The sequence below is a fragment of the Bacillus sp. FSL R9-9497 genome, assembly GCF_038005805.1.
In the GTDB taxonomy this organism is placed as follows: Bacteria; Bacillota; Bacilli; order Bacillales; family Bacillaceae_G; genus Bacillus_A; species Bacillus_A cereus.
Map to the genome: position 1 here is coordinate 5,151,021 of NZ_JBBOTY010000001.1, position 220,146 is coordinate 5,371,166.

The window sequence follows — 220,146 nt, forward strand, 5'->3', positions numbered from 1 at the left end:
TGAAACGGCACTGTGGCAATTTTAAATGAGAGACCAACTAGCAATAAAAGAAATGCGAGAGCTAACAATAACTGAATACCACTCGCGAGTTCCCCAGTGAGTACCTTTTGCATATCTACAATGTTAGTTGAACCTGTAATACCGTATAAATAACTCATTCCGAAGAGCGTAATCGCCGTTCCAATTCCTCCGCTAATGACGTATTTCATTGCCGCTTCATTTGATGCACGGCTCTTTTTTCGTATTCCTACTAAAATATAAGAAGAAAGTGAAAGTAACTCCAAACCAACGAAAAGGGTAATGAAATCAACACTAGAAGCCATGAACATTGCACCAAGAAGTGCCATTAAAAATAAGTAATAATATTCACCCTTATCTTCAATTGGATTCTTCTTATCATCGCTCATTGCGGTGCATAAAATGAGAGCTGAGGCACCTAATAGCAATGTTTTAAACCCTTTTGAAAATCCATCTAACACAAACGATCCGTTTAAAATATCTCCAGCTGGTTCGCTATATAGCGTAATTAATGACACGATTGCTAATACGATAGCAGCAATCGCACCAAGAGCTACATATCTATGATTCAGCTTAAAAAACAAATCACATATGGAAAGGAGGATGGCGGCGCCGAGAATAATAAATTCTGGCACCATTAGATGCCACGATAAGCTAAGTAACGTATTCATATCCATCCTACTTCACCCCCAATGTTTTCAATGTATTTTGAAGCGGATCCCCTAGTAACTCTGGCATAACTCCAATTGCAATAATACAAAAGATAAGTAGTAAAACAGGGACATACTCCCATCCGTGTATATCAGTTTTTGCTTCCCACTCTTTCTTTCCAAATGTCACTTGAAGTGTCGCCCTTAATACGTATACAGCGGTTAAAATGATGCCAATCACACCGACTGCAGCAATGACGGGCTCTCTTTGAAATAAACCGAGAAAGGCAAGAAATTCACTAACAAACCCAGACATCCCTGGTAATCCAAGCGAGGCCATTCCTCCTGCTAAAAAGAATCCGCTAAGTATCGGTACACTTTTCGCAAGTCCGCCTAGCACCGTAATATCCGAAGTTCCAAATCGTTGTTCTATAACACCCAGTAGGAAGAAGAGCAAGGCTGCAATTAAACCATGTGATACAACTTGGAATAACGCTCCTTGTGTACCAGGTGCATTAAGTGACGCAAATCCCATTAACACAATTCCCATATGCGAAATACTAGAGTAAGCCAGTACTTTCCTAAAGTCCGTTTGGATGAGCGCTAAAAAGGCACCGTATAATAAATTAATTACGCCTAATATCGCAATTAGTGTTGCAACATCGTGAAAATATTCCGGGAATAGCCCTTTCCCGAAGCGAATAATACCGTACGCTCCAATCTTCAGCAAAACACCCGCATGAAGCATAACTACAGCTGGATGCGCTTCTATGTGTACATTGACCATCCAGCGGTGCAACGGAAAAACAGGTAGTTTAATTGCAAAAGCAATCATTATGGCAATAAATACACTAAGCTGCAAACTACTTGGTATGACGAGTGCTCCCTCTGCACTTACGCTTCTTAATATCTCTTTCAGCTCCACAATATTTGTTGTACCTGTTTTCGCGAACAAAATTGAGAAAACAATGAGCAAAATAGCTGAGCCAATACCGTTATATATTAAATAACTATACGCAGCCTTTTCACTCGACAATTTTCCCCACTTTCCAATTAATAAGAACATTGGTGGCAACGTAATTTCAAAGAAGATAAAAAACAACATTAAGTTTTGAGCAGCAAAGACGCCGAGCATTCCTATTTCTAGCATGAGTAACAGCATATAAAATGCTTTTAAATTTCTTTTAATAGAAAAGGCTGCAATTGCTGCAAGCGTTGCTAGAAGAGCCGTCAGTACCATCATGACAAGCGACAAACCATCAATACCAAGCTCGTAATAAATAGAAAACCACCTTTTATCCACCGCTGTAAAATCGCCGAACTTAATCCATTTCACCTTTTCATCAAATAGTGACAAATTCTTTCCAGAAGCATATGTACAAGCGAGGACGATAGCAATTCCAAATGGAAGTGCCGTCCCAAATAAGCCAAGCGCCCGCACTGTACGCAATTCCTTTTTCGGTGTTAATACAAGCAATAAAATTCCTAAAAGCGGGGAAAAAATGAAGAACGTTAACAACAAATCATTCATCGTAAATCCCCTCCCGTATAGAGCAAAATAATGACGAGTACAGCGAGCGAAACCGCCGTTACAGTACCGTACACTTGTACATTCCCGTTTTGAAGTTTCGATCCAAGATTACTTGTGCCTTTAACTACACTTCCAATTAAAACTGCAATTCCTTCGACTACATACACTTCAAATAAGCGAAGCACATGAGCGATTCCTTTCGTAATAGGGATCACCGTCATGTTGTATAGTTCATCCACATAATATTTTTCTTTCAAAAGATTATAAAGAGATGTTTCCGTACCCCCAGCCCAATCTCTAGAAATTGATTTCTTGCCATATATGAAATATGCAAGAGCGATTCCCGCAAATGAAACGAGTGTCGCAACAATCATAATCCAAACTGGTCCATGCGCTTCTTCAACCTTAAACCCTACATCTTTCGTCAACCAATCTCCGAGAAACGTCCCAAACCATGGTGTATTTATATATCCTGCCACTACCGCAAGAACGCCGAGAACAATCATTGGATACGTCATAACGCGAGGCGATTCATGCACTTCTTCCTTCGTCTTCGTTTCTCCAGTAAAGACAAGAAAGTATAGGCGGAACATATAAAATGCTGTTAAAAACGCCGCAATTACCGCTAAAGTAAATAAAACGTAATTGCCATTCATCCACGTCGCCGCTAAAATTTCATCTTTGCTGAAAAAACCGGAAAGCAGCGGAACACCGCTAATGGCAAGGGTACCTATTAAAAATAGCGTACCAGTTACTTTCATCTTCTTCTGTAAACCGCCCATTTTATTAATGTTTTGCGTATGCACAGCATGAATTACACTTCCTGCCGCCAAAAATAATAGTGCTTTAAAAAAAGCGTGTGTCGTTAAATGGAATATACCAGCTACATAACCGGCAGAACCTAACGCGAGCATCATATACCCGAGCTGGCTAACTGTAGAATAAGCAAGCACCCTCTTTATATCTGTTTGCACAAGACCAATAGAGGCCGCAAAGATTGCAGTGAAAGCTCCAACGATTGCCACTGTCTGCATCGCCACTGTACTTGCTGAAAATAGAGGGAACATCGTCGCTACTAAATATACGCCAGCTGCCACCATCGTCGCCGCGTGAATAAGTGCCGAAACGGGCGTTGGCCCTTCCATTGCATCTGGCAACCACGTATGAAGCGGGAACTGACCTGATTTTCCCATCGCCCCGATAAAAATTAATATCGCTGTTATTGTAATCATGTAAGGAGGTAGATCCCCTGTATAAATCGCCCTAAATATTGCGTCATATTCAAAACTACCTGCGTACCAAAAAATTAAAATCATCCCGATAAATAAACCAACATCCCCAATACGGGTCATAATAAAAGCCTTTTTTGCAGCAGCCTTCGCTTCTTCTTTAAAGAAATAAAAACCGATAAGTAAAAATGAACCAAGGCCAACTAATTCCCAAAATATATAAAGCTGTAATAAATTCGTTGATATAACAAGCCCTAACATCGCAAATGTAAAGAGTCCTAAATATGCGTAAAAGGTTGGTAATCGTTCATCACCTTTCATATAACCTTTCGAATACACATGTACAAGTAGACTCACAAGCGTCACGATAAATAACATTAAAGCTCCTAATGCAGTCACTTCAAAGCCGAATGATATATCCACATCTCCAGCTCTAAGCCACACCCACTTATGCTTCACGCTTGCTTCTGAAAACCTTTCTATTAACACAAGTACCGCAAGTATAAAGGAGAGAAAGACGAAAAAAATACTAAGTACGCTGCTTCCTTCTCTAATTTTCTTCCCGAATATAATAAGTAACAAAAACGAAACGAGTGGGAAAAGCGGTATGAGCCATGCATAATCGATCATTGTTTCCTTCCCCCTTTTTCGGTCACAATGTTATCCTTTGAGCGTATCCATTTCATCCACTTGAACTGTTGTACGATTACGATATAAAGCAATTAAAATAGCGAGTCCTACCGCCGCTTCCGCTGCCGCTACAGCCATCGTAAACAGTGAGAAAATTTGACCTGTTAAATTCGGAAATAAGCCTAATTTACTAAACGCCACTAAGTTTAAATTGGCAGCATTCAGCATTAATTCGATACAAACTAATACGATTACTGTATTCCGCTTTGTTAAAGCTCCAAATAGACCGATGCAAAACAAAATAATCGCAAGTGTTAAATATGCAGAAGCTGGAACGCTACTCATTGGAATCCTCCTCTTTCTCATCCTTTTTCGCAAGTACAATCGCGCCAACGAGTGCTACAAGTAAAATAACTGAAGTTAGTTCAAATGGGATAATATATTTTGAATAGAGAAGCGTACCGATTTGAAGTGTGTTGTTTTCATGGAGAGGTAAACTTCCTTGTGTGCTTTCATTTGCAAAATCAACATTATTAACAGCGAAATACATAACCGCTCCAAATGCTACAACCGCAAAGAAGATAATCCATTTTCGAAGAGTAAGACGCGATTCATTTTCCGCGTTATGTTTCGTTAACATAATGCCGAAAATCATAATAATTGTGATTGCACCAGAGTAAAGTAAAATTTGTGCAACGCCTATAAATTCAGCTGATAAAAGAAAATACAAACCTGCAATGCTGAGAAATGTCAGAACGAGAGCTAGCATCATGTGCATAACTTTCGTTAAGTTCAACATAAGAACACCGCCGATAATTGCAGACAAGGATAGTATAAAGAATGCTACAAACTCGCCATTCATGCCTTGTTCTCCTTCCTGACGTTTTCGTCGTTTTCGTCAAGCCACTGCAAATTTTTAAATAAGTCATCACGTGAATATTCCGCGAGTTCAAAGTTATTTGTCATGACAATTGCCTCTGTCGGACAAACTTCTGTACATAAATCACAAAGAATACAAATTTCAAAATTAATATCATACGTGTCGATAATTTTTCCTTTTTTCGTAGGATCCGGATGTTTCTTTCCTGTTAACTGAATACAGTCTGTCGGACAAATGTTAGAGCACTGATTACAAACAATACATTTCTCCGGATAAAATTTTTGAATTCCACGAAAACGGTCTGGCAACGGCAACGGTTGATTTGGATAATCATACGTTACCTTCTTCTTGCTCAAATTACTTAATGTATATTTTAATCCTTTAAATAGTCCTTTCATCTCTTACTGGCACCCCCTTCATAGATTAGAAGAATAACTCCTTAATCAATGCCGTTAAGAAAATATTTGCAAGTGCAATCGGCAATAATACTTTCCAACCAAACTCCATTAACTGGTCACCTCTTATACGCGGGAACGTAACGCGGAACCAAATTAATAGAAAGACTACACTGCTAAATTTCAAAGCAAACCATACGGCACCTGGGATAAATCCAAGAAACATGACTGGATTCCATCCGCCTAAAAAGAGCACTGTAATTAACGATGCCATCCCGAAGAAATATACGTACTCTGAAAGCATGAAAAACGCCCAGCGAAAACCTGAGTATTCCGTATGATATCCAGAAACAAGTTCTGACTCCGCTTCTGGCAAATCGAATGGCGTTCTATTTAACTCTGCAACTGCTGCGATTAAGAAAACGACGAAGCCAATTGGCTGTACGAAAATGTACCAAACCTTCTCCTGCGCCGCTACAATCTCATTTAAATTCAGACTACCAGCTAGCAAAACGATACCAATTACACTCATTACGAGCGGAATCTCATAAGAAATCATTTGCGCCGCCGCACGCATCCCTCCTAAAAGGGAATATTTATTATTCGATGCCCATCCTCCAGTTACAACACCTATCGTCGTAATACCGGAAACAGCAATATAATAAAGTAGCCCGACTCCAATATCTGCAAATTGAAATTTATCAGTGAACGGGATAACTGCAAGCACCATAAATGCTGGTGCAAATGCAATGACAGGCGCTAATATAAACAGCGGTTTATCTGCTGCTTTTGGAATACTATCTTCTTTCAATAATAGTTTTAAAACATCAGCTACCGTTTGCAGTAAACCGAATCGGCCTCCAACCTGGTTTGGTCCAATCCGCCCTTGCATAAACCCCATCACTTTCCGTTCTGCCAAAATTCCATATGTAACGAAGCCAAGGACTGCAAATAGCAGAAGTACCGCTAATCCGAAAAAAATGAAGAAATTCGTCCAGCTTGAAGGTGATTGTAAGAGCGTCTCAATCATTAGCCATCAACCTCCCCAAGTACAATATCAACTCCACCTAAAATCGTAATTAAATTAGCGATGTTTTCACCTTTCAATAACTTCGGTAAAATTTGCAAGTTATAAAAAGATGGCCTACGAAACTTCAAACGGTACGGCTCTTTCTTTCCGTCACTAGCGATATAACACCCAATCTCTCCGCGGGGCGATTCGATACGTACGAACGCTTCTCCCTTAGGTGCCTTAATAATTTTCGGTACTTTTGCCAGCACAGCTCCATCTTTCGGGAACTGCTGAACCGCCTGCTCAACAATCTTTAAAGACTCCTCGATTTCTTGCATTCGGCAAACGTAGCGATCCCAAGCATCTCCCACGCTTCCAACAGGAATATCAAAATCAAAACGATCATAAATCGAATACGGCTCATCTTTGCGAAGATCCCAGTTTACTCCAGTGCACCGCAAATTTGCTCCGCTTAAAGAATACGAGATCGCTTCTTCCGCGCTATATATACCAACGCCTTTCACACGATTTAAGAAAATCTCATTACCGCTAACAAGATCATGATAACCTGCCAGTTGCTCTCTCATATACGGAACAAACTCTTCCACCTTTTCAATCCAACCATCTGGCGCATCCCACTTCACACCGCCAACTCTCATATAGTTAAAAGTAAGCCGTGCCCCGCATAATTCATTTAATAAATTTATAATCATCTCTCGTTCACGAAACGCGTACAAAAACGGGCTGACCGCTCCTATATCAAGAAGATTCGTCCCCCACCAAACGAGATGGCTCGCAATTCTTCCTAGCTCCATCGCAAGTACTCGCAAGTATTCGGCACGCTCTGGAATTTCAAGCCCCATCATCGTCTCTACAGCATGGCAAATGACGTAATTATTCGTCATAGCTGATAAATAGTCCATTCGATCTGTATAAGGGATAATTTGCGTATACTGTAAGCTCTCAGCGATCTTTTCGGTCCCGCGATGCAAATACCCAATAACAGGTGTAGCTTCTTTAATAAGTTCCCCGTCAATCTTAATTACGAGCCTGAACACACCATGTGTACTCGGATGCTGAGGTCCTACATTCAAAAGCATCTCTTCCGTACGGATCATAGCTACACCTCCACATCATACGGTTCATAGTCTTTTCTAAGCGGATATCCTACCCAATCCTCTGGCATTAAAATACGCGTTAAATTCGGATGCCCTTTAAATACAATGCCGAGCAAATCGTATGCTTCTCGCTCCGGCCAGTCGGCCCCTTTCCAAAGCGCTGTCACAGATTCGACTTGCGGCGCTTCCCGGTCTAGCTTTACCTTCACCGCTACCGATTGTTTCTTACTATATGAAAACAAATGAACATACACTTCCATATGTGTCACAAAATCCGTCGCATGTAGCTCTGACATATAATCAAAAGCAAGTCCCTCATGGAATCGCAGTAACTCCATCACTTCATAATACTTTTCGGGATCCACCACAAGAGTTGGCACATCCTTTGACAGTTTATTAATGTAGGAATCTACTAATGCACCCTCTCCTAACTTCTCCCTAATAGCCTCAACATACTGATTTAAATACGGCTGATTTACGGACGGTTCTTCCTGCTTCGGCTCATCCTCTTTCTTACCTTCAGCCCCCTTTGTCTTCGCTCTTGCAGCCGCTGCTGCTTTTGCTTTTGCCGCTGCAATTGCCTTTGCCTTTTCATCTCCCGAATCCCCATCACCTTGCGAGGCTTTCTGCTTCGCCAATGCTGCCGCTTTTGCCTTGGCCGCTGCCACCGCCTTCGCCTTGGCCTTCGCTTTTTCTTCTTCCGCTACTTCTTCTGTCCCTTCTCTTTTCTGTTTCGCTAACGCTGCCGCTTTTGCTTTTGCAGCTGCTGCTGCCTTCGCCTTTGCTTTCGCTTTTTCTTCTTCCGTTACTTCTTCTGTTCCTTCTCTTTTTTGCTTCGCTAACGCCGCCGCTTTTGCTTTCGCTTTTTCTTCTTCCGTTACTTCTTCTGTTCCTTCTCTTTTCTGCTTCGCTAACGCCGCCACTTTTGCTTTTGCAGCTGCTGCTGCCTTCGCCTTTGCTTTCGCTTTTTCTTCTTCCGTTACTTCTTCTGTTCCTTCTCTTTTTTGCTTCGCTAACGCCGCCGCTTTTGCTTTTGCAGCTGCTGCTGCACGTCGTTTTGCTTCTTCTATAGTAATATCATCGTTTTTTGGTAGCGCTTTCTCTTTTTCTTGATCTTCTTCCTCAAGCTTACTTATTTCCGCCTCGTGTTTCGCTACAAGGCGTTTTCTCGCTTCTTCTTTTGCACGCCTAGCTGCTTCTTTTTTCAACTCCTCTAAATCTTTATTTGGATTACTCATTTATTCGTCACCTGCTTCCCGGTCTTTGCTTCGTAACGAATTTTTTCTTTCAATTTATTAATTCCATAAATTAAAGCAGCTGGATTTGGGGGACAACCAGGAATATACACATCAACTGGTACGATTTGGTCTACACCTTTCACAACAGCATATGAATTTACATACGGACCACCTGCTGTCGCACAAGATCCCATCGCAATAACCCATTTCGGTTCGGGCATTTGATCATATAAGCGCCGAACAATAGGAGCCATCTTCTTCGTTACCGTTCCCGATACAATCATGACGTCCGATTGCCTTGGTGAAGTTCGAAAAAATGACCCAAATCGATCTAAATCATAATGTGATGAGCCTACCCCCATCATTTCAATTGCACAGCACGCCAGTCCGAATGTCATCGGCCATAAAGAGTTGCTCCTCGCCCATCCTTTCAACTGTTCCAATGTAGAAAAAAAGATATTTCGTTCTAATTCTGCTCGCTCATTTGGATGTAATTCCTCAAAATTTATAACCATTGTAACACCTTCTTTTTCCAAGCATACGCTAATCCAACTAGCAACATTACAACAAAGATGAGCATTTCAATTAATGCAAATAAACCTAGCTTGTCATACGCAACAGCCCAAGGATATAAAAATAAAGTTTCTACATCAAAGATCACAAACAATAAAGCGAAAATATAATAACGCGCATGAAACCGAATATTTGCATCATGAAAAGGCTCAATTCCACTCTCATACGTCGTCGCCTTTGCTGCACTTGGTTTATTTGGGCGCAGCATCCTTCCTAATGTAAGAGCCACTACCGGCAGCAATATACCTAATAGCAAGAAAATCAAAACGATCATATAACTATTTTCATATACACTTGCCATTGTGAAACCCTCCCCCCTAAATTAAGAACAAGTTCACATAGTAAACAATATGTCCTAGTTGCAGTAATTATTATTTTTAAATTTTTCTAAATAATGCAACTATTCTAATCATTATAGCAAACTTCAAATTCCTATGTCGATATGTTGGGAGGCAGAAACAAGAATTATTAAAATCTATCTTTACAACTTGCTATAATTGTGCAAAATAAATATAAAACTTATATATGCTTTTCAAGAAACCGTAGGTGATATAAATGAAAAAACAAACACATGTAAGTATTCTTATAAGCATTGTATTGCTGTCCATAACGATTCACTACGTAGCGATGCCTTTTCTATATGAATACTCATTTCCTTTTCAGCTATTAATCGGAATGAGTACCCTATTAATTGATATTATCGCTTGTAGTTATATACTTTATTTTTCAAACATGAAAGAAGGGCTATCTCGTTTATTTTGGATCATATTATCTGTTGGAGCTCTCTCTTATTTTATCGGTGATATAGTCGTTGCCTATCAGCGTTTAATTGTAAAAGACTTCTATACGTTCGTTGATCCATCTGACTTTTTTTACTTACTTTTTTTAGTTAGTTTTACGTTTGCCTTTCTATACGAAATCATTTATAACCGAGATTTATTAGAAAAACTTTTTATGCTATGTGATATTTGTATTATCGTTACAGCCCAATTTACTTTAAGTTACTACTTACTTATTGAACGAACTATTCACATCTTTACAACATCCTATATCGACATATTTGTTCAACTTACCTATCCAATGGCTGATTTACTCTTTCTCTTAATAGGAATCAACCTTTTATTCAAACCACTATCCTTATTACCTAAAAAGGTCGGTGCACTTCTTGGCAGTGCTTTAATTTTATATGCTACTACAGATGCGATTTATGCTTATATAAAATACTTCATACCAGAGTATTCTATGTTTACAGTTACTCCTTTCTATCAAGTAACCTTAGTGTTAGTAGCAATCGCCTGTATTCTCCATACAAAAGAGCCTGAAAAACAAGAACAAGTACTACTAACACCTAAAATTGGTGAATCAATCCGATTATCATTACCGTATATTTCGGTAGTAATGCTTATTGTTTTTATATTAGTTGAATACGTTTTTGCGCCTATTATAGTAATCGGACTTATAATAACTTTCTCTTTCGTTCTCATACGTCATAGCTTAGTTCGAAAACAAAATAAAATATTATTGTTTGCTCAAATGCAATTCAACTCAGAACTCGAGAAACAAATTAAACTACGTACAGAAGATTTAGTAGAACAGAAAAATGAACTCTATCATAATCAACAAATGTTTAAATCTTTATACGAGCATCATCCAGATCCAATCTTCACATTAGATTTGTACGGTAATTTTCTCAAAGTAAATAACGCTGGCACTACTTTACTCGGTTATCAAACGAATGAATTATTAAACCAGCCTTACTATTCACTCATATACGAAGAAGATTTAGAAGAAATGATTAACGCCTTTCATCGCGTGAAAAAGGGGTATTCTATCTCTTTAGAAATACGGGCTTACCATAAAAGCAGAGATATTTACTACTTGCACGTTACCGCCGTACCGATCTTTTTAAAGGAGAAAATTTCTGGGGTTTATTTAATGATTAAAGATATTACAGAAAGCAAACAACAACAAGAACAAATTAATTTCCTAGCATACCATGATACTTTAACAGAGCTTGCAAATCGACGTGCATTTCATCAACATTTAGAACAGGCAATTGCGCGAGCAAAAATATCGAAAAAGCCTTTTGCTGTTATGTTTCTCGACCTAGACCGTTTTAAAGTTATTAATGATACCCTCGGTCATCGAGTAGGAGACCTATTGCTCATCGCAGTAGCAAAAAGGCTCGAAAGAATAGCAACATCAAATATGAAACTCGCGCGGCTAGCTGGGGATGAGTTCACAATCCTTATCGAGAATTACAAAAAAAAGCCAGATGTCCAAAAAATAGCTGATAGGATTGTAACGGCCATGAATGAGCCATTTGAAATCGAAAATCAACATTTACAAATCTCACCGAGCATCGGAATTGCAATATATCCTGAAGCAGGTGAAGATGCGCTATCCATTTTGCAGCATGCTGATATGGCCATGTACGAAGCAAAGAATAAAGGAAAAAACGGTAGCTCTCTTTACACGAAAGAACTATATAAAAAAATGGAACGAAAAGCTCGAATTGAAAAAGATTTGCCAATCGCTTTAGTAAACAAAGAATTTTATCTCGTTTATCAACCACAAATTGATACGACAACAAATAAAATTATCGGCGCTGAAGCTTTAATACGTTGGAAACACCCACTATTAGGTGACATTTCACCATGTGAGTTTATTCCAATTGTAGAAGAGACGCCACAAGTAGTCCCACTTGGACATTGGGTATTACAAGAAGCTTGTCTCCAATTAAAAATATGGCATACCTTTGGCTACCAAAATTTAAAAATAAGTGTTAATCTATCCGCAAAAGAGTTCCGGCAAGATCAATTAATTGAAAGCATTTCACAAATATTAAACGACGTGCAAGTCGATCCAAAATATGTAACACTTGAGTTAACAGAAAGAATTGCAATGGTTGACGAGAAAGAAACGTTATTAAGACTGAAGCAATTAAAAGAATACGGTATCCAAACTTCCATTGATGACTTCGGTACTGGATACTCTTCTCTTGCTTATTTATCAATTTTTCCAATCGACACATTAAAAGTACCGAGAGAATTTACACAATTAGCTGATCATCGTCCTGAAGAACGAGCCATCGTTTCTACAATACTTTCCCTCGCGAATACTTTAAATCTTTCAGTCGTCGCCGAAGGAATTGAAACCGAAAAACAACTTAAGTTTCTGCAAAAACATAACTGTAAATATATGCAAGGTTACTATTTCAGTAAACCACTTACTAGCAATCAGTTTATAAAGTTTCTACAAAAAACCCCCAGTATGAACAAATAATTCATACCGGGGGTTTTTTAGTGCTAAATATTTTTCTCATAATATTCTTCTGCAATCTCTTCGTAAAAAGCTGCAGATGTCGTATAGAAATATGGAATTAACCATAAGAATCCAATCCCTAACGTAATACAACTTAATATAAACCAGCCAATAAAACTTAAACATAAAATGAAATACTCCATCTTATGTCCATCCATCATACGACGACTTTCTGTAATAGCTTGGTTCAGTGAATACTCAGGATGATCGTTTATAATAAAGTATGTCATCGCATAAGAAAATGATTTAATAATACCTGGAATAATGAACAATAACGTCCATAAGAAAAGATAAAGATTTACTAATAAATATAATAAAAATGATTTTAGAAATCTCTTTCCCTCTGAAAACCAAATGAATACATTACCAATACTAGCTTGCTTTTCACGAAGGATATTTAAACCAAGGTAATATCCACCTAAAGTTAACGGTCCAGTAACAAAAAATGTAAGAATATTCGTTGAAAGTGAACCATTTGTTTTTTGCCAACCGAAAATCAAAGAAAATCCCCAATCAACACTAAAACTAAAAGCCGTGATAAGAATTGAAATGAGTAGTGTAGCTCCAACAGCTAATCCCCATTTTCCTTCTAATGAATCTAGTGCTTCTCCTTTTAAATCACTAATCATGCGTAGCCTCGCCTCCTATACACAATAATTCTATTAGTATAGCATGTTCCTATTGAAATTCACCTTTTGAAATATAGCGATAAAAGTGTGCTGTCGTCGTACTCATATACGGACTAAGCCAAAGAAATCCTATTCCAAAAGTAAGAAGCGCTAAAATAGCCCATCCTATGAAGCTCAGCCATAAAAGAAACAAATCTAACTTATGACCCTTCATAAGATTCTTACTTTCCTTCATCGCCTGCGAAACACTATATTCTGGATTTTCAATCATCACATAGTACGTCAGTGCATAAGAAAAATACATCACAATCATACCAACGATTGAAATAGCTAGTAGTACACAGATAGCAATAGCAAACGACGCATTTCCTTCTTCACCAAAAAATGCAAATAAGGCTACTAACAATATCGGAATCCATGTACCTGTATATAATAAAATTGCAAGCATTGCCCATATTGTTTTCATCATTCTTTTAAAGCCACGAAATCCTTCGAATAAGTAATCTACTTTAGCATCTTCTCGTTTACTAATCTGTAAAAATACATTTGTATAACCGTATGATGTAATCCCATAGGATGCACTACTCAAAATTATCATAATGCAATAAAAAATCCCGAATGTAACACTTGCTCCATTTGATATTGTTTGCCCTTCAAGTGAACCTACTAAACCAGCAAATAAGAGAAATATAATAATTCCTGGAATTAATAGTATAAGCATTGCAGCCATCGAAACAACATAACTTAAAATAAAATATAAAATTGTTGATCCAACACCTAGTCCCCATTTTCCCTTTAAAGAGTACAATGCTTCTCGCTTCATTTCACCAATCATTGATTCATCCCCTTTATGAAATATAAATTGTTGTACACTTCTACTTATACAAGCATCAATATAATTATACCAGTTTTGTAAAATTATCCATAAAATACACAAAAAAATCCGTAAAGGCAAAGCCCTTACGGATTTTTTTACTTCATATCGGAAACGTTCAAACGGTTCACAGCACGTTGTAATGCCATTTCTGCACGTTTAAAGTCAACATGTGCTTGTTTATCTTGCAGACGTTGCTCAGCGCGACGCTTCGCTTCATTTGCACGATGGATATCGATATGGTTTGCTTCTTCAGCAGATGATGATAATACAGTCACTTTATCTGGACGAACTTCGATAAAGCCACCGCTTACTGCTACATAATCAGTGTGTCCACCATTTTTCAGACGAACTGCACTAATTTTTAATGGTGCAACAGTTGGAATGTGACCTGGTAAAATCCCCATTTCCCCACTCTCTGCTTTTACACTTACCATTTCTACTTCTTTTTCGTAAACCGGTCCATCAGGAGTTACAATACTGACTGGAAATGTCTTCATACTTCGTCCCTCCTAAGGCCTTACGCCATCATTTTCTTCGCGTTTTCAATAACTTCTTCAATGCCACCTACTAAGCGGAATGCATCTTCTGGAAGGTCATCATATTTTCCTTCTAGAATTTCTTTGAAACCACTAACTGTATTCTTTACAGGTACGTAAGAACCTTTTTGACCTGTAAACTGCTCAGCTACGTGGAAGTTTTGAGATAAGAAGAATTGAATACGACGAGCACGATGTACAACTAACTTATCTTCTTCAGATAACTCATCCATACCTAAGATAGCGATGATATCTTGAAGTTCTTTATAACGTTGTAAAGTTTGCTGTACTTGACGAGCTACTTCATAATGTTCTTCTCCTACGATTTCTGGAGAAAGTGCACGAGATGTAGATGCTAATGGATCTACGGCTGGGTAAATACCCATTTGCGTTAAACGACGCTCTAAGTTTGTTGTTGCATCTAAGTGAGCGAACGTTGTAGCTGGTGCTGGGTCAGTATAGTCATCGGCTGGTACATATACCGCTTGGATAGACGTGATAGACCCTTTATTTGTAGATGTAATACGCTCTTGTAATTGACCCATTTCTGTTGCAAGTGTTGGTTGGTAACCTACCGCAGATGGCATACGACCAAGAAGGGCAGATACTTCAGAACCCGCTTGCGTGAAACGGAAGATGTTATCGATGAACAGAAGTACGTCTTGTCCTTGCTCATCACGGAAATGCTCAGCCATTGTTAAACCTGTTAATGCAACACGTTGACGTGCTCCAGGTGGCTCGTTCATTTGTCCAAATACCATCGCAGTTTTCTTGATTACGCCAGAATCGCTCATTTCGTGGTATAAGTCATTACCCTCACGAGTACGCTCACCTACACCAGCGAATACAGAGATACCACCGTGCTCTTGTGCGATGTTGTTAATTAATTCCTGAATTAATACTGTTTTACCTACGCCGGCACCACCGAATAGGCCGATCTTACCACCCTTAATGTAAGGAGCAAGTAAGTCTACTACTTTAATACCAGTTTCAAGAATTTCTACTTTAGTAGATAATTCTTCGAATGCAGGTGCTTGACGGTGAATTGGATCACGATGTACATCTGCAGGAACCTCACCATCTAAGTCAATTGCATCACCTAATACGTTAAATACGCGACCAAGTGTTACATCACCAACTGGTACAGAGATTGGTTTACCAGTATCTTCTACTTCTGTGCCACGAACAAGTCCATCTGTGGAAGACATTGCAACTGTACGAACTGTATCATCACCTAAATGAAGTGCAACTTCAAATGTTAAGTTAATACTTCCGTTTTCGTTGCTTTGTTTTACCGTAAGGGCGTTGTAGATTTCTGGTAGCTTTCCGCCATCAAACTTAACGTCTACAACCGGACCCATGATTTGCGTAACGCGCCCTTTATTCATCGGGTTCCCTCCTAGCTTTCTTTTAATTAGCCAACTTTCTACGAGCAGCTAGCTTTTAATTTTTTATTGGTTTATAGCTTACGCGACTCTTTTGACAGAGCCGCTTCCGCTTTTTATTGAATCTAGCTCCAGCGGTTAGAATGTTCGGTGGCTTCGCTTTTTCCTACGAGGCACAAATCGCCTCTACGTCAAAAGCTCCATCCCCCTCTCATTCTGAACGAACCGCTTCCGCCTTTTAATACTATTCTAACGCTGCTGCTCCACCAACGATTTCCGTAATTTCTTGCGTAATCGCTGCCTGACGCGCACGGTTGAATGAAAGTGTAAGTGAATCGATAACTTCCATTGCGTTGTCTGTAGCACTCTTCATTGCTGTCATACGCGCTGCGTGTTCACTTGCTTTACCGTCTAGTAATGCACCGTACACTAAGCTTTCTGCGTATTGTGGCAATAGTACTTTTAAAATTTCTTCTTCAGAAGGTTCGAATTCATAAGCTGTCGTCGGTTTGTCAGACGCCACATCAGTAAGCGGTAAAATTTTATTTTCCGTTACCTCTTGTGAAATTTTACTTACGTAATGGTTGTAGTAAATGTACAGCTCATCATAAGCACCATCTGCGAACATCGCAATTGCTCGAGAAGCAAGGTCTTTAATATCAGTAAATGATGGGTGGTCAGATAGTCCAACTACTTCATCAATGATGTTAAAGCCGCGACGTTTTAAATAATCACGTCCTAGTCGTCCAAGCACAATAATTGAATATTGGTTTGAATCCATATTATGACGTTCACGAATTACGTTACTTACTGTACGTAATACGTTACTGTTATAACCACCTGCTAGTCCGCGATCAGATGTAATAACGATGTATCCTGTACGCTTTACAGGACGCGCATTTAGCATCGGATGATTAATTCCTTTACTTCCTTGCGCAATGCTCGCTACTACTTCTTGAATCTTTTCCATATACGGAACGAAAGATTTAGCATTTTGCTCTGCACGGTTTAACTTAGATGCAGATACCATCTCCATCGCTTTCGTAATTTGACTCGTTTTCTTTGTCGAGTTAATCTTCGCTTTTATATCGCGTAAAGATGCCACAGGTTTTCACCACCTTTTTTCCGGAAGTTGGCACGATTAGTAAGAATCCTCTTCCTAATCTACGTTGCAAGATATTCTTGCTCATGATTGAAGGAAAAGAATAGGTGCACCTACTCTTTTCCTTTACATAACCGTCAGCAATCTCAGAAATTGAGATGCCTTTATATATACTATCTAGCTGCAGCGGCTTAAACGAGCCGCTTCTGCTTTTATTATTCAGAAGCTACGAATACTTTTTTAAATCCATTAATTGCTGCTGCAAATTTGTCGTCATCCGCAAGTTTCTTAGTTGTGCGGATTTCTTCTAATAAGTCAGTCGCATTAGAATCTAACCAAGCATGGAATTCTTCTTCGAAACGAGTGATATCTACTACTGGGATATCATCTAGGAATCCACGTGTTAAAGCGTAAAGAATGATAACTTGTTTCTCTACACGTAATGGTTTGTGTAATCCTTGTTTTAATACCTCAACAGTACGAGCACCACGGTTTAATTTCGCTTGAGTTGCTTTATCAAGGTCAGAACCGAACTGAGCGAACGCTTCTAACTCACGGTAAGATGCAAGGTCAAGACGAAGTGTACCTGATACTTTACTCATTGCTTTAATCTGAGCAGATCCACCTACACGAGATACAGAAGTACCCGCATCGATCGCTGGACGTACGCCAGAGAAGAATAGGTCAGATTGTAAGAAGATTTGTCCATCCGTAATAGAAATTACGTTTGTTGGGATGTATGCTGATACGTCCCCTGCTTGTGTTTCGATGAAAGGTAGTGCAGTTAAAGAACCGCCGCCTTTTGCATCACTTAATTTTGCTGCACGCTCTAATAAGCGAGAATGTAAGTAGAATACATCCCCTGGGTAAGCTTCACGACCTGGAGGACGACGTAATAGTAATGACAGCTCACGGTAAGCCGCTGCTTGTTTTGATAAGTCATCATATACTACTAATACGTGTTTACCATTGTACATGAACTCTTCACCCATTGTTACACCAGCGTAAGGAGCTAGGTATAATAATGGAGCTGGTTGAGAAGCAGATGCAGTTACAACGATTGTGTACTCTAATGCACCGTGCTTACGTAGTGTTTCTACTACGTTACGTACAGTTGATTCTTTTTGTCCAATTGCTACATAGATACAAATCATATCTTCATCTTTTTGGTTAATGATTGTATCAAGTGCAACCGCTGTTTTACCAGTTTGACGGTCACCGATGATTAACTCACGTTGACCACGGCCAATTGGTACAAGAGCATCGATCGCTTTAATACCTGTTTGAAGTGGCTCATGAACAGATTTACGATCCATTACACCTGGTGCTGGACTTTCAATTGGACGAGTGTTTGTTGTATTGATTGGGCCTAAACCATCAACTGGTTGACCTAATGGGTTTACAACACGACCAATTAGTTCTTTTCCTACCGGTACTTGCATGATGCGACCAGTACGACGAACTTCGTCACCTTCACGAATTTCTGTGTAAGGTCCTAAAATGATAATACCTACGTTATTTTCCTCTAAGTTTTGTGCTAGTCCCATAACGCCGTTAGAGAACTCTACAAGTTCACCAGCCATAACGTTATCAAGACCATGAGCACGCGCGATACCGTCACCAACTTGGATAACTGTACCAACATCACTAACTTCGATTTCAGACTGATAGTTCTCGATTTGTTGCTTTATCAGTGCGCTAATTTCTTCAGCTCTGATGCTCATGTGCTTCACCCCTATCTATTCTTCATTAATTCACGCTGAATACGTGCTAATTTTCCTTGTAAACTTCCATCATAAATGCGATTTCCAATACGTACTTTAATGCCGCCTAGTAAATCTTCATCTACAACATTTTTCACGCGAATTGCATCTTTTCCTGTTCTCTTCGCAAATGCTTCTGCAATGTTAAGCTTCTCTTCTTCTGATAGAAGACGAGTAGAATATACAGTTGCGTCCGCTACGTTACGTTCTTCATTAGCAAGAACAACATATTCATCTGCAATTTCAGGTAAGATATCAATGCGTTTGTTATCAATTAAAATATATAACGTATTTAAAATAGATTCAGAAACAGATCCGAATACGTTTGCAAGAAACGTTTTCTTTTGTTCCTTTGAAATGTTCGGTTGCGTTAAAAAGCTATGTAGTTCTCCGTTCTTTACATAAACGTTTTGTACAAGGCGTAATTCCTCTTCAAACATTTCTAATACGTGTTTTTCTTTAGCAATTTTAAAAAGAGCGACAGCATAACGTTTTGCTACAATCCCATTGCTCATCGCGCTTCTCCTACTTCTTTAATATAATCGCGAATTAACTTCACTTGATCTTCTTCTTTTAATTCTTTTTCAATTACTTTAGAAGCAATTTGAACAGATAAAGAAGCAACTTGTTCTTGTAAAGCAGCAATTGCTTGCTCTTTTTCGCGTTGAATTTCTTGTACAGCAGATGCTTTAATTGATTCTGCTTCTTCTTTCGCAGCAGCAACAATAACATCTTTTTGATCTACAGCTTGCTTTTTCGCTCTTTCGATTAACTCTTGTGCTTCAACACGTGATTGTTTTAACATTTCACGTTGTTCTTCTACTAACTTCTTCGCCTCAGCATTACTTCTTTCTGCAGCGTCGATTTCATTAGTAACATGCTCTTCACGTTCTTTCATAATTCCCATTAAAGGACCCCACGCAAATTTGCGTAGCATTACTAATAGAAGTAAGAAAATGAACAATGTATAAGCAATCGTTCCAAATGGAATGGCAGCACCTAATAATAAAGTTGGCACAAGGATTCACTCCCTTCAAAATATCTAAATTGATCATATGAAAAAAAAAGACATACGTTTCATTCATAAAGCAATGGCGAAGAAAGTTCGGAAAAACACTCTTCGCCATCTATGTAAGGGGAGTCTCCCTTATTTGTTCATTACGATGAAAGCAATAACTACACCGATGATTGGAAGTGCCTCAACTAAAGCAACCCCGATGAACATAATTGTTTGAAGTGCGCCTTTTAGTTCTGGTTGACGAGCAACACCTTCGATTGTACGTGATACGATAAGACCGTTACCAATACCTGCACCTAATGCTGATAAACCAATTGCAATTGCAGCTGCGATTACACCTAAACTCATTTAATTTGTCCTCCTTTGTATTATAAAAAAATAAATTTTTTCTTACTTAAATTATATTAATGGTCATGGCTTACTTTATGAGCCATATAAACCATCGTTAACATTACGAAAATAAATGCCTGGATTGAACCAACGAATACACTGAATCCCATCCACGCTAACATAGGTACAAGTGCACCTAATGCGCCAAGGAATGATGCTCCGCCCAACTTAGCAAGTAATCCTAATAAGATCTCACCTGCATAAATGTTACCAAATAAACGAAGACCTAACGTTAATGTGTTAGCAAACTCCTCAATAACCTTTAATGGGAATAAGAATTTCATAGGTTGGAAATAACCTTTTACGTACTCTTTCGTACCCTTCATCTTAATTCCATAATAATGGGTGAGGGTAACTACCATCACGGCTAATGTTAATGTAACTGCTGGATCAGACGTTGGTGATCTCCACCATGCAATATGTTCGCCAGCTTCAGTTGCTGAATACATGAATGGTAAACCAAGGAAGTTCGATACGATGATAAACATGATAAGCGTAACGCCAAGCGTTAAGAAACGTCCACCTGTTTTCCAGTCCATCGTACTATTGATAATCCCTTTCACGAAGTCAAACACCCATTCCATGAAGTTTTGCATTCCTGTTGGGCGAAGAGCTAAGCTGCGAGTTCCGATAACAGCGATTAAGAAAACAATAACTGCTGCTACAGTAACCATCATAACTGACGACAAATCGAACGTTAAACCTAGAAATTCAACTAATCTACCGTGTTCCACTAGTAATTCACCTCTCTTCCCTGCTCTTATACTCTAAATAAAGAAAATCTATGATCATGACAAGGTATCCTGTCAGCAATCCTACACCTAGGCCCCACATCGCGATTAACTCTTGATATTTGGCTGCAAATAAAATTAATAACCCAATCGTGGCGAATCTTGAATATGTACTTACCGCTGTTGCCTTGAACTTCACGTTTTCTCCATTTGTTACGCGATCTAGCAGCTTGTCTGTTCTACGTGCAATGATGCGCAAACTAAGAAAACTGAAAATCGTCCCGATAATCAGTCCAAGAAATACATCCTTGTAAGAGGTAAATCCCCATCCTAGCACTAGAAGCGCAAGCAAGTAGTACATATATTTCTTTTGTCTTTGGACAAGTCCATGTACGTCTATCATCATTGCTCTCCCGAATAGTAATGTCGAATGAGTCGAATCATTGCGTATACCCCTGTTCCTAGTCCGAGTAATAACCCTATAATAAGAAACAACGGAAACGTTCCAACCTTATTATCAATCCACTGCCCACCAAAGATTCCAACAAGAATAGAACCGACTAATTGAGCAAGAATACCTGACATTAAAGCATAAGCTTTTATATGGCTGCGATCGTTTTTTTGCAAGGATTCATCCCTCCAATATGTAACCCTCATTCACGATGTGTTAATAATAACTCATTTTTTTGCATAAATCCTATACAAAACAAAAAGTTTACATTTTCGTCACGGAATAGATGTAATTTTGTCACTGAAAGCCCTACCATCTATCCCCGTTGTTAGCATACAATAGGGTATTAACAGTGTCAACGAGAAATCGTAAAAAATCTAAAAATTTGAGTATTAGGCATTTCCTCCCAAAAATGAAAACGTTCCCCTTCTAAATACTGGTTACATATATGCAATTTCTAACAGTTTTCTCTTTATAATAGAAGGAAATGTTCACAAGTTTGTCACTATTATATTTTCGAGATATAACGCTTTTCTTCCATAATATAGTGTTCCTCAGACGTAAGACTTCTATATTATATGTGAGTTGTATGCAACTTATGTTGTATATACGATGTATATTTATCCTCTCCCCCTCCCCTACTTGCTTACAACAAAAAAGACGAGCTGGGGAATCTCCCCTGCTCGTCAGTTGTCTTACTTCGTTCCGAATAAACGGTCACCAGCATCACCAAGACCTGGTACTACATATCCGTGGTCATTTAATTTCTCATCTAATGCTGCTACATAAATATCAACATCAGGATGTTCTTCTTGTACTACTTTTACCCCTTCTGGAGCTGCAACGATACACATTAATTTAATTTGTTTCGCACCGCGCTTTTTCAGAGAGTTAATTGCTTCAGCCGCAGAACCACCTGTTGCTAGCATCGGATCTAGTACGATAAAGTCACGCTCTTCTACATCCGTTGGAAGTTTCACATAGTATTCTACCGGTTGCAATGTTTTAGGGTCACGGTATAAACCAACGTGTCCTACTTTTGCTGCTGGAATTAATTTCAGAATTCCATCAACCATTCCTAAACCTGCACGTAAAATCGGAATTAAACCAAGTTTTTTACCAGCGATCACTTTTGTTGTCGCTTTGCTTACAGGTGTTTCAATTTCAATGTCCTTAAGTGGAAGGTCGCGAGTAATTTCGAAAGCCATTAAACTTGCTACTTCGTCCACTAATTCACGAAAATCTTTCGTACCTGTATTCTTATCGCGAATATATGTAATCTTATGTTGAATTAACGGGTGATCAAATACATACAGTTTTCCCATGTGAATCTCTCCTTTAGATGATATTCATGCGTTTGCACGCTTTTTTACACTATTTACGATTGTAAAGAAAACGCTACTAATATTCAAGGGCAAATTTGGCAAAATCATGATTTTACGATGAATCTATCTAGTATCTTTACCAATTATGGGAGCTGTATCCTTCATTATATCGCCAAAATTTATTCATCATTTGTATACATACTTTAAAAATAATATATGTCCACAAAAAAGACCGCCAAAACAATTAAGTCTCGGCAGTCTTCTTCAATCTATTATAGATTTGGATACATTGTGAATTTGCTAGTTAACGCTTCTACACGCTTACGTACTTCTTCTAATGCAACTTCATTTTCATGATTTTTTAATGTATAAGCAATAAGTGACGCAATTTCATCCATTTCTTCTAAACCGAAACCACGAGATGTTACAGCTGCTGTACCGATACGTACACCACTTGTTACAAATGGGCTTGCTGTTTCAAATGGAATTGTATTTTTGTTCACTGTAATACCAACTTCATCTAATACGTGCTCTGCTACTTTACCTGTGATTTCTAAGTTACGAACATCAATCAAGATTAAGTGATTGTCTGTTCCGCCAGAAACAAGTGTAAGTCCTTCTTTTTGAAGACCTTCAGCTAAGCGGTTCGCATTGTTAATGATATTTTGTGCATATGTTTTGAAATCATCTTGAAGTGCTTCACCAAATGCAACAGCTTTTGCAGCGATTACGTGCATAAGTGGACCACCTTGAATACCAGGGAAGATTGATTTATCAATTTGTTTTGCAAATTGCTCTTCACATAAAATCATACCACCACGCGGACCACGTAACGTTTTATGTGTTGTCGTTGTAACGAAATGTGCATGTGGTACTGGATTTGGGTGTAAACCAGCAGCTACTAAACCAGCGATATGTGCCATATCAACCATTAAATAAGCGCCCACTTCATCTGCAATCTCACGGAATCGCTTGAAATCGATAACACGAGGGTATGCACTTGCACCTGCAACGATTAATTTTGGTTTATGTTCTTTCGCTTTTGCTAATACATCATCGTAATTAATACGGTGAGAGTCAGCATCCACGCCATATTCTACGAAATTATATTGTACTCCACTGAAGTTAACAGGGCTTCCGTGTGTTAAGTGACCACCATGAGATAAGTTCATACCAAGTACTGTATCGCCTTGCTCTAAAATCGTAAAGTATACTGCCATGTTCGCTTGTGCACCAGAGTGTGGTTGAACATTTACGTGCTCTGCGCCGAAAATTTCTTTCACGCGATCACGTGCGATATCTTCTACTACGTCTACGTGTTCACAGCCACCATAGTAACGTTTTCCAGGATATCCTTCAGCATACTTATTCGTTAAAACAGAACCTTGTGCCTCCATTACTGCTTCACTTACGAAGTTTTCCGAAGCAATTAACTCAATCTTTGAACGCTGTCTTCCTAGTTCTGCCTCAATTGCAGCAAATACCTTTTCATCTTGACGTTTTAAATGATCCACCAAAATCCCCCTTTTCTGAACGAATTACATCGATTCCCAACAGTTTTTTCTTATTTATTCAGAAAAAACGAAAATTCAGGTTGTAATTCTTTCGAACCTTCATGTTTTCAACTACATTCTAACATGACTTTCTATATCATAAAAGAAAAAAAAGACCGAAAATCGGTCTTTTCTTTCTTCTATTATAAAGTCAGACAACATACCTTTTATCTTATGATAAACAGTTACTATATGACTTCCTAATTTCTCATATTTAACGGCAAGTGGTAGTCTCTTCCACTGCCGCATAGACAGCACGCGCTCCACCAATTAGTTTTCCACGTGTTTTGGCCATCGTTACATGCGCACTTCCAATTGCCTTCACACTTGTACGAACCGGAACAGCTACATGCTTTAAATGCATACCGATAAATGTATCACCAATATCCATTCCTGCATCAGCTTTAATAAACTCAACTACTACCGGATCTTTCAAATTGTGATACGCGTATGTCCCCAATGCACCACCTGCTGATCTAACAGGCGTAACTGTTACAATTTCAAATTGATATTTTATCGCTACTTCTCTCTCAACTACTAAAGCACGGTTTAAATGCTCACAACATTGAAACGCTAATTCAATACCTGTTTGCTCTTGAAATTGTTTTAACTCAGAGAAAATCGCCTCTGCTACTTCCATCGTTCCTGATGTTCCAATTCTTTCGCCTAGCACTTCGCTCGTGCTACAACCCACTACAAAAATTTGACCGCTTTGTAATGAAGCTTGTTCTTGGAAATCAGAAAGCGACATTTGTAGCTGTTCTCTTACCTTTACGATTTCTGTCATTACGCCTCTTCCTTTCACAGGTTGGTTCACCAAATTATATTTCACACTACTGATAGTTAGAATCTATTACTTTGTTTCGTATGTTTTAATTTTTCCTACGCGGTTTTCGTGACGACCACCTTCATAGTCAGTTGTTAACCAGATTTTCGCGATATCACGCGCTAGACCAGCACCAATTACACGCTCGCCCATCGCTAGCATGTTAGTGTCATTATGCTCTCTCGTTGCTTTCGCGCTGAAAGTATCATGAACTAACGCACAACGGATACCATTTACTTTGTTTGCTGCGATTGACATACCAATGCCTGTCCCACAAACTAAAATACCACGATCCACTTCACCATTCGCTACCATTTCAGCTGCTGGAAACGCAAAGTCAGGGTAATCAACAGAACCAGCTTCACATTCACAACCTAAATCAATATATTCAATATTTAACTCTTCTAATAAACTTACAAGTTCTTTGCGGATATTCATACCGCCGTGATCAGATGCTATTACTACTTTCATTTTTACCCCTCCAAATTTTCAATCAATTATCTTCATTTCACACTCGCTACCTCACATAGGAAGAAGTGATCTCCAATATCGTATTATACACGAAACATCAACCTACTGAATGTTTTTTCAGTAAAGTTTGTACAAGTTTTTCCATCTCATCTAACGTTTCTTTATAAATAGAAAGCGAGCCTCCAAATGGATCTGAAATGTCCTTGCCTATACCTTCAGTTAATCCATATAACGTATTTAATTTCTTTTCAACGCTCGGATAATGCCCAAGTACAATTTGCTTATGGTTTTCTGTCATCGTTACGACAATATCAGCCCAATCAAGCAAAGTTTCATTTACTTGCTGCGCCGCATGATCAATTAAAATTCCTTTTTCAGCTAAAGCTTCCTTCGCATGTACCGATGCATCGCTCCCAGGATAGGCGAAAACACCAGCAGATTGCACTTCAAACTTATCTCCTCCGTGATGACGAAGCAACGCCTCAGCCATTGGACTACGACATGTATTGCCAGTACAAACAAATAACACTCGTTTCATTCAAACCCACCCCTATATTCGATTTCTTACCATTCATCATAACTTACATTAGAATAGAACAAAAGAAATGTGAATATACAAAAGGCGCATTTCTCTTATATTTTTTCTAAGAAAAATGCGCCTTATCCACATATATGTGAAACCCTATTTCCAAGTGCCTAGAGTATTTTAACATACATGCTGAACATGCAACAAAAATAAGGAATCCATTTCATACGAAACGGATTCCTCTTATATTGCAATTATTTCATTGTAACTTTCATTACTTCTGTTGAACCTTTTGTAGCTGCTACGCCTACAGTTGTCTTAATAGACTCAGCTGCATCTGTGTTTGTAATAACAATTGGAGTAATTGTGCTTTTCGCTTTTTCACGGATTAATTCTAAGTCGAATGAGATTAATTTATCTCCAGCTTTTACAGCTTGGCCTTCAGAAACGTGAGCTTCGAAACCTTCGCCTTCCATTTTTACAGTTTCTAATCCAACGTGGATTAAAATTTCTGTACCGTTTTTCGCTTTAATTCCGATAGCATGTTTTGTGTGGAATAATTGTACGATTTCACCATCAACTGGAGATACAACTACACCTTCAGTAGGATCGATTGCAACACCGTCACCCATCATACGACCAGCAAATACTGGATCTGGTACTTCTTCAATATTTTTCACTGCTCCAGTTAATGGAGCTACGATTGTTTCTTCATTTGTTTTTGAACCAAGACCGAATAATTTTTTAAACATAGGATAGTCCTCCTTATAATTTACCTAAAAGTTTATAGGGCAATCCCTAGTAAAGCTCGGGATACATGTAAGACTTCATACTTCGAATATTATACTGTAAAAACGCTTTCGAAATAAATTACGTCATTACTAATAGACTCTTATTGTAGCGCTTCACAAAATTCCAGTCAATTCTGATTGTCTGAATAACAATTAGAAGTTAACTTCTATTTATATTTTCTCTTTTTTTGCCCAACTTGTCTAGAGGTCTTTACTACATTTTATTTTTTGTTGTTAATTTGTAAAATTTAATTCAAACTTTTTTCAAAATCCACTTGACTAAAGTAAGTAACTATTTTATTATTACTTACGTAAGGTAAGTTAATAACTTTTAGGAGGTTTTTAAAAATGATGGATTTCGGTCTACTTATTATTCGTCTTATTATAGGAATTACATTCATGGGTCATGGTGCTCAAAAATTATTTGGTTGGTTCGGCGGTTACGGTTTAAAAGGAACAGGTGGCTGGATGGAGTCAATCGGTTTACGTCCTGGTGTATTTATGGCATTTATGGCTGGCGCAACTGAATTACTAGGTGGTTTCTTATTTGCATCAGGTATTTTCATTGTAGTTGGTTCATTATTTATCATTGGAACAATGTTAATGGCTATCTTCACTGTTCACGGAAAAAATGGTTACTGGGTAACCCAAAACGGATATGAATATAACTTAATGTTAATCGCTGTCGCTGTTGGTGTAGCTTTAATCGGACCTGGGGCATACGTTTTACTTTAATTTTTATCTCAAATTTGAGATTCTTGAAAAAAGAACTTACTTCATTACAATTGAAGTAAGTTCTTTTTATGAAACAAAATATTATTTCCAGCAGGATTTTCTCATCGTTATCTTGTAAACAAACAATAAGTATTCATATTTAGAAAGGGGATTACAAGCATGTTATCCATTAATCCAAATGAACAAACTGAAAAAGATAATTACAAATTACTTACTGGAAGTATCATCCCTCGTCCTGTCGCATTCGTTACTTCTGTAACAAAAGAAGGCGTACTAAACGGAGCACCATATAGTTATTTCAATATTGTCGCTGCTAATCCACCACTTATCTCAGTATCTGTACAACGAAAAGTCGGAGAAAGAAAGGACACTTCCCGAAACGCAATTGAAAAAGGAGAATTTGTCGTACATATTTCTGACGAATCATATGTAGCAGCAATTAACGAAACAGCAGCTAACCTCCCGCCAAATGAAAGTGAAATTGAACTAGCAAAACTAACCCCAATCGAAAGTGAAGTCATCTCTGTTCCAGGTGTAAAAGAAGCAAATATTCGAATGGAATGCGTATTAGAACGTGCAATTCCACTTGGCGGAACGGAAGACTCACCAGCTTGTGATCTACTAATTGGACGCGTCGTTCGTTTCCACGTTGCCGAACATCTATATGAAAAAGGGCGCATTCACGCCGAAGGACTCAAACCAATAAGCCGCCTAGCAGGACACAACTATGCAAAATTAGGAGAACAATTTGAATTGGTTAGGCCAATCTAAAAGCGGAAGCGGCTCGTTCAGAATCGCAGGACACTTCAAGCTCTCGACCTTGAAGCGCTTTTTGCTTCATGCGAGAAAGCGAAATGACCGGAGATTCTAGCCGCTGAAGCTGGATAATATCTAAAAGTGGAAGTGGCCCGTTTAGCTCTGACCAGCTAAGGTTCTCTCGCACAAAAGGTGCTTTTTACCTTTCGTGCGGGAGGTTCTTAGATGCGAAGAGCTGGCCACTGGAACTGGATAATATCTAAAAGCGGAAGCGGCTCGTTCAGAATCGCAGGACACTTCAAGCTCTCGACCTTGAAGCGCTTTTTGCTTCATGCGAGAGAGCGAAATGACCGGAGATTCTAGCCGCTGAAGCTGAATATCATCTAAAAGCGGAAGCGGCTCGCTCAGAATGAGAGGGGGATGGAGCTTCTGACGTAGAGGCGCTTTTTGCCTCGCAGGAAGACGCGAAGCCACCGACCATTCTAGCCGTTGGAGCTGGATATATTTAAAAGCAAGACGGCTAGATTCCTCCCATCACTCAAATATAAAATCCCCTGCTTTTTAGCAGGGGATTTTCTCATTGTAATTCTTCCTTCTTTTCCTCTAAAGTAGGCATTTTCTCTTTTTTCGGCTTCCCTAGCTTAATTACGAAGAAGTATAGGGAAAGCAATGTAATAAGAAAAACAATTAAAAATGGGTACGGAGAGTAAAAGGCACGCGCCGCCTCAGTCTTTCCCGCAACAAATTTCAATGACTCAATATCTAAAAACTCAGCAAACATTTGTACACCGAGCATACTAAACCAAAAAACAAAAAAACTAATAATAATACCAAAAACTTGCTTCAATCTCGTCATTCATCTCATCCTTTCTATATCTGTAATTTTTAGCGCAATAAATATAGTACAAACAAAATATTCACAGAAAGGAACTATCTCACCATTCACGAATTAACTTAATCCAACCTAACATCGAAATTTGCAAAATAATACCCCAAATTATAAGCCTTCTTAGCCATCGAGGATAGAAGGTTAAAAATTTAACATACCATTCCAATAGCTTGTTCATAATTCCCTCCTACATAAAATTATATAGGAAAAAGGATATATAATCCAAACCCAACTAAAATGATACCCCCTACTATCTCACCATATGTACCGAGCATATCTTTCGCATGTCTCCCGATTAATAAACCCATCCACGCTAATAACATGCTAACAAATCCAAAAAGTAAAATCGTAATAATTGTTTGTGCCCCATAAATACCAAGACTAAGTCCTACTGAGAAACTATCTATACTGACGCCAAATGCAAATACGAATAAACTAATTCCAATAGGGGCTGTTCTAGTCTCTTCATTTTGTAAAATGCTCGAATATACGATATAAAACCCTAGTCCGATTAATAAAATAGCACCCGCAAAATGTGCGATATCTCCATACTTCTCTGATAAAAAACGACCTAGTACCATTCCTATAAACGGCATAATAATATGAAATATCCCTATCGTCATACCAATATACAGGATTTGTCTTAACTTTAGGGGTATCATCCCCATACCAAGACTCACCGAGAACGCATCCATCCCTAAGGCGAATGCCATAATTATTAAAGGTATTAGCTGTTCAAACGTCATTCATGCCCCTCCTTGGACGTGCTACTTCACAATATGCTTATCCAAGGAGAAATATTCTGTTTGCTAATCTTACCTTATCATTCAATAATAATATGATGTCCTGCCGCTTTTGTTAAACGATTCATAATTGCATTTCCTATTCCTTCATTAGGGAATGACTCACTAAAAATAACATCCACTTCACTTGCATCAAATGTTCTAAGTACATCATATAATTTAGTCGCAACACTAGCTAAGTCACTTCTAACACCACAAGATAATATAACATCTGCACTATATACATGCTGATACTCTTCTGTCGTTAATACGCCTACTTTAAATCCTTCTTCCTTTTTCTCATCCACAAGATGCTGAATAAACTCACGTGAGCCCTCAACAATACTAAGTGGTGCTTTCGGGGCATAATGTGTGTATTTCATTCCAGGCGATTTCGGTTTTTCCTTCTCATCCTTTAAAGCTGGATCTAAAGAAACAGTACCTATCACCGCTTCTAATTGTTCTTTCGTAATCCCACCTGGACGTAATATTGTTGGAATCGCGCTTGTACAATCAATTACAGTTGATTCAACGCCTACTCCAGTTGCACCACCATCAACAATACCTGCAATCTTCCCATTCAAATCTTCATATACGTGAGAAGCTAATGTTGGACTTGGACGCCCTGAACGATTCGCACTTGGTGCTGCAACAGGTACATTCGCCTCTTCAATAAGAGCAAGTGCAATTGGATGATCAGGCATTCTTACTCCAACCGTATTAAGTCCTGCTGTCACCTTCTCTGAAATCCCTTCTTTTCTCGGCAAAATAATTGTTAATGGTCCTGGCCAAAAATGCGCCATTAACTTCTCTGCAACTGGTGGAATTTCTTTCACAATCCCATCTAACTGAGATTTTGTACCTATGTGGACAATGAGTGGATTATCACTCGGTCTTCCTTTCGCTTCGAAAATTTTCGCGATTGCTTCATCATCCATCGCGTTTGCCCCTAACCCATATACTGTTTCCGTAGGGAAAGCCACCGCCTCATTTTCTCTTAATAATTTTGCTGCTTCTTGTAACTGTGGATAATATTTTTTTCTTTCCACAACATTATCCACAACCCACATGTTTGTATGCATTTTTTTCCACGTCCTTTTCTACCCTTAAATACTTGTCTATTTTTAGTTTACTATGAGATTTATCCAAAAGACAAACAAGGTTTATCCACAAAATGTGGATAAACCTAATTAATCCGTGGATAACTTTGTGAATAGCTGACAATTTAGTATTATTGCATTCTGCTCTTTTATATTTTTACAAAAATGTTCTAGCTGTTGAATTCCCTCTGGAACCTCATCCTTTTCTATAGTAAAAAAGTCAAAAAACTGAAAGATCGGTACAGATTGTGGATGATTTGTTAGTAAGTACAATTGTTGAACACTTTTTTCTTTCATATACTGCAAAAACATTTCAAAAAAATATAAGAAAGTCTGTTTATCCACATGAGGTGTGAATAAACAAGAACGAATAAGCACATCTTCCCCACTTTGTTCATAACCAATTACAGCTCGTATTTCTTCCGCTTCTTCCAAAATCATAAATTGTGCGTACAACTCATTTATTTTATCATCTTTTTTATTAGCTTGTCCGAAAAAAGAATGTAATCTTTCCACATCTGCTTTCGTAGCAAAATACACTTTCTTCATAATAAATCCCTCCTCATTTTTATATATGAAGAGGGATTTATTAATAGTACTATTTAGAGAATAAAGATGTAAAAGCCTCTACAATAAACAATTTAACTTCTGGCTTTTCTTCTTCCTCTTCTACTTTTACATACTCATTTTGTTTTTCTTGTTTTTTCTCCACAGGTTTCTCCACTTTTTCCACAGTTTTTATTTCTTCTTTACTTACAGGCTGCTCTTCGACTTTTGTTTCATTTTTTACTACTTTCTTTTCAGAAGCTGTTACTTTTTTTACTACTTCCTGCTTTACAGCTTTCGTTTCTTTTACCTTATCTACTTTCTTCTCTTCTTTATCTATTACTTCCTCATCTAGTTGTTTCACCTGCTCCTCTTCAGGAGATTCCGCCTTCACAACGTGCTCTTCTTTTCTTACAGCTGTCCCGCTCGAAAAATCTAAGAAACACATTGGTGGAAATAATACACACCACCAGTTCGCCCCTTCACCTTCTCCAATTGTGATTAATACTGCTTCATATTCTCCTGCTGGATAAATAAAATTCCCATATACCTTTGTAGGAAACTTTACATTCTTACTAAATTTCACTTGAAATGAATCTTTACTTCCTTCTCTTTTTAACGTATTTTCCACCGTTTCCTCGATTTCTGGAATATGACTTTGAATTACTTTGCGTGCCTCTTCAAATGAAGTTAAATCCGCTACCCATCCATCAATTTGTGCTTTTACTTCATCACGCACTTTACGCTTTAATGCCTGGTCTTTATCTGAATCACTATTTGCTAAAATTCTTAATCGAACGGCCTCTTTCGGAATAACTGAAGGCCCTTTCGCATCAGCTTTCATATATCCAAACTGCACAAGTAACTGTGCACCAATTAATAGTATAAGAAGATAAGCAATAACTTGTTTTTTCATTTCCTCCACCGTCCCTTCTACAAACAGTGTGGACAGACTTTCATCTTTCTAAACTATTAAATTCAAAATCTATATGAATTTTTCCACAAAAAAATAGAGTAAGGTGTGAACCTTACTCCATCTCTGCAAATACCATACGATCTTTTCCGTTAATATCGAAAACAACCTCAACATGAGCATGTGGAAAAGCTTGTTGTAACAATCTTTTTACATCCTCACCTTGTCCTACTCCAATTTCAAACGCCACAATCGCTTTCTTCTGCAACACATTCGGCAATTCTTCCATAAAACGGCGATAGAAATCTAATCCATCTTCACCACCAACAAGTGCTCTCTTCGGCTCATGCTCTTTCACAACAGGAGAAAGACCACGCCAATCCTCTTCCGGTATATATGGAGGATTTGAAACAACAACATCTAGCTTTTGACCCGTTTTATGAAATGGTGACAATAAATCACCGTGATAGAACGTTACTTCTGCACCTAAAGCTTTTGCATTTTCTTTTGCAACTTCAATCGACTCTTGTGCAATATCTACTGTATAAACATGAAGATTTTCATTTTCTAAAGCAAGCGTAATAGAAATCGCTCCACTACCTGTACCTATATCTGCTACATGTAGTTTCTCATCACCAAAATGGCGCTCGATTCTTTCTAATACTCCCACTATAAGCTCTTCTGTTTCCGGTCTTGGTATTAATACTTCTTCATTCACAAAGAAAGACCGTCCATAAAACATTTCATAACCAATCATATATTGAATAGGAATACCTTCTACATGCTTGTGGATAAACTCCGTAAAGCTTTTCTCTTGATCCTCAGTTATTTCTTCACGCATATTCATAAGTAATCCTGTTCTGTTCACCTTTAATACATGACAAAGGACAATTTCTCCCGCATTTTCATCTCGTCCATTTTCCTGTAAAAAAGAAGAAGCCCATTTCAGGGCTTCATAGACACGCATTACTCAGCTGCCTCCATCTTTTGAGCCTGATCTTCCATCACTAAGGCATTGATGAAATCATCTAACTTACCTTGTAAGATTTGATCTAGCTTTTGAATCGTTAAACCGATTCGATGGTCTGTAACACGGTTTTGCGGGAAGTTATACGTACGAATACGCTCTGAACGATCTCCCGTACCAACAGCTTGTTTACGGTTTTGATCATACTCAGCTTGCGCTTCTTGTCTAAACTTATCATAAACACGTGCGCGTAATACTTTCATCGCTTTTTCTTTATTCTTGATCTGTGATTTCTCATCCTGACAAGATACAACTACACCAGTCGGTAAATGCGTTAAACGCACCGCTGACATCGTTGTATTAACGCTCTGTCCACCAGGTCCACTAGAAGCGAATGTATCAACACGAACATCTTTCTCATGAATATCAATTTCTACTTCTTCTGCCTCTGGTAATACAGCTACAGTTGCTGTAGATGTATGAATACGTCCACCAGATTCCGTTTCAGGAACACGTTGTACACGGTGAGCACCATTCTCGAATTTCAGCTTCGCGAAAGCACCTTTACCATTAATCATAAAGATAATCTCTTTATATCCACCTAACTCTGTATAGCTAGCCTCAATAATCTCCGTTTTCCAGCCCTGTACCTCAGCGTAACGGCTATACATACGGTATAAGTCACCAGCAAATAAAGCTGCCTCATCTCCACCAGCAGCTCCACGAACCTCAACGATAACGTTCTTATCATCATTAGGGTCTTTTGGAACAAGTAAAATTTTCAGACGCTCTGATAATGTTTTATCTTGTGATTCTAACTCAGAAACTTCTTCTTTTACCATTTCACGCATTTCTGCGTCTAACTTATCTTCTAACATTGCTTTCGCATCTTTTAATTGCTCACGAACATCCTTATACTCACGATACACCTCTACCGTTTCCTGTATATCAGACTGTTCCTTTGAATATTCACGAAGCTTATTTGAATCACTAATAATCGCTGGATCACTTAACAATTCATTTAACTTCTCATAACGATTTTCTACAGCTTGCAAACGATCTAACACATCATTCACCTCTACATCCTAGTATCTAATACAAATAGTATATGGTACTTACTCAAAAAAACGCAAATTATATTTAAAAGTGGCGGTGGCTCTTTCAGCTCTGACCAGCTAAGGTTCTTTCGACCTAAAGGTGCTTTTTACCTTTCGGGCGGAAGGTTCTTAGATGCGAAGAGCTAGCCACCAGAACTAGATATATTTAAAAGCGTAAGCGGCTCACACCGCTCATTCTCTCTATTTTGAAAAAAACCCGCCTTGCGCAGCGAGTTTTACTTATCTTTGTTTGCAGGTACTGCATGACAATGACGACAACGCGGTTCATACGATTCTGAAGCTCCAACTAAAATAATTGGATCATCAAATGCCGCTGGTTCTCCATCAATTAATCGTTGTGTACGACTTGCTGGAGATCCACATACAGAACATACTGCTTGTAGTTTTGTCACATGTTCAGCAATCGCCATCAGCTGAGGAACTTGTCCAAATGGTAGACCACGGAAATCTTGGTCTAAACCAGCTACAATGACACGATAGCCACGATTTGCCAATACTTGCACCACTTCCACAATGTCCCCATCAAAAAATTGCACCTCATCGATTGCAATAACATCCAGCTCTTCTGTAATATGTTCAAATATATCCTTTGAAGCTGAAACAGGAACTGCTTTTACCTTTAATCCGTTATGTGATACTACATCTTCTTCACTATATCGATTATCAATACATGGTTTAAATACAATTGCATGTTGTTTTGCAAATTGCGTACGGCGCACACGGCGGATTAGCTCTTCTGACTTGCCAGAAAACATACTACCGCAAATCACTTCAATCCAGCCATTTTGATTTATTAAGTACATGAAGCTCTCCTTTCATCTACTTTTCAGTTAAAAGTAGGGTAAAGGTATAATATTTTCGCAAAAAAAACAGACAAGCGAATACATACACTTGCCTGTTTTATGTTTTTATTACTTAAGACCGTATTTCTTATTGAAGCGGTCAACGCGTCCGTCTGCAGTAGCAAACTTCTGACGTCCAGTGTAGAATGGGTGAGAATCAGAACTGATCTCAACTTTTAGTAATGGATAAGTGTTACCATCTTCCCACTCAACAGTTTCGTTAGATCCTTTAGTAGATCCGCTTAAGAATTTGAAGCCTGTGTTTGTGTCCATGAATACAACTTTCTTGTAATCTGGGTGAATTCCTGCTTTCATTCTTTTCATCTCCTTCCGCCCTGAATCATTTTCGAAACAGAGTTTTTCATCTTCAGCTGCATACACAACTATATTGATGAAACACATATGATGAAATTATAACAAGGCTAACTTCATTTTGCAACTACCTGTTTTTGTCTTTTTAATTTTAAAAGCGCAAGCGGCTCGTTCAGAATGGGAGGGGGATGGAGCTTCTGACGTAGAGGCGCTTTTTGCCTCGTAGGAAGACGCGAAGCCACCGACCATTCTAGCCGCTGGAGCTGGATATTAAATTTAAAGTGGAGGTGGCTCGCTCAGCTCTGACCAGTTAAGGTTCTTTCGCCCTAAAGGTGCTTTTTACCTTTCGGGCGGAAGGTTCTTAGATGCGAAGAGCTAGCCACCGGAACTGGATATCATTTAAAAGCAGAAGCGGCTCGTTCAAAATCGCAGGGCATTGGAACTCTCGACCTTGAAGCGCTTTTTGCTTCGAGCGAGAGAGTGAAATGACCGGAGATTTTAGCCGCTGGAGCTCGATATCACCTTAAAGCGCACGCGGCTCGTTCAGAATGGGAGGGGGGATGGAGCTTCTGACGTAGAGGTGCTTTTTACCTCGTAGGAAGACGCGAAGCCACCGACCATTCTAGCCGCTGGAGCTGGATATTATCTTAAAGTGGAGACGGCTCGTTTAGCTCTGACTGGCTAAGGTTCTCTCACTTATCTCTCTCTTTAATATCACCTAAACAGCATAAAAAACTCGCTTACTATAAAATAAGCGAGTCCTGATTTTTCCCTTTACTTAGTTGTTACATACCTTTTTGAGTCTGCAACAATGTTTTGTAAAAACTCTTCATTTGTCTTAGTTTGACGAAGCTTACGTAAGAAACTTTCAACGAAGTCTGGTGTATCACGCATTGTTTTACGAATGCCCCATAACTTGTCTAAATGTTCTTTTGGAATTAATAGATCTTCTTTACGTGTACCAGAACGGCGAATATCGATCGCCGGGAAGATACGACGTTCAGCTAATGAACGATCTAAGTGAAGTTCCATATTTCCAGTTCCTTTAAATTCCTCGTAAATAACATCGTCCATACGGGATCCTGTATCAACAAGGGCTGTTGCTAAAATTGTTAAGCTACCGCCTTCTTCAATATTACGCGCAGCTCCAAAGAAACGCTTCGGTCTATGGAAGGCGGCTGGATCGATACCACCTGATAATGTTCTACCACTTGGTGGAATAACGAGGTTGTAAGCTCGAGCTAAACGGGTAATACTATCCATTAAAATGATAACATCTTTCTTGTGCTCTACAAGACGCATCGCACGTTCTAACACAAGCTCAGCTACTTTAATATGATTTTCTGGTACTTCATCAAAAGTAGAACTTACAACATCTCCTTTAACAGAACGTTCAATGTCTGTTACTTCCTCTGGACGCTCATCAATTAAAAGTACAATTAATTCTGCTTCCGGATGATTTGTTGTAACACTATGCGCGATTTCTTTTAATAGACTTGTTTTACCAGCCTTTGGAGGCGCAACAATTAAACCACGTTGTCCAAATCCAACTGGTGCGATTAAATCCATGATGCGTGTCGGTAACTTTTTCGGTTCCGTTTCCAATTTCATTTGGCGATCTGGGTATAATGGTGTTAATGCAGGGAAATGCACACGCTCTTTTGCTGAATCTGGATCATCTCCGTTTACAGCTTCAACTTGTAATAACCCAAAATAGCGTTCATTTTCTTTCGGAGGTCGTACTTTACCAGAAACCTTGTCTCCATTACGTAAATCGAAACGACGAATTTGCGAAGCTGAGATATAAATATCTTCTGAGCTTGGAGAATAGTTGATAGGACGTAGGAATCCAAATCCTTCTGATTGAATAATTTCTAATACGCCTTCCATGAAAAAGAAACCTTCTTTTTCTGCTCGAGCTTTCAAAATGGAAAAAATTAACTCTTTTTTCGTTAACTTGCTATAATACGAAATCTTAAATTCTTTCGCAAGCTCGTATAACTCTTTTAATTTCATGTTTTCTAATGCTGCAATTGACAAATTCATTCAGACACCACACTTTAACGTTATTCTCTTTTTTCATGGGTAAAGGGAAAAAATACGGAAGGCAAATAATTAATAATGAAAGGCAATAAGTTCAAGTAGGGTAATATTCACTATTGTAACCCTTTTATCTAGTTTTAATCAATACGTTGGAACACAAATACAAGAAGCGAAGACAAGAAAATTTGTCTTCGCTTCTTATTTAATTTAGTTCCAGCTCCGATAGTTAGAAAAGTCGACCATTTTAACCTTTCTGAGCGAGCCGCTTGCACTTTTTATTTAATCCAGCTTCAGCAGCTAGAATGGTCGGTGGCTTCACTTCTTCCTGCGAGGCAAAAAGCGCCTCTTCGTCAGAAGCTCCATCCCCCTCCCATTCTGAACAAGCTGCTTACGCTTTTTACTTAATCCAGTTCCAGCGGCTAGAATCTCCGGTCATTTCACTCTCTCACTCGAAGCAAAGAGCGCTTCAAGGTCGAGAGCTCCAATGCCCTGCGATTCTGAACGAGCCGCTTGCACTTTTTATTTAATAACTAAGTTCGGTTTTTTATTTAAGCTATGACGACCATCTACGAAGCGAACTGTGCCTGATTTTGCGCGCATAACAAGGGATTGCGTTGTTCCTACGCTACCTTTAAATTGAACACCGCGTAATAGTTCTCCATCTGTTACGCCTGTTGCTGCAAAGATTGCATCGTCACCTTTTACTAAGTCCTCCATACGAAGGATACGATTAATGTCTTCTATGCCCATTTTTTTACAACGTGCTAATTCAGCTTCGTTTTGTGGCAATAGTTTTCCGTGAATTTCTCCACCTAAACATTTTAAAGCAACTGCTGCTAATACACCTTCAGGTGCTCCACCAGATCCAAATAAAATATCTACACCTGTACGATCAAACGCTGTATTAATCGCTCCAGCTACATCTCCATCATTAATCAATTTAATGCGAGCACCAGCTTTACGAATTTCTTCGATAATTTCTTGATGACGTGGACGATTTAAAACTGTCGCTACAACATCTTCAATATCTTTATTTTTCGCTTTCGCAACTGCACGTAAGTTATCAATAATAGGCGCATCAATATCGACCGCCCCAACTGCTTCCGGGCCAACCGCGATTTTATCCATGTACATGTCAGGGGCATGTAACAAATTACCGTGGTCTGCAATTGCAATAACAGCAAGAGCATTCCAGCCACCAGCTGCTACGATGTTTGTCCCTTCTAAAGGATCAACCGCAACGTCTACACGTGGTCCATATCCTGTACCCAATTTCTCTCCGATATATAGCATTGGTGCTTCATCCATCTCACCTTCACCAATTACAACTGTACCTTTCATCGGAATTGTATCAAATACATCACGCATAGCTGATGTTGCTGCACCGTCTGCCTCATCCTTTTTCCCGCGCCCCATCCAACGCGCTGATGATAAAGCTGCAGCCTCTGTTACACGTACTAACTCCATAGATAAACTTCTTTCCACGATAATCCCTCTCCTTTAAGTCTTTATATTTCTGCCGTATTTTGTGAACCGTGTTTTTCTATAAAGTGTACTTCCGCAAGTAGTGATGCTTCGCTCCCCCCTTGCGGAAGTATCACTTATGCGTTCTTCATTTCTTCAATTTCTTGCTTTGTCATTTGTTCTCGCCAAATGTTTGCTCCAAGCCCTTTAAGCTTGTCCACTATATTCTCATAACCTCGATCAATATGCTCAAGTCCTGTTACTTCTGTAATTCCATCTGCCATTAAACCTGCAATAACAAGTGCCGCTCCTGCTCGTAAATCACTCGCCTTCACTTTTGCACCTTGCAGTAACACAGGACCAGTTACAATTGCCGAACGACCCTCTACTTTAATTTGAGCATTCATACGACGTAATTCATCAATGTGTTTGAAACGGGCACCGTAAATTGTATCTGTTACAACTCCCGTCCCGTGCGCCTTTGTTAAAAGCGTCGTAAACGGCTGTTGTAAATCCGTTGGAAAACCTGGATATACAAGCGTTTTGATATCAACTACTTTTAACTTTCTATTACCGTTCACCGTAATTTGATCATCGTTCGTTTCAACTTGAACACCAGCTTCTCTTAGCTTTGCAGTAACTGATTCTAAATGCTGAGGAATAACATTATCAACCGTTACTTCTCCTCCTGATGCAGCTCCTAGAATCATATACGTACCAGCTTCAATACGATCTGGGATGATAGTATGGTGACAACCATGTAAAGAGTCCACACCATCTATTCGGATTACATCTGTACCAGCACCTTTAATACGTGCCCCCATGCTTGTTAACAATGTAGCTACATCAATAATCTCGGGCTCTTTCGCTGCATTTTCAATAACAGTTCTACCTTTTGCTCGTACAGCTGCTAGCATAATATTAATCGTAGCTCCTACACTAACAACATCTAAATAAATACGTGCCCCGCGTAGCTCATCTGCTCTTAAATAGATGGCACCTTGTTCATTCGTAACATGTGCACCTAGCGCTTCAAACCCTTTAATATGCTGATCAATCGGCCTCGGTCCTAAATGACATCCACCCGGAAGCCCAATAACAGCTTTTTTAAAACGGCCAAGCATTGCACCCATTAAATAATAAGAAGCGCGCAATTTTTTCACTTTTCCATTTGGCAAAGGCATTGCAACCATGTTAGAAGGATCGACTACCATCTCCTCCTCCTGTCCATAAGTTACTTTCCCTCCAATTTCCTCTAGTAAGTCTCCTAACATTTTCACGTCCGAAATATTAGGGACACCACCAATAGTTACTGGAGTATCTGCTAAAATTGTCGCTGGAATTAATGCAACGGCACTGTTCTTTGCACCACTTACTCGAATTGTTCCATTTAAAGCTCTTCCGCCTTCAATTAGCAATTTTTCCATATTGAGCTCCCTTCTTGTGAATGTATTTACTTTCTATCTTTTTATAGAAAGCTCCCCTTAAGAATCTCAATTACTCTTTCCATCCCAAAACTCAATAAATAGGAAACCATTATCTTCATTTCTCCTGTAGCACGAATAGATAAAGATCAACTATTCATCGAATTCACTTTATCAATTTAGATACGTTATCACATTTATTAATAGGACTATGCACATTATTTTCTATTTAAAAACAAAAATGATAAAATCTTTAGACTTGTTCACGCTTTCATTATACAACGAAAGGAAACCGTCTAAAAGACTAGACGGTTTCCAAAACGGAATTTTATTCTTACGCTTTACCGTTAGAACCGAATTCGCGAATTTTACCAATAACAGTTGCTTTGATAGCGTCGCGGCCAGGTCCGATAAATTTACGAGGATCGTAAACTTCTTGGTCTTTGTTTAATACTTCACGAACAGCTTTTGTAAACTCGATTTGGTTCTCAGTGTTTACGTTGATTTTTGAAGTACCTAAAGAGATAGCTTTTTCGATATCAGCAGTTGGGATACCAGTACCACCATGTAATACTAAAGGTACGCCAGTGAAGTCACGAACTTGTTCCATTTCAGCGAATCCTAAGTTAGGCTCACCTTTGTAAGGACCGTGTACAGAACCTAAAGCTGGAGCTAGGCAATCGATACCTGTTGCTTCAACAAGGTGCTTACACTCTGCTGGGTCAGCGTAAATTACGCCTTCAGCGATTACGTCGTCTTCTTGTCCGCCAACTGTTCCAAGCTCAGCTTCAACAGATACGTTACGAGCGTGTGCGTATTCTACTACTTGTTTAGTAGTTTCAACGTTTTCTTCGAATGGGTGGTGAGAAGCGTCGATCATTACAGATGTGAAACCTGCATCGATTGCTTCTTTACATTTTTCGAAGCTTGAACCATGATCAAGGTGAATCGCTACAGGAACAGTGATGTTCATTTCTTCGATTAAAGCTTTAACCATAGCTACAACTGTTTTGAAACCAGTCATATGACGAGCTGCACCCTCAGATACACCTAGGATTACAGGAGATTTTTCTTCTTCCGCAGCAGCTAAGATAGCTTGAGTCCACTCTAAGTTGTTCATGTTGAATTGACCAACTGCGTATTTTCCTTCTAGTGCTTTGTTTAGCATTTCTTTCATAGAAACTAAAGGCATGGTGAATCCTCCTAAAAAACGTTTTTTGTATCCGATAAGTTCTTATCGCTGGTAGTATGACCAGAATAAGGTAAAATATGTATATATACATACCGGACTTTTTTCTACACTCAATAGGATAACAACTTGTACTCAAAAACTCAACCGTATTCACCTGCACAATAGTCCATGTAAACGCTTTTTTCCATATTTTTTATAAAAAATTCATTTTTACGCCTCTACAGCGAGCTCATTTCTCACAGCTTGACGAATTTCATCAATATCAAATGGTTTAGCAAAATGCATTAAAGCACCTAAATCTTTTGCTTCTTGGATCATATCAAGCTCTCCATAAGCAGTCATTAAAATTACTTTAATACTCTCATCAATTTCTTTTACATGCTTTAAAATCTCTATACCATCCATGCCTGGAATTTTCATATCTAACACTACTAAATCTGGATTATCTTTTTTCACGATATCTAAAGCTTGAAATCCATTTGCTGCTTGGAATGTCTGATAACCTTCTTTTTGGAACACTTCATGTAATAACACACGAATCCCATATTGATCATCAACGATTAAAATTTTACCTTCCATAATTCCCAACCTTTCTGTGTAAGTACAAGATTTAAAGCTTCTTATATCTTAACGATTTATTTTCGCTATTCTTTGGCAAATTCCTTCCTATTCTTTCTTATTTTACCGTTTCCTATTTTGTTATGCTACCCTACGATTTCACCTTTCTAAAAAAATAAACTATAATGAAAGCCGGCAAACACGTACGAAGGGAGTAACATTATGTTAAAAATTTTTTCAACTCAATTAAGTGGTTATTTCTCCAGAGTTTCTCAAAAAGAAGAAATGAATATAGAAGATAGCGCTCGTTTACTTGCTCAAGCACTAGTTGGCGATGGTTTCATTTATTTACATGGTACAAATGAAATGGAGGGCGTTGTTGCCGAGGCACTATTCGGTGCTGAACCAATGAAGCAAGCAAAACGCTTATTTGAAAATGGTAAAGAAGCAGAAGTAACCTCTGCGGATCGTGTACTTCTTATTAGCCGTTTTTCAACAGATGAAGCGGTTGTAGAAATTGCAAAAAAACTACAAGAAGAGGGACACTCTATTGTCGGCATTTCTGCTCTTCAAGAAGGTACGGAATCACTCGAACGATATACAGACGTACATATTGATACAAAACTGTTAAAAGGTCTTATTCCAGATGATGAAGGTAATCGCTACGGATTCCCAAGTTTAATAGTAGCTTTATTTGCTTATCACGGAATCAAATTCACAATCGATGAAATGTTAAATGAATATTAAAAAAAGCGCCTTATTTCAGGCGCTTTTTTTATTACTTGCTCTCTTTATTCGTAATAGAAGCTCTTACGAAGTCATGGAACAATGGTTGTGGACGGTTTGGACGAGAAACAAGTTCTGGGTGGAACTGTGCTGCCACGAACCAAGGATGGTCTTTTAATTCAATGATTTCAACTAGACGGCCGTCTGGGCTTGTACCAGAGAATACAAATCCTTCTTTTTCCATATCCGGACGGAACTGGTTGTTGAACTCATAACGATGACGATGACGCTCATATACAACCGGCTCATTATAAGCATTGTAAGCATTGGTTTCTTCAGCAAGCTTACATGGGTATAGACCAAGACGAAGTGTACCACCTAGGTCCTCTACATCTTTTTGTTCTGGTAATAAGTCGATGATTGCATATGGTGTGTCAGGGTTGATTTCAGAAGAGTTAGCACCTTCTAAACCTAATACATTACGTGCGAATTCGATTGATGCAAGTTGCATACCTAAGCAAATTCCTAAGAATGGAACTTTGTTTTCACGAGCATATTGAATCGCAACGATTTTACCTTCTACACCACGATCGCCGAAGCCACCTGGTACAAGGATACCATCTGTATCGCCAACTAATTCTTTTACGTTTTCTGCTGTTACGTGCTCAGCATTTACCCATTTTACTTCTACATCTGTGTCGAATGAGTAACCAGCATGACGAAGTGCTTCTACAACAGAAATATAAGCATCTTGAAGTTCTACATATTTACCAACAAGAGCGATTTTTGTTTTCTTAGAAAGATTACGCACTTTGTTAACTAGCGCAGTCCACTCTGTCATATCTGCAGCTGGATTGTCTAATTTTAAGTGGTCACAAACGATTTGGTCCATGTTTTGTTCTTGAAGAGATAATGGAACCGCATATAAAGTATCTGCATCGCGAGCTTCGATAACTGCTTTTGTATCAATGTCACAGAATAATGCAAGCTTGTCTTTCATATCTTGAGAAACAGGCATTTCTGTACGAACAACGATAATGTTTGGCTGAATACCTAAGCTACGAAGTTCTTTAACACTATGTTGTGTTGGTTTTGTCTTCATTTCACCCGCTGCTTTTAAGTACGGGATTAACGTACAGTGAATGTACATTACATTGTCACGACCGATGTCGCTCTTAATTTGACGGATTGCTTCTAAGAATGGTAGAGACTCGATATCACCAACTGTTCCACCGATTTCTGTAATAACAACATCCGCATTTGTTTCACGGCCAGAACGATATACGCGCTCTTTAATTTCGTTAGTAATGTGAGGAATAACTTGAACTGTTCCTCCTAAATATTCACCGCGACGCTCTTTTTGAAGAACTGAAGAGTAAATTTTACCTGTTGTTACGTTGCTGTATTTGTTTAAGTTAATGTCGATGAAACGCTCATAGTGACCAAGGTCTAAGTCAGTTTCTGCGCCATCATCTGTTACGAATACCTCACCGTGTTGATATGGGCTCATAGTCCCTGGGTCTACGTTAATGTATGGATCAAACTTTTGAATCGTTACGTTTAAACCACGATTTTTTAAAAGTCTTCCAAGAGATGCTGCTGTAATACCTTTTCCTAAAGACGATACTACACCGCCTGTTACAAAAATATACTTAGTCATGAAAAAGCTCCCTTCTATTTTGCTGTTATATAATCACCGTTGCAAAGCGCAACGTATGTAGATAACACTGTATCCATCTTATTGTTAGACTCTTTTTATTTTCTAAACAAAAAACAAAAAAGAAAATTGCTCCCCTCATCACAAAAAGTAATAAGTAGGGAGCAATTTTCTTTTATATTTACACTTTAAAAGTATTATCGTCCTTTTTTAAAGAGCCCAAAAATGATTCTACATGGACGATAATGAAAAGTCAAGAACTACAGTTCTTCCTCTTCTTCTTCTTCAGTTTCATCATACTCAAGTTCTTCTTCAGCGAAGTCGTCGTCATCTTCGTCTAAATCATCAAGATCGTCGTCATCTCCGTCTTCTTCTTCAAGAACTTTGTCCAAATCTTCTACATCGTCTTCTTCTTCAATTACGTCTGCATCGTCGAAGTCATCTTCGTCTTCTTCAATGTAGTCGTCAAAACCGTCTTCTTCAACTTTACGTTTCTTCTTCGGTTTTGGTTGAGGCAAGATTTCTTCATCAATTTGCTCATATGGGTACCAGCTGCGTAGTCCCCAACGATTTTCTCCTAAATTAATGAAACGTCCATCGATGTTTAAGTCTGTATAAAATTGTGCGATTTTCGCATTAACTTGCTCTTGAGATAGTCCCAGCACTTGAGCGATTTCTTGAACCAACTCGTTGAATGTCGTTGCTTGTTTTTTATCCCCTAAAACGCTATGTACAACTTCAATCATTGAACATTCTTTTAGCTCTTCTGGTGAATATTGCTTAAAATCCACTTATGCGGCACTTCCTTTCATCAAATATAACCTTATATATAACGGCCTGCTTAAAAAAATCCATACTATTCATTATAAACAAAAGTCGCACAAATATGCTACAAAAAAAACGGGAAACTTTTATAGGGTAGTAAAATTATAATTTGTCTGTTCCTTATTTCGGAAGCATATGGGCCCCTTGCAATACATACCTAATTTGCATTTCTGTATATTCTTCGAGCGTATACAGTTTTTGCAGCGCCCAGCGTCTAAATCCCCACATCTGTCCTTGTATAAAAATATTATGCGCAAGAAGCTGTATTTCTTTTTTATTTAATGTAAATGTTCCATTTTCCGTACACTGTTCTAAAATATTCTCGAACATTCCTACCATTTGAAACTCCTTTTCTAATACATACGGAAGTGATTCTTTCGGTAAAAAGCGTACCTCTTGATACATTATCAATACTTCTTCCTGTAATTCGTCCATCACTTTAAAGTAATTCGTTATTGCTATCTTTAAACTTTCTATACTCCCTTTTTCTGTACACACTACTTCCTCTAATCTTTCTTTTACATGTTCATATATACTATCACAAACTAAATATAAAACATCATCTTTGGTACGAATGTACTCATAAAGTGTCCCTATACTAAACCCAGCCGCTTTTGCAATCTCTCTCGTTGTTGTACGCGGAAATCCTTTTTGTTTAAACAGTTGCACCGCACCTTTAATCATTTGTTCACGTCTTAACGCAACTAATTTTTCATCTTTCACCGATGCATGCACATTATGTTTAACCATTCCCTTCACCTCTCTATTATTTTTTGGAAGGAAAAAGCGTAGGAAAATACCTACGCTTTCGTTCCTACTTCGTTAACATACGAGAAATTACAAGCCTCTGAATCTCTTGTGTTCCTTCATATATTTGTGTAATCTTTGCATCTCGCATATAACGCTCTACTGGATAATCTTTCGTATAACCGTAACCACCAAATACTTGCACCGCTTCAGTCGTCACCTTCATCGCTGTATCTCCTGCAAATACTTTTGACATCGCTGATTCTTTTCCATACGGAAGCCCTTCTGATTCAAGCCAAGCCGCTTGATATGTTAAGAGGCGTGCCGCTTCTACATCTGTTGCCATATCCGCAAGTTTAAAGCCAATCCCTTGCTGCGCCGCAATTGGTTTTCCAAATTGATGGCGCTCCCTTGCATATTCTACAGAAGCATCTAAAGCCCCTTGTGCAATACCAACAGCTTGCGCCGCAATACCGTTACGACCTCCATCTAATGTTTGCATCGCAACTTTAAACCCTTGCCCCTCTTCTCCAAGTAGATTCTCTACAGGAATACGGCAATCTTCAAACATAATTTCAGTCGTTGGTGAAGAGCGAATCCCTAGCTTGCTCTCCTTCTTCCCAACTGAAAATCCCGGTGTATCACTTTCTACAATAAATGCACTCGTACCGCGCTGCTTCGATTCAGGATCAGTTAGCGCAAAAACAACATAAATATCAGCAATACCGCCATTTGTAATGAAAATTTTTGATCCATTTAAAATATAATGATCGCCATCTCTCTTTGCGATTGTCTTCATTCCACCAGCATCCGATCCAGATCCTGGCTCCGTTAAGCCATATGCACCAATTTTCTTCCCTTCAGCCATCGGTCGTAAAAACTTTTGCTTTTGCTCTTCCGTCCCAAATTTAAAAATTGGCCATCCCGCAAGTGAAGTATGCGCGGACAGTGTTACACCTGTTGAAGCACAAACGCGAGATAATTCTTCAATAGCGATTACGTACGCTAAGTAATCGCTTCCAATTCCGCCGTACTCTTCAGGCCATGGAATACCAGTTAAACCAAGCTCTGCCATTTGATCAAATAACTCTCGATCAAATCTCTCTTCTTCATCACGCTCAGCTGCTGTTGGTGCCACTTCATTTTTAGCAAAATCTCGAACCATTTTTCTTATCATTTCATGTTCTTCTGATAATTTAAAATGCATCTCCGTCTCCCCCTCGCCCTTTTATAAAGCACGGCTAATAACAAGTTTCTGTATTTCACTTGTTCCTTCATATATTTGCGTGATTTTCGCATCACGGAAAAATCGTTCTACTGGATAGTCTTTCGTATAACCGTAACCACCAAATACTTGTACCGCCTCAATCGCGACTTCAACCGCTGTCTTAGAAGCAAATAATTTCGCAATAGATGCTTCTTTACCGCATGGTAATCCTTGTGCCCTAAGAGATGCCGCTCTATATACGAGTAACCTTGCTGCCTCGACACTTGTTGCCATATCTGCAAGCTTGAAGCCAATTCCTTGCTGCGCCGCAATGGGCTTCCCGAATTGCTCCCTTTCTTTTGCATAATCAATTGCACAGCCAAGCGCCGCTTCAGCAATTCCTAACGCCTGCGCACCGATTCCAATTCGCCCAACATCTAAATTCGCCATCGCCACCTTGAATCCTTGTCCTTCTTCCCCAAGTAAATTCTCAGCTGGCACTTTCATATCTTCAAAAGTAAGTTGTACTGTACGAGAACCGAGAAGTCCCATCTTATGTTCATCTTTTCCAATGATTAAACCAGATGTATCTTTCTCTACTATAAATGCAGAAATACCACTTTTTCCTGCCTCTGGATTTGTAGAAGCGAATACAATGTATGTACTTGCTTCACCACCATTTGTAATAAACACTTTCGATCCATTAATAATATAATGATCACCTTTTTTCACAGCTCTTGATTTCAAACTCCCTGCATCTGATCCTGCATTTGGCTCTGTTAAAGCAAATGCACCTAAATATTCCCCTGTTGCAAGTTTAGAAACATATTTTTTCTTCTGTTCTTCTGTTCCGAAATATAAAATCGGATTCATTCCAACTGACGTATGTACAGCTAAAATTACACCAACTGTTGCACTTACCTTTGAGATTTCCTCAATTGCTAGAATGTAAGAAATAAAGTCCATTTCTGCCCCGCCGTATTTTGCAGGCGCTGGAATACCCATTAATCCAAGCTCACCCATCTTTTGCAAAATCTCTTTCGGGAACACCCCTTGTTCCATACTAGGAACAAAGGGGGCTATTTCCTTCTGTGCAAAATCCCGAACCATTTTCCTCATCATTTGCTGCTCTTCATTAAAACGAAAGTTCATATATTCCGCCTCCATTTGCTATATATCCTTTAAATAATTTGGTAAGACCACTATGTTGTAACAAAGGGGGCATTTATTCGTAAACGTAGAATCCACGACCTGTTTTACGCCCTAACCATCCTGCATTCACATACTTACGTAATAATGGACATGGGCGATATTTACTATCTCCTAATCCTTCATGCAACACTTCCATAATGTATAAACACGTATCTAAACCGATAAAATCAGCGAGTGTCAAAGGCCCCATCGGATGGTTCATACCAAGCTTCATGACTTCATCAATTGCTTCTTTCGTCGCTACACCTTCATATAACGTATAAATTGCTTCGTTAATCATCGGTAGTAAAATGCGGTTTGATACAAAACCTGGGAAATCATTCACTTCAACTGGTACTTTCCCAATTTTTTTCGTAATATCTTCAATTGCTTCATATACCGCATCATCGGTAGCCAAACCACGAATAATCTCAACAAGCTTCATAACTGGAACTGGATTCATAAAGTGCATACCGATTACTTTTTCCGGACGCTTCGTTACCGCTGCAATTTCTGTAATTGGCAGAGATGACGTATTCGTCGCTAAAATTGCGTGTTCTGGAGCAATTTCATCTAGATTCGCAAAGATTTTCTTTTTAATATCCATTTTCTCAACAGCTGCTTCAATAATAAGATCCGCTTCTTTCACACAATCTAAATCAAGCGTTACTGTAAGACGATTTAATGTCGCTTCCTTCTCTTCTTCCTTCATGCGTCCTTTTTCTACTTGGCGGGCTAAGTTTTTCGTAATGATAGCCAATCCTCTATCTAATTGCTCTTGCTTTAAATCTTGTACCTTCACGTCATATCCTGCCATTGCACATACTTGTGCAATTCCTGACCCCATTTGCCCTGCACCAATTACAACAATGTTTTGTACACCCATTTTTTCTTCCCCCTTAATTGTTAATAAATTTTATACCCTCGAACTTTAATTAGTGAACTTCAATCATCACTGCGTCCCCTTGACCGCCACCGCTACAAATCGAAGCAATTCCAATTCCGCCGCCGCGCTGCTTAAGTGCATGGATTAGTGTAACGATAATGCGCGCTCCGCTTGCTCCAATTGGATGTCCCATCGCTACCGCGCCGCCATTTACATTCAATTTTTCCGGATCAATTCCTGCGATTTCTGTACTTGCAATTGCTACCGCTGCAAATGCTTCATTAATCTCGAATAAATCGATGTCTTCAATTTTCTTGCCTGTTTTTTCAAGCAATGCGTTAATTGCATAACCTGGCGTTCTTGGGAAATCTTTAGATTCCACTGCAATTGCTGTATGCGCCAAAATTGTCGCTAATGGCTTTCTTCCTTCTTGCTTCGCTCTGTCTTCGCTCATTAATACAAGTGCGGCACCACCATCATTTATTCCCGGGGCATTACCAGCTGTCACCGTCGCTGTCTTATCAAATACAGGTTTTAACTTTGCTAACTTTTCAATCGTTGTATCTTCACGTGGCGCCTCATCCTTTGCAACGACAATAGGATCGCCTTTTCTTTGCGGAATCGTTACTGGCACGATTTCCTCTTCAAAACGCCCTTCTTTATGCGCTGAAACCGCACGCTGATGGCTACGATATGCCCATTCATCTTGCGCTTCGCGAGAAATTCCATCTTCCTTCGCAACTTCTCCACCATAAACACCCATGTGTGTACCTGAAAATGCGCATGTTAAACCGTCAGCAACGTTTAAATCAACAACTTCGTTGTTACCCATTCTGTATCCCCATCTTGCTCCGCGTAAAATGTAAGGACTGTTACTCATCGACTCCATACCGCCGGCTACAATCAGTGATTGATCGCCAGTACGAATAATCTGATCCGCTAACGTAACCGCACGAAGTCCTGATGCACAAACTTTATTCACTGTTTCCGTCTGCACTTCCCAAGGGATTCCAGCAGCCCTCGCAGCTTGGCGCGATGGAATTTGCCCCTGTCCACCTTGAATAACCGTTCCAAATATAACTTCTTCAACATCACTAGCCGCAACATTTGCTCTTTCCAGCGCTGCTTTAATTGCAATTCCTCCAAGTTCCGTCGCTTTTACATCTTTTAAAGATCCTCCAAATTTTCCAACTGGTGTTCTTGCAGCACTTAAAATAACTGTTTTACTCATGTTTCTTTCCCCCATTTCATTTTTTAACACTGAGCGCTCGCTCGGTATCCCTACGTTGAGAAGAGGTGCAATCATTGCACCTCTTTCTAAAGTTGTATACATTCTTACAAATTACATCGCTTCTTTTTTCTGTCCGATAACAGATCGTTCTAAAATCTCTGTCACATCAAGAGTTTGAACCTTCTCTTCTACCTCTTTCGCTTTCGTTCCATCACTGATCATCGTTAAGCAATATGGACAACCTGTACCGATAATGGATGGCTGTACAGCTAATGCTTGTTCTGTACGAGCAACGTTAATACGTGAACCTGTTGTTTCTTCCATCCACATTAAGCCACCACCTGCGCCACAGCACATTCCCGTTTCACGGTTACGTGCCATTTCTACAAGATTCACTCCAGGAATCGCTTTCAAAATGTCACGTGGCGCTTCATACACTTCGTTGTATCTTCCTAAATAACAGGAATCATGGTACGTAACTGTTTCTTCAATAGCGTGAACAGGCTTTAAGCGCCCTTCTTTCACCCACTGAGCTAACAATTCTGTATGATGATAGACTTCTGCTTGCAAGCCAAAGTCCGGATACTCATTTTTAAATGTGTTATAAGCATGAGGATCAATCGTAACGATTTTCTTCACTCCTGCCTTTTCAAATTCTTCGATATTCTTTGTCGCCATCTCTTGGAATACAAATTCATTTCCAAGGCGGCGTGGTGTATCTCCAGAATTCTTTTCTTTATTACCGAGAATTGCGAATGAAATGCCTGCTTCGTTCATTAACTTCGCAAACGATATCGCAATCTTCTGACTACGATTGTCGTATGATCCCATTGAACCAACCCAGAATAAATACTCGAATTCCTCCCCAGCTTTTGATTTTTCTTTTACAGTTGGAACTGTTACTTCGTCATCACCTTGGCGCCATGTTTCACGCTCTTTACGGTTCAGCCCCCACGGATTTCCTTGACGCTCGATATTTGTCATCGCGCGTTGTGCTTCCGCGTCCATTTTCCCTTCAGTTAAGACGAGATATCGACGTAAATCAATAATTTTATCAACATGCTCATTCATAACTGGGCATTGATCTTCACAGTTACGACACGTTGTACATGCCCAAATCTCTTCTTCTGTAATAACATCTCCGATTAAACTCGGATCGTAAGCGAGCGTTGTAGACGCTGATTCTTGTTGTCCTTTTCCAGCTGCCATCATCGCTAACTGATTTCCTTGTGTATTATTGAAGGCAACTACTGGAACCCACGGTGCTTTTGATGTTACCGCAGCTCCTTTATCAGTTAAATGATCGCGAAGTTTTAAAATTAAGTCCATCGGCGATAACATTTTTCCTGTTCCTGTTGCCGGACACATATTTGTACAACGGCCACACTCTACACAAGCGTATAAGTCAATAAGTTGATTTTGTCTAAAGTCTTCAATTTTACCAACACCAAATGTTTCTTGCGTTTCATCTTCAAAATCAATCTTTTCAAGCTTCCCTGGGTTTGAAAGACGACCGAAGAATACATTAGCTGGTCCTGCAATTAAATGCGCATGTTTTGATTGTGGAACATACACTAAAAACGTTAACAAAATTAGTAAATGCACCCACCAAGAAAAATAGAACACTGAAATGGCTACGGTTTCATTTACCCCGCTAAAAACGTAAGCGATTGCAGAAGCAATTGGTTCACTCCATGAAAGCTCCTCGCCATGCCATATAAGTCCCATACCGTTACCAAGTAGCACAGAAATCATTAAACCACCGATAAAGATAAGAACAAGACCTGATTTGAAGTTACGTTTTAAACGAACAAGCTTTTCTACATAACGTCTATGAAAAGCCCAAAATACTGCAATTAAAATAACAAGTGTGACAATTTCCTGGAAGAATGTAAATGCAGGGTATAGTGGTCCAAGTGGAAGATGTGATCCTGGTGCGAGTCCTTTCCAAACGAAGTCAATTGCTCCAAATTGGACAAGAATAAATCCGTAAAAGAACATAACGTGAATGATGCCGCTTTTCTTATCTTTCAGCAGCTTTTTCTGACCGAAAACATTGACCTTAAGGAGATCCCAACGCTCTTTAAAACGACGGTCAAACTCAATTTTTTTTCCTAATTGTATGTAGGCCATTCTCGTCCGTATAAGATATACAAACAAATATCCTGCATAAGCAATAACAGCAATGGCAGCCAGCCAATTAATAATCAGTAAGCTATTCATTTTTATGCTACCCCTCTCTTTGTAAGCCCTCTTTCTTTTTGAATCTTCAAAAATATATAATTTTCTGAATTATATCCCCTATCCCCATTATATAATGAGTGAGCATTCAGTCAACAGTTTTTTGTTATAGAACAACACATTTTTTCATAAAGCTGTTTATTTCGGTGAAACTATAAAGTGAAACTTTAATCAGTAGGGGCGGTTCTTCCCCCGCTGATTATTAGTTGAACCAATCGGGCTTTTACGGGCAGTTGATTTCCAAACTAACTTCTACTTATTCAACAGTTTTTGAGGTGTGAGGCTTACTGCCCTTTAAAGCGGGATAAAGTGCAACTTTCATCAATGCAACATACTATCCTCTGATGAACTTTATAATAACAACCGTGCTACCCGTATCATTTGTAACACACTGAAGGTGAAAAGAATGCGAAGGAGGGAATTCACTGATGCTCTACTTATCTCTTTTGTTAATATCCGTTGCTCTTTGGATTACAATTGACCTTTCATACGGGAGACTTCTTCATTTAAAACGGGTAAGCTCTCGCACTTTCCCTTTACGTCAAAGTGATTTTCGCCTTTATACATACGGGAAAGATTTATATGACGCTTTATTTACTGACATAAAACAAGCACAGCACCACATTCATATTTTATTCTTCATTGTAAAAACCGATAAAATCAGTCGTGAATTTTTAAAATTGTTGATTGATAAGGCTCAGGAAGGAATTGAAGTACGACTTTTACTTGATCGATTTGGCAGCCATTCTTTATCAAACGAAGCTATTCGCTCCCTGCAAAAACATGGTGTATCTTTTTCATTTTGTCATAAGGTAAAATTTCCTCTTCCTTTCTTTTCTGCCAATCAAAGAAATCATAGAAAAATTACAGTGATTGATGGGAAAACCGGCTATATCGGGGGATTTAATATTGGCGAAGAGTATCTAGGGCATAATGAACACTTAGGATTATGGCGAGACTATCATTTACGTCTTACAGGAGAAGGGGTTCAAGATTTACAAAAGCAATTTTTGCATGATTGGTTTGATGATACGAAACAGAATTTATTGGATGCTTCTCTTTATTTTCCAAAACAACAACCAGGTACCATCCTGCATCAATTTATTCCGACTGATGGTGCTTATTTACAGCATACTTTTTTACATTTAATTAACGGAGCAAAAAAAGAAATCTGTATCGGTACGCCATATTTCATTCCTGGAAAAAAAATTATGAATGCCTTATTAAAAGCAAGAGAAAGAGGGGTTCAAATCACAATTCTTGTTCCAGAAAAAGCTGATCACCCTCTCGTTCGGGAAGCAAAATTCCCGTACTGCCGAAAATTAATACAGGCTGGTTGCAATATTTATGCATTTCAACAAGGGTTTTTTCACGCCAAAATTATTATAGTGGACGATGATATTTGTGATATTGGAACGGCAAACTTTGATATGAGAAGTTTATATATTAATCATGAAATAAACTGCCTGTTATATAATAAACATTTCATTCAAACAGTAAAAAATAAATTTCATGAAGATCTAGAGAATGCATCCGTACTTTCCTATAGCGATGTAAACCCGCCTTCTCTTATCGATAGAGGAAAGGAATGGATTGGAACAATGCTTGCTTTCTTTTTATAGGAAAGACAATGAATAAAAGAGGTGTATCTCATATGATTATACGGTTTGGATATGTCTCACATGCAATGGCACTCTGGGACTGTTCTCCTGCCAAAACAATGACGTTTACAAGCTTTAAGAAACTTAGCAAGCAAGAACGAGAAGACAAACTGTACCATGTTATAAGGCAAAATTTAGAGCACACAATACGTATCCTTCATTACAATATAGCACATGAAATCCCACTATATCGCCTATCGTCTTCCATCGTCCCACTTGCAACACATCCCGAAGTCGAGTTTGACTATATTGGGTTATTCACACCACTTTGGCATAAAATAGGGGCTTTAATTAAAGAACACAATTTACGAATAAGTTTTCATCCAAATCAATTTACGCTATTTACAAGCGACAAGCCACATATTACTACTAACGCTATTACGGATATGACTTACCATTATAAAATATTGGATGCTATAGGCATTGCAGATTCTTCTTACATTAATATTCATGTAGGTGGAGCCTATGGAAATAAAGAAAAGGCAATTGAGCGCTTCCATGAAAACATAAAAAAACTTCCTACACATATAAAAAAACAAATGACTCTTGAAAATGATGATAAAACCTATACAACCGCTGAAACTTTATCAATTTGCCAAAAAGAAAATATTCCATTTGTATTTGATTATCATCATCATATGGCCAACCTTTGCGAGGAACCACTAGAAGAGTTGCTTCCTGCAATTTTTGAAACTTGGTCACATACAAATATCTCTCCTAAAGTTCACATTTCCTCCCCGAGATCGGAAAAAGAATTTAGGGCTCATGCTGAATATATCGATTTAGAGTTTATTAAGCCTTTCTTACACATTGCAAAAAAAAATAATCATAATTTCGATATTATGATTGAAAGTAAACAAAAAGACTTAGCACTATTCCAATTAATAGATGAACTTTCTGCTATAAGAGGAATTAAAAGAATAAGTGGTGCAATGTTACAGTGGTAAATTGTAACTTTGCACCATTTTTTCAAAAAAGTAATTTTTATAGTAAAAAATATTCTATTTTATATGCTATTATTTAAATTAGCATTTTCTCCCCGAGATTCAACTTTATTGAAACGGAGTCATAATATGATTAATCAAAAAAAGTATATACAATCTGTCATAATATACATATTTATATTTGCTCTTTGGATATTCCTTATACCAAGTGAGTCGAATATAAAAGAAATCGGGATTCTTTTCTTATTCTGTTTCGCTGCACTTTTTTCTTGCTATTGCTTATGTAAAGCGATTAGAAAAATGACGCCTGGTGATAAATTATTTTGGATTTTATTATTATGTACTTGTCTATGCGGGTTAGCTATGGAGATAACTTTATTTCTTCCTTCACTTTCTATTCATAAGCAAGTTATATTCTCATATAAAGCATTACCTTTTTTTATCATACAATATGTTTTACTCTTTGTTGGATTTGCTATAAAGTTTATAAAAATTTACTCTATTAAGGGTCTTGCTCAATTTTCATTCGATAGCATATTTATTGTTATTATGAACATTTATTTCACTTTAACTTTTATCTTGGACCTTTCAAGCTTCCGTATGCTAACAAAGGAAACTTGGATTTTAATTGGCTATTTTATTGCACAATCATTAGTAATTTACGCCGTTATTAGTCTATATAGAAGAGAACAATATTCTTCTAGTAGAATCGCATTAATTATCGGTTTCACTATTATACTCGTATACGGTTACATTCATCTGTTTCAATTAAATTTTGGGATGAAAACTTCTCCTGAATTTAATTATTTAATACACACTGCTTCTATTTTATTAATTGGACTTTCTTCCATACTATATATCTTGGATAAACCAATGCAACATGAAACGAAAGCAAAATATTATCGATTCGATTATGTACGTTTTATACTACCTTATTTTAGTATAATTATTACTTTTTCCTTTATTATCATTCAACCTTGGGATGATAAATTTATGTTAATTGGTCTCGTATTATCACTTATTTTGTTATTCTTGCGGCAACTTTACATGTGGAAAGATAATCAAGCACTAATCCTTACATACGAACAGTTGACTACACAACTAGAGGACGAAGTTGAAGAAGGTGCATTTGCATTATCAAAAAGTGAACAACGCTATAAATCTTTATTCGAAGATCATCCCGATGCCGTTTTCTCTTTAAATATGAATGGCATTTTTCAACAATCTAATAAGGCTTGCGAAAGCTTATTTACTGCCTATTATTGCGAAGTGGCAAGCTATTCTCTGGTACACTTCATTGATTCAAAAGACCACGAACTACTAAAGAAGGCTTTACAAATTACAAAGGAAGGTAGGCCACAAACGTTAGAAGTTCGTACAAAAGAACAAGAAGGCTATTATTATTATCTTCATATTACACTTATCCCTACTTTTATAAACAAAGAAGTGGTCGGAATGTTTGGGATAGCGCGTGATATTACCACTTTATACGAAAAACAAAAACAAGTAGAGCATTTAGCCTTTCACGATGCACTTACTGGATTACCAAATCGCCGAAAGTTCGAAAAAGATTTAAAAGCCATTTTAAATACAGCTCAAACTAACGCAAATGATGTCGCCGTCATATTCCTTGATTTAGATCGATTTAAAAAAATTAACGATAGACTTGGTCATGACGTCGGAGATTTATTATTAATTGAAGTAGCAAAAAGATTACGCGGTTGCTTGCGTTCAAAAGATATCGTCGCTCGCCAAGGTGGAGATGAGTTTACAATTCTATTACCAGAAATGTACTCAGAAAAAAGTGCAATTTTTATAGCTGAACAGATTTTAACTATTTTAAACAAACCATTCTTCATTCAAGGCGAAGAACTCTCTATTACACCAAGTATCGGAATTGCGATGTACCCTGATTATGGAACTGATGTAAATGAATTAATGAAAAATGCTGATATGGCTATGTACCGTGCGAAAGCAAATGGAAAAAACAGATTTGTTTTCTTCTCAAAAGAAATGAGTATCGCTCAAAATGAAATTCAATTCTTAGAAGGTGAACTTTCAAAAGCATTACAACAAAATGAATTTTTCCTTGAATACCAACCACAAGTAAGCACAAAAACAAAACAAATTATCGGTTTTGAAGCATTAATACGTTGGAAGCATCCAAAACTCGGTATCGTATCTCCTGCCCAATTTATCCCTCTAGCAGAGGAAACTGGTTTTATTATTGAACTTGGCAATTGGATTTTACGTACTGCCTGTTTAGAGGCAAAAAGATGGCATAATCAAGGTTTTTCTCACTTAAAAGTTGGTGTAAATTTATCTGTTGTTCAATTTAACCATGCAGATTTAATCCCAACTATTTCAAAGGTGTTGGAAGAAACAGAACTAAAACCAGAAGCACTAGATATTGAAATTACGGAAAGCATCGCGATTAATCAAAATCAATCTGTAGTTGCAAAACTAGAACAACTTCAAAATCTCGGTATTCAAATTTCAATCGACGACTTTGGAACTGGTTATAGTTCTTTAGCTTATTTAACAAAATATCCAATCAACACATTAAAAATCGCTCGAGAGTTTATTTGTGGAATTACAACTAGCCCTTTAGAAGAAGCAATTGTCTCTTCCATTATTACACTATCAAAAGAACTAAATTTAAAAGTGATTGCAGAAGGTGTAGAAACGGAAGAAGAATGGGAATTTTTACATAAACAAAATTGTGATCACATTCAAGGATTCTTTATTAGCAAACCTGTTTCTAGTAAAGATGTTTGGATGTTACTCCATAAAAAAACAACCGTCTAAGTAAGACGGTTGTTTTTTTAAAACTCAAAAGGCATATCTGAAGCTAATTGTACCTCTTGATTATCATGAGAAATTACTTTGCTTTTCTCTAAAGCTGTATCCGCTAATGAAATACCCCATGTCATTGCTAACGTTAATAGACTACCGATAAGTAGTTTCTTCATATTCCATCACCCACATTTTTTCTTTTAATATATCATGAAAATTTATCCATATATTATGCAATTATGCATATTTAGTTTTTGCGTTATTTTATTTCTTCATTTTTTTCATAAATTTTTCTTTATACGTATGCATTTCTAATATATCAAAAAAGAAATAAGCTTTTTCATAAGCCTCTTCACTCTTTGTCTCATCATAGCCTAGCTTTTCTAAGCATTCACCTTTTTGATAGTATAGTTGCCCAATCAATGCCATACTATTAATTCGACAAGATATTTCAATAGCTTTATTTATTTGATAAAGAGCCTCTTCATATTGATTATCTAAGTATAATGTTTTCGCATAATTATGTCTTACCTTCACATCAAACTCTTTATTTTCAGGTAATGCCTCTAATTGCTTTAATATACCTTCAAATAACTCCATACCTTTCTTAAAATAACCATTTTCAGCATAAATATTTGCAATTGCATTCTCTATATAAAGATTTTGGTACACATCAATCCCAGTTAATTGTTGATTTAACAATTTTTTTAATTCTAAAATACAATATTCATAATCAATTTTCTTCAATACATACGCTGCTACATGATATTGCCATTGAAGAAATTGCTGAAACTCAGGATGATATTCTTCCTTTTTCAACTCATTCCATACTTTATTATAAATTTCTTTATATTTCTTTTGCTTACAAAGCATAATGATTTGATCTTTTAACTGCTTTTTCCTCTCAATATCGGAATAAATGAGTACCTCATAAAAATGAATAATGGGAACTTGTAACTTTGCTGCAATACCTTGCAATATATCCATACTTGGGTATACCGCACCCGATTCAATTCTGCTCACTTCCGATTGATGACATATGTTCTCGGATAACTGTTTTTGTGTTAATCCTCTCAACACTCTAATTTTCTTAATTTCACTTCCTAATTTCTCTGCGTGCATACTTACTCACCATCCCATTATAACAATCTAATTTGTTAAGTTGTCATACCACTACAATAATGTGAATTCGACAATTTTTGATATGAAATAATGCATAATATATATAAAATTCGGCAAATTTTTCATACAATTCATCTCACATACAATAATAGATTAGGAGTGTTATAGATGAATTATAGAAAACTTGCTAGTGCTTTCGTTACATTCGGTCTTCTTTGCCCTTTATCAACAGAAGCTATTCATGCTCAAGAATTAGACAAAAGTGTAGTCAAAGTTGAAATTGCTCAGCCTGGTTTAACAATCGGGAAATTAACACAACCTCAAAATGATACGAAAGAAAATATTGCTAAAAAGTATTTAAAAGGTGAGGTAAATGGGGCGAAAGCTCAACAAGAACAAGTCACTACTGAAAAAAATGTAGATTTCCAACCTACAAATAAAGAAACCAAAGAAAATCAAACCGAAGTTCGCCTTGCACAAACATATAAAAACTATAAAGTATATGGCCAAGATCTCATTGTAAAAGTAGATAAAAATGGAGTAATCACAACTGTTAGTGGTAAAGTTGTTCAAAATTTAAATCAACAACCTAATCTTACTATAACAAATTTTTTGTCGAAAAATGAAGTAAAATCTAAATTACGCGATATAGTTCAAATTCCAAGTGATGCAGTTGAGACAGAATTCTCTAACGAAACCGTTGTTTATAAGAAAAAAGATGGCTATTATACATTCGCAACTGTTATTACATTTACTTATGAAAACAATGAACAAATTATAAACGGCAATGCTATCGTTGATTTAAAAACTGGCGAAGTACTTTTTCAAGAAAAATTCATTAAAAACAAAGAGAATAAGACTATAAATCAAGTAACATCACCTAGATTATCCCCTGCAAGTGAGCAAGGAACTGGGAAAAATGCACTTCAAGAAAACATCTCTTTCAATATTGCCAAAGGAACTGATGGAAAATTTTATTTAGCGGATTTATCACGCGGAAATGGTATTTATATTTATAATGCAAACTACGCTGATTCCCTCGGGGGATATAGTCAAGCTGGTTATCCAGGGACACTAATTTCAAGTAGTACTCCTAGTTTTGCAGATAAAGAAGCCGCGGGCGCTATGAAGAACATGAGTGATATTTACGATTACTTTAAGAAAGAACATAATCTAAAAAGTTACGACAATAAAGATTCAAAAGTTGTTGCTAGTGTACACGGTTTTGATTCTACTGAAGTTAGTGATGGTGTAAAAGAAGACTATGTAAATGCATTTTGGCATCCCGCTTGGAACCAAATGGTATTTGGTGATGGTTTAGACGGAAAACTAACATCCGCTCTTGATGTAACAGCTCATGAATTTGGACATGCTGTATTTAGTGGCACGACGAAAAATAAAGTCGTGAGATATCCAAGTGCTGAAACATCTGCACTAAACGAGGGATTAGCGGATTTCTGGGGTACACAAATCGAATATTACGTAAAGAAAGATAAAGGAAACTGGATTATGGGCGATACATTAGGTGGCCTAACAATTCGTGATATCCCAAGGGAAATTGGTGACGGCGGTCATAAACTATATACAAATTTACAAGATTTCTATAACGATGGTAATAATCAAGAATCACACGTGAATTCTGGTATTATCAGTCACGTATTATATCAATTAGCTGAAGGTAAAACATATAACGGTATTGCTGTCCAAAAACAAGGCAATGAAAAAGTCAGTAAAGTTGTTATGCGTGCATTGCAAAATTATGCAACTTCCGCTGAAGACTTTGAATCACTTCAATCTCACATCGTACAAGCTGCAAAAGATTTATATGGCACTGCCGTATCAAATGAATTTGCAAAGGCATTTGAAGCACACGGTTACAAACCGTTACAAAAAATAAATAAAGTAATAGCGGTACAATAATAAAAAAAGAAGTTTACCAATCATAGGTAAACTTCTTTTCATATCCATCCCTTTTCTTCCGCAATTGTAATTGCTTCAATTCTATTTTTCGCATCAAGCTTCGCTAATACTTCAGAAATATAATTACGTACTGTACCCGGTGAAAGATAAAGTGCCTTCGCAATTTCGTTTGCTGTCTTTCCTTCTTTCGCAAGCAACAATACTTCCTTTTCGCGATCTGACAACGGATTTTGCTCCTGCCATAAGCCAAACATTAAATCTTGGGAGACCTCTCGTTTCCCCTTCATTACATTACGAATTGCTGCAGCTAAATCTTCACTTGGGCTATCCTTTAATAAATAGCCGTGCACACCAGCTTTCATTGCTCTTTCAAAATATCCCGGCCGTGCAAATGTTGTTAAAATCATTACTTTGCATGATGATTTTTCTTTCTTTAACGCTTCAGCAACATCTAATCCACTTTGAATCGGCATTTCAATATCCATGATACTTATATCCGGTTTTAACGATTCAATTAATTTTAGCGCCTCTTCCCCGTTTGCCGCTTGTCCAATTACCTCGATATCATCTTCTAGATCAAGCAGAGCCCCTAACGCACCACGAAGCATCCGCTGATCTTCTGCAATAATAATTCGGATCATGCCCTCACCTCATCTTTTCCTGTTCTAATAACAACTGGAACTTTTACTGTTAACAACGTCCCTGGATTGATTGTACCTAGTTCAACAAATCCATCAATAAGAGCAATTCGTTCTTTCATGCCGCGAATACCATTTCCATCATGATTTTGATCTGTTAAACCGATTCCGTTATCTTCTACTTTCAAAATCAGCTCACCTTGCGATTCTAATACAGAAACTGCGCACCGCGTCGCCTTACTATGTTTTACAACATTTGTAACGGCCTCACGTAAACACATCCCGACAATATTTTGTTCAATTGGTGATAACGAGCTCGATCTTGCTTCTTGCCTCACTTCTAATTTAATATTAGCTGCTTGTAAGATCGCTTTTATTTGCTCTAGCTCTTCTTCTACCGTAATCATACGCATATCAGAAATTAATTCTCTCAGCTGTTTTAAGGCTGTACGAGACGTTTGTGTAATTTCCTTCGCTTCCGCACTTGCACGCTCTGGATTTTTTACGATTAACTTCTCTACAAGCTGGCTTTTCAAAGTAATAAGAGATAACGTATGCCCTAATGTGTCATGAAGATCTCTTGCAATCCGCTGCCGTTCTTCACGTTTTACTAAGTCTTTAATTTGCTCGTTCGCCTCATCTAATTGATTTCTTAACATCTTTTTCTGATTAAAATTACGCATACCAAATGGCGTAAGAAGCATTAAAATAAACATCGGGACGATATTTACTAAACTTGTTGGTGTTAGTTGATTCATATTTACAAATAAAAATGCTCCAAGCATTATAACTAACGAGCATAACAGCACTCGAAATACTTTCTTATTTGGCGCAAATCCCATCGCACTTGCTGTGAAAAAGCCAAAAAATATCATAAAAGGATTATAAAATAAAGCAAATAAAAAGATGAGTATCATTTGAATGCATGCCCATAAAATAAACGTCTTCTGAACAAAATAAAGCTGACGGTATGTGATAATAAAGAGTATCAACATACCACTCCCTAGCACAAGCTTCCATCCTGATGCTTGTGCTAAGTGATAAATTGGAAATAATAGATAAACAAACCACATGTACGGAAAGAATCCCATATGTTTCGGAAAAATCTCAATCCTCTTCTTCTCTATCATTTATACCGCTTCCTGTCTTTTTCTTATATATATTGATACTACAACAAATATAAGGAAATAACCTCCTAATACCGCGATATTTTCCCATCCAATTGATTTTCCAACTACAATATCCCACGCACCACTTCCGAAATGGTATGTTGGTGTCCATTCACCAATCGTTCTTAATATTTTGGGGAATACTTCAATCGGCATCCATAACCCGCCAACTATGGCTAAACTCATATTTAAAATATTTGCTAAGCCAGCAGCTGCGTCCGCCTTTTTAATGGAACCTATTACTGTTCCTAACGCTAAAAATGGTGTTACCCCTAACAATAACCATAACCCCGCACCAATCCATTGCCCTACCGTTAACTCAACATGATTAATTAGTATCCCTGCAATAAAGATAACTAATATTGAAAAAGCATTTACTACTGTTTGAGCGATAATTTTTGCTGTTAAATATGCTCCCTCTGGAAGCGGTGTAATTTTTAGAAGATGTGTCCATCCTTGCCCTTTTTCCTGAGAAAGTCTTACACCGAAACTAAAGAGTGCAGTCCCTACAATACTGAAAGTTGCCATCGAAATTAAATAATGTGCTTTCCACGCATCTCCGTTTTGTGGTACTTGAACAACATTTGTGAAAATGTAGTAAAACATAACAGGCATTAATAATGAGAAAAAGATAAATAATTTATTGCGGAATGTACGTAAAATTTCTATTTTGCACTGCATCCATAACGCTCTCATGCGATTTCCTCCTTCTGATTTGCAACGAATTGTTCAAATGCCTCATCAAGACTTCCACGTTCAACTGAAACATCTGTTACAGGTAAACTCCTTTGATAAATGGCTTTTAAAGTTGCATCCGTATCCTCCGTTGTTAAAATGAAGCGTCCTTCGTTTGACTTTACTTCTATTACTTTTGGTAATTCCTTTAGTAATTTTGTAGGAATGCTTTCCTTTGAGTAAAATGTGATTGTTTTTCTCGAAATCGTTGCTTTCATTTCGTCTGGTGTACCATCTGCGATAATCTTTCCGTTCGCAAATAATAAGATACGATTTGCTAAAGCATCTGCTTCTTCTAAATAATGCGTCGTTAAAATAATCGTTTTCCCTTCACTTGCTAACTTTCGAATCGTTTCCCAAAACGTTCTTCGAGACGTAATATCCATTCCGACTGTCGGCTCATCTAAAAATAACAAATCCGGATTTCCCGCAAGTGCAAGCGCAAAGTTTAACCTTCTTTTTTGCCCACCTGATAATTTCTCACATCTTTGCTTTCGCTCTGATTCTAAATTTGATAACTGCAGTAACGTTTCTTTCTCTATAGGATTCGTATAATAACTACGGAATAACTCAATTGCCTCTTCCACCGTAATACTATCAATGACACTTACTTCTTGCAGCATTGCACCGAGGCTATTACGAACATCTCTATGCTTTGGACTCTTTCCAAATATAGAGACCTTACCTTCCGTTGGTTCCTTTAATCCAAGCATCATTGACATCGTCGTTGTTTTCCCCGCACCATTCGGACCAAGCAACGCTACTATTTCCCCTTTATTTACATGAAATGAAACATTATTTACTGCGTTTTTATGTTTAAATGTTTTAGAAACATCATTTACTTCAATAATCTTTTCCATCTCTCCACCCCCGCTGTTTCTTATATTTACATTGTATTCCTTGGAAAACTTAGGAAACAGTATGATGCATCATGACATCGATATGACAATTGTCATGTATTCTTTATGAGAGGAATCAACCTGCATACCGCAAGCGAGTAGCAGGACGAAAATAAACATGATACAATCGGATAAGATATATATTCGAGGAAGGACAGTGGTTTTCATGATTATTCGTAATGAACAAGATTTAGAAGGCTTACGAAAAATCGGCCGCATCGTTGCGCTTGCACGTGAAGAAATGAAAAAACAAGCGAAGCCAGGTATGACAACGAAAGAGCTTGATTTGATCGGTAAAAAAGTATTAGATGAGCATGGTGCTATTTCTGCACCTGAAAAAGAATATGATTTTCCAGGTGTAACTTGCATTAGTGTAAATGAAGAAGTTGCTCATGGTATTCCAGGAGATCGTGTATTAAAAGAAGGCGACTTAGTAAACGTCGATGTATCTGCTGCACTTGATGGCTATTATGCAGATACAGGCATTTCATTTGTACTTGGAGAAGACGAGGCAAAAGAAAAGCTTTGCCAAGCAGCGGTTGATGCATTTTGGGCAGCAATGAAAAAGGTTAGAGCTGGCTCAAAACAAAATCAAATTGGTCGTGCTGTTTCAAACTTCGCACATAAAAGTGGATACAATGTTATTCAAAACTTAACTGGTCACGGCATTGGTCTTAGCTTACATGAAGCACCAAATCACATTTTAAGTTACTATGACCCAATGGATAATGCGCTTCTAAAAGATGGTCTTGTTATCGCTGTAGAACCGTTCATCTCTATGAAAGCTGATCATATTATTGAACGTGGTGACGATGGTTGGACATTCGTTACACCAGATAAAAGTCTTGTTGCACAATGTGAACATACCGTTGTCGTAACACGCGGTGAACCAATAATCTTAACAGAAATCTAATATAAAAAAACGGTTGTTTTATTCCACATAAAACAGCCGTTTTTTTATTTTTGGGAAAATATGTGAACCATTGTTGAACTCTTTATCATTTAAGTATATAATCTTTAGCGGAGGTTACTTAAGCTTATCTTTACTAAAAAGATATTGTAACTAAGGAGTAAAACACCTTCTTTCTTATTGTTTAAACAGTCTCAAAAATGACCGTAGTAACGTGTTAGTCGAATATTCTGTAATCCTTATATTTATCTAACAATGTAAGAAACTATCATCTTTCAACTTCGGTCCACTAATCGCACAACTCTCTTTAGACAAAATAGATGACTATTTTTAAAGTACATATTGTCTTCATTCTGACCAAAACCAACCCTATCTAGATTTTTATTTCCACATAACTTTAAGGCAAAAATAAGCCTTCACAAAGGGATACACTACATTGGTTAGTATGTATCGTAAAACTTACCTTTATAACCATTCTTTTTTACTAGATATACATGAAAACTATCTCACATATAAAGGTCTGATATCATTCTTTATATCAGTATTTTTTTCGACATTTTTTGTCGAATTGTGTATATTTCCACAGAACTGTGTAAATATACATTTTGTTTTACGTTAAACAATTTTACTTTGAACATAATCTTGTTTGTCTGAGAACGCGTATAGAAACGGAGGGATAACAAAAATAAATAGCTTATAACAAATACTTTTAATATTCCATTTGTTCATGTGGAATAAGTCCCCAATGGACAAATGAATGTTCAGAGGAGGAAAAATGAAAAAACTTTTTAATGTATGTTTAATTGTATTCGTACTATTTTCGCAACTTGCTAGTTTTCCATACAATCAAGTAAGAGCGGAAACCTTAACAGGAGATTCCTTATTTGACACTGTTGAAATGAAAGATGCGACGAATCATATTATTGACGAAGCAAAAAATCCTAACAATTTAATAAAGATAGGATCAACCATTCAAGTAGAATACGCTTGGTCAATAAAGGATCAACAAGTTGCACACGCAAATGATACAGCAGTAGTTCAAATACCACTTGCATTAAAAGTATCTAAAGATTTGCAAGGGGATTTAGTAACAGATCAAAAAAATATTGGTCAATATTTTATAACAGCTAAAGATAATAAATTAAAATTAATATTTAATGATCAAGTAGAAAATTTGAAAGACGCTAAAGGAAAAATTAAAGTTGATACCGTGTTTAACTCAACTTTAAAAACTGGGGAAAAATCAGTTCAAATCGCTTTTCCTTTAGGAACAATGGTTCAGCCTATATCAGTTCCTGTTCAAGTAGAAAACTCTAAAGAAGATGGCACCAAACAGGATACTAATAAACAAGCGCAAGATCCAGTAGCTAAACCTGTTACTGACAATCCGGAGCAAGATCCAGCAACTAAAACTGTTACCGATAATCCGAAACAAAACCCAGCAACTAAAACTGTTACCGATAATCCGAAACAAAACCCAGCAGCTAAAACTGCCACTGATAATCCGGAACAAAACCCAGCAGCTAAAACTGCCACTGATAATCTGGAACAAAACCCAGCAGCTAAAATTGCTACTGACAATCCAGAACAAAAGCTATCAAGCGGCCCTGCTGAGAATACAAATTCAGGTCCAAAGCAAATAACAACAAACATTTTAACCGGTGTAAAGTTGACGGATAAAGACGGAAAACCATTTACAGAGGATAACCGTCCAAGTACAGATTCCCCTGCCAATATTGAGTTTACATGGGAACTTTTAAAATCAATGAATGTGAAAAATGGAGATTACTATATTTTTGATCTTCCTAAACATTTTAAGATTTACAATACAATTAACAGTCCTTTATATGATAGTGAAAACCATCAAATTGGTAATTTTACTGTTACAAAAGATGGAAAAGTCACGATGACATTCAACGATTATGTTGAAGAGCATCCAGATGTTGCTGGTAACCTACAATTAAAGACAGAATTTAATAAAGCTGAAATTAAAGGTACAACAACACAAGAAATTCCTTTCCCGATTAAAGATAAGGATGTTTCTATTACAGTTGACTTTAAGCCTAATGTACAAACAGCTACGAATAAAAAAGGATTACCTGATAGACCAATTAATACAAATGAAATTAATTGGAAAGTAGAGATGAACAAAACGCAAGACACCCTTAAAAACGCTATTTTTAAAGATAACATTCCACAAGGTACAAACTTAAATAAAGATTCTATTAAAGTTTATTATTTAGAAGTTGATGTTAATGGGAATGTAACGCGTGGTGCAGAAGCTGAGCCAACAGATTACAATATTATTTCATCAGATGGTTCAAAATTGGAGATTGCTTTCAAAGATTCTATCAATAAAGCATATCAAATCGAATATGCCACAAAAGTTACTGATGAAAATATTAAAAGTTTCCGAAATAACGTTACGATAACGAGTGATAATCAAAAGCAACAAAACGCAGGCTCTACTGTAACGGTTTCTCGTGGTACACACTTAAATAAAACAAGTAAATATGATCCAAAGACGCAAACAATTGAGTGGACAATTACTTACAATGGTGATCAAAGAGAGATCAAAAAAGCAGATGCGATTTTAAAAGATATTTTTGACGATACACACGAACTAGATGCAAATTCTATTGTTGTAAAAAACGCTTCATATAATGAAAAAGGAACGCTTGTAACAGGAGACGCTGTTAATAATTACACTGTAAGTAACAAGAAGAATGGATTCGATTTACAGTTTAATGATGATATTAATAGTGCTTATGTGATTACCTATAAAACCAAGCCAACTAATAAAGTTATAGAAGATGGAAAAGTAAAAAATAAAGTTACAGCTGATAATGATTCAAGTAAAGAAAATGAAGCTAGCTTCAAGCAGCAAAATATTATTAAATCTAATAATAAAGCTGAAACAAATTATAAAGACAAAACAACAACTTGGACAATTATAGTAAATAATAACAACTATCCATTAAACAACGCGATTATTACGGACACCTTTGATCATGGTGGATTACAATTAAAAGATAAGAAACTAGAAATTAAAGACGGAAATTATACCCTTCAAGCTGGGACTGACTATGTTTTAGATGTAACAGATAAAGGCTTCAAAATCACTCTTATAGGTACGTATCAGTCTAATATGACAAAGACATTAGTCGTAAAATATACGACAGACTTTGATTATACAAAGCTAGAAAGTGGTAAAACTTCATTTAAAAATACAGGTAACCTTTCTTGGATAGATACGGATTCTAATCCACAATCAAATAAAGTTGAAGCTAATTTCGATCCTGATACTTTCACAAAGGCAAATGGTTATAAATACGGTTCTTATAACGCCCAAACGAAGGAAATTACTTGGATAATAGGCTTTAACTATAATAATGTCGAGATTAAAGATCCTTATGTTATAGACGTCATACAAGATAAACAAAAGTTAGTGCCTGGATCCATTGAAGTGCGCGATATGATTTTAAATGGAAATCCTGATAATGCACAACCTGGTAATGCTGTACCAACTGAGAAATATGAACTTGAAGAACCTACAGAGGAAAATAAAAACACCCTAAAGGTTCATTTCAAACAATCAATTAATTCGCCTTACTATATTATCTTTAAAACAAGCCTTGATGGTGAACTTATCCAAGGCACCTACAAAAACGAGGCAGATTTAAAAGATGGCTCTAAAATTGTAAACACCCTTACAGGTGACACTCAAGTAAATAAAGGTGGCAGCTTCGTTACTAAAAAAGCTGTGCAAGACGACAACTATATTAATTGGAGTATCGCAATTAACGAAAGCCAATCAACCATTGCAGATGCCGTTGTAACAGATGATCCAACCGAAAATCAGGTAATTGTGGAAGATTCATTCCACTTATATCCTACAACTGTTGATCCATATGGAAATTTAACAAAAGATACAGTAAACGAATTAAAAGAAGGAACAGACTATAAACTCAAAATAACAACAGACAATAATACCGGAAAGCAACATTTCGAAATTGCCTTCTTGAAAAAAATTGATCGAGCTTATATTTTAGAATATCGCTCACTTATTAATGCAGATGATAAAGAAAAAGTAAGTAATAAAGCGAAAATCACAGGCAATAAGTTGACAGTTAAAAACACAGAAACTACTGAAACGATTGAAGTGAGAATGTCTTCTGGTTCAGGCGGAGGATCTGCTACTAAAGGCCGTGGAAACCTTGAAATTATAAAGGTAGATAACGACAATAAGAACGCACTATTAGCTGGGGCAGAATTTACTTTATACGATCGTACAGGTAAAACTGTTATCCGTAAAATTACAACAGACAAAGACGGTATCGCTAAATTTAATAATTTGAAACGCGATAAATATTTATTAAAAGAAACAAAGGCTCCTGAAGGCTATGTAATTAGCTGGGATTTAAAACAAGGGAAAATTGTTGAACTTGGTACACAAGAGACTACAACATATAAACTTGCAAATAAGAAGTTTGTCGGTAAAGTAGTTTTAACAAAGTCTGATGACCTGAATAAAAACGTCACACTGCAAGGTGCCGTTTTCACACTACTTGATAAAGACAAAAAAATAATTTCAGAACACGAAAAATTAACAACAAATGATAAAGGACAAATTACTGTAGATAATTTAAAACCAGGAACTTACTATTTAAAAGAAATAAAGGCTCCTGAGCATTATCAATTAGATGATCGACTTATTGAATTTACAATCGAGGAAGATCAAACAACAGTAATTAATAAAACGGCCCAAAACAGCTTAATTAGAGGCTCAGCTATCCTAACAAAAGTTGATAAAGAGGGTAATACTTTAGAAGGTGCTGTATTTAGTGTACGGGACCAAAATAACAAAAGAATTCCTGGTTATACCAAATTAACGACAAATGGTAACGGACAAATCGAAGCGAAAAATTTACTTCCTGGAGAGTACCAATTTGTTGAAGAGAAAGCACCTGAATATTATGAAATAGATAAAAAACCGCTTAAATTTACAATTGATAAAAGCCAACAGAAAGCACTTACTGTTACCGCGACAAATCACCTCATTAAAGGTGGTGTCACTTTAACGAAAGTCGATGATGTCGATGGCACTGCCCTTGAAGGTGCTGTATTTAAAATTGTCGATGCGAATGACGAGAAACAAGTAATTCGTGAAAATATAAAAACAGGTTCAGATGGAAAAGTTACCGTTAAAGATCTAGAGCCTGGTGTTTATAAATTTATCGAAACAGAAGCTCCTAAGGATTATACGTTAAGTACAAACCCTATCGAGTTTACAATTGATAAAAGCCAACAAGCTCTTGCTACTGTTACGGCAAATAACAGCTTAAAAACGGGCGAAGTTGAATTATTAAAAGTTGATGAGTTTGGTGAGAAAAAACCACTTGAAGGTGCAGTATTCAAGCTTGTCGATACAAATAATAATGACGTTTCCCCTCACACTAACTTAACTACTGATAAACACGGTAAAGTTAAAGTTAGTAACCTACGTCCTGGTACGTATAAATTCATTGAAATAGCTGCTCCTGAACATTACGTTTTACGAGCAGAACCTATTGAATTTACAATCGATAGAAGTCAGAAAGAAACTCTACTTGTGAAAGCTGAAAATGCTTTAAAACCAGGAGATGTTGAATTAACAAAAGTTGATGATGTCGATGGTACAGCTCTTGAAGGTGCTGTATTTAAAATTGTTGATGCAAATGATGAAAAGAAAGTCATTCGCGAAAATATAAAAACTGGTGCGGATGGTAAAGCTATCGCTACTGGCTTACGCCCTGGCGATTATCAATTTATCGAAGTAACAGCACCGAAGTATTACGACAAAAATACAAAACCAATTAAATTTACGATTACAGAAAGTCAAACAACTCAGGCTACTGTTACCGCTAAAAACAGCTTAACAAAAGGCGGTATTGAGTTAACAAAAGTGAATGCTGCAGATGAAAAGGAAACACTTGAAGGTGCAGTATTTAAAATCGTTAATAGAGATACTAATGAAGATGTTCGTACGGACCTTGTTACGAATAGTAACGGAATGCTAGTTGTAGATGACTTACGTCCTGGTAACTATAAACTTATCGAAACAAAGGCTCCAACTTATTACGATGTAAATGTAGAACCAATTGAATTTACAATCGAAAAAGGACAACAAAAACTCCTTCCACTTACATTTAAAAATAGTTTAACGAAAGGAAAAGTTAAACTTATTAAAGAAGATGATGTGGAAAGTAGTAAAGCTCTTGCCGGCGCTGTATTCACATTGCAAGACGCAACTGGCAAAGAAATTATGAAAGATTTAACAACAGATGATCACGGAGTATTAGTTATTCCTGATTTAGCACCAGGGGATTATCAATTTATCGAAACAAAAGCCCCTGAACATTATAAATTAGACAAAACACCTATTAAGTTCACAATTAAAAAAGGTAGTAAGGAAGATCTTCCTATCCCTGTTACTGTAAAAAATAGTTTACTTACAGGTGGCGTCACTTTAACAAAAGTTGATGATGTTGATGGCACTACTCTTGAAGGTGCAGAATTTATAATCGTTGACGCTCATGATACTAAAAAGGTAATTAGAAAAGGTTTAACGACTGATAAAAACGGTAAAATTACTGCTTCTGATTTACGTCCTGGAGACTATCAATTTATTGAAGTAAAAGCTCCAAAAGACTATACCTTAAGCAAAGATCCTATTCCGTTCACTATCGAAAAAAGTCAAAAAGAGAATATTACTGTTACCGCTACTAACAGTTTAAAGAAAGGTGCAGTAACATTAACAAAAATTGATGACATCGATCGTACGATGCTCGAAGGTGCAATCTTTAAGATTGTTGATATGAATGGTAAGGAAGTTCATACGAATCTTGTTACTGATAAAAACGGAAAAATTTCTGTTTCTGATTTACACCCTGGAGACTATCAGTTCATTGAAACAAAAGCTCCTGAGCACTATGTATTAGATGAAACAACGATTCCATTTACAATTGAAAGAAGTCAAGCGAAAGAGATCAATGTTACAGGCAAAAATGCTTTGAAAAAAGGTAGCGTTGAACTAACAAAGATTGACGATATTGATATAAATACAAAACTTTCTAACGCCGTATTTAATTTATTAGATGCAGACGGTGAGCTAGTTGAAGAAGGCTTAAAAACAAATGCTGAAGGTAAAATTGTTGTTGAAAATCTACGTCCTGGTACGTATCAATTCGTTGAAACAATTGCTCCTGAACATTACGATTTAGATAAAAAACCTATCGTATTTACAATTAAAAAGAGCCAAACTGAAACTCTTCATATCACTGCTACAAATGCTTTAACAAAGGGTGCAGTTAAACTTTCTAAAGTAGACGATATTGATGGCACTGTTCTTAAAGATGCAGTATTTAAAATTGTTAATATGAACGGTGATGTAGTTCATAAAGACCTTGTTACAAATGAACAAGGAATAATCGAAATTAACGACCTACGTCCTGGTGATTACCAATTCATCGAAACGAAAGCTCCTAAGCATTACGTTTTAGATGAAACACCAATCAAATTCACTATTGAAAAAGGACAGAAGAAAGTTATTTCTTTAACTGCTACAAATAGCTTAAAACAAGGTAGTATCGAATTACTTAAAGTTGATGATTTAAACACTCAAACAAAACTTGCCGATGCGGTATTTAATTTACTAGATCAAGATGGCAAAGTACTTAAAACAGATTTAAAAACAAACAGTGAAGGTAAAATCGTTATCGAAAACTTACGTCCTGGTACGTATCAATTCGTTGAAATAACGGCTCCTGAACACTATGATTTAGACAAAAAACCAATTATATTTACAATTGAAAAAAGCCAAAAAGATATTGCTACCGTTACTATGAAAAATAGTTTAACAAAAGGCGGCGTAGAACTTTCTAAAGTGGATGACGTCGATGGCACTACTCTTGAAGGCGCAGTATTTAAAATTGTGGATATGAATGGCACTGTAATTCGCAAAGATCTTGTTACCAATCAACAAGGTAAAATTAGCGTTTCTGACCTACGTCCTGGTGATTATCAATTCATCGAGACAACGGCTCCGAAACACTATGATTTAAACAAAGAGCCAATTCCATTCACAATCACAAAGAGCCAAGCTGATCCTATCTCCGTTACAGCTACAAATAGCTTAACGAAAGGGACTGTGGAACTTTCTAAAGTAGATGATGTAGATGGTACTGCTCTTAAAGATGCGATATTTAAAATTACTGATATGAATGGTAACGACATTCGCACTGAACTTACAACAGATGTACATGGAAAAATTTCTGTTTCTGATTTACGTCCTGGGGACTATCAGTTTATTGAAACGAAAGCTCCTGAACACTATAAATTAGATAGTACACCTATTAAGTTTACAATTAAGAAAAGCCAAAAAGAAAAGCTCCAAGTTACTGCTACAAATAGCTTAACTGAGGGTGCTGTAGAATTAATAAAAGTGGATGATATAAATCCAGATACAAAACTTTCCGATGCAGTGTTTAACATCATCGATGCGAAAGGTAAAATTGTTCGCACTGATTTAACTACTGATAAAGATGGGAAGATTTCAGTTTCTGATTTACGTCCGGGAGATTATCAGTTCATTGAAACGAAAGCTCCAACTGGCTATGATTTAAACGTTAAACCAATTCCTTTCACAATTACGAAAGGACAATCTCAGGTTACCTCTGTTACAGCCTTAAATAGTTTAACAACAGGTTCAATTGAGTTAACTAAAGTTGATATTGATCACCACGGAACACTTGAAGGTGCCATTTTCAATATTTTAGACCAAGATGGAAAAGTCATCCGAGAAGGTTTAAAAACAGATCAACACGGAAAAGTAATCGTAAATGATTTGAAACCTGATAATTATCAATTAGTAGAAACAAAGGCTCCTAAAGGCTATCAATTAGATGCATCACCAATAAACTTTACAATTGATAAAGCCCAAGCTACGCCACTACAAATTACAGTTTCAAATAAAAAAATTGAATCTTCTTCAGGTGGAGATGACAAGCCAATTACTCCTCCAAATAAAGAAGAAAATAAAAGCAATGAAATATCTGAGAAACACGAAAACGGAACTTCCGAAGAAACATCGAATAAAACAGATAACAAACAGCAAGATGATCGAAATACGGATAAGTACCTTCCAAATACAGGTCATAAAGAAGACCCTACACAAACAGTAGGTATTGTTCTTCTACTAGCTGGATTATTAAGTATTTTAGCTACAAAACGCAAAAAAAATTATTAATAATTTTTTCACATCCAATCAATCTCTCAATTGATTGGATGTTTTTTTATACAAAAAGGACGATACATAAAGTATCGTCCTTTTAACGGGGTGAGGCTGCCCAAAAGTACGGAAAACCTTTGAACAGCCTCTTATTTTCATATGGATGCCTTACATATATCACTGATAATAATTATGAAATGCGGAAACATAATTACCATCAACTGATTCAAACATGAGAAATGAAACCCTACAGTGGTTCCATTCCTCTACATAATCTAAAGTTTGGGTACACTAGATTCATGCAATGTAGGAGCTTTCAGAGTAGAAAGCGAACCTTCGTTTAAAATGATAGCATACATATCTCCCTCAAAAATATGCAAATATGCATATATCGTTTTTTTATTTCTCAATGTCAGAATATTGAAAAACAAAAGGTGTGAAGGTAAAATAAAGTCATTATCCGTCTTCTTTTGTCAGTCAGAGAGAATAGAAGAATAGGAGAGGAAAAAATGAGAAAATCATTGAAACAAAAAATAGTAAGCTCTTTGCTTGCTGTATCACTTGCTGTTAGCTTAGCTCCAATTGGGCAAGCAAAAGCGGATTCCACGTCAGAGGTTACACAAACTCCATCTATTACAAAACAGATTGATCCAAACCGCGCGATTGAACATGTTCGTTTCTTATCTGAAACAATTGGTCCTCGCCCCGGTGGAACAAAATCCGAAGAATGGGCTTCTCGTTACATTGGTATGCAGCTTAAATCAATGGGCTATGACGTAGAATATCAACCATTTCAGGTGCCCGATCAATACGTTGGATTCATTGAATCACCACTATCAACAAAACGTAATTGGCAAGCTGGTGCTGCTCCTAATGCACTAATTTCTACAGAAGCTGTTACAGCTCCCCTTATCTTTGTTGAAGGTGGGACAAAATTAGAAGATATTCCAAATGAAGTAAACGGTAAAATTGTTTTATTTGAAAGAGGAACGACAGTTACCGACTATAATAAACAAGTTGAAAATGCTGTTAGCAAAGGTGCAAAAGGTGTTCTTTTATACAGTTTAATTGGCGGGCGCGGAAATTATGGACAAACCTTCAATCCCCGCCTAACGAAAAAGCAATCTATCCCTGTCTTTGGTCTTGCTTATGCGCAAGGAAATGCATTTAAAGAAGAAATCGCTAAAAAAGGGACAACAATTCTTTCCCTAAAAGCGAGACATGAATCTAAATTAACATCTCTAAATGTTATCGCCAAAAAGAAACCAAAAAAGAGTACAGGTAATGAAAAAGCAGTCGTTGTAAGCTCGCACTATGATAGTGTTGTCGGAGCACCTGGCGCAAATGATAATGCTTCTGGAACTGGATTAGTATTAGAACTAGCTCGTGCTTTTCAAAATGTAGAAACTGATAAAGAAATTCGCTTTATTACCTTTGGTTCTGAAGAAACTGGATTACTTGGTTCGGATTATTACGTGAATAGTCTATCCCAAAAAGAACGCGACCGTATTTTAGGTGTCTTTAACGCCGACATGGTTGCAACAAATTATGATAAAGCAAAGAATTTATATGCTATGACACCTGATGGCTCTACAAACTTTGTAACAGACGCTGCCTTGCAAGCAGGTAAACAACTAAATAATAACCTCATCCTACAAGGTAAATTCGGTTCTAGTGATCATGTTCCATTTGCTGAAGCTGGTATTCCTGCTGCTCTATTCATTTGGATGGGTGTCGATAGTTGGAATCCATTAATCTATCATATTGAGAAGGTATACCATACACCTCAAGATAACGTATTAGAAAACATTTCACCTGAACGAATGAGAATGGCATTAGACGTTATCGGAACAGGAGTTTATAACTCGCTTCAAAAACCTGTTCCTCAAACTGAACAGAAAGCTGCTTAATCATTTAAAATACCACTGATTTTATCAGTGGTATTTTATTGAGAAAAAATATATATGCATAAAAGCATATTTTATCCTACCCATTATCGTATACAATATTAACTGTAACAAAACTGATTACAACTAATAAGGAGGCTTTTTCTATTATGAAAAAAATGATTTTAGCAGGTGCATTAACTTTAGCAGGAATTACTGGAGCTACTGCGTTTATTCCTGAAACAAAAGTCGCTGCTGCCGCTCAAGAACAAAGCTTTACAAAATTTTATTCTTTGCAAACTGGAGGTAGTTCTGAACAAGAACCTATTTTCCTTCAAAAAGGACAAGAACTAACAATTCATCCTAACAGCAAAACTCCTAGTTACAGTGTTTATGACTCAAATCATAACCTTATTGGACGTTATTCTGATGGTTACGGCCGAATTTTCACTGCAAAAACAGATGGCAATATGTATGTTCAATTTCATGCACCTTACGTTTACTATAGTCCTGTTAGTTTTTCTGTTACTTATACTATTCAATAGAAAAGAGGTCCTTTATAGGACCCTTTTATTTCTCTTCCCAATTCACTTTTACAAATCCATCTTTTACTTTTAATCCGCTTATATTCAATACATATTCTTCATTTGCTTTTAAAGTAACTGTAAAAGTACCTTTTTTCGATTCACAAATTTCCTTTAACTCTTTTATACCTTCTCCTTGTCTTTCATACACACTAAAACATAAGTTTCCTCGTTTTGCATCTGTCTCATAAGAAAATGTCACTTCTGTATCCTTTTCATACTGAAATTCAATATCCTTACCGGCAATATCCCATGATGAGAATTTTGCCTTGTAACTTGTTTTCCCTTGCCTCTCATTTGCTAAATATATATCTCCGGCTCTCCACGCATCATCTAACGTTTGTGCAAAAGTAAAACCACTAAGTAATACAAACATTGTGCTTGCCAATATCGCAACTAATGTTACTTTCTGTTTTTTAACAAAATTCACCTTACATTCTCCTTCAACCTTCTTTTTACTTCTTCTTACCATATATAATAAAAACCCAATAAAGAATGGCAATATAACTGCTAAAATACTCCATCCTTTGCTCATTTGATGTGCTTTAGCATCTGTATATACCCATGACGCAACACATATTAAAAGTGCTATAAAAGCCAAAAACATTGTAATCCCAGCTATCTCAAATACTACAAATGGATTAGCGAACTCTATCATCTAATTTATACTCCTTCTTTAAAAATGACTGTATTACAACATATATCGGAACGTATACGTGCATCATAATCACACTTGCTATCAGCATAGGAATTTTATGATCCAAATGAGTGATAAATTGTTCTATAACAATTGTTAACAAAACAATCCAAATGGCATGAATACTAATTAGCCACCTCTTCTCTAACTTCTGAGCCTTTCGCACACTCTGCTTCGTGTTATTGATTAGCTCTTCGCTTGGAATTATCTCTCCTGCTAAACTGCTCTTTATTTTCTGTTCAAATTTATCTTCCTTCATGAACGAACCCCTCCAAATGTTCTCGCATTTTCTTTTTCCCATAATTAAGCCGATACTTTACCGTACCAATCGGTATATTTAATATTTCACTCATTTCCTTGTAAGAATATTGTTCATAGTAATAGAGTACGAGTACCGTTTTATATTTTTCATTTAATAAATGTATAACTTCCCATATCATTTCCGCTTCTACCTTTTGAATGATTTCCTCTGATATATTCACATCATCTACAAACTCTACTTCTCCACCATCTTCTTTATGAAATAAATCTAATACGCGATCTTTCCATCTTTTCTTCTTGCGGTAAAAGTCATAAAATGTACGAACGCAAATTGTAGTAATCCACTTTTTATAATTATCCACATAAGAAAGTTGGTGCCTTGATGAAAAAACCTTTATCCACGTCTCTTGAAAAATATCTTCCGCATCTTCTTTCGTTTTCGCTAACTTATAGCATAAGGAATATATTTGCTTCTTATATATATCAATTAATTCTTCTATCTTTTCTTCCATCATACGCCTCCTGTCATTTATATAAGACGACGCAAATTCCTCTTTTGTTTGATAAAATTTTATTTTTTTATTATCTCCACATAAAAAGGCAATCACAACATCGTGTGATTGCCTTTTATTTAAAAACGAAAGTCCGCTTCCGTTTTTCTTTATGTCCAGCTCTGCCTCCTAGCCCCTTCTGTCTAAGAACCTTCCCCACTAGAAGATAAAATGCATCTTCTGTGGGAAAGACCCTTAGCCTTCAGGACTAAACAGTCGGCTCCGCTTTTCTTTATTGTCCAGTTCCAGCGGCTAGAATACTCGGTGGCTTCGCGCCTTCCTCCGAGGCAAAGTACGCCTCTCTGTCAGGAGCTCCATCCCCCTCCTATTCTAAACGAGCCGCTTCCGCTTTTCTTCATTACATTTTTTCTGGTGCAGATACTCCTACGATTGCTAATGCATTTTGAAGTGTAGTGCGTACTGCCTTCATTAACTCGTAACGAGCTTTACTTAATTCTAAGTTATCTTGGTTTAATACTTTTTCTGCATTGTAGAAGCTGTGTAATGTTGCTGCTAATTCAAATGCATAGTTTGTAATACGGTGTGGCAGACGTTTTTGTGCTGCATCCGCAACTACAGCTGGGAATTCACCAAGTTTTTTCAGTAACTCTACTTCTTTCTCAGAAGTAACAAGCTTGTAGTTCACATCTCCGCCTGTAGCTAATCCTAACTCTTCACCTTGACGAAGGATACTGCATACACGAGCATGAGCATATTGTGCATAGTATACTGGGTTTTCATTAGATTTTGATACAGCTAAGTCCATATCGAAGTCTAAATGAGAATCACCGCTACGCATTGCGAAGAAGTAACGCATTGCGTCCACGCCTACTTCTTCCATAAGCTCACGAAGTGTAACTGCTTTACCCGTACGCTTACTCATCTTCATTTTTTCACCGTTTTGATACAGTTGTACCATTTGGATGATTTCTACTTCAAGTGTTTCTTTATCGTAACCAAGTGCTTGAATAGCAGCCTTCATACGAGGAATGTAACCGTGGTGGTCAGCACCCCAAATATTGATTAACTTATCAAAACCACGCTCTAATTTATCACGGTGATACGCGATATCTGGCGTTAAGTATGTGTAAGAACCATCGTTTTTAATTAATACACGGTTTTTATCGTCACCGTAAGTCATTGAACGGAACCAAGTTGCTCCATCTTCTTCAAAGATCTCTTCGCGCTCTTTTAATACGGCAAGAGCTTGATCGATTTTTCCGTTTTTGTATAGTGATGTTTCTGAGAACCATACATCAAATTTAACACGGAAGCTTTCTAAGTCTTTTTGAAGTTTTGCTAATTCATATTTTAAACCGTACTCACGGTAGAATTCATAGCTTTCTTTTTCATCAGCTTTCGCATAACGATCGCCGAATTCTTCAGCTAAACGTTTACCGATTCCAATGATATCCGCACCATGGTAACCGTCTTCTGGCATTTCTTTATCTAAGCCTAAAGCTTGCATGTAACGAGCTTCAACAGAAAGAGCTAAGTTATGAATTTGGTTACCAGCATCATTAATGTAGTACTCACGAGATACATCGTAGCCTGCTTTTGCTAATAGGTTACATAAAGTATCACCTACTGCCGCACCACGTGCATGCCCTAAGTGAAGGTCACCTGTTGGATTCGCAGATACGAACTCAACTTGTACTTTTTCACCTTTACCAGTATTCGTTTCACCGTAAGCTTCACCAGCGTTTACGATTGTTGGAATTAAATCTGTTAAGTAGCTATTATCCATATAGAAGTTAATAAAACCAGGACCAGCGATTTCGATTTTTTCAATAGAAGCTTTTGCTTTATCGAAATTTGCAACTAGTTCTTCTGCAATCATACGAGGTGCTTTTTTCGCAACGCGTGCAAGTTGCATTGCCATATTTGTAGAGAAGTCACCATTTGTTTTATCTTTTGGAGATTCTAATACAACGTTTGGAATCTGTTCTTCTGTCGCTAATTCTGCCTTTAATACAGCAGCCTGAATTTCTTCTTTAATCAATCCTTTTACTTGTTCTAAGGAATTCATTATTTTGCCTCCTTCAAATTAATTGTAATAGTATATCTGCCAGCTTCTTGTTCACTTAGAAGCAATGCGTAAGTTAAGAAGAGTTGTCCTTTTTTCTTTTCATCCGACCATTTAAAAAGAACGTTATCAGTCTTTGTTTGCAATGCAAACGTACCAAGTTCACTCGTATACGTACCAGTTGTCCATTCACCTTTCACATGCGTCTGACGCATAGAAACAGCACCTGAACGCATAATGAGAACTTGTTCATCTTGAATTTTAATAATTGTTTTCACTTCGCCTTGTTCGTTCGGCTCCTGGAATGTTACATATGTACCTTGACCTTTTACATAGTATTGACCATTTGCTTCAAAAGCAACGGTTTCCTTCCTCGCCCCTTCACGGATTTCTGTTACGAAATGAACGTGTACCGGCAAGCCTGCAAGTTGTTTCTCCACGTCTTGCACACCTTTCAAATGTTATAGATATTAAATACTACTTATAATAAATCACTTTTCCTATCATATCAAAAAAAGACTCTGTCTGTCTGCTGAAAAATCAGGAAAACTCCATTTCAAAAAATAATTCACTTCTACTTTATTTCATATGATAAAATATTTTTTAAATCTAAATATTCTTTCAATTAAAGAGGTGAGTATAGTGATACCAACAAAGTTAAAAAAGGGTGATGAAATACGAGTGATTTCACCATCGTGTAGTTTAAGTATTGTTTCAAATGAAAATAAAAAACTTGCTATAAAAAGATTAACCGACATGGGCTTTCAAGTTACATTCTCAAAATATGCCGATGAGATAGATCGATTTGCTTCCTCTTCTATTTCTTCCCGCATTCAAGACCTCCATAAAGCATTTGGAGACCCTAATGTAAAAGCTATTTTGACGACACTTGGCGGATACAACTCCAATGGTTTATTGAAACATCTCGATTATGATCTAATTCGTAAAAACCCGAAATTTTTCTGTGGTTATTCAGATATTACTGCTTTAAATAATGCAATTTACGCAAAAACAGGGCTCGTTACATATTCAGGACCCCATTTCTCTTCCTTTGGAATGGAGAAAGGGCTCGAGTATACAACCGATTACTTTTTAAAGTGCTTAACTTCTAATGAGCCTATTGAAGTCCTGCCATCTGAAACATGGAGCGATGATTCTTGGTATATAGATCAGGAAAATCGAGAATTTATTAAAAATGAAGGATACGTTTCAATTCAGGAAGGAGAAGCTACGGGAGATATTATCGGTGGCAATATGAGCACATTTAACTTACTGCAAGGCACACCATATATGCCAAATTTAAAGGACAAAATTTTATTTATTGAAGAAGATAGTTTAACTGGAACATCTACTCTTAAAACTTTTGATCGTTATTTACATTCCCTTATGCAGCAGCAAGATTTTGAATACATAAAGGGAATCGTTATAGGAAAGATGCAAAAAGGTGCAGAATGTACGATAGAAGACATTCAAGAAATGATTGCTTCAAAACCTGAACTTGCACATATTCCTATCATTGCAAACGCAAGTTTCGGGCATACAACCCCGATTTTCACTTTCCCAATTGGTGGACGTGCAAAAATTATTTCTAACAAGGAAAAAACATCTATCACTATTTTAACGCCCTAAAAAAGGAGCGAATGAGTCGCTCCTTTTATGGTTTTTCTATTTTTTCCAACGCTTTTTGTGGAATAGATTCTTTCGGGATTTCAGCCCATCCTTTTCCTTGCATACCTTTTGCATAAATTTTTATAAACGCCCCCGTATGCAATTCACGGTTCATCATTCTTTTAATGATCTGTAACTTTCCGTCTTCTGTATACCCTTTAAAAGTATACAAGTATTCTCCGTCTTTTTTCTCACCTTTATCTATAACCGCATAATAATCTTGTATTTCTTTATTTGAAAAGAAGTTGTCTACAAAAGCATGTACACCTTCTGTTTTTGTGTTCAAATAATACGCTGTTCCACCTAGAATAATGGCGAATACAGCTAAAACTTTAATTACCAATTTCATACATGAACCTCCTGTTTGCACTTCTTTCTCACTAGTATTATATCTATACTTGTATTATACGGAAAAGAGCATACTATACTCTATCTAAAAGTCTTACACTTTCCTTACATTATTGTAAGGGATTTTTTCTTACAGCAAGTTCCCAAGAAAAAATTTTTCCGTTTCATACACTTTTATATTATTATTGAATGATACGAATTTTTATTACAAAAATCAAAGGAGACAGTTTTCAAATGGCTATCTTGCAAGGTTTAGCACTATTACTTGTTGTACTTTGTCTATTTACACTTTTTAGTTACCGTGCGCCTTATGGAATGAAGGCGATGGGTGCTTTAGCTAATGCAGCAATCGCAAGTTTTCTTATTGAAGCATTTCACCGTTATATAGGTGGAGAAATGTTTCATAATGACTTTTTACAATCAGTAGGAGAAGCTTCCGGTAGTATGAGCGGTGTCGCAGCAGCGATTTTAGTCGCATTAGCAATCGGTGTTTCCCCCGTATACGCTGTTTTAATTGGTATCGCTACTAGTGGATTCGGTATTTTACCAGGATTTTTCGCTGGATACGTTTGTGCTTTCGTCGTGAAATTTCTCGAAAAGAAATTACCAGCTGGCGTGGAATTTTTAGCAATCCTATTTATCGCTGCACCAATCTCACGCGGAATGGCAATGCTTATGGATCCGCTCGTTAACGCAACACTCGGTAAAATCGGTTCTATGATTTCAGTTGCAACTACAGAAAGTCCTATCATTATGGGTATTATGCTTGGTGGATTAATAACAGTTATTTCTACCTCTCCACTGAGTTCTATGGCACTAACTGCAATGCTTGGATTAACAGGTTTACCAATGGCGATTGGTAGTCTTGCCGTTGCGGCCTCAGCCCCGATGAACTTTATTTTCTTTAAACGATTAAAAATTTGTTCAAAGAAAGATACAATTGCTGTAGCAATCGAGCCTTTAACACAAGCCGATGTTGTCTCAGCAAATCCAATTCCTATCTATATGACAAATTTCGTTGGCGGTGCACTTGCCGGTATTATTACATCGCTATTCCAACTTGTTAATAATGCACCAGGAACAGCATCACCAATTCCAGGTCTTCTTGTCCTATTCGGATTTAATGACGTTATAAAAGTAACGATCGCTGCCGTACTATGTGGAATCGTTACCACTATTGTCGGATACATTGGATCTATTGTGTTCCGTAAATATCCAATCCGCTCTGCTGATGAAATTCGCAGAGTTACTTCGGAAGAGAAGGTTGCATAAAAAAAGAGCTATTCCCATCGATTGAGAATAGCTCTTTTTTGTGTTGCATAATGGTAAATGAAATTATATCGGCGGTTTTTTAAATATATCAGCGCAACTCGAATTATATCGGCGATTTTTTTAATATATCGGCGCAACTCGAATTATATCAGCGATTTTTTTAATATATCGACTTACCGACACATAACGACAAAATAAGAGCCCTCTAATCATATAGAGGGCTCTTACTTTATCTAGCTGCAGCGGCTAGAATGATCGGTGGCTTCGCTTCTTCCTTCGAGGCAAAAAGCGCTCTACGTCTGAAGCTCCATCCCCCTCACATTCTGAGCGAGCCGCTTCCGCTTTTATTTCACCCAACCGAGCAGCATTTCCCGCACGAATTTGCTTGCTGCGACTGGTGTTTGATCACTATGGTCGTAGACTGGAGCTACTTCTACTAAGTCTGCTCCAACTACATTTATATTTGAATTTGCAATTGCTACGATGGAATCTAATAATTCTTTAGATGTGATACCGCCAGCTTCTAACGTTCCTGTTCCTGGAGCGTGAGCTGGGTCTAATACATCAATGTCGATTGTGACATAGACTGGGCGGCCAGCAAGTTTCGGTAATACTTCTTTTAACGGTTCTAATACGTCAAATTTGTATAAGTTCATACCTACTTCTTTCGCCCATTCAAATTCTTCCTTCATTCCAGAACGAATTCCGAAAGAATATACGTTTTCCGGACCAATTAAATCACACACTTTACGAATTGGTGTAGAGTGGGATAAAGGCTCCCCTTCATACGATTCACGTAAATCAGTATGAGCATCCATGTGGATGATTGCTAAATCCGGATATTTTTTTGCCATTGCCTTAAAAATTGGCCAAGACACTAGGTGCTCACCGCCGAGACCTAGTGGAAACTTATCGGCATCTAAAAGTTTTGATACATACTCTTCAATCATGTCTAAGCTGCGTTGTGCGTTTCCAAATGGTAATGGGATATCACCCGCATCAAAATATTTTACCTCTTCTAGTTCACGATCTAAATACGGGCTATATTCTTCAAGACCGATTGATACTTCACGAATACGTGCAGGGCCAAAACGAGATCCCGGACGGTAACTTACTGTCCAATCCATAGGCATCCCATAAATAACTACCTTTGACTCTTCAAAACTTGGATGACTTTTAATAAATACTTTACCTGAATAAGCTTCATCAAAACGCATATTCTTTTCCTCCTTATGTGGAACTTAAGGTATCCCAACCTTTCACTATTTCTCAAATTTGGAGCGAATTGCTCCTCTTTCTCGATTTACCGGGTCTTCTTTTTAACAATAAGAAGACGATTTTCTCTACAGAAGTGTAAGTAGCTAGCATGTTCAAGTCTTCTGGACAAACACCTTAAATGAGCTACTTACACTTTATTTGTTTGATACAATTCTCTTACTTAATTAAATCGCCAACAAATTTCGGTAATGCGAATGCTGCATTGTGTAATTCTTTTGTGTAGTATTTCGTTTCGATTTCGTGGAAACGCTCTTCACTTACTTCTAGTGGATCATGTTTTTTAGATCCAATTGTGAACGTCCAAAGACCACTTGGGTATGTTGGAATATTAGCTGTGTATAAACGAGTAATTGGGAAAATCTCTTTTACATCTTTAAACACAGTCGTAATTAGTTCTGGTGTAAACCAAGGGTTGTCCGTTTGTGCAACAAAAATACCATCTTCTTTTAACGCTTTAGAGATTCCAGCGTAGAAACCTTTCGTAAATAAGTTTACTGCTGGCCCTACTGGCTCAGTAGAATCTACCATAATTACGTCGTATTCATTTTCGCTTTCTGCGATGTGTAGGAAACCGTCTCCTACTTTTACTTCTACACGCTCATTATCTAATGCACCTGCGATTGATGGTAAGTATTGTTTAGAGTACTCAATTACTTTTCCATCGATTTCAACAAGAGTTGCTTTCTTTACACTTGGGTGTTTTAACACTTCGCGAATAACACCGCCATCGCCGCCGCCAACAACTAATACGTTCTCAGGATTTGGATGTGTAAATAAAGGTACGTGCGCTACCATTTCGTGATAAACGAACTCGTCCTTTTCTGTTGTCATAACCATGCCGTCTAAAATAAGCATGTTTCCGAACTCTTCCGTTTCAACCATATCTAGTTTTTGGAATTCTGTTTGCTCCGTATGTAATGTGCGGTTAATACGCGCCGTAATCCCAAAATGTTTTGTTTGTTTTTCAGTGAACCATAGTTCCATCGTACAATCACGCCTTTCAATGCAAATTTATAATAGGGACATCATTAATGTCCCCTAACAAAAATAAAACAAAACATCCAAAATGTATAGTTAAAAGTACAAAAATACCGAAAATATATTTTAGTCAGAGGGTTCTAACATATGTGCGGAAAGGGTTTGCACCGTAAAAGGAAAGAAAACCCTTTCTTAAGAAAGGGCTTTTGTCTCTATTTCTACTGGTTTACGAATTGGAATTAGGATCATAATACAACCAACTAACACAACAATTCCACCTACTAAAAACGGACTTTGTGGTGAAACAGTATGACCGATAATTCCTGATAAAATTGGAGCAATCGCACCACCTAACCAACGAACAAAGTTATAAACACCTGACGTAACAGATCTTTCATAAGGTGAAATATCCATTACATAACTTGTATATAATGCATTGTTTAAGCCAGATGCCAATCCTGATAAAACGATAAGAGTAATTTGTAACCACATAATTTTCACAAAGAATAGTGCAATTAAGAAAATCGCAAATACGAGTAAACTACCCTTTAATAATGTTTTTGGTTCATATTTCCCTTCTAGCTTATGTGCTAAAATTGCAGAACCGTAAGCTAACGCGAGCCCCCATCCGCAAAATACAAAGCCTAATTGAATAGCTGATAAATGCATAATAAGTGGTGAATATGCTAACACAACGAAAAATCCGTAGTAGTATAACATTCCTGAAATCGCACCTTGCATAAACGGTTTATACTTCACCAGGTTAAGTAATTCTCCTACCCCAGCAGCCTTACGCTTCACTTTTCGCTCCGGTTCTTTTACAAAAAAGAATACTAAAATAAATGCTAAGAAAATTAAAATACTTGTCGCGAAAAACGGATAACGCCAAGAATGACCACCTAATATCCCGCCTAATAATGGTCCGCCAGCCATGCCTAAACCGATAGCTGCTTCGTATAATCCTACTGCTTCATGAACTTCTTTACTTAATGCTATTAATAGCGTCATTGCTGTAGCAAAAAACATCGCATTTCCTAATCCCCATCCAGCGCGGAAAAGAGATAATTGAGCAATCGTTTGCGATATACCGCATATAAACGCAAATACAGTCACAATTGCAAGGCCGATTGTCATCATTCGTTTATCACCAAATCTCGATGCAAATATACCAGCTGGTAACATCATGATTGCCATCGTTAAAATATAAGCGGTAAATAACATTTCAACTTGCCAATGCGTTGCACCGATTTTCTCAGCAATAATTGGCAAAATTGGGTCAACTACCCCTATACCCGAAAAGGCAAGGAAGGTAGCCACCACTGTAATCAATCTCCCTAGTTTTTGTTTGCTCTCCATTTTGATTACTCTCCTTTTGTGTTCTCTAAAAATGTTACTGCACGATGTAAACTATCTTCGAGTTCTGCCTTTACACGTTGCATTTGCTCCATTTTTTCGTCTAGCGTTTGCACTTGTTGTTCAAGCATCTCTTTAATTTCTTGAATCACTTCACGGTCACGAGGATTTTCACTACTTCTTCTTTGCTCCATTCTTTCTTTTAACGATAAAAAATGCTGCATCTCTTGAAGCGTAATTCCTAACACTTCTTTCGCTTCCACAATTTTTTTAATTCTGGCGATATCCCCGTCTGTATACAGGCGAATGTTCCCCTCACTACGTTCAGGGGGATGAATTAAACCAATTTCCTCATAATAACGAAGTGTACGTTTTGTCAAACCAACTTGCTTTGTTACTTCATCAATTTTATACATGTTTATTCCTCCCTTCACTTGATTATTACATTTTACGTTAACGTTAACTTTTGTGCAACTGTTAGACTTTTGTAAATGTTTGTCATATTCAATTGTATTTTCCCTAAAGCAGTTTCATAATGAAAGAAAAGAGATAATAAGGAGAATTTCACATGAGTAAACCACTTATTTTCGCTCACCGCGGAGTAAAAGGAACACATCCCGAAAATACGATGATTGCCTTCCAAGAAGCAGAACGCATTGGCGCTCACGGAATTGAACTCGATGTCCACTTATCAAAAGATGGTGAACTTGTCGTAATTCACGATGAAACCGTCAATCGTACAACAAATGGCGTTGGACTTGTTTCGGAAAAAACGGTAGAGGAACTACAATCATTGGACGCTGGTAGCTATAAAGACCCTTCTTTCCATGAAGCAAAAATCCCAACGTTGCGTGAGGTTTTCATTTGGCTTTCCACAACGAACTTACAACTAAATATTGAATTAAAGACAGATGTTATTCATTACCCAAATATTGAGGAAAAAGCTGTTGCACTTGTGCGTGAATATCATCTTTCTAATCAAATTGTATTTTCATCATTTAACCATGACTCTGTTTCATTATTAGCAGAAATTGCTCCTGAAATCCCAAGAGCAATTTTATATGATACACCACTTGCTGATCCAATTGCCGAAGCAAAACATAGAGAAGCAAATGGATTACATCCAAACTTCCAGTTATTAACGAAAGAATTTGTGCAGTTAGCACAAGAGCAAGGGTATGTTTTCCGTCCATATACAATTAATGAATACAAAGATTTACAAACTATGATTGATTATGGTGTAGATGTCATCATTACTGATTGGCCAGCACGTGCCTTTGAGCTCCTTTCTTAATGGAAGGGGCTTTTTTATTTTCGAAATTTCATTGTTTAAAATAAATGAAAACCCTCAATACTAATACAATAACGCTTGTATTAATGAGGGGCTGAAAAAAGATGGATCAAACTATGAATCCAAAACTTAAAAAATATAAACGTCTTTTCTTCACCGCAATGTTTTCTTGCGTCCTTTTCTTCGTTTTTTCTTTTTTTGTTATTATTATAGTTGCAAAAATTATGGGACCTCCTCCTGTTGCGGTCCCGCAAACAAGCGTCTTTTACGCAAATGATGACACTGTTATAGGACAAAGTAATGAAATGCAAAAACGTTACAATGTATCTCTTAATGAAATTTCACCTTATGTAAAAGAGGCGACACTATCTATTGAAGATCAACGATTCTACAAACATCATGGCTTTGATATGAAACGTATTGCTGGTGCCATTGTTGCCGATTTAAAAGCGATGGCAAAAGTCCAAGGTGCTAGTACGATTACACAACAGTATGCTCGTAACCTTTACTTAGATCATGATAAAACGTGGAAACGTAAACTATTAGAAGCAATGTACACAATTCGCCTTGAGGTGAATTATAATAAAAATCATATTTTAGAAGGATATTTAAATACAATTTATTACGGACATGGCGCTTATGGCATCGAAGCTGCATCCCGTCTATATTTCGATAAAACGGCAAAAGAGTTAACATTAGCAGAAGCTAGTATGCTCGCAGGTATCCCGAAAGGGCCAAGTGTCTATTCGCCCTTTTTGAAAGAGGATCGTGCGAAAGGACGACAAGCTCTCATATTAGATGAAATGGTAGAACAAGGATATATTACGAAGCAACAAGCAGCCTTAGCGAAGAAAGAGCCACTAACTTTTGCCTCATTAGATACGAAAAAAGTAGCAGAGGTCGCACCATATTTCCAAGATGCTGTACAAGCTTCGCTCCTTCGTGATGTTGGATTAGACGAACAAGCTTTACAACGAGGTGGCTTGCGAATTTATACAACGCTAGACCCTAAACTACAAGCTGTAGCAGAACAAGCTGTAAAAGATCACATACCTGACACAACAAACATACAAACTGCTCTCGTCTCTATGAATCCAAAGACAGGTGAAGTGGCTGCTCTTGTTGGTGGAACTGATTATACTACAAGTCAATTTAACAGGGCTACACAAGCCATTCGTCAGCCTGGTTCTACATTTAAGCCATTTCTATATTATGCGGCATTAGAACGAGGATTCACGCCTGCTACGCGCTTAAAAAGCGAATATACTGTATTCACCTTAGGTGACGGCGTTTCAAAGTATAAACCGAAGAACTATAAAGATTATTATGCAGATGATTTCGTAACGATGGCACAAGCTCTCGCAGTCTCTGATAACATTTATGCTGTGAAAACGAATTTGTTTTTAGGCGATGACGCGCTTGCAAAAACAGCGAAACAATTTGGAATTAAAAGTGCATTAAAAGATGTTCCTTCTCTAGCTCTTGGTACATCACCAGTAAAACCAATTGAAATGGTTAACGCTTATAGCATGTTCGCAAATGGTGGAAAAGAAGTAAAACCTACTTTCATTCGCCGCATTATGGATCATGAAGGAAATATATTATACGATGCTCATTTAGAGAGTAAACAAGTTCTCGACAAGAGCAAAGCGTTTGTAATGGAAGAAATGATGACTGGTATGTTTAATAAGAAACTAAGCAGCTATGCTGCTGTAACTGGTCAATCGATGTTATCCAAACTATCAAGAACATATGCCGGCAAATCTGGTTCTACTGAAACGGATAGTTGGATGATTGGATTTACTCCGCAAATCGTAACTGGTGTGTGGGTCGGATATGATCAACCTAAATCTATTTCAAACGTAGCAGAACAAGGATATGCGAAGAAAATATGGACTGATACGATGGAGAAAGGGTTAGATGGACAACCAAAAAAAGAATTTAAACAACCAAGTGACGTCGTAGCGGTTAATATCAATCCAGAGAACGGTAAAATTGCTACAAAAAATTGTCCTATTTCTGTGAAAATGTATTTCGCTAAAGGTACCGAACCGACTGAATATTGTATGGATCACGTCGATGATAAAGAAGAATTTGAAAAAACGACTGAAGAAAAGAAAAAAACAAGTTGGTGGAAAAAATATCTTCCTTGGTAAAAAAATAGCTGACGGGCATCCGTCAGCTATTTTTTATTCACTTAATAATGCACGGCGCAATTCTTCACTAGATTCGTTCCAAATCGCTTCATTATGTTCTTTCAAGAACGTACCAAGTACTTTTTTAGATGATTCATCCATATGTTCAACCATAATGTGACGCTTCAATGATTTATCCATTTTATTTACGTGCTCTGGAAGTGATTTATATCCGCGGCGAATTTCACGATCTACTGTCATTTCACAAGCTGTTACACCTGCGTAATACGCACCTGTCGCAGTTCTTTCAATCGTTACCCAAACAAGCCAAAATGGTTTTCCGTTTGGAACTTCATCTTTATTTGTTAAAAACTTAATACCTTTTTCTACTGTACTACGCGCGTGCATCGCACCAATATCAACGAATGCAGTTTTCTCTAGTACATCAACAAATACAGGTGAAATGTTTTCTAAGCTTAATGCCCCAACACCAAATCCACCATGTCCATCTGTTGAATCATTTTTCACGATATTAAAACCGATTTTTTTCTTTTTCTCTGTCATATGTAAAATCCTCCTCACTTAAAAATTATAAAAGGCCAAAAATAGGCGCAATGATGCTATCTAAAAATACAAATACATGCGGAATAACTACCTGGAAAATAGGTTGAATTGTGTAATTACTAAGCGGTGTAATAACGAGAATTAATAACGCAATTGCCCCGTATTTTTCATACTGTGTCATTTTCGCGCGAATATTTGCTGGCGCTAAATCTTCCACTACACGATACCCATCAAGTGGCGGGATCGGTAATAAGTTAAATACAAGTAAAACGATATTCAGCATAATAAAAATCTGGAAAAATTGAGCTAACGTATCTGCTACTGCAGATGGAATTGAGTATAATACACCAAATTTTAATAAGCTATACCAAATAATTAAACCAATTGCGCTTAAAATTAAATTACTAATCGGCCCCGCAATTGAAACTAATACACCTGCAAGACGCGGTCTTTTAAAGTTATATGGGTTAACAGGAACCGGTCTTGCCCAACCGAATCCAAGAATTAATACTGCAATCAAACCTATAGGATCTAAGTGTGCCATCGGTGATAAAGTCAAACGACCTTGTCTCTTTGCTGTATCGTCTCCAAATTTATATGCTACATATGCATGTGCAAATTCATGAACTGATAATGCGATAATAATGGCCATTGCTACCAAAGGAATTTGGTGCAACGGGTATCTAAATAACTGATCCATGCTTCATCTCCTCTTCCATATGTCAAAAAAAGAAATTATTTGTTTTTTCGATTGTTCTTCCCTATAATCCGCTATAATAAGAGTGTAACTTACATAAAAGGAGCGATTGTACATGCCATACGTAACAGTGAAAATGCTAGAAGGACGCACAGAAGAACAAAAGAAAGCTCTTGCTGAGAAAGTAACAGCAGCAGTAAGCGAAACAACTGGTGCTCCTGAAGAAAACATCGTTGTTTTCATCGAAGAAATGTCTAAAAACCATTATGCAGTTGGCGGAAAACGCTTAAGCGACAAATAATTTCAAGTTTTTTCATAAGAAGCAGCCATTAGCTGCTTCTTATTTCTTTCCTTCTAACAACTCAATAATTCTCTCTTTATATTTTCCTTTTCTTCCATCTTCATAGATTAAATCATGCGGATAGAATAGCTTTTGATCCGTTCTTTTCTTACCTGTAATCGCCTCAACAATATCCGACTCACGTGAAAGCTCTCTAAGCTCTCCGTTTGGCATAAGAAGTAGGATTGGTAGACGCTCTTCTTCTTCTCCTGCACGATAAAAGTCATACGGTAAGTCTGATGTTGAATCGACTACTAAATAATACTCCGGATCAAGTCCAATCTTTTTAAATAAACTACTTAATTCCATCCAATTATCTAAACCGTGTTTATCTGTAAACTCTACATATTTAAATAGATTTCGATTCATAAAACGGCGGCATAAATCGCTTAAAATTGGATCTTCTTCTTCCTGCCATACTTGGAAGTAGTAATACATAACGTTCTCGTCTAACTTTAAATAATCCTCTACTGTTACTTCTTCTTCAAATAAAGAATAGAAATGAACAGGATGATTTTTAAATGTATAATACTTCTCGTGCAGTGATTTCGCACGGTGTAAAATCTTCGTTAAAATAACTTCTGCACTTCGCGTTACCGGGTGGAAATATACTTGCCAATACATTTGATAACGACTCATAATGTAATGCTCAACAGCATGCATACCACTATTTTTAATGACTACTTGATTCCCATACGGACGCATTACACGCAGTATACGTTCCATATCGAAGTTTCCGTACTTTACGCCTGTAAAATAAGCATCTCTTAATAAATAATCCATACGATCCGCATCAATTTGACTCGAAATCATACTAATCGCTAATTTATTAGTAGACGTTTTTGCAATTACATCTGCTACCTTTTGTGGAAACTCCTTATCAACACGACTTAATACATCATTAATCTCCGTATCGCCTACGATAATCTTTTGCGTAAATTTCTCATGATCTAATGAAAATACTTTTTCAAACGAGTGAGAAAATGGGCCGTGGCCGACATCATGAAGTAATGCCGCACATAAACATAACAATCTATCTTCAGCATTCCAATTTGGTCTGCCATCAAACACATCATCAATCATACGACGAATAATTTCGTATACACCTAACGAATGAGTAAAGCGACTATGCTCTGCACCGTGAAATGTAAAAAATGTCGTTCCAAGCTGCTTAATACGGCGCAAGCGTTGAAATTCTTTCGTTCCGATTAAATCCCAAATAACACGATCACGCACGTGCACATATTTATGTACTGGGTCTTTAAACACTTTTGTTTCGCTGAGTTTGTCGTTTAAATATACCACTTTCCGACATCCCCCTTTCTTTACTACATTCTTACTTTATATTATAAACGAAATGAGAAACAGAAAGAAATGAAAGACTGTATTAATTCCCTTTATAAAAAGAAAAAATCACCTTTACCGAAGTAAAAGTGATTTCCTTTATACATTATTTACCTAAAACGAATTCAGCAACTTCGTCTAAGATCATATCTTTCCCTAGTGGGAAGTAACCTTTGTTTAAGTCTTCATTTTTAATTGTAAATACGTGGTTATTTTTAACAGCGTTCATGTTTTTCCAAATTGATTCTTCTTGGAATTCTTTTAAGCGCTGAGAACCGTCACCAGTTGTAAATACGAATAAGTAATCTGGGTTGTAATCGATTAAAGCTTCTTTTTGTACTTGTACTAACGGTTTATCAGTTGGTGTACCTTTAACTGCCGGTAGTTTTAAATCATTAAAGATTACGCTACCGTAACCGTAGTCACCGTATACGCGGAAAGCATTTGGATATGCAGCCATTTTCATAAATGTTGCTTCACCAGTTTTAGCGACGATTTTGTCATGTAATTTGCTTGCTTTTTCATCATACTTTTTGAACCATTCTTTTGTTTCTTTTTCTTTACCGAGGATTTGACCTACTTCTTCGAATTTTGGACGCCATTGATCTAACGGAGTGTTTAACATAACTGTTGGTGCAATTTTAGATAATTGGTCATAAATCTTTTCTTGACGATTATTTACAAGAATTAAATCTGGTTTTGCAGCAGCTACTGCTTCGATGTTAATTTTATCGCCCCAAGCAGAACCAACGGGTTTAACGTCTTTTAGTTTCTTTTCAATATGTGCATCAATTTTTTCTTGAGATGTATTAGCAGTAATAACCGGTTTCATACCGAAAATTAGTAATTCTTCTGTTGAACCACTAAGGTCAGCAATTTTCTTTGGGTTTGCAGGAATTTTAATTTCCCCTTTTGCATGTTTTACAGTGCGCTCTTCAGTCTTTGCATCTGCTTTCTTTTCTTCTTCTTTGTTAGAACAAGCTGCAAATAGTACAGAAGTCACAACTAGTACCATTGCTAATAGTGCCATTTTAAAATTCTTCATGTTCCCACTCCTTCTAGCTGTATTTATCTTATAAGTTACAATGAACTATAAGAAACAAAGATAACAATTAATTAATATATATTTATTAACTGTTGTTAATAACCCATTCTAACGGGCGTTCAACTTCCCATTCATATATAAGAAGCTCAACGTCCATTAGAAGCCCCCTCTTTACGAGGGGGTTCTACTTATGCTTTTTTACGCAATTGATTACTAATCATCGCTAAATCATATGTTAAACAAATTGGCTTACAGTTTACTGGACATGGAACGATTTGAGCTTCAATCTCAAATACGTTACGAAGTGTTTCACTTGTCATAACTTCATCTGGTGTTCCTTGTTTCATTAACTTACCTGCTTTTAATGCAATCATATGATCAGAGAAACGAGAAGCGTGGTTTAAGTCATGGATAACCATAACAATCGTTCTACCTTCTTCTTCATTTAACTTTTTCAATAAGTTTAATACTTCTAATTGATGAGCCATATCTAAGTACGTTGTTGGTTCATCCAATACAAGTAATTCTGTTCCTTGTGCAAGAGCCATTGCGATCCAAACACGTTGACGTTGGCCACCTGATAGCGCTTCTGCTGGACGATTCGCAAATTCTTTCATTCCTGTCACTTCAAGTGCCCAGTTAATGTAGCGATAATCCTCTTCTTTCAACGTGCCAAACCCTTTTTGATGAGGGAATCTTCCATATGACACAAGCTCAAATACAGTAAGACCCGTTGGCACTTCTGCAGTTTGTGGTAAAATCGCCATTTTCTTTGCAATTTCTTTCGTTGGCTGTTTCTCAATTGCTTTTCCGTCAAGATAAACAGTACCTTGCTTTGCCTTCAAAATACGAGACGCCGTTTTTAATAATGTGGACTTCCCACAACCATTTGGTCCAATAATTGTTGTAATTTTCCCTTCCGGAATTTCAACTGTTAACCCGTCAATAATTAAACCTTCATTATAGCCAACAGATACCGCATCCACCGCTAAAGTTGCCATACGAAAAGCCTCCCTTTATTTTGTCCTCATAAGTAAATAAATGAAATATGGTGCACCAATTACAGAAATAACAAGACCGACTGGTATTTCTGAAGTTGTTAATACACTTCTTGAAATTACGTCTGCAAATAAAAGTAAAAACGTTCCTATTAGCGCAGCTGTGGGCAACATAATTTGATGTTTACCACCAACAAGGCGCCTTGCTAAATGCGGGGCCATTAAACCGATAAAGCCAATTCCGCCTGCAACAGCAACAGATGCACCTGCTAAACAAACTGCAATAAATAATAATTTACGTCTTTCTTTTTCTACGTTTACACCAAGGCCAACTGCTGTAGAATCGCCTAGGTTCATTACATTTAATATGTGTGCTTTACTTATAGCAAGCGGTAAGAAAATAACCATCCATGGAAGTACACTTAATACGAATTTCCAATCTGTACCCCATAGACTTCCCGCCAGCCAAATCGTAGCAAAACGAAAATCGTTAGATGTCATCTTCATAGAGAAAATTAAACTAACAGCTCCAAATCCAGCTGCAACGGCAATACCGACAAGTATTAATCGAGTCGATGAAACGCCGTCTTTCCATGCTAGTAAATAAATAATTACCGCTGCTAATATCGCTCCAACTAGTGCGAAGAATGGAAGAATGAATACAGATAAAAATGTACCAGTCCCTACTTTCCCGAAGAAGAAGTAGACGAATATAACAACTGTTAATCCCGCTCCAGCATTAATACCTATAATACCTGGATCAGCAAGCGGATTTCGTGATAAACCTTGCAAAATCGCACCTGACATAGCTAAAGCAGATCCGACTAGTATAGCAATTACCATACGCGGCATACGGAATTCAAATAAAATAACAGACTGATCTTCAGCCCCTAGTCCAACCAATGACTTTAATACGTCCATTGGCGGGATTTTAAAAGTTCCTGTATTTAAACTAATAAGAAATATAGAAACGATTAGTCCTACTAAAATCGTTAATATAGAAATGTTCTTTTTTGTTAAGACACTCGTCCTCACATCTTTCCTCTCCCTTCATTACGTGCTAAGTAGAGGAAGAATGGAACCCCAATTAGCGCTGTAATTGCTCCAATTGGCGTTTCAAATGGCGGGTTAATAACGCGAGATAACATATCTGCACATTCAATTAACAGCCCACCTAAGACCGCAGAACATGGAATAACCCATCTATAGTCCGAGCCTACAAGAAAACGAGTCATATGCGGAATTACAAGACCAACAAATCCAACTGATCCTGCCATGGAAACTGCGGAACCCGTTAAAACAAGAACAAGTACTGTTCCGATAAATTTAATCAATGTCGTATTTTGACCAAGTCCAATTGCAATTTCTTCACCGAAGCTCAAAATTGTAATATATCTCGACATCATAATTGCGATAAAAAGACAAACAAGGCCAATTGGCACTAACATATTAATACTTTGCCATTTCACTCCAGCAACTCCGCCTGCATTCCACATGCTTACCTCTTGGGCAAGATTGAAATACAATGCGATTCCAGATGAAATTGCCCCTAATAAAGCACTAATAGCTGCACCTGCTAAAGCTAATTTCACAGGTGTTAATCCACCTGGTGAAGAAGACCCAATTCCATATACAATGCTTGCACCAAACGCAGCTCCAATAAAAGATGCGATAACAAACATTAAATAAGGTGAATTAGGAAAAAATGCATACATAATTGCAATTCCAAATACAGCCCCATCTGTAATCCCCATTAACGATGGTGAAGCAAGTGGATTTCGCGTCATACCTTGCATAATTGCTCCTGATACCGCTAAAAAGGCACCTGCAACTACGCCCCCTATTGCTCTAGGCATGCGAAGCTCTTGAATTACATTATGATGTGTAATAGATCCATCAAACTGAAATACAGCTTGCCATACAGTCTTTAAACTAATATCTGCAGCCCCAAAAGAAATAGAAACTGCCATGCTTAAAGCTAACAAAACTGTACCCGCTACTAAAATAATAGAAGCGATAAGCGGTCTGCTCTTAATCTCTTTAACATTCTCTTCTTGCTGTTCTATACTGCTTGCGCTCGCTTCCATCCCTCAACCATCCTAACTAACAACATATATTTATTGAAATGAAATTTATTCTCAAATAGTAATAAAAAAATTAGGTGAATTGTTATTTTCCTGATAATGATTATCAGAATCAGACACTTCTATTCTACCTATCGCTTTAAAAGACTGTCAACCATTATTTTGAAATATAAATTTATATAAATTGGAATTTCAATACAAAAGTTATATCTATCCTTTAGAAAACATTCGTCCACACAAGAGTACTTTCGCAGAATAAATCATTCCTCTTATGGGCATAAAAAAGAAGAGTAATCTTTTCACTCTTCTTTTTCTTACTTATTTAACTTTGCTTCAATTTTTGCGATTAACTCATCTTCTGTTGGAGCCGCAACTGGACGGTTATTTACAAATGCGAATGATTTTTTACGACCAGGACCACAGTAAGACTGACATCCAACTTCAATCGTTGCACATGAATCTACTTTTTTTAACTTCGGAACTAACGTTTTAACGTTCGTTGCCTGACAGTCATCGCACACGCGAAACTCGTTTCCCATTATATAACACTTCCTCTATTTTAAACTTTTCTCAAGTACATTTAAAAATAAACACTAAATGGTATTTTACCGCTCTTTGAAGCTCGTTGCAAGTTTCCCTACAAAGCCTATTCTCTACATAATGCTACATATTTATATGCTCTTCTACAGAAGCGCTCACCATTCATGGGAAAATTTTTACCTTTCATCGAAATCTACCATATTTTTAAAAGCTTTGTATAAAAGTTTATTTTTTTGCCCATTATAAAAATAGGAAGTTCATAAAAAGAAAGGGAGTTGAATCTATGAAAGTAAGACAAGATGCTTGGACAGATGAGGATGATTTATTACTTGCTGAAACGGTACTTCGTCATGTTAGAGAAGGAAGTACGCAATTAAATGCATTTGAGGAAGTAGGGGATCAGTTAAATCGTACATCTGCTGCTTGTGGTTTCCGCTGGAATGCTGTTGTTCGCTATAGCTACGAACAAGCTCTTCAACTAGCAAAAAAACATCGTAAAGATAAAATGCGTGCTGCAAGCGGTGAACAAGCAAAAAAACGTTTACTTTATACACCACCAGCTTCAGATTCGATAACTGATTATGAAGAATTAGTACAAGAAGAATCAATCGTACAATATAAAGAAGCTATTCCATATCAAGAATCTACTGCTCCTGCTGCAAGAAGCTCTATGACAATGCAAGATGTTATTTATTTTTTACAAACAGTCGGATCTTCAAATATAAAAGTGACAGCTCTTGAAAACGAGAATACGAGATTGAAACAAGAAATTAAAGCACAAATCCTTCGGAATGAGGAACTAGAAAAGAAACTAGAAAAATTGGAAAAGCAATCTCATACTGTACAAGAAGATTACGAAACACTTATGAACATTATGAACCGAGCTCGTAAATTGGCAGTCATGGATGACGAAGAACGTTCTCAAACATCTTTCCGAATGGACCGAAACGGTAATTTAGAAAAAATTGCAGAATAAAAAGGATGCATGTAATGCATCCTTTTTATTATTTCACCTATAAGCTCCCCCTTTATATGTGAGAAAACTCCATTCTTCATTTTTTGCTATAATAGAGATTGTCATTTTAAAGATAAGGGGTTAGTTATATGAGCAATTCCCGTTCCATTTTATCTCAGCCAGAGTGGCGCATTGTAGATCAATCTAGTTTGGGACCAACATTCCATGCACTTCAGTCATTCGCAATGGATGACACATTATGCACAAGCATTGGAAATGGCAAGTCAGCCGCAACAATGCGTTCTTGGGTTCATCACAATACAATTGTCCTTGGCATTCAAGATTCACGCCTTCCGCATTTAGAAGAAGGTATTTCTTTTTTAAAACAAAACAACTTCAATGTTATTGTCCGTAATTCTGGCGGGCTTGCGGTCGTGCTTGATGAAGGTGTTTTAAACGTATCACTTTTATTCCAAGAAACAGAAAAAGGTATCGATATTGATCTTGGATACGATACAATGTGGCATTTGATTAAGGAGATGTTAAAGGATTACGACGTTACTATCGAGGCAAAAGAAATTGTCGGCTCTTACTGTCCTGGTAGTTATGACTTAAGTATTCGCGATCAAAAATTCGCTGGTATTTCACAACGTCGTATTCGCGGCGGTGTCGCTGTCCAAATCTATCTCTGCGCTACCGGAAGTGGCTCTGAGCGTGCCGCACTCGTTCGTGATTTTTACAGCCTAGCAATTCAAGGGGAAGAAACACGCTTTACGTACCCTGAAATTGTACCAAGTACGATGGCCTCACTCTCAGAATTACTTGGCGAAACCATTACAGTACAAGATTTAATGATGCGTCTTTTAAAAACATTGCAGCAATTCGCTCCAAAGTTAACACCATCTCAATTAACAATAGATGAGATTCCTTTATATGAGACGAATTTACAACGTATTATTGATCGTAATAATAAAGCACTTGGTTTAGAAAAATAAAGACCGTCGCTATAATAGCGACGGTCTTTATTTCAATTCATTATAGAATTAAAGTGCTTGAGCTGCTGTAATTAAAGCTAACTTGTACACTTCTTCTTCGTTACATCCACGAGATAGGTCATTTACAGGCATGTTTAAGCCTTGTAAGATTGGCCCTACTGCTTCGAAGTTACCTAAACGTTGAGCGATTTTGTAGCCGATATTACCAGCTTCTAAGCTTGGGAATACGAATACGTTAGCATCACCTTTAATTGTAGAACCTGGAGCTTTTTTCTCAGCTACAGATGGTACGAATGCAGCATCGAATTGGAATTCTCCATCTAAAGTTAACTCAGGAGCCATTTCTTTTGCAATGCGAGTTGCTTCTACAACTTTTTCTGTTTCTGGAGATTTCGCAGAACCTTTTGTAGAGAAGCTTAACATAGCAACGCGTGGATCAATGCCGAATAACTCAGCAGTTTTCGCACTTTCGATACCGATTTCAGCTAAATCTTGACTGTTTGGTGCAATGTTAATTGCGCAATCAGCGAATACATATTTCTCTTCTTCACGTACCATGATGAATACGCCAGAAGTTTTTGTAACGCCTGGTTTTGTTTTAATAATTTGAAGTGCTGGACGAACTGTATCAGCTGTAGAGTGAGCTGCACCACTTACTAGACCGTGTGCTTTGCCCATGTATACAAGCATTGTACCGAAGTAGTTTTCGTCTTTAAGGATTTTGCGAGCGTCTTCTTCAGTTGCTTTACCTTTACGGCGTTCAACGAAAGATGCTACCATTGCATCCATTTCTTCGTATGTAGCTGGGTCGTAAATATCAACGCCTGCTAATGTTAAATTCATGCTAGCAGCTTTTGCGCTAATTTCTTCTCTATTACCAACTAAGATTGGTTTTACTAACTCTTCTTTTGCTAAACGCTCTGCAGCGCCTAAAATTCTTTCATCAGTTCCTTCAGGAAGTACGATAGAAATGCCTTTTCCTTGAACTTTTTCTTTTACTGTTGTAAATAAGTTGCTCACGAATAAACCCTCCTACATATGTTAAAAAAACTCTATCTTTAAGAATACTGCTTTTCTTCTATATTTTAAACTTATAGCTCCCAAAAAATAGATAAAATAAAAATGATTATATTTTCATAAAATTCAGCCGTTAAATTCACCTTGCTTAAACACTTAAATGTGACAATTTTATGCGCCAAGGTTTTATATAGATGATTTTAAAACTATATATGCTATAGTTAACGTGTAAAACTATCATTAACTGAGGTGAATAGAATGAGTGAAGCAACAACAACGTTAGATGGCTGGTATTGTTTACATGATTTACGTTCTATTGATTGGGCTGCATGGAAAACATTATCTAGCGACGAACGCGGACAAGCAGTGTCTGAATTTTTAAATGTCGTTGAAAAATGGAACGAAGTAGCTACTGCGAAAAAAGGTAGTCACGCAATGTATACAGTTGTTGGCCAAAAAGCTGATATTATGCTTATGATTTTACGTCCAACAATGGAAGAGTTAAATGAAATTGAGACAGAATTGAATAAAACAACTTTAGCTGAATATATGGTTCCTGCATATTCTTACGTATCTGTTGTTGAATTAAGCAACTATCTTCCAGCTGATGAGGATCCATACCAAAACCCGCAAATTTTAGCTCGCTTATATCCTGAATTGCCGAAAGCAAATCATATTTGCTTCTATCCAATGGATAAGCGTCGCCAAGGTGATGACAACTGGTACATGCTTCCTATGGAAGAGCGTAAAAAAATGATGTACAGTCATAGTAAAATTGGACGTCAATACGCAGGTAAAGTACGCCAAGTGATTTCAGGGTCTGTTGGATTCGACGATTTCGAATGGGGCGTAACATTATTCGCTGACGATGTTCTTCAATTTAAAAAACTTATATATGAAATGCGCTTCGATGAAGTAAGTGCTCGTTATGGTGAATTTGGAACATTCTTCGTTGGAAACATTTTACCAGACGAAAAAGTAGAGAAATTTTTACACATATAAATGGTGAAAAGGAACGAAATTCGTTCCTTTTTTTATTCTTCTCTATATTTATCCTCAAAAATCCCCTTTTTTCTGCACTTTTGAAGAAAAACCGACATTTTTTCAAATTTATTGTAAAATTGTAACCTTTTTATATGTAAAGATATGCTAAAATGATACGAGCTATATGCTAAATAACGATGCGAAGGTGATAATCTATATGAAAAAAATTTTGTCTATTTTACTATTGCTTGTATTGTCAATTTCTTCCTTAGGAGTAACAATATCCCATGCAGAAGAAAAAATACATATTGAGGCAGCCGCTGCACTTTTATTTGATGCAGATACAGGAAAAATACTTCACGAGCAAAATCCAGATGAATTGCTAGCTATTGCTAGTATGTCGAAATTAATTGTTGTTTACGCTGTTTTAGAAGCAATTAAAGACGGAAAAATCACATGGGATACGAAAGTAAATATTTCTGATTACGCTTATGAAGTCTCTCGTAATAATGAATTCTCTAATGTACCGTTCGAAAAAGGACGTCAATATACTGTAAAAGAATTATATCATTCTATTGTTATATTCTCTGCAAATGGATCTAGTATCGCTTTAGCAGAACTTCTTGCAGGAAGTGAGAAAAACTTCTTAAATCTTGCAAATGAACATGCTAAAAAGCTAGGATTAAAGAAATATAAATTTGTAAACGCTACTGGCTTAAATAACGCTGACTTAAAAGGAAAACATCCTGAGGGTACTGATCCAAATGCAGAAAACTCTATGTCAGCTCGTGATATGGGTATGCTTTCAAAAGCAATGATTACAAAGTATCCAGAAATGCTAGAGGATACAAAACAAAGATTTAGAAACTTCCCAGACAATCACCCAAAACCAATTCGTATGGAAAACTGGAATTGGATGTTACCAGGAGCTGCTTTCGCTTATGAAGGTACTGATGGTTTAAAAACTGGAAGTTCTGATACAGCTGGATACGGATTTACTATTACTGCTAAACGTGGTGATGTACGTCTTATCTCGGTTATTATTAAAACAAAATCAATGGATGAACGTTTCACAGAATCTCGTGAATTAATCGAATATGGATTTAATAACTTTGAAAAACAAAAACTAAAAGTTAATAAGAACAATACAATCTCTGTAGTAAAAGGGAAAGAAGACCAAGTAACTGTTGCACCCGAAAAAGAAATAACAGTAATTGCGAAAAAAGGTAGCAAAGAACCTTATAAAATTGGGACTGAATTAGATAAATCTCTTGCTGAAGATGGACATTTAGTTGCTCCTATTAAGAAAGATGCCAAAGTAGGCTCAATTACTTTAGAATCAACTGATAAATATGGTTTCTTAGACGGTAGTAAAAGTATGAAAGTTACTGCAAAAACGACAGAGGAAGTTGAAGAAGCAAATTGGTTTGTGTTAACAATGCGCTCTATTGGTGATTTCTTCTCAAACTTATGGTCTAAAGTTTTTTAATAAAAAAGCTGGCTCACGCTAGCTTTTTTTATTTTCCACTCTCAATGTAAAACTTCGTTTGGTTGTCATATCTGAGTCCTTTTCCTCATACGTATGAACTAGTAATTGTTACACACTTCATCTAGAGATAAACCTCTTTCCAAAAGGTATTACAAAAAGAGAGGTGACACATAATGGGAGTTATTGCTTATAACGAAGAAGATGTAAAGTTGTTAGCTAGACTGATGCGTGCTGAAGCCGAAGGAGAAGGACAACAAGGAATGTTAATGGTCGGAAACGTTGGGGTAAATCGTGTCCGTGGAAATTGTTTAGACTTTAAAAGCATTCGTAATTTACGTCAAATGGTTTATCAAAACCCCGGCGGTTTTGAAGCAACGCAAAAAGGATACTTTTATCAACGGGCACGTGAACAAGATATTGCCCTAGCGAGACGGACCATTCAAGGGCAACGTTTTTGGCCTGCCAACTTTGCCTTATGGTTCTTTAGACCTGAAGGGGCATGTCCACCAACTTGGTATAACCAACAAAACTCTGGTCGCTTTAAAAAACACTGCTTCTTCCAGCCATCTGCTGGAGACTGCCCTAGCGTATATTAAGGAATAAAAATGAGGAGGGATTTTTGAATGGCACAGCAACAAAATCCGTACTATGGAACAGGTTTTTATCAACCATCTGGAACTTATGTACAACCGCAACAAATGACTCAACAACAGCAGCAAGCGATGCAACAACAAACAGCTCAAGCTGCGCAAGCTCAATATGCAATTTCTCAAGGCATGTTACCTCTAGAGCAATCCTATATTGAAAATATCCTTCGTTTAAACAAAGGTAAGCAGGCTACGGTTGTAATGACTTATGAACGTGGCAGTTCCCTTGGTACACAATCTTATACAGGTATTATTGAAGCAGCTGGCCGTGACCATATTGTTATTAGTGAACCGCAATCAGGAAAACGCTATTTACTACTAATGATCTACTTAGATTACGTAGAGTTTCCAGAAGAAATTACGTATTTACCTAGTCAACAAGCAACTTATACTCCAAGACCATAAAAAAAGCTGGCAAATGCCAGCTTTTGTTTTTTTATAATCCTTTTACAACTGCAGTCCCTACTAGAATCCACGCCACAATAAACGCTACACCACCAAGAGGTGTAATTGGACCAAAGAACTTAATGCCTGTCGTACTTAATGCATACAAACTACCTGAGAACATAAGAATTCCAGCTACCATTAGCCAACCAGCAGTAGTTAAAAGTGATGATTGAACCTTATCCATCAATAAAGCAACTACGAATAGTCCACCTGCATGAAACATTTGATATGTAACGCCTGTTTTCCAAACTTCTAACATTTTTGCAGAAATTTTATTTTCTAAACCGTGTGCTCCAAAGGCCCCTAACGCAACAGATAGCCCCGCTGCAATACAACCTAGTAAAAAGAAAATTTTCATCTTAATTCCCCTTTTTTACCTTTATCATAAGCAATTTTTGCATATAAGCCAAACGATTTATCTTCTAAAAATCAAATAAAGAATTACCGTTTGCATCACTTTCTTTTATATATACTGGCTCCCCAGAAACAGGTGCAATTGGTTGCATAGTTGTTACTGGTTGTGATCCAATTACTTGCGATTGAATTTTCGGTTCTCTATATGTAGATGTTTCAACTTGTTCATCTAATAATAAGTCACATAAAGCACGCACAACTAATAAATGTTCTTTTGACTTTTGTCCTTCACTACTTTTTGCCTTCACAATTTCATTCGCCATTTTATTTAAAATCTTGTCGCTAGATATTTGCATTCCTTATCACCTCGTACTTTGTAATTCTTTCTCGAATTGTCCCAATTTTTCTACTGAACCAAATACTATTATCATATCACGTTCTTTCAATTTTTCCTGCCCTGTTGGATTATGTATAATATTCCCATTTCTTGAAATCGCTAATATTGTTACATCAAACTGATTCCTTACATTACTCTCTAGTAACGATTTACCAACTAATATTGAATCTTTTCCAACTAGAATTTCTTCAATGACAAATGACTGTTCTACTCCATACAACACTGTATCAATATAATGAACGGTTAATGGATTTGCAATACCTTTTGCGATATGAATACCCGCCATACTAGATGGGTTAATAACCTTATTTGCACCAGCACGCCTTAATTTCTCTTCAGTTTCTGGCTTTTCAGATCTCGCCACAATTTTAATCGTATCGTTTAACCCTCTTGCTGTTAATGTAATAAATACATTTTCGGCATCATTTGCAACAATAGCAACTAAACCAGCTGCTTTTAAAATTCCGGCATTATGTAATACTTGATCTTCCGTTGCATCTCCATGTACAAATAAAAGCTTTTCCTGCTCCAATATACTTTCATCTTTATCAACAACGACAAATGGAATATTCTTTTCTTGCAATTCATGTACAACTTGAAGCCCCACTCTACCGCAACCACATACTATAATATGATTTTTCAACTGCGCTATTTGTTTATCCATCTTCTTCCTCCGTACTGCATGAAATAAATTCCCTTCAATAATCATAGCTGCCACTACCCCAATTGCATACGTAACAATACCTACGCCAACAGGAATAATAAGAAGCGCAAATACTTTCCCCGCTTGCGTTACAGGAACGGCATCTCCGTATCCAACAGTCAATACAGTAATCATTGTCATCCAAAATGCTTGAAACAAACTAATCTCTTCAATCGTCATAAATCCTATCGTTCCTAGAATTACAACAAAAGTCATACATATAACTGCTATCCATAATTGCTTACGTGCATTCATACCGTGTTTCAACTCTTTTCTCTATCTACAATCTTTGCCAGTGGAAATAAAATACGTATATACTAGATACGGAATCTATGAAAGAGGTTGATATAATGAAGACATTTCTTTCCGCCTTACAATGGGCACTATTTATTTTAGCTGGAAGCCTTATTGTACCAATTAGTGTCGCAACTAGTTATGGTCTTAATGGCGCTGAAGCCATCGCATTCGTACAAAGAACATTATTTGTTCTAGGTTTTGCTGGTCTCTTGCAAGCTATATTTGGGCATAAACTTCCTATTCAAGAAGGTCCTGCTGGCCTTTGGTGGGGAATTTTCTCCCTTTACGCAAGTTTAGGCGTCGTACTATTTGGATCAAATAATGAGACACTTAAAGTTCTTCAATATGCTTTCTTATTAAGCGGTATTATTTGTATTATTCTTAGCGTTTTTGGACTTATTGATAAACTCGTTCGCTATTTTACACCGACAGTCATTGGAACGTATTTATTTCTTCTTGTCGCGCAGCTTAGTGGCTCCTTCTTAAAGGGAATGTTTGGCCTTGATGGAAAACATACAGAAGTACAATCTAACGTATTTATTCTTTCACTCATTGTTATTTTACTATCCTTTTTCATCATGAAGCTACCTATTATTGGACAATATTCCGTTCTTTTCAGCATCATATGCGGCTGGATAGTATTCGCATGCTTCGGATTATCTAATCCAATAACACCAGTGACAGACATAATCCGTTTTCCATCCTTATTTGTTTTCGGAATGCCTCGTGTTGAATGGAACATGGTAATTACGGTCATTTTCGTTACACTCTTACTTCTAACAAATATGTTAGCAAGTATTCGCGTTGTACAAAAGGTTGTCTCTAAATATGAAGAAAACGCTACATCAGATCGTTTTAAACAAGCTGGCATTATAACAGGAATCAACCAATTGCTAGGCGGCCTATTTTCAGCTATTGGGCCTGTCGCTATTTCTGGATCAGCAGGTTTTATTGCAACGACTAATATTTATAAACGTCTCCCGTTTATATTAGGGTCGAGCTTTATTATTGTCGTTAGTATATTTCCAAAGATTACTTCATTCTTTGCAGCAATCCCTGTTGCAGTTGGTTATGCCGCTATTTATCCTGTATTCGCAAGCATGATTGGCCTCGCCTTTCGAGAATACGAAACTGTCCAGGATAAAGAACGATTATTTAAAGTAGCCGGTCTTTCAATCTTTACAGGAGTCGGAGTTATGTTTGTTCCAGCAGGAGCATATTCCACACTTCCACCATTTCTAGCATCGTTTTTAAGTAATGGTCTCGTTCTTGGATCTGTAATGGCAATCTTGCTAGAAATACTATTTTCTCGTTCCACAGCAAAACAAATATCTTAAATTGGAAAACTTCCATTATTGCACTCTACCTTTAGAGTTGTTACGATAAAATCAAACTTTAATCATTGGGGTTTTATTCATCCCCAATGATTATTAACCAATATTATGAGCAACACACTCATAATAATTTATCTACTTCTTTTCAAAGAGGTTTGATGTCTTACTATTATTCCTCAATCTCTTCATGAACATGTATTTTGATTTCAATTAAAGAAAGGAATTTTCTATATGACTTATAAAATGATTGTTTTAGATTTAGATGATACTTTATTACGTGATGACCATACTATTTCACCTCGTACGAAAGAAGCGTTAATGACTGCACAAGAGCAAGGCGTAAAGGTTGTACTTGCTTCTGGACGTCCAACGTTCGGTATGCGCAATGTAGCGAAAGAACTTCGTTTGGGAGAATATGGCAGTTTCATTCTATCTTTTAATGGTGCAAAAATTATTAACTGTAAAACAAACGAAGAAATCTTTAGTAGTACACTATCTCCTGAAATCGTTCACAACCTATTTGAAATTAGTCAAACTGAAGATGTATGGATTCATACTTATATGGGCGATGATATCGTAACGGAAGAAAATAATCCTTATACTGAAATTGAGGGCGATATTACTGGTATGCCAATTGTTGTAGTAGATGACTTTAAGGCTGCTGTTAAAGAGCCCGTAGTAAAAGTATTAATGAATAAAGAAGCTGAACGCCTTGTTGAAGTTGAAAAGAAACTACAAAAACAGCTAGAAGGCCAATTAAGCGTGATGCGTTCGAAACCATTCTTCTTGGAATTTACTGAAGCTGGTGTTACAAAAGGAACGAGCTTAAACAAACTGATCCAAAAGCTTGGCATTAAGCGTGAAGAAGTTATCGCAATGGGCGATAGCTATAACGACCAAGCGATGATTGAATTTGCTGGTCTTGGTGTTGCAATGGGCAATGCACCTGATGATATTAAAGAAATTGCAAACTACGTAACAGATACAAATATGAACGATGGTGTTGCAAAAGTTGTAGAGAAATTCGTTTTAAAAACGGATGTACTTGTTTAATATTTTCATTCACAAAACCTATTTGAAGTCAAATACTTCAAATAGGTTTTTATTTAAATTCTCATGCTTTTGTGACTATATTTTGAACTTTGCACTATTCTCGTAGTGTAAACTTTCTTTTTGTATATAATGAAACAAAATAGACTATTTTATTTTGAAAAAGAATACAAATTTACTATATACAAGCATACGTTAAAGGAGGCTACTTTATGTTATCTACACCAATCGGACGATTAAGAGCAATTGGACTAGTTGAGGGTATTTCTTTCCTATTACTATTATTTGTAGCAATGCCATTGAAATATTTCGCGGGATTTGCAACAGCTGTTAAAATTACAGGCATGGCTCATGGTGTTCTATTTATTCTATTCATCTTTGCAGTAATTCAAGTAACAATCGTACACCGTAAATCAATTTCATGGGCACTTGGAGCATTTGTTTCATCAGTTATCCCATTTGGCACTTTTGTACTAGATGCAAAATTAAAGAACGAGCAACAATAATAAAAAGGTAGTTAACGACTGTTAACTACCTTTTCTATTTATAAATTTGGAATTTCCCAATCAATTTCTCTTTCGCCCATATTAGCTAAAATCGTATTTACTTTAGAGTATGGCTTACTACCAAAGAAACCACGTCTTGCCGATAATGGGCTTGGATGTACAGATTCGATAATATGATGATTCGGATTCGTAATTAACTTCTTCTTCGCCTGCGCATGGCGCCCCCACAATATGAAAATAACTGGCTTTTCACGTTCGTTCAACAGTTCAATTACACGATCTGTGAAGTTCTCCCATCCTTTTCCCTTATGAGAATTTGCTTCGCCTTGACGAACTGTTAATACGGTATTTAGTAATAATACTCCTTGTTCCGCCCATTTTACTAAATAACCGTTATTCGGGATTTCATAACCATATTCATCTCGAAGTTCTTTATACATATTTAACAATGACGGTGGTGTTTTAACACCAGGTTGCACAGAAAAGCTTAAACCATGCGCTTGATTCGGTCCATGATATGGATCTTGTCCTAAAATAACAACCTTTGTATTTTCATAACTTGTATACTGAAGAGCGTTAAAAATATCTTCTACCTTCGGATAAACAACATGCGTGCTGTATTCTTCTGTCAAAAAACTGGATAGAGTAAGATAATACTCTTTCTCGAATTCTGGTGCCAATAGTGGCTCCCAATCATTCTTTAAAACATTTTCCATACTGTCACTTCCTGTCTAATTAATTCACCATATCCTGTCTTGTAAATACTACGAACGAAATAACAAGAGAAACAACTGCCCAAACAGTTAAATTCATCAAAGAAAATCCCATCGATAAACCTTGTAATGCAGGTAATTTTCCTGATAAATAATCCGTTAATGATAAATTCACACTAAAAATATATTTCGCGCCTTCCCAAGATGTTGCGAACGAGCTTAAAATACCGCCTGCAATTAATGCAGCTAGCATAACGCCCATACCAGCTGGTGTATTACGAATTAAAACAGAGACCATAAATGATATAGTTCCGACAACGATAGCAACAAACCAGGCTAGTCCATACGCCATTAAGATGTATTGCCACTGCGGAATAAGATGCACAAAGTTCGTATTTAACGTTTCCTTATCAATAACAAATCCTGTTAAAACAGGTAAATTCCATCCCGAGTACCCAAATACAAGCCCTGATAATATGTAAGCAAACAAGCCTACAAGAAACAGTATGAGCGAAATGAAAAATAACATCGTCACGTATTTACTAAGGAGTATTTTCCAGCGCCGAATTGGCCGCGTAAGTAACATCTTCATCGTCCCATCACTTCGTTCTCCTGAAACGATATCAATGGCTACAATCATTACGAGAAGCGGAATAAATAATGTAATTCCTTGTTCAATAAATGCTCTGACAAAAGTTGGTGCACCCGGTGCCATCGGATTAATATCATGATCTAAATAATATTGTTGTTGCTCAACTCTTACCTTTAACCAATCACGCCATTCTTCTGGCAACCTAGAATTGTTCAACCGGTTCTGAGAATCAACAATTTGCTGTTGCAATGAAACCTTCCAATCGGTTGTACCGAGCCTTTTTTGTGTCGTTTCTATTTCACGATACTGCGCATACACAAAAAGCGGGATCAAGATTGCTAAAATAAGCATGACAACAAAAATACGTTTCTTACGGTAAATTTTTTCTGATTCATTTAAAACTAGATTCGCAAATTCACGCATGCTGCTCACCCCTTGTGAGTTCAATAAATAAATCTTCTAGCGTAAATACAAGCTCCTTAACGCTATGTACATCTATCTCATTTTCTACAAAGTGTTTATTCCAACTACTTATAGATGCAATATCCATGCGGCATAGTAATCGCTCGCCTTCTACACTTACTTCCCTTACTTCTTCGGCTGCTTCTAGCATATCTTTCGCCTTAGAAATTGGTGTAACAATCCATTCTACACGATCACTTGCTGTTTTAATTAATTCTTCAACCTTGGCAACTGTTATCATCTTTCCTTTATGAATAATAGCAACGCGATCGCATATCATTTGCACTTCACTTAGCAAGTGGCTTGAAATAAACACGCTCATATTTTCTTCTTTTACAAGCTTATGTATAAATTCCCTAAGTTCTCTAATCCCTGCTGGATCTAAACCATTCGTTGGCTCATCTAATATGAGCAATTTTGGATTCCCAAGGAGCGCCTGCGCAATTCCAAGGCGTTGTTTCATACCAAGTGAGTACGTTTTTACCTTATCATGAATTCTTTCATCTAAATGAACCATTTCAGCAATTTCAATAATACGTTCATCTGATATATCACCTAACATACGAGCAAATTGCTTTAAATTTTCCCATCCCGTTAAATATGTATACAACTCTGGGTTTTCAACGATACTCCCAATTTGACGCATCGCTTCTCTGAAATTTTCCTTAATCGAATAACCACCGATAAAAATCGTACCTTCTGTCGCCTTAATCAATCCGACTAACATTCGAATGGTAGTCGTCTTTCCAGCACCATTTGGTCCTAAGAACCCGAACACTTCTCCTTGCTTTACATCAAAGGAAATATTCTCTACAAGAGTCTTCTTTCCAATTACCTTCTTCAAATCTCGTACGGAAAGTATCGTCGTCATTTTACCCCTCCTTGTTCTAGTTTTAATTTACTTACAACATTTTGAACTAAACGTTCTGCCATATACGTATAACCTACTTCGTTCGGATGAAAATGATCAGAGTATAATAAATCTTTCCCGCGGTTTTGGAATAAATCAAATGTCGGTGTAATATACACATTTTTATCGTTTAGCGCTAACTTCTCTAAAGATGCATTCCAGTCCACAACAATGTTTGAAGACCCTTTTAAATCTTCTACATCTTCAAAAGGATTGTATAAACCAAGCCAAAAAATCGGACTATCTGTATTTAATTTACGAATTTCTTCTATAATTTTCTTTGCTTCATTTTGAAACGTTTCTGTGTCAGGACGATACGTCTCTAAATCTATTTTCCCAAGCGATTCCCAGCCTGGGAACAAATCATTCCCACCAATCGTTAACACGATTACATCTGCTTGCCTAATTGAATATTGAGCGCCATTACTTTCAATTTGTTTTAATAAATCGGGCATTTTTGCACCACTAACTGCTAAATTTGTTAATGCAATTTTTTGCTTATAATCTTTTTGTAAATCCTCTTTCATTCGCCCAACATAGCCAATTCCTTCTTTATCACCAACGCCACGCGTTAATGAATCACCTAAACTAACGATTTGTAACGTTCCCGTTTTCTTTTTCTCTTTTGCCACTACATCGGTCTTTTTAATTAAATTTGAAGCTTTCGGATTTAATACATCATTTACACCTGAAACAAAGCCATATGCAAATAAACAGAAAGATGCAATTGTAATGAGTAGAATTACTTTTACTACTTTTGATCTCATATCAAAACCCCTTTTAGCCCTCATAGATTGTCCATAATTATACCAAACGAAATTTTGAAAAGCGATTTTCACACCTTCTCAATTACGTCGTTTCTCTATCTACTAACTCTGGTAATAACTCTATATGCTTCACATCTAATTTCTCTTCATTAATCTTTTCATATAATAATTCAAACGCTTTTACTCCAACGTTTTTACTAGAATGCGAAATCGTCGTTATACCCAATATATCTGCCACCTCTTGATCATCACACCCGATAATCGTAATATCCTCTGGAATACGAATTCCTTGTTTTTTTGCTTCTGTAACCATCCCTGCTGCAATATGGTTACAAGATACAAGGAACGCCGTCGGTTTTACTGACATATGAGCCCATTCTCTAATTACATTGCGTCCATCTTCCACTGTAAAACAACCCTCAAATTTCCAGGTCTCTAACGGTGTTACGATACTCTGTTGAAGCGAATCTTCATATGCCTTCTTTCGTCTTTGGCTATTAACACTATTACTTCTTCCAATACAATATCCAATATGTGTATGACCGGCATCTATTAAGCTTTTCATCCCAAGTGAAAATACTTTGTAGTAATCGATATGGACACTTGAAATGCATTTTGAATCTATTTCTTCACACATAACAATCGGGCCGAATTTCGTATATTCTTCAAGCTTCTCCTTACTATTTGCCCGAGAACAAATAATAACCCCATCAAGCTTTTTCATTTTTAACATATTTAAAATTTCTAGTTCTCTTTCTTCGCTATAATTCGTCTGGCAAAGCATCATATTATAATTATTCTTGGCTGTCTCTTTTGATATCCCCTCGATAATAGCGCTATAATATTGATCATTTACGTGTGGCAATAAAACGCCAATTACATTCGTTTTTCCTTTCACTAAATGAATTGCATTCACGTTTTGCGTGTAATTTAATTCTTCTATAATCGCTAGAATTTCTTTTCGTTTCTGTTCATTTACGTACGGATGATTATTTAGTACACGTGAAACAGTTGAAACAGATACTCCAGCAAGTTCAGCAATCTTTCTTATATTTGTCATCTCATTTTCCCCTTCTCACAAAAATTCTCCCTTGACCTGGTAAGCTTTCCACAATATATCCTTTCCTAGCAAATACATTTAGAAAGGATATACAACTATGCTTCGATTCAAATTAGAATATATATTTTTCATTGGCGGTTTACTCATTCTTGCCATCGGTATTAATATGATGACGACAATTACTTCCTTTGGACTTAGCCCTTATGATTCCTTCTTTATTGCACTATATCAAAATTTTGGCATAAGTATTGGTTTTTGGATTTTTATGATTAACTTTGCCTTTACACTTATCGTACTCTTTTGGAATAAAAAACAAATTACAATCGGTACAATTGTAACGATGGTTCTTATTTCTCTTTTTGTTGATTGGATTGGTTCCATTACAACTATTATGGACGCTATCCGCTCTCTTCCAAAATATATAACACTTATTTGCGGAAATCTATTCGTTGGAGCTGGAATTGGTCTTTACGTCTCTACAAACTTTTGTGCAGCGCCTCAAGAAGCTTTCGTTTTAACGGTTGCTGAGAAGAAAAAATGGACGTTTAGAAGAACAGAGATTTCATTAGCCTTTTTATTTTTAACGTTAAGCTTTTTATTAGATGGACCTATCTATTTTGGAACAATCATCTTATCCTTTACAACAGGCTGGATTATCCAAGCATTTATTCAATTTGGTACGCAGATTTTAAATAGAAAAGAGCCTATTAAGCAAGCTGCTTAATAGGCTCTTTCTGTTTTATGGTAAGAGATACTACTTAGCATCCCCTTCAATTCGATAGTTCGCTTTCAAACAATCTATTTCTTCATACCCTTGCAACGTATGTAGAATATAATCATAATCAGCAAGAGACGCACGATGCGTTACAATTACAATTTCAGCCTTTCCTTTCTCTTCAAGCGGCATTTGAATAATTTTCTCAAAGCTAACTCCGCGCTCAGAGAACAATGAAGTAATTTTTGCAAATACACCAATTTCGTCTTTTACATGCAGTCTTAAAAACTTTTTCACGACAATTTCGTCTGGCTCTTTTAATACTTTTTGATATTGTGGGACTACAGCACTATTTCCTGTTACCCCTAATCTAATATTTTGCATTACAGCAACTAAATCCGAAACAACAGCTGTAGCTGTCGGTAAACTTCCTGCGCCTGGTCCATAAAACATCGTTTCCCCAACTGCTTCACCGTACACATACACAGCGTTATATTCATTTTGTACTGCCGCAAGAGGATGTGTATTTGGAAGTAAAGTTGGTTCAACTGTAACCTCCAATTTTTCACCATCTCGTTTTGCAAGACCGATTAATTTAATTGTATAACCTAAGCTCTTACTGTATTCAATATCTTCCTCTGTAATAGAGGTAATCCCTTTTACTTTCACGTCTCCAAGCTCTACATTTGTAGAGAAACCGAGAGTAGCTAAAATTGTCATTTTTCTTGCTGCATCTAAACCTTCTACATCTGATGTTGGATCTGCTTCTGCAAATCCAAGTTGTTGGGCTTCTTTTAACACGTCGTTGTATGCTCTCCCTTCGTCTGACATTTTCGTCAAAATAAAATTTGTCGTTCCATTTACAATTCCCATTACTTTCGTAATAAGATCTGAAGAAAGTCCTTCTACGATACTGCGTAAAATTGGAATTCCCCCTGCCACACTCGCCTCATAGAATAAATCAGCCTTATTATCTTTTGCTGTCGCTAATAATTCAGCTCCATGTAATGCCATTAAGTCTTTATTTGCAGTTACAACATGCTTTCCGCTTTTTAAAGCTTGTAAAATATATGATTTTGCATCATCAATGCCACCCATCACTTCAATGACAACATCAATATTTGGATTATCTAAAATTTCATTTGCATCTTGTGTTAATAGAGTAGAAGGTACCTCTACCTCTCTCTCTTTCTCAATGTTTTGCACTAATACTTTCGTTACCTTCACTGGACAACCTACTTGGTGTATGAGTCGTTCTTGATGATCCGTAATAATACGAACCACACCACTGCCAACTGTCCCAAGACCTAATAACCCAACTTGAATTTCTTTCATAGTACTGTCCACCCCTCAAAAATTGTGTTTAGATGAAATTATATGAGTAAAAAATCCGAAAAACAATGTATTTTGAACATTCGGAAAAATAAAGGTTGATCTTTACAAGGAAAACGTTGCCACGTGTTACACAATCTTTCTTTACAATATATAAGGGGTTTCTTGATACACGTAATAATTCAACCAATTAGAAAACAATAAATTACCATGACTTCTCCACCTAACAAGCGGCTTTTCATCTGGATTATTATGTTTAAAATAGTTTTTTGGCACATCAATATTTAATCCCTTGTCACGATCTCGTTCGTATTCTTGTTTTAACGTCTCACAACTATATTCGCTATGTCCAAGGGCAAACACTTGCCTTCCTTCTGGCCCAATAACAAGGTGAACACCTGCTTCTTCAGAGTTTGCTAACAATGTTAATTCTTTCACTTCTCTAATATCATTCTCCCGTACTTCTGTATGACGAGAATGCGGAGCAAAAAACAATTCATCAAATCCTTGTAACAATTTCACATGTTGCTCGCAAACTTCATGTTCAAATACACCGAACATTTTTTCCTTAAGGGGATACTTTGGAACACCATAATGATAGTACAAGCCAGCCTGTGCCCCCCAGCAAATATGGAGCGTAGATGTTACATTCGTTTTTGAATACTCCATAATATGTTTAAGCTCTTCCCAATAATCTACCTCTTCAAAAGCAAGGGTCTCCACTGGCGCTCCTGTAATAATGAGCCCATCAAACTTTTCATTTTCAATATCACGAAACGTTTTATAAAAGCTTGTTAAATGTTCTTGCGTTACATTACGAGATAGATGTGATTCCATATGAAGCAAATGAACATCTAATTGTAACGGTGTGTTTCCAATTAAGCGAAGTAATTGTGCCTCTGTGTCTTGCTTCGTTGGCATTAAATTTAATATAGCAATTTTCAAAGCGCGTATATCTTGTGTTTCCGCTCGCTCCTTCGTCATTACAAAAATATTTTCTTTTTGTAACACTTTGCGAGCCGGTAAATCTTTATCAATTATGATCGGCATGTGTTTTGCCCCCAACTAGAGCTGCTTCCAAATCTACAATAATATCAGAAACATCTTCTATACCAACTGATAAACGAATTAAATCAGATGTAACACCAGCTAAACGCTGATCTTCAGCATTTAATTGTCTATGCGTCGTACTAGCAGGATGTATAACGCAAGTTCGTGCATCAGCTACGTGTGTTACAAGAGTTGCTAGTTTTACATTTGCGATAAATTCTTTTGCTGCTTCTAATCCGCCTTTAATACCGAAAGTTAAAACACCACTAGCACCTTTTTTCAAGTACTGTTGTGCCAATGAGTAATTTTCATTACTATCTAAGCCCGGATAATTCACCCATTCAATACGTTCATGATTAGCAAGCCACTTAGCAACTGCAAGAGCATTTTCACTATGACGTTCCATTCGTAAATGCAATGTTTCTAAGCCAATATTGCTAATATATGCATTGAATGGGCTCATACAATTTCCATAATCTCTTAATAGCTGAACACGTGCTTTCACAATATACGCTGCTGCACCAAAGTTTTGAACGTAACTTACACCGTGATAACTTGGATCTGGTTCAACAAGTTCAGGATACTTTCCATTTGTCCAATCAAAGTTTCCACCGTCAATTACAATACCGCCTAAGGAGCTCGCATGCCCATCGATATACTTCGTCGTAGAATGAACAATAATATTTGCCCCATGTTCAAACGCCTGGCATAAATAAGGAGTTGCTAATGTATTATCAACGATAAAAGGTACCTCTAATTCTTTAGCAGCAGCTGAAAATTCTTTAAAATTTAAAACATTCATCGCTGGATTTCCTAACGATTCTGCATAGATAAGTTTCGTCTTGTCATTAGCAAGCGCCGTAATTTCATCTGCCGTTAAATTTGGATTAAAGAACGTAACATCAATGCCCAGTTTACGCAAACTCACTCCAAATAAATTAAACGTTCCCCCGTAAACCGTTGAAGAACAAAGTAAATGATCCCCACTACTACAAATATTTAAAACTGCGAGCATAATAGCTGCTTGCCCAGAAGCCGTTGCAACAGCTCCTACACCGCCTTCTAAATCTGATAACTTCTGCTCAAATGCGGCTAGAGTAGGGTTTCCAATACGTGTATAAATATATCCTTCTGCCTCTAAGTTAAATAGGGCTGCTAAATCATCTGAAGTATCGTATTTATATGTTGTACTTTGATAAAGTGGTAAAACACGTGGTTCACCATTTTTTGGCGTATAGCCACCTTGCACACAAATTGTTCCTTTTCCCCATGATTCTCCCATCTCTCATTCTCCTTTCTTTTATACAAAATAAAAAACTGCCCCTTTCCTGAAAACAAGAAAGGAGCAGTTTGAAAACACGCTCTAAAGGCTCTTTCTTATCTCTCAGGATTACTACCTGCAGGATTTGGCACAATTCCGTTATACGGCTGTTGCCAAGGTTTCATCGGGCCTGTCCCTCCACCTTTTCTTGATAAGACTATGCAATTACCGTTGATTTTATAGCAATAATTTCCTAATGTCAAACAGTTTTTCTGAATGTTCTAAAATAAATGTTAACAGTTTCATATAAAGCAACAAAAGAAATATATTCTAGTCTATTTCAAAAAAGACCTTTAAAAACCTCAAATCAGTCTATAAAATTAAATAAGTAATTTAACCTATAAATTCAAATTCCCCTAAAGTTAGCCTATATGTTGAATAGGCCATCTTCTCAAAAAGATACTATATATATTCAATCCATTTTTCACTAGTATATTTCACTTTTTTACCTACTAAGATTTACATAACGGAGGTATAACATGACAAATAAAAAAGATATGCAGTACATACTTGCTCTATATGGCATTCTTCTAGGATCTATAGTAGGAGCTACAGTCTGGTTATTTTTAGTCACAATAAATATTGGAATCCACTTTATTTGGGGATACTTGCCTGAAGTTCTCTCTTTTCCCTCTTATTACACCCTTTGCGTAACAATAATTGGCGGGGTCCTTGTTGGTCTATCACAAAAACATTTCGGTACATACCCACGCCTTATGCCTGAAGTGATGGCTGAATATAAAAAAACTGGTCGAATCGAATATCGCTTTGTCCATCAGGCTACTTTAACAGCGATTATTGTTTTAATTTTCGGTGCTAGTCTTGGTCCAGAAGCCGCACTAGTTGGAATTATAGGCGGACTGTGCACATGGGTAGGGGATCGCTTTAAATTTGCCTTAAAGGGTATGAATGAGCTAACCGAGATCGGAATTGGAGCTACTTTAAGTGTCATTTTTAACGCACCATTATTCGGTTATTTAGCACCAAATGAAAATGAGGGGGAACAAATTGCTGCTTTTTCTAAAGGAAAAAAGGCGATTGTATACTTAGCTACTACTTTCGCAGGTTTTTCTGTTTATTTACTACTGAGTAAACTCGATAATCGTGGATCCTTTATTGTTGATTTCGGGGAAGGTGCACTTTCTTTCAATGAATGGATCGCATTTCTTCCACTTGCTAGTATCGGTGCTATAGTTGGTTTCTTTTATTTCAAGTTAGAATTCACATTAGAGAAGTTAATTCACCCTTTTAGGGAATACAAACTGACACTCGGAATTATCGGTGGTATTTTATTAGGAATTGCGGGAACTTTTCTTCCGTACACATTATTTTCAGGGGAACATCAATTAAAAGAATTAGTTGTTGAATGGAGCCATTTATCTTTTTGGATACTACTTCTTTCAGGGATTTTAAAGTTGTGCATTACTGCCGTTTGTTTGAACACAGGGTGGCGAGGTGGACATATCTTCCCAATTATATTTTCCGGGTCAAGTATCGGATACGCTGTAGCATCTATTCTTCCTATAGATCCAGTAGCATCTGTTGCCATCGTAACGACAGCAATTTCAAGCTATGCGTTACGAAAGCCAATAGCTATAACATTACTATTACTTATGTTTTTCCCGCTTAATTTACTATTGCCCATGCTTGGTGCAGCTGCTATCGGGAATGCCTTTCCGCTGCCAAAACATAACGAAAATAAAAATTAATAAAAATAGGCAGTGGGGATGAAAGCTCCACTGCCTATTTTTTTATTACACATGCTGCTTTAATAACGCTTCTAACTCCTCAAAATTATGCACTTCATATGTCGGTATAATCCCACTATCATTTAATTTCCTTTCTGGATTAAACCAACAAGTATCAATTCCCGCTACATATCCACCTTTAATATCCGCGCTTAATGAATCTCCAATAATCAGCCCTTCTTCAGGTGCAAAGTTAGGAATCCGTTCAAAAACATAATCAAAATACTCTTTCATCGGCTTTTGAAAACCTGTATCTTCCGAAACAAAAACATCTTTAAACAATGAATGTAACCCTGCATTACGCAAACGTTTATCTTGCGTCTTAGAAACACCATTTGTCACTATATACAACTCATACTCCCCTTGAATTTGATTTATAAATTTAAACGCACCTTGCATGAGTTGATTTCCTTCTTCTAAGTAGTTACGGTAATTATTTTCGAATAATATTCCGTCTACTTCTTCTCCATACTCTTTAAACAACAGAGAGAATCGTGTATTTACAACTTCATTGCGTGATAGTTCACCTTTTTCAAAAGCATCCCAAAGACCTTTATTTATTTTTTTATAACGAGCCTCTATCTCGTCTGTTAAAGGGATTCCCTTCTCTTCAAAAAGCACCCGTAAAGCCACTTTTTCAGCCTTTTGGAAATCTAATAATGTATCATCTACATCAAATAGCAATGTTTTATATTTTTTCATAAACTCATCACACTCTCTTTTCTACAAAAACAAATTTACATAAATCGTATCATTCCTTCTTGTAAAGATAATAGGAGATATCTCATACTATACATAGGGGTGAAAATATGAAAATCAGCAAAAATAAGGAAGAAATTTATCAATACATGCAAATCCATCAATTCCATACCCTATTTTCATTTCATGTCTTGCCATATGTAGAGCTACATTCTTTTCAAACGAAAGAGATGATATGTAGCGAAGGAAATGCTCTCCCTTATCTCTATTACTTAATTTCTGGGAAGGCAAAAATATATATGAGTCATAAAAACGGGAAGGTTTCATTAATTAATTTTATTCAAGCACCATCTTTTATCGGGGAATTAGGATTAATAGGAGTAGAAAATATTACTAAGTCCGTTGAAGTACTAGAAGATTGTGTGTGTTTGGCACTTCCTCTTAAAGATTGTCAGCAACTTTTATTACAAGATGCAACGTTTTTACAGCACTTATGTAAATTTATTGGAGAAAAGACAATTACTCGCACTGAAAATTACGCAAAAAACTATAGTTATCCTTTTGAAAATCGATTAGCTGCTTTTATTTTATTAACAGAGCAAAATAATTGTTATATAGAAAAGCATACCGAGGCCTCGGAATATTTAAATGTCAGCTACCGTCATCTTTTATATGTATTAAATCAGTTTTGCCAACAAAATTATTTAAGAAAAGAAGGCCGAACATATTATATACAAGATCGAAATACATTAGAAAAACTTGCTGATGAACTAAAAATATAAAAAAACAGCATTAACATGTAAACGTTAATGCTGTTTTTTCGAGTGACGATTATAATTTTAATTAAAATTCACTTGCTACTTTAGCTGCTTCTTCAAGACCTACAGCGATGATTTCTTCTGCTTTATCTGGAAATTGGTTATGTCCTTCAATAACTACTGTTTCCATGTTTGTTGCGCCGAAGAAGCCCATCATACTTGCTACATATTTAACAGCCATTTCTACCTCAGCTGCTGGACCTTCTGAATATACGCCGCCTCTTGCATTTAATAATGCAATCTTCTTATCTCCGATTAGACCAACTGGACCCTCTGGCGTATATTTGAACGTTTTACCAGCACGGTTTAAATAATCAATATATGTGTGCAATACTGCTGGAATCGTTAAGTTCCATAATGGGAAGCCGAAAACAACTTTATCAGCTTCTAGGAATTGATTTAAATACTTATCGGCAACTGCTACTGCTTTTGCCTCTTCTTCTGTTAAATCAAATCCTTTACCTGCCTTGAATGTACCATTAATCATATCTACGCCTACATATGGTAATTCTTCTTTATATAAATCAAGTTCTACTACTGTATCATTTGGGTGTGCTTCTTTATAGTTTGCTAAAAATGCCTCATATAATTTTACACTAACTGCTTGTTCCGCTGGACGGTTATTTGCTTTAACGAATAAAACTGTTGCCATTATTTATTCCTCCTAGTACTCACTCTTATGTTGTTATATGCTTTCAAAAAAGGTATCCCTTGTAATTGTTGTTTTGTTGCTTACAAACATATTTTATCTTTATATAATGACAATTTCGTCCTCACATAGACGTATTTTTCCATAAAAAAAGTCCACCTTCTAAAGGCGAACTTGGTCTTACGACTTTCGTCTTATACAATTCCATTTTTCACTGCATATAATGCCGCTTGCGTACGATCAGATAAATTCAACTTACTCAAAATACTACTTACATGCGCCTTAACTGTCTTTTCTGTAATAACTAAAACAGATGCAATTTCCTTATTGCTCATCCCTTTTGCTAATAGCTGCAATACTTCATTTTCTCTCGCTGTTAGCACATCCACTTGAATAGAAGGTTCTTCTTCCTTTTCTTCTACAGGTAATGTTTGAGAGAGAAGAGCATTTGCTATATCCGGATGTAATTGAATATTACCTTTATATGCGCTTCGAATAGCCTCAACAAGCTGATCTGGTTCTACATCTTTTAAAATATAACCACTTGCTCCAGCCCTTAATGCAGGTAACACATGCGCCTGATCAGAAAAGCTAGTTAATACAATTACTTTCACATTTGGATACTCTTTTTTAATATATGCCGTCGCCTCAACACCATCCATTTCAGGCATATATAAATCCATTAATATAACATCGGGATTTGTTTCTCCTACTTTCACTAACGCTTCTTTCCCATTATTCGCTTCTCCAACTAACTCTAAATCTTCCTGTGTACTTAAGAAAAATGCTAATCCTTTTAAAACGACTGTATGATCATCAACTAACAATACTTTTATTTTCACAAACTTCCCTCATTTTCACATCATAATGGTACATTTACTTTTACGCTCGTTCGTTTATTACTACTTACAATTTTAATTGTTCCACCAACTAATTCTACTCTTTCACGCATCGTAGTCATACCTAGTGATTTCTTTTCTTTTATATTCTTTTCCACAAAGCCCTTTCCTTGATCAACTATTTCTAATGATACATTTTTCTCATTCACTGTAAAATAAATCGTCGCTTCTTTTACACCTGCATGCTTACTTACATTGTTCAGTGCTTCTTGGCCTATGCGCCACAAAGCTTCTTCTACTACACGAGGTAAATCACGAACACCCGTAACTTGCTCCCTAATTTTCAGTCCCAAATTTTCACCGTACTGCTTTAGAGCTGGCAATAATCCTTTTTCTAATCCCGCCGGACGAAGCTGCCAAATTAATGTCCTCATTTCTTTCAAAGCTCCTTGCGCAAGTTCACGCATCTCATGCAAAGATTGATCTACCTTTTCATTTTTACCTTTTAAAACTGCCTCGGCGCCTTTTGTCATGAAGGTTAATGAAAATAATTTTTGCGAAACAGAATCATGTAAATCTCTTGCTAACCGATTTCTTTCTTCCATTCGTACAAGTTCACGGCGCTGCTCGTTTAACCTCAAATTCTCTATTATTAACGAAACATGGTTCGATAATGCTTGAATTACATCTATTGTATTAGCATCAAACTCTCCATTATTCAAGCTAACACATAAAACACCAAATATATGGTTTTGAATATGTATTGGTGTAGCAATAACAGCTCGATTTAGATGTACATTATGTCCTATTTGATGTTTTATTAGAACTGGTTCATCTTGTTCTAACGCCCTCTTGGCCGCCTCTTTTACATCCTCTTGTAACTCTTCCTGAACGTAAGACGCTCGCAGAGATAATTCTTTTTCCTCCCTAATAAAAAGCGCTACTTGATTCCATTGAAATACTTCACCTACGTGATTTACCACTTTTTCAGGTAGTACATTAAACTTATGAATCGTTTTTAAATCTTGAATGAAACGCTCTAATTTCACATAATAATGTGCTCTTCTCTTTTCATTTTCATATAATTTTGTTCGCTTTAAAGCCGTACCAATTTGGAAGGCAACCGATTGGAGTAATACTAATTCTTCTTCTGAAAAATGTGTTTTACCCGGACTTGCAACATTTAACAACCCAAATTTTTCTCCCCCAGCTTTTAAGGGAACCGTAGCATGATGAAGAATGCCCTCCGTATCTCCCCAATTATATTCAATTGCATTATTAATTCTTTTACATTCAATAATATTAACGGCTCTCTCTAATTTTCCATCTACAAAACCTCGTAAACACCAACATTCACCTTCGCACATCGGGCGTTTATTTTCATATGTAAGTGCCTCTGGTAATTGATAATCAATTAACTTCGTATACTTCCCATTTTCATCCGCAAGAAAAATCCATCCTGTCGTTAAACCTGTTACACTTAGTAATTTCTCTAGGACAGCTTGCAATACATGATATGTATCATTTGATGTATTTAATGTTTCTGCAATTTCCTTTAATATAACTAATTCATTTGTACGATTATCTCGAAACATACTCAGTCTCCTGCATACAAGATTTTAAATAGCTCTTAAAATAAATCATCTACTTTTCACTTTGTACTTATTCGTAACATTGATATAATGGTGAAAACATAGTTTTCATTATATCACTCGAGGGGGCTTTCATAATGACATTAAATAAAGCACTTACTATCGCTGGTTCTGACACAAGTGGCGGTGCTGGTATACAAGCAGATTTAAAAACATTCCAAGAACTGGGCGTATACGGAATGACATCTCTTACAACAATCGTAACGATGGATCCACATAACGGTTGGGCACATAACGTATTTCCAATCCCAGCTTCTACATTAAAACCACAATTAGAAACAACAATTGAAGGTGTTGGCGTAGACGCTTTAAAAACAGGTATGCTTGGATCAGTAGAAATTATTGAAATGGTTGCAGAAACAATCGAAAAGCACAATTTCAAAAATGTAGTAGTTGACCCTGTTATGGTATGTAAAGGTGCTGATGAAGCATTACATCCTGAAACGAATGATTGCTTACGTGACGTTCTTGTTCCAAAGGCATTAGTTGTAACACCAAACTTATTTGAAGCTTACCAATTAAGTGGCGTAAAAATTAATTCTCTTGAAGACATGAAAGAAGCAGCGAAAAAGATCCATGCTTTAGGTGCGAAATACGTCCTAATTAAAGGCGGTAGCAAACTTGGTACGGAAACTGCAATCGACGTCCTATATGATGGAGAGACATTCGACCTTCTAGAATCAGAAAAAATTGATACGACAAATACACACGGCGCAGGTTGCACATATTCTGCTGCAATTACAGCAGAACTTGCAAAAGGAAAACCTGTGAAAGAAGCAGTAAAAACTGCTAAAGAATTCATCACGGCTGCTATTCGTTACTCATTCAAAATTAACGAATACGTAGGTCCAACTCACCATGGTGCATATCGTAAATTTGTTGTATCAAAAGAGCTTGTCTAATATATAAATAAAAAACACTCACAAAGTTCATACATTGCCTCTGTGAGTGTTTTTTATAAGCTTTATGTCTTCTGGTCATCTTATCTTTAAGATACAGAGCTGACCTTATTTCTACCATTTCGTTTCGAGTAGTATAACGCATCATCCGCCGCTTGAATAAATTTCTCCGGTGATTCTTCATATTCTGAAACCCCCACCGAAACTGTAATTTTTATTTTCGTTCCATCTAACAATTGAAATGGGTGACTTTCAACAGCTGTACGAATTTGCTCGCCCATACGAATTCCGTAAGCTAATCCCTTATTCGGTATCAAAAGCGCAAACTCCTCTCCACCCTTTCGAAAAGCCAAATCTGGAAATTGTGAAGTTTCTCGTAAAATACATCCTACTTGTTTTAGCACTTCGTCCCCTGCAGGATGCCCGTACGTATCATTTACATACTTAAAGTGGTCAATATCTATAAGTAGTAAACAAAACGAATCATTTTTCATGTTCTTATTACTAATATGACGATTCATCTCTAAATCAAACTGTCTTACGTTTCCTAAACCTGTCAATGCATCTATCGTTGCGTATTGTTTCATCTTTTGAAATAACTCATTGGATTGTAAAACATAATTTGCACTTATGAATGTTATGTAACCTGTAATAATACTAGAAATTAAATATAATCCCACTATGTGGATCTCTTTAATTAACCATATATATAACGCTGGGATTAGAATAGATAAAATATATGTGTGTAACCATACCCACTTTCCCCCTAAAGAAAGCTTCATGCGCGAAATAAAGATACTCCCTATTCCTATCGCAATGATTGTATAAAAAGCCACTTGAGAAGCTAATGAATAATCCATAAACAACAGCCTAGTTACTAAAATCATACCAATTGTTATGGTACTCGCTATCGGTCCTCCAATAATAACAGCTAGAATAACAGCTAAATAGCGTAAATCCAATAGAATGGTACCAACACGAACACTGAAATACATTAATACTATACCTAGTATCCCAGTAAAAATGCCTACTACACATTTCTGCCCAAAAGAGAATCCTTCTTTTAACGGCTTATCCCTTAAAAGCTGACCTCCAATAAAAATAAAGGAAAGAATAATTGTTGTATTTACAAATAAGTCCCTTAACATAAAATAATCTCCCTACTTTTCCATCTATCCCCTTCCTCACCTTATTGTATACGAAATACCTTTAATTCCCAAATATTTTGTTTATTTTTGCTGTTCCACGTGAAACAGCAAAAAAATAAAAAGGGCGAAAACTCGCCCTTTTTCATTAACAACAGCGTGATATTTTTCCACCCTTTGCATTAAATCTTGCTTCTTGTGCCTCAGCAAAAAATTGCTTTTGACATACAACCTCTTCTTCAGGATGATGCTTTTTCATATGCTCCACATATACTTCATAACTTGGTACCCCAACGAGCAAACTAATAAAGCGTTTTCTTTCACCCCATACTTGCCACAACTTTTTAAGCATAGTTCCTCGACTCACTTTCATCTCTAGGAATATATGGTGCCTCTTTTAACGGCATTGGCTTATTTCTTAATACTTGGATCCAAATTCGAAGTGCTGAAATTAACACAGCGATTACAACTATCATAAAAATTCCGCAAAGCGCTGCATCGATATAATCATTGAAAATAATTTGCTTCATTTGAGCAACATTTTTTGCTGGCGCTAACACTTTTCCCTCATCTAATGCTCCCTGAAATACCTTTGCATGCGATAGAAATCCAATTTTAGGATTTTCATGAAATAGCTTTTGATATCCCGCCGTCATCGTTACAATCAGCAACCCGACAGTTGGAATAAGTGTTACCCAAACGTACGCCTTTTTTCCCATTTTGAACAAAATTGTCGTTCCAAGTAATAATGCAATACCTGCTAGCATTTGATTTGCAATACCGAAAAGTGGCCATAATGTATTAATTCCACCGAGCGGATCTATTACCCCTTGGTATAAGAAATATCCCCACCCTAATACACATAATGTTGTAGCGATTACATTCGCTAATGTAGAATCCGTTTTCCCAAATGGCTTATATACATGCCCTAAAATATCTTGAATCATAAATCGGCCGACACGCGTTCCGGCATCAATTGTTGTTAAAATGAATAGAGCTTCAAAGAGAATCGCAAAATGATACCAAAATGCCATCATGGCCGTTCCACCTATTACTTGTGAGAAAATATATGCCATACCTATCGCTAATGTTGGCGCACCACCTGTACGTGATAAAATTGTTTGCTCTCCAACATTTACAGCGAGATCTTTTAGTTCATTTGGTGTAATAGCAAATCCCCATGAGGAAATAACTTGAGCTGCCTGCGAAACATCTGTACCGATAAGTGCTGCGGGGCTATTAATTGCAAAATACGTTCCCGGTGTTAATACACAAGCCGCAATCATCGCCATCGCTGCTACAAACGACTCCATTAACATTGCTCCATAACCGATTGGCTGTGCGTGTCCCTCTTGCTCGATCATCTTCGGCGTCGTACCTGATGAAACGAGAGCATGGAATCCAGACACTGCACCACAAGCAATAGTAATAAATAAGAACGGGAATAAGTTTCCAGAAAACACAGGACCAGTTCCATCAATAAATTTCGAAACTGCTGGCATTTGTAAATCTGGTGCTACAATTAAGATACCGATTGCTAACCCTACAATTGTTCCGACTTTTAAAAATGTACTTAAATAATCACGTGGTGCTAAAAGCATCCAAACTGGTAATGCCGATGCGATAAATCCATATACAATAAGCATAATAGCAATTGTTTCACCACTAAATGTGAACATACTTGCAAGTGTTGGATTTTCTGCTACATACTGTCCTCCAACAAGAGATAAAATAAGTAGGATAATACCAATTACTGATCCTTCTCCAACACGACCAGGCCTAATATAGCGCATATAAACTCCCATTAAAATAGCGATAGGAATCGTTGCTGCTATCGTAAACATTCCCCAAGGACTTCCGATTAGTGCCTTTACTACGACTAACGCTAATACTGCTAATAAAATAATCATAATTCCTAAAATACCTATCATTGCAATTAGTCCTGTAACAGGTCCAATCTCATCTTTAATCATTTCTCCTAACGATTTACCATTACGTCTCATCGAAGCAAATAAAATGACAAAATCTTGGACAGCCCCCGCAACAACTACCCCAACAATAATCCAAATGGTTCCTGGTAAATATCCCATTTGTGCTGCTAAAATCGGTCCTACTAAAGGTCCCGCCCCAGCAATCGCTGCAAAGTGATGTCCAAACAATACCCACTTATTTGTTGGAACATAGTCTTTCCCATCGTTTAATGTATGGGCTGGTGTTTGCCGATTATCATCTAAATTAAAAACCTTTCTCGCTATAAATCTACTATAAAAGCGGTAAGCAACTGCATATACACATACGGCAGCTACTAAGAGCCATACAGCATTAATGGTTTCACCTTGTGATAAAGCTATTACCCCAAAAGCACCTGCTCCTACTGCTGTAATAACGCCCCAAAGTAAGATCGATTTCAATGTCTTCACATACAATTCCCCCAATACTATTTCTTAGTGGAGATTGTACTAAATTTTCTGAATATTTAACTTGAATCCTCCCTATCATGAAGGATTTTCAGTTTATCATGTTAAAATACTCTCATTACCTACTATAATTCAATGTTATTTCGAAGGCGTTTTACATAATTACGACTGACTGGAATCGGTTGCTCATCATACCTATCTAAATACAAATTATACGTGCCATTATAGTAAGGTTTCAGTTCTTTTACATATGACATATTAATTAAATAGCTTTTATGTACACGTAAAAAATCATATGCATTTAGCTTATTTTCTAATTCCTGAAGTGTATATGTTGAAATATACTGATTATTCGTTGTGTAAATTGAAACAGTTTTATTTTCTTTATTTTTACTTACATATACGATATCTTCTGGAAGAATATATCGTATACCCTCTTGACTTTCTATCGGTAGTTTTCGCAAATAACTCTTTGCTTTCTCACCTTGTTCTTTACCTATTTTATATAAAAGAAATTGTAAATCTTCTTCACGAAATGGTCGCAATAAATAATAAAATGCTTGGAAACGAAAAGCTGTAATAGATTCTTCTATGTTTTCACCTACAAAAATAAATTTTGTATAGCAATTTATTTCTCGTAATAAACTTGCATATTCAAAACCAGTACCATCTAGTAATTTGGAACTTAAAAAAACAAAGTCTGGTATATGTTTTTTCATCATAAATAAAGATTCTGTTCCTGTCTTTGCTTCAAAACATTCTACATTTCTCATATTTTCAGTGAAATTTTCAGCTAACTCTCTTCTCTCTTCTGCCTCTTCCATGATCAGTAAAATTTTCATTTCTTCAACCACCTAATTCTTTGTCCATATGTCCTGTTGTATACATTCGCTTTTATAAGAAATAATCCCTTTTTCTTACTATACCATTATTTATCTAAAAAAACAGAAAAAAGGAAACCACTTCGGTTTCCTCTCCCCTTTTATCCCGCACTAACTGCCTATAAAGATCCGAGTAGTGTAGGATAATAAACGGTCAGGGATACGTTTAAATTTTCACTTTATACTAATTCTCGTTGCTTCGTTTCCTGTCCAAGTATTATTACAGCGAATACACCAATTAAAATTGATCCACAAAAAATCGTAAATATTAATGATAGTGAAGCTTCTGAGGCAACTAAATATCCCACTAATAGTGGCCCAAGAATACCACCAATACGACCAAATGCCGCTGCCATTCCTGCACCTGTACCACGAATAACCGTTGGATACTGCTCAGGTGTATAGGCGTATAATGCTCCCCAAGCACCTAAGTTAAAGAAGGATAGTAACATACCTGCCACGATTAATACTGTTAATGAATCCGCAACCCCAAACAAATAAGCACTGCAAGCTGTCCCGATTAAATACGTAACCAAAACAAATTTACGACCGAGACGTTCAATAAACCAAGCAGCTGTGAAATATCCTGGAAGTTGAGCTAATGTCATAATAAGTACGTATTGGAAACTTTTTATTAAACTAAATCCTTTTAGCACCATTACACTCGGTAACCAAAGGAACATTCCATAATAGGAAAAAACAACACAAAACCATAGAATCCATAGCATAATTGTTGCTTTACGATATTCCCCAGACCAAACTGATTTTATATTTTCAATAACAGATGGCCTTTTTTCAACTTTTTGGAACCTTGGGGAATCCGGTAAATTCCATCTTAAATATAAAGCATATAATGCTGGAACTGCACTCAATACCATCGCAACTTCCCAACCATATTTAGGAATAACAAAATACGAGATAAGAGCTGCAATTAGCCATCCACCTGCCCAAAAACTTTCTAATAACACAACAATTTTCCCACGTTCATGCGCTTCAACACTCTCTGATACTAGTGTAGAGGCAACCGGAAGCTCTCCGCCAAGCCCCATACCAATTAAAAAGCGTAAAACGAGAAACATCGCAAGTGTTGTTGTTAATGCAGTTAAACCACTACCGATAGAAAATAATAATAATGTAATAATAAAGACTGATTTTCGCCCTATTTTATCTGATAGTATCCCAAAAATAAGCGCTCCTACTGCCATACCGATTGAGTTAATACTGCCTATCCAGCCCATTTCTTGCGTACTTAATCCCCAATCCTTTTGCAAGGCTACCATTACAAATGAAAGCATTCCAACATCCATTGCATCAAATAGCCATCCAAGCCCAGCTATACCTAGTAGTTTGCGCTTCGAAATTTCTTTAACCTTGCCCACTAGAAGTCCTCCTCACACAGGTGTCTTTACACATCATTTTACATGTGTGAATTGTATAAGTAAAATACTTTTGTGTAAAAAATTCTCCTTCATCATTCCCAAAAAGTAAAACGTCTATCCCGATTGGTGAGAGCTAATAATCTGTGGGGATGCCTCACTGATTAAAGTTTCAATTTATTAAAAATGAACAAATAAAAAAAGCAGCGATATTTCGCTACTTTTTCGAACGCATTACTTCTTTTAAAAATTCCGCTAATACTAACTGACGACGCCAGCGTGTTGGATTACTGCATAATCTATAAAACCACTCTAAATGAATCGCTTGAATCCATTTTGGTGCACGTTTTACCTCTCCAGCCCATACGTCTAAACTTCCACCTACTCCAACAGCCATTTTCGTTTCTAAACGATGCTTATTGTTTTGGATAAAGTTCTCTTGTCTCGGGAAACCAAGTGCAACAAGTAATAAATCTGGTTTTGCTTCTTGAATGCGAGAAATAATATTCTCTTCGTCTTCTTGTTTAAAATAACCATCTTGTATACCGGCGATGGATACAGCTGAATATGTCTTTGTTAAATGATCTGCTGCAGCTTGTACAACATGCGGCTTTGCACCTAATAAGAAAACAGATACCGGCTTACTATCTTCTGATAACTTCGCAAGTAAATTACACATTAAATCAAAACCTGCTACACGTTCTTTTAAAGGTGTACCAAGCATCCCGCTTGCCTTTACAACCCCAATACCATCAGGTGTAATTAAATCTGTATTCAATAATGTTTGATAGAACTTTTCATCCTTTTTTGCGCACATAACAATTTCAGGGTTTGCTGTTACTACCTGAAACGTATGAGTTCGCTCCGCTTCTAGTTGTTCTTTTAAATATTGGACCGTTTCATCCATTGTCATTGTAGAAAAAGGAACGCCTAGAATATCAACTGTTTGTACTGCCATAGTTAACTATCCTCTCCATCATTACAAGTTTTTCGCTATTAATTGCTTATATGTTTCCTTTGTATCTTCATATAGTTTCTGAAGTGAGAAGTTCATAGTAGCATGCTCATAAATATGTTTACCCATTGCTGCTAACTCTCCAGTTTTCCACTTATCATACGCTTCTTCTAAAGCTAATGCTAATGCCTTTCCATCACCTGTCGGCACAATCCATCCGTAAGTTTCATCTACGATTAATGGTTCAATTTCTCCAGCCCTAGTCACAATTGATGGTACGCGTTGATTTGCCGCTTCTAATAAAACTAGTGGGAACCCTTCACTATGGGAAGTTAATAAATTTACATGTGACGACGCAAATAATTGTTTTACATCTTGACGATGTCCTAAAAACTCTACTTTATCGTTAATCCCTTTTTCAGTAGCTAATGACTTTAGATTTTCTTCTAATGGGCCATCGCCAACTAATAATACTTTAATTTTCTCTAATTTTGTTTGTTGTAACGCATCGAATAAAACTTCATGTCCTTTGACAGGATGTAATCGTGCTACTTGGATTGCCGTAAATACATCTTCATCAATATTGAACATTTCTTTTTTATTATAGCCTTCTGCTTTTTCCTTATCGTATTCAATTCCATTATAAATAACATGCATCTTTTCATTTGAAATACCTAATGCTGCCAGGCTTTTTTTCAATCTATTTGTTACAACGAAAAATAAGTCTATATTTTTTAAGGCTTTCAAATTTAATTTCGTAAAAATCCAACCTTTTAAGCCCTGTTTAGTAAAGTCTTGAAATGGATCACTATGAATAGTCGTTACCCATTTTGCCTTTATTCTCTTTTTCATTAAAGAAACATAGAAATTAGCCCTAGGGCCATGTGTATGAACTACATCAAATTTTTCTTTATTAATAAATTCACTTATATTCTTTAAAATGGATAAATCATAGCGCGATTTTTGTGAAAACACATGGACTTTTATCCCTAACTCCCTTGCTTCCTTCGCAACAATTCCATCTTCAAATACTGCTAATTCTACTTCACCAGTTGGAAACTGATCGAGAAGTGAAATAATATGTGTTTTCCCTCCCCCATCTTCTGCTCCTGCATTCATATGCAATATTTTCATATTTTTTCCTCCTTTAAATCCTCGCTACGTTTCCATCTATTTTTATTTTACTGTACTAAAAAATAAAAGCTAACAAAAGTTAGCTTTTATTTTTATCATTCAATTTCTAGGTCTACTATTAGATAAGCTAACACCACTACAAAGTAAATCCCAACTCCTGGTGCTGTTAAAATATGTCCTGCAATATAAGCAATACCTAACGCTAACAATAAGCTTGCTGAAATCATTCCATATTTTATATTAAATATGTCCTTAAATCTCGTAGCAAATGCTAGTAGAATTCTTAGCCCGTAATAAATAAATGGAATCATTAGTAATACAAAGCCAATAATCCCGAAATCATAAAACCAATCATGGAAGTCCATTTCAATTAGTTTTGGATCTGGCTGCTTTTGTTCATTGTATTTAAAGTTACCTGCATAACCCATTCCTAATAACTTTTGTGACATTGGCGCTTCTTTAAAGAACTGCTTATGTCTTTCTTCATATACTTGACGTCCACTGAAAATAAGATTTTCTTGATTTTCTTTCTTTTGCTCTTTCTCAAGCTCTTTCTTAACTTCCTCTTCTATCTTCGCCTTTTCTTCTGGCTTTTCAACTTTATGATGATTTTCTTCTTTTGCTTTAAGTTCTTGCTCTTTTTTCAGCTTCTCTTTAATTTCTTTTTCTTTTTGACCTTGCTGCGCCACATTTTGCTCTGATAAATAATTATTGTGAATACCCATATTTTGTGCTAATGGCGTTTGTTTAAACGTTCCGACTACACCAGCTAATAGGACAATAGCAATTACTGCATTAAGTGCAAGGGATTTTTTGTTCGGATTTTTTCTATCAAATAATAATTGTAGTAAAATAATCCCGATTGCTGCCGCTAGCGTAGCACCAATTGAGCCCATTCCTACTTTTGTACCAACTTGAATTAGCGAATAAATCATTAAAAGTGATGGAATCCAATATAAAATGTGTTTCCAGCTCTTTGTTTTTTGAATAGAATATAGTACTACAATAGGGAAAATAATAGCTAAGATTGAACCTAGTTCATTCCCTGCATAGAACCAACCTCGAGAACCAACCTTCATCCATTCATAACTACCAAAGTCAGTAGATGTTGAAATAGAAATAACCATAATTGCGTTAATGATTAATGTAGAATATACAATACTATTTCGAACCTTATCACTAATATTAACTGTCTTTTTCAATGATTTTAAAGCTAAAATGTATGATCCCAGCATGATATATATATATAATGCTTTCGCAACGAATTTAACCTCTTCACTAAGTACAATAGGATCCTTAACTAGTTTGTTATTAATAAATCCTATCCCTAAAACTCCGGCTAACAATATAAGATAAATTAAAAACTTTCTATTTTCCTTCTCTTTTGCCTGAATTAAAATGTAAATACCACCAACAGCCATAATAAGGAATCTTACTAAAATTCCAACGGTAGCATTTGACTTTAATAAAGTGATGCTAAGAGACGTTAATAAATCTAAAACAGGCTGTAAAATAATAAAAAAGAGCAAAAAATGCTCAAATCTAACCCTAGCTTGATTTGCTAACATTCCAAGACCTCCATACAAAATCTTAACATTATCTTTTAATCATAATTTTTTATCATTCAAACACACCTAGCAATTATAACATAACTCATATTCAAATCGAGAACTATTTTTCCAGCTAAAACTAGCCAGGACAAGTATTAATCAGTAATAGAAATTATCGTCCTTTAGCTATACTCCCCTATTTTTATAAAATCTATCTAACAACCATCCCCTTATTTTTGTCAGTATATAAATATTTTTTTATCATTTTATACAAATATAAATAACCTACCTATAATTGTAATGTTTTACCAAATAAACAACATCAAAAAATGTAAAATTAATCTTTTCATATCTTTTTCAAATTACTTTATGGCTATTTTCCAAACATTTTCAAACGCTTTCTTTATGAATTTTATCCGTTTTTCTACATGTAGCGAAAAGTAATTGTTATTTCCAATACTTTAGTGTATATTTTTTCTCTGGAACATCTTTAAGAGGAAGGGATTAAGGCCATGTTATTAATCGATATATTTACGTTTCTTGGCATTATCGCCGCTGCCATTTCTGGTACATTAGTTGGTTTAAAAAAAGATTTAGATTTATTTGGTGTCCTTTGTTTAGCTGTAGCTACTGCGCTCGGCGGCGGTATTATTCGTGATATCATGATTGGTAACCTGCCCCCTGTCGCATTTGTAAAACCCATTTACTTTTTCGTAAGTGTATTATCAGCATTATTTACTTGTATGTTTTTTGAGCGCATCAATAAACTTCAAGTCGTTATTATGCTTTCTGATGCTGTTGGCTTAGGTGTTTTTACAGCTATTGGTGCAAATGCGGCAATGTCACATCATGTTGACGCCTCATTTCTAGTTGTTTCAATGGGAGTCATTACAGGTATTGGAGGCGGTATTTTGCGTGACATTTGTGCTCAAGATATCCCTTACGTATTCCGAAAAGAGATTTACGCAATCGCTTCTATCTTAGGAGCAATTAGCTTCCTAATCACACACGCTATGGGGGCGCACGTGTTAGCTTTCTATGTTTGTTTATTAGTAACATTCATTATTCGTGTCGTCACTGTAATATATAATGTTCATTTCCCTGTTTTCTTTAAAACACATGCTAAAATTAATAAAGGCCATTAAGAGAATTCTAGATAGAATTCTCTTAATTTATATACTATTCAACGAACTAATATAGAGTAATTATATATAAGCATATATAATTACTCTATATTAGTTTTAAAATTGAAAACGTTTTATATACAGGGGGAAGAATGATGCTTGGGGTTTTCAAAAAAAATATTAATAAAACAAATGCCAGTATAATCGAATTAAGTAAGGACCAACAAATAACTTTTAATGTCCCTACTAATTCTGAATTAAAAATTCAAATGGATATGCTACATATTTCAAAAGAAGATTTACAAGTTGTAAAAGTACTACAGCCTTTTATTTATGCAGAAATTGATTGGATTACTGAAAAATTCTATGCCAACATTACAAAACAACCTAATTTAATTACTATTATTGAACGTTACAGCTCTATTCCAAAACTAAAACAAACTTTAAAAACACATATTAAAGAATTATTCAGCGGCAATATGCATGAAGATTTTATTGAACAGCGTGTTAGGATTGCCAAAAGGCATGTACAAATTGGTTTACATCGAAAATGGTATACTGCTGCTTATCAAGAATTGTTCCGCTCTATCATGAAGATTTTGCAAACAAAAATAACAACAATCGATGATTTTTCCTATTCTATAAATGTTATAAATAAATTATTTACTCTTGAACAAGAACTTGTTCTTGCAGCTTATGAATCTGAATATGAAAGAATACAAAAAGAGCATGAGAAAGAAAAAGAACTAACTGCTATGACAATTACGCATATCGCAACAGAACTAGCTGCTGTATCTGAAAAAACAAGCTCTTCTATTCAAAAACTAACCGCCAAATCTGAAACTATTGTAGAGATTGCTAAAACAGGTACATCATTAGCTACAACATCTGAAGAAAAAGCCAATAAAGGGAAAGAACAATTAAACCAGCAAAACAAACGAATGGGATCTATTCAAATGAATATGGAAACGATTATTACAGATACTCATGAACTCCTTAATATTTCTAACAAAATTAATGAAATCATAGATATTGTTAAATCGATTGCGGAGCAAACCAATTTACTCGCACTAAATGCAGCTATCGAGTCTGCACGTGCTGGAGAATTTGGGAAGGGGTTTTCTGTTGTTGCTGGTGAAATTCGAAAATTATCAGAGCAAACGAAAGAATCTATATTTAACGTTACAAAGCTCGTTGAAAAAACAAATGAACAAATTACCCGTGTCTCGTCTTCCGTGAAACAAATTAGCTCTCTCGTATCGGAAGGAACGGATAGTATGTCAGCAACAGATCGATACTTCCAAGAAATTGTAAAAGATATGTCTAACTCAAAAGAACAGAATAAGAAAATTGAACACGAGCTACAAGCTATTTCACAAGTAATGAAAGGAATTCAAGATGATTCCTCACAAATGGCTCTAACAGCCGATAATTTACAACTAGAACTAAATCGATAAGATAAAGTGAAACTTTAATCAACGGGGGTTTTGTTTATCCCCCGTTGATTATCAGCCCCCACCTAACTTCTTTGCTTTCCTTGATTTTGAGGTGGGGGTCTTGCTGTCTGAAAAATAGCGGGATAAAATTCAAGTCAGGCATATTTTTCATCTACACTGACTACTAAATTTCATCTTCCATCAAAAAAAGAATCCAGAATGGATTCTTTTTATTTTCTGAAAAATATTTTTTGACAATACACATAACTCATATAAACACCAAAGCTCTGCAAAATGAACAATGCCGGCATAATTACATTGTAATATGCCATATCTACTTGAAAGAGCTTTAACAATACGTAGCCACTAATTAAAAATAAAAACAACATATATCCCTCATTTTGTTGTTTCTTAATAAGAAAGTGTAATAGAGCTATAGTCATAAACAATGTTACGGCTATATATATCAGTTTTTCACATTTAAAAAGAATAGAATTTATTCCTTCATCTGAAAACTGATTTATCATCGGCTCTAAAAGTTTAAATCTTTCTCCCTCAATTTCTTTTAACTTTTGATCAATATGCTCTGTTACACTTTGATTTTCCGATATTTTTTCCTCATGTTGCGTTTTTCCAATTAAAACAGATTGAACATACGTCTCATTTGAAATTGTATATTGTGACAATCCTATTGCCTTAATTCCATAATTCACACCAAAATGGGCACTATAAAATAGAATAATTATCCCTATCATTTTTAGTAACACCTTTTGTTTCGTTGCTGATTGAAATACTTCGATTAATAATACATATACCGTGATAAAAATAGGAAGAAATAATCCCATTGGGAAAATCATATTACTAAATGCAAATAAAATCGCTGAAAACACCCACATATAAGGATGATCTAATCCTTTATATAAAAGTATGTAACAAGCAAAATAAAATAAAAATATTGCAAGTGATTCAGGAGTTAATACGGAACTCATGAATATATTTGGAATATACAGAGCATAAAAGATAGAAGCAATACGACCGCATTCTTCTCCAAAAACCATTCCCGCAATACGATAAATAAATAATGCTGTTCCTGTGCAAAATAGCACATTAAATAGTTGTAAAGCGAATAATGAATCACCAAATATACGAATAATTACCGATTGATATATAATAAAAGGTAAATGAGTTACAGTCCCTATATTATTACCAATTGCAATCTGCTTTGCAGACTCATACATCACTTTCATATCACCAATTATTGGAGCATCTACAAATAACAGCATACTAAGCCTCACAACTATAGATATACTTATAAGAAAAATAAGAAATTGTTTATCTGTAAAACGATATTGTAGAATTGATGCCACTAACAAAATGAGTATGACAAAAATCGCCAATATGATTGTTACACTTGTTGTACTTCCTCCAAAAAATTGCTTACTTGTCTCAAATGCTGCCCAACAACTATAAACAAAAAATGCGAGCATCGCACCGATTGTAATTTTATTGAAGAAAGATGAAAAATTTGTTTGTATATGATTCATATGTCCATTGCACCTCTATTTCCATTCATAACAAAACGATTCTACCATGAATGGGTACACGGCTGATAGGGAATTTCTATGACAAATACATAGTCATTACTTTTTACTTGCAATGTAAGCGAATCCTCTTTTACACTACATTTTAGATAAAATAAATTTTCTTTCAGTTACATGAATACAAATACAGAAGTTTAAATAATCCTCTTTTGGAATACACTTTACTTCATTAAATATCTAATATGAGTAATCCGCTTACACATATTATTCTGATTGAAAACAGACTATAGGGGCTGAATATATGGAAAAGAAATTCATGCGAGAATCTAAAGCAATTAAGACAACACGTGTTTTTCCTAACGATTTAAATAATCACCAAACACTTTTTGGAGGGAAATTATTAGCAGAAATTGATAGTATTGCTTCAATTGCGGCTGCAAGACATAGTCGTAAACATTGCGTAACAGCATCTATTGATTCAGTCGATTTTTTAACTCCAATTCACCAAGCTGATTCTGTTTGTTATGAAGCATTTGTATGTTATACAGGGAAATCTTCAATGGAAGTTTTCGTAAAAGTAATCGCAGAAAATTTATTAGCAGGCGAGCGTAGAATTGCCGCTACTTGCTTCATTACATTTGTGGCAATAAAAGATGGAAAACCTTCGTCCGTACCACAAGTACTTCCTGAAACTGAGGAAGAACATTGGTTATACACAACCGGTTCAGAACGTGCGGAAAATAGAAAAAAAGGACGTTTAAAAAGCAAAGAAATGGCTGAGGTTTTAACTTTAAATAAACCTTGGAATATTTAATACAATACTCTTCCATATACATGCACAGATTTTTTCTTCCTTGCATGTATTTTTTTATACAAAATATCACCTCTTACCATTTTATTCTCAATCTGTTCTCCTAAATCATGCACCAGCTTTTCCTTTATTTTGTTATACTGTTAATGGTATATTAAATAAAGTTCGTTTAAAAATAACCATAATATGATTAAGTATATAAGGGATGGTGCGGTAATGACTATTGAAGTACCAATTTCAATACCAAAAACGTTAATTATTATTCCAGCGTATAACGAGGAAGAAGCAATTGCAGATACATTAACAAGATTATTAAAACTAAAACAGCATTTTACAGGATTAAGCATTTGTGTTATTAATGATGGATCACACGATAAAACAGCTCAAATCGTACAAGATTTTCCTGTTCACCTTGTGAATTTACCATATAACCTAGGTATTGGCTCAGCTGTACAAACTGGATATAAATACGCATATGAGAACGGATATGATATTGCGATTCAGTTCGATGCTGATGGACAACATAATCCAGATGATTTATATAAAATAATAAAGCCAATCGCTGAAGATGAATGCGATATGGTGCTAGGGTCACGTTTTACAGAAAAAACAGCATATAAAGGTAGTATTTCCAGAAGGATCGGTATTTTTTATTTTACTGCCCTATTGAAAGTACTAACAAAACAAACATTTATGGATCCAACTTCTGGATATCGTGCTATCAATCGAGAAGTAATTAAAATTTTTGCACACAACTATCCAAAAGACTATCCAGAACCAGAAGTTCTTATTCATTTAAAAAAGAAAAAACTTCGCATTAATGAAATATCTGTAAATATGCAAGAGCGACAAGGTGGACAATCTTCTATCACACCTTTTAAATCTGCATATTACATGATTAAAGTAAGTCTTGCTATATTGATGCAAAAAATCGTGAAAGGTTGATAATAAATGCCTATAATTACCTTTTCATTCATCTTTATTTTATTATTATTATTATTAATTATTAATTCCATTCGCCGTGGAACTTTAGAAACGAAATATGCTGTTTTATGGATTTTCGTTTGTATTGCAATGGCTATTTTAAGTTCTACCGATAAAATTATAAACTGGATTGGAAAACTATTAAAAGTAGAATATCCCCCTTCCATTTTATTCTTATTTGGACTATTATTCTGTTTCATCTTAATTTTTGACCTAACAAGAAAAATTTCTAAACAACATCATCAACTTGTAACATTAACGCAAGATTATGCGTTACTAAAGCAAAAATTAAATGCAACTGAGCCAGACAAAGACTAACCTAATATTTCAAAGCTAATATAAAAAACCTCTTAATTTTCGGATAAATTAAGAGGTTTTTTTATTCTCAATATTAATTTATTCGCCTTCATAATCGTTACGATAAATACATCCTACTTACTAATAAGTTAAAATGGCATGAATAAGAAGTTATATACAATAGACATGATAAAGCTGTTTGAAATACGACAATTAATCATAAGAATCTAACTTCCCGACACCTTTTTAATAGAAAGTTGATTTACAAAGTTTATATGCGTTAAACTTATACAGATGTTCTTGTAATCTTCTTCCTTTCAAAAGGCTTGTATATATGATGCAAGACATAAAAAACTTGAGGAGATAAAAATTCTATGATGGAACAAAAGCAACTTGTTTCTGTTGTCATACCTCTGTATAACACGGAAAAATATATTGAAGAAACGATGCAGTCAATACTAGATCAAACATATAAAAACATTGAAATTGTAATTGTAGATGATGGAAGTAAAGATCAATCACCTTCTATTGTGAAAAACCTTGCTGAAAAATACCCAGGGCAAGTAAAATACGTTCATCAAAAAAACCAAGGTGTTTCGGTAGCCCGTAATACAGGTATCGAAAATGCTAGCGGAGAATATATCGCTTTTCTTGATAGTGATGACTTATGGCATCCAACTAAAATTGAGAAGCAAGTCGAAAGTATGCATAAAAACGAAATGGACGCGTGCTATTGTGGTTATATGAATTTCTACGAAGAAACAGGCGAGAAGGTTGAACATACAACAAACTTTATTAAAGGTGATATGGCAAAAGCATTCCTAACACATCAAGTTGTTGCTCAAACAAGTACTTGGATTTTCAAACGATCCATCGTAATGGATCATTACATTCGTTTTACACCAGGATGTAGTTGGGGCGAAGATTTAGAGTTTTTATTTAAACTTATGAGTGTGACAAATGTATGTTATGTCGATGAATACTTAACTTATTATAGAATCTTATCAGAAGGAAATCTTTCTTCTAAGTATAAAGATTATGAATTAAAAACGACAAAAGAGCTAGAAGTATTCAATCGTATGAAAGATTGGGTACATAATAAATCTCAAGATTTCATTACGAAAGACCCTCAGTCACTTATTGAGATTCTTGAGACTTATTTATTCCCTTATACAGTCATCAATAACGCTTGTATATATATTAAGGAAAACTCTCAATTAGATAAATCACAAGTTCAATTAATCAAAAAAGATATTAAGAAATATTGCCGTAAAATCTATTCAAAGAATGGAAAGCGTAGTAAAAAACTATATGCAATGCTTTGGTTTGTACGAATTAAATTTCTGTTTTCTTAAACTGAAAATATAACGATACTCTCTCTTTCTGTGAACAAATCAAATTTACAAATAGGACAAGCTAACCAGGTCCTAAAGAATAGAAAGGTCTTTTCTCATGAAAACAAATAAAATTCTAAAAAACGCATCCTACCTCTTTGTAGGAAACATTACTGTCCGTTTTGTACTGGCTATTGCAACAATTCTCTTTGCACGATATGTTTCTCCAGAGGATTACGGTATGTTTACAACTGCATTAGCTGTTTCAGCTGTTATTTGTTACTTTACAGATGCAGGTTTAACACATACATTTATGCGTGAAGGAACAAGAAGCGATGCTAATATTAGCGTACTAATAAGTAGTTATTTACGTATTCGTTTAATATTAGCTATCGTAATTTCTGTACTTTTCGCTATTTTTGCCCAGTTCTTCTATCCCGACGCTTACTTACGTGCGATGGTATATTGGGTTGTTCTACCAACGATGTTCGGAGCAACCTTACAAGGTGTTGGTATGGCTTACTTCCAAGTTACAGAGCGTATGCAATTTACAGCTATTATTTCTGTACTACAAGGTGTAACAGCTGCTGCTGCCCTATTATTAGGGATGTCTTTTCAATGGTCACTTATGATGGTGGCTGCCATGTACGGGGTATCTAGTCTTGTAACAGGTGTTATTGCCTTTATAATGACAATACGCTATACGAAAGTACATAAGGGTTGGGATAAAGGCATTTTAGATCAACTACTTATTTTCACAATCAATGGAATCATCATTATGCTCTTACCACAATTAGGGCCTATTATATTAGAAAAAGTTTCAACATATAAGCAAGTTGGATTCTTTGGTGCTGCATATAAAATACCTGCCGTACTATATCAAATACCTGGAGTAATTGCAGCTGCATTTTATCCAAGGCTTTTTGCTTTTGGTAATGAGCAAAATATTGAAGAACATAGAAAATTATCAAGTTTTGAATTAAAACTTATGTCTTTTTTAGGAATGGGAATTTCTATCCCCTTTATTGCTGATCCAAGTTTCTGGATTGTTAGTTTATTAGGAGAAAAATACGCTCCCGCTGGTGACGCTCTTGCTATTCTAGCGTTTATGGTTATTTTACAATCAATTAACTATCCACTAGCCGATAATTTAACAACGATTGGCCAGCAATGGAAACGTGCAACAACAATGACTATTGGATTAGTTGTTGCCATCATAGGTTATATTGTATTAGGTAGTAAATATGGAATGATGGGGGCGGCTGCCGCAGCCATCCTTACCGAAATTACACTATTAATTGGATTTACCCTCTTTATTCGTAAAGGCATGCAATTATTAGTTAAAGGAATTATATTTAATTCCTTGGCCTTTATTATTAGTTACGGTATATACCGAGTTGCATTAATCAACTTACCGCCACTAATTGCTTTAACTCTTACTGGTATACTATACGGTATGATTGGAATTGTAATTGATCCTCAAATACGTGGATTCGTTTTAGCGTTTATAAAACAAAAGCTCATTCGCAAACATGCTTAAAAGCAAAAAGCTTTTCCTATTTAAAAATGGAAAAGCTTTTTGCTTTTTTATATACCTCATTTTTCTTCAGTAAAAAAATGCTATATATTCCAGCTCAAATTGACTTACTTTCTGAAAATGCCTTATACTAAATTATATGTAAACTATGAACTTCAACGCTTGTAAAAATATATATGCTTCAAAAAAAATATATATTTTCTCATGTTAAAACTAAAGAACACACCTTTAAAAATTGGTGTGTTTTTATATGCTACCTAAAAACTAGTTGCTACATGTAACGACTTTCAAAGGAGGATTATCAATTTTTATGAGCATAAAGCCGAATAATAAATTCTTTTCCAAGAAAACAATAATAATTATGCCAATATTATTATTGTGCGCTTTTGCTTTTCATTATTTCTTTTTAACATCTAATCAAGCCTTTTCTGGTACAGGGGATGCGTTACGTCAATTTGGCTTTTTTACGTTTCTTCTACAACATGCCTTTAAAGATGGCAACCTTTTTTGGTCTTTTGATTATGGATTAGGTGGAGATTTATTTGGAGAGTTTAGTTATTATTACAGCACATCACCGTTTTTCTGGATTACACTGTTACTACCTAAACTAAGTCTTGAGCAAGTATATGACGTGAAATTATACATGAGTATTTTAAAAAACTTTTTAGCTATGTTATTCATGTATGGTTCTTTACGTTACCATAATAAAACAGCATTTTCATCTTTTGTTGCTGCTATTATATATGGTGGCTGTATTACTTTCATCCGCCACTCTTTACTATGGGATTTCATGGCTGATGCCATTGTATTTTTACCATTAGTAATATGGGGACTTGATAAATATATTATTGAAAAGAAGCGCGGACTTTTCCTAATCACTGCTACTTTAATGTTAGCATCAAACTTTTATTTTGCTTTTATCACAAGTATTTTCATATTTATTTATGCATTATTCCAATACTTTGCGACACAACAAAATAAAACGATTATCTCTTTTCTAAATTATTATATTAGAATCGGTTTATTGTACGGATTATCACTCGGTTTAGCTGCCGTTTGCTTCCTCCCATCAGTTAATGCCGTATTTAGCGCTGATCGACTATCAAAAAAGTTTGAGATACCATTATTATTTGAAGATAAATTTTATAAAGATTTAATGGAAAATATTTTCTTCATGTATAATGCTGAAAATCATCAATTAGCTTTACCAGCTTTAATTTTATTCTTAATCGTATTTGGAATTTTTATACGTGATAAACTCGTTAAAAGTAAAGTATTCTTTACGTTATTCATGTTCATTCTGTTTATGCTTCCATATACATATTCTGTGTTTAATGGTTTTTCAGCAATGCAATCTAGATGGTTTTATTTATTTGTATTTGTAATTGCCCAAACAATTGCATACATTCTAGATTGGATGATTATTCATAAGAAAGACTACAAATTACCTTATTTAATAAGTTTATTAGTGTCTATTGGATTATTCATTTATGCATTTTATAGAAAGGCAAATATAAATGTAACTGATAAACCTTTACAAGACGTTGATAACATTTTACTCGGAACTGTCGTTCTTTCTGTTATTACAGTATGTTTATGGCGCTATATTTCTAAATCATTCATACAATTTTTAGTTGTATTGAACGTCCTTGTTAGCACCGTTTCTATGAATTATATGTATGCGAATAATATACTTAGCACCGTTTACGGACAGAGCCAGATTTCAACTGAAAAGTTACACGAACCAGGCTATGATAATAAAGAAGAAATTGATGCAATTCGCTACATACAAGAAAATGATAAAGACTTTTATCGTATTCTTAATCCATATAGCGAATATAACACACCAATGCTACAAGGTTATCATGGCTTAAGTACGTATCAAAGCTTAGTTAATTATTATGTCCATGACTTTATGAAAAATAAATATGGTGTATTCCAAATGTACGATACACCTTCAATGTTTTATCAAGCTGATAGTCGACTACTACTTGAAAATATGCTAGGTGTAAAATATCGCGTATTAAGTGCTGATACAGATTCAAAGAATGTACCTTATGGATATAAACTATTACAGCAAGTAGGACCGTATAATATTTACAAAAATGACTATGCTTTACCGTTAGGATATGTATATGATTCGGCTATAAGTGAGGAAGAATTTTCTAAATTAAACTTCGCTCAGCGTGATCAATTATTATTACATGCTGTTGTCGTTAATAATACAAAAGAATTTTCATTAAACCATTTTAATAAACAAGACCTTAAATCAAAGGCAGTATCTATTAAAACGGAAAAAGCAAAATTCGAAAACATGGAAAAACAAGAAAATAAACTAATTGTTCATGGCTTTGGAAATATGATTGTACCTATCAATTATCCTGATACACCTGGTGATCTACTGATAGAATTAAAATTAAAAAATGCAGGCACATTCAATGCAACTGTTAATGGAAAAACGATAGGAAAAGGTGACGATGCTGGTGCATACTCTTATCCGTTAGAAAGGTTTGTTTACAATTTGGGCAATGAGCGTCCAGAAAATCTAACTATCTCTATTGATATGGCAGGTGAGTATGAATTAGGTGACTTGCAAGCAAATATTGTAAAATATGAAAGTGTACAAAAAGAAACAAAAAAACTAACTGAAAATAGGCTTGAAAATATTTATTATAAGAACAATTATTTAAAGGGGGATATCAAATCAAATAAAGACGGGCTTTTATATTTATCTGTCCCATATAGTAAAGGCTGGACTATAAAAATTGATGGAAAAGAAACAGAATTTACGAAAGCGAATTCTGCCTTTATCGGTGTTCCCATTACAAAAGGTTCACATGTAATCGAAATGACTTACGTTACACCTTATTTCAAATTAGGTATGACTATATCAATCATCTCACTAATTATTTGTATAGCTTTACTAATTTTCACAAATCCAAATGCACGACGAAAACTCTCTTTTAAAAATCAATAATGAGCACTCAATGAAACATGAAGCTATCTATTTAGATAGCTTCCTATAATAATACATAAATAGTATTTTAATCCACTACAAACAAGGAGTGTCAAAAATGACCCTTTCAATAGTAGTACCATGCTACAATGAAGAAAAGGTGCTTCGTGCCTTTTATTCAGAGACTTCTCTTGAAATTCATAAATTAACTACCGATTATGAATTTGTTTTTGTTAATGATGGTAGTAAAGATGATACTTTAAATATTTTACGTGATTTAGCTAGTTCAGATTCGTCAGTACACTACATATCATTTAGTCGAAACTTCGGAAAAGAAGCTGCAATGTTAGCTGGTTTAAAATATGCTACAGGCGATGCAATTGTTATTATGGATGCTGACTTACAGCACCCTCCTACGTTAATAAAAGAACTGTTAGAAGGATATAACGACGGCTACGACCAAGTCATTGCAAAAAGAACAAGAACTGGTGATTCACCCGTTCGCTCTTTCGTCTCTCGTCTTTACTATAAAGTGATGAATAAATTTGTAGATATTGAATTAGTAGACGGTATTGGTGACTTTAGACTTTTAAGTCGAAGAGCAGTAGATTCTTTATTATCTTTAAGTGAATACAACCGATTTTCAAAAGGCTTATTTTCTTGGATCGGTTATAACGAATTAATCATTGAATATGAAAATGTATTACGTTCTGATGGAGAAAGTAAATGGACCTTCTCGAAATTATTAAATTACGGAATTGATGGTGTAATTTCATTTAATAATAAACCGTTACGTCTATCTATATATCTCGGATTACTAACAACCATTTTAGGACTTTTATACGTAATCACTACGTTCGTTCAAATCATCCTTGGTGGTGTGGAAGTTCCTGGTTACTTTACTCTCATTTCCGCTATACTATTTATTGGCGGTATTCAACTCATATTCCTAGGTGTTATTGGTGAATATATCGGTCGTATTTATTATGAAACAAAACGTAGACCGCATTTTATTGTAGCTGAAAAGAAAGTTAGTGAAGTTAAACAAAAGGCATAACCAAAAAGTTACTTCTGTAGGTAGAAGTAACTTTTTTATATACTAACATTTACAAACACTTCTTTTGAAAAAATATACATTTTGAAATGATGGCATTATATGAAAGAATTTAGTATCATGATTCAAGGTACTATTTCAAGTTGGACGGAGGATACTATGAGCTTATTAACAGTTGAAAAATTAGGACATACATTTGGTGATCGTACATTATTTAAAGATGTATCTATGCGATTATTAGCAGGTGAGCACGTTGGATTAGTTGGTGCAAACGGTGTTGGTAAATCAACATTCATGAATATCATTACTGGTCAGCTTATTCATGACCAAGGTCGTGTAGAATGGACACCGGGCACACATTACGGCTACTTAGATCAGCATACTGTTTTAACGCCTGGACGTACAATCCGTGACGTACTAGCGGATGCATTTTTACCGTTATTCGAAAAGGAAAAAGCTTTAAATGAAGTTACAGAAAAAATGGGAACTGCTACACCAGAAGAACTAGAAGAACTTCTTGAACAAATGGCAGAAATACAAGATGCACTTGAAGCAGGTGGTTTCTATTTACTAGATATGAAAATTGAAGAGGCTGCACGTGGTCTTGGAATTGATGCTATTGGTTTAGATCGTGATGTTTCAGCACTAAGTGGTGGACAACGTACAAAGGTATTGCTTGCAAAGCTATTACTTGAACAGCCAGAAGTGTTATTGCTTGATGAACCTACTAACTATTTAGACGTTGAACATATTCATTGGTTAACAAATTATTTGAAAGAATATCCACATGCATTCTTATTAATTTCTCATGATACAGAATTTATGAACAAATGTGTTGATGTTATTTTCCATCTAGAATTCACAAAAATGACACGCTATACAGCGACATATGAAAAATTCCTAGAACTAGCAGAAATCAATAAAAACCAACATATAAACGCTTATGAAAAGCAGCGCGAGTTTATCAAAAAGCAAGAAGACTTCATTGCAAAAAACAAGGCTCGTTATTCAACGACAGGTCGTGCAAAGAGTCGTCAAAAGCAACTTGATCGCATGGAACTTATTGATCGCCCAGAAACAGCAATTAAACCTGAATTCTCATTTAAAGAAAGTCGCGCAAGTAGTCGCTTCGTCTTTGAAGGTGAAAATGTAGAAATCGGATATACACATCCGCTACTACCAAAGCTATCAATGACGATCGAACGTGGTGAAAAAATTGCTATTGTTGGATGTAACGGTGTTGGTAAATCAACGTTACTAAAAACAATCTTAGGTAAAATTAAGCCTTTAAGCGGTAAAACAAGCCTTGGTGACTTCTTAGAGCCTGCATACTTTGAGCAAGAAGTTAAAGCTGACAATATAACACCAATTGATGATGTATGGAATACATTCCCTGGTTTAGACCAGCATCAAATTCGTGCGATGTTAGCAAAATGCGGATTAAAAAATGAACATATTTCTCGCCCATTAAGTCAATTAAGTGGTGGAGAACAAGCAAAAGTTCGTTTATGTAAGCTAATGGGTGAGGAAAGTAACTGGCTACTATTTGATGAGCCGACAAACCATCTTGATGTTACAGCAAAAGCGGAACTTAAGAAGGCTATGAAAGCATATAAAGGAACAATCCTCCTTGTATGTCACGAACCGGACTTCTATGAAGATTGGATTACAAAAGTTTGGGATGTTGAAGAATGGTCTCAAAATAGTAAATAGTCTTTAAGAAAAAACTCCTTGTGTAGACAAGGAGTTTTTTACTTATTTTTATTAAGAATTTTTTATATTGTAGTATCCTATAAGTCGTAATCGAAATTCTTTTAATTCCGGATACGCCTCTAAATTTGCTAACATACCTCTAATTACTGGAATTCTTGGATTAAGCAATCGTATTTCCGCCTCTAAAACATCTAACGTTACTAACAACTCATCATCCTCTAATTGATCAGCTAAACTACGCTTAAATACAATAATTTCTTTTAAAAAATGCTCTTTAACTTGTTCCTTAATAAGCTCTGATTTACAAAGGAATTCTCCAAGCTTTTCTTCATGTAAAATAGGTTCTTCCGAAGATTCTACTAAGCCATCTACTAAATGATCTACTCTTTTTAAAATAAAAGCAGCGACATACGATAAATCAATTTCTGGTGCTTGTAAAATAATTAACTCTAAATAACCACGGCATATGCCTTCTACTATAATTACTAAATCCAATAAATATGGCATAACCTTTTCACCATAAATGGACAATAAACTATTCCGATAAAATGCATGAGACTCTAACTTCATCCGCATCATAAATTCTTCTACTTCTTTATTAAACGGAATTGCATTTTCTCTCGCATGCATAATAATAAATTCTTTATGCTTTTGTATATCATTAAACTGACAATGTAATTGTTTTGCAAATTTTTCACGTGGTAATAAAGACTCTTGTTCAATATCCAGCATTTTCTTTTGGATTTTGTCATAATAATATCGAAGTGTCGCTAATAAAAGCTCATCTTTCGATTTAAAATATAAGTAAAAAGCTCCCTTAGATATACCACTAGCTGTCACAATTTCCTGCACTGATGTCGCATTTACACCCTTAGTAGCAAATAACTTCATAGCCGATTCTATAATTAAACGCTCTTTTTCTTTCATATCTTCTCTCCTAAATTTAATCTCGCATCTTATTATAAATGTATTATACCATCCCTTTTTATTGACGATTGACCGAACGGTCAGTTATATTATGTATTAGACTGACCAGTTGGTCAATATAATACAAAGGGAGCGCAAACATGAACAAAATCATCAATTTCTCGTTAAAAAATAAGTTCGCAGTTTGGCTACTAACCATTATTGTTACTATTGCGGGGATCTACTCTGGACTCAATATGAAGCTGGAAACAATTCCTGATATTACAACACCGATTGTGACAGTAACTACGGTCTATCCTGGTGCTACACCAGAAGAAGTAGCTGATAAAGTTTCAAAGCCGATGGAAGAACAACTACAAAATTTAAGCGGTGTTAACGTTGTGAGTTCATCATCTTTTCAAAACGCATCTTCTATTCAAGTAGAATACGATTTTGACAAAAATATGGAAAAAGCAGAAACAGAAATTAAAGAAGCTCTCACAAATGTAAAACTCCCAGAAGGTGTTAAAGATCCTAAAGTTTCACGAGTAAACTTCAATGCTTTTCCCGTTATTTCGTTAAGCGTAGCAAGCAAGAATGAATCTTTAGCTACTTTAACTGAAAATGTAGAAAAAAATGTTGTACCGGGATTAAAAGGACTTGATGGTGTTGCATCTGTTCAAATTGCTGGTCAACAAGTAGATGAAGTACAGCTCATCTTTAAGAAAGATAAAATGAAAGAACTAGGACTAAGTGAAGATACTGTAAAAAATGTGATTAAAGGATCGGATGTATCTTTACCACTTGGCTTATACACATTTAAAGACACGGAAAAATCAGTTGTTGTAGATGGCAATATTACAACGATTAAAGCATTAAAAGAACTTAAAATCCCAGCTATACCTTCCTCACCTAACGGTCAAGGTAGTCAAAATGCTGGCGCTGGTGCACAAACGCCACAAATGAATCCAGCCGCTATGAACGGGATTCCAACAGTTACATTAGATGAAATTGCTGACATTAAAGAAGTTGGGAAAGCAGAATCCATTTCTCGAACAAATGGAAAAGAAGCAATTGGAATTCAAATTGTGAAGGCCTCTGATGCAAATACAGTTGATGTTGTAAATGCAGTAAAAGATAAAGTAAAAGAACTTGAGAAAAAGTATAAAGACTTAGAGATTATTTCAACATTCGATCAAGGTGCACCTATTGAAAAATCAGTAGAAACAATGCTGAGCAAAGCAATTTTCGGTGCTATCTTTGCGATCGTTATTATTATGCTGTTCCTACGAAATATTCGAACAACGTTAATCTCTGTCGTTTCAATACCACTTTCTTTATTAATTGCTGTTTTAGTCATAAAGCAAATGGATATTACGCTTAACATTATGACACTTGGAGCAATGACCGTTGCTATAGGCCGCGTTGTCGATGACTCAATTGTTGTTATTGAAAATATTTACCGCCGTATGTCGTTATCAGAAGAGAAATTGCGCGGAAAAGATTTAATTCGTGAAGCTACGAAAGAAATGTTTATCCCAATTATGTCTTCTACCATCGTAACAATTGCTGTATTTTTACCACTTGGACTAGTAAAAGGTATGATTGGTGAAATGTTCTTACCATTCGCCTTAACTATCGTCTTCGCTTTATTAGCATCATTACTAGTAGCAGTTACAATCGTACCGATGCTAGCTCATTCCTTATTTAAGAAAGAGAGCATGAGGGAAAAAGAAGTACATCATGAAGAAAAACCAAGTAAATTAGCAAATGGGTATAAACGCATACTTGCATGGGCTTTAAATCACAAAATTATTACATCAAGTATCGCTGTCCTTCTATTAGTTGGTAGTCTTGCACTTGTACCAGTTATCGGTGTAAGTTTCTTACCTTCTGAAGAAGAAAAAATGATTATCGCAACATACAACCCTGAACCAGGTCAAACGTTAGAAGACGTTGAAAAAATTGCAACAAAAGCTGAGAAGCACTTCCAAAATAATAAAGACGTCAAAACAATTCAATTCTCATTAGGTGGCGAAAACCCAATGAGTCCTGGTCAATCAAACCAAGCAATGTTCTTCGTGCAATATGATAACGACACGAAAAACTTTGAAAAAGAGAAAGAACAAGTCGTTAAAGATTTACAGAAGATGTCTGGCAAAGGCGAATGGAAAAACCAAGACTTCGGAGCAAGTGGCGGTAGTAACGAAATTAAACTATACGTTTACGGAGATAGCTCAGAAGACATTAAGCCTGTCGTAAAAGATATTCAAAATATCATGAAGAAAAATAAAGACTTAAAAGATATAGATTCTAGTATTGCAAAAACATATGCAGAGTACACTTTAGTCGCAGATCAAGAAAAGCTGAGTAAAATGGGCTTAACGGCTGCTCAAATTGGAATGGGACTTTCTAATCAACATGATCGACCTGTTCTGACAACAATTAAAAAAGACGGTAAAGATGTCAACGTATATGTCGAAGCTGAAAAACAAAATTATGCAACAATCGATGACTTAACAAATCGTAAAATTACAACACCACTTGGTACTGAAGTGGCTGTGAAAGATGTTATGACTGTAAAAGAAGGTGAAACTTCGAATACAGTGAAACACCGCGATGGCCGTGTTTATGCAGAAGTAAGTGCAAAACTAACATCTGATGACGTTTCAAAAGCATCTGCCGCTGTTCAAAAAGAAGTAGATAAAATGGATCTTCCTTCTGGCGTAGATGTTTCTATGGGCGGCGTTACAAAAGATATTGAAGAATCATTTAAGCAACTTGGCTTAGCGATGTTAGCTGCGATTGCCATTGTATACTTCGTTCTTGTCGTTACATTTGGTGGTGCCCTTGCACCATTCGCAATTTTATTCTCGCTACCATTTACAATTATCGGAGCTCTTGTTGCCTTATTAATCTCTGGTGAAACATTAAGTGTATCTGCAATGATTGGGGCGCTTATGTTAATCGGTATCGTTGTAACAAACGCAATCGTGCTTATCGACCGCGTTATTCATAAAGAAAATGAAGGACTATCAACACGTGAAGCTTTATTAGAAGCTGGTGCAACACGCCTTCGTCCAATTTTAATGACTGCAATTGCAACAATTGGTGCTCTTATCCCGCTTGCATTAGGATTTGAAGGTAGTGGCTTAATTTCTAAAGGACTTGGTGTAACGGTAATTGGTGGATTAACAAGTTCAACGTTATTAACACTTCTTATTGTTCCAATCGTTTATGAAGTATTAAGCAAATTTAAAAAGAAAAAAACAAAATAATAAAAAATAACCTCGCTAACTGCGAGGTTATTTTTTATTTCCAAACAAGACTAGAAAATCACCATAGCCTTCTTTCTCTAATTCCTCTTTTGGAATAAATCGAAGGGCTGCAGAATTAATGCAGTAACGAAGTCCATTTGGTCCTGGACCGTCTGGAAATACATGCCCAAGATGTGAATCTCCTTCCTTACTTCTCACTTCTGTACGCGTCATATTATGACTCACATCCATCTTTTCTTTCACACTTGCTGACATAACTGGTTTTGTAAAACTAGGCCATCCACATCCACTATCAAATTTGTCTAGAGAAGTAAATAGCGGCTCACCTGAAACGATGTCTACATAAAGACCTTCCTCTTTATGGTTCCAATACTCATTTCGAAATGGTGGTTCTGTACCATTTTCCTGCGTTACATAAAACTGCATCTCATTGAGTTTTTCTTTTAAATGAGCATTATCCTTTGGCCAATGTTGCTTAATAAAAGCATCTCGTCCTGAGCCTTTACGATATAACTCATAGCGGAATGTGTTTTTCTTATGATATCCTTGGTGATATTCTTCAGCTGGATAAAATGTAGCTGCTGGTAGTATTTTTGTCGCAATTGGTTTTGAAAAGCGCCCACTCTGCTCAAGTTCTTCTTTTGAGACTTCTGCTTTTTTATGTTGTTCTTCATTATGATAAAAAATCACTGTTTCATAAGACTGTCCGCGGTCGTGGAATTGTCCTCCAATATCGGTCGGATCAATTTGTCTCCAATATATATTTAACAATTCCTCATACGACATTTTATTTGCATCAAATGTAATTTGTACCGCTTCATAATGTCCTGTTGTTTCTGAGCACACTTCTTTATACGTTGGGTCCTCTTTATGACCGCCTGTATAACCTGAAATAACCTGTATAATGCCCTCCATCTCTTCAAATGGAGAAACCATACACCAGAAACACCCTCCAGCAAATGTAGCTAACTCTACCTTTTCATTTACAGCCATTACTTCACCCCTATTCTATATTCTCCTTACAGTATGGCATAAGAAACATAATGTTATAAAAGAAAAAGCATCGAACATCGATGCTTTTTCTTTACTTCACTTTATTTTTTCCAACATCCTTCTCCATTTCATCACTTGTCACGTCTAAAACATCTAGTAAGAAAATGAAGATTGGAATACCGATAATCAGTCCCCATACACCTAAGAAGTGCTCTGAGAAAATTAATACCATAAAAGTATAGAAAATCGGTAAATTTGTTTTTTGCGACATAAACTTCGGATTTAATACGTAACTTTCAAGCGCATGAATCACTGTTACGATAACTAAAATATAAACAACGTACATAATACCGCCAATATTGTAAGCAATCATACAAAGTGGGAATAACGAAATGATAACCCCCGCTACTGGAATTAATCCAAGCAAGAAAATCATTAATGCTAAACCTAATAATTGCGGGAATCCTAATATCCATAATGCGATAACTGAAAGAACACAGTTAACAACAGCAATTAAAAATTGTGCTTCGATTACCTTTCCAAATGAACGTGCAAATTTCTTTCCGAAGTACTCAATTTCAGTATAGAAAATTGCAAGCCTGCTTTCTTTAAACTTTGCAGTAAAACCAACAATACGAGATTTTTCTAATAAGAAAAACAAACTCAAAATTAAAGAAAGTAAAACTTGAAGGCCAAATTTACCAACATTCGTAATCGATTTATACAAAATGTCTACGCCTTGTCCTACATATTTAGAAAGCTCCATATGATTGACAGCATTAACTGCATACTTAATTAGTTCACTATCTGGTGGGTTTCTTAAAAATACATTGAATTGGTAAATCAGTTGTGAAATTTGTATCGTCAATACTGGTAAATATTTAAATAGCGTAATAGCAATTCCACCAATTAACATTACATATAGAAATGCTATAATAATTTTTCGATTAATAGGCATGAAATGATCTAATTTGCGGGAAATAAACTTTTGGAATCGATCCATTAAATACGTGAGAATAAACGTAATTAATATTAAATTCAACATACTTTGCAGCCCGTATAACACGAGAGCAAGTATTACTAATACGAGTAACCTCTGAAATCCTTTACTTTGAAACAGGTTTTTTATTTGCATAATCGACGAATACTCTCTCCTGTCCTATAAACTAAAACGTTAATAAGTAGATTTCTCTCTCTTTTCTACTTTTAATTATTCATTCATATTAAGATTTTTATAAACTCATTATATGCCTACCTTAACAGGTATATAGTAGCTTACTTCTTATTTTACAATACAATGACCTAATTCAAAACGTATTCTACATAGTATTAATGAAGATTTAAGGAAACTTACATTTTTTTAAATAGGTCTTACCACTACTGTAACATAAAAAGCAAGCTATCAGTAGAAATCTGTCCTACAAATAGCTTGCTTTTCTTGTTTTTTAAGTAAGTTTTACTATCCAATGAATGGTATGAACATTGGGATGACAACTACTGTTACAACCCCAACTACTGTTACAGCAATACTTGCCATCGCTGCCTCTACCTCACCCATTTCAATTCCTACCGCAACTCCTAATGCATGACCCGCTGTTCCAAGTGCTAAACCTTTTGCAATCGGATGTTTCACTCTAAATGTTTTTAAGAATAATGCTCCTAATGCGTATACGATAACTGCGTTGAAAATAACTGCAAACGATGTAATTGCTGGAATACCACCAATACTTTCTGAAATTGGTAACGCAATTGCTGTTGTTGCTGCTTGTGGTAGCATTGAATTCATTACTGCTGTATCTAAACCGATTGCTTTTGCAACAATGAACACGACAATTACTGAGCAAATAGATCCAACCACGATAGCTGATAAAATTTGCCACCAATATTTTTTCAACTTATCAACTTGTTTATAGAGTGGGATAGCAAATGCAATTGTTGCTGGCTCTAAGAAGAAACTAATCATTTTTCCGCCAGTATTATATTCTTCAAAAGTAAAGTTACCTACCTTTAGAAAGACAATCCCTAATACCATCGCTACGAATAATGGCGTAAATAGGAAGAACCCTTTTGAATGCTTGAATAATAATGTTCCGATTCCGTATGCGATTAATGAAACGACGATTCCGAAATATGGAGTCATTGTGCTTGCCATGTTCATTACCTCCTAACAATATATAAATGCAATGGTTACGCAACCTTTCCGTGCTTGCGTCCTTTATTTACTACTTTCAATTCTTTTGTATCTTCTGTTTCTTTTTCATCTTTTCCTAAAATAAATTGTGCAAATAACCCTGTTACAGCGAGTAAAATAACTGTTGCTACAACAATTACAGTTAAAATTTGTACAAAGTATTGCCCCATTACACCAAGAGAATTAATAACTGAAATACCTGATGGGACGAATAAGAATCCAATAATACCTGTTAAAGCTGTTCCGAGTGATTCAACTTGCTCCAATTTAATAACTTTTAAACATAATAGACTAAATAAAATAACTAACCCGATTACCGATGAAGGCATTGGAATTGGTAAATGTGTTGCAATAATATTAGAAATTAACATAATAGCTGAGAATATGAATGCTTGTGATAAGAAACTATATACTTTTTTCGTACTCATTTTGGCCACCTCTTTCGATTTGGTACCTTTATTGTATAGGATACAAACGCATAAGTAAGCGTTTACATAACAGAACGTCAAATATACAGAATCAGTTACAAATATAAAAGGATGAAATACAAAAGCTGCTTCTTAAATACGAAGCAGCTTCTTGAGTTCTTTTGCATATGTACGGCTAACAGGTACTTTCGATCCTTCTTTCATGATTAAATTATAAGTAGAATTAAACCATGGCTGAATTTCAGTAATATGATTAATATTCGCAATAAAGCTACGGTGTACGCGCATGAAGCTTGCTTGTGGTAACTTCTTCTCTAAAATTACAAGTGTATCATGTGTTACATACGTTTCCCTCGTTGTTTTTACTGTTACTTTCCCATCTACAAGCCCTACATATATAATATCTTCAATATTCACAAGTACGATTGATTCTTCAATTGGTAATGCTAATTTATGCATCTCTGCTGTTACATCTGTCCCCTTTATTTCGTGCTTCGTTTCTATTTGCGCTTGTTTTTGTTTTTTATACTTCTTTAATGTCTGCACAATACGCTCTTCATCAAATGGTTTTAAAATGTAGTCTAACGCATCTACTTCAAATGCTTGCAGCGCATATTGATCATAGGCAGTAGCAAATACAATTGCAGGTGGATTTTTCATCTTCTTTAATATATTCGCGATTTCAAATCCGTTATCATCGGATAATTGAATATCTAAAAACACAATATCTGGTCTACTTTGCATTAGTTCTTCTAATGCGTCTTCCACACAATCAGCCTCACCAATTATCTCAACTTCTTTCGTTCTCTCTAATAAATACTTTAGTTCATCACGTGCTAACATTTCATCGTCAACTACTAGTACTTTTAACAATCTGCTCTTCCTCCCCTACTTTTTTTGGAATAACAAAAGTAATCTCTGTCCCCTCATTTAATTCACTTTCGATATGAAGCATCGTTTCTTTTCCAAATAATCCAATAAGACGTTCATTAATATTATATAAAGCTGTTCCAGTCCCTTTCTTTGACGAAACTACCATCTTTCCTAATTGTTCTAAACGTTCTTGCTCAATTCCCTGTCCATTATCTTTTACTTCAAAATGAACCATACCCTCTTTTTCAAAAACATGCACTTCTACTTCGCATACTGGTTGCTTCTTCGGAAAAGCATGTCGCAATGCATTTTCAACCAATAGTTGAAGAACAAATGGTGGTACTAAAGTTGTCTTTAGCTCATCCTCAATATACATCTTTACCTCATACTTATTTGGGAACCTTGCTTGTTCTAGTGATAAGTATGCCTGTACATGGTTTAATTCTTGTTCTAGTGGAATCAATAACTGACGTGCCCCTTGCAAATTACAACGGAAATATACGCTAAGCTGTAATAATAACTTCCTTGCTTTTTCTACATCTGTTCGGCATAAAGCTGATACTGTATTAATCGCATTAAATAAAAAGTGTGGGTTAATTTGCGCTTGTAATGCTTTTATCTCCGCATCTTGAAGTAATTTACTTTGCAACTCAGCTTCTCCTAACTCTAACTGCGTGGAGAATATTTTTGCTAACCCTTCTGCTAATTCCTCTTCCACACGACTTAACTGGTTAGGATTTTTGAAATAGAGTTTTAATGTCCCTATCGTATTTCCATGCGAAGTTAGTGGAATTACAATCGCCGCTTGCAAAGGGCAGCCTTCATGTTGACAATTAATAACCTCACGTGATTTCGCTTTCATTATTTTCCCTGTGTTTAACACTTCTTTCGACAAACCGGTTATTAAACTATGTGAAGGAATATGGTGATCTGATGCTAATCCAACATGAGCTAATATTTTCTCTGTATCTGTTAAGGATACCGCATCTGTTCCTGTAAAACGGTGAATAATTTGTGCCACATGCTTACATGATTCTTCTGTTAAGCCTTGGCGGAAATACGGTAACGTTTTATCTGCAATACGTAATACTTTATGAGTCTGAAGTGCCTTTGCATTCTCCTCCTGACGCAAAATAGCTTGTATCATAGAAAGTAAAATAAAACTTCCAAAACTATTTACAAGAATCATTGGTATCGCTATTGTTTTCACAACGCTAATTCCATCCTCTATAATTAATAAAATCATAAGCATTTCTAAAGATACGATAAAAACACTTAAAACTGCTGAAAATTTAGGAGTAATTGTACGATTATATTTTTTGAAAATATATCCGATATAACCAGTTATAATCCCAGCTAAAATAGAAGAGATTGCGCAGCTTAGCGCTGTCGTACCACCAAGCATATAACGATGAATACCAGCAATAAATCCGACTCCAACCCCTACAATAGGGCCACCAAGTAAGCCGCTAATACCAACACCCATAATACGCGTATTCGCAATTGTACTTGAAGAAGAAACACCTTGTAACCAGTTTTCATTCATAATCGTATTTCCTGCTATTTCAATCCCAGTGTAATTGCTTACAATTGTAAATACCGAAAAAATACAAATAAGCTTAAGCTTATCTACATAGCCATCCTGTTTATGAAGGAGGCGTCTGAAAGTTTTAATATGAGAGAGTAAAAATCCTAAAATAACTATAAGTCCGACTCGTTCGATCATCATGAGTACTAAATTTAGCATCTTTGATTCATTCCTTTTTATTTAGTTAGTTTTATTATGGGAAAATAATGAAGTCGGCGTCAAGAAGAACGAAATGTTTTTTGAAATATTTTACACATAATAACTTCCTCTTTATTTGACAATACAATAGAAGAGTGCTAAAAATAAAGTAATATAATACAGTCCTTTAACCCAACCCCGTGAGGTTGAGAAGGAAGTCGGAATACAATATACGTATGTTCTTTTTTGGGGATACGTATGCTTTTTTGGCCTTCTCATCATATCAGGTGAGAAGGCCTTTTGTTATTCTTCCATAGCGACTGTAGAAAATAAGGAGGAGTAATAATGAACGTCACTACTGATGTACAACAAGCAACAGAGGAGACGAAAGCGAAAAGATATAAAACATTATTTGGTTCTGCGCTAGGATATGCAGCAGAAGGTTTAGATATGTTGCTATTATCTTTCGTACTTGTCTATATTTTAAAAGAGTTTCACTTAAGTCCTGTTGAAGGTGGAAACTTAACATTAGCTACCACAATAGGGATGTTAATTGGTTCTTATTTATTTGGATTTATTGCTGATTTATTTGGCCGTATTCGTACAATGGCCTTCACAATCTTACTGTTTTCACTAGCAACCGCACTCATTTATTTCGCAACAGACTACTGGCAATTATTAATTCTGCGCTTTTTAGTTGGAATGGGGGTTGGTGGTGAATTCGGAATCGGAATGGCCATTGTAACAGAAACATGGTCTAAAGAAATGCGCGCTAAAGCGACATCTGTTGTTGCACTTGGATGGCAATTTGGTGTACTGGTTGCTTCACTCCTTCCAGCATTTATTGTCCCGCACTTTGGATGGAGAGCCGTTTTCTTATTTGGATTAATTCCAGCTTTACTAGCTGTCTATGTCCGTAAAAGTTTAAGTGAACCGAAAATATGGGAGCAAAAACAACGCTACAAAAAGGAACTATTGCAAAAAGAAGCTGCAGGTAAATTAACAACTACTGAAGCAGAACAACTAAAACATATAAAAAAATTCCCACTTCGAAAGTTATTTGCCAATAAAAAAGTAACAATTACAACAATCGGTCTTATTATTATGTCGTTTATCCAAAACTTCGGATATTACGGAATCTTCACATGGATGCCCACTATTTTAGCAAATAAATATAACTATACATTAGCAAAAGCAAGTGGCTGGATGTTCATTTCTACCATCGGTATGCTAATTGGAATTGCAATCTTTGGTATTCTGGCTGATAAAATTGGTCGCCGTAAAACTTTTGCAATCTATTATATTGGCGGTACAGTATACTGTCTCATTTACTTCTTCTTATTCACAGATTCAACATTATTATTATGGGGAAGTGCATTGCTTGGATTCTTTGCAAATGGAATGATGGGAGGGTTTGGAGCAATTTTAGCTGAAAACTATCCTGCTGAAGCTCGCTCTACCGCTGAAAACTTTATTTTCGGTACAGGACGTGGGTTAGCTGGATTTGGGCCTGTTATTATTGGCTTACTCGCTACAGGTGGCAACCTACTTGGAGCATTGTCCTTAATTTTTATCATCTACCCAATCGGGTTAATTACAATGCTACTATGTGTACCAGAAACAAAGGGAAAAGTATTAGATTAAACGTAAAAGAGGAAGCATCTCATTTAAGATGCTTCCTCTTTTACGTTTTTATTTATTTTGATTTACTAGCCTTCTGAAATAAGAATGCAGTTTTATCTTCTTCTTTTACAATACCTTGTTTTAATGCTAATTCTCCCGCAACTTTAGGCGCTAACCATAGCATCGGGAATAACAAAATTGATACCGGAACTGCCGTCACCACGATAAACGATTGTAGCGCATTAATACTTCCTTCACCCATATATAAAAGAATTGCTGCAACTGCGCCCATAATAAGCGACCAAAAAATTCGCAAACTAATTCTAGGATCTCCGTCTCCAGTCACTGCCATTGAAATGGAATACGCCATTGAATCTCCTGTTGTCACTACAAATAAAATTGTTAATAAAAGAAATGCTGGTCCAATAATATTAGAAAGTGGCAATTGTCCTGTAATTGCAATCATAGCTGCCGGCATACCAGATTCACTTAATGCGTCCGAGATAGACCCAGGATTCATCAACTCATAAAACACGCCTGATCCACCTAATATAGTAAACCAAAACGTTGTAATAATAGGTGCGATAATTCCAATTGCAACGATGATTTCTCGAATCGTTCTCCCTCTTGAAATTCGACTCACTAAAATTGCCATCATTGGTCCGTATCCAATAAACCATCCCCAGAAAAAGATTGTCCAAGATCCTAACCAACTTGTATCACCACGGTATGTGCTCATCGGTATAAACTCATTTACATAAAATCCAAACGAAGAAACAAACGAATCAATAATAAATCCTCCTGGCCCAAATAGTAATATGAATGCCATTAATACAATTGCTAATCTAACATTTAAATTACTTATAATTTGAATCCCTTTATCAATACCTGTTACTGCCGATATGGTAGACACGGCCACCACACAAACAATAATTGCTAATTGAGTAGTAAACACATCAGAAATTCCAAATAATTCTTGTAATCCATAACTTGCTTGTAAACCTAAAAATCCAATTGGGCCAATTGTACCTGCAGCTACTGCAATAATTGCAGCTGCATCAATTATCGTTCCAAGCAGGCTCTTTCTTAATTTTTCCCCCAAAATAGGATATAAAAGCGTTCGAGGTTTTAGCGGCATATCTTTATGATAATGTCCATACATCATAACTACCGCACTAATTGTACCTAAAATCGTCCATGCTAAAAATCCCCAATGCATATAACTTTGTGCTAAAGCAGGCATGACTGCTTCTTTCGTTCCAGCAGATATACCATCATGTATTGGTGGCACCGTCATCAAATGATACATTGGCTCTGCTGCTGCCCAAAAAACGCCACCTCCGGCAAGTAATGTAGACATAATAATAGCAAGCCATTTTGCCGTACTAATCTCAGGTTTTTCTAATCCTCCAAGCTTAACTCTCCCATATTTGGAGAACGCCATACACATCGCAACAATAAATGTACCTAATAATAAAACTTGCCAGAAGGCACCGAAATATTTAATTGAAAAAGCGAAACTTTTATTAATCGCACTCTCTACATAATCCTTGTTCAAAAAAACTGCAATTACAAATAATAAAAGTGAACCACCACTAATAATAAATACAGGCCAATCAGTTTTTCGACTCTTCATCCTCATTTACACTTCCTCCTTCCTCAGCAATCTAAAAAAACAACTTTATTATGTTTTATTGTTTAAAACCAAAACACAATAATTATATATGCATAACATTTTATCGACTTCCCACATACTTATGTTGTCCCTAAAAATATGCCAAATCCCTTATTAAAAAGAAAGAATCTCTTCCTCTTACATAAAAAAGCAAAACAAAAGACCTTATATTTCTATAAGGTCTTCGAAACAGAAATTTGATTATAACATAAGGAACTCCTTGGTTCAAAAAGCCTCTTCCAAAAATAACCGAGAGTAAAGGCTTCCATTTGCTACATAACAGTAATTTAAAAAAATTATATTTCACAGAAAAAACCTATACTAAATATCATTTATGAAAGAAATTTGGCTTCAAAATTTCATTCGGATACGGTTTATGATAAATGTGGGTGGTAGCTGGAGATAATGGTGGAATAAGCCATACCCAATTACCTGTTACAACACGACCACAAGCAGCTTCTTGCTTCTCAAATTGCTGAAATTGTTGTGCAGCAGTATGGTGATCAACAATACTAACTCCTTGTTTTTTAAAGGAGTGTAGTACGGCAATATTCAACTCAATTAGCGCCTTATCTTTCCATAAGGTACCGTTTCTCGATGTATCTAAATCCATCATCTCCGCAACAGCCGGAAGTAAATTATAACGATCATGATCTGCTAAGTTGCGCGCCCCAATTTCTGTTCCCATATACCATCCATTGAACGGAGCGGCTGTATAAGAAATACCGCCAATTTCTAAACGCATATCTGAAATCATTGGAACACCATACCATTTTACTCCAAGTGATGAAATAGGGTATTCTGGGTGTTCAATTGGCACTTCTTTTACTTCTTCTCTCGGAATTTCTTTATATATAGGCGCTTTTCCATCTATAGAAAACACAAGTGGCAATACATCGTAATTCGTACCTTCTCCTTGCCAACCAAGCTCCTGACAAAAGTCCGTAAATGTAGCGGAATGAGAATCACCAATCACTCCCGTTTCTGTTTTATATCCTGCATATCGAATCAATTGGTGATTATAAATTCTTATATTATTTTCTTCACCTTGATATTGCTTAAAAATCGTAATGGTTGGTTTAACTTTTCCGTCGTTCGTTGCATATTTAATATGATGAATTAATGCATTATATACACCCTCTTCATCATTTACTTCGCGCGCATCTAATATGTGCATCTTACTCCAAAATAGTCTTCCAATACATCTATTACTGTTACGCCATGCCATTCGTGAACCATGAACAAGTTCTTCAAATGTATGCTCATATGTCCCTGTCTTCTCTATCTCAATTTGAATTTCTTTTATACGTTCTTCTATCAATTGTTCTTTATGAAGCTCCTTATAACAAATCGTAATAAAATTACTTGCTTCCTCTATTAATTGTTTCGTTTTACTCATAAACAATCTCCTTCTATTTCAACAAAACCCTGCTACTTTACAGTATAAGCAAAAAGGATAGGAGTCACAAATGAAAGTGAGAGTGTTACTTTTATTGTAATATTTTTCAGAAAATTAATGGACTTACTATTGACTTATATGGAAAATGGGTGTATTTTTGACTCAGGTAAAGTATTTTTACCTAGACCAACTTTTTAAATGGAAAGGAGGTAATGTTATGTCTTCATTTCAATTGCCAAAGCTTTCATATGACTATGATGAACTAGAGCCACATATTGATAGCAATACACTTTCCATTCATCATGGAAAGCACCATGCGACATACGTAAACAATTTAAATGCTACTTTAGAAAATTATACTGAATTACATAATAAATCTTTAGAAGAATTGCTATGTAATTTAGATGCTTTACCGAAGGAAATTGTTACAGCTGTACGAAATAACGGTGGTGGTCACTATTGTCATAGTCTTTTTTGGGAAGTGATGAGCCCACGAGGTGGCGGTGAGCCTAATGGAGACGTTGCAAAAGTAATTGATTATTATTTCAATACCTTTGACAACTTAAAAGATCAACTTTCCAAAGCTGCTATTAGTCGTTTTGGAAGTGGCTATGGATGGCTTGTTCTTGACGGTGAGGAACTCTCTGTTATGAGTACACCAAATCAAGATACGCCTTTGCAAGAAGGGAAAATCCCCTTACTCGTAATTGATGTATGGGAACATGCTTATTATTTAAAGTATCAAAATAGGCGCCCAGAGTTTGTTACCAACTGGTGGCATACAGTAAACTGGGACCAAGTAAACGAGAAGTATTTACAAGCAATTCAATCACAAAAACATTAGTCGTACGTATAAGGTAAATTTGGTAATGTAAAATCAGTATTGTCGAAATCCTCCAGAATCCCCCGGATTGCCACCGGGGGATTTATGATTACTTCATTGTATTTATATAATGTTTTAAAACATTTTTCATTTCTAGTTCCAGCTCTCGGAACAAAAATCCGAATTCACGAGCCTTTCCATTATGTAACGTACAGTTAGTTACCTCATTATAAGGAGCTATATTTCCCCCAGCTTTCTGAATGAGTGCTTTTATTCCTGTCTTCTCTTCTATGAAATGAATAATTTCTTCCATAGAAACTACTCCGTTACTACAGGCGTTAATTGGTCCTCTCACATTTGCCATTCCGCACCAAGCTAGAAACTCTCCTGCCTCTTTTTCATGTATAAATGACAAAGTTCCATCTACATGATCCACAACGATAGGTTTTTGGTTCACAATACATTCAACGTAAAATTGTAACCTTTTCGTATAATCATTTTCTCCAATAACAACTGGAAAACGCACTGCAACGACTGGGAATGTTGCATGTTGAAATACAACGGCTTCAGCTAATCTCTTTCCTTCACCATAATTGAAGTCATTCCTATCTCCATACGCGATTGCATACTCGTACGGATTAAAGTCTTCTTCTGATAAGCTTAGGGCAGGTTCATAGACGGCCATTGAAGATGTCATAACATATTTCTTCGTTTTCCCTCGTAACACTTCACATATTACCTTCGCTGCATTCGAGCTATAGCATAAATTATCGTATACAATATCATAACTTTTATCTCCTAGACGCTCTGCTAGTTGTTTTTCATCTTCCCTATCTACAATAAGTCTTTTTACTCTACTGCCAAAAGAATCTTCCGTAATTCCTCTCGTCGCAATCGTTACATCGTGCCCCTCTTGCAAAAGTGCTTCTACTAAATGTTTACCAAAAAATCTTGTTCCCCCTAGCACCAATACTTTTTTCAACTTCATCATCCCCACTTTAGCAAATTGTAAAATACTACCTCTCTATTATAAGTGCTAACATATAAAAAGCATGGAATTCGTTTAACGATTCCATGCCTTTATACAGATAATATATTAACGTACTCGATATTTATAAATACAATAACAGAAGTATAAAATAGAAATTACAGATACATAAACCCATAATTCATATACGAATCCCTCTCCCCACACTCCCATAAAATAAAAGAGTGAAGGTAAAGTCAATGTTACCCATGATTGTACGAAGGCAATCCTTCCAAGATATTGATTAATGTTCTTCTTTTGTGTATTTAATACAAAGAATAAATACCAAAGTAATGCCCACATAAACCACGTTAACGCATTAACAACATCATGGAATTGAACAAATGAAACAACCATATAGAATAAGGCTATAATTGCTACCCAAATACAAAACCATCCTAGACCACTACTATCCATTCCTTTTATAAAAGTAACACCTACATATAAATAAGTTAATCCAAATAAGAAAGTAGCCGCATATGAATACACTGTCCAATTGCTTTGGTCAGAAATCATAATCAAATAAAACGGAATAATAATTTGTAGTGCACCCACAAATAAATTAAAAACACCCGCACTTTTCATCTCTGCTTTCCCTAATATAACAAGACTATTTAAAAATAAAGCTGCCCCTGAAAGTAATAATCCTACATAACCCATATATATTCGTGTGAAAATCTTTACCTTTCACACTTTTAACCTCCCCACACTATAAAATGATACTTATATTATTTTTCTTCCCATTTAAAACTACATACATAATTTTTCACCTAAATAAGTCAGACCTCCTACCTCAAAAAAGGAGTGAACTTAAAACGCTTTCAATAATAAATAATCCTATCAAAACATGAACTAGGATTCCTTGATTATAAACGTACTCTAGCAATGATACAAGTGTTGGAATACATTTCAATAATACGCTTTCAATTCCCATAAAAAATGAATAAAATAATACATTACTCTATCTCATTCTACTACCTTCTAGCATAAGATATTGTAAAATCATATCATTTAAAACAGCGAACGTTCTTTTCTAGGTTCGCTAATAAACTTAGTAGAAAATGAATATAAAAAATGACCTCTTGCTTTTATGCAAAGGTCATTTTTTATATTCATCATTAAACTTCTAAATAGCCATTTTTATTATTTGATTGCCATTTCCAAGAGTCAGCACACATTTCTTCTAATCCGCGTGTTGCCTCCCAGCCTAATTCACGCTTTGCTTTCGATGCATCAGCAAAACATACTGCCACATCACCTGGGCGACGCTCTGTAATTTTATAAGGAACTTTCTTGCCCGAAACTTTTTCAAACGCTTCAACCATCTCTAGTACACTATAGCCCATGCCTGTGCCCAGGTTATAAGCATCTACTCCTGTTGTACTCAGTACTTTCTCAAGCGCCTTTACGTGACCATTTGCTAAGTCCACAACATGGATGTAATCACGGACTCCTGTTCCATCTTTCGTTGGATAGTCATTTCCGAATACGCTTAATTCTTTTAACTTACCTACCGCTACTTGCGTTACATATGGCATTAAGTTATTTGGGATTCCATTTGGATCTTCTCCGATACGCCCACTTTCGTGTGCACCAAATGGATTGAAATAGCGAAGTAATGCGATACTCCATTCTGCATCTGCAAATGCTACATCACGCATAATTTGCTCAATCATTAATTTCGTTTGACCATATGGATTTGTTGCACTTAATGGAAACTCCTCCGTAATCGGTGACGTTTCCGGGATACCATATACAGTTGCAGATGAACTAAAGATTATCTTCTTTACATTATGTTTCTGCATTACTTCACATAGCACTAACGTGCTTGTAATGTTGTTATGATAATATGTTAATGGAATCGCTACTGACTCCCCTACAGCTTTAAATCCTGCAAAGTGAATAACTGCTTCAATTGAATTTTCTTCAAAAATTGCGTCAAGCGCTTCGCGATTTAAAACATCTTCTTTATAAAACTTAAATTGTTTTCCTGTTATTTCTTTTACTCGATTTATAGATTCTACCGAGCTATTCGAAAGATTATCCACTACTATAACTTCGTAACCGCTATTTAGTAATTCTACACATGTATGACTACCAATATATCCTGCTCCACCTGTTACAAGTATTGCCATAATTATAGTCCTCCATATTTCATTCATTATAAACTTCTCAAAGTATATCACATATTTCTTATCCTATGTTTAACATGCGAACACAGAAACTTACATTTTATCCCATAATAATTTTATAACATATACGATTCTAATCAGGTAATAAAAAAACGCCACATAATAAAATGTGAACTGCCCCAATGAAATAAGAGAAGGAAAAATTAAATGGAAAACAATCGAACTGAAAAAATAAGGGCAAACATAGAAATCATGGATCAATTAGGAATTAAAAATAAAGCACAGATTAAAATTTAGATAAATTGGCATCGTGAAGGTGGAACCTATCATTTTAGTCGCTCTGTAGGAAAACAAAGTACGCTACAAAAAAGCTAGTGGAGGAGGTATAACTGAAATAGAGAAACTTCAGATAGAGAATCGAAAATTTAAAATACAAATAGACATTTAAAAAAAGTACCACAAAATCGAGAGGAGTTGGTTAAAGAAGTAGTTGTAGAATTAGTGGTGTTAATGAAAAATGGGTTACAGATATTACATATTTGCCACTTGGTAGAGAGATGTTGTATTTATCAAGTAATATGGATTTATATAACAATGAAATCATTGCGTATGAAATAAGTAACAGACAAGACGCAACACTCTTCTTAAAAACAGTTGAGAAGGCGATAAAATCACAAAAAAAGGCTGAAATTATACTACATAGTGATTAAGGGGCCGTATATACCCCCTACGCTTTCCAAACGTTATCTAAAGAAAATGGCATTACCACAAGTATGTCCGTAAAGGAAATTTTCATGATAATGTAGTAATAGAATCTTTTCGTTCCTCATTGAAATCTGAATTATTTTATTCACAAGAAAAACAACTACCTTCAACTTCTACTCTCAAACAACACATTCATGATTACATTGAGTATTATAATACGGAACGTATTCAAGAAAAGTTAAATTGCCTGTCTCCTATAGAATACAAGAAACAGGTAGCATAAGTGTTTTTATCATGTGCCACTATTCGATTTCACTTCATAAAAATTATATGGTGTTTTTTTAGGCTATGGAGAAAGTCTTCTCCACAGCCTGTTTTTGTGCCAACACTGATAAAAAGAGATAAAGGAGAGATTTTTTATGATGAGTAATTTAAAAAATCATCGTGATGAACTTGTATCTGTTTCTGTAGAAGAATTAGTTCCACAAGATCATTTCCTTGGTACGATTGAAGCGACAATTAGTTTTGATTTTATTTAGGAAAAGTTAAGCCCTTCTTACTGTGAAAACAATGAACATCCGTCAATCCATCCTATTGTTTTATTTAAATGATGTTTATTGAATATTTTTATGGTATTCGTTCTGAGCATCAATTGGAAAAGGAGATTAAAATGAATATTGCCTACCGTTGGTTTCTAGGGTTTTCTCTATCAGATACTATTCCAAACCATTCTACATCCAGTTAGAATCGCCGTACCCGTTTTATTCATACAAATATTTTCGGAGAAATTTTTGATGAGATTGTGAGGCAAGCGACCGGGTACTGGATAGTGGAAGGACGTACGCTAATGACAGATCTACACATATTAGGGCCAATGCAAATAAAAAAATTTGTACATAAATATAAAAAAGAAAAAGCAAAGTCATATATATATGAACTAGAAGTTGCGGGAATCAGAGATCGTGAGGTACATGAAAAAAAGGATTAAAACCTAGAAAGGAAAGTGATATCCTCACTAAAAAATCTCGTATAAGTACCTCGATCCAGATAGTGGATTTGTAATGCGAGATGGGAAACCGAACACTGTTCATTCCTTAAGCCATCGTACGACTAATGTGAAGTACAATATTATTACAGATACTTATGTAAAGGCTGAAAATATGGCAGATTCCGAGCCATATTTACCACGCCTACAAACTCAAATTGATAAATTTGGATTTAAGGTGAAAGCAGTAGCCCTTGATGCGGGCTATATCTGTAAGAAATTATTAGAAAAAAATATATTTATGATGATGGGGTATCACCGATTTGAAAAGCGAAATAAAGAAGTACCGAAAAGCCAATTTAAATATGTAGAAGAAATGAATGCATTTGCTTTTTCGATGGGATACATTTTAGAGCATGCGACAACGGATCACGAAGGATATCGTCAATATAAATCGAATCCAGGAGACTAAGCCCTTTGTCCGCTACGTGGGGTATGCTTTTCAAAGAAACAAAATAAAAAGTTATCACTCTTCATATATGGGAGAAATATAAAGATATTGCTAGAAAAAACAAGTTAACAGTTACAAAAAAATGTTGTACAAAGTACGCTGTTTCAATATAAAATGAAGATTTGCAAACGCCAAAGAACTACATGACTATCGATATGCTTGATTTCAGGGGCTGAAGTCTGTCCAAATGCAGGCTTATCTCACCGCAGCTTGTCAAAACATGAAAAAAATGGCCCTCTATCTGACCAAAAGGGGCCTGGTGGAGGACTATATCTTTTAAAACTCTATTATTTTATGTTATTTTTATTAGCTAAAATCAATACCCTGTAAAAATATTCCTTTACATACAATTTTCTTTTTCGGATCGCGTGGCCCCTATAAGTTCTTGAACTAAAGAACATTACCTTCCAAATGCTTTAGTATCAATATTGTTCTTATTAAGGAAATTTTCTATTTTTTTCTGTTCCCTTCCATTCAATACATCTACTTGATCAATTATTGGTTTCTTTGGAAGATTTCCGTTACTTACATCATCTATAAAATGATCAAGTCTTTCATCTAGTTTATAAAGGGCCTCATTTAAAGCTGTGATGTACTGGCTAATTCTTTTAGATTCTTCTTGATAGCTTTCGGGCAATGTATTATTTAAAATATAGTTAGAAAAATTTTTATCATTTTCTTTTAGAAGCTTGTAAATTTGGCCTAATTTCTCTAATTCATTTCCTTGCAATTTTTTTTCTTCGTCTATAATCTCTTGAAATGGTTCACTAGCATTAGATAACTCTTCATAGCTATCCAAGTATGTTTTTATACTTGATTTTATTTCTTCTTCGTCTATTATTGTATTTTGTTTTTCAGAGGTAAAAATATTACTAGGAATCTCTACGTTTTGCATAGGAGGCATTTCATCTTTTGTAGTATCAACATTTTCCTTTTCCTTTTGTGAACATGCGCTTAATATAAAAAGAATAAAGGCGCTATAAAAAATTTTTCTCATCATAGTTTATTCCCCCTGGCAATTAACATATTCCATCTCAAGTATTTAATGAATAGTCTAAAAAAGGACTTCCCAATATAATACCCTAGGAAGGCTAAAATAGAACCCACGATAACCCCTTTTATAGAATCGAAAACTTCTCCAACTCCAATTGTACTAAATCCATTAACAAATCCCATTATAATTAAAATCAATGGAGACAGAATCATGATAGGGACACTGATGATATAAGCTAATATAAATGGTGTCAATATTACCAGTGTAATTAAACTCACTATAATAATAATACAATTTATTAAACTTAATCCCATAATTGACAACATTGCTGTAAGCATATTTTTAATATTTTTATGCTCGTCAACCTTCTTAATAGAATAAATTGCATTTAATTCTTTAGCAATCTCTACAGGATTTCCTAATTCTTTAGAGATTTCCTCTTCACTTTTATTTGTATGTTTTCCCTCAGTAAAGTGAATAACATATTCAGCTATTATATCCTTTTTTTCTTTTTCAGGCATAAACTTCAAACTATTTTTGAGTATTTTCAAAAAATCCTTCTGGTTCAAGTTTATCATTCTCCTCGATAAAGCGATTAATTATTAGGAAAAACTCATTCCATTCAAATTTCAAATCTTCAAGTTTATCAACCCCATCCTTTGTGATTGTGTAGTATTTTCTAAATGGTCCTTCTGTTGATTCTTGATGATAGGTAGTTAGATGTTTTTCTTTGACTAGTCTTCTTAATATTGGATAAATAGTGCCTTCAGATATGACAATTTTACTCGATATTTTTTTTACTAATGCATATCCATATTCATCCCTTTTATTTATTATCAATAAGACTATTAACTCAAGTACGCCTTTTTTAAACTGAGCATTCATACTTTATCACCAGCATTTTTAATTATTTCTAATCGAAATATTCTAATAAAAGTTTATATTAAAATGGAAAATAAGTCAAGAATTCCCTTTTAAGTATGGAAACGAATCATCTTCGTTTTCTTACTTAAAAGAGAATTCTAAGAAACATATAACAAATCTTTGAACATTAGCCATACTAATATTCGTACTAAAAAAAGAACGTGAGGGGTATGGAAAATCAAAACTTATTCAAGTAAAAACACTATCAGTCTGATGCTGTTTCTATTTAAATACATATTGGTTTTCCATACTAGAACCACTTATTACATTACCATAGATATAAACTCTTTATATCTTTTATTTATTTCACTAACTCTTTCATGTGAGCCTTTGCATACAATCTCTCCATCTTCAAGGAATAATATATTATCATCCGGTTTTACTTCTTCTAAATTATGAGTTACTTTAATTACTGTCTTCCCCTTTGTAAGTGTCTTTATAGACTCTAAGACTAAATTTCTGGATTCTATATCTAGATTAGATGTAGGTTCATCTAACAAAATTATATCCGGGTTTTTCAAGAATAATCTGGCTATATTCAACCTTTGTTTTTCCCCCCCTGATAATTTATCACCACTCTCGCCTATGTTCGTATCAAGTTTATCTTTTTGCTTTTCAACAAATTCTTCTAAATTTGCATATCTTAAAGCTTCTCTTATACTAGATTCATCAATATACTTTTCATCAAGACCATACAGCAAATTTTCCAAAATAGTACCACTAATTAATGAGGAACCTTGACTTACTATACCTATGTTTTTTCGCAACTCATAAGTATTCAATTGATTGATATTTACATTGTCTATCGTTATTTCACCATTTGTTGGAAAGTAAAACTTCTCCAATAAGTTAATTAAAGTTGTTTTTCCAGATCCAGACGGCCCAACAATAGTTAAAGCTTCTCCACGTTTTATATTGAAAGTAATATTTTTTAGAATCAAGTTATCTTTATATCCAAAGTTAACTTGTTTAAAGGATACCTCGTTTTGAAATTCATATTTAGTATTGCTAGTTTGTTCAATTTCATTATTATTCATTATAGTATTTAAACTCTTGATAGCACCGTTTGCTTTGTGGTACTCTCCAATAAACCCACTAATTGAGCTCATTGGGGTCATCATTTGAAATGCATAAATAACGAACGCAATTAATGTACTGATAGATAACGTTCCTACCGATATTCTATAAGCTCCATACCCCACCACTATTAATAAACCTAGAATAAGTAAAAGGCTCACTAAAGGTGCTACCATGGCGAAAATTTTACTTTCATATAAGTTTGCATTATACAGCCTGTCAATACACTTATACATTATTGACTTTTCATGCTTTTCTGCTGTAGAAGCCTTCACCATTTTTATATTTTTAAAAGTCTCTTGAGTTTTTGCAATAAAAACAGAAATTTCCTTTTGTTGTCTATCCCCCGTTTGTTCCGTCTTTCTCATAAGAGGAAAGATGATACCAAATATAAATGGGGAGATTATTAGTATAACAATCGTTAATTTCCAATCTAAAATAATTGTTAATGTTAATCCACCAAGTATCATAATAACACCCGTAACTAATTTAGGGATGTGGTACGTTATTAGATCCTTTATAATTTCCGTATCATTAACAATTCTACTCGATAATTCCCCACTATGGTGCTCATCAAAAAAGTCAACTTTAAAATGGAGCATCTTAGTATATATATTTTTTTGTAAATCACGAATTATCATGTTACCAAATTTAGCTATTATATACTGATTTACTGATTCAATTATAGACTTTGCTATTAGAAATAATACCAACCCACCAATCATCCATAGACTGATCTTATTAACTGAAAATTCATCGACAATATCTTTCACTAAAAGCGGGAATACTAGGGATGCTACTGTAAATAAAATTGATACAATTATTATCGTACTTAGAAGTAACTTTTTTCTTCTATCGTTAATTGCTAGAAGGAGCACTTTATATGCATTCATTTATATTCACCTCATTAAATTAAGACAATAAAGTTTGATTGATCAAACTCTATTGTCTTTATGGAGAAACAAGTATTTAATGTTTAGCAGAAGAACCAGCTTGCATTGCTACTTGTTTTACATTGAACACTTTTAGAGGATTTCGCCTTCAATTGAACATCTTTAGAAATAGATTCTTTTTGTAAAGATAGTACTTTATTCATTTAATACCCCTCCGTTCTTTCTATATTTGGTGTTTTAATGCTTAGCAGAAGAACCAGCTTGCATTGCTACTTGTTTTACATTGAACACTTTTAGAGGATTTCGCCTTCAATTGAACATCTTTAGAAATAGATTCTTTTTGTAAAGATAGTACTTTATTCATTTAATACCCCTCCGTTCTTTCTATATTTGGTGTTTTAATGCTTAGCAGAAGAACCAGCTTGCATTGCTACTTGTTTTACATTGAACACTTTTAGAAGATTTCGCCTTCAATTGAACATCTTTAGAAATAGATTCTTTTTGTAAAGATAGTACTTTATTCATTTAATACCCCTCCGTTCTTTCTATATTTGATGTTTTAATGCTTAGCAGAAGAACCAGCTTGCATTACTACTTGTTTTACATTGAACACTTTTAGAAGATTTCGCCTTCAATTGAACATCTTTAGAAATAGATTCTTTTTGTAAAGATAGTACTTTATTCATTTAATACCCCTCCGTTCTTTCTATATTTGATATTTTAATACCTAGCAAAAGAACCAGCTAGTATTACTTGATGGGGAACACCCTAGACTTATGCTTGATTTTGCTGGATTTTGGCCCTTACCCTTTTGTTTTGTTTTATTCATTTTTTGTAATGCAAGAACATCTTTCATTTTTATCACCCCCTTTTATATAAAGTAATTTCCCTATCCGTGTAAATAATTCCTAAAGTAAATCTGATGTTTTTCTTTGGACTATATCGTTTACAAATCTCGGTATCCTTATGGTTGAAGGGTCATCTTACGATAGAAGAAAGGGGTTCAACTATATTTTGTAAACTTTCTTCTGTAAAAGTTGAAGAACTAAATACTTTTTCTAAATTGAGTATGGGTATCCATGAATGGTTCTTACTTTCTAAAATATCATTTATCGTTAACAATAAACCAGAAGAGCCAGACATGATATCACCAGAAATTCTAAAACACGAATCACCAGGAACAAATATACAATCAGCATCCTCTAATAAGTGTAAATTAAGTGTAAATAATGCCGAATTAACCAAACTACTTTTTTGGGTATATAACTCTAATAAATTTGCAACAGCTAAAATGCCCGTAGTTCCTTGAAATAATCCAGCATTATAAAAGCATTTACTTTTTGATATTTTACTAATACCCTCAATTTCTTTATTCCATTTCTTCAATTTTGCATTTATCTCTAATTCAACAATCGGTAAAGCTAAACCACTTCCCCCACCGGCAAGATAAGGTAATATCCTAAAATCATCATCAATTTGATACAAGCCAGTATCATCGAATATCCCTAGTTTCATTTCCTTTTCTAATGCCTGTTCTGATAATACTAACCATTTATTATCGTTTGTTTTTTTATACAGTGCAGTAAAATACAGGGAAACCCCAGCCCAACTGGTCATAACCCCTTTATCAACAACATCGTAATCATAAGTAATAATTGGTGCATCAGCATTCAACTTGTTTATTAATAATTCTCCGATATAGAGACAAATATTTAAATATTTAGGATCATTGACTTCGTAACTAAATCCTAAGTATGCAAATCCAATTCCACTTAAACCTGTTGCAAAAGAAATATCTTCAATGTGTTTAAAATCAATAAACGAGTCGAATAGAGCCTTTGCTTTCTCCTGATAACCTAGTTCCCATAAAACCGATGCTATCCCCATATTACCGGTGAATAAACCATTTTCTAATTGAATAAGTTTATTAATATCTTGATTTTCAACCCAATCTTTTGCTTTCTGATTTATTCCTCCAGTTCTATGTAATGCCATTGCAAAACCAAAACCACCGGTTAACACATTTAGCATGCCTGTCTCCATTTCATATTGCCGAATGTCTCCAGGTAATAGCCTCTCTTCATTTTTAACGTCCTTTAAAATAGAATTACGCAATTTTAATTTCATGGCTGATAGGTCAAATTTTTGTTTCATTTGTCCATTTGTAGTCAGTAATTCTTCCATAGGACGTGATCCGTAAAATTCACATAATGACTCAATACGTTCAATTATTTTATTTGCTTTTTCTCCAAATACAACTCGAATCCAATTACTATGAATAGTGTCCATATTCCAGGATATATCTTGGACACAACCAATTGGTACAAATAGCTGTTTTGCTATCCTTAATAATGCAAACCAATCACTTTGTTCTTTATTCATTTCTTGATTACCTATGAAACCGGGAGTCATTAATCCAGAAAGAGAATCGCTTGTTGAACTTGCAGTTTCAAAATCAATTAATCTAATTTTCTCTTCTGGTGTAATTATGATATTAGCAGGTTGTAAGTCCCCCATACCTATATCATTTCTATGAAGTTCGTGTATAGACTCAATTAGTTGATTGATGATATTTATACAGGATTTTGTATAAGATTCGTTTTTTATATTAGAACTAAAAGGGTAGTTCTTCACTAGCCATTCAGATAAAGAATCACCTTCAATATACTCTTCTTCTATAAAATAATGTTCCCAGGCACGGAAAGAACTTATTTTTTTAACTGGGTATTGTGCCTTTTCTAATTTATCTAATATCTCGCTTTCATTAACAATTCTAGAAAAAGCATCCTGCCCTTGAGCGTCTACTGCAGCATGAGGCCTTCCTTCTTTTAGAATGACTTTCATATTATTACTTTTATTTTTACAGATATAAACGCCACCACCATTACTAAAATGCAATGCTTCATTTATATCAAAATTATCTAGAGGAGATGAGGTGTCAACTTGATTCAACTCTTCATCCATTTTTCTAATTTCTATTGGCTCTTCTACAAAATTAGGTAAGTAATAGTAAGGAACTCTTTTATCTTCAATAAGTTCACCTTCTAAATTTTCTATAGCATCAACTTTCTCGCCATCTATATATACATACCTAGACATGAAAGCACCATATCTAAAATATATATTAGAGTTATACCATCTTTTGTCATTCAATATATAAGGGCCAGGTTTTAAATGGGCTAAGTTGTTTTCTAATAACCTCAATAAATCAATAAATTGATCATCATTTTCAGGATATATAGTTATAAACTTCCCTGACGAACCTCTATCTCCGTATTTAGAATCCTTCAGTACTAGCTCCTTATTACTTCGGACATATTTAAACGATATGTTTCTTTCTATCATTAACTTGGAAACAATATCTAAAGTTTTTTGCGATTCTCTGATATCCGTACTAACATGAATTTTCCATCCTTGTTTAGGGAGTCTTGCACTTTTAGGCATTAGGTTTGTCCAATGCTCACCATCAATTAATACATAATTATCAAATGGATAGTCTACGTTTAATAACCCTTGACTAATTTCATCAGCAACACTATAGTAAGGATTTTTATTTATATACTTTATATACCTATTATCCATTAGAACCCCCCTATATAATACATAAGCACAAATTAACTAAATTGATTTGTGCTTATGTATTTAAATTATTATTTAGGACTAACACAGAAAAAAAGGCTTAAACCACTTTGGGTTTTACAATTAACACTAACATTTGAACCAATGGGCTTATCATTATTTTTATGTTTTTTTAAACTTTGCAATGATAAAACATCAAATCTAGACATAGATATCACCACCTTTCTATACTGTGTACCAATTTTACTGTATCACCTTAATTGGCAACCTCATTCAACATGCGGATACATCCATTTTTAAAGAGGGCTTATATATTTTATAAATATTTATATTTTATAAATATTTATATTCTCCAAGTTACTAACCTTTTTATTTGCTTGTAGAAATAAATTTTCTATATGTTCTCCCCAATAAGGTCCCCAAATTATATCTTTAACACTATTAAATGATAGACTCGTGTTAGAAAATTGAAAATATTCATTATTAATTTTCATTATCCAAGGACTTCCTGAACTGCCCACGCCCAACTTTCCTTTTAAACCTAACAATGTTGAATTATATATATGGTCTTCAAAAGTAATATTTCTTATTACCTCGACTTTTTTCTTTCTAAGGAATTTTTTACTTATGTAAGGTACTAATGCATTCTGTTTTTTTGATGAGTTATTAAATATAGGTTTGATTAAATTGTCCATTGCTACAGGAGGTTCCCTTAATGTCAAAAAGGCAGTGTCATAGTCTACTATCCCATTATTAACCCACTCAGTACTAATGTAGATTTCTTCAATTTCATATTCTTTATTATCATTCGTTATAAAGGTTACTTCATTTGCAGATAATTGTTTATACCAGTCAAAGACACAATGTGCAGCAGTACAAACTATGGGATTGTCCAATCCTTTAATTAAGGAAGCATTACTTATAAACTTGGTTTTATTTTGTTTTATTTTCAATAATCCTGTATTCATTGTTTTTTTTTCATTACTTTCCATAGTAGATAATTTGATAATTATTCCTCGCTTCTTTAATTGGCATAAATATACAATAATCCTAAAATGAGGATAACTCAATATTTTCTTTGTAAAGTAATGTGTTATGTATAATAGTGTTCTATATATAAGATTAGGGTTTCAAGCACAAAATTCTTAAAGTAACTGTAGGATATAGGGGGTATTTCTAGCTTTTTTGAAATTAAGCTAAGAACAAGGTTTGTCGATTTAATATTTGCATTGCATCAAACTGGTGCACAAAATTAGATTCACACTAGTAACTCTAAAATTAACATTTTGAGGGAGAAAAAGGTACACCCTTTAATTAAAATGTACCCTATAGAATAGACACTTGAAAAAAGTCTATCCTATAGGGTATTTCTTGTATAATAAAAGAAAAATTGGGATCGGAGAATGTTAAAAATGACAAAAAAGCTATTCATAGAAAGAGAAATTCAAATTCTATCAAATAACCTATACGTAAAATCTGTAAGTCAGAAAGGTATCACTTATACAGAGGAATTTAAGCATATTTTTATTGAGGAAAATGAAAAAGGAAAGCTACCTCGAAATATTTTTGAAGAATGTGGTTTTGATATAGATATGATTGGAATGAAACGGGTTATGTCATCGGGAAGTAGATGGCGTGCTGCTTATAGAAAAAATGGTGTATTGGGTTTAAGGGATACACGTATTGAAAACACTGGAAGAACTCTTGAGAGAGAGCTTACGTTAGAAGAAAAGTATGCCCGTTTAGAAACCGAACGAAACTTACTAAAGGCGGAAAACGAATTGCTAAAAAAATCAAACTTATGGAAGGGAGGATGAGAAAGAAATAACACTACCACCTAGTCAAAAATTCATCTTGATTCGTTCTGTCATCATGAAATACAACTTAAGGAATATGGTCAGTTATTTGTATAAAGTAGCCAGTGTATCCCGTTCGGGATACTATAATTACTTTTCAATTTCAGCTCAAGAACAACGGAAACAAAAGAGTGATCGAGATGAAGTCTTGAAGGAAACCATATTAAAAGCACTTCGATTTAGAAATAGAAAGAAGGGGGCTCGTCAGATAAAGATGACATTGGCGGGTCAGTTTCAAGTTGTCTACAATTTAAAGCGTATCCGTAGAATTATGAAGAAATACGAGATTGTTTGTCCGGTTCGCAAAGTGAATCCTTATAAAAGAATGCTTAAAGCTACAAAAAAACATCGAATAGTACCGAATCAATTAAATCGGGAATTTAAACAAAATACCCCAGGGAAAACACTTCTTACAGATATCACCTATTTAGTTTACGGTAAGAATCAAAGGGCCTATTTATCTACAATTTTAGACGGCCCAACTAATGAAATCTTAGCTTACCATGTTTCAGAACAGATGACATTAGAGCTTGTAACGACAACTCTCCATAAACTAAAAAGGAATCCGCGGATTCAATTGACTGAAGGTGCTTATATTCATTCAGATCAAGGATCCCACTACACAAGCCCTACCTATCAAAAGCTAGTTAAAAAGCTAAACCTTGGACAATCCATGTCAAGAAGAGGAAACTGTTGGGATAACGCCCCACAAGAATCATTTTTTGGTCATCTGAAAGATGAAGCTCATATAAAACCTTGCGCGTCCTTTAATGAATTGAAACAGGAGATTAAGAAATATATGACGTATTATAATCATTATAGATATCAATGGAATTTAAAAAAGATGACTTCTGTTGGATACAGAAATCATCTTCTTAATGTTGCCTAACTTTTTTCAAAACGTCCTTTACAAAGGGTACAGATTAAATAAGGGTGTACCTTTTTCTTCTATTCTCTTTTATACTATTACTAACGTTCGCTATTCCTACAGTCATTACAAAATTCTCCTCTACGCATTTGAGGTTCACTATCTTTATCAAGAATCCACCAGTCTTCCTTTTCATCCATATTCACAAAAATAATTGATTTCTTATTTTCTTGCGCTTGTATTAAGATTTCTTTCCAAACAATTAAATCTTCAAATTTCTTCATTTTAGTAGGAGCACTTTTGTCTTTTTTTAAATCCTCATAATCGGGTGGAATCTGATATTTATATCGCGTTTCACCCGATTACTGTAAATTCGCAAATTTTGCGAGTAATTTAATTCTTGTCTAATCCGCTCAAATAAAATTAAACCATCAACAAATTCCTTTACATTATCTTCTTTAAGCATTTCCTTATTCTTTTCTACCTGTTCCAATATGTTTTCTCTATAATTCACAATTTCTTCATTTATGTTCTTAAAGGCATGTTGAATTTTACCCTCTAATTCCTTTACTAAAGGACATTAAAATCCATTATACTTTTTTATTAAATTACGTAACAATATACACTTAGAAAATGCGCAAGACTACCTAATAATACAAAAACATGAAAAATTTCATGATGCCCCATATATTTAAACTCTAACCATTTTGGCTTTGTTCCATAAATAAATCCACCAATTGTATAAAAAATGCCCCCAAGTACTAAGAAAATAATGCCTCCTGTACTTAAATTCTCAGCTAACGGTGCAAAGAATAAAACAATTAACCAACCCATCGTAATATAAATTGCTGTCGATAACCACCTTGGACAATTAAACCAAAACATTTTAAATACAATGCCACAAATCGCAGTTGCATAGACTAAACAAAATAATAGCAAACCACTTGCTGAATTTAATGTAATTAAGCAAAAGGGTGCATATGTACCTGCAATTAATATAAAAATCATAGAATGATCTAGCTTCCTAAAGAAGTATATAACACGTTCATTGGCCACAACACTATGATATACAGCTGACGCCGTATAAAGGACCATCATTCCAATACCAAACAAAATAACAGCTGTAATTGCAGCAAATGATGGCATCTTGATAGAAACTTTCACAAGCATAGCTAATAACGCAATAAATGATAATATCGCTCCACCTAAGTGAGTAAATGCATTAACTGGTTCCCTTACATAAGCATTCATAATAACACCCCTCATATAATTACATGTAGTTTTGATAACTACATGTAATTATATACACATTTCTTTTTAAGGTCAACATTTACAATTCATTTGTTTCGTAATACCATATTTAAAGATATATTAAACATTAAGTTCCACTAAGTTATAAAAGTGAGGGATTCTACGTGGAAAATATAAATGAATTACTTAAGACATTACATTTAGAAAAAAACATTAAACTTGAGGATATTCCAAATGTTGACTTATATGTAGACCAAGTTGTCCAACTATTTGAGAATACTTATGCAGATACAACGAGAACTGATGATGAAAAAGTATTAACAAAAACGATGATTAATAATTACGCAAAAGGGAAACTATTCATCCCTATCAAAAATAAAAAGTATTCAAAAGAGCATATGATTTTAATTAGCCTAATTTATCAATTAAAGGGAGCTCTCTCCATTAACGACATAAAAAGTTCATTAGAAACTATAAATGACTCCTTATTAAATGATGATTCATTCCAATTAAATACGTTATACAAAAATTATCTTGCTCTTACTGAAAGCAATGTCGAAAGCTTTAAACAAGACGTAAATAACCGTGTTACAGAAGTAAATGAGATTTCTTCCTTAGAAGATACAAAGCTAGAAAAATTTCTACTACTAACATCCTTCGTGACTATGAGTAATATGTATAGACGTTTAGCGGAGCAACTAGTGGATGATTTAAAAGAATCATAAATAAAAAACTATCCACCTATTAAAGTGGATAGTTTTTTATTTACTTAATTGCTTCATGAACTTTTAGTTGTTTCCCTTTAATCGTTGTAGTCTTCATGACTTTCAAGACAAGTGGTCCTTTTCCATTTAATATTTCAACGTAAGAAACATTATCTTGTATCGTAATAATACCTATATCTTCTGCTGTAACACCTTTAATTTTAGCAATTGTACCGACGAAATCTACCGCCCTAATTTTCTTTTTCTTCCCGCCATTAAAGTACAGCTTCATAATGCCTTTGTTGATATCTGCATTTTTATCTTTCTTTATAATTGGTTTAGCATGTATCTTTTCTTCAAATGCAGCTTTCTCTTTCATAACTTCTTCTTTTGAAGGTCCAATTGCCTTTGGAATTTCAAATCCAATATACTCCTCAATCTCTTCTAAAAATCTATTTTCATATGGTGTTATAAATGTAATAGCTTTTCCACTATTTCCAGCTCTTCCCGTTCTTCCAGTACGATGTACATAGCTTTCTTTTTCAAGTGGAATATCATAATTAATAACATGTGTAATATTATCAATATCAATTCCTCTCGCAGCTACATCTGTGGCTACTAAATAACGGAATTTTCCTTTTCTAAAATCATCCATGACTTCAAAACGATCTTCTTGTACCATACCACCATGTATTTTGTCACAAGGATAGTTAGCTCGTTTTAATTGTCTATATACATGATCTACATTTTCTTGTGTACGACAGAAAATAATACAGCTATCAGGATTCTCAATCGTTGTTACATCTTTAAGTAGTGAAAGCTTCTCGTCTTCTATCACCTCAAAAAGAGTATGTTCAATTTTATCCGTCGTAATCCCAGCTGCTTTAATTTCAATATGAATTGGTGAATTCATATATGTACGAGACAATTTCTCAACATCTTCTGGAAGTGTTGCTGAAAATAACATCGTCATTCTTTTTGTAGGTAATTCATCAATAATTGCCTCTACTTGATCGATAAAGCCCATATTTAGCATCTCATCTGCTTCATCAATAACTAAATACTTCAAACACTCTAAAGAAAGGGTACCCTTCTCAATATGATCCAACACACGACCAGGAGTACCAACTACAATATGTGTCTTTTGCTTTAATTCTAATTTTTGACGTGCAAATGGAGATTTCCCATAAACTGCCGCAGCCTTAATCCTTTTGAATCGACCTATATTTGTAATATCTTCTTTTACCTGTACCGCAAGCTCTCTCGTTGGTGTTAAAACTAATGCTTGTGGTTTATTCTCTTCCCACTCCACCATTTCACAAAGTGGAATACCAAATGAAGCTGTTTTTCCACTTCCAGTCTGGGACTTCACAACAAGATCCTTCTTTTCTAATGCAACTGGAATAACCTCACCTTGTACTTCTGTTGGATGATTATATCCTAACCCAGTAAGTGCCCTTACGATTTCCGTACTTAGTTTATAATCAGAAAAACTTTTTTTACTCATATATTAACCTCATTTTATTTTGTATTATTTTCTTTTTTATCTTTTGTATACATTACTATCACCCTACTTATTATACTTGAAACCTCACATAAAAAGGTGGATCATGCCAGATTCATCTTTTTATATAGAAATAAACCTTATCATTTCATATAATGTTCAACTACTTGATAACATCTTTTGCTCGTATTGTTAGCATTAACCTTTTCATAGTATCCTACATCCACTCCAAAAAAATAAAAAGAATACATACAACCTTGTATAATTATCTTAATTTTTCAACCTTTTTCATAAACGAACAATAAAAATAAAAAAACGTTTTAAATTCGTTTTTAACGTTGTTTTTCAGATATAAAATCTACTTTTTCAAAAAATGTTAAGAAATCCTTTGACTTCTTAATAAAAATAATGTAAATTATCCTATGGACGAACATTTTTGATTAATAAAAATAAAATATTCGTATTTTAGGGGTGTAAATGATGGAAAACGTATTCGACTATGAAGATATTCAATTAATTCCCGCGAAATGTATTGTAAATAGCCGCTCTGAATGTGATACAACTGTCACTTTAGGAAAACATAAATTTAAATTACCTGTCGTACCTGCAAATATGCAAACGATTATTGATGAAAGAATTGCAACTTATTTAGCTGAGAACAACTACTTTTATATCATGCATCGTTTCCAACCAGAGAAACGAATCTCATTCATTAGAGATATGCAATCACGTGGATTAATCGCTTCTATCAGCGTTGGTGTAAAAGAGGACGAATATGAATTCGTACAACAATTAGCTGCTGAGCAACTGACACCTGAATATATCACGATTGATATCGCACACGGTCATTCTAATGCTGTGATCAACATGATTCAACATATTAAAAAACATTTACCAGAGAGCTTCGTTATCGCTGGAAACGTTGGAACTCCAGAAGCGGTAAGAGAATTAGAAAATGCTGGTGCCGATGCAACAAAAGTTGGTATTGGACCTGGTAAAGTTTGTATTACTAAAATTAAAACAGGCTTCGGAACTGGTGGTTGGCAGCTAGCTGCACTTCGCTGGTGTGCAAAAGCTGCAAGTAAGCCAATTATCGCTGATGGTGGTATTCGTACACACGGCGACGTAGCTAAATCTATACGATTTGGGGCAACTATGGTCATGATCGGTTCTCTATTCGCTGGTCACGAAGAGTCTCCAGGGGAAACAATTGAAAGAGATGGCAAACTTTATAAAGAATACTTCGGTTCTGCTTCTGAATTCCAAAAGGGTGAGAAGAAAAACGTTGAAGGTAAGAAAATGTTCGTTGAGCATAAAGGTTCTTTAGAAGATACGTTAATCGAAATGGAACAAGATCTTCAATCTTCTATCTCTTACGCTGGTGGAACAAAATTAGATGCTATTCGTACTGTAGATTATGTTGTCGTGAAAAACTCGATTTTCAATGGTGACAAAGTATATTAATTCTTAAATTAACTTGAAGGACAAGCATTTTCATGCTTGTCCTTCTTTTTTGTATATAAAAATGTAAAATACTTTTATTTAACTGAATTTTATATTTTTATATTTTTAGATAGTCTTAATAAGGAGGATATACGACTTGAAAAATGTAATGGAAAATCGCCTTAATCGCGTAGAGGTACCTGCTGAACTAACATGGGATTTATCCGATTTGTATAATTCTGATACCAAATAGCATACTGCATTAAACGCATTGGAAAATGATATACAGAAACTTGATTCATTTAAAGGACATTTACATACTAGCTCCCACACTTTATTAAATTGCCTACTTTTAGAAGAAGAACTTTTAATGACGTTAACAAAACTGTACTCATATGCAAATTTAAAAGAATCTACTGATCGTACAAATCCAAGTATTCAAGCGAACTCTTCCAAAATTTCTGCTTTATGGACGAAAGTACATACTGCACTATCCTTTATTCATAATGAAATTCTCATATTCGGCGAAGGAACAATTGAAAAATATTTAACTGAAGAAACAAAACTTGAACCTTTCCGTAAATCGTTACTAGAAATACTACAAAAAAGGCAGCACACACTGCATCCACTGCAGTAGCTCAAATGATTAAAGAGGAAGGACAACATGCTATTGATCGCTGGTGGTACAATGAAACATGCCGGAGTAGATATGTCAAAACCAGATGCAATCCGTAAAGCTGTTTCTTACGTTGTGGTTCATTAATTGATAAATTAGAGCATTCTTATCAAGTATAAAAAATAAGCCCTCGCTTTATGAGGGCTTATTTCATATTTACTTCCCAAACCGTTTGCGATATCCACATTTCCTGCAAAGTTCTTCAACCGCAACTCTTTTCGAAAATCCATCGACAATGTTTATTGCTCTTTCACCTTCGATAATGTTAGAAAATGAATCATTATTAATATTCCCAAGGTTAATAATCCCTTCACCATCTAAACAACAAGGAATAACTGTTCCATTCGCTAAAATACCCGCTTGATTACGAAGTCCATGACAGAATCCTTTCCCATCATCCTCTTCTTCATGTAATGCTGGCCACTGGAATTCATAGTCTTGATTAATAAAGACACGTTCTGCAATTTTTATACCTTTTCCTGGTGTAAGCTTCTCTTCAATTTGATAAGATAGATCAAATTCATTTTCAATTATAGATAATAACTCTCTATTTTTCTGGATTTCAGCATTCGTTTTATTATCCTGAGTTAAATTCCATAACCTTAACGATACAATTAAATCTGATTGACTTGTCGCTTCCCTAATGAAGGAAAGTATACTCCTTACATAGCCCTCTTTATCTTGCGAACCTGGATGTCCATCAAAACTATGCAGTGAAAAATTCATTTGTCTTAACGCAGGCTTATTTAACAGCCTATGTCTTCTCTTATTAATTAACGTTCCGTTCGTTGTAATATTAACTTTAAACCCTTTTTCATGACTTAAGTCTAATAGTTGATCTATTTTCGGGTGGAGCAACGGCTCACCCTTCACGTGCAAATAAATGTAGTCTGTGTGAGGTTTAATTTGGTCTAATCTTTTAGCAAAATCCTCTACAGAAATGAATTGCTTCTGCCTTTCCGTCGGCGGACAAAAGCTACACGCAAGATTACATACACTCGTAATCTCCAAGTAAAACTTCTTAAACTTCTTCACCTTTAATTCCTCACTTCTCTAACTACTTATACTTTTTCCTCTTCATATTACAGCATATTTTTATGGAAATAGAAACATACTTATTTTAGGAAATCTACATACCATCTAATAATATTTAAAAGACCATCGGTAATTTTTGTCCAATGGTCTTTTTATCCTTTTATATGCAAAGAATAAATTTATTTATGATACGGTTCATCGTAACTATTCTAAATAAGGTTATTTTTTATTATTTTCATAATTAAATTTAACAAAAAAGGTAGTGCCTTCCGATCCTGTTTGAATTTCTATTTTTGCATTATGGCGGGCAGCAATGGCATAACATACACCTAACCCCAATCCAGTTCCATTATCTTTGGTCGTGTAAAACGGCGTACCCAGTTTCTCTAATACTTCAGGCCTGATACCTTTTCCTTGATCCCGCACTGCAAGCACCACACAATTTTGACCTTCCTTGTAAGAAGTGCTAATGGTTAGAACTTTCCCTGTATTCATCGCTTCTAAGCCATTACGATATAGATTCATTAATAATTGCCGTATTTCATTACGATTTAAAAGTAATTCTGGAATGTCATTTGTATCGACTTGAATATATTTATTTTGATTGTACGTATCAATCTTTATTAAAGGAATAATATCGCGGATAATTGAATTTAAATCTAACATCTGCAAATCCGATTTCCTTGTATTACCCATTGAGAGAAATTCAGTAATAATAGAATTGGCACGGTTAAGTTCTTCAATCATTAAATGAAAGTATTTATTATGTTTCTCATAGGTATTCTCTTCTTTTAATAACTGTAAAAATCCTAGTACTGTTGTCATTGGATTTCTAATTTCATGGCTGATACCTGCTGCCATTTGCCCTATTAAATCTATGTTGGATAATCTTTTCAATTCCTGTTCATATTTCTTTTTTTCCGTTATGTTTTTAAAAATACAACAAATACCATCATCATACGGGTATGCAATAACTTCGTGCCAATATTCATCTGCAGTAGAAAGAAATTCGAAATGAACTGTAGTTCGCTCTGACATCGCACGATGAAATTCCTTATACATAACTGTGTCGATTTCACTAGGGAAAACATCCCATATATTCTTTCCTAATACATCTTTTGCTGTTTTTCTTTGCGGAAAATATTGGTGCTTATTTACGTACGTAAATTCCCATTTATTATTTAAAATAAAAAATCCATCCGTAATACATTCAATCACACTTGTAACTTTTTCATTAGCAGCAGCTAGCTCTCTCGTTCGCTCTTCCACTATGCTTTCTAGTTGATCCATATATGACAAATTCGAAAACGTAGGGGCTGTGGCATCAACGATAGATTTTGCTAGTTGAAGTTGAGAATGATCATAATTGTGAGCTTTTCCTTCTTTGCCAACGACGATTACCCCTAATACTTCTCCAATTGAAACCAATGGAATCATCAATAGACCCTTACTATCTATATTTTTTGTTTGAATAACTTCTTGAATCTTGGCTTCATAGCTTTTCTCTGTCCAATCCGCTTCTGTCCAATGACAGCCCTTACTTAATTTCGTTGTTTTAATTGTTGTTTTATCTAGCGGATCTAGAAGATGGGCAGTCATATTTTTACTCTCTAAAATCTGTTCTAGGTAAAAAAAGCATTTATCAAAACTCTCCTGTATCGAGGAACACATTGATAAATCACGTGTAACATTTAGTAACAGCTGCTTCTCAGCAATAAGGTTTTCCTTTTGTTTTAAATTATTTGTGTTTTGAATTGCAACCGCAGCCATATTTACATAAGCTTCAACACTTTGAATTTCTGAATCTGTTAAGTTCATCGGAATTCCATAATCAAATAAAAAAACTAGACCAAATAACTCTTGCCCAAATGAGATAGGCAAAGCTAATAAGGACTTAATTTTGAATGCATTAACCGGTCTCGGATCTGGTCGATGATCCTTTGAGGTATCAGGAATATAGATGGTTTTTTTCGTTTCAATAACCTCTTTTGCCAGTAAGTCTATTTCAGGATCAATTACTTGAGTATCGAGCGTTACGCCATTTATAGTCTCTGGTTTTCCTGCAAACCCTCTAAATGTTCCATCTTCCTGGGGTAAATAAATTCCAACAGCATCGCACCTAACAATTTCCTCTGATATCGCCATTGTCACACGCTGCACTACGTCACGTAGTTCTAATTTCGTATTTATTATTTTTGTTATATTTGCGAGTCTAGAATATCTCGTCTGATCACTTACCATTCACATAGCCTCCAATTATAGGCATAATAAAATAAATATGATAATATCAGTGTTTTACATAGAATACATTACTTATGATACGGTTCTCCACGATTAATCCGAAACGCTCTATAGACTTGCTCAAGCAACACTAATCGCATTAATTGGTGTGGTAATGTCATCTTTGAAAAAGAAAGTGATTCATTTGAACGCTTCATCACTTCTGAGCTTAGTCCAAGTGATCCACCAATTACAAATGCGACTTTACTCTTTCCGTATGTAGCAAGGCGATCTAGACTTACCGCAAATTCTTCTGATGACTTTTGCTTTCCTTCTATAGCTAATGCAATCACATGCGTGTCATCAGAAATTTTATCGAGTATACGTATACCTTCTTTTTCCTTTACAATTAACATTTCTGCTTCACTTAAATTTTCTGGCGCCTTTTCATCAGGTAATTCAATTACTTCTACTTTTGCGTATGCAGATAATCGTTTTAAGTATTCTGCTATACCTTGTTTCAAATATTTTTCTTTTAATTTCCCAATTGAAATAATCGAGATATTCACACGTATCCTCCACCTTACAAACATGTTATCCACAAAACTTATCCACATATCCACAAATACTACCCACATATTGTGTGAGAATCTGTGTTCGATACAACATATGTCGCCTCATTTTGACAAAATTCACATGTTTTTTTCTCTTTTCCCGAGTTATCCACATTGTTGATAACTGGTGCAACTTCACACTCATCCACAATAATATCTAACGCTAATTCAACATGTTCTAAACAACAAGGTAAATTCATTTTCTACACCTCACTTTTCTACAATAGAAAACAGGAGGTAGGCCCTCCTGTTTTTAATACTTTTGAATGCCTAATTTCACTGTTGTTGTTACTCTTTTTGTACCACGATAAAACGTAAGAGTCATTTTATCATTAATTTCCTTATCATATAAGGCCGTACGGAATCCAATAATATCGCGAATTGGTTTTCCATCTACTGCCACAATAACATCATGTTCTCTTAAACCAGCATCCGCACCTGGCGAAGGACTTTTCACATCCAAAATACAAACGCCCTCTGTTACAGTACCTGGTAAATGTAATGTTTTTGACCAATAATAGTTTGGGATTTCATTTAATGACCTAAGTTCAATCCCAACATACGGTCTTCTTACTTTTCCATACTTCTCAAGTTCATTCATAATCGGAACAGCTCTAGTCACCGGAATAGCAAGGCCGATTCCTTCTACTTCTTTTGCAGCAATTTTCATTGAATTAATACCAATTAATTGTCCTGCTGCATTTACAAGCGCACCACCACTATTCCCCGGATTAATCGCTGCATCTGTTTGTAACACTTCTACTTGCCAATCATAATGTCCATCTTGATCTAAATCTACAGGGACAATACGTTCATTAGCTGAAATAATACCTTGTGTAACTGTTCCAGAAAATTGCAGTCCAAGTGGGTTTCCAATCGCAATAACTGGTTCTCCTCTGCGAACAGTATTAGAATCGCCAATTTCAATTATTTTTTTCACATGCTTTGCATCTATTTCTAATACAGCTAAATCTGTGACTACATCGGTTCCTAATACTTTTCCAGGAACCTTCTTACCATCACTTAGACTTACTTCAATACGATTTGCTCCAGCTACAACATGATTATTCGTTACAATATAAGCTTGACCATCTGTCTTTTTATAAATTACTCCTGATCCTGTACCGGCCTCTGAATCTGCCTCTGAAAAATTATCTCGTTGAATGTTAATAACACCCACAACAGCTTCAGATGCACGATCAACAGCATCTACAAAGCTAATCTGTTTAATCCCTTGAGCTTCAGCCATATTACTTCCGCTTGCTTCAGCTTGCGGAAGCGTATCAGCAGAATTCGAAAATAAAGGCGCTCCAAACGCAAATAAAGAAGCTCCTACAATTGTTCCCGCTATACTCGAAAGAACTATACCTTTGTGCTTCTTTTTTCCTGCACGTTTCATACGATAACTTTCTTCATCAATAAAGGACATATTTGTTCACCTATCTTCCTGAAAACAACTATATTCACCTTTATTGTTTACTAAAATGAAGAATTATACGTATTGAATTTTTGTAGGCATTTTTGGATCTGTATCGTGAATTTCAAAGGATTCACCCACTCCAAATCCTTTTTCCTCTAGTACTTGTGATACTGACATACGCGCTAGTTCTTTCATGTTATTATCTAAGCTTAAATGGGCTAAATAAATATGCTTTGTCTCATCTGTAATTACATCTGCCATCGCTAATGCAGCATCCTCATTACAAACATGCCCAACGTCACTTAAAATACGTCGTTTAATGCTCCATGGATAACGTCCCATACGAAGCATTTCTACATCATGATTACTTTCAAATACAAAAGCATTAGCTCCCTTAATAACGCCCTTCATACGGTCACTTACGTATCCCGTATCTGTAATAAGCGCTAATTTCCTATTATTGTTATGGAAAGCATAAAACATCGGTTCTGCCGCATCATGAGAAACTCCAAATGACTCGACTTCAATATCACCAAATGTTTTCACATCACCAACTGAGAAAATAAACTTTTGTTCAGTTGGGATATTTCCTATTAAATGTTCCATTGCATTCCATGTTTTCTCATTCGCATAAACAGGTAAATCATATTTACGTGCCAATACACCTAATCCTTTAATATGATCACTATGCTCATGCGTTACAAGAATACCTGATACATCATTTATATTTAGTTCTGCTTGTTTAAATAAAGCCTCTGTTGCTTTACCACTTAAACCTGCGTCGACTAGTAATTTTTTTTCATCGGTTCCTACGTATAGCATATTTCCTGTACTTCCACTTGCAAGTACGCTAAAATGCAACCCCATTCTTTCTCACTCCAGTATGTTCATCAACCACTTGATTTTCCTTTTCTCCTAATTCCATAACTTGTCCTTCAATTGCATTCACAAAGAAGTCCTGCTTCTGCTCCGTTTTTAAATTCCACGTTGGAGCAAGTACTTGGTTATTAGAAGTAGATGCGGTAAGAGTGGCATAACCAATTTGCGCTTCTTTAACATGCGTATTTCCATGAATTTTATTTTTTAAATACAAATTTTCTAAAGCTGTTTGAGCCGTAATAATTTCTTGCTCTTTCGTTTTTTCACCTTCGCCCATTTCTTTTAAATCAGTTAGCATTGTCTGCGTATATGAAACAAGTTCATTTTTTTCATTTAATTCCACAACAATCATCGCCTGATTATTATAGAAAATAGGCTTATCTTTATATTTTTGGAAGAAATAAATTTTAGAGTCTTTCACCGCTCCAAATTCATACTTTTGTCCATCCAATACATAGTTCTTCAAAAATTCATTATACTTATCTTTTGATAATGATTTCGTATTTAAAAAAGGCTCTTTTAGCTTACTTTCTATCTTGTACATATTTTGTATATGCACCGTTTGATTTTTCAAAGACTGTATATCTTCTTCTTTAAAGGCTTTATTTTCCGCTCTAATAAATGACTCTTTTTTCGGTTCTTTAGGGATATTTCCCATCGTAATTTTATTTGCTTTTAATTCTTGATCTATCTTTGTTTCTGCAATAAGCTCCAATTGATTACTATCTTGCTTTTGAATGAATTGGAAAATGAGAAAGAGGTCCAAAACAAAAAAGGTCACAATAAATATGGTTTTAATCCGATCCCAATCCATTTAGTCCTCCCTCACTCCACTCATAGATTTTCTGTTTACCTGTTTCATCTTCAACAAGCTTTACATACCAAATTGGTTGTAGTCGAACCACTTGCCCATCTAGTGATAACTTGTATCCAATGCCAATATCCTTAATTACTTGTTTCTTTATCTCTGGATTATTTTCTAGGGATGCTATTACAACATGCCCTGACGGAAGAGTAACCTTCTGTTCTATACCTTTAGTATTTAAAGACAGCAACGGTCTTTCATATTCCATTACTTCTTCTGATCCCCATACTTGTCTTAATTCCGCTAATCCATCTGCATTGAATACTGGATATCCATCTTCATTTAAGCGAAATACTGTCTCTCCTTTATTCATATAGTCCAAACGATATGAATCCAAACTCCCACTGTGACCACTTACAAATTCAAAGCTTTTTTGTAAAAGCATTAAATTATCTATCGTTTTCTCAGTTAAGACAGAAGAGTTTTTATACTTTAGCATGTGACGATCGTTTTCAATTTCCATGGATCTAATACCATCTGTAAATGTTTCTTTCGACATCTCGGTAATCGGACTTAAATAACGAGGATCACTAAACAGAGCATTCTTAAACGTATCAACTGCTAAATTAGATGAAATATATGTTATATTGCTTAACTCTGTCGTTCCATCTGGTAAAAATAATTTTTTCATATCATTGAGTTGATAATCAAAATAAGATTTTGCTGATACTATAAATTGATTTTGGGCATTTACAATATCTTTTAAATACAAGCCACTTAATTTTGCCTCGTATATTTTAAAGTTATCACCATCAGAAACAAAGTTAATTTTAATTTCTTGATCCTTACTTCTAGAAGGATCAAGGAGAATACGATTAAAATGTTTAGGCTTACCTGTACTTTTCTCTTTCATGTTAAACATGGATTTAACTGCATCAAATGGGATATCGGTAGGGAAAACAAGTTCAACTTTCCCTTCACCATGCACATATGAAAGGAAATCACCCTTAGTGATTGATATCTCTCTAAAATCATATAGTTCCCCTACTTCCAGAGGCTTATAGATTGATTCTATATCTGCCTCTCTTTTGCTCCCATAATGATTTTTATCTTTATGCACGATGATAGAAGTAGGACGGACAACATCGGAAATTTTAGTTTGGTTCATTCCTTCATTCCCCTGTACAAATTTCGCGTTTTGCATGGATGTAGAATCTGGCACATACGTCCATAAATTAAAAGTAAGAAATAGGCTAATTACAACTAGGTTAATTAAAACTATTGTTTTAAAGTTTTCCATACTCATTCCCAATCGTCCTCTTCATCTGCTGCCATTGGTAACGTGAAATAAATAGTTGTCCCTTTTCCTTCTTCACTCTTCGCCCAAATAGAACCACCATGTGCCTCAATCATTTCTTTTGCAATTGCTAATCCAAGTCCCGTACCACCCATTTGTCTTGAACGAGCTTTATCTACGCGATAAAAACGTTCAAAGATTTTATCAACGTTTTCTTTTGGAATACCCATTCCTTGGTCACTTACACTAATTTCTAATAAATCACCGCGATCACGTAAACGATATGTTACTGTTCCACCTTCTGGTGAATACTTTAATGCGTTAGAAATAATGTTATACAGCACTTGAGTAATTTTGTCAGTATCCATATCAATAAATCTAGATTTCTTAGAGAAAGATCGTTTGAAACTTACATTTTGCTCTTTAGACATTTCAAAGCGATCAATAATATTATTAAAGAAATCAGTAAAGTCGACCCATTCTTTCATTAAACGATGCTCTGTACTATCCAGTTTAGATAGCTGTAACAACGCATTTACAAGTCTAATCATTCTTTCTGTTTCTTCTTGTGTAACCGTTAAAAATTGTGGTGCAATATTTGGATCCTGCCATGCTCCATCTGTAAGTGCCTCTAAATAACTGCGCATCGTCGTTAATGGCGTCCTTAATTCATGAGAGACATTTGCCACAAACTCACGGCGTTCCCGTTCTATACGTTCCTGCTCTGTTACATCATATAGTACAGCAATTAAGCCGTTTGCCTTCCCTGTTTCTTTTTGAATAACAGAGAAACTAGCACGTAAAATATATGGTTCGTTTCTCGTACTAAAATCTAATAAAACAGAATCTGGCTCTTCATATAAATGATCGAGCGTAAATTCTTCCTGTATCCCTAATACCTCTAAAACAGATTGATCGAGCGCTGTTTCACGAGAAACATTTAACATCTTTTCCGCAGGGTCATTTAGTAAAATAATATCCCCTTTTCGATCAGTAGCAATTACTCCATCTGTCATATGTGATAAAACAGATGATAATTTACGCCTTTCACTTTCTGTAGAAGAACGAGCTTGTTGTAATTTTTTCGATAAATTATTGAAGGATAATGCCAGTTGTCCAATTTCATCATGGCTATGCACTTTTACTTTTCTGGAATAATTTCCTTTTGCCATTTCGATTGCTTGTCTCCGCATATCTGAAATTGGTCTTGTAATTGTTTGAGCCAATAAAATCCCAAGTACGGCCGTTACTAATAAAGCAATTACTGTTCCCGTAGCAAAAATTTGATTTATATCCTTCATTTGTTTATATACATCTTCCATAGATGCCACAATGTAAATAACACCAAGCGCATCCTTACCGTTATCATCTAGAATCGGAGTAAGCATAACTTGAACACGATGACCTGTACTACCATCCTTCTCAATTTTCACTTCTGGCTTTTTTTGTACTAACACTCGCTGAACAGCTATATCAGTTGATGTTCGATTCACCTTATTCTGCTTTGATTCATCTGAAATAGCCAGTAACTTTCTGTGCGAATCAAATACACTTACCTCTTGTATAACTTTCTTCTGATCAGAGGCAAATTTTCGAATTGAAGTTTTAATCGTTTCATCTGTTGACTCTGTTTCTGCTTTTGTATAACTTTTTTTAAACTCTTGCTTCAAATTATATGATAATAAGTTTGTTTGCTGCGTTAAAGAATCCCTAAAACCTTGTACTAAGCTCTTCTCTAATTCCCTTACGAAATATACTCCAATAACTTGCATCGCTATTAATATTAATAGCATATATATAAGCACAAATTTTAAATGAATAGATTGAAAAAAACCAACTTTCTTCATATACTATTCCTGCTCTGGGTCACGCAAGTAATACCCTACTCCACGTCTAGTTACAATTAAAGTAGGATGGCTTGGATTATCTTCAATTTTTTCACGCAAACGACGTACTGTAACGTCTACTGTGCGCACATCTCCAAAATAGTCATAACCCCAAACTGTTTGTAATAAATGTTCGCGTGTCATAACTTGTCCTAAATGTTTCGCTAAATAATGTAGCAACTCAAATTCACGATGTGTAAGCTCGATATTTTCCTCGCGCTTCGTTACACTATATGCATTTGGATTAATCACAATTGGTCCAATAACCATTTCTGTATTTTCTTCTTTTTCCGCAGCACCACCTTGTTGATGGCGGCGTAAATTCGCCTTCACACGAGCAAGTAATTCCCTTGTACTAAATGGCTTCGTTACATAATCATCTGCCCCAAGCTCAAGCCCTAATACTTTATCAATCTCAGAGTCCTTTGCTGTAAGCATAATAATCGGCATTTCTGAGCTTTTACGTATTTCACGGCAAACCTCTAAGCCGTCTTTACCTGGTAGCATAATATCTAATAAAACCATATCTGGTTGCTCTTCATTAGCCTTTTCAATTGCTTCATCACCATCATGCGCCATTACTATTTCAAAACCTTCTTTTTCTAAGTTAAACTTCAAAATATCTGCAATCGGCTTTTCATCATCAACTACTAAAATTTTCTTTCCCATCATCGTCTATTTCCTCCTTATAAAAATATGGTCAATAATCCCTAAACATATTGATGTTTACATAGTATGTCCTATATGACCGCATCCTTTGTTTAAGTATTTTCTCCTCTATTCTCATAGACTCATGTATGATCCACTTTTACACGGCATCCTATACGATCTATAGAAAAACCTCTAGCTTCAACTGCTAGAGGCTCCTCGTTCTATTTTAAAATAACTACTCAGTTTTGTAAAATTACATAAATAAAAAGGATATTAAGTGGGCCCACTTAATATCCTGAGAGTGGCTCGGGACGGAATCGAACCGCCGACACGAGGATTTTCAGTCCTCTGCTCTACCGACTGAGCTACCGAGCCAAAACTATATATAAAACCACTAATGGTGGTATAAACAAAAGTGGCGGTCCCGACCGGGGTCGAACCGGCGATCTCCTGCGTGACAGGCAGGCATGTTAACCACTACACCACGGGACCAAAAATAAGCAAAAAAAAACATGACCCGTACGGGATTCGAACCCGTGTTACCGCCGTGAAAGGGCGGTGTCTTAACCACTTGACCAACGGGCCACGAAAAATAAAATGGTGAGCCATGAAGGACTCGAACCTTCGACCCTCTGATTAAAAGTCAGATGCTCTACCAACTGAGCTAATGGCTCATACTCACCAACGTCATATTTTCGTGACGACAAGATGTATCATAACATGTATTCTGTATTTATTGCAATACTTTTTTCGTTTTTTTATAAAAGAATAAGAAAAAACTCATGCGGACATGAGTTTTTTCTAAACACTATTAATTAAGCTTCGTATACGTTACGAACAATATTTGTTTGGTTACGATCTGGTCCAACTGAGAACATAGATATTTGAATTCCTGTTAACTCAGAAACACGTTCTACGTATTTTCGTGCATTTTCAGGAAGTTCATCTAATGATTTTACACCAGTAATATCTTCTTCCCAACCTGGAAGCTCTTCATATACAGGCTCACATTTTGCTAAAATGTTTAAGTTAGCTGGAACTTCATCAATAACTTCACCATTGTATTTGTAAGCAACACAAATTTTAAGAGTTGGAATACCTGTTAAAACGTCGATAGAATTTAATGATAGATCCGTTAAACCACTAACACGACGTGCATGTCTTACAACAACGCTATCGAACCAACCTACGCGGCGTGGACGACCAGTTGTCGTTCCATACTCGCGACCAACTTCACGAATTTGATGACCAATTTCATCATGAAGCTCAGTAGGGAATGGACCATCACCAACGCGGCTTGTATATGCTTTACATACACCTACAACGCGAGTAACTTTCGCAGGACCAACTCCAGTTCCAACTGTTACACCACCAGCAATTGGGTTAGAAGATGTAACGAACGGGTACGTACCGTGGTCAATATCAAGCATAACACCTTGCGCACCTTCAAATAATACACGGTGATTATTATCTAATGCATCATTTAATACAACAGATGTATCACATACATATTGCGCGATTTGTTGCCCGTACTCGAAGTACTCTTCGAAAATTTCTTCTACAGTGAAACCTTCTGTATCGTACATTTTTTCAAATAAACGATTTTTTTCTACTAAATTGCGCTCAAGCTTCTCTTTAAATGCTTCACGGTCTAAAAGATCAGCCATACGAATACCAATACGAGCAGCTTTATCCATATATGCAGGACCGATACCTTTTTTCGTTGTACCGATTTTGTTATCACCTTTACTTGCTTCTTCTAACTCATCTTGCTTTAAGTGGTAAGGTAAAATAACATGTGCACGGTTACTTACACGTAAATTATCAGTACTTACACCACGATCGTGTAAGTATTTTAACTCTTCAAGTAATGCTTTTGGATCTACTACTAATCCGTTTCCGATTACACAAATTTTCTCTTTATAGAAAATACCAGATGGAATTAAGTGTAATTTATATTTAACTCCGCCGAAAACAATTGTATGTCCCGCGTTATTTCCACCTTGATATCTTGCAACTACTTCCGCATGCTCAGAAAGAAAATCAGTGATTTTACCTTTTCCTTCGTCGCCCCATTGTGTTCCTACAACTACTACTGAAGACATTATTAAAGCACCTCCGCAATTTTCAAACGATCTATTCAAACAATATAATTGTACCAAAACCGAAAAAGAAGTCAACCGAAAAGCGAACATTTTTTCATAAAAAAACTTTTTCGTTCGTAAGAATTATATATTTAACTTATGAAAGCCTTATCTTTCTTATAAAAAAAAAGAAACACATCTTATTATAAGAAATGTGTTTCTTTTTTATACTGCCTTTATGCCGGCGGAGCATGTCCATCCTCAAAACGACGTTCTAAGTTAACGAACTTATTGAACTCTTTGACGAATGCAAGTTCCACTGAACCTACTGGACCGTTACGCTGTTTTGCAATAATAATTTCAATTGTATTTTTATTTTCCGTTTCTCGATCATAGTAGTCTTCACGATATAGGAAAGCTACAATATCAGCATCCTGCTCAATACTTCCAGATTCACGAATATCAGACATCATCGGGCGTTTATCTTGACGAGATTCTACACCACGAGATAACTGTGATAAAGCAATAACAGGCACTTGCAATTCACGTGCAATCCCTTTTAAGGTACGAGAAATCTCAGATACTTCCTGCTGACGGTTTTCTCCTGATTTCCCACTTCCTTGAATAAGCTGCAAATAGTCGATCAAAATCATACCAAGACCTTGTTCTTGCTTTAATCTACGACATTTTGCTCGAATCTCATTTACTTTAATACCTGGCGTATCATCAATATATATACCAGCATTTGAGAGACTCCCCATTGCCATTGTTAATTTTGCCCAATCATCGGAAGTTAATGAACCAGTACGAAGTCTTTGTGCATCAATATTCCCTTCTGCACAAAGCATACGCATAACAAGCTGATCAGCACCCATCTCTAAACTAAAAATCGCTACATTTTCATCCGTTTTCGTCGCTACGTTTTGTGCGATATTTAATGAAAATGCCGTTTTCCCTACTGATGGACGTGCTGCCACGATAATTAAATCATTTCGTTGGAAACCTGCTGTCATCTTATCTAATTCAGTAAACCCAGTTGGTATCCCAGTAACTTCACCCTTTTGATTATGCAAAAGTTCAATTTTGTCATAAGCATCTACAAGAACATCTTTAATGTTTTGGAATGCTTTTGCATTCGTTTGATGGGATACTTCTAATATTTTTTTCTCAGCCTCATTTAAAAGACCATCCACATCATCTTCTCTCTCATATCCATCCGATACAATATGAGTCGCCGTGCGAATTAAACGACGTAAAAGCGCCTTTTCAGCGATGATGCGTGCGTAATATTCTACGTTAGCTGCAGTTGGCACAACCTCTGCTAACTCCGCTAAGTAAGAAACCCCACCAACTTCTTCTAATAATCCTTGATCAGCCATTGCTGATGTCATCATTATTAAGTCGATCGGCTCTCCCTTATCAGATAGCCCAAGCATGACTTCAAAAATCTTTTGATGTTTCGTTCGATAGAACGAATCAGGTACCAATAACTCTGATGCTGAAGTTAACGCATCTTGATCAATCAATACGGCCCCTAAAACCGCCTGCTCAGCCTCTATATTATGCGGAGGGGTACGATCAGCAAGTACATCACTCATACGCAATCCTCCTTGCTTAATTTATTTTTATTGTTCACTAACATGAACTTTTACTGTTGCTGTTACTTGTGGATGCAATTTCACAGTAACGTTTGTATAACCTAACGCGCGGATTGCATCGTCCATTTCAAATTTACGTTTATCAAGCTTAATCTTGTGTGATTTTTGCATTGCATCCACGATTTGTTTGCTTGTGATAGAACCAAATAAACGGCCACCTTCTCCAGATTTCGCCTTTAATTCTACAGTTAATTTCTCTAAAGTCTCTTTTAACTCTTTTGCATTTTCAAGCTCTGCTGCTGCATCTTTTTCTTCTTTACGCTTTTGAGCTTCTAAAGTTTTCATACTGCTATTTGTTGCTTCAGCAGCTAATCCTTGTTTTAGTAAGAAGTTATTTGCATAGCCATCCGGTACGTTTTTTACTTCTCCTTTTTTACCTTTACCTTTTACGTCTTTTAGAAAAATTACTTTCATGATTGTGTGCCTCCCTGTAAATAGTCATCAATAACAAATCGAAGCTTCTCCTCAGCTTCATCTACTGTAACATTTTTCATCTGTGTGGCTGCATTCGTCAAATGCCCGCCACCGCCTAAGTTTTCCATAATTAGCTGCACATTCACTTCACCTAAAGACCTGCTGCTAATTCCAATGAGATTCTCGCCACGTTTCGCAACAACAAATGATGCAATAATCCCTGTCATCGTTAATAACGTGTCTGCCGATTGCGCAATAAGCACTTGATCGTAGTAATCATCACTATCAACTTTAGCAATCGCAATTCCATTTTTATAAATGTACGCATTTTTTATAGCTTTTGCAACCCGTAAATACTGATCCATATCTTCCTTTAAAAGTTCTTGTACAAGTACAGTATCTGCACCATGTGAGCGTAAATAAGAAGCAGCATCAAATGTACGAGCCCCTGTCCGGAATGTGAAACTTTTCGTGTCGACAATAATACCCGCTAACAATGCCGTCGCTTCTAACATTGTCATCTTTAAATTTTTAGGTTGATACTCAAGTAATTCTGTAACCAATTCTGCTGTTGAAGAAGCATATGGTTCCATATAAACTAGCAATGGGTCTTCAATAAAATCTTCTCCACGGCGATGATGATCAATAACTACTACATTTTCAATTTTATGTAACAGTTTTTGCTCCATCACCATCGAAGGTTTATGCGTATCGACAACAACAAGTAACGAATCATCATTTGCAAATTCCATCGCTTGCTCTGGAGTAATAAAACGAGACCATAACTCCTCATTTTGTTTCACTTTGTCCATCAAACGCTTAATTCCTTTATCGGAATCATTTTCATCTAACACAATATATCCTTTACGCTCATTTAATTGAGCCACTTTTAAAATACCAATCGCAGCACCAATTGCGTCCATATCGGGAGCCCTATGCCCCATAATAATGACATTACTACTTTCTAATACTAAATCCTTTAACGCATGCGAAATGACCCTAGCGCGTACACGGGTACGTTTTTCAACCGGATTTGTCTTACCTCCATAGAACTTAACTTTACCTGTCGCTTGTTTAATAGCTACTTGGTCTCCCCCACGCCCAAGCGCAAGATCTAAACCAGATTGAGCCATTGCTCCAAGCTCTGATAAAGGTAAATCACCTGATCCGACACCCACACTTAATGTAAGTGGTATATTCCTTTTAGATGTTTCTTCACGCACCTGATCTAAAATGCTAAATTTCCCTTTCTCCATCTGCGTCAAAATACTTTCATTTAGCACAACGAAGAATCTTTCTGAAGATGCACGTTTTAAATACGCACCATACTTAAGTGCCCATTCATTTAGTCGCGATGTCACAAGACTTGTTATATTCGTACGTAATTGATCATCTAATCCTTGTGTAACTTCATCATAATTATCCAAATAGATGACAGCTAAAACAGTCCTTTGATCCTCGTACATCTTTTCGATTTCTGTTTGTTCCGTTACATCAAAGAAATAAATTAACTTTTCTTCTTTCCTTACAAAAACGCGAAACTTTCGATTATTTAAAGAGACTATATCATCAGAAGTTTCTCCTTTAATGAAAAGAAGTAATGTTTCTGATACATCGTAAAGGTGCCATCCAGCTAATGCATGCTGTCCCAGACATGAAGATAAATAAGGATTTGCCCAATCAATCCCATAATCCTTATTGTATAACAAAATACCAATCGGCATTTGGTTAAATGCTTCATTACTTACTTTCTTTACTCTTGTAATCATATCTGTCGTATGCTTTTCGAAATTCCTTTGAAAATTAAGTTCAAATCGTATAACGATAAAGAATACGATACAAAAAATGACAAAAGCAGCTATCCCCATAATTAAATGAAAATAACAGAGAATTGAAATGAGCACAAATACAAAAAATGCCAATACATAAACAGGATATAAAAACCACTGTTTCTTATCAAATTCAGGCATGTATACAACTCCTATAAAGTAAAACTAACTCACCTTCCAGTTAGTTAAACAGATTAAAATAGTATAAGGAATATTATTTTATCCCCCTATTTTAGAACGCAATGAAATCCCTAAGTCAATTATACCTAAGATTGTCACAAGAGGAAACAGCATCGGAATAAACATGCATGCAATAAAACTAATAATAGGAACCCCTTTAGTAAAACCTTTTCTATACGCTAAAAAGGCGATAAATGTCAGACCTTGCAGTACAAGCAATAGTGCAAATATGACATTTAGGTTAGAAAATACCATATGTAAATATGATGTTGGTTCTACTTTTATAAAAGTTGCTAACAAAATAAATATAACGTAATACCAAATGATACTCTTTGGTAATTGTATATCTTTAAATTTAGGCCAAGATATAACGTCATGTTTTAACTTTTTCAAAACACTACCTGATATTATCACTGTAATCCAAGAAAAACATACTGAAACTAGCACAAGTATACTCGGAAGTAACGATTGTAATATATCATTCATTTGTGCAAGTAACTCTTTTTGTTCCTTACTAATCGGCATACCTGTAGCACTTACTATCTTTTCGCTTTTCGCCATACTTTCACTAAATATACTTTGCATTTGCTTCATTATATCTATGTTGAAAAACTTTATACTCGCAACATAAATAAGTACAAAACCAATTAAGTACGCAAGCGTCCCAGCTATTAAGATTTCCACTGGCTTTTTTCTTGTTTTATACATATATCCTAAAACAATCCCTATCAATCCAAACATAATTGTCTTCACTAAATTCATCGGTTGACTCACAATAATAGTAACAAAAAGTGCCGCTACAAAAACCACGAGCACATTAGATAGTTTATGTCTTATCATTAATAGTATAAATGGTAACGGCAACGCAAAAGTTACAACTGTACCCAAAATCGGAACATACATAGATATAAACAATAACATTACATATATAGCCAACAACGCGGCACCTTCAGTAATAAATCTTGCTTGTTTCACATTTTAACCTCTCTTTCAAAAAAGAAAAGCATAGCAAAATGCACAGTAGAGTCCGACTCTACTGTGCATTTCATACGCTATTATTCACCAACATATGGTAAAAGTGCCATTTGACGAGCACGTTTAATTGCAACTGTAAGTTTGCGTTGGTATTTCGCGCTTGTTCCTGTTACACGACGAGGTAAAATTTTACCACGCTCAGAAACGAAACGTTTTAATAAATCAACATCTTTATAGTCAATGCGAGTGATGCCGTTAGCTGTGAAGAAACACACCTTACGACGTTTCGCACGTCCACCTTTGCGTCCTGCCATGTCTATTTCCCTCCATTCTTTGTTAAAACTAACAAATTTACTGTATTAGAACGGTAAATCGTCGTCGGAAATGTCGATCGGTTGACCTACATTTGAAAATGGATCGTCATTCTTCGTAAATCCAGAGTTACCTTGGTTACCTGAATTACTAGATTGACCAAATGGGTTAGAGCCTTGGTTACCGAAACCAGCTCCTGATGGTTGCTGATTAAATGAACCACGTTGCTCCCCACCGCCATTACGCGGCTCTAAAAATTGCACGCTTTCCGCAAGAACTTCTGTTACGTATACACGTTTACCATCTTGTCCCTCGTAATTACGAGTTTGAAGACGTCCATCTACGCCTGCTAAGCTACCTTTTTTCAAATAATTTGCTACGTTTTCTGCTTGTTTACGCCATATTACACAATTAATAAAGTCAGCTTCACGCTCACCTTGTTGATTGGCAAATGCGCGATTCACAGCTAACGTAAAAGTAGCTACTGCAACACCATTGGGCGTGTAACGTAAGTCAGGGTCCTTAGTTAAACGACCAACGAGGATAACACGATTCATCAATCGAACCACTCTCCCTTATATATCAATTATTTTTCTTCTTCTTTAACAACGATATGACGAAGGATGTCTTCGTTGATCTTAGCTAAACGGTCGAATTCGTTAATCGCTTCTGCGTTAGATTTCACGTTTAAGATCATGTAGAAACCTTCACGTAAGTCGTTGATTTCGTAAGCTAAACGACGCTTACCCCACTCTTTCGTGTTAATGATTTCTGCACCATTGTTTGTTAAAACACCTGCAAAACGTTCAACTAAAGCTTTTTGAGCTTCTTCTTCAACGCCAGGACGAATGATGTACATAATTTCGTACTTTCTCATTACACTTTCACCTCCTTTTGGTCTAAACGGCCCGTAATGGGCAAGGAGCAATTAATTTATAGTAATTACTCACGAGTTTAGATTATATCATAGTAAGTTATATGAATCAACTCACCAATACATAAAAAACTTGGCAAACATATAATATATTTGCCAAGCTCATATCTTTATTTTTCCTAGGAAATATTAAATTAAACGTTAAAACGGAAGTGCATAACATCTCCGTCTTTTACGATATATTCTTTTCCTTCTAAACGTACTTTTCCAGCTTCTTTTGCAGCTGTCATAGAACCGTTTGTCATTAAGTCATCGTAAGAAACTGTTTCTGCACGAATAAATCCACGCTCAAAGTCTGTATGAATAACACCAGCACATTGTGGTGCCTTCATTCCTTGTTTAAATGTCCAAGCACGTACTTCTTGAACGCCAGCTGTAAAGTAAGTAGCAAGTCCTAATAGGTCATATGCTGCACGAATTAATTGATCTAAACCAGACTCTTCAATTCCTAATTCTTCAAGGAATACTTTTTTCTCTTCTTCGTCTAATTCAGCAATTTCTGATTCGATTTTTGCACATACAACGATTACTTGAGAATTTTCATTTGCTGCAAATTCTTTTACCATTTGTACGTATTTATTTTCCGAAGGATCGATAACATCGTCTTCACTTACATTCGCTACGTATAACATTTCTTTTGTTGTAAGTAAATGAAGGCCTTTAACAATCTTCATCTGCTCTTCTGTAAATTCAACAGTACGAGCTGGTTTTCCCTCTTCAAAAGCTTCTTTTAAACGAACTAAAATTTCATGCTCATATACCGCTTCTTTATCTTTTTGTCTTGCTAATTTCGCGACACGCTCGATACGCTTATCAACAGACTCTAAGTCCGCTAAAATTAGCTCTAAATTGATTGTTTCAATATCATCAATTGGATCTACTTTCCCTGAAACGTGCGTAATATTTTCGTCTTCAAAACAACGAACAACTTGGCAAATTGCATCTACTTGACGAATGTGAGATAAGAATTTATTTCCTAAACCTTCACCTTTACTAGCACCTTTTACGATACCTGCAATATCAGTAAACTCGAATACAGTCGGAACAGTCTTTTTCGGTTCTACTAGTTCCGTTAATTTATTTAAACGCTCATCTGGTACTTCTACAATCCCTACGTTTGGATCAATTGTACAGAATGGATAGTTCGCAGATTCTGCTCCTGCTTGTGTAATTGCATTAAATAAAGTGGACTTCCCTACGTTAGGTAATCCAACAATCCCAGCCGTTAATCCCATATTTTTCACTCCTATGTCTCAATCTTTCATCATTATAGATAGTAACGAAAAAAATGACAAGTTTCCGCCAAACGAAAAAAAGTAACAGTTACCTACTGTAACTGTTACTCTCCCTCTATTCTTCGTGCTTCACAAGTATTTTTTTCACCTTACGATCAAACTCTCTTCGAGGAATCATTACTGAATGGTCACACCCCTCGCACTTAATGCGGATATCCATTCCCATACGAATAATTTTCCAACGATTCTCGCCACATGGATGGGCTTTCTTCATTTCCACAACATCATACAAGTTATATTCCTTTTGCTCCACTCTCCAAACTCCTCTCCATACTAAATTGCTTTTCCACTAACTAATTCTTCACGATTATATAAAACCATACGCGGATATGGAATTTCAATTCCATGTAAATCAAGACGATTTTTAATCTCTTTACGAAGTGCCCTTGCAATAACTGCATGTTGCATCGGTTCTACTTCAGCAATAACACGTAATATAACTTCTGATGCAGCTAATGTTTGCACACCTAATAATTGAGGCGTTGTTACCATTTTTTCGTACTTTGAAGGTAATTCTACTAATAAATCTTCAATAACCTGCTCTGCTTTCGCAATATCAGCCTCATATGAAATAGATACATCAACAAACGCTACACTATTACTAACTGAGTAGTTAGTAACTTGAATAATACTTCCATTTGGTAAAGTATGAATTTCACCTGTCCAACTCTTTACTTTCGTTGTACGAAGTCCAATTTCTAAAACGACTCCTTCAAATTGACCGATTTTAACATAATCGCCAACTGAAAACTGATCTTCTAACAAAATAAATAAACCTGTAATAACGTCTTTCACTAAACTTTGAGCACCAAATCCGACTGCTAAACCAATTACCCCAGCACCCGCTAATAAACCTGATGCATTAATATCAAACACACCTAAAATCGCAATTAGCATAATGAACATAACAACGTACGCTACAATATTTTCAAGTAATTTCGCTACTGTAACTGTACGACGTTCTGAAATTTGAATTGGAGAACGACTTCCCATACGAAACGCATTTCGTACAACCGCTCTTGCAATTCGCACAACAACCGCACCAATTATTAAAATAATGCATATTTTTAATGTCGCAACTCCAATATGAGCCCAACGATCAGCATCTAATAAATACTGTTTCATAGAATTAAACCACTTCGCTAATAAATCCATGTACCTCTACCTCTCTAGCTAAAATTTCTTTTTAGTTACCCTTATTATTGTATCAGAAGTCCCCTAATTGCTGAAAAAATTTTATGATTTTAATCCTATTTTATCCCCGATATCCAGGTATAAAATGGAACGAATATATATATACTAGTACTATTATTTCCGTTTTCATTCACATTTTGCAAAAATTACGCAATTATAACTTTCCATTTTCCTCACCATATAACATATATTGAAAATTTATTAAAAGGATGGGTGCTTCATGAATATTGGAAGTTTTCGCTTACCATTTTTTGAGAAAGAAACTCAAAACGTTATGCACCAAGATCTAGAAGCCTCTGAGATAATCAGTAATTTCTTACTTACCCATATTCCTATTAAAACTAATATCCCAATCATTCTCGTTTGTATCGGAACAGATCGCTCTACAGGTGATGCACTCGGCCCGTTAGTTGGTACAAAACTTGAACAAATAGACATCCAAAACCTCCAAGTATTCGGTACACTAGATGAGCCAGTACATGCGCTAAATTTAGAAGAGAAAATTCATAATATACAGAAAGAAAATCCTACTGCATTTATAATTGCTGTTGATGCATGTTTAGGAAAGTCCCAAAATATCGGATCAATCACTACTGGAAAGGGGCCTAGTAAACCTGGAGCTGCTATGAATAAGAAATTACCTGCAGTTGGTGATTTGCACATACACGGTATCGTCAATCTAAATGGGTTTATGGAGTTTTTCGTTCTTCAAAATACAAGATTAAGTTTAGTCATGAAAATGGCTGATGTAATCGCACAAAGTATAAAAGAGACGGATCAAAAATTATCCGCATTAAAAAAAGCAAACCATCTATAAATAATAAGATGGTTTGCTTTTTAATTTTTCTGTGCTAATAGTTCTAAAATACGATTTAAATCTTCTTTATTAAAAAATTCAATTTCAATTTTACCTTTTTCTTTTTTCGTCTCTTTAATTTTCACATCTGTGCCAAACTTTTCTCTTAAGAACGTTTCACGTTCTACGAAAAATATATTTCGCTCTTTTTTCACTTTTTTTGTTTCACGTGAAACGTGTTGATTAATCTCTTGGACAATTTTCTCTAATTGACGAACATTTAATCCTTCTTTTTCAATGCGTTTCAATAAGGACTTCAATTGTTCTTCATCTTTTATCGTAAGTAAAGTTCTCCCATGAGCCATTGAAAGTTGACCATTTGCAATCATATCTTGTACGAAAGAAGGTAGGCTTAATAACCTAGTATAATTTGCAATGTAAGGTCTGCTTTTACCAAGACGTTTCGCTAATTGTTCTTGCGTTACATTTAGCTCATTCATTAACATCTGGTATGCCATTGCCTCTTCCATAGGATTTAAATCTTCTCGTTGTAAGTTTTCTAACAAAGCAAATTCCATCATTTGCTGTTCAGTTAATTGTCTGACAACGGCAGGTACTTTTTCTAAACCAGCCTCTTTTGCAGCACGAAATCGTCTTTCACCTGCAACAATTTCATATCCTTTAATACTCTTCCTAGCAATTAATGGTTGTAAAATACCGTGTTCCTTAATCGAAATTGCTAATTCCTGAATCGCCTCTTTATTAAAGTGTTTACGCGGTTGATATGGATTCGGCCTTAATTCAGTTACAAGAATCTCCTGAATTGTTTCCTCTTCTTTCACATCTAAATCAGGAAAAAACACATTAATTCCTCTTCCTAATCCTTTAGCCACCTGCAATCACTTCCTCTGCTAAATCTATATATACTTCTGCTCCTCTTGATTTAGCGTCATACTGCATAATAGGTTTCCCATGACTTGGAGCCTCGCTCAAGCGTACATTACGCGGAATAATCGAGCGATATACTTTATCCCTAAAATACTTTTTCACTTCATCTATAACTTGGATTCCTAAATTTGTACGGGCATCCAACATTGTTAACAATACACCTTGAATTGCTAAATTTTTATTTAAATGTTTTTGTACAAGTCGAACTGTATTTAATAGCTGACTTAACCCTTCTAGTGCGTAATATTCACACTGTACAGGAATAATAACAGAATCTGCTGCTGTTAATGCATTAATCGTTAATAACCCTAAAGATGGGGGACAGTCGATAATAATATAGTCATATTCATCACGAACTGGCTGTAATGCTCTTTGCAAACGTACTTCCCGGGAAATAGTCGGTACCAATTCAATTTCAGCACCAGCTAATTGAATTGTAGCGGGTAGAACATCTAAGTTTTCAGTTGCGGTTTTCTGTATAACCCCTTGAACATCTGCATCTTCCACAAGAACGTTGTAAATACATTGATCTAATTCAGATTTTTCAATTCCCACACCAGTCGTTGCATTTCCTTGAGCATCAATATCTACAAGAAGGACTTTTTTACCTACTTGTGCCAATCCAGCCCCTAAATTAACAGATGTTGTTGTTTTTCCAACACCGCCTTTTTGATTAGCAATAGCAATGATTTTTCCCATGATGTCACCTACTTTCAACCTTTCTATCTTATTCTAGTAACAATTACGTTTATTGTAACATGAAATAAAACTTTTTCTTTTACGTCCTTTATTAAACTTCAAAATTTATTTCTAAACTCCTTCTTCATTTAACAAGAAAATATAGTAAAAGAGACCTCTCCAATAGGATAAGGTCTCTAGCACGTCATTATTATTTTTTCTTTGGAATTTTAATTGTAATTTGATAGTACTCATCAAATTCTTCTTCCTCAGAATTAACATTCAAACCACTTTCAGTAACCATTTGTAAAGATTGTCTAATTGTATTCATAGCAATCCTCGTATCTCGACTTACTGCTTTTTGCTTTGCCTTACGCTTCGGTTTCGCTTCCTCTAGTAGCTTCGCAATTCGTTCTTCTGTTTGCTTTACATTTAGTTGTTTCTCCACAATTTCCTGTAAAACCTTCAGTTGTAATTCCTCATTTTTTAAAGGAATGAGAGCGCGGGCGTGACGTTCTGTAATGCTTTTTTCTAATAATGCACTTTTTATTTCTTCAGGCAACTTTAACAATCGCAACTTATTTGCGATTGTAGATTGTCCTTTTCCAAGTCGTTGTGCCAATGCTTCTTGTGTTAAATTATGTAACTCAATCAGCTTTTGATATGCCACAGCTTCCTCGATTGCCGTTAGTTCCTCACGTTGCAAGTTTTCAATTAAAGCTACAGAAGCTGTCTCTGTATCATTTAAGTTCTTTATAATTGCAGGAACCTTTTCCCAACCTAACTTTGTTGCTGCGCGAAAACGTCTTTCTCCAGCAATAATCTCGTACTTATCATCCTCATATTGCCTTACAACAATCGGCTGAATAAGTCCATGTGTACGAATTGTTAATGCTAGCTCATCAATACGCGCATCATCAAAAACTGTTCTTGGTTGATAACGGTTAGGGGTAATATTTACTATCGGAATTTCTTGTATTTCTTCATATACCTTTTTATCTATCTCTTCATGGCTTTCGTCTTGTAATTCGAATTCGCTCTCTTTATCTCCAAAGCCAAATAAACGAGAAAACGTATTTTTCATACATATTCCACCACCTTTTAGGCCTATTGACTATTCTCCATAAAATGTTTCCTATGAAACATTTACGTTTTCATTTATATAATTTAATCTTACGTCTAATAAGATTTATTTTTCAATAGGTAATTTATTGGGTGTTCCCGGTTTGCGTGGATATTTCTTTGGTGTCTTGCGCTTTTTCTCGATTAATAAAATATTACGTTCACTCTCTTCAAACGGTAATTGGAACGTAGACATCTCTTTTAACTCTCCGCCTAGCACCTCTAAAGCATACTTACCATTTTCAATTTCTTCGTTTGCTGCTGCACCTTTCATTGCAATGAATGTTCCTCCAACTTTTACAAGCGGTAAACATAGCTCACTTAATACAGAAAGACGCGCAACTGCACGTGCCATTACAATATCGTATGATTCACGTACACCTTCTTTTTTCCCAAATGTTTCAGCACGATCATGACAAAATGCAACATCACTTAATTCTAACTTTTGTGCTAAGTGATTTAAGAAATTAATACGTTTTTGCAACGAATCTACAATTGTTATTTTTAAATGCGGGAAACAAATTTTTAAAGGAATACTTGGGAATCCAGCACCTGCACCAACATCGCAAATTGAGAATGGTTTTGAAAAATCATAATAAAAAGCAGCTGTAATGGAATCAAAAAAGTGTTTTAAATATACTTCTTCTTTTTCTGTAATAGCCGTTAAGTTCATTTTTTCATTCCACTCTACTAATGTTTCAAAGTAGATTTTGAACTGCTCTAACTGTCTAGAAGAGAGGGTGATTCCCTTCTCTTCTAGCATAGATTGAAATTGTTCTATGTTCATCTAGCAATATCTCCTTACTATTTATTGGTTCGATACGCGTGCAATTTTTCCTTGTTCTATATACACAAGTAAAATGGAAATATCCGCTGGATTTACGCCAGAAATACGTGAAGCCTGCCCCATTGAAAGTGGACGAACATCTTTCAATTTCTGTCTAGCTTCTGAAGCAATGCTAGAAATCGCATCATAATCAATATCTACAGGGATTTTTTTATTCTCCATTTTCTTCATACGCTCTACTTGCTGTAAAGATTTTTCAATATATCCTTCATACTTAATCTGAATTTCAACTTGTTCTTTAACTTCATCACTTAATTCTACTTCACTTGGTACTAAAAGATGAATATGCTCATATGTCATCTCTGGACGACGTAATAAGTCACTTGCACGTATTCCATCTTTCAATTCACTTCCGCCAATATTGCGAATTAATTCTTGAACTTCAGGACGTGGTTTAATAATAATGCTGCTTAAACGTTCCTTTTCCTGTTCAATTTGTAATTTTTTATTTGTAAATCGCTCATAGCGCTCTTCTTTAATTAATCCAATTTTACGACCAACTTCAGTTAAACGAAGATCAGCATTATCGTGGCGTAATAATAGACGGTATTCTGCACGAGACGTTAATAAACGATATGGTTCATTTGTACCTTTCGTTACAAGATCATCAATTAAGACACCAATATAAGCATCCTCGCGACCTAAAACAACTTCTTCTTTACCTAAAGAGCGGCATGCTGCATTAATTCCAGCCATAAGCCCTTGTCCGGCCGCCTCTTCGTAACCAGAAGTTCCATTAATTTGTCCTGCTGTATATAAATTTTTAATCTTTTTCGTTTCAAGTGTTGGCCATAGTTGTGTTGGCACAATTGCATCATATTCAATTGCATAACCTGTACGCATCATTTCAACATTTTCTAGGCCTGGAATTGTTCTAAGCATGTCACGTTGTACATCTTCTGGTAAGCTTGTGGATAAACCTTGTACATATACTTCTTGTGTATTACGCCCTTCTGGCTCTAAGAAAATTTGATGACGCGGTTTATCATTAAATCTTACTACTTTGTCTTCAATAGAAGGACAGTATCTAGGACCTGTTCCTTTAATCATACCAGAATACATAGCTGAACGATGTAAATTTTCATCTATTAAACGGTGTGTTTCTGTACTTGTATATGTCAACCAACATGGAATTTGATCCATAATAAATTTCGTTGTTTCAAAAGAGAACGCACGTGGCTTATCATCACCTGGTTGAATTTCTGTTTTACTGTAGTCAATTGTATTACTGTTTACACGAGGAGGTGTCCCTGTTTTAAATCTTACAAGATCAAATCCAAGCTCCTCTAAATGCTCAGATAATGTAATAGACGGTTGCTGGTTATTTGGACCGCTTGAATATTTTAAGTCGCCCATGATAATCTCGCCACGTAAAAATGTTCCAGTTGTAATTACAACTGTTTTTGCTGTATATTCTGCACCAGCTTGTGTAACTACCCCTTTACATACACCTTCTTCAACAATTAAACGCTCTACCATTCCTTGGAACAACGTTAAGTTTGGTGTTTCTTCAATTGTTTTCTTTAATTCATGTTGGTAAGAGAATTTATCAGCTTGCGCTCGAAGTGCACGTACGGCTGGTCCCTTACCTGTATTTAGCATACGCATTTGAATATGAGTTTTATCAATATTACGTCCCATTTCTCCGCCTAATGCATCAATTTCACGAACAACAATCCCTTTTGCTGGTCCACCAACAGAAGGGTTACATGGCATGAATGCTACCATATCCAAGTTAATTGTTAACATTAATGTTTTTGAGCCCATTCGTGCTGCCGCAAGACCAGCTTCACATCCTGCATGACCTGCACCGATTACTATGACATCGTATGAACCGGCATTGTATCCCATTGTTTATTCCTCCTAATAATCTCTATCTTTCTACAACTTCACTATATTATTTTCCTAAACAAAATTGAGAGAACAACTGGTCAATTAAGCTTTCATGCACTGTGTCCCCAGTAATTTCACCAAGTATTTCCCACGTTCTTGTTAAATCAATTTGTACCATATCAATTGGTACACCATTTTCAATCGCCTCAACTGCATCACCGATTGTTTTTCCTGCTTGTGTTAATAATCCAATATGTCTCGCATTAGAAACATATGTCATATCTGCAGAATCGATTGTTCCTTCAAAGAATAAATCAGCTATTGCCTTTTCGAGTTCATCTATTCCTTGTTCTTCAATTAAGGATGTTGTAATAACACGATTTCCCGCGGCTAACTCTGTAACACGTTCCATATCAATCGCTTGCGGTAAATCAGTCTTATTCACAATAACAATAAAGTCTTTTCCTTGTACCGCACGGAATAGATCTTCATCCTCATTTGTTAAAGCCTCGCTATAGTTGACAACAACTAATACTAAATCCGCTTGGCTCATCATTTCTTTTGAACGTTCCACACCAATTCGTTCAACAACATCTTCTGTCTCCCGAATACCGGCTGTATCTATAAGTTTAAGAGGTACACCACGCACGTTAACGTACTCTTCAATAACATCACGAGTTGTTCCTGCAATATCAGTTACAATTGCCTTTTTCTCCTGAACAAGACTATTTAATAACGATGATTTCCCAACGTTAGGTCTACCGATAATTGCTGTAGCAATACCCTCACGTAAAATTTTCCCTTGTTTTGATGTTTCTAATATTTTTTCGATTTCCGAACGAACATGCGTCGCTTTCTCAATTAAAATATTATGTGTCATCTCTTCTACATCATCGTATTCTGGATAATCTATATTTACCTCAACATGAGCTAATGTTTCTAATATTTCTTGACGCAAAAGACCAATTAATTTAGATAATCGCCCTTCCATTTGATTAATTGCTACATTCATCGCACGATCTGTTTTTGCTCGAATCAAATCCATAACAGCTTCTGCTTGTGATAAATCGATACGTCCATTTAAAAAAGCACGTTTTGTAAATTCGCCCGGTTCTGCCAATCGTACTCCTTGTGCTAGAATAAGTTGCAATACTTTATTTACTGAAACAAGTCCACCGTGACAGTTAATTTCCACTATATTTTCACGTGTAAAAGTCCTTGGTGCGCGCATAATAGACACCATAACTTCTTCAATAACTTGATTTGTATCTAAATCAACAATATGACCATAATGAATAGTGTGAGAAGGAACCTCTGTTAAATCCTTCCCCTTAAAAATACGATTAACTTTCTCAACCGCATCATCCCCACTTACTCGAACAATGGCAATTGCACCCTCTCCAAGCGCTGTGGAAATCGCAGCAATTGTATCAAATTCCATGTCCTTTCACCTCACTTGCTTATTTATCTCTATTTCAACATGATTATTTCTTTCACTAAATTATTAGGATACCATAACGAACCTATCTACAAAAGAAGAATAACTCATTTTATTATATCCCCATGTAAAAAACACTAAACTTATTCACAGTGGATAAGTTTAGTGTTTTTTAGTTATCCACATCTATTTTTCGCTCAAAAAAACCGGCACTCATTTGAGCAACCGGTCATTTAGGAGATATTACAACATGCCGATGTGGTTCATTTCCTTCAGAAGTTGTATTGATACCTTGATGATTTGATAATGCCTGATGAATAATTTTTCGTTCAAAAGATGGCATCGGTTCTAAAATAACTCTTTTTTTCGTATTAAATACTTGTTTCGCTAATCGATAAGAAAGTGATTCTAACGTACTTTTTCTTTTACTACGATAATTTTCAGCATCTAGTGTAATACCGATATACTGCTTCGTGTTACGATTCGCGACAAGTTTTGTTAAATACTGTAAAGAGTTCAATGTATTACCTCTTTTCCCAATTAAAACACCTACATTATCACCAGAAATTGTAAATTCAATTTCGCGTCCTTTTACAATTTTACTAATCTCAACTTCCACACCCATATCGTGAATAACATTTCTTAAATATTCTTCACATTCTTGAATTGGATCTTTCTTCAATACAACTTCTACTACTGCAGGACGATTCCCAAATAAACCTAAGAATCCTCTTTTACCCTCATCGACAATATTTATATCTACTCGATCTTTTGATGTATTTAATTGCCTTAAAGCATCCTCTACTGCCAGCTCGACTGTTTGTCCTTTAGCAGTAATTACACTCACTTGCTTGAGCCTCCAGCTTTGCTAGCCTTAATTTCTGGCCCTTTGATAAAGTACATTTGAGCAATACCAAAGATATTACCAACAACCCAGTAAAGTGATAATGCGGCTGGGAAGTTAATTGCAAAGATTAAAATCATAATCGGCATAAGCCAAAGCATCATTGCCATTTGCGGATTTTGACCAGCTGTTCCTGCCATTGCAAGCTTTTGCTGAATAAATGTCGTAATTGCTGCAACGACCGGTAAGATATAGAACGGGTCTGCATGTCCTAAATCGAACCATAAGAAACTATGTTGTTTAATTTCAGCTGTTCTCATAATTGCATGATAAAAAGCGAACAGAATTGGCATTTGAATAAAGATTGGTAAACAACCAGCTAATGGATTTACACCATTTTTTTGATATAACTGCATCATTTCTTGCTGCAGTTTTTGCTGTGTCGCTTGATCTTTAGAGCTATATTTCTCTTTTAACTTCACCATTTCCGGTTGTAACGCTTGCATCGCTTTCGTACTCTTCGTTTGTTTAATCATTAGTGGTAATAACGCAAAACGAATGATAAGAGTTGTAATAACAATTGCTAAACCATAATTACTGTTAAATAAGTCGGCAAAATACGTGATTAACTGAGAAAGCGGATATACGAAATATTCATTCCAAATCCCAGTACTTTTCGATGTAATCGGCTGACCCGTTTCACTACAACCGGTGGCAATCGCCATTAATGCAACGACCATGGCTAGTAAACCTAATTTCTTTTTCAAAGCCTACTCCTCCTTGTATCGGTATGTATATAGTGTAATTCATTTCCTTACGCTACTTTTTTATTCTTTTCATACCAGAGCGTTTAAAGACATGAATTAAGCTTTTCTTTACTTCTTCATATGTCATCTCTGCACAAGGCTTCCTTGCTATTATAACAAAATCTTTTCCAGAAGCTATCTCATCTTTTAACTCTGTAATAGCCTGACGGACCATGCGCTTAATTCGATTACGAACTACTGCATTTCCTATTTTCTTGCTAACAGAAAGGCCGATGCGAAAGTTTGGCTGTTCTTCTTTATCTAATTGGTATACAACAAACTGACGATTCGCATTTGATTTTCCTTTTTGAAAAACCGCCTGGAATTCATCATTCTTCTTTATACGATGTTTTTTCTTCATATCAATTGACACTCCTGTATTTCATCAGCGGAAATTCACTATTATTAGAAAAAAAGACCACTGAACGATCAGTGGTCTACGCAGATAATACTTTTCTTCCTTTACGACGACGAGCTGCTAGCACTTTACGTCCGTTCGCTGTGCTCATACGGCTGCGGAAACCATGTACTTTGCTGCGCTTACGTTTATTTGGTTGGTAAGTTCTTTTCATTATATGACACCTCCCTGAGGAATATCTGTTAAAGACAGTCCTATAAATTATAGTTAATCAACTAGGAAAATGTCAATGGTTCTAGAAATTTTCATCAAATATTCATTTTGAACCTATTCACATACTTTTTCACAGCATCTATATTTCCTTGTGGATAAATGTTTTTTTACGTTTTTTATATCCACAAACTTTTTTCACACTTTTACACAGTATATCGTGTTGTGGACAAGTTTATTCCACAAGGTATTGATTTTGTGGATAACTTTCTTAAATTCATTGCTATAGCCACTTTTTTTTGATATTATAGTTGTGTTTTCACTTTGAATAAGTTTTCCACACCTTTATCTTATCCACAATTTGTGTATAACATGTGGACAGTTTTAATCACATGTGGGTAAATAGTTGTCCACATTTGCTTTTTTTGTCGAAAACCCTATCTCATATACAAACGACGTTTTTAGGTTTTAAAATACGTTTCGTATAAATATACATTTTATATTTATTGGGTTGTACATTTGTTGCGCAACCTTATTCTTTTACCATCTTAGTAAAGGAGGGACACCT

At 35.7% G+C, this 220,146-nt stretch carries 207 protein-coding genes, 4 tRNA genes, 5 pseudogenes and 1 riboswitch (1 of these 217 cut by a window edge); of the genes and pseudogenes, 52 read left to right on the forward strand and 164 right to left on the reverse strand.

Annotated elements, in window-relative coordinates:
* The 11 genes in view from nuoN to nuoA are tightly spaced (at most 30 nt apart) and all read right to left on the reverse strand, a layout consistent with a single transcriptional unit that may run on beyond the window.
* On the reverse strand, positions 1-689 hold the 5' end (the start) of the coding sequence (gene nuoN / locus MKY21_RS26660; RefSeq protein WP_341077965.1) for an NADH-quinone oxidoreductase subunit NuoN. It extends 826 nt beyond the left edge of the window; the window shows 689 of its 1,515 coding nt (coding positions 1-689); its start codon is at positions 687-689; the stop codon falls past the left edge of the window.
* 7 nt (positions 690-696) lie between these two features.
* On the reverse strand, positions 697-2,199 hold the full coding sequence (locus MKY21_RS26665) for an NADH-quinone oxidoreductase subunit M (RefSeq protein ID WP_109140771.1): 1,503 nt from the start codon (positions 2,197-2,199) through the stop codon (positions 697-699).
* Positions 2,196-4,058, reverse strand: a complete 1,863-nt coding sequence (nuoL, locus tag MKY21_RS26670) for an NADH-quinone oxidoreductase subunit L (protein ID WP_000568224.1) — start codon at positions 4,056-4,058, stop codon at positions 2,196-2,198. Before nuoL ends, MKY21_RS26665 begins: the two co-directional genes overlap by 4 nt.
* A gap of 30 nt (positions 4,059-4,088) precedes the next feature.
* The gene (nuoK, locus tag MKY21_RS26675; RefSeq protein ID WP_000100079.1) at positions 4,089-4,403 is read right to left on the reverse strand and encodes an NADH-quinone oxidoreductase subunit NuoK; all 315 of its coding nucleotides are present in this window, start codon (positions 4,401-4,403) and stop codon (positions 4,089-4,091) included.
* Complete coding sequence (locus MKY21_RS26680; protein WP_001012814.1) at positions 4,396-4,920, reverse strand: NADH-quinone oxidoreductase subunit J; 525 nt, start codon at positions 4,918-4,920, stop codon at positions 4,396-4,398. The genes nuoK and MKY21_RS26680 overlap by 8 nt, the downstream gene beginning before the upstream one ends.
* Positions 4,917-5,336, reverse strand: coding sequence for an NADH-quinone oxidoreductase subunit NuoI (nuoI, locus tag MKY21_RS26685; RefSeq protein WP_000677191.1), 420 nt, complete (start codon positions 5,334-5,336; stop codon positions 4,917-4,919). The genes MKY21_RS26680 and nuoI overlap by 4 nt, the downstream gene beginning before the upstream one ends.
* Before the next feature lie 25 nt (positions 5,337-5,361).
* Positions 5,362-6,363 carry an NADH-quinone oxidoreductase subunit NuoH gene (nuoH, locus tag MKY21_RS26690; protein WP_000573426.1) on the reverse strand — a complete coding sequence of 334 codons (1,002 nt, stop codon included), beginning with the start codon at positions 6,361-6,363 and terminating at the stop codon, positions 5,362-5,364.
* Complete coding sequence (nuoD, locus tag MKY21_RS26695) at positions 6,363-7,463, reverse strand: NADH-quinone oxidoreductase subunit NuoD (protein ID WP_000621464.1); 1,101 nt, start codon at positions 7,461-7,463, stop codon at positions 6,363-6,365. The genes nuoH and nuoD overlap by 1 nt, the downstream gene beginning before the upstream one ends.
* A gap of 2 nt (positions 7,464-7,465) precedes the next feature.
* A complete protein-coding gene (locus MKY21_RS26700; RefSeq protein ID WP_341077808.1) occupies positions 7,466-8,701 on the reverse strand; it encodes an NADH-quinone oxidoreductase subunit C in 1,236 nt (411 codons plus the stop codon).
* The gene (nuoB, locus tag MKY21_RS26705) at positions 8,698-9,216 is read right to left on the reverse strand and encodes an NADH-quinone oxidoreductase subunit NuoB (RefSeq protein WP_000236331.1); all 519 of its coding nucleotides are present in this window, start codon (positions 9,214-9,216) and stop codon (positions 8,698-8,700) included. The genes MKY21_RS26700 and nuoB overlap by 4 nt, the downstream gene beginning before the upstream one ends.
* Positions 9,207-9,575 carry an NADH-quinone oxidoreductase subunit NuoA gene (nuoA, locus tag MKY21_RS26710; protein WP_000179273.1) on the reverse strand — a complete coding sequence of 123 codons (369 nt, stop codon included), beginning with the start codon at positions 9,573-9,575 and terminating at the stop codon, positions 9,207-9,209. Before nuoA ends, nuoB begins: the two co-directional genes overlap by 10 nt.
* A 254-nt stretch (positions 9,576-9,829) precedes the next feature.
* On the opposite strand from nuoA, the gene MKY21_RS26715 reads away from it, so the two are divergent.
* On the forward strand, positions 9,830-12,559 hold the full coding sequence (locus MKY21_RS26715) for an EAL domain-containing protein (protein WP_000744993.1): 2,730 nt from the start codon (positions 9,830-9,832) through the stop codon (positions 12,557-12,559).
* Between the two features lie 23 nt (positions 12,560-12,582).
* On the opposite strand, the gene MKY21_RS26720 is transcribed toward MKY21_RS26715, so the two are convergent.
* From MKY21_RS26720 to MKY21_RS26810, 19 genes are all read right to left on the reverse strand, one after another.
* Positions 12,583-13,227, reverse strand: coding sequence for a DUF975 family protein (locus MKY21_RS26720; RefSeq protein WP_000622467.1), 645 nt, complete (start codon positions 13,225-13,227; stop codon positions 12,583-12,585).
* Between the two features lie 49 nt (positions 13,228-13,276).
* A complete protein-coding gene (locus MKY21_RS26725) occupies positions 13,277-14,164 on the reverse strand; it encodes a DUF975 family protein (protein WP_016118944.1) in 888 nt (295 codons plus the stop codon).
* 35 nt (positions 14,165-14,199) lie between these two features.
* On the reverse strand, positions 14,200-14,601 hold the full coding sequence (gene atpC / locus MKY21_RS26730; RefSeq protein ID WP_000847211.1) for a F0F1 ATP synthase subunit epsilon: 402 nt from the start codon (positions 14,599-14,601) through the stop codon (positions 14,200-14,202).
* 20 nt (positions 14,602-14,621) lie between these two features.
* A complete protein-coding gene (gene atpD / locus MKY21_RS26735) occupies positions 14,622-16,028 on the reverse strand; it encodes a F0F1 ATP synthase subunit beta (protein ID WP_001032593.1) in 1,407 nt (468 codons plus the stop codon).
* A gap of 241 nt (positions 16,029-16,269) precedes the next feature.
* On the reverse strand, positions 16,270-17,130 hold the full coding sequence (atpG, locus tag MKY21_RS26740) for a F0F1 ATP synthase subunit gamma (RefSeq protein WP_000157696.1): 861 nt from the start codon (positions 17,128-17,130) through the stop codon (positions 16,270-16,272).
* Between the two features lie 212 nt (positions 17,131-17,342).
* Positions 17,343-18,851: a F0F1 ATP synthase subunit alpha gene (gene atpA, locus MKY21_RS26745; RefSeq protein ID WP_000027518.1), complete on the reverse strand. Its 1,509-nt coding sequence runs from the start codon at positions 18,849-18,851 to the stop codon at positions 17,343-17,345.
* 11 nt (positions 18,852-18,862) lie between these two features.
* Positions 18,863-19,405 (reverse strand): F0F1 ATP synthase subunit delta, encoded by a 543-nt coding sequence (atpH, locus tag MKY21_RS26750; RefSeq protein ID WP_000064683.1) that lies wholly within the window; start codon positions 19,403-19,405, stop codon positions 18,863-18,865.
* Positions 19,402-19,908 (reverse strand): F0F1 ATP synthase subunit B, encoded by a 507-nt coding sequence (gene atpF / locus MKY21_RS26755; RefSeq protein WP_001142618.1) that lies wholly within the window; start codon positions 19,906-19,908, stop codon positions 19,402-19,404. The genes atpH and atpF overlap by 4 nt, the downstream gene beginning before the upstream one ends.
* Before the next feature lie 129 nt (positions 19,909-20,037).
* Positions 20,038-20,256, reverse strand: a complete 219-nt coding sequence (atpE, locus tag MKY21_RS26760; protein WP_000052064.1) for a F0F1 ATP synthase subunit C — start codon at positions 20,254-20,256, stop codon at positions 20,038-20,040.
* Positions 20,257-20,312: 56 nt separating this feature from the next.
* A complete protein-coding gene (gene atpB / locus MKY21_RS26765) occupies positions 20,313-21,032 on the reverse strand; it encodes a F0F1 ATP synthase subunit A (protein WP_086392762.1) in 720 nt (239 codons plus the stop codon).
* Positions 21,033-21,039: 7 nt separating this feature from the next.
* The gene (locus tag MKY21_RS26770; protein WP_000567600.1) at positions 21,040-21,432 is read right to left on the reverse strand and encodes an ATP synthase subunit I; all 393 of its coding nucleotides are present in this window, start codon (positions 21,430-21,432) and stop codon (positions 21,040-21,042) included.
* Positions 21,432-21,656, reverse strand: coding sequence for an AtpZ/AtpI family protein (locus MKY21_RS26775; RefSeq protein WP_001171223.1), 225 nt, complete (start codon positions 21,654-21,656; stop codon positions 21,432-21,434). The genes MKY21_RS26770 and MKY21_RS26775 overlap by 1 nt, the downstream gene beginning before the upstream one ends.
* Before the next feature lie 26 nt (positions 21,657-21,682).
* Positions 21,683-21,796, reverse strand: a complete 114-nt coding sequence (locus MKY21_RS26780) for a DUF4024 domain-containing protein (protein ID WP_000232962.1) — start codon at positions 21,794-21,796, stop codon at positions 21,683-21,685.
* A 379-nt stretch (positions 21,797-22,175) separates the two neighbouring features.
* On the reverse strand, positions 22,176-22,805 hold the full coding sequence (upp, locus tag MKY21_RS26785; RefSeq protein WP_000517539.1) for a uracil phosphoribosyltransferase: 630 nt from the start codon (positions 22,803-22,805) through the stop codon (positions 22,176-22,178).
* 272 nt (positions 22,806-23,077) lie between these two features.
* Complete coding sequence (gene glyA, locus MKY21_RS26790) at positions 23,078-24,319, reverse strand: serine hydroxymethyltransferase (protein ID WP_000349809.1); 1,242 nt, start codon at positions 24,317-24,319, stop codon at positions 23,078-23,080.
* A 253-nt stretch (positions 24,320-24,572) separates the two neighbouring features.
* The gene (locus tag MKY21_RS26795) at positions 24,573-25,145 is read right to left on the reverse strand and encodes a TIGR01440 family protein (RefSeq protein WP_000136376.1); all 573 of its coding nucleotides are present in this window, start codon (positions 25,143-25,145) and stop codon (positions 24,573-24,575) included.
* Between the two features lie 66 nt (positions 25,146-25,211).
* Positions 25,212-25,655, reverse strand: coding sequence for a ribose 5-phosphate isomerase B (gene rpiB / locus MKY21_RS26800; protein WP_000869542.1), 444 nt, complete (start codon positions 25,653-25,655; stop codon positions 25,212-25,214).
* A 97-nt stretch (positions 25,656-25,752) separates the two neighbouring features.
* Positions 25,753-26,193: a low molecular weight protein arginine phosphatase gene (locus tag MKY21_RS26805; protein ID WP_000832369.1), complete on the reverse strand. Its 441-nt coding sequence runs from the start codon at positions 26,191-26,193 to the stop codon at positions 25,753-25,755.
* Between the two features lie 242 nt (positions 26,194-26,435).
* Positions 26,436-26,933, reverse strand: a complete 498-nt coding sequence (locus MKY21_RS26810; RefSeq protein WP_000473665.1) for a PTS sugar transporter subunit IIA — start codon at positions 26,931-26,933, stop codon at positions 26,436-26,438.
* A 387-nt stretch (positions 26,934-27,320) separates the two neighbouring features.
* Here MKY21_RS26810 and MKY21_RS26815 point away from each other — a divergent pair, with 387 nt between their 5' ends.
* Positions 27,321-27,707, forward strand: a complete 387-nt coding sequence (locus MKY21_RS26815; RefSeq protein WP_000968615.1) for a DoxX family protein — start codon at positions 27,321-27,323, stop codon at positions 27,705-27,707.
* A gap of 159 nt (positions 27,708-27,866) precedes the next feature.
* A complete protein-coding gene (locus tag MKY21_RS26820) occupies positions 27,867-28,478 on the forward strand; it encodes a flavin reductase family protein (RefSeq protein WP_000949056.1) in 612 nt (203 codons plus the stop codon).
* A gap of 562 nt (positions 28,479-29,040) precedes the next feature.
* Here the strand turns inward: MKY21_RS26820 and MKY21_RS26825 are convergent.
* The 15 genes from MKY21_RS26825 to spo0F all read right to left on the reverse strand — a co-directional run bounded on the left by MKY21_RS26825 (position 29,041) and on the right by spo0F (position 42,634).
* Positions 29,041-29,319, reverse strand: coding sequence for a DUF3935 domain-containing protein (locus tag MKY21_RS26825; RefSeq protein WP_000197472.1), 279 nt, complete (start codon positions 29,317-29,319; stop codon positions 29,041-29,043).
* 79 nt (positions 29,320-29,398) lie between these two features.
* On the reverse strand, positions 29,399-29,530 hold the full coding sequence (locus MKY21_RS26830; protein ID WP_001037636.1) for a hypothetical protein: 132 nt from the start codon (positions 29,528-29,530) through the stop codon (positions 29,399-29,401).
* Between the two features lie 19 nt (positions 29,531-29,549).
* Complete coding sequence (locus tag MKY21_RS26835; protein WP_000142463.1) at positions 29,550-30,098, reverse strand: manganese efflux pump MntP; 549 nt, start codon at positions 30,096-30,098, stop codon at positions 29,550-29,552.
* A gap of 77 nt (positions 30,099-30,175) precedes the next feature.
* Positions 30,176-31,216 (reverse strand): L-threonylcarbamoyladenylate synthase, encoded by a 1,041-nt coding sequence (locus tag MKY21_RS26840; protein WP_061664289.1) that lies wholly within the window; start codon positions 31,214-31,216, stop codon positions 30,176-30,178.
* Between the two features lie 108 nt (positions 31,217-31,324).
* Positions 31,325-31,783: a mechanosensitive ion channel protein gene (locus tag MKY21_RS26845; RefSeq protein WP_000758437.1), complete on the reverse strand. Its 459-nt coding sequence runs from the start codon at positions 31,781-31,783 to the stop codon at positions 31,325-31,327.
* A gap of 49 nt (positions 31,784-31,832) precedes the next feature.
* Entirely contained in the window at positions 31,833-32,696 is an 864-nt protein-coding gene (gene spoIIR, locus MKY21_RS26850) for a stage II sporulation protein R (RefSeq protein ID WP_061664293.1), read from the reverse strand.
* 112 nt (positions 32,697-32,808) lie between these two features.
* Positions 32,809-33,660 carry a peptide chain release factor N(5)-glutamine methyltransferase gene (gene prmC, locus MKY21_RS26855; RefSeq protein WP_001267055.1) on the reverse strand — a complete coding sequence of 284 codons (852 nt, stop codon included), beginning with the start codon at positions 33,658-33,660 and terminating at the stop codon, positions 32,809-32,811.
* Positions 33,660-34,727, reverse strand: a complete 1,068-nt coding sequence (gene prfA, locus MKY21_RS26860; RefSeq protein ID WP_000887064.1) for a peptide chain release factor 1 — start codon at positions 34,725-34,727, stop codon at positions 33,660-33,662. Before prfA ends, prmC begins: the two co-directional genes overlap by 1 nt.
* 266 nt (positions 34,728-34,993) lie before the next feature.
* A complete protein-coding gene (locus MKY21_RS26865) occupies positions 34,994-35,581 on the reverse strand; it encodes a thymidine kinase (protein WP_000280859.1) in 588 nt (195 codons plus the stop codon).
* 108 nt (positions 35,582-35,689) lie between these two features.
* The gene (locus tag MKY21_RS26870; protein ID WP_000643433.1) at positions 35,690-35,935 is read right to left on the reverse strand and encodes a type B 50S ribosomal protein L31; all 246 of its coding nucleotides are present in this window, start codon (positions 35,933-35,935) and stop codon (positions 35,690-35,692) included.
* A gap of 771 nt (positions 35,936-36,706) precedes the next feature.
* Complete coding sequence (gene rho, locus MKY21_RS26875) at positions 36,707-37,978, reverse strand: transcription termination factor Rho (protein WP_001053903.1); 1,272 nt, start codon at positions 37,976-37,978, stop codon at positions 36,707-36,709.
* Positions 37,979-38,494: 516 nt separating this feature from the next.
* Positions 38,495-39,460: a class II fructose-bisphosphatase gene (gene glpX, locus MKY21_RS26880; protein WP_000442340.1), complete on the reverse strand. Its 966-nt coding sequence runs from the start codon at positions 39,458-39,460 to the stop codon at positions 38,495-38,497.
* Positions 39,461-39,576: 116 nt separating this feature from the next.
* The gene (gene murA, locus MKY21_RS26885) at positions 39,577-40,866 is read right to left on the reverse strand and encodes a UDP-N-acetylglucosamine 1-carboxyvinyltransferase (protein WP_000413254.1); all 1,290 of its coding nucleotides are present in this window, start codon (positions 40,864-40,866) and stop codon (positions 39,577-39,579) included.
* A 331-nt stretch (positions 40,867-41,197) separates the two neighbouring features.
* Positions 41,198-42,055 (reverse strand): class II fructose-bisphosphate aldolase, encoded by an 858-nt coding sequence (locus MKY21_RS26890; protein WP_001131855.1) that lies wholly within the window; start codon positions 42,053-42,055, stop codon positions 41,198-41,200.
* A 210-nt stretch (positions 42,056-42,265) separates the two neighbouring features.
* On the reverse strand, positions 42,266-42,634 hold the full coding sequence (spo0F, locus tag MKY21_RS26895; RefSeq protein ID WP_000398594.1) for a sporulation initiation phosphotransferase Spo0F: 369 nt from the start codon (positions 42,632-42,634) through the stop codon (positions 42,266-42,268).
* Between the two features lie 201 nt (positions 42,635-42,835).
* On the opposite strand from spo0F, the gene MKY21_RS26900 reads away from it, so the two are divergent.
* Positions 42,836-43,360 carry a DUF2529 domain-containing protein gene (locus MKY21_RS26900; protein WP_000912402.1) on the forward strand — a complete coding sequence of 175 codons (525 nt, stop codon included), beginning with the start codon at positions 42,836-42,838 and terminating at the stop codon, positions 43,358-43,360.
* Between the two features lie 31 nt (positions 43,361-43,391).
* On the opposite strand, the gene pyrG is transcribed toward MKY21_RS26900, so the two are convergent.
* The 8 genes from pyrG to MKY21_RS26940 form a co-directional block, all read right to left on the reverse strand.
* Positions 43,392-44,999 carry a CTP synthase gene (pyrG, locus tag MKY21_RS26905; RefSeq protein ID WP_000170460.1) on the reverse strand — a complete coding sequence of 536 codons (1,608 nt, stop codon included), beginning with the start codon at positions 44,997-44,999 and terminating at the stop codon, positions 43,392-43,394.
* A 257-nt stretch (positions 45,000-45,256) separates the two neighbouring features.
* A complete protein-coding gene (gene rpoE / locus MKY21_RS26910; protein ID WP_000346277.1) occupies positions 45,257-45,787 on the reverse strand; it encodes a DNA-directed RNA polymerase subunit delta in 531 nt (176 codons plus the stop codon).
* Between the two features lie 154 nt (positions 45,788-45,941).
* A complete protein-coding gene (locus MKY21_RS26915) occupies positions 45,942-46,571 on the reverse strand; it encodes a TetR/AcrR family transcriptional regulator (protein WP_000238599.1) in 630 nt (209 codons plus the stop codon).
* Positions 46,572-46,635: 64 nt separating this feature from the next.
* On the reverse strand, positions 46,636-47,775 hold the full coding sequence (gene acdA / locus MKY21_RS26920; protein WP_000545543.1) for an acyl-CoA dehydrogenase AcdA: 1,140 nt from the start codon (positions 47,773-47,775) through the stop codon (positions 46,636-46,638).
* A gap of 21 nt (positions 47,776-47,796) precedes the next feature.
* A complete protein-coding gene (locus MKY21_RS26925) occupies positions 47,797-48,927 on the reverse strand; it encodes an acyl-CoA dehydrogenase (protein ID WP_001011181.1) in 1,131 nt (376 codons plus the stop codon).
* A gap of 73 nt (positions 48,928-49,000) precedes the next feature.
* Positions 49,001-49,852 carry a 3-hydroxybutyryl-CoA dehydrogenase gene (locus MKY21_RS26930; RefSeq protein ID WP_000538874.1) on the reverse strand — a complete coding sequence of 284 codons (852 nt, stop codon included), beginning with the start codon at positions 49,850-49,852 and terminating at the stop codon, positions 49,001-49,003.
* Between the two features lie 49 nt (positions 49,853-49,901).
* Positions 49,902-51,185: an acetyl-CoA C-acetyltransferase gene (locus tag MKY21_RS26935; protein WP_137074019.1), complete on the reverse strand. Its 1,284-nt coding sequence runs from the start codon at positions 51,183-51,185 to the stop codon at positions 49,902-49,904.
* Positions 51,186-51,194: 9 nt separating this feature from the next.
* Positions 51,195-53,306 (reverse strand): heterodisulfide reductase-related iron-sulfur binding cluster, encoded by a 2,112-nt coding sequence (locus tag MKY21_RS26940; protein ID WP_001086779.1) that lies wholly within the window; start codon positions 53,304-53,306, stop codon positions 51,195-51,197.
* 446 nt (positions 53,307-53,752) lie between these two features.
* Here MKY21_RS26940 and cls point away from each other — a divergent pair, with 446 nt between their 5' ends.
* The 3 genes from cls (at position 53,753) to MKY21_RS26955 (ending at position 58,737) form a co-directional block, all read left to right on the forward strand.
* A complete protein-coding gene (cls, locus tag MKY21_RS26945; RefSeq protein WP_016118947.1) occupies positions 53,753-54,946 on the forward strand; it encodes a cardiolipin synthase in 1,194 nt (397 codons plus the stop codon).
* Positions 54,947-54,978: 32 nt separating this feature from the next.
* Positions 54,979-55,932: a UV DNA damage repair endonuclease UvsE gene (uvsE, locus tag MKY21_RS26950; protein ID WP_016118948.1), complete on the forward strand. Its 954-nt coding sequence runs from the start codon at positions 54,979-54,981 to the stop codon at positions 55,930-55,932.
* A 126-nt stretch (positions 55,933-56,058) separates the two neighbouring features.
* Positions 56,059-58,737, forward strand: coding sequence for a DUF4084 domain-containing protein (locus MKY21_RS26955; RefSeq protein ID WP_061664287.1), 2,679 nt, complete (start codon positions 56,059-56,061; stop codon positions 58,735-58,737).
* Positions 58,738-58,754: 17 nt separating this feature from the next.
* Here MKY21_RS26955 and MKY21_RS26960 read toward each other — a convergent pair whose 3' ends face one another.
* Both MKY21_RS26960 and MKY21_RS26965 read right to left on the reverse strand, forming a co-directional pair.
* Positions 58,755-58,901, reverse strand: coding sequence for a quorum-sensing peptide PapR (locus tag MKY21_RS26960; RefSeq protein ID WP_000734743.1), 147 nt, complete (start codon positions 58,899-58,901; stop codon positions 58,755-58,757).
* A gap of 88 nt (positions 58,902-58,989) precedes the next feature.
* A complete protein-coding gene (locus tag MKY21_RS26965; RefSeq protein ID WP_086392768.1) occupies positions 58,990-59,847 on the reverse strand; it encodes a helix-turn-helix domain-containing protein in 858 nt (285 codons plus the stop codon).
* 168 nt (positions 59,848-60,015) lie between these two features.
* Here MKY21_RS26965 and MKY21_RS26970 point away from each other — a divergent pair, with 168 nt between their 5' ends.
* Positions 60,016-61,767 carry a M4 family metallopeptidase gene (locus tag MKY21_RS26970; RefSeq protein WP_001109514.1) on the forward strand — a complete coding sequence of 584 codons (1,752 nt, stop codon included), beginning with the start codon at positions 60,016-60,018 and terminating at the stop codon, positions 61,765-61,767.
* 38 nt (positions 61,768-61,805) lie between these two features.
* Here the strand turns inward: MKY21_RS26970 and MKY21_RS26975 are convergent, their stop codons facing one another.
* The 4 genes from MKY21_RS26975 to MKY21_RS26990 are packed head-to-tail and all read right to left on the reverse strand — an operon-like array spanning position 61,806 to position 65,169.
* Entirely contained in the window at positions 61,806-62,408 is a 603-nt protein-coding gene (locus MKY21_RS26975) for a response regulator transcription factor (protein WP_000619244.1), read from the reverse strand.
* Positions 62,405-63,535 carry a sensor histidine kinase gene (locus tag MKY21_RS26980; protein ID WP_000570612.1) on the reverse strand — a complete coding sequence of 377 codons (1,131 nt, stop codon included), beginning with the start codon at positions 63,533-63,535 and terminating at the stop codon, positions 62,405-62,407. The genes MKY21_RS26975 and MKY21_RS26980 overlap by 4 nt, the downstream gene beginning before the upstream one ends.
* Positions 63,536-64,270, reverse strand: a complete 735-nt coding sequence (locus tag MKY21_RS26985) for an ABC transporter permease (protein WP_341077818.1) — start codon at positions 64,268-64,270, stop codon at positions 63,536-63,538.
* Positions 64,267-65,169 carry an ABC transporter ATP-binding protein gene (locus tag MKY21_RS26990; RefSeq protein ID WP_000411113.1) on the reverse strand — a complete coding sequence of 301 codons (903 nt, stop codon included), beginning with the start codon at positions 65,167-65,169 and terminating at the stop codon, positions 64,267-64,269. Before MKY21_RS26990 ends, MKY21_RS26985 begins: the two co-directional genes overlap by 4 nt.
* A gap of 157 nt (positions 65,170-65,326) precedes the next feature.
* Here MKY21_RS26990 and map point away from each other — a divergent pair, with 157 nt between their 5' ends.
* The 4 genes from map (at position 65,327) to MKY21_RS27010 (ending at position 77,817) form a co-directional block, all read left to right on the forward strand.
* Positions 65,327-66,121, forward strand: a complete 795-nt coding sequence (gene map / locus MKY21_RS26995; RefSeq protein WP_003313889.1) for a type I methionyl aminopeptidase — start codon at positions 65,327-65,329, stop codon at positions 66,119-66,121.
* 772 nt (positions 66,122-66,893) lie between these two features.
* On the forward strand, positions 66,894-75,404 hold the full coding sequence (locus MKY21_RS27000; protein ID WP_341077821.1) for a SpaA isopeptide-forming pilin-related protein: 8,511 nt from the start codon (positions 66,894-66,896) through the stop codon (positions 75,402-75,404).
* Between the two features lie 491 nt (positions 75,405-75,895).
* Positions 75,896-77,296: a M28 family metallopeptidase gene (locus MKY21_RS27005; protein WP_001232213.1), complete on the forward strand. Its 1,401-nt coding sequence runs from the start codon at positions 75,896-75,898 to the stop codon at positions 77,294-77,296.
* Positions 77,297-77,442: 146 nt separating this feature from the next.
* Entirely contained in the window at positions 77,443-77,817 is a 375-nt protein-coding gene (locus MKY21_RS27010) for a hypothetical protein (protein WP_000738221.1), read from the forward strand.
* Between the two features lie 25 nt (positions 77,818-77,842).
* Here the strand turns inward: MKY21_RS27010 and MKY21_RS27015 are convergent, their stop codons facing one another.
* The 5 genes from MKY21_RS27015 to MKY21_RS27035 form a co-directional block, all read right to left on the reverse strand.
* The gene (locus tag MKY21_RS27015; RefSeq protein WP_000568890.1) at positions 77,843-78,514 is read right to left on the reverse strand and encodes a hypothetical protein; all 672 of its coding nucleotides are present in this window, start codon (positions 78,512-78,514) and stop codon (positions 77,843-77,845) included.
* Positions 78,498-78,812 carry a hypothetical protein gene (locus MKY21_RS27020; RefSeq protein WP_000656689.1) on the reverse strand — a complete coding sequence of 105 codons (315 nt, stop codon included), beginning with the start codon at positions 78,810-78,812 and terminating at the stop codon, positions 78,498-78,500. Before MKY21_RS27020 ends, MKY21_RS27015 begins: the two co-directional genes overlap by 17 nt.
* The gene (locus MKY21_RS27025; protein WP_000391477.1) at positions 78,799-79,326 is read right to left on the reverse strand and encodes an RNA polymerase sigma factor; all 528 of its coding nucleotides are present in this window, start codon (positions 79,324-79,326) and stop codon (positions 78,799-78,801) included. The genes MKY21_RS27020 and MKY21_RS27025 overlap by 14 nt, the downstream gene beginning before the upstream one ends.
* 397 nt (positions 79,327-79,723) lie before the next feature.
* Positions 79,724-81,394, reverse strand: a complete 1,671-nt coding sequence (argS, locus tag MKY21_RS27030) for an arginine--tRNA ligase (RefSeq protein ID WP_001086447.1) — start codon at positions 81,392-81,394, stop codon at positions 79,724-79,726.
* Positions 81,394-81,831, reverse strand: coding sequence for a DUF1934 domain-containing protein (locus tag MKY21_RS27035; protein ID WP_000414867.1), 438 nt, complete (start codon positions 81,829-81,831; stop codon positions 81,394-81,396). The genes argS and MKY21_RS27035 overlap by 1 nt, the downstream gene beginning before the upstream one ends.
* Before the next feature lie 202 nt (positions 81,832-82,033).
* Between MKY21_RS27035 and MKY21_RS27040 the strand changes: the two genes are divergently transcribed.
* Positions 82,034-83,020 carry a S66 family peptidase gene (locus MKY21_RS27040; RefSeq protein WP_137074832.1) on the forward strand — a complete coding sequence of 329 codons (987 nt, stop codon included), beginning with the start codon at positions 82,034-82,036 and terminating at the stop codon, positions 83,018-83,020.
* A 25-nt stretch (positions 83,021-83,045) separates the two neighbouring features.
* Here the strand turns inward: MKY21_RS27040 and MKY21_RS27045 are convergent, their stop codons facing one another.
* On the reverse strand, positions 83,046-83,408 hold the full coding sequence (locus MKY21_RS27045; protein ID WP_000779920.1) for a YxeA family protein: 363 nt from the start codon (positions 83,406-83,408) through the stop codon (positions 83,046-83,048).
* A 233-nt stretch (positions 83,409-83,641) separates the two neighbouring features.
* On the opposite strand from MKY21_RS27045, the gene MKY21_RS27050 reads away from it, so the two are divergent.
* A complete protein-coding gene (locus MKY21_RS27050) occupies positions 83,642-84,679 on the forward strand; it encodes a PTS sugar transporter subunit IIC (protein ID WP_016118956.1) in 1,038 nt (345 codons plus the stop codon).
* A gap of 344 nt (positions 84,680-85,023) precedes the next feature.
* Here the strand turns inward: MKY21_RS27050 and speB are convergent, their stop codons facing one another.
* The 4 genes from speB to MKY21_RS27070 form a co-directional block, all read right to left on the reverse strand.
* Positions 85,024-85,896 carry an agmatinase gene (gene speB / locus MKY21_RS27055; RefSeq protein ID WP_001209831.1) on the reverse strand — a complete coding sequence of 291 codons (873 nt, stop codon included), beginning with the start codon at positions 85,894-85,896 and terminating at the stop codon, positions 85,024-85,026.
* 217 nt (positions 85,897-86,113) lie between these two features.
* Positions 86,114-86,941, reverse strand: a complete 828-nt coding sequence (speE, locus tag MKY21_RS27060) for a polyamine aminopropyltransferase (RefSeq protein WP_000424696.1) — start codon at positions 86,939-86,941, stop codon at positions 86,114-86,116.
* A 186-nt stretch (positions 86,942-87,127) separates the two neighbouring features.
* Positions 87,128-88,291, reverse strand: a complete 1,164-nt coding sequence (locus tag MKY21_RS27065; protein WP_000444233.1) for an MFS transporter — start codon at positions 88,289-88,291, stop codon at positions 87,128-87,130.
* A gap of 5 nt (positions 88,292-88,296) precedes the next feature.
* On the reverse strand, positions 88,297-88,704 hold the full coding sequence (locus MKY21_RS27070) for a MerR family transcriptional regulator (RefSeq protein WP_061664282.1): 408 nt from the start codon (positions 88,702-88,704) through the stop codon (positions 88,297-88,299).
* Positions 88,705-88,856: 152 nt separating this feature from the next.
* Here MKY21_RS27070 and MKY21_RS27075 point away from each other — a divergent pair, with 152 nt between their 5' ends.
* A complete protein-coding gene (locus MKY21_RS27075) occupies positions 88,857-89,582 on the forward strand; it encodes a glycerophosphodiester phosphodiesterase (RefSeq protein ID WP_061664281.1) in 726 nt (241 codons plus the stop codon).
* 101 nt (positions 89,583-89,683) lie between these two features.
* Entirely contained in the window at positions 89,684-91,735 is a 2,052-nt protein-coding gene (locus tag MKY21_RS27080) for a transglycosylase domain-containing protein (RefSeq protein ID WP_000372965.1), read from the forward strand.
* A gap of 33 nt (positions 91,736-91,768) precedes the next feature.
* Here MKY21_RS27080 and MKY21_RS27085 read toward each other — a convergent pair whose 3' ends face one another.
* Positions 91,769-92,278: a YwhD family protein gene (locus MKY21_RS27085; protein WP_016118957.1), complete on the reverse strand. Its 510-nt coding sequence runs from the start codon at positions 92,276-92,278 to the stop codon at positions 91,769-91,771.
* Between the two features lie 25 nt (positions 92,279-92,303).
* Entirely contained in the window at positions 92,304-92,978 is a 675-nt protein-coding gene (locus MKY21_RS27090) for a site-2 protease family protein (RefSeq protein ID WP_000372456.1), read from the reverse strand.
* A 112-nt stretch (positions 92,979-93,090) separates the two neighbouring features.
* On the opposite strand from MKY21_RS27090, the gene MKY21_RS27095 reads away from it, so the two are divergent.
* On the forward strand, positions 93,091-93,276 hold the full coding sequence (locus tag MKY21_RS27095) for a 2-hydroxymuconate tautomerase (protein ID WP_001147171.1): 186 nt from the start codon (positions 93,091-93,093) through the stop codon (positions 93,274-93,276).
* A 39-nt stretch (positions 93,277-93,315) separates the two neighbouring features.
* Here MKY21_RS27095 and MKY21_RS27100 read toward each other — a convergent pair whose 3' ends face one another.
* The 6 genes from MKY21_RS27100 to MKY21_RS27125 form a co-directional block, all read right to left on the reverse strand.
* Complete coding sequence (locus MKY21_RS27100) at positions 93,316-94,620, reverse strand: HD domain-containing protein (RefSeq protein ID WP_000262730.1); 1,305 nt, start codon at positions 94,618-94,620, stop codon at positions 93,316-93,318.
* A 145-nt stretch (positions 94,621-94,765) separates the two neighbouring features.
* Positions 94,766-95,704, reverse strand: a complete 939-nt coding sequence (locus MKY21_RS27105; RefSeq protein WP_000787725.1) for an ABC transporter substrate-binding protein — start codon at positions 95,702-95,704, stop codon at positions 94,766-94,768.
* A 188-nt stretch (positions 95,705-95,892) separates the two neighbouring features.
* The gene (locus MKY21_RS27110) at positions 95,893-96,705 is read right to left on the reverse strand and encodes an ABC transporter ATP-binding protein (RefSeq protein WP_000212068.1); all 813 of its coding nucleotides are present in this window, start codon (positions 96,703-96,705) and stop codon (positions 95,893-95,895) included.
* Positions 96,706-96,720: 15 nt separating this feature from the next.
* Positions 96,721-97,737, reverse strand: coding sequence for a FecCD family ABC transporter permease (locus MKY21_RS27115; RefSeq protein WP_001260757.1), 1,017 nt, complete (start codon positions 97,735-97,737; stop codon positions 96,721-96,723).
* Positions 97,734-98,789, reverse strand: coding sequence for a FecCD family ABC transporter permease (locus MKY21_RS27120; RefSeq protein ID WP_000388296.1), 1,056 nt, complete (start codon positions 98,787-98,789; stop codon positions 97,734-97,736). The genes MKY21_RS27115 and MKY21_RS27120 overlap by 4 nt, the downstream gene beginning before the upstream one ends.
* A gap of 311 nt (positions 98,790-99,100) precedes the next feature.
* The gene (locus MKY21_RS27125; RefSeq protein ID WP_000526078.1) at positions 99,101-99,325 is read right to left on the reverse strand and encodes a DUF1450 domain-containing protein; all 225 of its coding nucleotides are present in this window, start codon (positions 99,323-99,325) and stop codon (positions 99,101-99,103) included.
* A 284-nt stretch (positions 99,326-99,609) separates the two neighbouring features.
* On the opposite strand from MKY21_RS27125, the gene MKY21_RS27130 reads away from it, so the two are divergent.
* Entirely contained in the window at positions 99,610-100,302 is a 693-nt protein-coding gene (locus MKY21_RS27130) for an RsfA family transcriptional regulator (protein ID WP_000868358.1), read from the forward strand.
* 128 nt (positions 100,303-100,430) lie between these two features.
* Entirely contained in the window at positions 100,431-101,276 is an 846-nt protein-coding gene (locus MKY21_RS27135; protein WP_000071952.1) for a lipoate--protein ligase family protein, read from the forward strand.
* A gap of 48 nt (positions 101,277-101,324) precedes the next feature.
* On the opposite strand, the gene pta is transcribed toward MKY21_RS27135, so the two are convergent.
* Positions 101,325-102,296, reverse strand: coding sequence for a phosphate acetyltransferase (gene pta / locus MKY21_RS27140; protein WP_000067225.1), 972 nt, complete (start codon positions 102,294-102,296; stop codon positions 101,325-101,327).
* A gap of 255 nt (positions 102,297-102,551) precedes the next feature.
* Here pta and hemQ point away from each other — a divergent pair, with 255 nt between their 5' ends.
* From hemQ to gerQ, 4 genes are all read left to right on the forward strand, one after another.
* Positions 102,552-103,295 (forward strand): hydrogen peroxide-dependent heme synthase, encoded by a 744-nt coding sequence (gene hemQ / locus MKY21_RS27145; RefSeq protein ID WP_001287595.1) that lies wholly within the window; start codon positions 102,552-102,554, stop codon positions 103,293-103,295.
* 199 nt (positions 103,296-103,494) lie between these two features.
* A complete protein-coding gene (locus tag MKY21_RS27150; protein WP_341077830.1) occupies positions 103,495-104,766 on the forward strand; it encodes a serine hydrolase in 1,272 nt (423 codons plus the stop codon).
* A 173-nt stretch (positions 104,767-104,939) separates the two neighbouring features.
* On the forward strand, positions 104,940-105,362 hold the full coding sequence (gene cwlJ / locus MKY21_RS27155; RefSeq protein WP_000538167.1) for a cell wall hydrolase CwlJ: 423 nt from the start codon (positions 104,940-104,942) through the stop codon (positions 105,360-105,362).
* Positions 105,363-105,389: 27 nt separating this feature from the next.
* Positions 105,390-105,818, forward strand: a complete 429-nt coding sequence (gerQ, locus tag MKY21_RS27160) for a spore coat protein GerQ (RefSeq protein WP_000068652.1) — start codon at positions 105,390-105,392, stop codon at positions 105,816-105,818.
* A gap of 31 nt (positions 105,819-105,849) precedes the next feature.
* Here gerQ and MKY21_RS27165 read toward each other — a convergent pair whose 3' ends face one another.
* From MKY21_RS27165 to MKY21_RS27175, 3 genes are all read right to left on the reverse strand, one after another.
* Positions 105,850-106,218: a DUF423 domain-containing protein gene (locus MKY21_RS27165; RefSeq protein ID WP_016118958.1), complete on the reverse strand. Its 369-nt coding sequence runs from the start codon at positions 106,216-106,218 to the stop codon at positions 105,850-105,852.
* A gap of 64 nt (positions 106,219-106,282) precedes the next feature.
* Positions 106,283-106,570 carry a YwdI family protein gene (locus tag MKY21_RS27170; protein ID WP_001167359.1) on the reverse strand — a complete coding sequence of 96 codons (288 nt, stop codon included), beginning with the start codon at positions 106,568-106,570 and terminating at the stop codon, positions 106,283-106,285.
* Between the two features lie 6 nt (positions 106,571-106,576).
* The gene (locus MKY21_RS27175) at positions 106,577-107,569 is read right to left on the reverse strand and encodes a potassium channel family protein (protein ID WP_000993984.1); all 993 of its coding nucleotides are present in this window, start codon (positions 107,567-107,569) and stop codon (positions 106,577-106,579) included.
* Positions 107,570-107,664: 95 nt separating this feature from the next.
* Between MKY21_RS27175 and MKY21_RS27180 the strand changes: the two genes are divergently transcribed.
* From MKY21_RS27180 to MKY21_RS27190, 3 genes are all read left to right on the forward strand, one after another.
* The gene (locus MKY21_RS27180) at positions 107,665-108,948 is read left to right on the forward strand and encodes a purine/pyrimidine permease (RefSeq protein WP_016118959.1); all 1,284 of its coding nucleotides are present in this window, start codon (positions 107,665-107,667) and stop codon (positions 108,946-108,948) included.
* A gap of 228 nt (positions 108,949-109,176) precedes the next feature.
* Positions 109,177-109,998, forward strand: a complete 822-nt coding sequence (locus MKY21_RS27185) for a Cof-type HAD-IIB family hydrolase (RefSeq protein ID WP_086392772.1) — start codon at positions 109,177-109,179, stop codon at positions 109,996-109,998.
* A 209-nt stretch (positions 109,999-110,207) separates the two neighbouring features.
* Positions 110,208-110,501, forward strand: coding sequence for a DUF3817 domain-containing protein (locus tag MKY21_RS27190; protein WP_016118960.1), 294 nt, complete (start codon positions 110,208-110,210; stop codon positions 110,499-110,501).
* 38 nt (positions 110,502-110,539) lie between these two features.
* Here MKY21_RS27190 and MKY21_RS27195 read toward each other — a convergent pair whose 3' ends face one another.
* From MKY21_RS27195 to MKY21_RS27215, 5 genes are read right to left on the reverse strand one after another with little or no spacing between them, the layout of a single operon-like run.
* On the reverse strand, positions 110,540-111,217 hold the full coding sequence (locus tag MKY21_RS27195) for a uracil-DNA glycosylase (RefSeq protein WP_016118961.1): 678 nt from the start codon (positions 111,215-111,217) through the stop codon (positions 110,540-110,542).
* Positions 111,218-111,236: 19 nt separating this feature from the next.
* Entirely contained in the window at positions 111,237-112,229 is a 993-nt protein-coding gene (locus MKY21_RS27200; protein ID WP_001206477.1) for an ABC transporter permease subunit, read from the reverse strand.
* Complete coding sequence (locus MKY21_RS27205) at positions 112,222-113,139, reverse strand: ABC transporter ATP-binding protein (RefSeq protein WP_016118962.1); 918 nt, start codon at positions 113,137-113,139, stop codon at positions 112,222-112,224. The genes MKY21_RS27200 and MKY21_RS27205 overlap by 8 nt, the downstream gene beginning before the upstream one ends.
* Positions 113,136-114,017, reverse strand: coding sequence for an SGNH/GDSL hydrolase family protein (locus tag MKY21_RS27210; protein ID WP_137074836.1), 882 nt, complete (start codon positions 114,015-114,017; stop codon positions 113,136-113,138). Before MKY21_RS27210 ends, MKY21_RS27205 begins: the two co-directional genes overlap by 4 nt.
* A gap of 10 nt (positions 114,018-114,027) precedes the next feature.
* Positions 114,028-115,005: a LacI family DNA-binding transcriptional regulator gene (locus MKY21_RS27215; RefSeq protein ID WP_016118963.1), complete on the reverse strand. Its 978-nt coding sequence runs from the start codon at positions 115,003-115,005 to the stop codon at positions 114,028-114,030.
* Between the two features lie 97 nt (positions 115,006-115,102).
* Between MKY21_RS27215 and MKY21_RS27220 the strand changes: the two genes are divergently transcribed.
* Entirely contained in the window at positions 115,103-115,729 is a 627-nt protein-coding gene (locus MKY21_RS27220; RefSeq protein ID WP_016118964.1) for a YczE/YyaS/YitT family protein, read from the forward strand.
* Between the two features lie 30 nt (positions 115,730-115,759).
* Here MKY21_RS27220 and MKY21_RS27225 read toward each other — a convergent pair whose 3' ends face one another.
* The 3 genes from MKY21_RS27225 to MKY21_RS27235 all read right to left on the reverse strand — a co-directional run bounded on the left by MKY21_RS27225 (position 115,760) and on the right by MKY21_RS27235 (position 119,384).
* A complete protein-coding gene (locus MKY21_RS27225; protein ID WP_000659109.1) occupies positions 115,760-117,055 on the reverse strand; it encodes a homoserine dehydrogenase in 1,296 nt (431 codons plus the stop codon).
* A 141-nt stretch (positions 117,056-117,196) separates the two neighbouring features.
* Positions 117,197-118,102, reverse strand: a complete 906-nt coding sequence (metA, locus tag MKY21_RS27230) for a homoserine O-acetyltransferase MetA (RefSeq protein ID WP_001121536.1) — start codon at positions 118,100-118,102, stop codon at positions 117,197-117,199.
* Positions 118,086-119,384 (reverse strand): bifunctional O-acetylhomoserine aminocarboxypropyltransferase/cysteine synthase, encoded by a 1,299-nt coding sequence (locus MKY21_RS27235; protein WP_137074837.1) that lies wholly within the window; start codon positions 119,382-119,384, stop codon positions 118,086-118,088. The genes metA and MKY21_RS27235 overlap by 17 nt, the downstream gene beginning before the upstream one ends.
* 92 nt (positions 119,385-119,476) lie before the next feature.
* Positions 119,477-119,581, reverse strand: a riboswitch (SAM riboswitch).
* Positions 119,582-119,902: 321 nt separating this feature from the next.
* On the opposite strand from MKY21_RS27235, the gene MKY21_RS27240 reads away from it, so the two are divergent.
* Complete coding sequence (locus MKY21_RS27240; protein WP_000182464.1) at positions 119,903-121,132, forward strand: chloride channel protein; 1,230 nt, start codon at positions 119,903-119,905, stop codon at positions 121,130-121,132.
* 45 nt (positions 121,133-121,177) lie between these two features.
* Here the strand turns inward: MKY21_RS27240 and MKY21_RS27245 are convergent, their stop codons facing one another.
* Positions 121,178-121,873 (reverse strand): YjjG family noncanonical pyrimidine nucleotidase, encoded by a 696-nt coding sequence (locus MKY21_RS27245; protein WP_000760189.1) that lies wholly within the window; start codon positions 121,871-121,873, stop codon positions 121,178-121,180.
* A gap of 107 nt (positions 121,874-121,980) precedes the next feature.
* Here MKY21_RS27245 and MKY21_RS27250 point away from each other — a divergent pair, with 107 nt between their 5' ends.
* Positions 121,981-122,652 carry a transcriptional regulator YeiL gene (locus MKY21_RS27250; RefSeq protein WP_137074485.1) on the forward strand — a complete coding sequence of 224 codons (672 nt, stop codon included), beginning with the start codon at positions 121,981-121,983 and terminating at the stop codon, positions 122,650-122,652.
* A 61-nt stretch (positions 122,653-122,713) separates the two neighbouring features.
* On the opposite strand, the gene MKY21_RS27255 is transcribed toward MKY21_RS27250, so the two are convergent.
* From MKY21_RS27255 to MKY21_RS27265, 3 genes are all read right to left on the reverse strand, one after another.
* Entirely contained in the window at positions 122,714-123,340 is a 627-nt protein-coding gene (locus tag MKY21_RS27255; protein WP_016118967.1) for an FMN-dependent NADH-azoreductase, read from the reverse strand.
* Between the two features lie 191 nt (positions 123,341-123,531).
* Entirely contained in the window at positions 123,532-124,179 is a 648-nt protein-coding gene (locus MKY21_RS27260) for a response regulator (protein WP_000695799.1), read from the reverse strand.
* Positions 124,180-124,199: 20 nt separating this feature from the next.
* Positions 124,200-125,771 (reverse strand): GAF domain-containing sensor histidine kinase, encoded by a 1,572-nt coding sequence (locus MKY21_RS27265; RefSeq protein ID WP_061664270.1) that lies wholly within the window; start codon positions 125,769-125,771, stop codon positions 124,200-124,202.
* Between the two features lie 134 nt (positions 125,772-125,905).
* On the opposite strand from MKY21_RS27265, the gene pdxK reads away from it, so the two are divergent.
* Complete coding sequence (gene pdxK / locus MKY21_RS27270) at positions 125,906-126,730, forward strand: pyridoxine/pyridoxal/pyridoxamine kinase (protein ID WP_000174252.1); 825 nt, start codon at positions 125,906-125,908, stop codon at positions 126,728-126,730.
* Between the two features lie 86 nt (positions 126,731-126,816).
* On the opposite strand, the gene MKY21_RS27275 is transcribed toward pdxK, so the two are convergent.
* The 8 genes from MKY21_RS27275 to MKY21_RS27310 form a co-directional block, all read right to left on the reverse strand.
* A complete protein-coding gene (locus tag MKY21_RS27275) occupies positions 126,817-127,875 on the reverse strand; it encodes a GGDEF domain-containing protein (protein WP_069604734.1) in 1,059 nt (352 codons plus the stop codon).
* A 145-nt stretch (positions 127,876-128,020) separates the two neighbouring features.
* Entirely contained in the window at positions 128,021-128,224 is a 204-nt protein-coding gene (locus tag MKY21_RS27280) for a YbdD/YjiX family protein (RefSeq protein WP_000914504.1), read from the reverse strand.
* Positions 128,217-130,292: a carbon starvation protein CstA gene (gene cstA, locus MKY21_RS27285; protein WP_000854311.1), complete on the reverse strand. Its 2,076-nt coding sequence runs from the start codon at positions 130,290-130,292 to the stop codon at positions 128,217-128,219. The genes MKY21_RS27280 and cstA overlap by 8 nt, the downstream gene beginning before the upstream one ends.
* A 122-nt stretch (positions 130,293-130,414) precedes the next feature.
* Positions 130,415-131,131 (reverse strand): LytR/AlgR family response regulator transcription factor, encoded by a 717-nt coding sequence (locus MKY21_RS27290; RefSeq protein WP_000698256.1) that lies wholly within the window; start codon positions 131,129-131,131, stop codon positions 130,415-130,417.
* Between the two features lie 218 nt (positions 131,132-131,349).
* The gene (locus MKY21_RS27295; RefSeq protein ID WP_000521077.1) at positions 131,350-132,549 is read right to left on the reverse strand and encodes an MFS transporter; all 1,200 of its coding nucleotides are present in this window, start codon (positions 132,547-132,549) and stop codon (positions 131,350-131,352) included.
* A 214-nt stretch (positions 132,550-132,763) separates the two neighbouring features.
* Positions 132,764-133,504: a WecB/TagA/CpsF family glycosyltransferase gene (locus MKY21_RS27300; RefSeq protein WP_000290748.1), complete on the reverse strand. Its 741-nt coding sequence runs from the start codon at positions 133,502-133,504 to the stop codon at positions 132,764-132,766.
* A gap of 21 nt (positions 133,505-133,525) precedes the next feature.
* The gene (locus MKY21_RS27305; protein ID WP_000697464.1) at positions 133,526-134,635 is read right to left on the reverse strand and encodes a glycosyltransferase family 4 protein; all 1,110 of its coding nucleotides are present in this window, start codon (positions 134,633-134,635) and stop codon (positions 133,526-133,528) included.
* A 95-nt stretch (positions 134,636-134,730) separates the two neighbouring features.
* Entirely contained in the window at positions 134,731-136,203 is a 1,473-nt protein-coding gene (locus MKY21_RS27310) for an O-antigen ligase family protein (RefSeq protein ID WP_000880749.1), read from the reverse strand.
* Between the two features lie 494 nt (positions 136,204-136,697).
* Here MKY21_RS27310 and MKY21_RS27315 point away from each other — a divergent pair, with 494 nt between their 5' ends.
* The 3 genes and pseudogenes from MKY21_RS27315 to MKY21_RS31250 all read left to right on the forward strand — a co-directional run bounded on the left by MKY21_RS27315 (position 136,698) and on the right by MKY21_RS31250 (position 138,766).
* Positions 136,698-137,330 carry a trimeric intracellular cation channel family protein gene (locus tag MKY21_RS27315; RefSeq protein WP_000924369.1) on the forward strand — a complete coding sequence of 211 codons (633 nt, stop codon included), beginning with the start codon at positions 136,698-136,700 and terminating at the stop codon, positions 137,328-137,330.
* Between the two features lie 134 nt (positions 137,331-137,464).
* Positions 137,465-138,010 (forward strand): annotated as a pseudogene (locus tag MKY21_RS31245) (protoglobin family protein); the annotation flags it as partial.
* 54 nt (positions 138,011-138,064) lie between these two features.
* Entirely contained in the window at positions 138,065-138,766 is a 702-nt protein-coding gene (locus MKY21_RS31250) for a methyl-accepting chemotaxis protein (protein ID WP_370658441.1), read from the forward strand.
* 209 nt (positions 138,767-138,975) lie between these two features.
* On the opposite strand, the gene MKY21_RS27325 is transcribed toward MKY21_RS31250, so the two are convergent.
* On the reverse strand, positions 138,976-140,289 hold the full coding sequence (locus MKY21_RS27325) for an ArnT family glycosyltransferase (RefSeq protein WP_137074484.1): 1,314 nt from the start codon (positions 140,287-140,289) through the stop codon (positions 138,976-138,978).
* A gap of 298 nt (positions 140,290-140,587) precedes the next feature.
* Here MKY21_RS27325 and MKY21_RS27330 point away from each other — a divergent pair, with 298 nt between their 5' ends.
* The 8 genes from MKY21_RS27330 to MKY21_RS27365 all read left to right on the forward strand — a co-directional run bounded on the left by MKY21_RS27330 (position 140,588) and on the right by MKY21_RS27365 (position 150,972).
* On the forward strand, positions 140,588-141,100 hold the full coding sequence (locus MKY21_RS27330; protein ID WP_000412123.1) for an acyl-CoA thioesterase: 513 nt from the start codon (positions 140,588-140,590) through the stop codon (positions 141,098-141,100).
* Between the two features lie 213 nt (positions 141,101-141,313).
* The gene (locus tag MKY21_RS27335) at positions 141,314-142,042 is read left to right on the forward strand and encodes a glycosyltransferase family 2 protein (RefSeq protein WP_000151539.1); all 729 of its coding nucleotides are present in this window, start codon (positions 141,314-141,316) and stop codon (positions 142,040-142,042) included.
* Positions 142,043-142,048: 6 nt separating this feature from the next.
* Positions 142,049-142,399 carry a DUF2304 domain-containing protein gene (locus MKY21_RS27340; RefSeq protein WP_001121774.1) on the forward strand — a complete coding sequence of 117 codons (351 nt, stop codon included), beginning with the start codon at positions 142,049-142,051 and terminating at the stop codon, positions 142,397-142,399.
* A 353-nt stretch (positions 142,400-142,752) separates the two neighbouring features.
* On the forward strand, positions 142,753-143,733 hold the full coding sequence (locus MKY21_RS27345; protein WP_000970521.1) for a glycosyltransferase family 2 protein: 981 nt from the start codon (positions 142,753-142,755) through the stop codon (positions 143,731-143,733).
* Positions 143,734-143,830: 97 nt separating this feature from the next.
* Positions 143,831-145,252, forward strand: coding sequence for an oligosaccharide flippase family protein (locus tag MKY21_RS27350; protein WP_000856143.1), 1,422 nt, complete (start codon positions 143,831-143,833; stop codon positions 145,250-145,252).
* 307 nt (positions 145,253-145,559) lie between these two features.
* Positions 145,560-148,226: a YfhO family protein gene (locus tag MKY21_RS27355; protein ID WP_137074482.1), complete on the forward strand. Its 2,667-nt coding sequence runs from the start codon at positions 145,560-145,562 to the stop codon at positions 148,224-148,226.
* Between the two features lie 97 nt (positions 148,227-148,323).
* Entirely contained in the window at positions 148,324-149,262 is a 939-nt protein-coding gene (locus MKY21_RS27360; RefSeq protein ID WP_000175827.1) for a glycosyltransferase family 2 protein, read from the forward strand.
* 156 nt (positions 149,263-149,418) lie between these two features.
* Entirely contained in the window at positions 149,419-150,972 is a 1,554-nt protein-coding gene (locus tag MKY21_RS27365; RefSeq protein WP_000055410.1) for an ABC-F family ATP-binding cassette domain-containing protein, read from the forward strand.
* 51 nt (positions 150,973-151,023) lie between these two features.
* On the opposite strand, the gene MKY21_RS27370 is transcribed toward MKY21_RS27365, so the two are convergent.
* Positions 151,024-151,899, reverse strand: a complete 876-nt coding sequence (locus MKY21_RS27370; protein WP_000659645.1) for a TetR/AcrR family transcriptional regulator — start codon at positions 151,897-151,899, stop codon at positions 151,024-151,026.
* A gap of 140 nt (positions 151,900-152,039) precedes the next feature.
* Between MKY21_RS27370 and MKY21_RS27375 the strand changes: the two genes are divergently transcribed.
* Positions 152,040-155,156: an efflux RND transporter permease subunit gene (locus tag MKY21_RS27375; protein WP_137074481.1), complete on the forward strand. Its 3,117-nt coding sequence runs from the start codon at positions 152,040-152,042 to the stop codon at positions 155,154-155,156.
* Positions 155,157-155,183: 27 nt separating this feature from the next.
* Here MKY21_RS27375 and msrB read toward each other — a convergent pair whose 3' ends face one another.
* From msrB to lytS, 6 genes are all read right to left on the reverse strand, one after another.
* A complete protein-coding gene (gene msrB / locus MKY21_RS27380) occupies positions 155,184-156,149 on the reverse strand; it encodes a peptide-methionine (R)-S-oxide reductase MsrB (RefSeq protein ID WP_016118975.1) in 966 nt (321 codons plus the stop codon).
* A 91-nt stretch (positions 156,150-156,240) separates the two neighbouring features.
* Complete coding sequence (locus tag MKY21_RS27385; RefSeq protein ID WP_001166010.1) at positions 156,241-157,284, reverse strand: AI-2E family transporter; 1,044 nt, start codon at positions 157,282-157,284, stop codon at positions 156,241-156,243.
* A 324-nt stretch (positions 157,285-157,608) separates the two neighbouring features.
* On the reverse strand, positions 157,609-158,301 hold the full coding sequence (gene lrgB / locus MKY21_RS27390; RefSeq protein WP_000168868.1) for an antiholin-like protein LrgB: 693 nt from the start codon (positions 158,299-158,301) through the stop codon (positions 157,609-157,611).
* A gap of 35 nt (positions 158,302-158,336) precedes the next feature.
* Positions 158,337-158,768 (reverse strand): antiholin-like murein hydrolase modulator LrgA, encoded by a 432-nt coding sequence (gene lrgA, locus MKY21_RS27395; RefSeq protein ID WP_000104901.1) that lies wholly within the window; start codon positions 158,766-158,768, stop codon positions 158,337-158,339.
* Positions 158,769-158,900: 132 nt separating this feature from the next.
* Entirely contained in the window at positions 158,901-159,641 is a 741-nt protein-coding gene (locus MKY21_RS27400; protein ID WP_000921841.1) for a LytR/AlgR family response regulator transcription factor, read from the reverse strand.
* Positions 159,619-161,388: a two-component system sensor histidine kinase LytS gene (gene lytS, locus MKY21_RS27405; RefSeq protein ID WP_341077847.1), complete on the reverse strand. Its 1,770-nt coding sequence runs from the start codon at positions 161,386-161,388 to the stop codon at positions 159,619-159,621. Before lytS ends, MKY21_RS27400 begins: the two co-directional genes overlap by 23 nt.
* Positions 161,389-161,712: 324 nt before the next feature.
* Between lytS and MKY21_RS27410 the strand changes: the two genes are divergently transcribed.
* Positions 161,713-163,011: an MFS transporter gene (locus MKY21_RS27410; RefSeq protein WP_001103402.1), complete on the forward strand. Its 1,299-nt coding sequence runs from the start codon at positions 161,713-161,715 to the stop codon at positions 163,009-163,011.
* A gap of 52 nt (positions 163,012-163,063) precedes the next feature.
* Here the strand turns inward: MKY21_RS27410 and MKY21_RS27415 are convergent, their stop codons facing one another.
* Positions 163,064-164,632: a BCCT family transporter gene (locus MKY21_RS27415; RefSeq protein WP_341077850.1), complete on the reverse strand. Its 1,569-nt coding sequence runs from the start codon at positions 164,630-164,632 to the stop codon at positions 163,064-163,066.
* Between the two features lie 361 nt (positions 164,633-164,993).
* Positions 164,994-166,064, reverse strand: a complete 1,071-nt coding sequence (locus tag MKY21_RS27420) for a nitric oxide synthase oxygenase (protein WP_000047625.1) — start codon at positions 166,062-166,064, stop codon at positions 164,994-164,996.
* Between the two features lie 217 nt (positions 166,065-166,281).
* Here MKY21_RS27420 and sodA point away from each other — a divergent pair, with 217 nt between their 5' ends.
* On the forward strand, positions 166,282-166,908 hold the full coding sequence (gene sodA / locus MKY21_RS27425; RefSeq protein WP_000094037.1) for a superoxide dismutase [Mn]: 627 nt from the start codon (positions 166,282-166,284) through the stop codon (positions 166,906-166,908).
* An 88-nt stretch (positions 166,909-166,996) separates the two neighbouring features.
* Here sodA and MKY21_RS27430 read toward each other — a convergent pair whose 3' ends face one another.
* The 3 genes from MKY21_RS27430 to galE all read right to left on the reverse strand — a co-directional run bounded on the left by MKY21_RS27430 (position 166,997) and on the right by galE (position 170,049).
* Complete coding sequence (locus MKY21_RS27430; RefSeq protein ID WP_341077853.1) at positions 166,997-167,878, reverse strand: NAD-dependent epimerase/dehydratase family protein; 882 nt, start codon at positions 167,876-167,878, stop codon at positions 166,997-166,999.
* A 105-nt stretch (positions 167,879-167,983) separates the two neighbouring features.
* Positions 167,984-168,574: an AmiS/UreI family transporter gene (locus MKY21_RS27435; RefSeq protein ID WP_000542569.1), complete on the reverse strand. Its 591-nt coding sequence runs from the start codon at positions 168,572-168,574 to the stop codon at positions 167,984-167,986.
* 458 nt (positions 168,575-169,032) lie between these two features.
* A complete protein-coding gene (galE, locus tag MKY21_RS27440; protein WP_000996548.1) occupies positions 169,033-170,049 on the reverse strand; it encodes a UDP-glucose 4-epimerase GalE in 1,017 nt (338 codons plus the stop codon).
* A 494-nt stretch (positions 170,050-170,543) separates the two neighbouring features.
* Between galE and MKY21_RS31255 the strand changes: the two genes are divergently transcribed.
* The 3 genes and pseudogenes from MKY21_RS31255 (at position 170,544) to MKY21_RS27450 (ending at position 172,527) form a co-directional block, all read left to right on the forward strand.
* The gene (locus tag MKY21_RS31255; RefSeq protein WP_414638723.1) at positions 170,544-170,756 is read left to right on the forward strand and encodes a DDE-type integrase/transposase/recombinase; all 213 of its coding nucleotides are present in this window, start codon (positions 170,544-170,546) and stop codon (positions 170,754-170,756) included.
* Between the two features lie 68 nt (positions 170,757-170,824).
* Positions 170,825-171,034, forward strand: a pseudogene (locus tag MKY21_RS31260) (IS3 family transposase); the annotation flags it as partial.
* A gap of 136 nt (positions 171,035-171,170) precedes the next feature.
* Positions 171,171-172,527 (forward strand): annotated as a pseudogene (locus tag MKY21_RS27450) (IS1182 family transposase).
* A gap of 120 nt (positions 172,528-172,647) precedes the next feature.
* On the opposite strand, the gene MKY21_RS27455 reads toward MKY21_RS27450, so the two are convergent.
* The 12 genes from MKY21_RS27455 to MKY21_RS27510 all read right to left on the reverse strand — a co-directional run bounded on the left by MKY21_RS27455 (position 172,648) and on the right by MKY21_RS27510 (position 180,682).
* A complete protein-coding gene (locus MKY21_RS27455; protein ID WP_341077855.1) occupies positions 172,648-173,247 on the reverse strand; it encodes an NDxxF motif lipoprotein in 600 nt (199 codons plus the stop codon).
* A complete protein-coding gene (locus MKY21_RS27460; RefSeq protein WP_086396668.1) occupies positions 173,244-173,819 on the reverse strand; it encodes an HAAS signaling domain-containing protein in 576 nt (191 codons plus the stop codon). Before MKY21_RS27460 ends, MKY21_RS27455 begins: the two co-directional genes overlap by 4 nt.
* A complete protein-coding gene (locus MKY21_RS27465) occupies positions 173,773-174,126 on the reverse strand; it encodes a helix-turn-helix transcriptional regulator (protein WP_144576103.1) in 354 nt (117 codons plus the stop codon). Before MKY21_RS27465 ends, MKY21_RS27460 begins: the two co-directional genes overlap by 47 nt.
* Before the next feature lie 302 nt (positions 174,127-174,428).
* Positions 174,429-176,135, reverse strand: a complete 1,707-nt coding sequence (locus MKY21_RS27470; RefSeq protein ID WP_341077858.1) for an ABC transporter ATP-binding protein — start codon at positions 176,133-176,135, stop codon at positions 174,429-174,431.
* A gap of 83 nt (positions 176,136-176,218) precedes the next feature.
* Complete coding sequence (locus tag MKY21_RS27475; protein WP_189340010.1) at positions 176,219-176,338, reverse strand: class III lanthipeptide; 120 nt, start codon at positions 176,336-176,338, stop codon at positions 176,219-176,221.
* 41 nt (positions 176,339-176,379) lie between these two features.
* A complete protein-coding gene (locus MKY21_RS27480) occupies positions 176,380-176,499 on the reverse strand; it encodes a class III lanthipeptide (protein ID WP_189340010.1) in 120 nt (39 codons plus the stop codon).
* Between the two features lie 41 nt (positions 176,500-176,540).
* Positions 176,541-176,660 carry a class III lanthipeptide gene (locus MKY21_RS27485; protein WP_189340010.1) on the reverse strand — a complete coding sequence of 40 codons (120 nt, stop codon included), beginning with the start codon at positions 176,658-176,660 and terminating at the stop codon, positions 176,541-176,543.
* 41 nt (positions 176,661-176,701) lie between these two features.
* Positions 176,702-176,821, reverse strand: a complete 120-nt coding sequence (locus tag MKY21_RS27490) for a class III lanthipeptide (RefSeq protein ID WP_189340010.1) — start codon at positions 176,819-176,821, stop codon at positions 176,702-176,704.
* 41 nt (positions 176,822-176,862) lie between these two features.
* Positions 176,863-176,991: a class III lanthipeptide gene (locus MKY21_RS27495; RefSeq protein WP_189340009.1), complete on the reverse strand. Its 129-nt coding sequence runs from the start codon at positions 176,989-176,991 to the stop codon at positions 176,863-176,865.
* A 122-nt stretch (positions 176,992-177,113) separates the two neighbouring features.
* Positions 177,114-179,717, reverse strand: a complete 2,604-nt coding sequence (gene lanKC, locus MKY21_RS27500; RefSeq protein ID WP_341077863.1) for a class III lanthionine synthetase LanKC — start codon at positions 179,715-179,717, stop codon at positions 177,114-177,116.
* Positions 179,718-179,785: 68 nt separating this feature from the next.
* On the reverse strand, positions 179,786-179,923 hold the full coding sequence (locus MKY21_RS27505) for a class III lanthipeptide (protein WP_100910529.1): 138 nt from the start codon (positions 179,921-179,923) through the stop codon (positions 179,786-179,788).
* Positions 179,924-180,040: 117 nt separating this feature from the next.
* Positions 180,041-180,682, reverse strand: coding sequence for a hypothetical protein (locus MKY21_RS27510; protein ID WP_341077867.1), 642 nt, complete (start codon positions 180,680-180,682; stop codon positions 180,041-180,043).
* 435 nt (positions 180,683-181,117) lie between these two features.
* Between MKY21_RS27510 and MKY21_RS27515 the strand changes: the two genes are divergently transcribed.
* Positions 181,118-182,459 (forward strand): IS3 family transposase gene (locus tag MKY21_RS27515; RefSeq protein ID WP_341077869.1). Its coding sequence is split into 2 segments (ribosomal slippage): positions 181,118-181,503 and positions 181,502-182,459, totalling 1,344 coding nucleotides; the frame shifts between segments, so codons are not numbered across the junction.
* Between the two features lie 80 nt (positions 182,460-182,539).
* Here the strand turns inward: MKY21_RS27515 and MKY21_RS27520 are convergent.
* Positions 182,540-182,785 (reverse strand): annotated as a pseudogene (locus MKY21_RS27520) (PIN-like domain-containing protein); the annotation flags it as partial.
* A 256-nt stretch (positions 182,786-183,041) separates the two neighbouring features.
* A complete protein-coding gene (trhA, locus tag MKY21_RS27525; protein ID WP_000995363.1) occupies positions 183,042-183,689 on the reverse strand; it encodes a PAQR family membrane homeostasis protein TrhA in 648 nt (215 codons plus the stop codon).
* Positions 183,690-183,853: 164 nt separating this feature from the next.
* Between trhA and MKY21_RS27530 the strand changes: the two genes are divergently transcribed.
* On the forward strand, positions 183,854-184,414 hold the full coding sequence (locus tag MKY21_RS27530) for a DUF1836 domain-containing protein (protein ID WP_341077872.1): 561 nt from the start codon (positions 183,854-183,856) through the stop codon (positions 184,412-184,414).
* A gap of 40 nt (positions 184,415-184,454) precedes the next feature.
* Here MKY21_RS27530 and MKY21_RS27535 read toward each other — a convergent pair whose 3' ends face one another.
* The gene (locus MKY21_RS27535; protein WP_000039354.1) at positions 184,455-185,900 is read right to left on the reverse strand and encodes a DEAD/DEAH box helicase; all 1,446 of its coding nucleotides are present in this window, start codon (positions 185,898-185,900) and stop codon (positions 184,455-184,457) included.
* A gap of 477 nt (positions 185,901-186,377) precedes the next feature.
* Between MKY21_RS27535 and guaC the strand changes: the two genes are divergently transcribed.
* Both guaC and MKY21_RS27545 read left to right on the forward strand, forming a co-directional pair.
* On the forward strand, positions 186,378-187,361 hold the full coding sequence (gene guaC, locus MKY21_RS27540; RefSeq protein WP_000432447.1) for a GMP reductase: 984 nt from the start codon (positions 186,378-186,380) through the stop codon (positions 187,359-187,361).
* A gap of 136 nt (positions 187,362-187,497) precedes the next feature.
* Positions 187,498-187,968, forward strand: a pseudogene (locus MKY21_RS27545) (oligoendopeptidase F); the annotation flags it as partial.
* A gap of 204 nt (positions 187,969-188,172) precedes the next feature.
* On the opposite strand, the gene MKY21_RS27550 reads toward MKY21_RS27545, so the two are convergent.
* From MKY21_RS27550 to MKY21_RS27670, 25 genes are all read right to left on the reverse strand, one after another.
* Positions 188,173-189,051 (reverse strand): radical SAM/SPASM domain-containing protein, encoded by an 879-nt coding sequence (locus MKY21_RS27550; protein ID WP_341077874.1) that lies wholly within the window; start codon positions 189,049-189,051, stop codon positions 188,173-188,175.
* 219 nt (positions 189,052-189,270) lie between these two features.
* On the reverse strand, positions 189,271-191,292 hold the full coding sequence (locus tag MKY21_RS27555) for a GAF domain-containing sensor histidine kinase (protein ID WP_341077877.1): 2,022 nt from the start codon (positions 191,290-191,292) through the stop codon (positions 189,271-189,273).
* 68 nt (positions 191,293-191,360) lie between these two features.
* The gene (gene rlmH, locus MKY21_RS27560) at positions 191,361-191,840 is read right to left on the reverse strand and encodes a 23S rRNA (pseudouridine(1915)-N(3))-methyltransferase RlmH (RefSeq protein ID WP_001027003.1); all 480 of its coding nucleotides are present in this window, start codon (positions 191,838-191,840) and stop codon (positions 191,361-191,363) included.
* Between the two features lie 59 nt (positions 191,841-191,899).
* A complete protein-coding gene (locus MKY21_RS27565) occupies positions 191,900-192,085 on the reverse strand; it encodes a CxxH/CxxC protein (RefSeq protein WP_001052831.1) in 186 nt (61 codons plus the stop codon).
* A gap of 53 nt (positions 192,086-192,138) precedes the next feature.
* Positions 192,139-193,314: a S1C family serine protease gene (locus tag MKY21_RS27570; RefSeq protein WP_000008042.1), complete on the reverse strand. Its 1,176-nt coding sequence runs from the start codon at positions 193,312-193,314 to the stop codon at positions 192,139-192,141.
* A gap of 63 nt (positions 193,315-193,377) precedes the next feature.
* Positions 193,378-194,172 (reverse strand): MBL fold metallo-hydrolase, encoded by a 795-nt coding sequence (locus MKY21_RS27575; RefSeq protein WP_000522837.1) that lies wholly within the window; start codon positions 194,170-194,172, stop codon positions 193,378-193,380.
* The gene (locus tag MKY21_RS27580; RefSeq protein ID WP_000383740.1) at positions 194,156-194,998 is read right to left on the reverse strand and encodes a two-component system regulatory protein YycI; all 843 of its coding nucleotides are present in this window, start codon (positions 194,996-194,998) and stop codon (positions 194,156-194,158) included. The genes MKY21_RS27575 and MKY21_RS27580 overlap by 17 nt, the downstream gene beginning before the upstream one ends.
* Positions 194,979-196,295: a YycH family regulatory protein gene (locus MKY21_RS27585; protein ID WP_168409468.1), complete on the reverse strand. Its 1,317-nt coding sequence runs from the start codon at positions 196,293-196,295 to the stop codon at positions 194,979-194,981. Before MKY21_RS27585 ends, MKY21_RS27580 begins: the two co-directional genes overlap by 20 nt.
* Positions 196,292-198,133: a cell wall metabolism sensor histidine kinase WalK gene (gene walK / locus MKY21_RS27590; RefSeq protein ID WP_000755367.1), complete on the reverse strand. Its 1,842-nt coding sequence runs from the start codon at positions 198,131-198,133 to the stop codon at positions 196,292-196,294. The genes MKY21_RS27585 and walK overlap by 4 nt, the downstream gene beginning before the upstream one ends.
* 3 nt (positions 198,134-198,136) lie before the next feature.
* On the reverse strand, positions 198,137-198,844 hold the full coding sequence (walR, locus tag MKY21_RS27595) for a cell wall metabolism DNA-binding response regulator WalR (RefSeq protein ID WP_000971865.1): 708 nt from the start codon (positions 198,842-198,844) through the stop codon (positions 198,137-198,139).
* A gap of 281 nt (positions 198,845-199,125) precedes the next feature.
* A tRNA-Phe gene (locus tag MKY21_RS27600) sits at positions 199,126-199,198 on the reverse strand.
* Between the two features lie 41 nt (positions 199,199-199,239).
* Positions 199,240-199,315 (reverse strand) — tRNA-Asp (locus MKY21_RS27605).
* A 21-nt stretch (positions 199,316-199,336) separates the two neighbouring features.
* Positions 199,337-199,408 (reverse strand) — tRNA-Glu (locus MKY21_RS27610).
* Between the two features lie 13 nt (positions 199,409-199,421).
* Positions 199,422-199,497: transfer RNA gene (locus MKY21_RS27615), tRNA-Lys, on the reverse strand.
* A 141-nt stretch (positions 199,498-199,638) separates the two neighbouring features.
* Positions 199,639-200,928, reverse strand: a complete 1,290-nt coding sequence (locus MKY21_RS27620) for an adenylosuccinate synthase (RefSeq protein ID WP_000100238.1) — start codon at positions 200,926-200,928, stop codon at positions 199,639-199,641.
* Positions 200,929-201,143: 215 nt separating this feature from the next.
* Complete coding sequence (gene dnaB / locus MKY21_RS27625; RefSeq protein ID WP_001286149.1) at positions 201,144-202,505, reverse strand: replicative DNA helicase; 1,362 nt, start codon at positions 202,503-202,505, stop codon at positions 201,144-201,146.
* Between the two features lie 27 nt (positions 202,506-202,532).
* Positions 202,533-202,979: a 50S ribosomal protein L9 gene (gene rplI / locus MKY21_RS27630; RefSeq protein WP_000864228.1), complete on the reverse strand. Its 447-nt coding sequence runs from the start codon at positions 202,977-202,979 to the stop codon at positions 202,533-202,535.
* Positions 202,976-204,949 carry a DHH family phosphoesterase gene (locus MKY21_RS27635; protein WP_001113787.1) on the reverse strand — a complete coding sequence of 658 codons (1,974 nt, stop codon included), beginning with the start codon at positions 204,947-204,949 and terminating at the stop codon, positions 202,976-202,978. Before MKY21_RS27635 ends, rplI begins: the two co-directional genes overlap by 4 nt.
* A gap of 78 nt (positions 204,950-205,027) precedes the next feature.
* Entirely contained in the window at positions 205,028-205,963 is a 936-nt protein-coding gene (locus tag MKY21_RS27640; RefSeq protein WP_000806427.1) for a YybS family protein, read from the reverse strand.
* A gap of 80 nt (positions 205,964-206,043) precedes the next feature.
* Positions 206,044-206,277, reverse strand: coding sequence for a 30S ribosomal protein S18 (rpsR, locus tag MKY21_RS27645; RefSeq protein WP_000918873.1), 234 nt, complete (start codon positions 206,275-206,277; stop codon positions 206,044-206,046).
* Between the two features lie 45 nt (positions 206,278-206,322).
* Positions 206,323-206,835 carry a single-stranded DNA-binding protein gene (gene ssb / locus MKY21_RS27650; protein WP_000981966.1) on the reverse strand — a complete coding sequence of 171 codons (513 nt, stop codon included), beginning with the start codon at positions 206,833-206,835 and terminating at the stop codon, positions 206,323-206,325.
* Positions 206,836-206,861: 26 nt separating this feature from the next.
* Positions 206,862-207,152 (reverse strand): 30S ribosomal protein S6, encoded by a 291-nt coding sequence (rpsF, locus tag MKY21_RS27655; protein ID WP_001233778.1) that lies wholly within the window; start codon positions 207,150-207,152, stop codon positions 206,862-206,864.
* 191 nt (positions 207,153-207,343) lie between these two features.
* Positions 207,344-208,444: a redox-regulated ATPase YchF gene (ychF, locus tag MKY21_RS27660; protein ID WP_000524667.1), complete on the reverse strand. Its 1,101-nt coding sequence runs from the start codon at positions 208,442-208,444 to the stop codon at positions 207,344-207,346.
* 115 nt (positions 208,445-208,559) lie between these two features.
* A complete protein-coding gene (locus MKY21_RS27665; RefSeq protein WP_000435485.1) occupies positions 208,560-208,757 on the reverse strand; it encodes a DUF951 domain-containing protein in 198 nt (65 codons plus the stop codon).
* Positions 208,758-208,777: 20 nt separating this feature from the next.
* Positions 208,778-209,659, reverse strand: coding sequence for a mechanosensitive ion channel family protein (locus tag MKY21_RS27670; protein ID WP_000364809.1), 882 nt, complete (start codon positions 209,657-209,659; stop codon positions 208,778-208,780).
* Positions 209,660-209,918: 259 nt separating this feature from the next.
* Here MKY21_RS27670 and yyaC point away from each other — a divergent pair, with 259 nt between their 5' ends.
* A complete protein-coding gene (yyaC, locus tag MKY21_RS27675) occupies positions 209,919-210,515 on the forward strand; it encodes a spore protease YyaC (RefSeq protein ID WP_001020707.1) in 597 nt (198 codons plus the stop codon).
* Positions 210,516-210,535: 20 nt separating this feature from the next.
* Here yyaC and spo0J read toward each other — a convergent pair whose 3' ends face one another.
* From spo0J to rpmH, 10 genes are all read right to left on the reverse strand, one after another.
* A complete protein-coding gene (gene spo0J, locus MKY21_RS27680; protein ID WP_001051832.1) occupies positions 210,536-211,387 on the reverse strand; it encodes a stage 0 sporulation protein Spo0J in 852 nt (283 codons plus the stop codon).
* Positions 211,380-212,141, reverse strand: a complete 762-nt coding sequence (gene soj / locus MKY21_RS27685; RefSeq protein ID WP_000516114.1) for a sporulation initiation inhibitor protein Soj — start codon at positions 212,139-212,141, stop codon at positions 211,380-211,382. The genes spo0J and soj overlap by 8 nt, the downstream gene beginning before the upstream one ends.
* Positions 212,142-212,331: 190 nt before the next feature.
* Positions 212,332-213,204 (reverse strand): nucleoid occlusion protein, encoded by an 873-nt coding sequence (gene noc / locus MKY21_RS27690; protein WP_000799016.1) that lies wholly within the window; start codon positions 213,202-213,204, stop codon positions 212,332-212,334.
* Positions 213,205-213,309: 105 nt separating this feature from the next.
* The gene (gene rsmG, locus MKY21_RS27695; protein ID WP_001019625.1) at positions 213,310-214,029 is read right to left on the reverse strand and encodes a 16S rRNA (guanine(527)-N(7))-methyltransferase RsmG; all 720 of its coding nucleotides are present in this window, start codon (positions 214,027-214,029) and stop codon (positions 213,310-213,312) included.
* A gap of 21 nt (positions 214,030-214,050) precedes the next feature.
* Complete coding sequence (gene mnmG / locus MKY21_RS27700; protein ID WP_000541055.1) at positions 214,051-215,940, reverse strand: tRNA uridine-5-carboxymethylaminomethyl(34) synthesis enzyme MnmG; 1,890 nt, start codon at positions 215,938-215,940, stop codon at positions 214,051-214,053.
* A gap of 46 nt (positions 215,941-215,986) precedes the next feature.
* A complete protein-coding gene (gene mnmE / locus MKY21_RS27705) occupies positions 215,987-217,363 on the reverse strand; it encodes a tRNA uridine-5-carboxymethylaminomethyl(34) synthesis GTPase MnmE (RefSeq protein ID WP_000393769.1) in 1,377 nt (458 codons plus the stop codon).
* Between the two features lie 226 nt (positions 217,364-217,589).
* Positions 217,590-218,207 carry an RNA-binding cell elongation regulator Jag/EloR gene (gene jag / locus MKY21_RS27710; RefSeq protein ID WP_000111516.1) on the reverse strand — a complete coding sequence of 206 codons (618 nt, stop codon included), beginning with the start codon at positions 218,205-218,207 and terminating at the stop codon, positions 217,590-217,592.
* Positions 218,204-218,971, reverse strand: a complete 768-nt coding sequence (spoIIIJ, locus tag MKY21_RS27715; RefSeq protein WP_000727737.1) for a YidC family membrane integrase SpoIIIJ — start codon at positions 218,969-218,971, stop codon at positions 218,204-218,206. The genes jag and spoIIIJ overlap by 4 nt, the downstream gene beginning before the upstream one ends.
* A gap of 52 nt (positions 218,972-219,023) precedes the next feature.
* On the reverse strand, positions 219,024-219,371 hold the full coding sequence (rnpA, locus tag MKY21_RS27720; protein ID WP_000726619.1) for a ribonuclease P protein component: 348 nt from the start codon (positions 219,369-219,371) through the stop codon (positions 219,024-219,026).
* 76 nt (positions 219,372-219,447) lie between these two features.
* The gene (gene rpmH, locus MKY21_RS27725; protein ID WP_000831901.1) at positions 219,448-219,582 is read right to left on the reverse strand and encodes a 50S ribosomal protein L34; all 135 of its coding nucleotides are present in this window, start codon (positions 219,580-219,582) and stop codon (positions 219,448-219,450) included.
* Between the last annotated feature and the right edge of the window lie 564 nt (positions 219,583-220,146).

Bases quoted from the DNA above. Each gene is read 5' to 3' on its own strand.
- MKY21_RS26665 (WP_109140771.1), bottom strand. From the start codon at position 2,199: ATGAATGATTTGTTGTTAACGTTCTTCATTTTTTCCCCGCTTTTAGGA.
- nuoL (WP_000568224.1), bottom strand. From the start codon at position 4,058: ATGATCGATTATGCATGGCTCATACCGCTTTTCCCACTCGTTTCGTTT.
- nuoK (WP_000100079.1), bottom strand. From the start codon at position 4,403: ATGAGTAGCGTTCCAGCTTCTGCATATTTAACACTTGCGATTATTTTG.
- MKY21_RS26680 (WP_001012814.1), bottom strand. From the start codon at position 4,920: ATGAATGGCGAGTTTGTAGCATTCTTTATACTATCCTTGTCTGCAATT.
- nuoI (WP_000677191.1), bottom strand. From the start codon at position 5,336: ATGAAAGGACTATTTAAAGGATTAAAATATACATTAAGTAATTTGAGC.
- nuoH (WP_000573426.1), bottom strand. From the start codon at position 6,363: ATGATTGAGACGCTCTTACAATCACCTTCAAGCTGGACGAATTTCTTC.
- nuoD (WP_000621464.1), bottom strand. From the start codon at position 7,463: ATGATCCGTACGGAAGAGATGCTTTTGAATGTAGGACCTCAGCATCCG.
- MKY21_RS26700 (WP_341077808.1), bottom strand. From the start codon at position 8,701: ATGAGTAATCCAAATAAAGATTTAGAGGAGTTGAAAAAAGAAGCAGCT.
- nuoB (WP_000236331.1), bottom strand. From the start codon at position 9,216: ATGGTTATAAATTTTGAGGAATTACATCCAAATGAGCGAGCAGAATTA.
- nuoA (WP_000179273.1), bottom strand. From the start codon at position 9,575: ATGGCAAGTGTATATGAAAATAGTTATATGATCGTTTTGATTTTCTTG.
- MKY21_RS26715 (WP_000744993.1), top strand. From the start codon at position 9,830: ATGAAAAAACAAACACATGTAAGTATTCTTATAAGCATTGTATTGCTG.
- MKY21_RS26720 (WP_000622467.1), bottom strand. From the start codon at position 13,227: ATGATTAGTGATTTAAAAGGAGAAGCACTAGATTCATTAGAAGGAAAA.
- atpC (WP_000847211.1), bottom strand. From the start codon at position 14,601: ATGAAGACATTTCCAGTCAGTATTGTAACTCCTGATGGACCGGTTTAC.
- atpD (WP_001032593.1), bottom strand. From the start codon at position 16,028: ATGAATAAAGGGCGCGTTACGCAAATCATGGGTCCGGTTGTAGACGTT.
- atpA (WP_000027518.1), bottom strand. From the start codon at position 18,851: ATGAGCATCAGAGCTGAAGAAATTAGCGCACTGATAAAGCAACAAATC.
- atpH (WP_000064683.1), bottom strand. From the start codon at position 19,405: ATGAGCAATGGGATTGTAGCAAAACGTTATGCTGTCGCTCTTTTTAAA.
- atpE (WP_000052064.1), bottom strand. From the start codon at position 20,256: ATGAGTTTAGGTGTAATCGCAGCTGCAATTGCAATTGGTTTATCAGCA.
- MKY21_RS26770 (WP_000567600.1), bottom strand. From the start codon at position 21,432: ATGATAGACGTACATGGACTTGTCCAAAGACAAAAGAAATATATGTAC.
- MKY21_RS26780 (WP_000232962.1), bottom strand. From the start codon at position 21,796: ATGGTAGGGCTTTCAGTGACAAAATTACATCTATTCCGTGACGAAAAT.
- upp (WP_000517539.1), bottom strand. From the start codon at position 22,805: ATGGGAAAACTGTATGTATTTGATCACCCGTTAATTCAACATAAGATT.
- MKY21_RS26795 (WP_000136376.1), bottom strand. From the start codon at position 25,145: ATGACAGAAATCGTAAAGGTAAGAGAACAGCTACAAATGTCGCTTTCT.
- rpiB (WP_000869542.1), bottom strand. From the start codon at position 25,655: ATGAAAGTAGTAATAGCATCTGATCACGGCGGTATGAATATCCGCAAA.
- MKY21_RS26805 (WP_000832369.1), bottom strand. From the start codon at position 26,193: ATGAAACGAGTGTTATTTGTTTGTACTGGCAATACATGTCGTAGTCCA.
- MKY21_RS26810 (WP_000473665.1), bottom strand. From the start codon at position 26,933: ATGTTTAAAAAATTATTCGGTCTTGGTTCAAAAACAAATGAAGAAACA.
- MKY21_RS26815 (WP_000968615.1), top strand. From the start codon at position 27,321: ATGATGGATTTCGGTCTACTTATTATTCGTCTTATTATAGGAATTACA.
- MKY21_RS26820 (WP_000949056.1), top strand. From the start codon at position 27,867: ATGTTATCCATTAATCCAAATGAACAAACTGAAAAAGATAATTACAAA.
- MKY21_RS26825 (WP_000197472.1), bottom strand. From the start codon at position 29,319: ATGACGAGATTGAAGCAAGTTTTTGGTATTATTATTAGTTTTTTTGTT.
- MKY21_RS26830 (WP_001037636.1), bottom strand. From the start codon at position 29,530: ATGAACAAGCTATTGGAATGGTATGTTAAATTTTTAACCTTCTATCCT.
- MKY21_RS26835 (WP_000142463.1), bottom strand. From the start codon at position 30,098: ATGACGTTTGAACAGCTAATACCTTTAATAATTATGGCATTCGCCTTA.
- MKY21_RS26840 (WP_061664289.1), bottom strand. From the start codon at position 31,216: ATGCATACAAACATGTGGGTTGTGGATAATGTTGTGGAAAGAAAAAAA.
- MKY21_RS26845 (WP_000758437.1), bottom strand. From the start codon at position 31,783: ATGAAGAAAGTGTATTTTGCTACGAAAGCAGATGTGGAAAGATTACAT.
- spoIIR (WP_061664293.1), bottom strand. From the start codon at position 32,696: ATGAAAAAACAAGTTATTGCTTATCTTCTTATACTATTAATTGGTGCA.
- prmC (WP_001267055.1), bottom strand. From the start codon at position 33,660: ATGCGTGTCTATGAAGCCCTGAAATGGGCTTCTTCTTTTTTACAGGAA.
- MKY21_RS26865 (WP_000280859.1), bottom strand. From the start codon at position 35,581: ATGTACTTAATAAATCAAAATGGCTGGATTGAAGTGATTTGCGGTAGT.
- MKY21_RS26870 (WP_000643433.1), bottom strand. From the start codon at position 35,935: ATGAAAGCAGGAATTCACCCAGATTACAAGAAAGTTGTATTCATGGAC.
- rho (WP_001053903.1), bottom strand. From the start codon at position 37,978: ATGAATTTGTCAATTGCAGCATTAGAAAACATGAAATTAAAAGAGTTA.
- murA (WP_000413254.1), bottom strand. From the start codon at position 40,866: ATGGAAAAATTGCTAATTGAAGGCGGAAGAGCTTTAAATGGAACAATT.
- MKY21_RS26890 (WP_001131855.1), bottom strand. From the start codon at position 42,055: ATGCCTTTAGTTTCTATGAAAGAAATGCTAAACAAAGCACTAGAAGGA.
- spo0F (WP_000398594.1), bottom strand. From the start codon at position 42,634: ATGGAAGGTAAAATTTTAATCGTTGATGATCAATATGGGATTCGTGTG.
- MKY21_RS26900 (WP_000912402.1), top strand. From the start codon at position 42,836: ATGTTAAAAATTTTTTCAACTCAATTAAGTGGTTATTTCTCCAGAGTT.
- pyrG (WP_000170460.1), bottom strand. From the start codon at position 44,999: ATGACTAAGTATATTTTTGTAACAGGCGGTGTAGTATCGTCTTTAGGA.
- MKY21_RS26915 (WP_000238599.1), bottom strand. From the start codon at position 46,571: ATGGTTAAACATAATGTGCATGCATCGGTGAAAGATGAAAAATTAGTT.
- acdA (WP_000545543.1), bottom strand. From the start codon at position 47,775: ATGCATTTTAAATTATCAGAAGAACATGAAATGATAAGAAAAATGGTT.
- MKY21_RS26925 (WP_001011181.1), bottom strand. From the start codon at position 48,927: ATGAACTTTCGTTTTAATGAAGAGCAGCAAATGATGAGGAAAATGGTT.
- MKY21_RS26930 (WP_000538874.1), bottom strand. From the start codon at position 49,852: ATGGGTGTACAAAACATTGTTGTAATTGGTGCAGGGCAAATGGGGTCA.
- MKY21_RS26935 (WP_137074019.1), bottom strand. From the start codon at position 51,185: ATGTATACAACTTTAGAAAGAGGTGCAATGATTGCACCTCTTCTCAAC.
- MKY21_RS26940 (WP_001086779.1), bottom strand. From the start codon at position 53,306: ATGAATAGCTTACTGATTATTAATTGGCTGGCTGCCATTGCTGTTATT.
- cls (WP_016118947.1), top strand. From the start codon at position 53,753: ATGCTCTACTTATCTCTTTTGTTAATATCCGTTGCTCTTTGGATTACA.
- uvsE (WP_016118948.1), top strand. From the start codon at position 54,979: ATGATTATACGGTTTGGATATGTCTCACATGCAATGGCACTCTGGGAC.
- MKY21_RS26955 (WP_061664287.1), top strand. From the start codon at position 56,059: ATGATTAATCAAAAAAAGTATATACAATCTGTCATAATATACATATTT.
- MKY21_RS26960 (WP_000734743.1), bottom strand. From the start codon at position 58,901: ATGAAGAAACTACTTATCGGTAGTCTATTAACGTTAGCAATGACATGG.
- MKY21_RS26965 (WP_086392768.1), bottom strand. From the start codon at position 59,847: ATGCACGCAGAGAAATTAGGAAGTGAAATTAAGAAAATTAGAGTGTTG.
- MKY21_RS26970 (WP_001109514.1), top strand. From the start codon at position 60,016: ATGAATTATAGAAAACTTGCTAGTGCTTTCGTTACATTCGGTCTTCTT.
- MKY21_RS26975 (WP_000619244.1), bottom strand. From the start codon at position 62,408: ATGATCCGAATTATTATTGCAGAAGATCAGCGGATGCTTCGTGGTGCG.
- MKY21_RS26980 (WP_000570612.1), bottom strand. From the start codon at position 63,535: ATGATAGAGAAGAAGAGGATTGAGATTTTTCCGAAACATATGGGATTC.
- MKY21_RS26985 (WP_341077818.1), bottom strand. From the start codon at position 64,270: ATGAGAGCGTTATGGATGCAGTGCAAAATAGAAATTTTACGTACATTC.
- MKY21_RS26990 (WP_000411113.1), bottom strand. From the start codon at position 65,169: ATGGAAAAGATTATTGAAGTAAATGATGTTTCTAAAACATTTAAACAT.
- map (WP_003313889.1), top strand. From the start codon at position 65,327: ATGATACAATCGGATAAGATATATATTCGAGGAAGGACAGTGGTTTTC.
- MKY21_RS27000 (WP_341077821.1), top strand. From the start codon at position 66,894: ATGAAAAAACTTTTTAATGTATGTTTAATTGTATTCGTACTATTTTCG.
- MKY21_RS27005 (WP_001232213.1), top strand. From the start codon at position 75,896: ATGAGAAAATCATTGAAACAAAAAATAGTAAGCTCTTTGCTTGCTGTA.
- MKY21_RS27010 (WP_000738221.1), top strand. From the start codon at position 77,443: ATGAAAAAAATGATTTTAGCAGGTGCATTAACTTTAGCAGGAATTACT.
- MKY21_RS27015 (WP_000568890.1), bottom strand. From the start codon at position 78,514: ATGATAGAGTTCGCTAATCCATTTGTAGTATTTGAGATAGCTGGGATT.
- MKY21_RS27020 (WP_000656689.1), bottom strand. From the start codon at position 78,812: ATGAAGGAAGATAAATTTGAACAGAAAATAAAGAGCAGTTTAGCAGGA.
- MKY21_RS27025 (WP_000391477.1), bottom strand. From the start codon at position 79,326: ATGGAAGAAAAGATAGAAGAATTAATTGATATATATAAGAAGCAAATA.
- argS (WP_001086447.1), bottom strand. From the start codon at position 81,394: ATGAATTCCTTAGAACAAGTAAAAGGATTGATTAAAGAAGAAATTCAG.
- MKY21_RS27045 (WP_000779920.1), bottom strand. From the start codon at position 83,408: ATGAAATTGGTAATTAAAGTTTTAGCTGTATTCGCCATTATTCTAGGT.
- MKY21_RS27050 (WP_016118956.1), top strand. From the start codon at position 83,642: ATGGCTATCTTGCAAGGTTTAGCACTATTACTTGTTGTACTTTGTCTA.
- speB (WP_001209831.1), bottom strand. From the start codon at position 85,896: ATGCGTTTTGATGAAGCTTATTCAGGTAAAGTATTTATTAAAAGTCAT.
- speE (WP_000424696.1), bottom strand. From the start codon at position 86,941: ATGGAACTATGGTTCACTGAAAAACAAACAAAACATTTTGGGATTACG.
- MKY21_RS27065 (WP_000444233.1), bottom strand. From the start codon at position 88,291: ATGGAGAGCAAACAAAAACTAGGGAGATTGATTACAGTGGTGGCTACC.
- MKY21_RS27070 (WP_061664282.1), bottom strand. From the start codon at position 88,704: ATGTATAAAATTGATGAAGTAACAAAGCAAGTTGGTTTGACAAAACGT.
- MKY21_RS27075 (WP_061664281.1), top strand. From the start codon at position 88,857: ATGAGTAAACCACTTATTTTCGCTCACCGCGGAGTAAAAGGAACACAT.
- MKY21_RS27080 (WP_000372965.1), top strand. From the start codon at position 89,684: ATGGATCAAACTATGAATCCAAAACTTAAAAAATATAAACGTCTTTTC.
- MKY21_RS27085 (WP_016118957.1), bottom strand. From the start codon at position 92,278: ATGACAGAGAAAAAGAAAAAAATCGGTTTTAATATCGTGAAAAATGAT.
- MKY21_RS27090 (WP_000372456.1), bottom strand. From the start codon at position 92,978: ATGGATCAGTTATTTAGATACCCGTTGCACCAAATTCCTTTGGTAGCA.
- MKY21_RS27095 (WP_001147171.1), top strand. From the start codon at position 93,091: ATGCCATACGTAACAGTGAAAATGCTAGAAGGACGCACAGAAGAACAA.
- MKY21_RS27105 (WP_000787725.1), bottom strand. From the start codon at position 95,704: ATGAAGAATTTTAAAATGGCACTATTAGCAATGGTACTAGTTGTGACT.
- MKY21_RS27110 (WP_000212068.1), bottom strand. From the start codon at position 96,705: ATGGCAACTTTAGCGGTGGATGCGGTATCTGTTGGCTATAATGAAGGT.
- MKY21_RS27120 (WP_000388296.1), bottom strand. From the start codon at position 98,789: ATGGAAGCGAGCGCAAGCAGTATAGAACAGCAAGAAGAGAATGTTAAA.
- MKY21_RS27125 (WP_000526078.1), bottom strand. From the start codon at position 99,325: ATGGGAAACGAGTTTCGCGTGTGCGATGACTGTCAGGCAACGAACGTT.
- MKY21_RS27130 (WP_000868358.1), top strand. From the start codon at position 99,610: ATGAAAGTAAGACAAGATGCTTGGACAGATGAGGATGATTTATTACTT.
- MKY21_RS27135 (WP_000071952.1), top strand. From the start codon at position 100,431: ATGAGCAATTCCCGTTCCATTTTATCTCAGCCAGAGTGGCGCATTGTA.
- hemQ (WP_001287595.1), top strand. From the start codon at position 102,552: ATGAGTGAAGCAACAACAACGTTAGATGGCTGGTATTGTTTACATGAT.
- MKY21_RS27150 (WP_341077830.1), top strand. From the start codon at position 103,495: ATGAAAAAAATTTTGTCTATTTTACTATTGCTTGTATTGTCAATTTCT.
- cwlJ (WP_000538167.1), top strand. From the start codon at position 104,940: ATGGGAGTTATTGCTTATAACGAAGAAGATGTAAAGTTGTTAGCTAGA.
- gerQ (WP_000068652.1), top strand. From the start codon at position 105,390: ATGGCACAGCAACAAAATCCGTACTATGGAACAGGTTTTTATCAACCA.
- MKY21_RS27165 (WP_016118958.1), bottom strand. From the start codon at position 106,218: ATGAAAATTTTCTTTTTACTAGGTTGTATTGCAGCGGGGCTATCTGTT.
- MKY21_RS27170 (WP_001167359.1), bottom strand. From the start codon at position 106,570: ATGCAAATATCTAGCGACAAGATTTTAAATAAAATGGCGAATGAAATT.
- MKY21_RS27175 (WP_000993984.1), bottom strand. From the start codon at position 107,569: ATGAATGCACGTAAGCAATTATGGATAGCAGTTATATGTATGACTTTT.
- MKY21_RS27180 (WP_016118959.1), top strand. From the start codon at position 107,665: ATGAAGACATTTCTTTCCGCCTTACAATGGGCACTATTTATTTTAGCT.
- MKY21_RS27185 (WP_086392772.1), top strand. From the start codon at position 109,177: ATGACTTATAAAATGATTGTTTTAGATTTAGATGATACTTTATTACGT.
- MKY21_RS27190 (WP_016118960.1), top strand. From the start codon at position 110,208: ATGTTATCTACACCAATCGGACGATTAAGAGCAATTGGACTAGTTGAG.
- MKY21_RS27195 (WP_016118961.1), bottom strand. From the start codon at position 111,217: ATGGAAAATGTTTTAAAGAATGATTGGGAGCCACTATTGGCACCAGAA.
- MKY21_RS27200 (WP_001206477.1), bottom strand. From the start codon at position 112,229: ATGCGTGAATTTGCGAATCTAGTTTTAAATGAATCAGAAAAAATTTAC.
- MKY21_RS27205 (WP_016118962.1), bottom strand. From the start codon at position 113,139: ATGACGACGATACTTTCCGTACGAGATTTGAAGAAGGTAATTGGAAAG.
- MKY21_RS27215 (WP_016118963.1), bottom strand. From the start codon at position 115,005: ATGACAAATATAAGAAAGATTGCTGAACTTGCTGGAGTATCTGTTTCA.
- MKY21_RS27220 (WP_016118964.1), top strand. From the start codon at position 115,103: ATGCTTCGATTCAAATTAGAATATATATTTTTCATTGGCGGTTTACTC.
- MKY21_RS27225 (WP_000659109.1), bottom strand. From the start codon at position 117,055: ATGAAAGAAATTCAAGTTGGGTTATTAGGTCTTGGGACAGTTGGCAGT.
- metA (WP_001121536.1), bottom strand. From the start codon at position 118,102: ATGCCGATCATAATTGATAAAGATTTACCGGCTCGCAAAGTGTTACAA.
- MKY21_RS27235 (WP_137074837.1), bottom strand. From the start codon at position 119,384: ATGGGAGAATCATGGGGAAAAGGAACAATTTGTGTGCAAGGTGGCTAT.
- MKY21_RS27240 (WP_000182464.1), top strand. From the start codon at position 119,903: ATGACAAATAAAAAAGATATGCAGTACATACTTGCTCTATATGGCATT.
- MKY21_RS27245 (WP_000760189.1), bottom strand. From the start codon at position 121,873: ATGAAAAAATATAAAACATTGCTATTTGATGTAGATGATACATTATTA.
- MKY21_RS27250 (WP_137074485.1), top strand. From the start codon at position 121,981: ATGAAAATCAGCAAAAATAAGGAAGAAATTTATCAATACATGCAAATC.
- MKY21_RS27255 (WP_016118967.1), bottom strand. From the start codon at position 123,340: ATGGCAACAGTTTTATTCGTTAAAGCAAATAACCGTCCAGCGGAACAA.
- MKY21_RS27265 (WP_061664270.1), bottom strand. From the start codon at position 125,771: ATGTTTCGAGATAATCGTACAAATGAATTAGTTATATTAAAGGAAATT.
- pdxK (WP_000174252.1), top strand. From the start codon at position 125,906: ATGACATTAAATAAAGCACTTACTATCGCTGGTTCTGACACAAGTGGC.
- MKY21_RS27275 (WP_069604734.1), bottom strand. From the start codon at position 127,875: ATGTTAAGGGACTTATTTGTAAATACAACAATTATTCTTTCCTTTATT.
- MKY21_RS27280 (WP_000914504.1), bottom strand. From the start codon at position 128,224: ATGCTTAAAAAGTTGTGGCAAGTATGGGGTGAAAGAAAACGCTTTATT.
- MKY21_RS27290 (WP_000698256.1), bottom strand. From the start codon at position 131,131: ATGAAAATTTTACTGATCATGGAAGAGGCAGAAGAGAGAAGAGAGTTA.
- MKY21_RS27300 (WP_000290748.1), bottom strand. From the start codon at position 133,504: ATGGCAGTACAAACAGTTGATATTCTAGGCGTTCCTTTTTCTACAATG.
- MKY21_RS27305 (WP_000697464.1), bottom strand. From the start codon at position 134,635: ATGAAAATATTGCATATGAATGCAGGAGCAGAAGATGGGGGAGGGAAA.
- MKY21_RS27310 (WP_000880749.1), bottom strand. From the start codon at position 136,203: ATGTTAGCAAATCAAGCTAGGGTTAGATTTGAGCATTTTTTGCTCTTT.
- MKY21_RS27315 (WP_000924369.1), top strand. From the start codon at position 136,698: ATGTTATTAATCGATATATTTACGTTTCTTGGCATTATCGCCGCTGCC.
- MKY21_RS31250 (WP_370658441.1), top strand. From the start codon at position 138,065: ATGACAATTACGCATATCGCAACAGAACTAGCTGCTGTATCTGAAAAA.
- MKY21_RS27325 (WP_137074484.1), bottom strand. From the start codon at position 140,289: ATGAATCATATACAAACAAATTTTTCATCTTTCTTCAATAAAATTACA.
- MKY21_RS27330 (WP_000412123.1), top strand. From the start codon at position 140,588: ATGGAAAAGAAATTCATGCGAGAATCTAAAGCAATTAAGACAACACGT.
- MKY21_RS27335 (WP_000151539.1), top strand. From the start codon at position 141,314: ATGACTATTGAAGTACCAATTTCAATACCAAAAACGTTAATTATTATT.
- MKY21_RS27340 (WP_001121774.1), top strand. From the start codon at position 142,049: ATGCCTATAATTACCTTTTCATTCATCTTTATTTTATTATTATTATTA.
- MKY21_RS27345 (WP_000970521.1), top strand. From the start codon at position 142,753: ATGATGGAACAAAAGCAACTTGTTTCTGTTGTCATACCTCTGTATAAC.
- MKY21_RS27350 (WP_000856143.1), top strand. From the start codon at position 143,831: ATGAAAACAAATAAAATTCTAAAAAACGCATCCTACCTCTTTGTAGGA.
- MKY21_RS27355 (WP_137074482.1), top strand. From the start codon at position 145,560: ATGAGCATAAAGCCGAATAATAAATTCTTTTCCAAGAAAACAATAATA.
- MKY21_RS27360 (WP_000175827.1), top strand. From the start codon at position 148,324: ATGACCCTTTCAATAGTAGTACCATGCTACAATGAAGAAAAGGTGCTT.
- MKY21_RS27365 (WP_000055410.1), top strand. From the start codon at position 149,419: ATGAGCTTATTAACAGTTGAAAAATTAGGACATACATTTGGTGATCGT.
- MKY21_RS27370 (WP_000659645.1), bottom strand. From the start codon at position 151,899: ATGAAAGAAAAAGAGCGTTTAATTATAGAATCGGCTATGAAGTTATTT.
- MKY21_RS27375 (WP_137074481.1), top strand. From the start codon at position 152,040: ATGAACAAAATCATCAATTTCTCGTTAAAAAATAAGTTCGCAGTTTGG.
- msrB (WP_016118975.1), bottom strand. From the start codon at position 156,149: ATGGCTGTAAATGAAAAGGTAGAGTTAGCTACATTTGCTGGAGGGTGT.
- MKY21_RS27385 (WP_001166010.1), bottom strand. From the start codon at position 157,284: ATGCAAATAAAAAACCTGTTTCAAAGTAAAGGATTTCAGAGGTTACTC.
- lrgB (WP_000168868.1), bottom strand. From the start codon at position 158,301: ATGGCAAGCACAATGACTCCATATTTCGGAATCGTCGTTTCATTAATC.
- lrgA (WP_000104901.1), bottom strand. From the start codon at position 158,768: ATGAGTACGAAAAAAGTATATAGTTTCTTATCACAAGCATTCATATTC.
- lytS (WP_341077847.1), bottom strand. From the start codon at position 161,388: ATGCTAAATTTAGTACTCATGATGATCGAACGAGTCGGACTTATAGTT.
- MKY21_RS27410 (WP_001103402.1), top strand. From the start codon at position 161,713: ATGAACGTCACTACTGATGTACAACAAGCAACAGAGGAGACGAAAGCG.
- MKY21_RS27415 (WP_341077850.1), bottom strand. From the start codon at position 164,632: ATGAGGATGAAGAGTCGAAAAACTGATTGGCCTGTATTTATTATTAGT.
- MKY21_RS27420 (WP_000047625.1), bottom strand. From the start codon at position 166,064: ATGAGTAAAACGAAACAATTAATAGAGGAAGCAAGTAATTTTATTACG.
- sodA (WP_000094037.1), top strand. From the start codon at position 166,282: ATGTCTTCATTTCAATTGCCAAAGCTTTCATATGACTATGATGAACTA.
- MKY21_RS27430 (WP_341077853.1), bottom strand. From the start codon at position 167,878: ATGATGAAGTTGAAAAAAGTATTGGTGCTAGGGGGAACAAGATTTTTT.
- MKY21_RS27435 (WP_000542569.1), bottom strand. From the start codon at position 168,574: ATGGGTTATGTAGGATTATTACTTTCAGGGGCAGCTTTATTTTTAAAT.
- galE (WP_000996548.1), bottom strand. From the start codon at position 170,049: ATGGCAATACTTGTAACAGGTGGAGCAGGATATATTGGTAGTCATACA.
- MKY21_RS27455 (WP_341077855.1), bottom strand. From the start codon at position 173,247: ATGATGAGAAAAATTTTTTATAGCGCCTTTATTCTTTTTATATTAAGC.
- MKY21_RS27460 (WP_086396668.1), bottom strand. From the start codon at position 173,819: ATGATAAACTTGAACCAGAAGGATTTTTTGAAAATACTCAAAAATAGT.
- MKY21_RS27465 (WP_144576103.1), bottom strand. From the start codon at position 174,126: ATGAATGCTCAGTTTAAAAAAGGCGTACTTGAGTTAATAGTCTTATTG.
- MKY21_RS27470 (WP_341077858.1), bottom strand. From the start codon at position 176,135: ATGAATGCATATAAAGTGCTCCTTCTAGCAATTAACGATAGAAGAAAA.
- MKY21_RS27475 (WP_189340010.1), bottom strand. From the start codon at position 176,338: ATGAATAAAGTACTATCTTTACAAAAAGAATCTATTTCTAAAGATGTT.
- MKY21_RS27480 (WP_189340010.1), bottom strand. From the start codon at position 176,499: ATGAATAAAGTACTATCTTTACAAAAAGAATCTATTTCTAAAGATGTT.
- MKY21_RS27485 (WP_189340010.1), bottom strand. From the start codon at position 176,660: ATGAATAAAGTACTATCTTTACAAAAAGAATCTATTTCTAAAGATGTT.
- MKY21_RS27490 (WP_189340010.1), bottom strand. From the start codon at position 176,821: ATGAATAAAGTACTATCTTTACAAAAAGAATCTATTTCTAAAGATGTT.
- MKY21_RS27495 (WP_189340009.1), bottom strand. From the start codon at position 176,991: ATGAAAGATGTTCTTGCATTACAAAAAATGAATAAAACAAAACAAAAG.
- lanKC (WP_341077863.1), bottom strand. From the start codon at position 179,717: ATGGATAATAGGTATATAAAGTATATAAATAAAAATCCTTACTATAGT.
- MKY21_RS27505 (WP_100910529.1), bottom strand. From the start codon at position 179,923: ATGTCTAGATTTGATGTTTTATCATTGCAAAGTTTAAAAAAACATAAA.
- MKY21_RS27510 (WP_341077867.1), bottom strand. From the start codon at position 180,682: ATGAATACAGGATTATTGAAAATAAAACAAAATAAAACCAAGTTTATA.
- trhA (WP_000995363.1), bottom strand. From the start codon at position 183,689: ATGAATGCTTATGTAAGGGAACCAGTTAATGCATTTACTCACTTAGGT.
- MKY21_RS27535 (WP_000039354.1), bottom strand. From the start codon at position 185,900: ATGAGTAAAAAAAGTTTTTCTGATTATAAACTAAGTACGGAAATCGTA.
- guaC (WP_000432447.1), top strand. From the start codon at position 186,378: ATGGAAAACGTATTCGACTATGAAGATATTCAATTAATTCCCGCGAAA.
- MKY21_RS27555 (WP_341077877.1), bottom strand. From the start codon at position 191,292: ATGGTAAGTGATCAGACGAGATATTCTAGACTCGCAAATATAACAAAA.
- MKY21_RS27565 (WP_001052831.1), bottom strand. From the start codon at position 192,085: ATGAATTTACCTTGTTGTTTAGAACATGTTGAATTAGCGTTAGATATT.
- MKY21_RS27570 (WP_000008042.1), bottom strand. From the start codon at position 193,314: ATGTCCTTTATTGATGAAGAAAGTTATCGTATGAAACGTGCAGGAAAA.
- MKY21_RS27575 (WP_000522837.1), bottom strand. From the start codon at position 194,172: ATGGGGTTGCATTTTAGCGTACTTGCAAGTGGAAGTACAGGAAATATG.
- MKY21_RS27580 (WP_000383740.1), bottom strand. From the start codon at position 194,998: ATGGATTGGGATCGGATTAAAACCATATTTATTGTGACCTTTTTTGTT.
- MKY21_RS27585 (WP_168409468.1), bottom strand. From the start codon at position 196,295: ATGAGTATGGAAAACTTTAAAACAATAGTTTTAATTAACCTAGTTGTA.
- walK (WP_000755367.1), bottom strand. From the start codon at position 198,133: ATGAAGAAAGTTGGTTTTTTTCAATCTATTCATTTAAAATTTGTGCTT.
- walR (WP_000971865.1), bottom strand. From the start codon at position 198,844: ATGATGGGAAAGAAAATTTTAGTAGTTGATGATGAAAAGCCGATTGCA.
- MKY21_RS27620 (WP_000100238.1), bottom strand. From the start codon at position 200,928: ATGTCTTCAGTAGTAGTTGTAGGAACACAATGGGGCGACGAAGGAAAA.
- dnaB (WP_001286149.1), bottom strand. From the start codon at position 202,505: ATGAGTGATGTACTTGCTGATCGTACCCCTCCGCATAATATAGAGGCT.
- rplI (WP_000864228.1), bottom strand. From the start codon at position 202,979: ATGAAAGTAATTTTTCTAAAAGACGTAAAAGGTAAAGGTAAAAAAGGA.
- MKY21_RS27635 (WP_001113787.1), bottom strand. From the start codon at position 204,949: ATGCCTGAATTTGATAAGAAACAGTGGTTTTTATATCCTGTTTATGTA.
- rpsR (WP_000918873.1), bottom strand. From the start codon at position 206,277: ATGGCAGGACGCAAAGGTGGACGTGCGAAACGTCGTAAGGTGTGTTTC.
- rpsF (WP_001233778.1), bottom strand. From the start codon at position 207,152: ATGAGAAAGTACGAAATTATGTACATCATTCGTCCTGGCGTTGAAGAA.
- ychF (WP_000524667.1), bottom strand. From the start codon at position 208,444: ATGGGATTAACGGCTGGGATTGTTGGATTACCTAACGTAGGGAAGTCC.
- MKY21_RS27670 (WP_000364809.1), bottom strand. From the start codon at position 209,659: ATGGATTTATTAGCGAAGTGGTTTAATTCTATGAAACAGTATTTATTA.
- yyaC (WP_001020707.1), top strand. From the start codon at position 209,919: ATGAATATTGGAAGTTTTCGCTTACCATTTTTTGAGAAAGAAACTCAA.
- soj (WP_000516114.1), bottom strand. From the start codon at position 212,141: ATGGGAAAAATCATTGCTATTGCTAATCAAAAAGGCGGTGTTGGAAAA.
- noc (WP_000799016.1), bottom strand. From the start codon at position 213,204: ATGAAAAATACGTTTTCTCGTTTATTTGGCTTTGGAGATAAAGAGAGC.
- rsmG (WP_001019625.1), bottom strand. From the start codon at position 214,029: ATGAACATAGAACAATTTCAATCTATGCTAGAAGAGAAGGGAATCACC.
- mnmG (WP_000541055.1), bottom strand. From the start codon at position 215,940: ATGGGATACAATGCCGGTTCATACGATGTCATAGTAATCGGTGCAGGT.
- mnmE (WP_000393769.1), bottom strand. From the start codon at position 217,363: ATGGAATTTGATACAATTGCTGCGATTTCCACAGCGCTTGGAGAGGGT.
- rnpA (WP_000726619.1), bottom strand. From the start codon at position 219,371: ATGAAGAAAAAACATCGTATAAAGAAGAATGATGAATTCCAGGCGGTT.
- rpmH (WP_000831901.1), bottom strand. From the start codon at position 219,582: ATGAAAAGAACTTACCAACCAAATAAACGTAAGCGCAGCAAAGTACAT.